Source organism: Chryseobacterium sp. GQ58, assembly GCF_059758895.1.
In genome coordinates, this window is record NZ_JCAXEH010000001.1 from 288,357 (window position 1) to 519,042 (window position 230,686).

A 230,686-nucleotide genomic window follows, 5' to 3' on the forward strand; every position below is an offset into this window, starting at 1 on the left:
AATTTCTCAGCCCGTAACTATTGTAGGAAATTCTATGGGTGGCCATGTCGGACTTATTTTGACATTAGCAAGACCTGATTTAGTGAAAAATCTAGTTTTAACGGGAAGTTCGGGTTTGTACGAAAGAGCATTTGGCGACAGCTTTCCGAGAAAAAACGACCGATCATATATAAGAAAGAAAGCAGAAGAAGTTTTTTATGACCCAGCGGTGGCTACAGAAGATCTTGTAGACGAGGTTTTCAATGTAGTGAATGACAGGATGAAAGGTATAAAAACAGTAATGCTGGCAAGAAGCGCCATCAAACACAATATGCTGAACGACCTTCCGAAAATTTCAAGACCAACGTGTCTGATTTGGGGGAAGCAAGATAATGTAACTCCACCTGAAGTTGCCGAAGACATGCACAAGTTTATTCCAAATTCCGATCTTTTCTGGATTGATAAATGCGGACATGCAGCAATGATGGAAAAACCCGATGAATTCAACGAAATTCTATACAACTGGGTAAAAGATAAAATATAAATAAACGTAAACCATTAAGAAATCTTAATGGTTTATTTCTAAATAAAATCAAGAGAAATGGTTATAAAGACAGCAGAGTTTGTAAAAAGCAGCGGAAAATGGCAGGAATGCCCTGAAGGAACCATCCCTGAATACGCTTTTATCGGACGTTCAAACGTAGGAAAATCTTCGTTAATCAATGGGATGCTGAACAGGAAAGATTTGGCAAAAACTTCAGGAACTCCGGGGAAAACTCAGTTGATCAATCATTTCATCATTAATGAAAGCTGGTATCTTACCGATTTACCCGGATATGGATATGCAAAGGTTTCAAAAGTGATGAGAAGGGATTTTGAGAAATTAATCAACAATTATATATTAAACAGAAATAACCTTGTTAATCTTTTTGTTTTGATAGATTCTCGTCATACTCCTCAGAATATCGATTTGGAATTTATCCAGTGGTGTGGAGAAAGTGGTGTTCCGTTTTCAATAGTTTTCACGAAAGTTGATAAACTAAAACCGAATATTGCCATAAAAAATGTGGAAGATTATAAAGTTGAACTTCACAAAACATGGGAAGATTTGCCGGAAATTTATGTAACATCTGCCGAAAAGAAAACGGGAACTGATGAAATTTTAAGTTTCATTCAAAAAACCAACGAGTTTTTGGCTAATAACAGCGTGACTTTTAATGAATAAGATTATCTGGAAAATAAAAAGTTTTGAAGAAATTACCACTTCTGAACTTTATGAGATTTTAAAAGCAAGAATTGATGTTTTTGTGGTTGAACAGAATTGTCCTTATCCCGATTTGGATGATTATGACCAAAAATCGATCCATATTTGGGCAGAGCAGGACAAAAATGTTTTAGCGTATTGCAGGGTTTTTGATAAAGGAATAAAATATGATGAAACCTCAATTGGCCGGGTTTTAACTTCAGAAAAAGGAAGAGGTAAAAAGCTGGGCAAACAATTGATACAATATGCGATAGAAACCATTGAAAGTCGTTTCAGGACATCAGATATAAGAATTTCGGCGCAAGATTACCTTTTGAGATTTTACTCAGATTTTGGCTTTGAAGATACCGGAAAAAAGTATCTTGAAGATAATATTCCTCACACGGAAATGTTGAGAAAGTAACTAAATACGTCTCAAACTTTATTTAAAAATTCGCTTAAATCCTCATCTTTCCCAAGTCCAATTTTAGATTTGATCTTGGTTTTATAAACTCTTACGCTTCCAACGGCAAAATTTTCGAGCAACGAAACCTCTTTTGCAGATAAATTGAGCTTAAAATAGACGCAAAGCTGAAGTTCCTGCGTAGAAAGAACAGGAAATTGCTCTGAAAGCTTTTCCATAAAAAATTTGTTCTCCAGTGAACTTTCGTTGATAACATCATTATTTTTTTTGTCGATCAGCAAAAGGTTGTTTATTTTAAACTGAAGATCTTTCAGAACTTCTTCAGGATTGATGTTTTTGGATCTTTTTAATTTTTTAAGGTTTTCAAGAAATGTTCTTTCTGTTTCTGTTTTCAGATTTAGATTCAAATGCAGATTCCTGATTTTTTCTTTCTGAAGCTGTACATCTTGCTCCAAAATTTTTCGCTGCCCTTCTAATATTACTTTTTCTTTGTTGATAAGCTCTTCTTTTTTCTTCTTTGCTTTTATGAGATTTAGGGTGACAATCACAAAAATAATTGCTAAAAGTATGACGGAAACAATAAGCAACTGGCTTTTTCTTTTTTGAATTGCATTTTCTCTGTTTACATTTTTTATAATATAGTTGTCTGCAATGTCATAATTTATTTTCATCTCCTTTTGAGAGAGCCTGTCTTTTTCATCATTAAGAGCAATAAGCTTTTTAGCGATTACTTTAAATTTTTCGCTATCTTTTTTATCTGCGTAATATTCTTGGGTAAGTTCATTTAAAATAATCTTATTTTCTAATTTTACCACTTTAGGTTCGATAATATTTAATGTCTCTATTATTTCATCAATTTTGGAATATTCACGAGTTGTGTTATAGAGATCTACCAAGTCTTTTGATGTACGGACAGCCATTTGGTAGTTTTTACTATTTAAAGAAAACTCCATTTTTTTTAAAAACAGCTTTTCTGCCTGCTCAAAATTATTTTTTTCAAGAAAATAGTGAGCAAGCGTTCCCTTCATATAATTTATGAAATTTTTCTCGACAGCATTAAGGTCGTTCTTTTTTTCCAACAAACTAATTCCTTGATAAGTCTCACGAATTGCCTGCTCCAATTTACCTGTTTTATTATAACACATGCCAATATTGTTGTGCATTGAAGCAATGTATAGCAATTCTGTTTTAGGATCGTAAGTCTGTAATGCCTTATTAAAATAGATTAAAGCATCATTATATTTTTCATCATTGTAGAAAAGCCTGCCTTTAAAGTGATAAAGATGGGGTAAAAAGTATTTTTCTTCGGTTTTTTCATCAAATTTTATTGCCTCATCAATACATTTTAAAGACCATTCGGGCGAAGTTTTCTCAAATTGTGAAGCTAAATTAAAATTACAAGAAATAGATAAGTATTCGTATTTGTTATCATTCAGCCTTAGCAGCTCGTACACCATTGGTATTTGCTTGAGTCTTTCGTTTGCAGAAAGAACTATTTCGACATATTTACTGCTTAGTAGAAACTTATTGTCTCCGGTTTTTTTGTATTTCTGTAATTCTCTTTCGTATAGAATTTTTATTTTTTCCGGATTTTCTCGGATCGGAGAAAGTTCTTCATTGATAGAATTAAAGTACTCATTTCCTTCTTCCGAAGAGCTGCAAGAGAGTACAAGAAAACAACAAAGAGAAAAAGTAAAAAACAATTTCATCATTCATGTGTTAATATAAAATTGAATAATCTCAATAATAATTATTTAAAATTATACATTTTTTTTAACAAAACATGTTTTTTTAAAATTAATGCATTTTTAAAAATAGACAGTTGATTATCAGATATTTATTTTTTTTTAATTAACATTTTTATTGTTGTAAAATCTGTTTAGTTAATGATAATTAATGCATGTCTCTATTCAAAATCTTCAATTCGACTATACTTTTGTAATCACAAATAGGAAAAAAAAATTAACTGTCTTAATTTTAAAATTAAGAATTGAAGCAGCTTTATCACATATGAAGTTAGATTTGAAGAACATCCATATAGGCAATCTTATTCAGACGAAAGTAAATAGCGATAAAATCGAAACGACTCGTATATGCAATTTTTTTCACTGTACGGAGCAAGAAGTAAACGAAATGTATGAGCAGCCAAGTTTATCAACAGAGTTATTATTAAAGTGGAGTAAACTTTTGGAATATGACTTTTTCAGGCTTTATTCTCAACATCTGATTTTGTTTTCGCCTCAAAAAGGAATGAATACTAAAGTGGAAAACAATTCAAAAAGTGCGCTTCCGGTCTTTAGAAAAAATCTTTATACCAAAGAAATAATAGCTTTTACTCTTGAGCTTATCAGATCTGGGAAAAAGACAAAAAATCAAATTATAGAAGAATATAATATTCCGAAAACGACACTATATAAGTGGATTGAAAAATATTAATTACAAACCTTAAGATGAAAAATTTTATTGCACTCAGCCTATTATGCTGGATTGTAAACCTATTTGGTCAAACTGGCAATGTTGGAATTGGTACTGTGTTTCCCGCTTCCAAACTAACAGTAAACGGCTCCTTTGCAGCGTCGTATGGAAAAATTACAAGTACTACTTATAATGCCAGCGAAAATGACTTTTACATCTCATGGCTGGGAACTGCAGCAGGCACAATAACACTTCCTAACTCAACAGCAGGAATAAACCGGGCAGGCAGAGTTTATTATATTAAAAACCTATCTCCGGTTTATACTCTTACTATTGATGCAAATGGCACAGAATTGATTGATGACAACCAAACAATAGTTTTAAAACCATCTGAAACAGTTCTTTGCATTAAAACCGATATAAATACCGCAACAGGAACTACTTATGAAAAGGTAGTATTATCTAAAACAGAAGGCGACTATGTGTATGCAGTTTCCTCGTCTACGCCTGAAACCCATACCCAAGGTGTCGCTGTAAAAGGAAATTTTACATCTATAGATTTTAGTTCAAATGGAGGTGTAGACTTTAATTTAGCTACGGATACATGGACATGTCCAAAATCGGGATATTATAGAGTTGAAATTATGGAAACAGGATTTCATACGGCAAACAATGTTTCTGCCCACAGATACATTTCTGTTCTTAAAAACGGAATCCCACAAACAGAGCAGTATTATACGATGACACTTTTGGGTATTTCAGCATCTCAAAGAACCGGCGGATATGATTCTACTTTGCTTGACCTTCAGCAAGGGGATCAAATTACTCAAAGACTTGTACTGTGTCAAGGCTGCGGAACTGCTAGTATGACATCACTTGTAAGAAAAATGATTATTAAAAGACTTTAAAATTAACAAAAAACTACTTATATGAACAAAATTATTAAACCTAATTACAAAAAAATTTACACCGATCTTTTGAAGCTTAATTTTCCTGAAAAGGAAAAAGAATGCCTTAAGCTTTTGAAAAAAAGCGATTTTTCCGAATTGGATGTGATTGATATTGAAAACATTATATTCGGAAAGCAGAACCCTAAAAGTGAGCTAAGCAACAGAAGACATCGATCTTACAATAAAGCTGCAATTTTTAAAATTTTGGATTATCAAAAAGAAAACAACTTGAATAACAGCCAACTTGCAATTCATTTTGGATTGAGCAGAAATACCATTGCAAAATGGAAAAAACTATTCTTTTAATCTAAATGTGAATAAATCCGTTTTTAGCTTTTTCCCTGACCTAAGAATGAAAGCATTGTTTTGGACAAAAATATTTTTAATTCTCTTTTAACAAAATGCAAACAAATTTTATATTATATAAAAAACTATATTTGCAAAACAATCTAAAAACCAACATGTTATACGCGACATAACATCTTTTTTATATTTTTTTTAACTTTAACACAAATACACATGAAAAAAAATTATTCCACGAATAGCATTCTGCTATTTAGTAAGGCTTTGCCTTTAATACTCCTTTTCCTTTTCAGCAATTTTACTGCTCAGACAGGATCTCCGAGCGACTTTGATGGAGATGGCATCAGCAACTATGACGACATTGATGATGATAATGACGGGATATTGGATATCATCGAATGTCCTGATAATGGCTATGCAATAATTCCTGCAAATCAGGCAAATGGAGGTACAAATTGGCCGGGAGGAACAACAAGTACCATTACCCGATATCCCGCAAATTTACCTGCCGGTATAACTGTAGAAAATCAACAGTTTAACAGAAACTATTCTAAACCTGGAGCCGGATTGAATCATTCAGGAAGCTTTACAGGCCCCGATTATAATTTAAGTATAAGAGGTAATGGCCCGGTAACACTCATTTACACATTTAGTAATCCTGTTCGTGTAGATCAGTTATTTATGGCAGTAGGAGATGTGGATCATAATGCAGGAGACACTCCTCAGCCTCGAGTAGATTTTGTTATTAATTCGACGGGAGGAGGAACAGCTACACGTGATGATTTTGATTTTTACAATATAATGGGTGTTGATGAGCCTCATCCATTCCCCGACGGATCCGTAACGAACAGCATACCCGGTAATACATCCATAGCAAACGGATGGCGCTTTACTTTCAATGTATCTTCCTCTGGCAACCAAAATAGAGCGATAATGCTTCGTGGGAAAACACAAAAAACAATCACAAGGTTAGAAATTACATTTTTATTGCATGAGCAAGCATTCTTTCATTTAGGTGCTTTTAAATATCCCACATGTGACCAAGATAATGATGGTATCCCAAATACGTTTGACCTAGACAGCGATGGGGACGGATGCCCGGATGCTGTTGAAGCAGGTGTAGTTGATTATGTGGGTTCGGCCGGAATGCAATCTGGAAGCGTACAAAACGGAAGCAATGGATCTGTAACTTCCACGAAAACAGTTGTAGAGTCCGTGGTTTTCGCACCGTATGGAACGAATGGATTTGCTTCCAAAGTAGAAAATAACGATACTTTTGCGGCTGTATACAAAAATGCTAATGATTATACCTATCCCCAAGCTATAGATTCAAGTACCTCTGTCTGTTGTTCAAACTTTACAGCAGGTACTCTTTCGGGTAATCAGAATATATGCTCCGGAAGTACCACAACATTCTCTTCTACACAAATAGGAGGAACATGGAGTTCATCTAATGCAGCGATTGCTACCGTTAATTCTTCCGGTGTCGTTACAGGAATTGCTGTAGGGACAGCGACTATTACTTATTCTTACGATAAATATAATGGTCCATGTCCAAAAACAGCTACAAGAACCGTGAGCGTAACGGCGGCTCCAAGCGCAGGAACAATTTCAGGAAATCAGAATATATGCTCCGGAAATACGACAACATTCTCTTCCACACAAACAGGTGGAACATGGAGTTCTGCTAATACAGCAATTGCTACCGTTAATTCTACAACAGGTGTTGTTACAGGTGTAGCGGCAGGAACGGCAACCATAACTTACACTGTTGCAGGAACTGGAGGATGCGCAAATGCTACAGCAACAAGAACAGTAACCGTGACTGCTGCTCCAAGCGCAGGAACAATTTCAGGAAATCAGAATATATGCTCCGGAAATACAACAACATTCTCTTCCACACAAACAGGTGGAACATGGAGTTCTGCTAATACAGCAATTGCTACCGTTAATTCTACAACAGGTGTTGTTACAGGTGTAGCGGCAGGAACGGCAACCATAACTTACACCGTTGCAGGAACTGGAGGATGCGCAAATGCTACAGCAACAAGAACAGTAACCGTGACTGCTGCTCCAAGCGCAGGAACAATTTCAGGAAATCAAAATATATGTGTCGGAAATACAACAACATTCTCTTCCACGCAAACAGGAGGAATATGGAGTTCTGCTAATACGGCAATTGCTACCGTTAACTCTACAACAGGTGTTGTTACAGGTGTAGCGGCAGGAACGGCAACGATTACTTACACTGTTACAGGAACTGGAGGATGCGCAAATGCTACGGCTACAAGGACGGTGACAATATCATCTTGTAATGACACAGATGGAGATAATATTATAGACACTATTGATATTGACGACGACAACGATGGCGTCCTAGACACTGTTGAAAAAAACTGTATAGATACTGGGCAGCCATTATATAAAGATTATCGTCCAGGAACTTGGAGCGGCAGTAAAGCAAGTGAAAGCTATGTTGCCTATACGGCTTCAACAGGAACTTATGTAGCAGGATATCAAGATAATGGAACTGAAACATTTACTTTCACTCTTACAGATTTGAATCCTGGCGTAGTAAACACATTGAAATATCGCTATTATTCCTTAAGCCCTCAAAATCCTGATGCAAACAGTGTTACATTGTCAATTAATAATGTGCCATTGCATAATTTCACAACTGTGGCAAATCAATCTAACCCATCTTCTTTATCAATTGATCATGGTTACAAAACAGTATCTTTTACGCCCACAAGTGCTACGGCAACTGTAAAAATAACATGGAGCACACCTGTTAACGGCCAAGCAGGAAGTGACGCACAATTCAGACAATTCCAAGTAAATGGAGAAACAAAAATTGAATGTACAGATATAGATACTGATAATGACGGAATTCCAAATCGTTTAGATACAGACAGCGACAACGACGGATGTTCTGATGCCAAAGAAGCCGGAGTGATCGATTATATCATTGCAAACGGAGGAACTTACAGTCCCGGAACATTAGACAATCCTACTAATTCCTCTTCTTCAGAAGTGACTGTTGGTAACAATACTCCGGCAAATTATGGAACCAACGGTTTCTATACAGCAATAGAATCAAATGATACGCAATCTGCTGCTTATAACGGAACTTACACCTACTCCAATGCCATCAATTCCACAATAACGGCCTGTACACTATCTTGTTACAGACCTGCCATTACTTCAGGAACAGTATTGGATACGCAGGAAGGTATTACTTCTTTGGGAAGAGCAGGTGTGAATAATTCCAACTGGCCAATGGCAAGAAAAGGGGGATGGATCGCCCTGGAAGCAAAAACTAAAGGATTTGTACCAAACAGACTCTCAACAGCTGAAATTAATGCAATCCCAACAGCAAATCTTGTGGAAGGAATGATGCTTTACAATACCACTCTGGATTGTTTGCAGATCAATACAGACGGTACGGCAGCAGGATGGAAATGCTTTAATACACAAGCGTGTCCTTAATCATTCTTAAAATAATTATCCTTAAAAGATACACAATGAAAACAACAGCAATAAAAAAAACAATATATATCCTAACAGTTATCTCAGGCGGAATCATGATTCAGGCTCAGGTCGCTATTGGAAAAAGCACTGTAACCAATCCTTCCGTTTCTCTGGAATTCGGAACTGAAAATAAAGGAATTATCCTTCCCTGGGTTACCGATGCAGGTGCTGTGGCAGGTGCCGTGAACGGAACCATTGCCTACGATCTGTCAGACCACAAAGTAAAGGTAAAGTATGCCTCAGGCTGGAAAGATCTTTCCGTGGACACCACAGGAACTACCGTTGATCCCGTTACCACAACAGACGGAGTCGTGATTCAGAACAATGTAGCGGTAGAAAATACCAATGCGGAAGTAAGAATCGGGACACCAACAACAAATCCCGGAATTTTGGTATTGGAAGACACCAATAAAGCAATGGTGTTACCGAAAGTAGCCAGTCCGCATCTTAACATCATCAATCCCGCTCCCGGGATGATGGTTTATGATACCACCGCTAAACAGCTCGCTGTTTTCAACGGTAATGTATGGAGCTTCTGGAAAGCAACTAATTAATTTTTTTTTAACAACAAAAAACATCTATTTAAATAAAATTACATTTACAAAATAACAAAAATCCAAATAAAATACACAAAATACAGCATTTTAATTTTTATTTTTACTTTAAATAAAAACACATATGAAAAAAAATTATCATTTACACAGCATTCTACTCTTTAGTAAGGTTTTACCTTTGCTACTTACTCTTTTTTTTAACGGTCTTACTGCTCAGACAGTATCCATTGACGATTTCGACGAAGATACCTTTATAAATTTTGTTGGTTTGGATGATGAGATATTAGATATTGATGAAGGGATATTTACACCACCTGCATCCACTCCAAATTATTTTATTGATGATCAATTAGAAGACAAACAAATCTTAGCGTCTTCACTTTGCATTAAGGATAAAAACACCTTTCATTTGTTTTCCCATGGCCGTTCAGGTGAATTATTAATAGAAGGAAAATGGATGAATGCAGAGGAAATTGCAGCATTCCTCAACCAGACCATTAGCTATCAACCAACAACCATTAACCATATAAACATCTTCGGTTGTGAATTCGCCAAAGGTAAAAAAGGAAAAGATGCGGTTAAATATCTTGAAAATAAACTAGGGTTGACTATATCGGCCTCCGATGACATTACCGGTAAAGATGGGAACTGGGAACTGGAAGTCGGTTTTCTTAAAAAATTCGAAGAGTTTGAAGCATACGCCTATGATCTCCAATGTGCAGCGAATAACAATACACAAATCATTGGCCCGAATACTATGAGTTTTAGTGGCTCAACCTATTTGCATACTGCAGGAACTATATCGACGCCTATACCTGATTTTAATTTTACAGTTACACGTATTGGCTCTCAAAATGGAATTTATTGGGGTACTTCGCCAAGGTTGACCGTTTATAGTGAGGGCACTACGGAAAAAGGAGGAGAAATTGTTTTTAACAAGCCACTCAAAAATTTCTATTTGTACATTGGAAACTTGGTAAATCTGTCTTCGACTGATGAACAAGCAAGATTAATAGCTTATGATATTAACGGTAATCCTGTTCGTTATACGACCTATACAATACAAAGTGGATATGGGGGAACTAATGTAAGTAATTCAGGAACCAACAATGCAACAACCCTGATAAATGCTGATGAAGGAGAAACCGCAAGGGTGACCTTTTATTTTGATAATCCCATAAAGAAAGTAAGGTTGACATCATGGAATACCGAATCAGATAAAGATGGTGTTGTGGAAATTGCATTTTACGGAGGTTGTGTCAATAATACTTGCGCAACCAATAATACGGCGCCGACAACAGCAGCTTCAAATTATACGATCCCGTGTGGCTCATCTACATTTAATCTCAATTCTATTGCTGTTTCCGGATGTTCATCAGGTACGCAAGTGCAGTGGCATACTACCGATACCAATATTTATTCAGGAACTCTAGTAAATAACCCGGATGCCGTCTCCCCAGGTACTTATTACGCGGTATGTTATGATCCCGTAAATAATTGTTACTCTGATGCTTCTAGTCTTGTGATTATAAATAGCTTTGATTCTGACGGGGACGGGATTTGCGATAATGTAGATATTGATGATGATAACGATGGTATTGTGGATGCTACAGAAAGCCCGGCTTGTTTTTATACTGCTGCGGAAGCGAATGTCATCTCAAAAATTACTTCGCAATTTACCAGTCCAGATGATGACCAAACTGACGGTGATATTCAGCTGTTACATGATGGAGCAACAACATTAACATTTAATTTTAGTGCAGTTGCAGCAACGGATAATCCTACCAGCAGCAATTTGTTTACCGTTGAATATCCTACATCTATACAATTGGCAACTTTGAGTGTTTCGCAAAGAATCAGCGCAACAGCTAATGCGAATGCAGTTGTGTTAGGCTCAAACGATGGCGTTACATGGTCGACAGCTTTAAGCCCTGCTACCTTAATTACAACGACACCAACAGTGTTTACCATTACAGCCACGCAGCCTTACAAATACTATAAAATACAAACAGGAAGTACTTCCGGAGCATTGGCAATTGCCAATACGATTGGCGAGATTACCTCAACAGTGGCAGCTTCTTATATTCCTTCTGCGCATCAAAAACCAGTAATCTGTTCGGTAGATACAGACGGTGATACAATTCCAAACCATCTGGATTTGGACAGTGATGGTGACGGATGTTCGGATTTGGCAGAGTCAGGGGTGAGTCCTGTAACAGACGTAATAACGCCATCGACAACCAATAATGCAGGAGGAAGCTATGGAATTGCCAGTCCGAACAACAGCCAGCTAAACCCGGCCGCAACTGACACCAATAATGATGGTTTAAATGATAGTGTGGATTCTGATCTCAATGGTATTACAAATTATACTTCTACTTATGCCAATGCAATTGATTCCGCAATAACAGCCTGTACATTATTCTGTTACAAACCTGCCATTACCTCAGGAACAATATTGGATACGCAAAAAGGGATTACCTCTCTGGGAAGAGCAGGTGTGAGCAACTCCAACTGGCCAATGGTAAGAAAAGGGGGATGGATTGCCCTGGAAGCTAAAACAAAAGGGTTTGTGCCAAACAGATTGTCAACTGCTGAAATCAATGCAATTCCTGCAGCCAATCTCGTGGAAGGAATGATGGTTTACAACATTACACTTGACTGTTTACAGATCAATACAGACGGTACAGCAGCAGGATGGAAATGCTTTAATACACAAGCGTGTCCTTAATCATTCTTAAAATAATTATCCTTAAAAGATACACAATGAAAACAACAGCAATAAAAAAAACAATATATATCCTAACAGTTATCTCAGGCGGAATCATGATTCAGGCTCAGGTCGCTATTGGAAAAAGCACTGTAACCAATCCTTCCGTTTCTCTGGAATTCGGAACTGAAAATAAAGGAATTATCCTTCCCTGGGTTACCGATGCAGGTGCTGTGGCAGGTGCCGTGAACGGAACCATTGCGTACGATCTGTCAGACCACAAAGTAAAGGTAAAATATGCATCAGGATGGAAAGATCTTTCCGTGGACACCACAGGAACAACTGTTGATCCTGTTACCACAGCAGACGGAGTCGTGATTCAGAATAATGTAGTGACAGAAAACACCAATGCAGAAGTAAGAATCGGAACACCCACAACAAATCCCGGAATTTTGGTATTGGAAGACACCAATAAAGCAATGGTTTTACCAAAAGTAGCAAGTCCGCATCTTAATATCATCAATCCAGCTCCCGGAATGATGGTTTACGATACAACAGCCAAACAGCTCGCCGTTTTCAACGGGAATGTCTGGAGCTTTTGGAAAGGAACTAATTAAATGATTGTTTATAACACTTAAATATAAAAGAAAGCTTTGTCATATGACAAAGCTTTCTTTTTATGGATCAAGGCTTGCATTTAACCCGGATTTCCGAGCCAAAAGCTTCGGCTTTTGTGTGCTGCACTCCGATATCCGGGCTTTTTGCTCAAAATTTTGACCTTTTAACTCGGATTACCGAGCTAAAAGCTCGGATATCGGAGCTGAAAGCTCGGAGGTTTGACTATTATTCTCCGCCGTCCTTGTTTTATTTAGAATTTTTTACCTCTCGGAAAACGCTTCCCTAGGTCGTCTGCTATCGTTTTTGCCTCTGCATCTCCGGTTCTCGCCGCAAGCTTTACACTGCCGTAATAATAAAGGGCCTGTACATAAGCTTCATGTCCGCAAAGCATGATCGTGTCTTTCATCATTTCGCCTACCTGCTGCGATGCGGCATACAATGGCAATAAAGACTGATTGGCATTATAATCTTTTTTGCATTCCACAGCATCCATCATTGCTGGGATAAATTTGGGATTGGCGTTGGTATATTCTACGACTTTATTCACAAAGGCCACGCTTTTGTCACTCATTTTGGGCAGACTTTTGCGCTCTTCTGCAGTGATGACTCCCATATAGGGAGCAAGCAGATCTTTAATCTCCTGAAATTTTGTGCTTATTTGTGTAATTACATTCTCCGGAATTTCTACACTGATTTGGTTTTTCGACATAATTTTATTTTTAGTGTTTTTATTATTTCTTTAAAAAATGAATGCTTAAAAAACAATCGAGATACAAATGAAAGCCGTGTAATAACCTATCCTTTATTTTTTTACAAAGCAGCTACTCTCAAATATAAACAAAATCCGACCGAGAAAAGTATTTTATTAGTGTTTTAAGACAAATTAACGAAATTTTATCATGAAACAATTAAGAAATACTCTTTTTTATATTTATTGTATAATCAAAAAAACAAGGCTTTTTATATTAAAATTTAACAATAAAAGTAAATATTAAGAAAAATCAACATTAAAACTAATATATAATTCATAAAAATATTTTACTCTTGTAACAAATATTAGTTTCCTTATTAACAACAAAAACCTATGAAAAAGAAAAATTTTCTTGCTAAAGGCAGGTCATTATTGCTGTTTTTAGCTTTCAGCTCCATTACATTTTTTTCAGCCCAGACAGGTCCCACAGATGATTGGGATGGAGACGGAATCGTTAACCAAACTGATCTGGATGATGATAATGACGGAATATCAGACATCAATGAAGGCCTTTGTACAGCTCCTTTAATTTCAGCAGGATGGACAATCAGCGGAACAACAGCAAGCTATAATTTTGGAAATGGCGTAATTGCAAGAGTAAGCAAAGTATTAGGAACAGGCAATTTTACCAGTGAAACATTAAATACAACTAACTTTTGGACACCTTCAGTTGCAGGAAATCCTGCGTTGGGAAGTTTATATACTTGGGAATCTAGGATTATCATTAGATTTGAAACAGCATCAGGAGCACCTGTATTGATCGACAAACCAGTAATTCATGTTGATAGATTGGGAGGAAATTTCTCGGGTACTTTTGGACCTACAGGAACAGCAAGAGCGGTTTCAGCACTTATTAGTTTAGCTAATGGACTTACATGGACAGAGCTTTCAGGAACAAATGATTTTAATACAACGACTACTACCGCAAAAGACAATGGCGCTGGAAACACTGTAGCAACAAACTTTTTAGCGGAATCCAATACCGGGCCAGATAATACTCACGCCGCTGGAGGATCTTTGCAGATTAATCAGACCGTATCGGAGATCACACTCGATTTCCCAAGAGCTACAACAAATGTAGGGAATGCAGGTGGAGATGGGCTTGATATTGTTTTGAGCAATATCTGCCCGGTAGTAGATACAGATGGTGATGGTATTGCAGATCATTTTGATCTGGATAGTGATGGTGACGGCTGCTCTGATGCTGTGGAAGGGGGAGCAGAATTCCCAAGCTCTGTTTTGATTGCTTCAACCATAAGCGGAGGCAATACAGGAACAGCATATAATGGCTACGCAGGACCTATAAATGTGAATTTAGGAAATACAATTGATGCCAACGGAATTCCCACAATAGCTAATGGCGGTCAAAATGTTGGAAGCAGCAAAATTATCAGTCCCGACACAGACGGTGATGGTTTGGGCAACACCTGTGATCTTGTAGATAATAGACCCGATACTGATGGCGACGGAATCAAAGATGAAGACGATATTGATGACGACAACGATGGCGTACTAGACGCAACAGAAAGCCCTACATGCTTCTATACAACCACGGAAGCAGAAATGATATCTACTGTTAAAACTTCTCTCACTAATGATGACGGGTCCAATGTTGATCTTCCTTTTATGCATGATGGAGTTACAACAAGTGTGGCTGCAAGCAATAACATTATCTCAATCAATCAGGCAATAAACGGGGCTGTAATTTACACAATTGAATATCCTACATCCATCAAACTTACAAGCATTACCCATAACGGAACAACCTTTGGCACTGGCGCAACAGCAATGGTACAGGGGTCTAATGATGGTTTTGCATGGGTTGACTTAATGACGGCAGCTACAGCAGCTACAGCAGCTGCAAAAACATTTATAATTAACAATAATACCGCAAACAGCTATCGATATTATCGGATCGTAAAAGTTGCAGGAACAACTACTCCGGCAATTACGACATATGAGGTTTCCGGTGTTCAAAATGCTGCGGAATATATCCCTTCCTCTCATCCAAAACCTACTTGTAATACCGATACTGATACTGACGGAATTGTGAATCACCATGACTTGGATAGTGACGGTGACGGATGTAGCGACAGTGTGGAAGCAGGAAATACATCATTTACGGTTAATAACACGACAACTTACAATACAGGAACGGACGCTAATAATAACGGGCTGCTCGATCAGTTTGAAAACGGAACAACAGGAACTATTAATTATACATCTACATATGATCAATATGCTATTTTCGCAAATATAAGCGCATGTACCGATACTGACGGAGATGGTGTTGCAGACATTAGCGATATTGATGATGATAATGATGGTGTATTAGATACACAAGAAGATGTTTGTAACGTTCAGCCTGCTGTATATGTTTATGCTTATCCGTCACTTAGCCAGACTGGATCTGAAGTACAACCACTATATACATTGGGTACATCTACCACTACGCCCAATAGAGATGAAGTCGATACTTATTTTTACGGTGTGGGAGATGGAGTCAGAAGGCCTTCTAATACATCACTTACTTTAATAGAAGGCTCATATGGAATGGATGCTTCGATCAATACGGTTAATTTTTTCCAAAACGGACAACTTGATTTCCAAAATCAACCTCAGGCCAGCGTTGCAAATACAGGTGGATATTATATCATAGAATTTGTACTTAAAATTCCTGAAACAGCGAATACAATCAGCTTAAGAACTGACAGTGACTTCGCTTGTCGTCATGCGCTTTATGTAGCACATAATGGGGCTGCTTCACCACTTCCTTCTGTATCTAAAGCCGATGTAAGAGCGGTTGGATCCGGTAATGGAAGCACCACATCACCAACAATTACTTTTAGTGGGTCCGGAGGAAAATATGTGCGAATTGCATTAACAGCAAATGATGGAAATGCAAACTCAAGTGTAAAGCTACAATGGAGCATCAATGGTGCTGCATTTGTAAACGTTCCTTTTTCTGCCGCTTCTATAGATCCTTGTGTTGATGTAGACAGCGATGGTGACGGCATCCCAAATCGTCTAGATACAGATTCCGATAACGACGGATGCTCTGATGCCAAAGAAGCAGGAGTGATTGATTACATCATTGCAAACGGAGGAACTTACAGCCCCGGAACATTAGACAATCCTACCAATTCTTCATCTCCGGAAGTGACTGTCGGAAACAATACCCCTGCAGATTATGGGACCAACGGCTTCTATACAGCAATAGAATCAAATGATACACAATCTGCGGTTTATAACGGAACTTATACTTATGCCAATGCAATTGATTCCGCAATAACGGCCTGTACATTATTCTGTTACAGACCTGCCATTACTTCAGGAACGGTATTGGATACGCAGGAAGGCATCACTTCTCTTGGAAGAGCGGGCGTGAATAACTCAAACTGGCCAATGGTAAGAAAAGGTGGATGGATCGCCCTGGAAGCCAAAACTAAAGGATTTGTTCCCAACAGATTGTCAACAGCTGAAATTAATGCAATTCCGACTACCAATCTCGTGGAAGGAATGATGGTTTACAATACCACTCTGGATTGTTTACAGATCAATACAGACGGTACAGCAGCAGGATGGAAATGCTTTAATACACAAGCGTGTCCTTAATCATTCTTAAAATAATTATCCTTAAAAGATACACAATGAAAACAACAGCAATAAAAAAAACAATATATATCCTAACAATTATCTCAGGCGGAATCCTGATTCAGGCTCAGGTCGCTATTGGAAAAAGCACTGTAACCAACCCTTCCGTTTCTCTGGAATTCGGAACTGAAAATAAAGGAATTATCCTTCCCTGGGTTACCGATACAGGTGCTGTGGCAGGTGCCGTGAACGGAACCATTGCTTACGATCTGTCTGATCACAAAGTAAAGGTAAAGTATGCCTCAGGCTGGAAAGACCTTTCTGTAGACACCACAGGAACTACCGTTGATCCCGTTACCACAACAGACGGAGTCGTGATTCAGAACAATGTGACAACAGAGAATACCAATGCAGAAGTAAGAATCGGAACACCAACGACAAATCCCGGAATTTTGGTTTTGGAAGACACCAATAAAGCAATGGTTTTACCAAAAGTAGCAAGTCCGCATCTTAATATCATCAATCCAGCTCCCGGAATGATGGTTTACGATACAACAGCCAAACAGCTCGCCGTTTTCAACGGGAATGTCTGGAGCTTTTGGAAAGGAACTAATTAATTTAAGATATAAACTGGTTTTTATAAAAAAATATTAATAAATTTAGCCTACAATTAGGTTTTATTATAGCCCCAATTGGGGCTATTTTTTATAATATTATGAAACAAACTTTATTCTTTATTTTTTTAATTTTCAATATATTTACTTTTTGCAATGCACAAAATAAGGCGTCGTATGCTGTTTATTTAGATTCTGCAAACGCTTATAAATATAATAACTGGAAAAAAGCAGAAGCCAACATTCAGGAAGCTAAAAAAATTGTCCCCGAAAAAAACCTGGGTGATTTTTATTTAAGTTTAATAAAAATATATGTTGATGTAAATTATTTTGACACTGCATTAGACTACTGTACAAAGGCTTATTCTGTATTTACGGAAGGAAAAAATACAGAAGATCTGGCAAAAGTCGACAGCTTCTTCGCATATATTTATGCGCAGCTTAATGATCCCAAAAGGGCAATTACTTATTATAAAAAGACATTAAATTTTTATACCAAAAAAAATGATAAAGCAGCTATAATCAAGTCATTGAATAATTTGGGAAATGCTTACCTGAATTTATCCAAATATGATTCGTCACAATATTATTTTCAGAAAAGCCAGGTTATTTTCCAGCATTATGAAAATCCTATTTTGAAAGTTTTTGTGCTTTCAAATCTCGGAAAGCTGTTTTTTTATAAAAAAGATTATGCGCAGGCAGAAAAATATTTGTTGGAGGCGAAAGATATTTTGGATCATAATAAAATAGACGATAAGGAATCAAATTTTAATGCAAATTACAATCTTGCCAATTTTTATATTGAACGGAAAGAACCCGAAAAAGCTTTATTGTATGCAAAAAAAGTGGGCGAATATATAGAGAAAAACACGGTAAGTTTCGTTAATATAAAATATCTTAAAGCATTGTATGAAGCTTATCTCCTGAATAAAGATTATGAACATTCTTCACGGGTTTTCAAAGAGTACGATTCCATAAGAGATCTGATGAATATTGAGGAAAAGGCAGTAAATGTGGAACGCTTAAAAGCAGAACATGAATATCAACTAAAGAAAAAGCTCGATACGCTGGAGCAGGATAAAAAGAATATTGTCTATGTCATAATATTGGTGATATTTTTATCGATTACGATTATCTGTATTCTTTTAGCATTCAATTATAAAAACAAAACAGAGGCTCTCAACCTTGAAAAAAAACTCATCGAAGCTCGCGAAAAAGAACTGGAAATTGATAACCAGATGAAAGAGAAGATGCTGGTACACAAATCTATGGAACAAAACAGGGTGGAAGGAATTTTCAGATCAACTATTGAAAAAATCGACAATCTGAAAGCCAAATCCAACAGCAATTCGCTAAATATTGAAGAGATTTCTGATATTGCCAATAATATGAAAGTAAATGTAAAACAAAATATTTGGGACGATTTCGAATATCATTTTTTACAGATACATGAATCTTTTTATGAAAATTTGGATAAGAAACATAATCTTACCAATTATGACAAGAAATTAGCCGCTTTATTAAAGCTTAGATTATCGACTAAAGAAATTTCAAATCTACTTAATGTTACTCCGAAAACAATTGAAAACTCACGAACAAGACTTAGAAAAAAGCTTGACTTGACAAATACTAAAGAGGATCTTCTTCAATACCTTGATAATTTTTAAATATCTATTAATCAGGCTATTATAAAATACACATTAATGATAGGTGCTTGTTTATTGCATGGTATGTGGTAAATAGGTGCTGTGTTTCACTTTTATTTTGTGCTTATATTATTTCTTTGTTTCATAAATAATAAATTCACATGAAAAAGTTATCAACAATTTTAATGATTGCATTGGCTATTTCCAGCGGAAAAGCACAATGGAATCCGAATACCAACCAAAACTTACTTGTTGGAGACACCGGAAACGGGGCTATATTTTCTGCAAATACAAGTGACGGAAAAACCTATATTGGGTTTTGGAAACAGGTTGCAGCTCCAGCAAATTATGAACTAAGGTTACAGATATTAGATCAAGATGGCATAAGTCAACTAGGTCCAGACGGCTTGCTGCTTAGCAACCAAATCCCAATGGGAACTTATACTGTTGTTCAGAAAACAGCAGTAGATTCTTCTAATAATCTTTACATAGGTGTTACGGGAACTGGCACAGGCAAACCTGCATATATTTTTAAGATTACACCACAAGGTACCTCTGTATGGCCCAACGGTATCAATACCGGTGAAGGGTATTTTCCTACTGTACTCCCTTTATCTAACGGTGACATTATTGTAGGACAAATGCCGGATTCTCAACCACATATGAAAGTACAGAGATTTAATTCTGCCGGACAACCGGTATGGGCAAATCCTATAAACATTACTGCAGATGTTGCAACCAGTAAAACAGCACCTGCCGACTTATATGAGTTGTCAAACAACGAAATCTCAATCATTTTTCACAAACGTGGAAATTTCGGAACAGGTTCCATTTTGTTTGCACAAAAAATAGACTTCAACGGAAATATTCTTTGGGCAGACGGCGCTAAACAAATCAGCACACAATCTACAGCTTATAACGTTGAATATTCCGGTATTGTAGACGGGGATGTCATATACTATGGCTACACAAGTGGTCAGGGAGGTAGATTCGATTCATATCTACAGAGAATAAACTCTGATGGTACATTGCCATGGGGTGTGAACGGGGTAGATTTTGATACCAATCAAACCAACTACGAAAGAAACATGAGAATAGCATATGCGCCGGGGTCACAAAATATATGGGCAATCGCAAACTATACCAATACGGCACAGTCAGAAGGCGGAGAATATGTGCAGAAGTTTGAGAAAACTACAGGGAACAGATTATTCACCAATAATGCAAAACAGGTTTTCCCTATTACAAACGAATTGATGGTACACGACGGTAACTTACATTTGGTAGATGGTAAGCCTTATTTCATAGTTCAAAAAAGAATAAACACTGCATTGCTTCCCTATTCTTTAAATGCTGTTTTATTGAATGACAGCGGAGATTTTGCATGGACACAGCAGTATATTCCAATGGCAACCTTTAATGCCACTAAACCATATGTTTATAGTTTAAAGCTTGTAAATAATCAAAGTGTGATTGTATTTAAGGAAAATAAAACGAATGATCCGGTGGCCAATCCGCTTATTTATGCACAAAACCTCGTTATTCCTGCTACAAATCTAGGAACAAGCGATAATATTATTAAGACAAAATCAATCAAATTATATCCTAATCCTGCAACGGAGGTTATTCATTTGGATGGCGCAGAAGATTCATCTTATGCAATTTATAATGCTGCTGGCCAGTTGGTAAAATCTGGTGAAATCACGAAAGGAGAAATTGCAGTTCAGGAGCTTGTAAAAGGTCAATACATTTTGAAGCTTGAAGGAGAACAAAAAGGTATAAAATTCATTAAAAACTAATTAATTTCTTAAGACTTTAGATTTAATATCATTCATAAAATTACCTTCATTAATATTATGGAATAAGGATTCGATGTTAATTTAATTTAACTGAGAATCCTTAAACCCATAATGTTAGCAATAAAAGCTTTCATTAATGATGATTGCTTTTTAGTTTATAATTATCTGAATTTTTAAAGAACTCATTTCGACTAATGAAATAAATGAAAAACAAAGCATTCGCTTTATGACAAAAAACAACAGCATAAAACTGTATACCGTAGACACTTTAGTGCCTGCGTTTTCTCAATTAAAAGGTTTTTTAATATACAGCCTGCAAGACTTTGTAAAGCATATAGACAGTCTTGAAAAAACACATCGTCACGATTTTTATTCACTGATTATCGTTGAATCAGGAAAAGGCTCGCATACCATTGATTCTACTCCTTATTCCATCTGCAAAAACCGTATTTTTCTGTTAACTTATGGTCAGATACACGCCTGGCACGAACTAAATAATGCTAAAGGATATATAATTATTTTTACCAAGTCATTTTACAATCATATTTATACCGGAAACAACAAAATAAAAAGCGATTTAATAAATTATAATGATATTCCGTATATCGATGTTGATGATCGTTCCATCAAAGAATGGATGTCTCTTGCGCAGTTGATTTACAACGAATATCTCCGTGAAAAAAAGCAGCATAAAGAACTGATTTGTATTTATCTGAAGGCTGCTTTGGTGAAATACAGCCGCTATTATTCTTCTAACATCGAGACTATAACCGTTAAAAAAGATCATAAGCACATGCTTATACAGCAGTTTAAAGAATTGGTGGATCTAAAGTATAAACATTGGAAACTTCCAAAAAATTATGCTGATGAAATGAGCATCAGCCCACATTATTTAAATGTGCTTACCAAAAAAATAGTAGGGAAAACAACGGGATCTATCATTAAAAATAAAGTGATTTTGGAGGCAGAAAGGTTATTGAAAAATACAGATCTTACGGTAAGTGAGATTGGATATATTCTGGGTTTTAATGACAAATCAAACTTTAATAAATATTTTAAAAAACAGATGAACTGCACGCCCGAGTTCTATCGCAAAAAAGATCATTCCAACAATTAAATATTCTAAATATCTAATTATCTGCTAATTACAAACAGCACCACACAAGGTCCCTTTTGTACCTCGTACGGAATATGTTGAATGTTTAATTTTGTACCCGTCTTAGAAACCAAAACAAATGATGAAAAAAGCAATCTATAATTTCCCCTTATAGATTTCCAGAATAAGACTTTACAGATCTTATGATAATAAAATTTTGAACAAAAAATAAAGTCCTTTTTAGTACTTGATGGCGTTCTGTATTTATTTTTTGAGAATAAATTTTATTGCTAAAATACTATGAGATTAATGCATTTAATTTCACAACGATTCTAAAAACACACTAAACTAATATCCTAAAAAACAAATTAAATATAGAATTATCTATCGGTCATTCACTGAATAGATTCTCAATAAGTATTCTATAATTAAGAAAGAAAACAAATGAAAAGATTTATTTTGGCAGCAGGAATGTTAACATCTGCTGTTATGTATTCACAGGTCGGGATTGATACAGAAACTCCAAAGGCAACCTTGGACGTAGTGGCCAAGCCTACAGATATGGCAAAACCCGATGGTTTTATCGCCCCTAGGCTCACCGGAGATGCGTTAAAAGCGAAAGATGCGATATATACCGCAGACCAAAACGCTGCGATTGTATATGTGACCACGCCTTTGGCGGCTTCGAACGTAAGTGCAAAAACTGTAAATGTCACTTCTATTGGATATTTCTACTATGATGCCCCAAATGATATTTGGGTGAAGATGAGTGGCTCTGCTACAGGTATGGAACCTTGGTATAACGTAGCGACAAATCAACCGGCTGATTCTAATACTCAGAATATTTATCAAATGGGAAAAGTAGGGGTAGGAACTATACCAAGTGCAACCTCGCCATATCAGTTGCATGTCCTTAATACAGGAGCTGCTGATGATACAGCAGCTAAAGGGGGAATTAATAATTTTCTAAATAATCAAGGATCGGGAAGTAGCACCGGGATTTTAAACAATGTGATTGATAACTCTGCGAGTACAACAGTGGGAGGTACGGCTTATGGTATTCTGAGCAATGTAACTGATGTTTCAAAAAAACCTCACTCAGGTTATGGAGCAAATGTATCATATAATCTTACGGGTTTTAGGAATAATGGTGAGGCAACACATGTTCATGGTGGGTCAAATTCTGTCACTCTTAATGCAGTTGGTGGAGATCTTATCTCGGGATATTCATATGGTAATTATTCTACTGCTAGAGCTACTGCAAGTACAGGGAATTTAAGGCTTAAATCTCTTCGAGCCTATAGTGGCTATGCAGTGCCTATTTCGAACAGTGGATTTACATTTACAGCAACTGAAGTATACGGAGCACATTTGACCGTGAGACCGCAAGGTAATGGAGATGTAAATATTGTTAATGCAATTGGTGCTAGCGGACAGCTTGATTTTGAAAAAACAGGTGGCTCACTCACTACCACTGGCTATGCTACAGGCTTGCGAGCAAGTGTAGAGCTTCAAAATTCAGGAACTTATAATATAGATAAACTTATGGGCCTATATGTTCGCAGCAGACAGGATGCAACCGCAACAGCTGACATAAAAAGTTCTTATGGTATATTTATCGAGCCCTTCCGCTTTACCGGAGATACAGAAGAAAATGCCTATAATTTATTTTCAGACGGAACCAATACCAAAAACTATTTTAGCGGAAAGATAGGTATTGGAACAAAAAATCCTTCCACAAAATTAGAAGTAAATAATGGCACAATCAATGGCGCAATTAAAATTGTAGACGGCACACAGGGTGAAGGTAAAGTACTGACCAGTGATGCAAATGGTGTCGGAACCTGGCGTTCATCTGCATCATTTAAAACCACAGCTTTGGGAGTATTTCCTTCCTCTAATATTACAACACATTCAGATCTTGTAACTTTAAATACAACAGGAACCGATCCGTCTGATTCACAAAAGTATACCGGAGTTTATATAGATTTGGAGCCTGGTAAATGGATTATCAATTCAGGAATGACCATTTACTGCTTTAAGGCTGATCTTACACATTTCCAGCATGCTTATTTGTCTAATTCTCAAACTGCTGTCGTTCAAAATGACTTTCAGAATCTTGGACCTGGTGCTAATGCAGCTTTTGCAGGAAAAATTTCCAATGGTTCTGTAGAAGGTATAGATGCAGACCCTCAGCGTAATGCCAATTTCTTATCGGGATCTTCAGTAATCAATGTAACACAACCAACAAGAATATATCTGCTTTTGGAAAATAAACCAGACCTGTACTGGTCTTACTCTACTTCAGCATGGGAAAATTATTTTTATGCTCTTCCTATAAATAATTAAAAAAAAAGTAAAGCTCCTTTGCTCGATTTTCAATACAATTGCAGCATTGGGGCTTTATTTTTAATCAACAACGATGACAAAATCAAAACCAAACTACAGAAAAATATATACAGATATTCTGCAAATGAAATTCCCTCATAAAAAGGAAATATGTACCCCTATTTTGATGAAAACTTACCTGACAGAATTTGATGTTTTAGAATTGAACAAAATTATCTTCGGTGACAGCCTTTCAAGGAATAAGCTTTCCAATAATACAAGATACAGATCGTATGATACGTCTACAATTTTAAAAATTTTAGATTATCAGAAAACAAATAATTTAAGCAACATCCGGGTGGCCAAACATTTTGGTTTAAGCAGAAATACAATTGCAAAGTGGAAAAAAAGGTTTATTTAATGCTTTACAATTGCTTTTTTCTAATAATCTGAACATTTTCCCCTTTCTTCTTTTCCGTGATCCATTGTTTCAATTTCGATTCTTTTTCTTGTAGATCTTTCGTGTTGTCTGTTTCAGCCTCATACAGAATGATTGTATTGATCTTGCTGCTGTCGGTATTCGGATAATCTATTACTTTACCGATCGATATATCATAAAATTCCGGGAAAAGTATTTTAATTTCCTTCGTAAGGCTGGAGTCTTTTATAGCATATTTGTCAAGCTGGCCTCTTAAGCTGTTGATGGTGAGATCTTTTTCCGTGACAACATTATTCTGTTTTCCGATTTCACTTAAAATTTCAGATTTGATGTCGGTTGCATCCTGTTTGATGATGATTTCTGTGTTTTCAATACCAAACTCTTTTAGTTTTTTATTGATCTGCGAATACTCTTCTTTATCTATTTTTCTGGCAAAGAAAGCCAATTCTACCTTTTTGGGGGTGCTGTTGTAATTTATTTTCTTGTATATGATGATATGTCCGTTTTGGGTAAACTCTTTATTGATAAAAAGATCAATATTCTGATTAAATTTCTTTTCATTAAGCAAATTATACGCTAAATAAGAGCTTGGAATAATCATTACGAATATCAAGGCTGTAATTCCTATTTTGATCTGTTTTGCATACTTTTTATCTACCAGCTTTACAGGGCTGTATTTAAGATATTTAATAATCAAAAAGGTGGCAATACAGATAAAGAAACAGTTGATTGTATATAAATAAAAAGCCCCGAAAAAATACCCCCAGTTACCAACGGCAAGGCCGTATCCGGCAGTACATAAAGGCGGCATCAATGCAGTCGCAATGGCAACCCCGGGAATAGGATTTCCTTTTTCAACTCTTGTAATGGCGATCACTCCGACCAAGCCGCCAAAAAAGGCGATCAATACATCATATATATTGGGAGCCGTACGTGCCAAAATCTCAGATTGGCTTTCTTTGAAAGGGCTGAGTAAAAAGTAAATATAAGAAACCGTCAAACTTACTATCGTGGCAATAAGTAAATTTTTTACTGATCTTTTGAGAAGGCTGAAATTATAAGTTCCCAACGCAAAACCCGCGCCTACAATAGGCCCCATTAAAGGCGAAATTAACATCGCACCGATGATTACCGCCGTAGAATTTACATTAAGACCAACGGATGCAATTACAATTGCGCACGCCAAAATCCAAAGATTGGAACCTCTAAAAGAAATATTTGAAATTACATTCTCTAAAACCTTCTGCCTGTCTTCCTCACCCACATTGAGACTGATAAACCTAAAAAATTTTTCCATCATATTACTTTATTTTAAAAAAGAAATAAAACGGAAAGATATATCAAAAATATTTAAAGTTAAAATTTATTTTTACACGAAATCCTTAATCAGTAATGGTTTATTGTTTAAAATAACACTTTATCTTCTTTTCTCAATTCTTCCAGATATTTGCTTTTATCATCTCTGTAAAAAAGGTTCATCGTTTCAAAAGGGATCATTTTTAAATCTTTGTTTACAATATGAACGCAGGATTTCTTTACGGCACGCACATCAAAATCATGAGCATCCATAAAATTCATAATGATGATTCTGAACAAATTGTCATAATCCAGGTTTGGAGCAGAAACTTCTGGCAGACAACACAATAGCTGATTTACTTTAGGCTGCACTTTATCTACCGAAATTCCTGTACTGAAAATATCCAAAAGCTGCATCTGCAAACCTGTATCCTGCTCGTAAACGATCGTGTTTCTGGTTTCATTATTCAATAAATCAGCAGGATTGATGTATCGGGTTAAAGGTATTGTTTCACCTTCCAGCTTCAGAATATATCCCATCGCCAAAGCATCCGGATTACACGGCACAGGAATGATGTCGTCACTATTCAAAAGAGGAAATTGATTTAATATTTCCTGACGAACTTCCGTTAAAGTAATTTTTTCGTGTGCAGAATCTTCTCTGTTTCTTCCGGCAACTTCCACGGGCTGAAAGGTAATTCCGCGGACACATTTTTGTTTTAAGGCAAACTCAATCAGCTTTCCTATTTCGTCAATATTTTTTCCTTTTTGAAGAACGATCACAAGCGTTGTCGAAAGATTGAGTTCATTTAATTTTTCCAAAGCTTTCATGCGGACATTCGTCAAATCTTTTCCTCTGAAATCTTGCAAAACTTCAGGCTTAAAAGAATCAAACTGAAGATAAATCTCAAATTCGGGGGCATAAGTTGCTAATTTCTCTGCAAAACCCGGATCATTCGCAATACGAATTCCGTTGGTATTCAGCATTAAATGCTTTATCGGCTTCGTCTTGGCAATATCCATGATTTTAAAAAACTCAGGATGAATCGTCGGTTCGCCGCCGCTTATCTGTACAACATCCGGTTCGCCTTCATTTTTAACAATAATATCAAACATTGCTTCTATTTCCTGCAAAGTTCTGTGGCTTCCGTAATGTGGCGAAGACATCGCATAACACGTCGGACAGGTCAAATTACAGCGGTCTGTAACTTCCACGATCGAAAGACAACTGTGCTGCTCATGATCTACACAAAGCCCACAATCGTAAGGACAGCCGTATTCGACATCGGTTCCGAAATGAACCGGTATTTCTGATGCTTTATTGTAGTTTCTGATGTTTTTATAATATTGAACATCGGAAGCAATCATTGTTTTAAAAAACCCGTGATCCGGACATCTTTTGGTCATAAAAACCGCTTCATCTTCAATGATGATCTTCGCTCCTACTCTTTTCAGACATTCGGGGCAAAGACTGATCGTATAATCGTAATAAGTATAATTTCTTACAGGCATAATTTCATTTTTTTTACATTCCACCGCAAACAACACCGCTTATCAATCCGCAAATCAACATAGAAATAAGCATTGTCATCCAAAATTGTTTTCTGGAAAACTTTCTACCGTCTTTGCTTTCATAAATCAGCTTTACAAAAACCGTTACGACCAAAGATACAACGGCCGCCACACAAATAATTATAAGAATAATCATCGCGACCAAGCCTTCTAATCCGCCAACTTCGAGCAGTGTAAGTGTTTTCATATTTTAATTTCTTTTGGTGTTACTAAAACTGTTTTGATTTTATAAATGTAATACATCATTACACAAAGACAAACCAATTGAATTGTTCCTAAATTTCCGATAATTTCCACTTTAGGTTTAATAAAGTCTAAAAAGAATCTGAACGTAAAATAACTCAGCATAAAAAGCTGAAAAATAAAGCCTGAAGGATATTTATTTTTTCGTGAAATCATTTTCAGTTCAACCCAAAGGAAAAGTAAAAATACAATTTCATACAATGCAACAGGATGTCTCAAATATTGGTCGCCAAGATGCATTCCGAAAATTGAGCTTGTCGGCAGCCCGTAAGTTTCTTCATGCACTCCGGTAAGAAAACAGCCTATCCTGCCTATAATTATTGCTAAAATCAAAGGAAAAACAATCAAATCTCCGGTGCTCTCTTTGTGACCAACAATCTTTTTGGCCAATTCTACTCCGATCAGCCCGAAAGCCAATCCGCCAACAATCGTATTATTGGTCCAGAATCTTTTAAAATCAAAATTTTCAAAAAAAACATATGGATTTTCGAGATTTCCGATGAGCTTTGAACCAATTAAAGCGCCTGCAGTTGCTCCGATTAAAACGGCTGCAGAAGTATTGAAAGACAATTTCTCCGTTGATCTTTTCTTTAAATAAAAATAATAGCGCATTCCGAGAAATATTCCCAATGTTTCAAACACAGGATGCGCAAGAACAGTTTTGCCGAAAATATGAAAGGTTACAGGAAAATCCATGGTTTCAAAAGTAGTATATTTAAGATAAATTTTTAATTTTAATTATTAAATACTAAATCAACAGACAAAATGCGAATAGAAAATGATATAAAGCTGGGCTTTAAAGACGTGATGTTCAGACCAAAACGTTCTACATTAAAATCCCGCTCCGAAGTTGATCTCGAAAGAGAATTTACATTTCTCCATACAAAGAAAAAGTGGAAAGGCACGCCCATCATTGCAGCCAATATGGATACGGTAGGAACTTTTGAAATGGCTGTTGAGCTGGCAAAAGACAAAATAATCACCGCCGTTCACAAACATTATTCTGTGGATGAATGGAATGATTTTCTGCAAAATCAGCCTGAAAGCATTCATCAATACATCGCTTTAAGCACCGGAACCGGAAAAGCCGATGAAGAAAAAATAAAAACGATTCTTGAAAAGCACCCTAAAATTGAATTTCTCTGCATCGATGTTGCCAATGGCTATTCCGAACATTTTGTGCAGTTTGTAAAGAAAGCGAGACAGGATTTTCCGGATAAAATCATTATGGCAGGAAACGTGGTAACCGGCGAAATGGTAGAAGAGCTTCTTTTAGTCGGCGCAGATATCATAAAAGTAGGAATCGGTCCCGGCTCGGTTTGTACAACCCGTATAAAAACCGGCGTTGGTTATCCGCAACTTTCAGCGATTATAGAATGTGCTGATGCTGCGCATGGTTTGAAGGGCCACATTATTGCAGACGGCGGCTGCAAAGTTCCCGGTGATGTAGCCAAAGCGTTTGGCGGCGGAGCAGATTTTGTGATGCTCGGCGGAATGTTTGCCGGTCACGATGAAAGCGGTGGCGAAATGATTGAAGAAAACGGTAAAAAGTTTAAACTTTTCTACGGAATGAGCTCTAAAACCGCAATGGATAAACACGCCGGCGGCGTAGCAGAATACAGAGCCTCGGAAGGAAAAACCGTAAAAATAAAATATAAAGGTTCGGTGTCTGAAACTGTGAAAGATATTTTGGGTGGAGTAAGATCAACGTGTACGTATGTTGGTGCTTCGAGACTGAAAGAATTGTCTAAAAGAACTACTTTTATAAGGGTTCAGGAGCAGGAAAACCAGGTTTTTAATGATTGAACTGAACCATTAAGAAAGGATTAAGCTTTTAAGATTATTAAGGAGAATCTCTGATTAAACGTTTTATCATGTTAAATTGGAGGTGGCTTTAAGTTTAATTTCCGAAAACTTCACGCGCAGGCGAAACAAGGTTTTCCGATTACCCGAAAGTTTGTTACTAGGGTGCAACAACTTTTCGGAGTTTCCCGAAAGTCTCTTGCAGGGGTGCGACAAGCTTTCGGAGCTTCCCGAAAAGCTGTTGCTAGGGTGTAATGAGCTTTCGGGAAACTTTTGCTTCTTATCGCTTCTGACTGATTTTCAGAAATTTAACTGTTTTTTATTCTTTTTTTTGTTGGGAAACGCAAAGGCGCAAGGTATTTGGAATGTTTTAAGGCGCAAAGATTTTATCTCCGATAAAATTGGCAACGTTTATAATATTGAAATCTTTGTTTGAACGAAGTGTGTTCTTGTTCTTTAAACAACAGTTTATTTAAAAGCTTGTGTCTTTGCGAAGGTCGAACAATTCCTCAGCGTTAATTCAGGGCTAAATTAAAAAGCTGCCATCCATATTTGTATAGAAGGCAGCCTTTTTATGTTTATTTTAAAATTTTTTAAGTCAACATTCCGCCGTCAACATTCAAAACCTGACCGGAAATATAAGAAGACATTTCGCTTCCGAAGAAAACACATGCATTGGCGACATCTTCCGGCTGTCCGCCTCTTTTCAAAGGAATTCCTTCTCTCCAGCCCTGAACTGTTTTTTCGTCTAAAGCAGCTGTCATTTCAGTTTCTATAAATCCGGGAGCAATAGCATTGCAACGAATGTTTCTTGAGCCTAATTCCAGTGCAACAGATTTAGTAAAACCAATAACTCCGGCTTTTGAAGCTGCATAATTAGCTTGCCCGGCATTTCCTTTTACTCCAACTACAGAAGTCATATTGATAATAGAGCCCGATTTAGCCTTCATCATTGGCTTGATAACCGCTTTGGTAAGGTTGAATACAGAATCTAAATTTACTTTGATAATCGTGTCCCAATCGTCTTTTGACATTCTCATCAGCAAATTATCTTTTGTAATTCCTGCATTGTTGACCAAAATATCAATTTTACCAAATTCAGCCATTACTTCGTCCACTAATTTTTGAGCTGCATCATAATCTGACGCATCAGATTGGTAACCTTTAATTTGAGTAACAGAACTTAAAGCAGTTTCTAATTCTTTAGCTTTTTCTACGGAACCTGCGTAAGTAAATGCTACTTTCGCTCCTTGCTGGGCAAAAACTTCTGCAATTCCTTTTCCGATTCCTCTTGTAGCTCCGGTAATTAGCGCTACTTTTCCTTCTAATAGTTTCATATATATTAATAGTTGTTATTTATTTTAGCTAATACAAACGGATTAGTTAAAATCTATTTTCATATTTAATCTTAAAGCTGCAAAGATATACAAATTGCAATTCAAGAATCTTTATTTTAAAACTTCAAATTTTACAGTACTTTTATTTCAACGAATTATTCACAATCAAAACAATTTCGCCTTTTAAAGTTTTGCTTTTAGAAAACTCGATTAATTCATCAATTGTCCCTCTTTTGGTTTCTTCAAATTTCTTGGAAATTTCGCGGCTTAAGCTTGCTTTTGTTTCTTCGCCAAAAAACTCTTTGATTTGCTCCAAAGTTGTATTGATCTTGTGTGGACTTTCGTATAAAACAATGGTTTTTTTCTCTTCAGCCAATTGTTTCAGCTTCGTTTGTCTGCCTTTTTTGGGAGGAAGAAAGCCTGCAAACAAAAATTCATTATTTGGCAAACCTGAAACAACCAAAGCAGGAATCAGGGCTGTTGCGCCCGGAAGACAAATCATTTCAATATCATGATCTGCGCCGGCTTTCGCCAATAAATATCCGGGATCTGAAATTCCGGGAGTTCCTGCGTCGGTGATAATGGCGATATTCTGGCCGCTTTTAAGGTCTGCAATCACTTTTTCCGTAGCCTGATGCTCGTTGTGTAAATGATATGATTTTAAAGGTTTTGAGATCTCATAATGCTTCAAAAGTATTCCTGAAGTTCTCGTGTCTTCACATAAAATATAATCAACTTCTTTCAGCGTTTTTATTGCTCTGAAAGTCATGTCTTCTAAGTTCCCAACGGGTGTGGGAACAAAATATAGGATTCCGCTCAAAATTATAAAAATTTATTTTCTACCAATATCCAAAGTCTTTGAGCATATTCGTCTACTTTACTCCATTTTCTGTCGTAATAAAGCTCGCTCAGATATTCTTTTGCTTCTTCAAGATTTCTGCAACGGTTGAGCTCAGAAACTGCATTATTCAAATCGGTCTGGCTTCCTCCAAAAAGCATTTTCGTAAAAGCCATTCTGTCATTCAGATCTAGTTTAAACTCAGGCTTTTGCTTTTCGGCTTCCATGTAATTGGTCGGAATATTCGTCTTCAACAAGCTTCCTGCATCTTCTTTAGCAATAGATTCAGGTTTCTCCTGCGTTGTCTCTCTTTCTAAAGGATCATCATCAAACAGCGTCTGAATGCTTTTTAATCCTTTAATATTGGCAAGTCTTATTCTTTTCTCCTGATGATAAGCATCAAGATTTTCAAAACTTTCGTCTGAAGCCGGATTTTCCTTTTCAGATAATGGCTTATCGATTTCTACTATTTTTCTTCTTTCGGAATCTTCGGCGTTTAATGAATCTTCTTCTGGATTTTCGATATCTTTTTTGATTTCAGTGAGAATATTTTCTACGTTGGAATTTTCTGTAACAATTTCGTCTTGATATTTGAATTCTTCAGAAATATATTCATTTTCTTCGATCAGAAGTTCATCATCTAAATTTTCCGTATCAAAAATACTTGGAATTTTTTCTTTGGAGTCTTCATAAATTGTTTTTTCTTCCTCTAAATTATCCTGATTATTTTCTTCAGACGATTTGTCATCTTCTTCGATATCATTAAGCTGATTATTAAATACTGCTTCCTCTTCAGTTACTTCCTCATCAAAAATCTCTTCATCAGAATCTTCATTATTTTCAGGTTCAGAATTTTCTAAAATCCGTTCTTCATCTACAAAGCTTAAAACGTCTTTCTCTGTTTCGGAAGTTTCTGAATCATCAATTTCATCAAGCTGATCAGTAAACACATCTTCTTCTGAAACTTCTTTTTCCAAATTGTTTTCTACTATTTCTGTTTCTTCAGAATCCTTTTCTTCATCCACAGAATTTATCAGGCTTTCATGATATTCGTTTTCTACAATTTCATTAAGCTGATTATTAAAAATAGCTTCCTCTTCTTTAATTTCATTTGAAAAACCGGATTCATCTTCTCCAATCTCGTTCAGCTCATTATTAAAAATTGCTTCTTCCTCGGTCACTTCATCAGAAAAATCCTGAAAATCAACCGATTGATTCATCACAGAATCTCCTATTTTTTCCGAAAACCGTGAATTTCCGTTTTTATAATATTCTACATTCTTTTCCAATAGCGCTAAAAAAGAAATCCTGTTCATAAGCTCATCTACAAGATCCTGCTTAGAAACTAAGTCGTCAACATTATTTATTTTGCCCAAAATACTAATGATATTCTTGGATTCAAAAAAAATATTTTCCTTTAAATCTTGGATATTCTGCATAGAAGAATCTTATTAAAATTTGCTTACTTTTGATCTTAAAATATTACGGCTAAAATAACAAATGTTTTTAGAAAATACAATTAATCATTCCAAACAAAGCGGTTGGATGGAAGTTATTTGTGGCTCAATGTTTTCCGGAAAAACCGAAGAGTTGATCAGAAGACTGAGAAGAGCTGAAATGGCGGGGCAGAATGTGGAAATTTTTAAACCCAAAACAGATACGAGATATTCTGATGAAGATGTCGTTTCTCACAATAAAAACAAGATCCGAAGCACCGCAGTAGAAAATCCTAACGAAATTATTCTTTTGGGATCAAATTGTGACGTGGTAGGAATTGATGAGGCCCAATTCTTTGACGAAAGTATTGTAGAAGTAGCGAATGAATTGGCAAACAACGGAATAAGAGTCGTAATTGCAGGCCTGGATATGGATTTCTTGGGTCGCCCTTTCGGACCGATGCCCAATTTGATGGCAACAGCTGAATATGTGACCAAAGTGCACGCTATTTGCAAGAGAACCGGGAATTTGGCTAATTATTCGATGAGGATTTCTCAGGGAAATAATTTGGTTGAATTGGGAGAAACAGAAAGTTATGAAGCAGTAAGCCGCCGTGTTTTTATTGAGGAAGTGCTTTTGAAGAAGAAAAATGGTTAATTTAGGTTTTAGATTAATATTGAGCTGGAAATATTTTAGTAAAACGCAAAGGCGCTAAGAAATTTATTTGAGTTCCGTTTTTAAGGCGCCAGGATTTATCTTTGATGAAATTTTGAGATGTAATTTGCTGAAAGTCTTTGATTTTTTGCACCTTAAATATTTTTGTAAACTTTGCGCCTTTTGTGATTTTCCAACCAAATAGAAAATATAAGAAGAAGGAAGTTGATGAATTATACAGTAAACGAAATTGCAGCGATCACCAATGCACATATCTTTGGTGATAAAGAACTAATTATCAAAAATATAGCTTTTGATAGCAGGATCATTTATTCAACAAAAAATGCTGCGTTTATTGCAATTAATACCAAAAAAAATTCAGGAGAAAAGTTTATAGAATCTGCAATCGACAGAGGAATCAATATCATTATTTCCGAACATCAATATCCACATTTTGAAAATATTACATGGATTATTGTTGAAAATACAATTGATTTTCTTCAAAAACTGGCTCAATATCATTTTGAACATTCCAATTTGCAATCAATCGGAATTACGGGTAGCAACGGAAAAACTATTTTAAAAGAATGGCTTTATCAATGTCTTTGGAACGAATTTCCGACAGTAAAAAGCCCGAAAAGTTTCAATTCGCAAATCGGTCTTCCTCTTTCTCTGCTTCAAATTAACAATTCTCATGAATTAGGAATTTTCGAAGTTGGAATTTCCAAACCCAACGAAATGGAAAAACTGGAAAACATTTTTCACCCGCAAATCGGGCTTTTAACTCACATCGGAACCGCACACGCTGCCAATTTCGATTCTGAAGAAGAGCTGATTGATGAAAAGATAAAGCTTTTCAAAAATTCCGATGTTATTATTTACAATGGAGATAATTCATTGGTTTCCAATAAAATAAAAGAGCTGTATTCTGGTAAAAAATTAATCAGTTACGGCTTGAGTAATGAAAATAATGTTTTCTTTAAAAATGATTTTTCTAAAGATGAAAACTTCATTGTTGAATATTTCGACGAAGAAATCTGTTTTCCTGTTCATCAACGTGACGAAGCGACCTTAACGAATGTTTTAGCTTTGCTTACCGTTTTAAAAGAATTAAATGTTGAAAATAAAAAAATTATTGAAAAAATAAATACTTTAAAAGCTGTAGAAATGCGGCTGGAAGCCATTGAAGGAATTAAAAGCAATATTATTATCAACGATTCTTTTAACCTCGATCTGGATTCCCTTAAAACGGCTTTACAGTTTTTAAACGAATATAAGAAACCTAAAAAATCGTTGGTTTTAACAGATATTGTTGGCGTAAATTCAAATTCGCAAGAACTTTACGAAGAAGTTTCTGATTGGATAAATGAACAAAACTTCGATTCCGTTTTTCTGATAGGAAATGAAATAACGCAATTCAGCAATTTATTTAAATCTAAAACTTTTACTTTCATTAACACTAATGAACTTATTGAAAGTAAATATCTTACAGAAATTGAAAATCAAATCATCCTTTTGAAAGGTGCAAGAAAATTTGAAATAGAAAAAATAAAGGATTTACTTGAGCTCAGAAAGCACGATACTGTTTTGGAAGTGAACCTGAATTCTATTCTTCATAATATCAATTATCATAAATCTTTACTTAAGCCTGCAACCAAAATGATGGCAATGGTAAAAGCAAATGCTTATGGATTAGGAAGTTATGAAATTTCAGAATTCCTGCAACATCATCACATAGATTATCTGGGTGTTGCTTATGCCGATGAAGGAGTTGAGCTACGCAAAAAAGGAATTACCACACCTATTGTTGTGATGAATCCTGAACAGCACAGCTACGATGCTGTGATTCAATACAATCTGGAGCCTGAAATATACAGCTTCAGGGTTTTGGAATTATTTTATGAAGCTGTTCAGAAATCCGGATCTGATAAAAATTATCCTATTCATATTAAGCTAGAAACTGGAATGCATCGTCTTGGTTTTAAAGAATATGAATTGGATCAGTTAATCCAAAGTTTGAAATATAAAAATTTAAAAGTCGAAAGTATTTTTAGCCATTTATCATCTTCTGATATTCCTGCTGAAAAAGAATTTACTTTAAATCAGTTGGAAACTTTTGATAAACATTCAAGATATTTAATTGAAAATCTTGGCTATCAACCGCTTCGCCATATTTTAAATTCTTCGGGGATAACAAATTATACTGATTATCAATACAATATGGTAAGAATTGGCATTGGAATGCTTGGTGAGTCTTCAAATCCTGAAATTCAGAAACAGTTGCATTCCAGCGTGAGTTTCAAAACGGTAATTTCACAAATATCTTTGGTAGAAAATGGAGAATCAGTTGGTTACAGCAGGAAATTTAAGGCTGAACATTTAACTAAAATTGCTACAATTCCTGTCGGTTATGCAGACGGAATTCCGAGATTAATCGGAAATGAAGTCGGAAATGTAGGCATCAATAAAACCTTAGCGCCAATTGTCGGAAATATTTGTATGGATATGATGATGATCAATGTTGATCATATTCCAAATGTAAAAGAAGGTGATACGGTGATTGTTTTTAATGCAAAACCAAGCCTTAAAGAATTTGCAGATTATTGCAAAACAATTACTTACGAAGTGCTAACCTCGATCTCTCCCCGTGTAAAACGGATTTATATAAAAGACTAATTATGAAAAAAATCTTGTTCCTTTTATTCCTGTTCCAAATGCTTTTATTTCAATCCCAGATAAAAGATGGTTTGGTAATTCCAAAAAATCCGAAAATCGGCCTTTCTTTGGCCGGAGGTGGTGCCAAAGGCTTTGCTCATGTTGGTGTTTTGAAAGTTTTAGATTCTTTGGGAGTAAAAGTAGACTATATTTCCGGAACAAGCATGGGAGCTATTGTCGGCGGACTGTACGCTGCGGGATATACAGGAAAAGATATCGAAAAGATTGTAATGGATACCGATTTCTATTCTTTAATAAGAGACCCAAAATCACGTACGGAAAGCACTTTCTTTAATAAATCTGTTGACAAATATCTTTTATCAATTCCTTTAAAAAACGGAAAAGTTAACCTTCCGTCTTCGATCAGTTCGGGACAGAAAAATGTTTATTTGTTGAAAAATTTATTAAAAAATGTTTCCACGATTGATGATTTTTCAAAATTGCCTATTCCTTTTATGTGCGTTGCTACCAATTTGGAAAGTGGAAATATGAAGATTTTTGAAAACGGTGATTTGGTACAGTCCATAATGGCAAGTTCTGCTTTTCCTTCGCTGATGGATCCTGTAAAAATTGGTGACAGCATTTATATAGATGGTGCAATGACGGTAAATTATCCTTCAAAGCCGCTAAAAGATAAAGGAATCGATATTGTTATTGGTGTAGATCTTAATCAGGATTTATCGAAAAGGGAAGATTTAAACAATATTATTGCGATTCTGAACCAGGTAATCGATTTTGGAATCCAAAAAGATACACGACGTCAATACAAACATACAGACATCAACATAAAGCCAAATCTTATCGGAATGACCGCTACAAGCTATGATGATAAGAAAAAAATCCTTGACAGCGGTTATGTGGAAGGTCTCAAATATGTCGATATTTTGAATGAATTGCCGAAACGGTCTTTTGACCGACTCAGACATCCTGTAAATCCTATTTATTCGAATGTTTATAAGATTGACAGCATTGCATTGGAAGGAGCGAGAATTTACGCTAAAAACTATGTTTTAGGTAAAATGGGACTTCGTATTCCTTCGATGCAGACTTATGGAAGCATCAACAAAGGAATTGACAAATTGGTGGCAACCAACAATTATCGTTTTATTAATTATGATATTATGACTGCCAACAATATCAATTATCTGAAATTATACGTAACAGAAGATGATGCAAGACATTTTTTAAAATTCGGGCTGCATTATGACGAAATTTTTAAGACCGGATTATTGCTTAATTATTCTGCAAAAAGACTGCTTTTTAAAAACTCCAACCTTTCATTTGATGTTATTGTCGGTGACAAACCACGTTATTATTTGAATTATTTTATTGATAACGGATATATTCCGGGCTTTGGAATTTACTCTTCAGGAATGAGTTTCGATTTAAAAGGAAATGATAATATCACACTTGATCAATGGGAATGGCTCAGAAATGAAGCCTATATTCAGTCGGTTTGGAAGGATAAGTTTGCAATTGGTGCCGGTTTGAGCCATGATTATTTCAAAGCAGAAATGAACGGAACCAATGTACGATACAACCGTTTTCTCAATCCTTATGTTTTTCTGAAAAGTGATACCCAAAATGACAGAGATTTTCCAAGAAAAGGCTTTTATCTTAATGCCGAGGGTAAAGTAATCGACTTAATGAAATCTGAGGTTGAAAAAAGAGTCGTTCAGGTAAAAGCAGATATTAGGATCAATATTCCACTTTCAAAACAGTTTAGCTATCATCTTAATTTGTACGGCGGAATCACGATCGGAGATAATCTTCCGCAATTTTATCAATACAGATTGGGTGGTATTTTTGAGCAAAATGTGATCAATTTCAAAACTTTTAATGGCTTTTATTTTGCACAGCTCAATTCCAACAATGTTGCTTTGATTTCAAATGATATTCAATTTAAATTTTATAAAAACTTTTTCCTGAGCGGAAACTTTTCTTTTGCAAACTTATCAGATGATATAAGTTTTGAAGATGCTGTAAAAGTAAATTACAGCTCTGTAGGAATAATGGCGGGATACAAATCTCCTTTCGGACAGATTAAATTCAACTTCAGCCATTCACTTAAAAATAATCAAAAAGGCATATTCAGTGTTATTTTAGGACACTGGTTTTAAAACAATGATACAATTCTTTTACGAAAACCTACCGGAATCTGTCAATACAGAGTATACAAAATGGCTGGAAGAAATCATTCTTTCAGAAGAAAAAAAACTTGGTGATATCAATTATGTATTCTGTGACGATGAATATTTGCTCAAGATCAATCAGGATTATCTGCAGCATGATTATTACACCGATATCATTACTTTCGATTCTGTGAAAGGTAAAACAATAAGCGGAGAGATTTTCGTATCTTTGCAGCGCATTTCAGACAACGCTTCTACCCTATCCAAAAACTACGAAGAAGAATTAAGAAGAGTCTTGGCTCACGGTATTCTACATCTATGTGGTTATAAAGATAAATCAGAAGAAGAAGAGCAGGAAATGCGAAGCAAAGAAGACTTTTATATTGCAAAATATAATTAGGAGCTAATTCCCGCTGTCCGTACTCGCTTTTTTTCTTTTTCAAAGAAAAAAGAGCAAACAAATGCTACCATCGGGGCTAGAAACCACGGAATACAGGCGATTTTAAGCCTCATTCCGACACAATGTTTCACGTGAAACATTTTATACAGAATTTAAAAATTTAAGGCTTAAATAAGCAATTAAAATGATTTCAGAAATATATGATGTAATTGTAGTAGGTGCAGGTCACGCTGGTTGTGAGGCTGCTGCTGCTGCTGCCAATTTAGGATCAAAAACTTTATTAGTTACCATGAATATGCAGACCATCGGACAGATGAGCTGTAACCCGGCAATGGGTGGAATTGCCAAAGGACAAATCGTAAGAGAAATAGATGCAATGGGAGGTTACTCTGGAATTATTGCTGACAAATCTGCGATACAATTTAAAATGCTGAACCTTTCAAAAGGTCCTGCTATGTGGTCTCCAAGAACACAGAACGATAGAATGCTTTTCGCAGAAGAATGGCGTTATGCATTAGAAAATACTCCCAATCTTGATTTCTTTCAGGATATGGTGAAGAGCTTAATTATAGAAAATAATAAAGCAGTAGGTGTTGTAACTTCTCTAGGAATTGAAATCAGGTCAAACTCTGTAGTTCTTACCAATGGTACTTTCCTGAACGGATTAATCCACGTTGGTGATAAACAATTAGGAGGCGGAAGAATGGGTGAACCAAGAGCTTTCGGAATTACCGAACAATTGGTTTCTCTAGGTTTTGAAGCTGGAAGAATGAAGACCGGTACTCCGCCAAGAGTAGATGGAAGAAGCCTTGATTATTCTAAAATGGAAGAACAAAAAGGAGACGAAAATCCACAAAAATTCAGCTATTTAGATAGCCCTAAATTAACCAAACAATTAAGCTGTCATATCGTTTATACTAACGAAACTGTACACAACATTTTGCGTGAAGGATTCGACAGAAGTCCAATGTTCAATGGTACAATTCAAAGTATAGGCCCAAGATATTGTCCAAGCATTGAAGATAAAATCAACCGTTTTGCAGAACGTACAAGGCATCAACTTTTTGTAGAACCTGAAGGTTGGAAAACTGTTGAAATTTATGTAAACGGATTCAGTTCGTCTCTTCCGGAAGATGTTCAGATCAAAGCAATGAAACATATTCCTGGATTTGAGAATGTAAAAGTATTCCGTCCCGGTTATGCTATTGAATATGATTACTTCCCTCCTACTCAACTAAAGCATACTTTAGAAACAAAACTGATCGAAAATTTATATTTCGCAGGCCAGATTAATGGTACAACAGGATACGAAGAAGCAGCCGGACAGGGCTTAATTGCGGGCATTAATGCACACAATAAGGTTCATGACAAGGATGAATTCATTCTTAACAGAGATGAAGCTTATATCGGCGTTTTAATCGATGATTTGATTACAAAAGGTACAGAAGAACCGTACAGAATGTTTACTTCTCGTGCAGAATACAGATTGCTTTTGAGACAGGATAACGCAGACATCAGATTAACGGAAAAAGCTTATAAACTAGGATTAGCAAAAGAAGACAGACTAAAAAAGGTTGAAGAGAAAATCGCTAAAAGCCAGGAACTTGAAGCTTTTCTTCGCGAAACTTCTTTAAAGCCCGGAATTATTAATCCTATTTTAGAAAGTATTGAAAGTAATTCTGTTGACCAAGCTTACAGAGCTTCTCAATTTCTTACAAGACCAAATATCACTTTAGATAAACTGGATGAAATTGATTCTATAAAAGAAGTAACTTCTCAATATAGCGATGAAGTAAGAGAACAGGCTGAAGTTAATATCAAGTATAAAGGCTATATAGAAAAGGAAAAAGAGAACGTTGCAAAGCTAAACAGACTCGAAAATGTGAAAATTCCAGAGGATTTCGACTTTCTAAAGCTGGCAAGCCTTTCTGCTGAAGCTAAGCAAAAAATGACAAAAGTAAGACCAAAAACTTTAGCTCAAGCAGGAAGAATTAGCGGTGTTTCGCCTGCTGATATTAATGTTTTAATGGTTTATTTAGGCAGATAAAGTAACATGTTTCACGTGAAACATTTAATAATTTTGAAAATTAATATGAGATTTGAGGCTAATTAGTTTCAAATTTCATTTTTTACAATAGCAGACAACTCATGAAAATTAAAGATCATTTTCTTTCACAAGAAATATTTGAAATCAAAGAAATAAATGTAAAAGGAGTTTATAAAACCACTCCTATTCCATCCAATATTTCTAAATATTATGAAAGTGAAAATTACATTTCTCATCATCAGGATTCAGGAAGTTTAAAAGAAAAATTATATAAATTTTTACAATCTTTTAATCTGCAATACAAAAAAACAATCCTTATTGATAGAATAAAAAAGAGTTCTAAAGTTTTGGATTATGGTTGCGGTGCGGGAGAATTTGTTAAATATATAGAAAATGATTTTGAAACTTTTGGCTTTGAACCTAATTTAGATGCCAGAAAAGCGGCTCAAAATAAAATATCAAAAGCGAAAATAATCGATAATTTAGCCAACATTGAGGATGGAACTTTAGATGCAATTACATTATGGCATGTTTTTGAGCATATCGAAAATCAGGATGAAATGTTGGAGATTTTTCATAAAAAATTGAAAGAAAAAGGATTATTAATTATTGCTGTTCCCAACCCTACTTCTTACGATGCAAAACATTATAAAGATTTCTGGGCAGCTTATGATGTACCAAGACATATTTATCATTTTTCAAAAAACGGTATGGAAAATCTTATTTCAAAGAAGCCAAATTGGAAAATGAGAAAAATTAAACCTTTGATTTTAGACTCTTATTATATTTCGATGCTGAGCGAAAAATACAAAAAATCACCCCTATTTTGGCTAAAAGCAATTGTTCATGGAACGATTTCTAACATAAAAGCATTATTTTCCAACGAATTTTCAAGTTTGATATACATCGTCGAAAAAAAATAGAAAATCGATTTTTAAGCTATTTCTGAAAGCCAATTTTTAGAATTTTTGAAAAATAATCTTTAACAATTATTTCTTACATAATTTAAATTTTCAAACTTTTAAAATTTATAACCTTTAGATTAGGCTAAACTATATTTTTAAAACAAACTAGATAGAAATTATCTTTTATTATAAATACTTAATTCAAAAAACAAAAAAGTCCGCCGAAATTCAGCAGACTTAAATTTTATACTTTTATAAAAATTTATTGATTGATAGCAGCAATACCGGGAAGTTCAAGGCCTTCTAAACTTTCCAACATCGCACCGCCTCCCGTAGAAACGTAACTCACTTTCTCATCATAGCCAAACTGCTTTACAAAAGCTACACTGTCTCCTCCTCCAACTAAAGAGAAAGCTCCCATTTTTGTTGCTTCCGCAATACTGTCACCAAGGGCGATAGTTCCGGCAGCGAAATTTGACATTTCAAAAACTCCGATTGGACCATTCCATAAAATTGTTCTGGAATTTAATAAAACATCATTAAACTGCTCGCGAGATCTTGGGCCTGCATCCAGTCCCATCCATCCTTCAGGAATTTCATAGATATCAGTTTCTTTTCTATCTGCATCATTACTGAAACTTTCAGCAATTACAGTGTCTGAAGGTAAATATACTTTTACATTATGCTCTTTTGCTTTACCTAAAATTTCTAATGCTAAAGGTAATTTATCTTCTTCTACCAAAGAATTTCCAATCTTACCACCCAAAGCCTTAATGAAGGTAAAGGCCATGCCTCCGCCAATAATTAAATTATCAACAGCAGGTAAAATATTTTCTATAATGGTAATTTTAGTTGAAACTTTAGAACCGCCAAGAATAGCTGTAACGGGCTTTTCACCACTTTTTAAAACTTTATCAATTGCTTTTAATTCATTTTCCATTAATAAACCGAAAAATTTAGTTGAAGGAAAATAACCAGCAATTACAGCTGTAGAAGCGTGCGCTCTGTGAGCTGTTCCGAAAGCGTCATTTACATAAGCATCAGCAAGTTTTGAAAGTTGCTCAGCAAATGCTTCATCTCCTTTTTCTTCTTCACTATGAAAACGCAGATTTTCTAACAATAAAATTTCTCCCGCCTGAAGTTCAGAAGCAGCTTTTACTGCCTTTTCACCGATCGATTCTTCTACAAACTTCACTTCATGTCCAAGAACTTCAGAAACGTCATTTACGATATGCTTTAGAGAAAACTCATCTTTTACTTCTCCTTTTGGCCTGCCCAAATGCGTCATTAAAATCACAGATCCGCCGTCTTTAAGGATTTTTTCTACTGTTGGCTTTACTGCTGCAATTCTTGTATTATCCGTTACTTTCAACTGATCGTCCTGCGGAACATTGAAATCTACTCTTACTAAAGCTTTTTTATCTTTGAAATTGAAATCATTGATTGTTTTCATATGTACTTTATAATTATTTTCTTGGTCATCTGGAATCGACTTTTGGTTAAATGTTGTGAAAAACTAAAGCCTGCCGATTTCATAAATATTTTTGAATTTTCTCTTCACAAATGTAAGATTTTAAACTTTTTCAAAACATCCAAAAAGCTAAAAGTTTTCAAAAAAGTTATCACAATCCTATTATCCAATAATCAACATTATTTTTTCTTTATTTATAAAAAAGAATGATAGCTGTTGTTGAGTGTTGTGAATTTCGGGGATAACTTTTCTGATAAAACTTCATAACATATAGTTTGAATTCAATTCATATTTAATTCACAATGTAAATTATTGAAAGCGTGAATAATTTAAGACTTATCAACAGATATTAATAACTTTTAGACAACACCCTTTATTAGTTACTTTACTATGGAGAAAACAAAGATTAATCCCCGGAAAGATTTTGAAAGTTTTGTATTGAGTTTGCGTAACATTAGTTCATTAGTAAATTTTAGTATTCAAAAAACAATTAGTTTGAGAAAGTTTTCCACAGTTATTCACACTGCTTTTCACATTTTACCAGTCATTAAATAACAATTTATATTTTATACTTAAATTTGTAGAGAATAAATCTAATAAGTACATCATCAATTATGAAAAGAAAGATCGCTATTGCCGGAGATCATGCCGGTTTTGAGTATAAAGAGATCATCAAAAAACATCTTGAAGAGCAGTTTGAAGTTCAGGATTTCGGTACTTTTTCTACAGAAAGTGTAGATTATCCGGATTTTGTACATCCTGCAGCAACATCGGTAGAAAACGGAGACAGCGAACTGGGAATCCTTATTTGCGGAAGCGGAAATGGTGTGCAAATCACAGCCAATAAGCATCAGAAAATACGTTGTGCATTGTGCTGGATGCCGGAAATTGCTGTTTTGGCGAGACAACACAACGATGCCAATATGATCTCAATTCCTGCAAGATTTATTTCTAAAGAAGTTGCGATTGAGATTGTCAATAATTTTCTTTCGACCGATTTTGAAGGCGGAAGACATCAAAACAGAGTAGATAAAATTGCTTTCTGCTAAATGTAAAGTCCTGTAAATCAAATTACAGGACTTATTTATTTTTAATACCTTATATTTGCATCATCAAATAGAAATTACCAGTCTATTTATTCCACTAAAACCTCAAACAACATTTATCAAAGGTTTTCTCCCTCTTCTCCTTATTTGTATTAAATTTATACAGACTAAAAAAATCCACTTATTAAAGACTTGGAAAGAAAATTGATATTATTCAATTTAAAGAATTATTAAAATGAAAAAGAAAAAATATATAAGTCAGAAAAATGACTCAAAACTCTTGGAAATCGGAAGATTGATTCTAAGTTTCATGAATCAAAACCAAACCAAAATATACAATTATAAGCAAATCTCAGACGGAATAGATTATAAAAATCCGAGACAGCGCGAATTGGTGATTCAGGCTTTGCACAAACTTTTGTCAAACCAAAGAATCAAAGAAACAGAAAAAGGAAAATATATCATCAATCTCAATATTGAAGGAACTTTAACAGGAATTATAGATTTTAATCAGTCTGGAAACGCCTATGTAAAAGTAGAAAATTTAAAAGACGATGTTTTCGTACATTCAAAAAACGTGAAAGACGCTTTACAAGGCGATAAAGTTCTTATTGTTACCTATAATTTTAAAGGTAAAAAGATGGAAGGCTCCGTGCTTGAAGTATTGGAAAGAAGCCGCACAGAGTTTGTAGGAACTTTTCAGCTCGTTCCTCACAAAGAATTCGGGTTTGTTGTGTGTGATAAAAAAACCATTAACACAGATATTTTTATTCCGAAAGGTAAAATCAACGGCGCTGAAAATGGAAATAAAGTAGTGGTAAAAATGCTCGAATGGAAGCTTGGTGATAAAAACCCGGAAGGCGAAATTCTTCAGGTTTTAGGTGCGCCTGGAGAACATGAAACTGAAATTCACTCCATTTTAGCAGAATACGGCTTGCCTTACGATTTCCCTGAAGAAGTGGAAAGAGATGCCGATAAAATCGACAGAAGAGTTACTGATGAAGAAGTTGCAAAACGCCGAGATATGCGTAAAATCTGCACATTTACAATTGACCCAAAAGATGCAAAAGATTTTGATGATGCCTTATCTATTCAAAAATTAGACAACGGAAACTGGGAAATCGGGGTTCATATCGCTGATGTTTCGCATTATGTAGTTCCTGGAACGATGTTGGATGATGAAGCGTATGAAAGAGCAACTTCAGTTTATTTAGTTGACAGAGTTGTTCCGATGTTGCCCGAAGTTTTAAGTAATGATGTTTGTTCACTTCGTCCGAACGAGGATAAATTTACTTTTTCCGCAGTTTTTGAAATGAATGATCAGGCTGAAGTTATAAATCAATGGTTTGGAAGAACCGTGATTCATTCGGACAGAAGATTTACTTATGAAGAAGCTCAGGAAAGAATTGAAACTAAAGAAGGTGATTTAACGGAAGAAATTTTAGTTCTGGATAAGCTCGCAAAAATCATGCGTCAGAAAAGAATTAAAAACGGTGCAATTACCTTTGACAGAAGTGAAGTTCGCTTTAATTTGAATGAAAATAATGAACCAATCGGAGTTTATTTTAAAATAAGTAAAGATTCAAATCATTTGATTGAAGAATTTATGCTTTTGGCCAACAGGAAAGTCTCTGAATTTGTTTCCTTGAAAAAAGGTCAACCGAATAACAATACGTTTATTTATAGAATTCACGATGATCCGGATCCTGCAAAACTAGAGGCTTTGAGAGATTTTGTTTCTACTTTCGGATATAAAATGGATTTGGCAAATACCAAAAAAGTTGCCGAATCTTTAAATAATCTACTTCAGGATGTAAAAGGTAAAGGTGAAGAAAATATGATCGAAACTTTGGCAATGCGAAGCATGAGTAAGGCGATCTATTCCACAGAACCGATTGGACATTACGGTCTTGGCTTTGATTATTATTCGCACTTCACGTCTCCTATTCGTCGTTATCCGGATTTACTTGCGCATCGTTTGCTTCAGCATTATTTGGATGGCGGAAAGTCTCCTGACAAAAATGAGCTTGAAGAGAAAGCAAAACATTGCAGCGCAAGAGAAAGGCTGGCAGCCGATGCAGAAAGAGATTCTATCAAGTTTATGCAGGTAAAGTTCATGGAGAAGCATTTGGGAGAAACCTTCAAAGGAGTGATTTCTGGAGTGGCCGAATTTGGTTTCTGGGTAGAAATCCCTGAAAATGGAGCTGAAGGCTTAATAAAATTAAGAGATTTAATGGATGATTCTTACACTTATGATAAGTCTACACATGCGGTTTATGGTTCCAAAACAGGAAAAAGATATCAATTGGGAGATCAGGTTCATATTAAAGTGATAAAGGCCAATTTAATTCAAAAACAACTGGATTTTAAGATTGTTGATGAAAATTAAGCGATAAATTATTCCGTTTGAAAATAACATATTTAAAAGACTGCCAAATGGCGGTCTTTTTTTGTTCTGAAACTTCAGATATTTTTTAAATAAAAGCTTAAAAAGATCATTTTTAAAGACAAATAGAAATATAATTTTTAAATTTGGGATAGAAACAAATATTGGATGTTTGAACTTGTATTTTCGGCCATTGGTCTGGGTTTCATGTTGAGCCTGGTTTTTATAGGTCCTATTTTTTTCCTTTTAATAGAAACCAGTTTTTCACGAGGCCCGAAACACGCTTTAGCATTGGATTTGGGCGTTATTACAGCAGATCTGTTATGTATTATTGCAGCCTATTATGCAAGCGCGGATATTGTTGATTTGATTGATAAACATCCGGGTTTTTACAGAATTACGGCGATTCTTATCCTTGCGTACGGAATTATAATGATGGTTACAAGAACCAAAATGCACTTGCCGGGAGAAGAAAAACTGATCAGTCAGAATTATTTTAAAACTTTTTTAAACGGATTTCTTTTTAATCTTCTCAATGTTGGTGTTATCCTTTTTTGGCTGGTTACAGTGATTGGCGTGAGAAACCAATATCCTGATACTGAAAGCGTTATACTTTATTTAGGAATTGTGATTGCTACTTATCTAATGATCGATTTTGTTAAAATTTTTCTTGCCAAGCAGTTTCATTATAAATTAACTCAAAGATTGGCTAATAATATCCGAAAAGGAGTTGGTGTCGTTTTGATCCTGTTTAGTTTTTTCATATTTCTTCAGAGTTTTAAAATGTTTAATCAGTTTGATAAGCAATTGGAAGAAGCAGAGCAAAAAGAACTGAAATTCAAAAAAAATCAATGAAAAAAATAATTTTTCCAAAACTTCTTAAAAAAGGCGATAAAATAGCGGTCATTTCTCCGGCTGGAGCTGTAGATCCAAAGCATCTCGAAAAGGGATTAGAAATGATAAAAAATAAAGGTTTTGAGCCTGTTTTAGGGGAAAATCTTTATACAAAATTTGCAAACGGTTACAATTATGCCGGCACGGAAGAACAGCGAACAGAAGATATCAATTGGGCTTTGAATGATCCTGAAATTTCAGCAATTTGGGCTTCAAGAGGCGGTTACGGATGCCAGCATTTAGTTGAGAATCTTGATTTGAAAGCTTTTACAAAAAACCCTAAATGGTACATCGGATATTCGGATAATACCGTTATTCAAAGCTATTTGTTGAAAAAAGGATTTGCTTCGATTCACGGGCAAACGGTTAAAACTTCAAGTTTTGGCGTTACCGATGAAAGTTATGATCTGACTTTTGATATTTTAAAAGGAAAAAAACTGAAATACAGTTTAGAACCAAATCAATTTAACAAGAAAGGAAATATTGAAGGTGAATTAATTGGAGGAAATTTAGCCTTGGTTTATGCGCTTTTAGGAACGAAATATTCATTTGATTTTAAAGATAAAATTTTATTCATTGAAGAAATTGGTGAAAATTTTTATGCATTAGACCGAATGATGATGAGCTTAGAACTGGCTGGCGTTTTTAGAAAAATCAAAGGATTTATTGTTGGTGGAATGACCAATATGGGCGATGAAAAAGAAAATAAAAATTACGAAGAAAGCTTTGATGAATTTGCTTATCAACTGATTTCGGACAGAATCTCAAAGTACAGTTTTCCTGTAGTTTTTGGCTTTCCGAATGGACATATTCATGAAAATAAGCCGTTGATTATTGGCGGAAATGTGAAAATGAAGGTTGAGAATAAGGTTAAAATTGAATTTTAATAATCTAACCGCTCAAAACTTACAACTCACAAAAGATGGCTTCACACAACGAATTCGGAAAAATAGCAGAAGATTTAGCGGTTGAATATTTGATAAAAAACGGCTATAAAGTTCTTGTGAGAAATTTCCGTTTTCAGAAAGCCGAAATTGATATTATTGCCGAAAAAGACAATTTAATCATCATCACTGAAGTAAAAGCGCGCTCAACTGATGCTTTTATGCTGCCGCAGGAAGCCGTAAACAAAAGGAAAATATCATTAATCGTCTCCGCTGCCAATCATTATTTGGAAGAGTTTAATAAAAATCTGGAAGCAAGATTTGATATTATTTCGGTGCTACCCGACGAAAAAGGAAAATTAATTATTGAACATATCATTGATGCGTTTGAAGCGTTTGACGCAAATTAATTGATAACATATTTTATACAATTAAGATATACATTTTACAAGAAATGAAAACAATACTCATTACCGGAGCCACTTCCGGAATCGGAAAATCTACTGCTGAGCTTTTTGCAAAACAGGGAAACAGAATCATTATTTGCGGAAGAAGAACGGAAGTTTTAGAATCTGTAAAAAACGAATTATCAGCCTTAACTGAAGTTTTTAGTTTAAAGTTTGATGTCAGAAATCTTGAGGAAGTTGAAAATGCCATCAATTCTCTTCCCGAAGAATGGAAAAACATCGATGTTCTGATTAATAATGCAGGAAATGCACACGGTTTGGAACCTCTTTCTGCAGGAAGTACGGAAGATTGGGATTCTATGATCGACGGAAATGTAAAAGGAATTTTATATGTATCTAAAATGCTGATTCCGATGATGAAAGAAAGAAATTCGGGTCATATTATCAACATAAGTTCTGTCGCTGCAAGACAAACGTATGCAAACGGCGTCGTTTATTGTGCCACAAAAAAGGCGGTTGATGTAATTTCTGAGGGGATGAGAATTGAGCTTACCGAATTTGGAATCAGAGTGACCAATATTCAGCCGGGTGCGGTTTCTACAGACTTTTCTTTAGTAAGATTTAAAGGCGATCAGGAAAGAGCGGCAACAGTTTATGCAGGTTATGAAGCCTTAAAAGCAGAAGATATTGCTGATGCGATTGCATATTGTGTGAATGCTCCGCAACATGTTACGGTTTCAGATATGACAATTTATCCGAGCGCTCAAAGTGAACCCAGAACGATTTACAGAAAATAAATTGAAAAAATTATCACTTTTATTTCTGCTTTTTTCATTAAGTTTTTGGAATTGTCAGAACATAAAAATACCTCAGAAAGACGCAAAATTTTTTGAAAGTATTTCACTTTTAGATCAATATATGCAGAATAATGATGATAAGATTGTTGATATTCTGTGTTCGGACGTTTCTTTCGGTCATTCCAATGGTTGGATCCAGAATTTAGACGATTTTAAAAAAGATTTTGCTTCAAGAAAAGTCATTTATAAAAAAATCAAACAAATTGAAATTTCTGAATTTAAAAAGCATAAAAACTTTGCAAGCATCAGAAGAACGGTAAATGTTTCCGGACTTTATAAAGATCAAAAATTTGAAATGAAACTGGCTTTACTTGAAATCTGGATTAAAAAGAAATCTGCATGGAAACTTTGGAGCCGGCAAAGTGTAGAAATAAAGCCATAAATTTGCAAAAATTCTTTACCCAAATGAAAATCCTATACCTCGAAACCTCTTCCAAAAACTGTTCGGTTGCCATTTCGGATGACGAAAAGCTGTTGTGTATTTGCGAAGAAGTTTCCGAAAATTATAAACAATCTGAAAGCCTTCACGCCTTTGTAGAATGGGCTTTGGAGGGAGCAGAAATTTCTATGAAAGACATTGAAGCTATTTCATTGGGAAAAGGGCCTGGTTCTTATACAGGTTTGCGAATTGGTGCGGCTTCGGCAAAAGGGTTTTGTTATGGTTTAAAAGTACCATTGATTGCTGTCAATTCTTTGGAAAGCATGATTGAGCCTTTTTTAGGCAAAGATTACGATCTTGTAATGCCTTTAGTTGACGCGAGAAGAATGGAGGTTTATACGGCTGTTTATGATGGAAATACAGGAAATGAAATTAATCCGACTGAAGCTAAAATTTTAGACGAATTTTCTTTTGAAGAGTTTAAAAATAAAAAAGTCCTATTTGTAGGTGACGGAGCAAAAAAAGCAAAGGAAATTTTGCAGCTTCCGAATGCTGATTTTGATGAAGATATTTATCCGTCTGCGCAATATTTGGTGAAGAAAACTTTAGAAAAAATAAAAAATAAAGTTTTTGAAGATACAGCTTATTTTGAGCCTTTTTATTTGAAGGATTTTCATGGTGTGAAGAGAAAGAAAAGCTAAGAATATTTCATTAGAACAATCAAATTAAAAGATGCGCTCTCGAATTCGAGAGCGCATTATGATTTATTTTTTTTCTAATAAAGGTAAAACTATCCTTTTTATGGTTGACGTGTCATCTTTCCATTCAGGATACTCTTTATTGTCTTTCCACGTTGTAACTAACTGAATTTCTCCAGAATTATTAAATACTATATATTTTGACATATCTGGGATCATCTCAAATTGGCTTGGAGTAACTTCTTTAATAAAATCCTTATATTTTTTACTATTCTTTTTATCCTTATCTTTTAATACCAAAATTTTAGCATTTGGATAATCTTCTAAAATATAATCTTTTGCTAATTTTATCATTTTATGTCCTTCTGAATCAATCAAAAGTACATATAAATCAACATTGTGATCTTTTTCAATATTTAGAAAATTAGGTAAATGATATAAACAAGGAGCACACCAACGCGCAAATGTAAAAAATAGAGTATTTTTCTTATTAGAATTTTTTGCTATGCATGTTAAATCTGCAGTATCAACACGATAAATATCAAATTCAGATTTTTGTAATCCACACTTATTTTCTTGAGCAGATATACTTATTGCTATAAATAATCCAATAGAAACAACTAGTTTTTTCATTTATAATTTTACTATATTAAGTTGAGAAAAAAATAGATAAACAAAAAAGACTGCTAATCAATGATTAACAGTCTTTTTAAGTACCCCAGACGGGACTTGAACCCGTACGTCCTTGCGGACACAGGATTTTAAGTCCTGCGTGTCTACCAGTTCCACCACCAGGGCATGGCGTGGAGCGAAAAACGGGACTCGAACCCGCGACCCCAACCTTGGCAAGGTTGTGCTCTACCAGCTGAGCTATTTTCGCATAATATAGTGCGGATGAAGGGACTCGAACCCCCACGCCTCACGGCACCAGATCCTAAGTCTGGCGTGGCTACCAATTACACCACATCCGCATTATTATTGAGTTTTAAAGAACTTCTTTCGTTTTTGTGAGTGCAAATATAGGGCAATTATTTTTATTTACAAGAATTTTAAAAAGTTTTTTTATTTTTTTTTGCAAAATTGCACGCACTATACTTTTATTACATTTCAATTTACTACTTTTACAAAGTTAATATTTATGATATGGAATTACAAGGAACGGTAAAGAAAATCTCTGAAACTCAAACATTTGCAAGTGGTTTTCAAAAAAGAGAAATGGTTATTTTAACTCAGGAACAATATCCCCAGCCTATCAACATCGAGTTTTTATCAGATAAAATAAACTTATTGGATAATATAACTGAAGGTGAAAATGTGAAAGTGGGCATCAATATCAGAGGAAGAGAATGGGTTTCACCACAGGGAGAAACCAAATATTTTAACTCTATTACAGGATGGAGAATAGAAAAGGTTTCTGATAACGCTTCAGAACCTACACAGGCAGCTCCGTTTCAATCTTCTTCCCCTGTTTCCAACGAAAATCCTTTTGCCGGAGACGAAGACGACGATTTACCTTTTTAATAAGAGAATTAAAATCAAATATAATCCTGCTTTTTATTAAGTGGGATTTTTTTTCCCTAATAAATGGTTCGATTAGACGAAAACGAAATTTCATTCCCTGACCCTCAGGTTTACGACGGGCACGAAGGCATTATTGCTTTCGGTGGCGATCTGTCGTTGCAACGGATTTGGTTTGCGTATCAGTTGGGTATTTTTCCATGGTATAATCCGGGCGAAGAAATTCTTTGGTGGTGTCCCGATCCGAGATTTGTTTTGTTTCCTGACGAACTAAAGGTTTCAAAATCAATGAAGAAAATACTGAATAATAATGTTTTCACATTTTCTGAAAATCAAAATTTTCGCGAAGTTATCGCAAACTGCCAGAGAATTAACCGAAAAGGACAAGAAGGAACCTGGCTTTCGGATGAATTGATGGAATCTTTTATTACATTACATGAATATGGCTTTGCAAAAAGTATCGAAGTCTGGCAAAATGATGAACTTGTTGGCGGACTTTATGGTTTGAAAATCGGAAATGTATTTTGTGGAGAAAGTATGTTTGCGAAAGTAAGCAACGCTTCAAAAGCAGGATTTATTCATTTCGTAGAAACACATAAAGATGAACTTGAATTAATTGATTGTCAGTCACACACAAGTCATTTGGAAAGTTTGGGAGCAAGGATGATTTCTAAAAAGGATTTTTTAAAAATTTTATACAAAAATAATGAACGCGGATAGAGAAAAATGGATTCTTCTGATCGTCCTCAGCATCATTTGGGGATCATCTTTTATCTTAATTAAAAAATCTTTGGACCATTTTACTCCTTATCAGGTGGGAGCCTTGCGTGTTTTGATTGCGGGAATTATTTTAATGCCTATTGCTATTTCCAAATACAGGCTTTTTCCGAAAAAACATTTAAAATGGCTTCTTTTGGCGGCTTTCTCAGGGAATTTTATTCCGATGTTTTTATTTCCGATTGCCGAAACACAAATCAGCAGTAGTATTGCCGGAATCGTCAATTCAATGATGCCGATTTTTGTGATTATAGTCGGAACATTATTCTGGAAATTTGAAACAACAAAAAAACAGATGATTGGAGTTTTTATAAGCTTTACGGGAGTTTGTATGCTTGCTTTCGGAGGCGGTGAAGGGACTGTTTTTAAAGTTTTTCCTATTTTAATACTGCTTTTTGCAACTTTATGCTACGCTATAAACGCAACAACGGTAAAATCTAAATTGACAGATATTTCATCAACCGCTTTATCAGCTTTTGTATTTTCTTTCGTATTATTTTTACCTTCTGTAATTGCTTTGATTTCGACAGGTTTTGTTTCTGAATTTACTTTTTCAAAAGATAATATGATCGGACTGATGTTTGTGGGCTTACTTTCCGTTTTTGGGACCGGATTGGCAATGATGATGAATTACAGGCTTCTCAAAGTATCAACTCCACTTTTTGCTTCTACTGTAACTTTGCTGATGCCTATTGTTGCGATTGTTTGGGGCGTTTTAGACGGCGAAAAATTGACTTTATTACAATTTGTAGGCGCTTGTATAATTCTTGCCGGTTTGATCTTTTTAAGGGCTAAAACTGTTGTTAAAAAATAAATCCCGCATTGCTGCAGGATTATTTATTTAAATTAATTTTTTTGAATCATTAAGGCTTTGTTAAGTTATGAAGTTAAGATCAATCATTTTGATTTTAAGACAAAATAAATCTTAATTTCCAACTTATCAGTTTTTCTTCTTCACTTTTGCTTTCACCTTTTTCACTTCATCCTTTATGTAAGGATATTTTTTCTGCATATCCGAAGCTAAAGTAGAATCAAGTTCTAAAGCTTTTTCTAGAGTTTCAGCACCTTTTTCGTTGTTTTTTAAGTTAAAATAACAATTACTTAGCTGATAATACAATTCGGCTCTGTTGTGACTTTTCAAAGCTAAATTTAAAATCGTTACCGCTTCTTCATATTCTCCGACAAGCATCAAAACTTCTGTATAAGCATACCAGTTGTAAAACCTTGAAGGCTCGGCATCTACAAGCTTTTTAAGGCAAGAAAGACTTTCTTCAAACTTCCCCGAATCGATGAACAAAAACGCCAGTCTTTTCTGATAATCAAGGTTGCTGTCATTCAGTAAAGTTGCTTCTTTGGCAAAGTGTAAAGCTTCCGGCATGCCGCCCATTTCTTCGTAAAGATAAGATTGCTCCATCATCGACAGATAAAACTGCGGATCTTCGCGCAATGATTTCTGAAAAGAATTTAAGGCTACAATTGGTTGTTTTAAAGCTTTATAACACAAACCTATTTTATAAAAAGTAAATGCTTTTGTATATTCCAGCTCAAGCATTTCTTCGTACACTTCCACCGCTTTCTTGTATTGTCCCAACGCTTCATAACATGCTGCTTTACTTGCATATACACCAACAGCGCTGGAATTGATTGCCAGCATATAATCGAAACCTTTAATGGCTTCTTCATAATTTTTCCTGTTGAAGTAATATTGTCCGTATTCGCTCCATGCTACTTCCGAGTAAGGGAAATCATCAATATAAGCATTTAAGAAAGCAATTGCTTCTTCGCTCTTATTCAGATCACTAAAGCAGATCATCACGTTTTCCAAAGAATATTCATCCGTCGGATCGTCTTTCAATGCTTGTTGATAATGTTTAAGAGCGTTAAAAGGATCTCCTAAGTTCACATATTCATCTGCAATAAAATTATTAAGGAAGTTTTCTTCTTCGTTTAATTCTAAAGCTTTTTTGCAAATGTCAATAGATTTTCTAGGATTCCCTAAATTCGAATAATATTTTGCGTAGCAAACCAAAAAGTCTGTATTCTCCATTGAAGAACCTTTTAACTCATCGATTAATTCCTTCGCCATATTATAATCTTCCCATTCCAAAAGAACTTCAAGTTTTTTGATCTTGATATCTAAAGAATTGGGATGAAGCTTGAGCCCATAATTCACCGCAATATCTGCGTAATTAAAATCACCCAACTCCAGATAATAAACAATAATGTCTTCCAACTCTTCTGTATCGAAGTAGAATTGATCATTGTTTTCCATCATTTCCTCGAACTTTTTTACAAGTTCATTTCCAAAATATTCTTCCAATATATGTGAGTTTAAGATTTAAGACTTGAGATATGAGATGTACAAATACTCTGTTCTGAAAATCTTATTACTATAAAGTTAATAAATAAATTTTTTAGAATGACGATATTTAACTTTAATTTTTATTAAATCAAACTTCTGATCTTTGCGATCATATCATCACCCAATTTGTCTGCTTCTTCCTGAGATTTTGCTTCTGTATATATTCTGATAATAGGTTCTGTATTCGACTTACGAAGGTGAACCCAATTGTTTTCAAAATCTATTTTTACTCCGTCAACTGTAGAAACCTCTTCATTTTGATACTCTTTTTCCATTTTAGTTAAAAGATCATCAACATTAATTTCCGGCGTAAGCTCTATTTTCTTTTTCCCCATGAAATAACTTGGGTATCCGGCTCTCAACTCGGAAACCGTTTTGTTTTCTTTTGCAAGATGTGTCAAAAACAAAGCCACACCAACCAAAGAATCTCTTCCGAAATGTAAATCAGGATAAATGATTCCTCCGTTTCCTTCACCGCCGATTACGGCATTTTTTTCTTTCATCAAATTCACCACATTCACTTCGCCAACGGCGCTTGCAAAATATTCTGAATTGTGCGTTTTCGCAACATCTCTCAAAGCACGGCTTGAAGAAAGATTTGAAATTGCCACGCCGTTTTTGTTTTTCAACAGGTAATCTGCAACGGCAACCAAAGTGTATTCTTCACCAAACATTTCGCCCTTTTCATCAACTAAAGCCAGCCTGTCGACATCCGGATCTACAACAACGCCAAAATCTGCATTTTCTTTGATGACCAATTCGCAAATATCACCCAAATGCTCTTTCAAAGGTTCAGGATTGTGTGGAAATTGTCCGTTTGGTTCGCAATATAATTTTACCGTTTCACAGCCTAATTTGTCTAAAAGCATCGGAATTGCGATTCCGCCTGTAGAATTTACGGCATCCAAAACGATTTTATATTTTTTAGCTTTGATGGCTTCAACATCCACCATCGGCAAATCAAGAATCTGCTGAATATGAATGTCAAAAGCATCATCTCTTGTTTCGTATTTTCCTAAATCATCCACTTCGGCATAATCGAAATCTTCACTTTCTGCCAAAGCTAAAACTTCAGCACCGTTTTCTCCGCTGATGAATTCTCCTTTTTCATTTAATAATTTCAGGGCATTCCATTGTTTCGGATTGTGAGAAGCGGTCAAAATAATTCCGCCGTCTGCATTTAATTCAGGAATCATAATCTCAACAGTCGGCGTGGTAGAAAGTCCTAAATCCACAACATTGATTCCCAATCCCTGCAAAGTTGCCGTCACCAAAGAATTAACCATTGAGCCGGAAATTCTAGCATCACGACCAATAACAAGCGTCAAATCTCTTTTATTTTTATTATTCTGAAGCCATGTTCCGAAAGCAGAAGCAAATTTTACGACATCAAGCGGTGTCAGATTATCATTTACTTTTCCGCCGATTGTTCCGCGAATTCCTGAAATACTTTTTATTAATGACATTTTTTTATATTTAAATTTTGTGGTATTAATGTAAATGCAATGTGCGTTTTTATTTTTAATACTTTAGGAAAAACAGATTATCTTTATTTTAAATTTTTCCGATGCAAAGATACTCAAAAGGCAACTAACTTATAAAATAGGAATCTTTTTCTCGATTTTATCATAATTCCTTTTCAAAGCCTTTGGAGGCGGGAAACGGTAACCAACATACAAAAGCCCATAAATATTATTGTTTTCAACGGTAGAATTTTCTTTTTCATCATAAGCTGTTGCATTAAAGTTAAGTTTTCCGCCAAATAAAAAGCGATCGGAATTGTAACCGATATGTAAGCCTCCCGATCCTTTTGCCGTTACATATTGTTCATTTTGTTTCGGGCCTTTCGATCCGTTTTCTAAAGTGTCTTTGAAGCTCGTAAACTTCCCGCCAAATCCTAAAGTTAAATAAGGCGCAATATTCACTTTCTCGGCAATTACCCAATTGTAAAAATATCCGATGTTTGCCCCAAAATTATATTGATATTCTTTGCTTTTCAAACCGTCAATGGTATTGCTGAAAATTGTAAAATCATAATCTAAAAACGGAACCCAGCTTCCTTTGCTGTTTGTCTGCCATTCGCCTTGCGTATAAAGGCTTTTTAACGAAAAATCTTTCTTTAAAATATAAGAAGTAGAACCTCCAAAGGTCTGAACCCTCAAATCCGGAAATTTAATATAAGGATCTATTCCATTTTGCCAGCCCGGAAGAAGATCCTGCATATTTTCAACATAAAATCCTTTCACGTTTTTATAATAAAGCGTCTGTACAAATCTGTCCGGAAAAAATCTAAATCTGAAATCGGTGTATGAGCTGTTTCCTTTTCTTTCATTATCATTATTTCCAGGAAAAAATTGTGGAGCAAAAGATATTGTAGCACTTATAATCCTGTAATCAACGGATAAAGAAGCTTTTGTCTTATTGTTGATGGTAAGTATAGTTTCATTTAAGTTTTCTTCACCGCCTTCCGAAAATGTGTAGTTTTCTATATTCGTATCAAGATTTACACGAATCATCACTTGATCTGTGTAAGACTTTATTTTTGTGCTGTCTGTTTGTGCTTTTGAATTAACGCTCAGCAAACAAAGGACAAAAACAGAAACTGCTTTTAAATTCAAAATTACTTTTAAGAATAAAATTACTACAAAAATTACATTTCTACGAACATCCGCAATCTTTATCACAGTTTGTTCTTTTGGAGCTGAATTTTTTCGGTGCAAAGTTCTTTCTGATAATTCTGTATAAAGAATAACAGGCAAACGCTACAACAAGAAAAATAACTATGTATTGAAAAATTAATGAGTCCATTATTATTTTAAGATTTGATACACTATCATCGACACAAAATATGCCAAACCGGTCATCATCACAACCTGAAAGCCAGTCCATTTCCAGCTTTTGGTTTCTCTATATACCACCGCAATCGTAGAAACGCATTGCATGGCAAACGCATAGAATAAAAGAACCGAAATACCCGTTGCAAAACTAAAAACCTTTTCGCCGTTTGGTTTCACATCGTGCCTCATTTTATCTATTACTTTTCCTTCCGGGGCGTCATCATCCAGGCTGTATAAAGTTGACATCGTGCCTACAAAAACTTCTCTTGCCACAAAACTCGTAAGAATCCCGACGCCCATTTTCCAGTCGTAACCAAGTGGTGCAATTGCCGGCTCTATCGCTTTACCCATTTTAGCAAGATAGGAATGATCAAGCTCGACATTGGTGGCAACTATTTCGTTTGTATTCTGTTTTGGACCAAAATAGCTTAAAACCCAAATAATAATACTGACCAAAAATATAATTTTTCCCGCGCCGGTAATAAAATCCCAGACTTTACCTAAAACCATCTTAAAATCATAACCAAAAAGCGGTTTTTTATAGGTTGGTAAATCCATTACCAGATAAGTTTTGCCTTGATTTTTAATAAATCCTTTCAAAATAGCAGCCGAAAACAAAGCCACCAAAAATCCTAAAAGGTACATCCCCAAAAGAACCAAAGCTTTATACTGAATTCCTAAAAAAGTTTTATCGGAAATAATCAAACCAATAATAATGCTGTAAACCGGAAGCCTTGCAGAACACGTCATGAAAGGCGTTACCAGAATCGTCAATAATCTTTCTCTTAAGTTTTCGATGTTCCTTGTGGAAATTACCGCCGGGATTGCACAAGCTGTTCCGGAAACTAAAGGAACAATACTTTTTCCGTTTAATCCGAAAGGCCGCAAAAACCTGTCCATCAGGAAAATAACTCTCGCCATATATCCCGAATCTTCCAATAAATAAAGAAAATATAATAAAATGCCGATCTGTGGAGCAAAAATAATAATACCGCCTAATCCCGGGACAATTCCTTCAGAAACCAATGAATTGATGGGGCCTTCCGGTAAATGTTCGGACGAGAAAGCCGAAAGCCATGCAAAAAAACTGTCGATCCAGTTCATCGGATATTCTGCCAAAAAGAATACGCTGTTAAAAACAATTAAAAGCACCAACAGAAAAACAATATATCCCCAAAATTTATGGACTAAAACTTTGTCTAATTTTTCGGTCAGCAATTCTTTAAACTGCGGCTTTTTTGAGATGACATTTGCCAGAATTTTATCAACAATCTGATATCTTCTTACCGTTTCCTGAACCTGTAATCTTTTAGGAACTAAACTTTTTGAATTAAATTCATTGATAAGCTCGCTTGCTTCATCTATTTTTTCGGGATCTGTACCTAAAGAAAGGCTCATCCATGCTTTATAATCATTCTCAAAATGGTTGTGAGAACGTACCTTATCTAAAAAGTCTTTATGCTCAGCAGGAACTTCAAATGAAGGGTTTTCTTTTTTTACAAAATTATTGTTTAAAACAGCTTCTTGTATGGCTTCTATTCCTATCTGTTCTTTAGCGTTGGTCTGAATGATTTTGATATCCAAAGCTTCTGAAAACTTTTGAATATCAATGTTTATTCCTCTTCTTTCTGCCTGATCGATCTGGTTTACTACCAAAATCATCGGAACGCCCAAATCCTGAATCTGCTGAAACAATAAAAGGCCTCTTTTTAAGCTTAAAGCTTCGAGGATATAAATAACGCCGGCAAAATTTTTCTGCTCATCCAATAGAAACTTTGAAAAGATGGCTTCATCTTCAGAACTTGGATAAATGCTGTATGAACCGGGCAAATCTACAACCTCAACCTCTTCATTTTTATAAGAATATGTCCCGGAATGGCTTGCAACGGTGACGCCGGCATAGTTTCCGGTTTTTTGTTTTCTTTTGCAAAGCGCATTAAAAACGGTTGACTTTCCTACATTCGGGTTTCCTACTAAAAGTATCTGCTTTTTATTGTTTTCCTGCATTAATCCAAATCTTCTACAATGATATAATCTCCCTCTTCCTTACGCAAAGCGATCCGGCTTTTTTCATTGCCAAATTCTACATAAAGAGGCCCTTTGAAAGGAGCCTGATACAGAATTCTAAAAACAGTTTCAGGTAAAAGCCCCATTTCTATGATTTTGTTGGGCATTTTCAGATGATCATTATCATAGCCCAAAATTTTCCCAAATTTATCTTTAGGAAAACTGCTCAATTTGTGTAAATAGTTATCTTTCAATACCTATATTTTTGTAACTGCAAATATACGCTATTTAAATTTAATCTAAATAACCTTCTGTGAATAAAAAACAACCCCAAAAACGGTGAAGTAATTGGGTTTGTCTAATATAGTTTAGTATGAATGAATTTTATTTCTTCTTCTTCGTATCTGTCGTTGCAGTCAATTCAATTGAATTATTATTTTCTTTAAGATGTTTTTTTAATCTTTCTTCAGCATCTCTCATCATTTGTGACATTGAAGTTCCGTCGGGCATTTTTGCATCAGCGGGAATCTGTGATAATTGTGATCTGATGCTTCCAAAAGGATCTTTTTTATAAGCAGCATACATCTGTTCAAACTTTTCTCTGCTCACTTCCAGAGTATTTTTGCCTTGGCCAAACTGTTTCATCAGTTTTTCAGAATAGCTTTCAGGATTATAGTCTTCAATTTTTTTATTTCCTTTCAGCTCCCAAGAATAATTTTTAGCATCATCTTCCACTTTTACTATTAAGCCGGGTAATCCGCTAAATTTATAAGGTCCATCCTGAAAAGGAATTTCTGTAGTAAACCATGCTGTCCAGTTTCTCCCGGCAAATGAAGTTGTTGCTTTTTGTGCGTTATATTCACCTATTTTGGTCTTTTCTGCAGAAATATTCCATACAAAAGGTTTGCTTTCCTTGTAATTTACCTTATCCTGAAGAATGTAATCTGCATAAGATGTTTCCATAGAAGGATAAGTTTTTGTGATGATATGGGAGAATTTTGGTTGTTTTAAAGATTTCGAAAGATCCTTGAAAACACCTGCTTTCTGCATTGCTTCAACTTCAGCTTTTAAAAGTGAATCCTGAGATACCGCAAGATAATCTCTGTAGATAGATTTGTCTTTTGTAATGTCGAGAATCATCATATCCTTATTCTTTTTCTCTAAAGAATCTTTGTTCGGAGAATATGTCAGTTCATAAAAAAAGCGGTTTGCTGTTTCCTGTGCATTTGAAACGGCAAAAAGTGCAATAAAAAATATTGAAAATAAGTTTTTCATTTTGATAATCTTTAAATAATTAGTTAGCGGTTAAACAATTTTGTTACAGAATTTTTTAATTAAAAATTATCAGCTTTTATTCTCTTTAAAATATTTAAATTTAATCCACCAAAAACAAATATTTTATGGACACTTTAAAACAACTGAAAGATGAACTTGAAGCCGAATATCAAACGACAAAAAAGTTCTTCGAAATTTATCCTGAAGACAAAAACGATTACTCGCCACACGAAAAAAGCATGAAAATGGCTCATCTTGTGACTCACATTGCAGAAATTTTCGGATGGGCGGGCTTTATGCTCAACAGTTCGGAACTTGATTTTGCAAAAAGTAATTTGCGGCCTAATTTGCTTACCACGAGAGAAGATTTGCTTAAAGTATTTGAAGAAAACTACAAAGCAAGCAAAGAAGCGTTGGAAAAAGCAACCGAAGATGATCTGAATCCAAGTTGGGCGCTGAAAAACGATGGTCACGAACTGGCTTCATGGACGAAATACGGGGCAATCCGTCATAGCCTTGACCAGATTACGCATCACCGTGCGCAATTGGGAGTTTATTACAGGCTAAATGACATTCAGCTTCCGGGAAGTTACGGTCCGTCAGCTGACGTACAAAGTTTTTAATGTTATAAAAAAAACCAATCTTTTCGAGATTGGTTTTTATTTTTATTTAAAGTTGAATTTTACCGCCAGCATAACTTGGCTTGGTCGCAACTGCATTGTTGTTCGGCTAATTGTAGCATCACCAACGCTGATTCTTTCAAATACTTTTTTGTCTGCAATATTCATCCATTTCAATTCGAAATCTACTTTCTTTGCGGCCCAGGTGTATTGATAAGATAAATCAAAGAAACCATTATTCAATCTGGTATCACCTAAATTTGAGTTAATCTGATCCCAATAGAAACCAACTGTATGATTTTCTAAAGGATAGAAAAACACATTTAGATTATGGGTATAGTTTTCTGTTTTACCAAGGTCACTGCTAATAATACCATTCGACTGTTTATTCCAGGTTTTTGTAAAATTGAAATCTACACTCATCCATGAGAAGTAAGTATTGTTAAATTTAAATCCTAAAGAATTGGCATCTGTTTTTGTATTGATATCCTGCTCATTTCTTCTAGATTGTGACTTTGAAGTTGTATCATTAAAGGTTACTGAAGCGTTTGTCTTAAATTTTGGAAAATATTTTCCTACTTCTACATAGTAACCGTTGCTGGTTCTCTTGTTTTCACTTTCAATATATTCAACTACACTAAAACCTAATTCGTTTACTGCGCTTGAAGCTAATAAATTATTTTTAGTATCACTTAGTCTGTAGTTTACATTAAAGAAAAGGTTGTTCAATGGGTTTCTGTACTCCAATCTTGCATTTCCACTCTTAGAGTTTGTCTGTGGAATAGGGTTTTTAGGATCCATCACATTAAATCCTCCCGGACTTGTTAAAATATATCCTGCGTAAGCGGTTTGAATGTCTCCAAAATTATTGCTGATGTTTCCATTTACACTTGCTTTAAAAAATGAAGCAAAACTATATTGAACAAATGCATTCGGTGTAAAAGTCGTTTTATTCAAAGATTTAGATACGTTTCTGAAAGCATCTTCGGCTTTAATATTGTTAAAATTCACAGGAACATTTGCAAATACACTCCAAGCGTCAGATTTGTAGTTGATGCCTACTGAAGCTGAAGGCGTGATTTCTGTAAATTTCAAATCATTCTCATACGCTAAGCTGGCAAAATCAGGAGAATTTGTAAGCGTACTTCCGTCAAAATTGGTATTTAATTGATCTGTTGAGAAATCAATTCCCACTTGCGGAGTAAATGTCCATCCTTTCGTTGTAAAACTGATATTTGCAGAATGCGATGTATCTAATGTTTTTATTCTGAAGCTTTGTAATGCTGAAGTTCCTGGAGCAAAATTAATTGTAGAAATCGCGGTACTTCCCGGCTCTTTATAAGGGAATTGTAAATAATTCGCAGGAGAAATTTCTAAAGTCTGACTATCATCCTGATAATTAATGTAAGATTTCAAGTTCACCATTTTCTCTTTCCAGGGAATAATAGTGCTTAAAGAGTTTTGGAATGATGAAGTTGGAGATTGTAGACTCTCATTTCCTTGTCTGTAACCTATTTTGTCATTTCTTTCTGCGAAAGCTCTGTCAGCGTTCCAAAACTGAGAAAATGTAGTTGTATTTTTGAAGAATCCTTTTTTAGCATTCTTAGTGAAAATCAATTCTCCTTTTAATTTATCTGTGTAAAAATTATTTAGAAACTTTGTGCTATACTGAGTTCCCTGCTGAATATCGGTTGTTACACTGTTTGATTCTCTTTCAACCGAGTTATTGGTATAATTGGCATTTACCTTCAATTCCCATTCTTTTTTCTTATCAATATTGGTTAAATAGTTTGCCGATAAGTAATGGACGTTATTAAATAAATATCTTCTTACCGGAAGATTAGGAACACTTGCGTTTTCTACACCCAACCAACTATTTTGTGAAGCATTTCCTCTTCTACCTTCCCAACTGCTTCCGAAACCGATGATATTCCCTTCATTTTCTACCTGCTCACCGACATTATTGGTTTTATAATTGACAACCCATTGGCTTTTCTGACCGAAAAACATTGGCGTTAATTTCACATTCCAAAGCCATGGATCTCCGAAGCCTGTTCCGACTTCACCTCTTCCGGTCATTGTTACGGCATTTTTCAATTTAATGTTGATTGCTGCTGCATCCGAAGGTATTTTCCCTTGAAGCATTTTTACGGGTTGATGATTTTCAAGAACTTCAACTTTTTGTACGGCATCTTTTGGAAGCGAATTGTTGATCGTTCCATAACCGCCTTCCATTAAATCTTTCCCGTTGACATAAAATTTATTGATTGCATTTCCCTGATAAAGAATTGATCCGTCGGTATTCACTTCAATTCCCGGAATTTTCTTCATTACGTCTGCCAAAGTACGGTCGTTTTTGCTGTCGAAAGCTTTAAGATCGTATGCAATCGTGTCGCCTCTTGCCGTGATCATTTTTGTTTTTAACTGAACTTCTTTGATTTCTGTAGCTTCAGACAGCATTTGGAAACTTAAAGTCTGGTCGCTGTTGCTGATCTGCTTTGTTAAAGGTTTTTGATTGAAGGCTTTTACTTTCAGATCTACATTAGATTCTGAAGATGTAAATGTTACCTTATATTCTCCTTTCGAATTGGTGATTCCATAAGCAAGAATGGCGTCTTTACCTGGTTCTTCAATCGTTACGCTTGCACTTGGGACCGCCACACCGTCTTCATCTGTAATTTTTCCTGAAATTGTTTTCTGAGCGAAAGCCAATACAGAGAAAAAAACCATGAGAAATAAGGAAATTTTTAATTTCATAATTTATTATTTGAGTAATTAGTAATGCAGACTGGTTTTTTGTTACACTTTATTAAAGATGCTTTTTTAAAGGGAAAGTTAAAACAATTCTTTTTTATCACTACAAAAATAGTTATAATTTATTTAATTGTTAATTAATATTTTACGAATTTCTCTTTTTTATTTAATGAAAAGTATAAATTTGTAAAAACAACCTTTATCATGGGAGTAGGAACCAACCTTAAAAGATTAAGAAACAAGACAAAAATTTCTCAGCAGGAAGTTGCTGATATGCTGGGAATAGACAGAAATACCTATACAAGCTGGGAAAGTGAATCGACGGATATAAAATCTCAGTATATTCCGAAGCTGGCAGATATATTTAAGGTGAAGATACAGGATCTTTTTGATGATGAGTTAAAAAAATCTTATGTGAGCAATTACTTTGACACTAAAGATAATTCAATTGGTCAAAATGATTTTCAGCAAGGTATTATTATCAATATTACAGATTCAGAAGTTGCAAAAATTATCAGTTCTCAATTGGAAGAGTTGATCAAAAATTTAAAAAAATAATATAAAAATATTAGAAACCTCGATTCCGCTCAGTTTTTGACATCGCTATTTATTTTTAGTTTCTGTTACGGTCTGTCTGACTGAGCGGAGCCGAAGCTTATTCAAAAGGTTTTATTTCCAAAGGGTTGTTGTATCTTTTCTTTTTCTTCTCTAATATATCCTCAAATTCTTTTCTCATACTTGCATCCAAAGGAAATCCGGAAGTTGTAAATTCTAAATTGTAAGAAGCCTTTAAAAAATCCTTTTTATTAAACTTTTTATAACCTTTCAGGTTAAATTCAAAATCATCGGTATATTTCTCCAGCTTTGTAAGAGTAAAATGATAATCATCTCTTGTATCATAAATTTCAAATATCAGTCCGGGTAAACCCGTGAATTTGTAAGGTCCTATCGGAACCTGATGTTCTGTAGAAAAATAGGCAATCCATCTTCTTCCGTATTTATTGGTTGCAGCCATTTGACATTTTACACCATTGATAATTTTGGTGTCGCCATAAAGTACCCATGTTAGCGTAACGTTTTCTTCATACAACAATCTTTCATCCCTGAATAAACCAAACAGACTTGTTGTTCCATTTTTTTTAATGATTCTTTCCTGAAAATAATCACCTATTGTAAGGGTAATTCCACTTCCTTTTTTGGTAACTTCTTCCTGATCTGTATCCTTTAGATAAGTTTTGTAGCCTGCAAAATAATAGTCTTTCGTATTTCCCAATAAAACAAATGGCTGATTCACACGAAAGCTTGTACCATATTTTAATGAGCTATGATATGTCGCTTTAATTATGGGCTCAATTTCAACGTCTTGGCTCTTAACAAATGCAAATGACAAAAAATATAAAACTAATATAAAACACTTTTTCATAATTTATTATTTATAAAGGGGCGGAAAAATTACCGCCCCAGATTATATTAATTAAAACTAACTGTTGGTTTTACACCTCCACATTCAGCCGCATTAATTTCTGCAATGTGCCAAGCCATTAAAGATTGGGATGTGCCTTCTGCAAATGTTGTGTAGTGTTTTACTCCGCAAGTTGAAGTCCATATCGCCTGAAGTTGTTTCGCAAATGACATTGTCATTAATGTCATGATGCCGAACAAAGCACCGAATAAAATTTTCTTTTTCATAAATTTTGTTTAATGATTAATAAATAATTTTTTTCCAAATTGAAAGTTTCGTCTAGAATAAAAATCCAATCAGGATGATGCATCATTTTATGACGTTTAAAGAAATACATTTGATGCGGCCGCAGCAAATGGTCGCGAATTTCTCATTTGTGTCATAATACAAACCTACACAATAACTTCCGGTAATTATATACATTAAATTCAGCAAATATTGATGTATTTTTTATACAAATTAATTAGTTTAAAGTAATTTTTACACCAAATATTTTAAAACAATTATCTTTATTTATTTCCTTTAATGTCGCGAATGAATTAAATGTGATGAAGGTCATAGATTAAAAAAATTTTAAAATATTTATGGTATTTATTTATTTAATAATTTTGTAACCTAAAATTTATAATAATGGGGGTTATTCTAAAACCTATAGATATTGTTGATGATATTACGCAAGAAGAATTCCGTGAAAAATATCTGAAACCAAGAAGACCGGTCGTGATCAAAAATATGGCCCGCAAATGGCCTGCTTACCAAAAATGGACGATGGATTATGTGAAAGAAGTGGTTGGAGACATTACCGTTCCTCTTTACGACAGCGCCAAAGCTGATCCTGCAGCTCCTATCAATGCACCAACAACCGAAATGAAATTTGCAGATTATATAGACCTTATTCAAAGAGAACCTACAGATCTGAGAATTTTCTTTTTTGATCCTATAAAAAAAGCCAACAAACTATTGGAAGATTATATTTCTCCAAAAGAATTAATGGGCGGTTTTCTGGATAAGTTTCCTTCGATGTTTTTTGGTGGAAAAGGCTCGGTTACTTTCTTACATTATGACATCGATTTAGCACATATTTTCCATACACATTTTAATGGCAGAAAACACGTTTTGCTGTTTGAATACAAATGGAAAGAAAGGCTTTACAAATTACCTTTTGCAACATACGCGTTAGAAGATTTTGACATCGAAAACCCCGATTTTACGAAGTTTCCCGCTTTGGATGGCGTAGAAGGAATCGAATGTTTCCTTGAGCACGGCGATACTTTATTTATGCCTACAGGTTGGTGGCACTGGATGAAATATCTCGACGGAAGCTTCTCTATTTCTCTTCGTGCCTGGGACAAATCTTGGGCGGTAAAAGCCAATTCTTTATGGAATCTTACCGTTCAGAGGAATTTTGATAACTTTATGAAAGGCCGTTTTAAAAATAAATATATGGACTGGAAAGAGAAAAAAGCTGTTGAAAGAGCCAATTTCGCATTGAAAAGAGGTTTGCCAAAATAAAAGCTAAAGACGTTTCATTTGAAGCGTCTTTTTTATTTAATAAAATAGGATTTTCTGAACCATTAAGTATTCTTAAGAATTTAAGTCTATTAAGATTAATCATTCTGATTTTAAGCCAAGCCAAGCGAAGCTGAACTTAATGATCTTAACCCCTTAAAAAAATATTAATGGTTTAAAATAAAATAATTTAAAGAATTCTATAAATCGGATATTGCCTGAAAGTCTTTTCTTCAAAATAAGGCGAATTTTTGTAAATCCAGTCCAATTGAGCTTTTCCGTCATCTGCAAAATTCTTATCGGAAGATTTTTTAGCTTCAAACTTTTGTTTTAAATCTTTATCTTTTTTTAATAATTCTGCCGCCGTATCTTCGAAAATATAAGCTGAATAATATTCTTTCTGAGCCAAAATTCCGTCGAAGAAATTCCAGTTGAAAAAGGAATCCAAAGCTTCAGGCTCAAGCGTTTCAATGATATATTTCACACCTTCCTGATTCGTCGGAACAAGATAATCTCCTGCTGAAAAAACAAGGGCTTTATTGGATTTGTCAACCGTTGTTTCAAAATGCAGATAATGCCCTTCGTAAGGGTTTTTTACAGTTTTAAAGTCATCAATTCTATAAGATTCTACCGCGATTGTACTGTCTTTACGAAGAGATTTCATTTGAATTTTATTTCGTCTAAATTCTTCAATCACACGATATTGCGATTGCGGAATCACATAATATTTCGGAATGATGATGTAACCTGTCGGAACCGCAGTTGTAAACAATTTTATCTTCTTGGTAAAAGGTTTGTTTCTGTCATAAAACAATCTTGGTTTCCCGGAAATTTCGCTAGGCTTATATTTTCCTTCATACCCTTTAAAATCCATTGTAGAATATTTTGTAGAATCTATTTTCCATCGGATTCCATATTTTTTTCCGGCTTGATATTGGTTTAAATTTTCAAATCGAAGCTGTTTTATTTTTTTATAATCTTTATCCAAATTTTGAAGGTTGACAAGCATATATTTATACGTCGCATCCACTCTTTTATCGTAAGGTTTCAGCATGTGCGTTTCAGGAACTGTTCCCAAAGAATTGAACAACGTCGTGTAGCCTGTAGAATACCTCGGAGAATCTTCAAAAGCCGCAAAACCAACTTCCGGAACATCACCATGAATATTCACATAAGGAGTGCTTTCGTAACCCAATTTCTTTAAATCTTCAAGGTTTTTAGCCTGAAAATCATTGTGAAAATATTCGCCTAAAATAATTCCCAAACGCTCTTTAAAAGTTGAAATATATGTAAAAGTATATTGATAATCTGCTCCGTTGCTTACGTGATTGTCGATAAAAACATCAGGTTTCAGCCAATGATAAATTTCCTGAAAACTTCTCGCATTTTTAGAATCTGCTTTGATAAAATCTCTATTCAGGTCATAATTTCTGGCATTTCCACGAAATCCATATTCTTCCGGCCCGTTTTGATTGGCTCTTGAAAATGAGCTTTTATTCAGCATTCCGCTCACATTATAAGCCGAAATTGCTGCAATGATAAAGTTTTGCGGCGTTTCAATTTTCTTTGTTGCCAAATCTTTCATCAGCATCATCGTTGCATCAATTCCGTCCGGTTCGCCGGGATGAATTCCGTTGTTGACAAAAAGTATTGCTTTATCTTTCCTTAATTTTTCTAAATCTTTTTCAGGAAAAGGATTGTAAACAACCACATAAATTGGTTTTCCATTATCATCTTCCCCTTTGTTGAGATATTGAATTTCATTAAAGTTTTTAGCTAAATTCTGATAATAAGAATTCATTTCGTCATAAGTAACGGTTTGATTTCCATTTCCTTTTTCAAAAGGTGTTTTAAAATTATTTTGAGCTAAAAATAAAGATGAACTTAGAAAAATGATCAGATATTTGAGTTTCATTGAAGCGGAATTTGAAGCTTTAAAATTACTTAAAGTTTAGGAATTGTTGATTGATTATAAAGAAGATTTTTATTGAATAAGTTTTAACTTTTTAAGTTCATAAAGGTGTTTTTTTAGGTAAAAGAAATCAATATTAAGCTTGTCGTTCAGAGTGAAACAAAGTGAAGTGAAGAATCTTGCGCAATTTAGATTCTTCCTTACGTCAGAATGACACTAAGTTTTTCAGAACACTTCTTACATTACGCTAGATTTACAAGTTTATCAAACAACAGTTTCATTCCTTTTGTTGCGGTTTCTTTCATTACAACAGCTTTTTGTCCGTATCCGAATTCTGTTTCGTTTGGATTGATAACGATCAACAGGCAATCGTCTTTGATCTCATGAATCAATCCGGCAGCAGGATAAACCTGCAAAGAAGTTCCGATAACGACCAAAATATCCGTCTCTTTCACCTTTTCTTTCGCCGTTTGATATAAAGGCACATCTTCGCCAAACCAAACGATAAAAGGACGCAATTGCGCACCGTCTTCTGCCTTGTCGCCGATTTTGATATCATCTTTTTGTTCGTAAATCATCTTTTTATTATTGCATGAACAAGATTTTAACAACTCTCCGTGAAGATGAATAATATTGTTTGAGCCCGCTCTTTCATGCAAATCATCAATGTTTTGAGTAATAATCTGAACATCAAAATGTTTTTCTAAATCTGCAATCAATTGATGAGCGTCATTTGGTTCAACTTCATGAAGCTGGCGACGTCTTTGGTTATAGAATTCCAATACCAACTCTCTGTTTTTCCTCCACCCTTCCGGACTGGCCACATCGGTTACATTATGATTTTCCCAAAGGCCATCTCCGTCTCTGAACGTTTTTATTCCGCTTTCGGCGCTGATTCCGGCACCGGATAATATGGTGAGTTTTTTCATTTTGATTAATTGTTTGAATAGTTTTTAAATGGTTTCATCATTTCCTCTTCTTCATTAGATTGTAAAACCGCTTTTATATTTTTAATAAGAATTTATTGAATAATTCAACAATATTTTTAAAAATTCCGCATCATTAAGCCCCTAAAAAAGGTTCTTTAATTGCGCTAGGATTACAAAATTACAATTAATAGTTATCAATAATAAAATAATATTCTTTGCACAATAATTTTTATTAATTTTATAAACAACTTAAAACTAAACAATTATGAAAAGCTTATTCTGTGCTATTTCAGCAACATTCCTACTTATTGCGTGTGATAAAGCGAAAGTAGATGTAAAAGATTCAAACAAAACAGATTCTTTGGCAAGCCAAGAATGGAAACCGGTAGATTCTGCAACCGCAACAAAAGCATGGATGGACTTCGCAACTCCGGGCGATATGCAAAAAATGCTGGCAAAATCTGACGGAGTTTGGACAGGAGAAACCACAATGTGGATGGAAAATGGCGGAAAACCTATGACCAGCAAATCTGAAGCTACCAACAAAATGGTTTTTGACGGGCGTTATCAGGTAAGTGAGCATAAAGGAAATTTTATGGGAATGCCTTTTGAAGGAATGAGTATTACAGGATATGACAATGCCAAAAAGAAATTTGTAAGCACCTGGATCGACAACATGGGAACAGGGATCATGACTATGGAAGGAGAATGGAATCCTTCAAACAAATCCATTGAATTTAAAGGTAAAATGACTGATCCGAGCAGACCGGGAAAAGATTGTGATGTGAGGGAAGTGTATACTTTTGTGGATGACACGCATCAAACAATGGAAATGTATGGTCCGGATTCTAAAACAGGCAAAGAATTTAAGACAATGGAGATAAAATATGCGAAAAAATAAAATAAAAAAACCGTCTCATTTGAGACGGTTTTTTTGCACATTAAAAATTCTTAGAAATAGATTTTATGAATAAATTCTTTTTGGTTTTAATCATATTATTTACAAGTTGCAAAGAGGAAAAAACTTTTGCAGATGATATTGTTATGAATTTTCATAAAGATGAGAAATTGTCTTTTCAACAGTTTAATGAAGGAATTGGGGAAAGCGGAACCGGAATAATCTACATTGGAAAAGAAACCGCAAAAATTGATGTTAAATATTTTCAAAGTCTAATTCCTGCTCCACCAGCTCCACCAGGTTATAAATTAAATTCTTTTGACAATAATAAACAAAAAATAATGTCACTCTATTTTCAAGATGAGTTTCCCAAAATGAGATACAGTGAAAAAACTGTAAGTTTTGATTCTCTTTCGGAAAATAATATTCAAATTACAGCAAAAACTAAAAATACAATACCAAAATATGTATATAATTATGATACTCAAACTATCAAAAAGTATAAAGCATTTCCGGTATTTATAAAAAATATTTCCGGTAGAAAATTAATTCTTTCTGAATTTAAAAACCTTCCCTTAGCTCTTTTTAATGATAAAAATAAATGGCAAACAATATGGAATGAAAATTCTTTAGGAGGATGCTATGCTGGATTGGAAAACCATTATTGGGAATTTAATCCGAATGAAATCATGGTTCTTTCTGTCAATTATTTAACAGGGAAAAGCATTAATTCTTTGATTTTTCTTTCTTCCCAATCTCTTCCAAAAATAAAAGCAGGCAAAAAAACAGTCAAGCCATGTGCGGCCAAACCAATTCCCCACAATAAAGGAAGCTTTATCAAATCCCATTGCCAGAAGCTTTCGCCAGAATCCAGGCTGATTGCTTGTGCTACAATTATAAATATATTGACAAAAAGACATATCATAAGGTGAGTATAAAATCCTTTTATCTTTTTCACTTTTTTTTCCGCTTCACGATAACGAATTTCCTGATCAATATTATTTTCCATGATTGTTATTTTGTTTTTCTAAAATTTGTCTTATTTTCTTTTCTTCCCAGCTTTTTCCGATGGAGAAAACACTTAAGGCGTGTGTTGCAACTCCGAATCCCCAACCCAACATTGGAAAGTAAAACCAAATATCTTTAGGACTTGTAATAAGGTTGATGATTATTAAAAAAGGAATCACAATACAATATGAAATCAGGTTTCCATAAAAACCTTTTATTTCTTTCATGCGTTTTTTTGCTTTTTCGTATGCTTTATCATTATCTTCAGTTTTTATATTGACAATATTTGGTTTATCTGATAAAATCGGAAGTTTTACTTTAAAATAATCTTCAGATTTCTCTATAAAAACATTTCTTTTTGTAAGCAAAGCATACCGCTGAACAATATTTGCAAGTCCAATTCCCGCGCTTTCTTTCATCTGCTCTCTTACCTGAAAATTATTTTCTATACAAAGCGTGTCGTTTTCAGAAAAAATCTTAATAATTAATGGTTTTGAAGAAGTCGCAAAATTATGCTTAATACAGTTTTCAAGAAGAAGCTGCAACGAAAGCGGCACGACAAACCTTCGATAATCTTCCTTGTTTACGTCAAATACGAAATTTACGCTGTCTTCAAATCTTGTTTTCAGCAAATCGCAATAGGTTTTTGCAAACTCAATCTCGTCTTCTACGGTGACCAATTCTTTATCTTTCTGCTCTAAAACGTATCTGTAAATCTTTGACATTGAAGCGGTAAACTTCTGCGCCTGGCTGGGGTTTTCATCAATTAACGAACTTAAAACATTCAAAGAATTAAAAAGAAAATGAGGATCAAGCTGATTTTTCAAACTTTCAAACTGTGCATTGGCAGATTTGGCAATCAACTTTTGCTCAACAACCTCTTTTTTGGACGTCTTTTTCAGCTCTTCCATGAAGCTTTTGGCATGCAGAAAAGCAGAAATAAGCAAAGCAATATTTACCATAAACCAATTGATAAAATTGTATTTCCCGGAGAAAAATTGCTCTGTTGTTGCTGAATTTTGGATAATCACAAAATTGATATAATTACATACATAAACCAGAATAAAATTGGCTATCAAAATTGAAACTACACTTAAAACCGCTCTTTTGTTAGTCGCTTCAGACCAGGGAAACTTCTTGTTTAAAATATCGTTTATAAGGCCATTTCCCACGCCGATAAGGAAAGAATACATCGATGAAACAAGAAAAGTGATGACAAAATTCTTCAAGCTCTTTTCCTGATCAAAAAAGAAGAAAAAGAAAAGGGTCGTTCCAAAAGATATCCAAAGTAATATGACAAGATCTTTTCGTTTCATAATTAAATTCTTACCTCAAAAATAAATGATATTAAATGTAACTAAATATTTCTTCCTTGCAGCTTTTTTCAAGCCTTGAAGTTTTGTCCAAAGTTTTCAAACTATTTTGGAGCTTGATTGATGAAATATTCCGCTTCGGATTTCCCCCAGTTTGGATCCAATCCTGTTTTTGGTTTGAAAGAATTGTATTTTTCCAGCGCACTTTTAAATAATTCTAAACCTTTTGTTTTGCTTCCTCCATATTGTTCCGGCGTGAAATAAGTGTCTTCTGCTTGTATTAGTGTCACTCTCGGATTATTCGGATCCAGTTTTTCTGCCGTTTTTAGTTCTTCCTGAGCTTTCGTTCCAAACGTCATGTATCTTTGCTGAGGATTGACCATCATTTTTAAAGAATAAACCATTTTTTGAAGCAAATGGATTTCCGAATTATTTTTTTCCAAACTTTCCGCGGCATCAATAAACTTTTGAGCCTGATCTGAAACTGCATCCAAATCCTGCACTTTTCCTTCGCTCATCAAAGCTCTACCTTTTTGAATGTAAGCAAAAGCTGCATAATAATTTGGTTGCCATTTTGTGGTTTCCTTTTCGGCAATTCTCTGAAAATCGTTGCCTAAAGTCTGAAAATCTTCCGGAGTTTTGCCGGTTTCGATTTTAGCGATCTTTTCTGTCATTATTTTTTCATAATTGCTTTGTGCAAAAGTTATTAGGCTCATCATCATCAAAGCCAAACTTAAAAGATGTTTTTTCATAATTTCTAAATTTAATGTTAATATTTATACTGAATTTTAAAGATTATTATTGATTGCATCCTGAGTTTTATCCACTCCGAAACTGATAAACATTCCTACAAAAACAAAAGTATTAACCGGCGGAACGACAGCCGAACTTCTGTTGCCATTTTGCGAAAAATTGTATCCATACACATTTTTTGTTCCTAAAATATTGGAAATGCTCAACACAAAAATGGTAAAAGCTTTCGCATCTTTTTTTCCTAAATTCGGAAGATAATTAAAGCTTAAATTCAGTGCGTAGTAGTCTTTCAACCTTCCTTCGTTTCGGATAATATTTTTGTCGTTTTCTGTGATAATGTCGTAATAAGGCCGTCCTTTTGCATAAGTGTAAGAAAGATTGACGCCTGTTTTCCATTCAGGAATAAATCTTTTGGCTACGACAGAAAGAGTGTGTTCCGCAGCAAAATTTGGCTTTAGACTCACCGGATAGTTCAGAAAATCTCTTTTAGAGTCCAAAAACGAATAGCTGATCCAATAATCTATGTTTTCAAATGTTTTTTTGTCTCTCCAAAATAATTCCACCCCTTTTGCAAAACCATTTCCATTATTATTAAAAGCAGCTTGCACCTGCTGATTTTGATCGCTGTTCGGAGCAATATTCTGGGTTTTTATCAAATCATCATACTTTTTATAAAATGCTTCAAATCTTAAGCTTTGCCCTTCCGCCGATCTTTGAACCTGAAAAATATAATGCTGCGATTTTTGAAAATCTAATTTTGCATTTGAATTAATGTATTTACTTTCAGGGTTTTGATAAAACAATCCGTAAGCGAAAGAAGTCGTCCAGTCTTTTGCAAAACGATAAGCCAAAGCCAAACGGGGCGCAATATTGTTTTTATTTAAGTAAGAAGAATTTTCGGCTCTTACCCCAATCTTTGCGGACAAATTGTTGCTAAAGCCTAAATCTGTTTCCACAAAAGCTGAAGAAATTAAATCCTGATAGTTTTTATTGATTTCGTCAAACTTCAGGTTTTCGTTGGTGCTGTTCAGTTCAATTCCGCCACGCAAAGCACTTATTTTATTGATTTTTCTGTCGATAACTGCTTTAAAATTGAGATAATTTCCGTCATTCAGCAATTGTGTTCTTTCGGATTCGGCTTCAGCTGTTTCCGTTGAAAAATTTAAGTCTGACTGATTATAAGAATAAGAAGCAGCGGCATTAAAAAGATATTTCCCGAATTTTTGCTTAAAAGATACGTTATGATAAGTGTTTTTTCCTTTTAATCTTACCAAAGCAAAATCATATTCAGGTTCTAAACTTTCGGTTTTCACGCCCATTTTATTGCTGTCGTACATCCCGTAATATTTAAAAAAGCCGCCGGATTTAGTTTTAAACCTAAAAATTCGCATCCCCGTTAAAACCTTGCGGAGCATCAATAAAATCTGTATTAAAACTGAAAATTTCCTGCATCAGGTTCAACATAGAATAACCTGCTGTTGCGCCAAAAGAATAATTTTTATTGTCGCTTAATTTCTGAAAACCGCCGCTTAAAAATATGGGAGAAACTCCAAAATCATAAGAACTTTGATCCGGAAGATCTACACTTTCCAACATTAAAGCACCTGAAAGTGCCTGCCCATACAAAGCAGAATATCCGCCACTCGAAAATATATTCCCCTTGAAAAGTGAAGTATTGAAGCGGTCTCTTCCTGCAATTCCCGGAACAGAATTGGAGAAATAATTGTTGATTAAGCTTCCATCCATAAAAATTTTAGTTTCGGTTCCTGTGCCGCCACGAACAAATAATCCTTCGGTTTCACCTACTTTTTGCACGCCCGGAAGATAGTTTAAAGCAGAAGAAATTTGTCCGTCTGCTCCGGCCGTTGTGTAAATATCAATCGGCGTCAACAAAGCTGTTGCTCTTTTTTTGTCACTCGCTTCGATAGATCCTGCAGAAATTACAACCGCATCGATTTCGTTGATTTGTTCTTTTAATTCGGCATTTACAGAAATATCTTTGTCTTCGATTAAAATAGGCTTTTCAATTTCGTTGTACTTTGGGTGGGTAAAAGTTAATATTTGGTTTCCTTTTTCAGATGTTTCAAAGGAGAAATTTCCATTCGAATCTGTCGTTGCTCCATCGTATGTGTTTTTTAAAGTTACATTTATTTCACTTATTCCTTTATTTTTAAAAGTAACTTTTCCTGAAATCTTTACCTGAGAAAAACTTAACAAGAAAGATAAAAAGGTGACGAGAAATATTATTTTGTTGACTTGAGTTTTCATTGCTGTAGTTTGATACAAAATTAAAATGTAACGAGCAATGAGCTAAATTTTTTGTGCCGAATGGTCGTTTTTTTGTCCTGAATGGCTATAATAGAAACATAAATTTATTTTAACTAAATTTATAATCTTAAACCACATAAATATATAAAATGAAATTACAGACATTAACATTAGTAGTTGGTTGTGCATTATTTGCGGCATCTTGCAGCTCCAGCAAAACCTACAACATTATGGCGAAAAGCGGAACACAAACCGGCGGAACAGCCAAGTTCACACAAGATGGTAATGAAGTAATCATGGAACTTGAAGTTACCAATCTTACTCCAGGCACGCATGCGGTGCATATTCACGAAAAAGGCGATTGTTCGGCTCCTGATGCTGCCTCAGCAGGCGGCCACTGGAATCCCGGAAATCATGATCATGGAAAATGGGGCAACAACAGCTTTCACATGGGAGATATCGGAAACCTTGAAGCCAACGCTGAAGGAAAGGCAAAGCTCACTTTCAAAACTGATAAATGGTGCCTGGAATGTGTAGAAGATTCTAAAAACATTATGGGAAAAGGCCTTATTATACATGCAGCTGCAGATGATTTTCAAACTCAGCCAACAGGAAATGCCGGTGGAAGAGTCGGATGTGTAGAAATAAAGTAATAAAAAAAAGCAGAATCAATTTTCTGCTTTTTTATTTTTATCGTCATTTACAGATTGTCCGTAAGGGAAATCAAGTGTCCTGATCGGATACGGAATATTCACATTATTTTCCCTGAATTTCGTGAGTATTGCTTTTCTGATACTGCTTCGTACAACAGGCTGTCCAAACAAATTTCTGGTGCTGTAATACATTTTCATATCCAATGAGCTTTCTCCGAAACTTTCTAATCTCACGACCGGTGCCGGCTCCTTAAGTACATCGCTGTTTTCTAAAGCAGCAGTTTTCATAAGCCTTTCTACCAGATCCAGATCTGTATTGTAATGTACACCTACATTGATGTCAAACAATACAATCTCATCATTGTGGGAGAAATTGATCAGTTTATTGGTTGTAAGCGCAGCATTAGGAAAAATAATGCTTTTATTTTCTCTGGTAACAATCGTAGTCGTCCGCATTTTAATTTCCTGCACCTTCCCTACCGTTCCGTCAATATCTATAACGTCGCCCACCTTTATTGTTCGGTCTGCTAAAATGATAATTCCAGAAATAAAGTCCAAAAATAAATTCTGAAGCCCCAATCCTATTCCTACCAATATTGCTCCTGAACCTAATAATAACGGAGAAATATTAACTCCTAAAACCTTTATCGCTAAAAAGAAAACAACAATAACGATGAGATAATGAAATATCTGAGAGAAAGCAAATTTTTTCCCGATGTCTATTTTATCTGATTTATAAATAAGTTTCTTTACCAGCCTTGAAGCAATAAATCCTATTAATATAATGGCAACAGCGCCTACAATTTCGTATACCGAAAGTCTGTATTTTCCTAAGGAAAAAAGTTCGTATTCTAATATTTGCTTGATTGTAATCCCTATATTTTCTTTTAAATTATTTACTTGATCATTCACTTGTGTTTTTTAATTTTTTTTTATTTCATTTGTGCTATAATATTCATTGCTTCCTGAAGATAAACATCTTTTTTGAGATTTTTGATCCACAATTCAGATTTTTTCTTGAAAGCTTCATCTTTTTTCTCTCTTTCAATTTCGTTTGGATACATTGAAAACTTGAGTCCATTTTCAAATTTCGTCAAAGCTTTGAATTTCTCAATTTGAGCTTTTCTTTGCTTCATCAGTTCATTAAACTTATTAATATTTAATGTAATGCTTTCTTCTTTATCCAATTGCTCTCTCCATTGTGCAGATTCCAGCAATAGTTGATAATTCGAATTTTTAGCCATTCTTTCAGCGCTTGCTTTTTCTAAAGCTTTAAGATCGAAATAATTTAATTTCTGAAAGTTTACGCTTGGAATTTTATCCCACGCCAAAGCAAAGTCATCATATCTCTCACCAATCTCTGCATAAGTAAAGAAATCTTTCATTTGAATATCCGAAACAATTCCTTTTCTCTGCGTAGATTCTCCCGTAATTCTGTAGAATTTCTGAATCGTCAGCTTTAAAGACCCAAAATCATCTTCTGTATTTAGAAATCTGTTAAGATCAACAAAAGTCTGTACTGTTCCTTTTCCGAAAGACTGCGGCGAGCCGATCACTGCTGCTCTGCCGTAATCCTGCATTACGCCTGCCAAAATTTCTGAAGCCGAAGCTGAAAGTTCGTTTTGCATAATCACCAAAGGACCTGTCCAGATCGGAGTTTCGTTTTTATTTTTTAAGGTCTGAATTTTTCCGTTTCCGTCTTTTACCTGTACATAAGGTCCGGCGTTCATGAAAAGCCCCATGATATCACCAACTTCCGTCAGTGATCCGCCTCCATTATTTCTAAGATCTAAAACTACACCTTCAATACCTTGGGCTTTCATTTTAATGATTTCGTTTTTGATATCGTCGGAAGCATTTCTTCCTTTATCATTCTCAAAATCTGCGTTGAAGCTTGGCAAATTGATGAAACCATATTTTTTAACGTTTGGAGAATTGATGATAATACTTCTTGCAAAAGTATCTTCAATCGCCACTTCTTCACGTACCAATGTCACATCTTTTGTCGTTCCGTCCTTTTTCTGAACCGTCAAAGTCACCGGAGTTCCCTTTTCTCCTCTGATGAGTCTTACGGCTTCATCCACCAACATTCCTACAACATTTACGGCATCATCTTTCGGTGTAGATTTTACTTTTAAAATTTTATCGCCTTCCGAAAGCTGTTTAGACTTCCAGGCCGGCGCGCCAATCGTTAAAGCACCCAAATACAGGTTTCCTTTTTTCTCTTGAATAAGAGCTCCGATACCGATGATAGAACCTTTAAACTGAGTGTCAAAATCTTCTTTATCTTTTGGTGAATAATAATTGGTGTGCGGATCGAAAACTTCAGTATAAGCATTCATATAAACCGTGAACCAATCCATTTTTTTTCTTTTCTTAAACCTTGTAAATGTTTCTTTTACAAGATCTTTCACCTCATCCGTCGCTTTTATTTTTTTCTGATCCGGAGTAAGGATTTCAAGCTTGATGGTGTCTTTTAGCTTATGTTTCTGAACAGAATCTTTCTTTTCTTTCTGAGCTTCTTCTTTGCTGTTCATCGATTCAATCTCCTGAAGAATATTGTATTTGATGAATTTCTTCCATTCATTATATTGTTCCTGCTTGTTGGCGGGTACTTTCTTTAATTTCGGCTCAAGAGTCAATGTTTCATCTTCTTCTAAATTGATCGGCTTGCTAAAAATTTCCTGTGTTATTTTATCAATTTCATCAACTCTTTGATATAATCTGTCGATTGTCAATTTATAGAATGATAGATCACCCATGTTCAAATAATCGTCAAGCTTTGTTTCATGCTTGGCAAATTCATCCATATCCGACTGCACAAAATATCTTTTTGCAGGATCCACCAATTCAAAATAATGCTTGTACACATCTTTTGAATAAGCGTCATTGATTGGTTTTGGACTGTAATGTAAATATGAAAGTGTGTTTTTAACGCTCACCATTATCGTCTGCATCTTTTCATCGTCATTTTTTGCCGAGTTGAAACAAAACATAAGACTTGTCAACGGAATAAGAAGTAGAAATTTATTTAGTTTAAAATTTTTCCACATAAATCTGTAATATATTTTTATTAATTTCTTTTAAATATCATTCAATAAGTAGCGTTTATCGAATGACTGTTACAAACTATCAAATTTAATACCTTATTTACAATTATCGGATACTTTTAAGTATTTTTGTTAAAATTTAAATCTTTTATGGAAAGACCACTTATTCTGGTTACAAATGATGACGGAATTACTGCGCCAGGTGTTAGAAATCTTGTAGAATTTATGAACGAAATCGGAGAAGTAGTTGTTGTAGCTCCCAATTCTCCACAAAGCGGAAAAGGACACGCAATCACCATTAATTCTACTTTAAGTTATGAAGAAGTAACATTGGATGGTCCGCAAACCGATTTCTCATGCAGCGGAACTCCTGTTGACTGTGTAAAAATGGCTCTTGATAAAATTTTAAAAAGAAGACCCGATATTGTTGTTTCAGGGATCAATCACGGAGCGAATTCTTCTATCAATGTCATTTATTCGGGAACGATGTCTGCCGCTGTGGAAGCCGGTGTTGAAGGTCTTCCGGCGATTGGTTTTTCGTTACTCGATTTCAGTTGGGAAGCAGATTTTACGCAGGCAAAAAAATATATTCAGGATATTGTAAAAAAAACTCTGGAAAATCCTATGCCGCGAGGAATTGTGCTAAACGTAAATATTCCTAAACTTACAACAGAAGAAATAAAAGGCATAAAAGTCTGCAAGCAGGCAAAAGCAAAATGGGAAGAAAGCTTCGACGAAAGAGTAAACCCGCACGGAAAAAAATATTACTGGCTGACAGGATATTTCAATAATATGGATGATTCTGAAGATGCTGACGAAACCGCTTTGGCCAACGGATACATCTCAATTGTACCTGTAAAATTCGACATGACCGCTTACGAATACATGAAAACATTGGAAGAAGTAATGCAATAAAACATCTTTTGCAAAAATCTTCATTAAACATAAAATGGACGGAATTTCTTCCGTCCATTACTTTATATATTTTTTCTTTATTTATTTTGTGTTGCAGGAACTGGCGTTGCCATTTCCAATTTCTGAGTATTCATATTCATTCCCGCCTTTTTGGGAACTTCGCTTTTGATTGCATTATTTACAGGTTGCGAGCTATTTGGCAGCGGATTTTTTTGATTTCCGGATGCAGCATCATTCAGCAACTGTATATTTTGATTTTGTTGGTTAAACATTTCCGGTTTGCTTGGCGCATTGTTGGCGGGAGTTTTTTGCACCGTATTTCCTTTATTGTCGGTTGCCTGAAATCCTACTTCACTTTTCAGATAATTAAGCATTTCCTTTGCTTTAAGACCCTCAGGGGTTTTACCATAATTTAAAACAATCTGTTCAAGCTGCAAAATCATCACTTCTTTTCCGCTTGATTTTCCTGCATTAAAAGCATTTAACAAATAAAGCTTCGGAACCAATGCGTCTTTCGGATTTTTCTGGATCGCCTGATCTATTATACTTTGGCTTTCGGCAAATTTTTCAGATTCGAATAAAGCATAAGCCATTTTATACTCGTTTTCTACTTCCGGTGAAGATTTTACGAAAGTATTGTTTTTAGGATTTCTCACAAATTCTGCATACGAAGTATACGGATAATCTGTCAGCAACATCTGTTTGGCTCTTGCTGCGGCCTGAGGATTTTTCTCATAATTCATTGCAAATATTTCATACAAAGCCTGCAGCAATACTTTTTCTTCAGGTTTTACGTCAACAAGATCATATAATGTTTTTGTTGCCAAAGAAGTATTTGTAAAATAGTTTTGGTACATGATTCCCAAACCTAAAGACGCCGTGTCTCTGTCTTTTTTAAGTTCAGACAATTTACCTGCGTCACTTGGAATCTTCTCAATATAATATGCCGGTTCATAACGTCTCGGATCCGGTGTCGAGCTTACGCCTAAAGCCTCATTTTTGAGATCTTCAATGGTAGACATCTTTTTAGAATAACGCCAGTTATCCACCAAAGCTCTGTCTCCCCAAACCTGCTTAAATGTTGAGGTTCCTTTATTTACCGTTCCTGTATTTTCGTAATAAAAGCCTTTTGCTGATGTTCCGAAATCTTCAAACGTATTTGGGCTGTTTGCAAATAAAGAATTGGCGTTGTAATCTCCGGTGTCGAATCCTTTATTTCTTTCTGCGCGCTGTCTTTCCAGCTCTTCTTTGGCTTCTTTAGCTTTTAGCTTTTCAATATGTTTTGCAAAATAATCTGTTTTCTGTGCATCAGACATTCTTGCCAATGCCAGAATACTGTCATTTCTCTTTATTAAATAATAATTTTTTGAAATTTTCTTAATGTTTTCAGACTGATCTTTTAAAAGCACTTTTGATGGCTCGTAAGTCATCGAAGCTAATGCAGAATCGTAATAAGCGCCGGCACCGATGTAATCATTTTTGTCCAGATATCTTTTCCCAATTTCGTAATAAGCCAAACCACGCACCTGCGGATCCGAAACTTTTTCCAAAAGAGACTTTCTGAAATATTCTTGTCCTTCTTCAGGTTTTCCTGCTTTATTGGCCATTAAACCTAAAGCATAATAAAATTCATTTTTCCTGGAACCATAAGTCCCCTTTTTGCTGATATCTTCCAAATATTTTCTGGCGCCGTCATAATTTCCTTTTCCATTAAAGGTTTTAGCGATCTCGATTTGGGATTTTACTTCAAATTCAAAATCATTGGCATATTTATAAGCGGCCATAAAGCTTTCGCGTGCAGGATCACTTTTCCCCAACTCCATTAAAACCTGCCCCCTTAAGAAAGCAATTCTGCTTTTCAGTTTTCTGTTTCCGTTGAGTTCAAAAGCCTTGTCAAGTTCATTTACTGCGGCTTCTTTTTTTCCTGCATCTAAGAGAGATTCGGCATAATAAATACTTAAAAGTTTCTCATGATCTTTTTTAAGCTTTTCATTTTTAAGCTTGGTAAAAATCTCCTCAGACTTGTGATAATCTTTAAGCTGCGCATAGGCTAAACCTTCATAAACTCTTGCCAAAGGAAGCCTTTTGTCGTCTTTCATGTGGGTGAAAACGTAGTTAAGCGCATCCAAAGCCTGCAATGATTTGCCTTGATAAATACGTGACTGAGCCAAAATAATATAAGCATCAAAAATCGTATTATTCTGCTCCTCCCCTTTTTTGATTACCGAATATTTACCAATGGCTTTTAAAGCTTTTGCTTCGGCAATTTCAAGTGCTGTTGCTCCTTTTTCATCAGGCTGCTGATTTTGATTTTGTGCTACACCCGACAATCCTGTAGGCATCCCGGGAACTCCTGACGCCTGTCTTCCTTCGCTCCCTGATGATCTGTTGATATCTGCCATTTTCATGGAATTTTCCGCAAAAGCAGAAGATTGTCCCAAATCACTTCCTATCGGTTGCTCTTCATAAGTAAGAATAGGAATATAGGGCGCATAGAAATTATCTTTATGAGCTTTGTCTCTGTTTTCAAATTCACTATTCAAAGCATCTTTTGCATTAAAAAGTGTATTGTAATATGTGGAAAAACCTTTTAAAAACTTTGATCGCTGTTCCGGCTTTTTTACTTTGGTACCGCATGAAACAACAATAATCGCAGCCAAAAGGAATAAAATATTTTTTTTCATTATTCAATATAACTCGCTAATCTGCTTTTTATTATTCAAGCAGTTTGATGATTTTGTAAAAATAACAAAATTTTATTTGGAAATTGTTTATAATTCTTTTAAAATTTTGTAAACCAAATGAGTAGGCAGTCCCATGATGGTATAAAAGCTGCCGTTTATTCTTTTTATTTTTGCCATTCCGAGCCACTCCTGAACGCCGTAGCTTCCTGCTTTATCGAATGGTTTGTAGTTTTGAATATAATATTCTATTTCTTCATTTGTAATTTCATCAAACTCTACATCGGCGACATCGGTTTGTGTAATTGTTTTGTTTGCAGTTTTAATGGTAATTCCCGTATAAACGTGATGTATTTTCCCGGTAAGTTGCTGAAGCATTTTTCGTGCTTCTTCCTCATCTTTTGGCTTCCCAAGAATCTGATTATCAACAATTACAACTGTATCTGCAGTCAACAAAATTTCATCATTTTCAAGTTTCCGGAATGCATTTGCTTTTAACTCGGATAAATAAGCCGCTGCATTTTTTACTTCAATATTTTCTGGTAAAATTTCTTCACAATCAATTTTTACGACTTCAAAATCAAATCCCAAGCCGGATAACAATTCTTTTCTTCTTGGCGACTGGGAAGCTAAAAGTATTTTCATATTAATTTTTAAACAGATTGTGTATTGTCATCATGCCATTTTCCCTGCACTTTCATTACCTGCTCGATTACATCGCGTACCGCACCGCTTCCACCCTGCTTTGGTGAAATGTAATGTGAAATTCCTTTGATTTCAGGAACTGCATTTTCCGGACAAGCCGCAATGGCAGAATTTTCCATGATGTGCAGATCCGGAATGTCGTCTCCCATCGTCAGAATATTTTCCTTTTTGAGTTTGTATTTCTTTTTAAAATCTTCGAAATCAGTCATTTTATCGTGAGATTTTGCATAGTAATCTTCAATTCCGAGATAATTGATTCTGTGTTTTACCATTTCATCATTTCCGCCGGTAATTACGCCAATTAAATAATTGTTTTTCAATGCTTTAACTACAGCATAACCGTCCAAAACATTCATCACTCGACACATATTTCCGCCTGGCATCAGATAAACGCTTCCGTCTGTGAAAACGCCGTCTACATCAAATACAAATGCTTTTATATCTTTCAATTTCTCTTTATAGCTCATACATTTTTTTAATAGAATGATTCATTGTTTTATAAATTTCAAGACTTTCATCTTTTAATAATTGCTCGTGTAATTGTAAAACCCGCTTGTCATTTCTTACCGCCGGGCCTGTTTGTGCTGACTTTGGTTCAATTTCATGAATTTTCTGAACAGTTTCGTCAATCAACGGTAAAAAATAGTCAAACGGAATTTCCTGAGAATCCGAAATTTCTTTCGCCTTGGAAAAAAGATGATTCACAAAATTGCAGGCAAAAACAGCCGTCAAATGTATATATTTTCTTTTTTCGTGAGTGCTTTCCATTACATTTTTCGAAATACCTCCCGCTAATTCAAACAATAATGCCTTATCGTTTTCGTTTTCTGTTTCAATAAAAAACGGAATGTTGGAATAATCCAGCTCTTTTGTTTTAGAAAAAGTCTGCAAAGGATAAAAGCTTGCTTTTTTGTAATTTCCTGTCAGAATTTCCTTCGGTAATGAGCCGGAAGTATGCGCAACCAGACAATCTTTTTTAGAAATGATTTTAGAAACATCTTCCACAGAATTGTCGCTCACACAAATAATGTACAGATCTGCATCTTCCAGTTTTTCTGCGGAATAAGGAATCTTTAATTCTTCGGAAATTTCATTTAAATCTTTTTCATTCCTTCCAAAAATCTGAGCCAATGGAATGTTATTCTGAACAAAAGCTTTTGCCAGATGATAAGCCACATTTCCGGAACCTATAATTACAATTTGCATCTAACAAAGATAATATTTTGTAATGAGTTGGTGAAAAGAAGCGGGAAGATGGGAGTTGGAAGTTTGATACATCGTTTGTAATTGTTTAAAACATTTTTTTTAATTCATTAAATAAATGGACTAAAAATTGAATAAGTAATTTAACTTTTAAATACTTTTGTAATCCAAAACAATGAAAGCATCTTATGAAGATTAAGGACGCGGAAATTATTGCGCTGATGCAAAACCCACGAACTCTTGAAAAAGGTACTCGTGCGTTGATGGATGCTTATCAGAGTAGATTGTATTGGCACATCAGAAGAATAATCGTCGACGGAGATCTTGCTCAGGACACTTTGCAGGAGACATTTATAAAAGCTTATCAGAATTTTCATCAGTTTAAAAACGATAGCCAGCTGTATACATGGCTGTACAGAATTGCGACCAACGAATCGTTGCAACAGATCAATAAGCTGAAAAAAATGCAGAAAACCGATGAAGATCCTGAATATTATATGCAGAATATCGTAGCCGATAATACGCAAAGTGATGCCGAAGAAATACAGATCTTTCTGCAAAAAGCCATACAAAGCCTGCCCGAAAAGCAGAAACTGGTATTTATGATGCGGTATTATGATGATTTACCTTACGAAGAAATATCAAAAATTGTTGATATGTCGGTAGGAACATTAAAAACAAATTATCATTACGCCAAACAAAAAATTGAAGAATATATTAAAGAAAATTACGAGAAATAATTTTTGAAAAACAAGAAGATGAAAGATTTTGATATAGAAAAGCTAGAACGCAAAAACATTTACAAAGTACCCGACAATTTGTTTGAAAACATTCAGGGAAAAGTAATGTCTGAAATAAGCGAAAAGAAGAAAGCTCCTGTTTTTAAATTAAACTGGGTATATGCGGCGGCTGCATCACTGGCTTTGATTTTTGGATCAACATTTGTTTACAATTCATATTCTGATTCCGGTGAAGATACAAATCCGACAAGTACGCTTGCTGATAATCAATCTGCACCAAAAACGGAAAGTGAAATCGCTTATGAAACATTAAAATCAGATTTAACTTCTGTTGAAAACATCAATCAAAGAAGTGAAAAACAACAGATAAAAACAATGGTATACACGCCTGAACACAACGAAATGACAGCGACAAAGCCACAAACGGTAAAACCCGTTTCAAAACAGACAGAAACTCAGATGGCAGAATATTTGGATTCGTTTTCCAGTTCTGAAATTGCAGAACTAGCCAACAATTCGACACAGGATGTTTATTTGGATTTATATAATTAAAAGAGAAATGAAAAAAATATTATTTACACTTCTTGTAATATCCGGGTTTGCTTTAAATGCCCAGATCAAAGATTACGATTGGAAAAAAATGAATCGTGAGCAGAGAAAAGAAGTTATAAATAATCTTTCTCCTGAAGAAAGAAAAGAACTTCTTACGCAGTTCAGAAACAATATGGTTCTCGACAATCTTGATGTAGATCCTAAAGATAAAGCCGAATTTACGAATCTCTATAATGAGTATATCGAAAATCAGAAAAAAATTAAAAATCAGTTTAATGCTAATTTTAATCCCGAAACTCTGAGCGATGATGAAGCAAAAGCAAAATTGCAGCAGAGTTTTGATGTTGGCCAAAAATTACTAGACAACAGAAAGAAGTATGCTGAAAAAATGCAGACCGTAATTCCTTGTCAAAAAGTATTAAAACTCTTTCAATCTGAAGGCATGATGAGAGATAAGATGAACGAAAGAAAACCACAAAACAGAACGAATAGCCGTTCTAAAAGATGATATAAAAAATCATAATAGTTTATTTTTTTAATGTTGGACGACCCTTGCAATATTTTTGTGGGGGTCGTTTAATTTAAACCAAATTCATACTTTTGTGTAAAATATCAACTATGGCTAAGTTTGTTTTTTTCTTATTATTTTCAGTATTTATTTCTGCTCAACAGAATCAATTTATAGAACTTAGAAATAGTATAAAAGATAAAAATCATGACGCATTATCACTTACTTTTATTGATAAAAGAGCTGATAAAAGTATAGGAATCGTTTCTCACAGGAAAGATCCTTATGAGGTAAAATTTAAAAAAGATGATCTGGAAAAATTGGTTTCAGATTGGTTTTTAGAAGATAATAAAGAACTAGGAAAGACTAACTACTTTATAATGCTGGAATATTTGAAAGTCAACGATATACCTGCAGAAAGATCAGTTACGGGACATCTGGAAATGAGAGCGTCAACTTTTTTAAAGAAAAATGATCAATATTATTTTTTAAAAAAAATCAACATTTCAAAAGATTACCCACAAAAAGATCATGCTTACATTACCAGAGCTATAGCGTCCAGAATCTCAGCAGAATTAGCCAATATTATAAAGGATTCATATATGGAAACAGGATTGAATATTCCTATATCCGAAGTCGATCTCGAAAACTATCAAAAAGTAATATCTGAAAACTTGCCGATTTTTAACTCCGAATCATTTACTGATGGTGTTTATAGAGATTATAAATCTTTTGCAGAACAAAAGCCAGATAAAGAACTTACGGTAAGAAAAAATAAAGACGGAATAATCAAAGGTGTAAAAAGAGTTGATGGCTATGATAATTTAAGCAAAGATGTTTTTGCAATTATCGATAGCGGAATTGCCTATAAAAAGACACCCGCAAGCCTGATAGAAATCGAAAAAGATGATGAAGGCTTTTTTATAACCGCTTCCGAACACGAAATCTTTCCTCAGTCTAATACACCTATTATAGTTGGAGCAGGAGTCGCAGGTGCTATTGGAGGTTTGGTAGTAGCGGTAATAGATATTGCTGCCTCGAAAATACGCAAACAGAATGCATTATATCATCGAGTAGGAATCGATCCGCTTACAGGAAATTATATTTTGCCTGAAGATTTTGGAAAGTATAATAAATAAAAAGAGAAACTTATGTTTTTTTCGAATAAGAAACCTTCTGAATGAAAGGAATACAAAACAGAAATAATAGCCGTTCTAAAAGATGATATAAATCACAAGAGCCTTATTTTTTAATAATTGACGACCATTACAATATTTTTGTGAGGTTCGTTTAATTTTTGCTCAACCTTATAAAATATTAAGATAAAATTTCTTTTTTTGGAGAGAACAAATACTGTAAAAGTATATTTTTTATAGTCTCAAAAAATTTGGTTATGCTCACAAAACCTGCATGTTAAAGTAATAAAAATTTGGCTATTTTAAATCCAGTTAATCTTCGCTAAATTGAAACATTTTTATCTCCAAAAAGAGAATTATACTGTAATATTTAATTTTAATTATTTAGAAAATCTTAATAAATATCCCCTTTACAAAGACATTAAAAGCAATGCTTTTGTCGTTGCTTTTAATTACAAATTAAACACATCTATTTATTTTTTATGTAATTTATTCTAACTTTGTTGAAAACATATTTAAAAAATTCTTAACAATGATTAAAATTAATTGTATTTCAAAAGGAGCCTTTTTAATTTTTGCACTCTATTTTACAGCTATGTATTCTCAGGTCGGAATCAATACGGAAACACCAACAGCTACTCTTCATGTGAACGGCAATACCAAAGTTTCTGAAATAGAAACAATTAGCAGTCATTCCGATTTAGATTCTATCTCTGTATATGGAAACGAAGGCGAATTAAAAAAAGTGGATGCAGCTACTTTGTCCAAAAAAATTACTGAAAAGAAAATACGGGTTTTTGCCACCAAAGGTAATGGACAAAATATTCCAAACAATATATCTACAAAAGTAACTGCTTGGACAACTACGCAAAATGAAAATGCCGGCAACTTCTGGAATGCAAATACAGGCGAATTTCTAGTGCCAAAAGATGGATGGTATCGCGTTACGACCACATTAACTTACGAGAAAGCTGATATAATTGCCGGTTTTGAGTATAATGTACAGGTAAGAAAGAATGCTGTAGGCCCGCCAGTTGGCTCTTTGCCTCACTTTACTGAATCTTCTACCACAGGCGCTATTGCTATAAACACAGGTTTATTGACGTCTATTGTAAAGTGTAATACAGGTGATGTTTTATCTGTTTTTACATACCAGAATCAAGGATCTAATAGATCTTTAATTTTAACCGCAAATAAATCTTTGTGTACAGTAATTATCGAGCAGATGTAATTGATATTTGCAGAACAACATAATTTATGTAGTGAATTTATACTGAGAAGCTGCTATCTTTTATAAATTAATATTAAACTACAAAATTAAGAGAGACGAATTGTCTCTCTTTTTTTTATCTTTGCAAATTACAAGATTCTTAAATGAAAAACATACGAAATTTTTGCATAATCGCCCATATCGACCACGGTAAAAGTACTTTGGCGGATAGATTATTGGAATATACCAATACCGTTACCCAAAGAGAACTGCAGTCTCAGACGCTGGATGATATGGATTTGGAGAAAGAACGTGGGATTACGATAAAATCGCACGCGATCCAGATGGATTATGAGCTTAATGGCGAAAAATATATTTTAAACCTTATTGATACACCGGGACACGTAGATTTCTCTTACGAGGTTTCCCGTTCTATTGCGGCTTGCGAAGGCGCGCTTCTGATTGTAGATGCTGCTCAAAGCATTCAGGCACAAACAATTAGCAATTTATATTTAGCTTTAGAAAATGATCTGGAAATTATTCCGATTCTTAATAAAATAGATCTTCCTTCTGCAAATCCTGAAGAAGTTACCGATGAAATTATGGGGCTTTTAGGATGTAAATACGAAGATGTTCTTAGGGTTTCCGGAAAAACAGGTGAAGGTGTTCACGATTTGCTGGAGCAGATTGTTAGCAGAATTCCGGCTCCGGTTGGAAATCCGGATGCTCCATTACAGGCATTGGTTTTTGACTCTGTTTATAATCCTTTTAGAGGAATTGAGGCTTATTTCAAAGTTGTCAACGGAAGTATTTCTAAAAATGAAAAAATTAAATTCTTCGCTACAGGAAAAGAATATGGTGCTGATGAAGTTGGTACTTTAAAGCTAAAGCAGGTTCCAAAGAAAAAGATAGAATGTGGAGATGTAGGTTACATTATTTCCGGGATTAAAGATGCTCGTGAGGTAAAAGTAGGGGATACAATCACTTCTTTTGTTAATCCGGCTTCTGAAGCGATTGATGGTTTTGAGGAAGTAAAACCAATGGTTTTTGCCGGAATTTATCCTATTGAATCTGAAGATTTTGAAGAATTAAGATTCTCATTGGAAAAATTAAGATTAAATGATGCTTCTTTGGTTTTCGAGCCGGAAAGTTCAGCAGCATTAGGTTTTGGTTTCCGTTGCGGATTCTTGGGGATGCTTCACATGGAAATCGTTCAGGAGCGTTTGGATAGAGAATTCAATATGGACGTGATCACAACAGTTCCCAACGTTTCGTATCACGGTTATTCCAAAAAAGATCCTGAAACTCCGATTTTGATTAATAATCCTTCTGAAATGATGGATCCAACGATTTTGGACAGAGTAGAAGAGCCATTTATTAAAGCTTCTATTATTACTAAATCAGATTTTGTTGGTGCAGTAATGACATTATGTATCGAAAAAAGAGGTGAAATTGTTAACCAAAGTTATCTGACGGCAGACAGAGTCGAACTGACTTTCAATATGCCTTTGGCGGAAGTGGTTTTTGACTTTTACGACCGTTTGAAGTCTATTTCAAAAGGTTACGCTTCATTCGATTATTCGCCAATCGGAATGCGTTCTTCAAAATTGGTGAAAATGGACATTCTGATTAATGGTGATATGGTGGATGCTTTATCTTCATTGATTCACGATTCTAACGCTTATTATATTGGTAAGAAAATGTGTGAAAAACTTCGCGAACTGATTCCTAGACAGCAGTTTGACATTGCTGTTCAGGCGGCTTTGGGAGCGAAAGTTATCGCAAGAGAAACCATTAAAGCTTTAAGAAAAGACGTAACCGCAAAATGTTACGGAGGCGATATTTCAAGAAAGAGAAAACTTCTTGAAAAGCAAAAAGAAGGTAAGAAAAAGATGAAGCAGATTGGTAGAGTAGAAGTCCCACAATCGGCGTTTATGGCTGTTTTGAAGCTGAATGACTAGAAAGAACCAAGTAAAAGATAAAAGAAAAATCCGCAGAAAATTTCTGCGGATTTTTTATTTCACTTCGTAATAAAAGATTTGATTTTTTACAATTTGTTTATCATAATTCATTGTAAATTCATCAGACAAAAAATTCCCTGTCCAGATTTTAAATTTTCCTTGGACAAAAAATAAAAAATGAATACACTTGATGTGGTATTTTACGGATCGATATTGCTCTGGTTTTGTAGTGAAATTTATTACAAACAAAAATTAAAATCGGGGCAAAACGATCAGAAAAAAGACAATTCGACTTTGAATATTTTGTGGGTTGTGATCATTCCATCTGTTTTTTGTGCGGTTTTTGTTTCTGAGAAATTTCAGTTTCCTATTTCGGAGCATGTTTGGATTAAATATTTGGGGCTGTTTTTTATTTTAGGCGGAACCATTTTCAGGTTTATTATTATTCGTTCTTTGGGAAAGTTTTTTACGGTAGATGTTTCGATAAAGGAAGATCATGAGATTATAAAAGAAGGATTTTACAAATATCTTCGGCATCCTTCTTATACGTTTTCGCTTTTGAGCTTTTTTGGCTTGGGGCTATTTCTGAATAATTGGGTTTCTTTGGTGCTCGCCTTTATTCCTGTTTTTTTAGCTTTCAGATATAGAATAAAAACTGAAGAAAAAGCATTAATAGAGCGGTTTGGAGATGAATATCTGGAATACAAAAAAACCACAAAGAAATTGATTCCTTTTATTTATTAATATCAATTACTATTCAGCTGCAAAATTATACCATTCGGTCACATAAAGTTGAATTGGATAAGTTTCATGCCTAAATTTGAATCAGGAAATTTAAAAATAAAACATCATGGAAACATTTAACAATGAAAATTTAGCCTATAAAAAAGCCGCAAAAAGAGTAAAAGAACTAAAAGGGTTTTACGGAAATCTTACGTCTTATTGCCTTGTAATCCCGTTTTTATTGATTCTTAATCTTCTCACTTCTCCGGGAAGTCTTTGGTTTTACTGGCCAATGTTGGGTTGGGGATTGGGTCTTACGCTTCATGCGGTAAATGTTTTTGGAATTGGAAAAAGTTGGGAAGAGAAAAAAATAAAAGAATTAATGGAGCAAGAAAAGTCTAAAAAACCAATTGATTTTTAAGAATACTTTATTTATTTTTGATTAAATTGTTCAGACTTAAAAACACAACAATGATCAGAACTGTAATTATCGAAGACGAAAAACCCGCTGCAAGAAAACTGGAAAGAATGTTGAGCTTGTTTCCGGAAATAGAATTAGTTGCCAATATAGAATCTGTAGAAGAAGGCGTAGAATGGTTTTCCGAAAACGAACATCCGCAATTGATTTTTTCAGACATTGTTTTAGGAGACGGCCTGTCATTCGATATTTTCGGGAAAGTGCCAACAAGTGCATTCATTATTTATACAACGGCTTTTGATCAATATACTTTGAAAGCGTTTAAGCTGAACAGCATCGATTATTTACTAAAGCCGATTTTGGAAGAAGATCTTTCCGGAGCTATTGAAAAGTTTAAATCATTTCTTCCGTCCGGAAATTTGGTAAGTTCGCACGAAATAAGGCAGTTGATCAAGACCGAAAAAACAACATTGTCGAGAGTTTTGGTGAAGATCGGCTACAATTTAAAGATCGTTCAGACACACGAAATAAGCTGCTTTTTCAGTGAAAACAAAATAGTTTATTTGCAAACTCAAGACCGGAATTATCCTTCAGATTTTACTTTGGATGAGCTGGAAAATATTTTGGATGATAAGAAGTTTTTCCGTGTGAATAGGCAGTTTATCATCAATTCAGATTATATTAAAAATATTCATACATCTCCGAATTATAAAGTTGAACTCAACTTTCAGCCTGAAGAAGAAATTACAGTAAGCCGCGAACGCGTAAAATATTTTAAAGACTGGTTGGTAAGTTAAGTTTATAATTAAAGATTTATTCTATAAAACAAAACCCGAAACAAAAGCTTCGGGTTTATATATGTTTACGAAATAACTCCGCTTCCGATCAGCTCATCTTCAAGATACCATGCCGCAAACTGGCCTTCCGCAATTGCCGATTGCAGCTCTTCAAATTCTACATAAAAAGCATTTTCAAACTGATAAATTGTAGCTTTCTGAAGTTCTTGTCTGTAACGGAATCTCGCCATTACTTCCATCGATTCTCCATTTTGCAGTTTCATATCTTCACGTACCCAATGCAGCTCGGAATTATCAATTTTTAAAGCTTTTTTGTGCAATCCCGGAAAGCGGTGACTTTCACCAACAAAAATGATATTGTTTTCCATGTCTCTGGAAATAATAAAACAGCTTTCTTTATGGCCGCCGATTCCTAAACCTTTGCTTTGCCCAATCGTAAAAAATTGAGCGCCTTGATGTTTTCCGATTACTTTTCCGTCGGATTTTTTATAATTGATCTTTTGGCTCAAAAATTCTAATTCTTCTTCTTTTGACGAAAAATCTGGTTTTTCTTGTGAAAATAAAGGAAAATCTTTAAAAATTTCAACAATTTTACCTTCTTTTGGAACCAATTGCTGTTGTAAAAATTGTGGTAAACTTACTTTTCCGATAAAGCACAATCCTTGAGAATCTTTTTTATCAGCCGTTACCAATCCTATTTCTTTTGCGATTTCCCTTACTTGCGGCTTCGTCAATTCACCAATCGGAAACAATGCTTTCGACAACTGATCCTGAGACAACTGACACAAAAAATATGACTGATCCTTATTATTATCTTTTCCTGCTAAAAGATGAAAAATTTCTTTTCCGTTTTTATCAAAAGTTGAATTTACTCTTGCATAATGCCCGGTTGCAACCTTGTCGGCACCCAAAGACATTGCCGTTTTCATAAAAACATCGAATTTTACTTCTCTGTTGCACAAAACGTCAGGATTCGGAGTTCTTCCTTTTTGATATTCCTCAAACATATAATCTACGATGCGCTCTTTGTACAATTCGCTCATGTCGATCACCTGAAACGGGATTCCTAATTTCTGGGCAACCATCAAGGCATCGTTACTATCTTCAATCCACGGGCATTCGTCTTCCAAAGTCACGGATGCATCATTCCAGTTTCTCATAAACAAAGCCACAACTTCATGACCCTGCTGCTGCAACAAATACGCTGCAACGCTGGAATCGACACCGCCCGATAATCCTACAACTATTTTCATACTATTATTTCTGATAAAGTTTTTATCTTTATCTTAACGCTTGCAAAATTACGATAATACTTTTTGCGAAAAAAAAGATAATTTAAACATTGATAAAAACGATTGTATGAAAAACTTGACTTTACTATTTATGCTTATGTTTTGCGGACCTGCATTTTCACAGGTTTCTGTATCAACACCTTCATCAGAAGCTAACAAATGGACTTTTGGAGGCGGAATTGGACTTGGCTTCGGAAGTAATTCTGCGTTTTACCTTTCGGCTTCACCGCGTGTGGGATATAAAATCACCAATAATTTGGAAGGTGGAGTAGTGGGAAGTGTTTCTTGGCAAACTTCAGATTTTTACAGCTCAACAATGTTTGGAGTTGGCCCTTTTGTGAATTATTATTTTGCAAGATCTTTTTTTGTAAGCGGAAACTTGCAGCAATATTTTATCAATTATAAGGATAAGTTTTATGATTTTAAAGCCAATCAGCAAGAAACGGCTCTTTATTTAGGAGGCGGATATATGCAGCAGATTGGAAACAATTCTTTTCTGCAATTGGGATTAATGTATAACGTTTTGTATAAAGAAAATCAAAGTATTTTCTCCAGCGGTTTGGTCCCAAATATTGGTTTTGTGGTGGGATTATAAATCAACGATTGTCATTCAGACGAAGGAGTTTTCCTAACTATTTTAATTGAATATATTTTATCGTTAAGTTTAGAAACTCTGAATAATAAAAAAGCACCGAGAAAATCCCGATGCTTTTATTTATAAATTAATTATTATTAAGATTTTTCAGCAGCTGACTTTTTGGTCTTCTGAGTTTTTCCTTGTAGTCCGTCTTTAGCTTCATTAAGATCTAAAACTACAGTTTCACCTTCATTGAGCTGTTTATTCACAAGCATTTCAGCCAATAAATCTTCGATGTATTTCTGGATCGCTCTTTTCAGTGGTCTTGCACCGAAATCCTTATCCCAGCCTTTTTCAGAAATAAAATCTTTTGCTACTTCCGTCAATTCTACTTTGTATCCTAATTTATCAAGTCTTTTGTAAAGCTTGTTCAATTCAAGATCAATGATTTTTTTAATATCATTCTGTTCAAGAGAGTTGAAGATCACAATATCATCAATTCTGTTTAAGAATTCCGGTGCAAATGCTTTTTTAAGGGCATTTTCAATGGTACTTCTTGTTCTTGAATCAGAGTTAGATTTCTTAGCAGTTGTTCCAAATCCTACACCATCACCAAAGTCTTTGATATCCCTTGTTCCGATGTTTGAAGTAAGGATAATAATTGTATTTCTAAAATCAATTTTTCTACCTAAACTGTCGGTAACGTGGCCTTCATCCAAAATCTGTAACAGAATATTGAATACATCAGGATGCGCTTTTTCGATCTCATCTAAAAGAACTACAGCATAAGGTTTTCTTCGTACAGCTTCAGTTAATTGTCCGCCTTCTTCATACCCAACGTATCCCGGAGGCGCTCCAACCAATCTTGAAACAGCGAATTTTTCCATGTATTCACTCATGTCAATTCTGATCAATGCTTCGTCAGAATCGAAGAGTTCTCTTGCCATTACTTTTGCGAGCTCAGTTTTTCCGACACCAGTTGTACCAAGGAAAATAAAGGTTCCGATTGGTCTGTTTGGATCTTTTAAACCTGTTCTGTTTCTTTGGATCGATTTTACTACTTTTTTTACTGCATCTTCTTGGCCGATAACTTTTCCGTTCATATTATCGTCCATCTGAGCTAGTTTATCAAGCTCGTTTTTACCGACTTTCGTTACCGGAACGCCGCTCATCATAGAAACTACTTCGGCAACACTTTCTTCAGATACGGTTTCTTTTTTCTCTTTTACATCTTTATCCCATTGATCCTGAGCAGAATTCAATTCCATTTGAAGTCTTTCTTCTTCATCCTTCAATTTTCTCGCTTCAAGATAATCCTGCGCTTTTACAGCTTTCTGCTTCAATTCTTTGATATCTTCGATTTTCTTCTCAAAATCAATGATTTCGGTAGGAACTTTCATGTTTTTGATATAAACACGGGATCCTGCTTCATCCATCGCATCAATTGCCTTATCCGGTAAAAAACGGTCTGTAATATATCTTGATGTCAAATTGACACACGCCAAAATTGCTTCCGGAGTATAAATTACATTATGATGTTCTTCATATTTATCTTTGATCTGATTCAGAATCTGAATGGTTTCATCAATCGAAGTTGGTTCCACCATTACTTTTTGGAATCTTCTTTCTAAAGCCCCGTCTTTTTCAATGTATTGACGATATTCATCCAAAGTTGTTGCACCGATGCATTGAATTTCACCTCTTGCCAAAGCAGGTTTAAACATATTGGAAGCATCTAAACTTCCTGTTGAGCTTCCTGCTCCAACGATGGTGTGAAGCTCGTCGATGAATAGAATTACATCACGGTTTTTTTCCAGTTCCGTCATGATGGCTTTCATTCTTTCTTCAAACTGGCCACGATATTTTGTACCTGCAACCAAACTTGCCAAATCCAGCGTAATCACTCTTTTACCATAAAGAACTCTTGAAACTTTTTTCTGTTGAATTCTTAAAGCTAAACCTTCGGCGATGGCAGATTTACCAACTCCAGGCTCACCGATAAGCAACGGATTATTTTTCTTTCTTCTTGATAAAATTTGTGAAACCCGCTCAATTTCTTTTTCACGACCGATCACCGGATCCAATTTTCCGTCTCTAGCCAAAGAAGTCAAATCTCTACCAAAGTTGTCCAAAGTAGGAGTCTTGCTTTTTGCAGAGCCCAAATTTCCTGTAGGCTTTCTCATCTGCTCAAATTCTTCTCTGTCGTCATCATCATCATAAGCACTCATTTGCGGTGCCTGTCCGGAATTTTTCAGCAGTGTCTGATATTCTTTTGAAACTCCTTCATAATCAATATCATAAGCTCCTAAAATATTTGAAGTAGGGTCCTCATATTTGTATAGAATACCCAAAAGCAAATGAACGGTATTAATTTCGTTGCTTTTATATTGACGGCATTCTAATTCGGCACGTTTTATGGCATGATCTGCCATTTTGGTGAATGAAATATTGGTGACCTCCTCAGAAATAGGATTTAAACTCGCTGTATTTAAAGTTTCAATTTTTCTTCTGATTTGTGTTAAATCGGCATTGAGGTTTTGAAGGATTTCTTTCGCAGAGTTTTCTGTTTTTATAATACCTAAAAGTAGATGTTCTGTATTAAGAAATTCACTTTTCAGCCGCTTAGCTTCATTTTTGCTTTGCTTGAACACCTGGCTCAAGCCTTGTGAAAACTTATAATCCATAATATTGTTTCTCAAATTAGAACTACGATAACAATTATCGTTTATTCTCTAACTAAATTACAAATATTTTACCAAAAATCAATTAATGACTTTATGGCAGAAAAAAGTTTTAGTATCTTACTGAAAATGACTAAGTTTGTTATCCATAAATTTTCCTTATGAGTCCTGAAATTGCCAGTTATATAGGATACGCCGCTTCGGTTTTTATTGTCTTAAGCTTTGCTTTAAAAAATTTAAGACATATCCGGATTGTTAATCTGATTGGATGTATTTGTTTTGTAATTTATGGCATTTTCAACGGCATGCTTTGGCCGGTAATTATTCCGAATGGGCTGATTTGCTTTGTACAAGCCTACTATTTAATTAAAGGAAAAAAGGCTTAATGGGCAAAAAAAAGGTTTTAACATCGGCATTCAGCAATTTATATACGGATCAAAGAATAGAAAAAGTCTGTCAAACACTTTTCGAAAACGGATATGATGTTGAAGTGATCGGAAATGACTGGAAAGGAGCCGAAAAAATGCAGCGACCTTATCCTTTTTCCAGAATAAAACTTCATTCGAAGACTTTAAAAACAGCTTATTTTGAATTTAACTGGAAACTTTATAAAGAATTAAAGAAAAAAGCTGACGAAAATACCATTCTTCATGCCAATGATCTTGATGCGTTGCTGCCAAATTATCTTTTATCTAAGAAATTGAATATTCCGCTCGTTTTTGACAGCCATGAAATTTTTTCTGAAATGCCAGCCGTTCAGGGAAAGCTTTCACAAAAAATATGGAGATTTCTTCAAGGAAAACTTATCCCGAAAATTGATTTTATGATCACAGCCAGCACAAGCTATGCTAAATGGTTTAATAAAAAATATGGTGTAAACCCTGTTGTTGTTCAAAACTCGCCCAGAAAGTTTGATTTTGACATTGATGTTCCTGAAAATAACCCTAAAATAATCTTATACCAAGGCGCAATCAATCCGTTTCGCGGAATTGATAAAGCCATTTTGTCCATGCATCATCTTGAAAATATTGTTTTTAAAATTGCCGGAGATGGACCGAAAAAGCAAGAATACGAAGATTTGGTGATAAAAGAAAGTCTTCAGGATAAAGTTAAGTTTTTAGGAAAATTGTTGCCGGAAGATTTAAGAAAAATCACTTCGACGGTGGATGTCGGAATGAGCATCGAAGAAAATGGCGGCGAAAGTTATCTCTATTCGCTTCCGAATAAAGTTTTAGACTGTATTCAGGCAAGGGTTCCGTTGATTTTGTCGGATCTTCCTGAAATGAAGAATATTAAAAGTCAATTTGATATTGGAGAAATTATAAAAGATCACCAGCCTGAAAATATTGCAAAAGCCATCAATTTAATTTTAAATAAAGGAAGAAAAAATTATCTGGTTGAACTTGAAAAGGCATCAAAAGCGCTTTGCTGGGAAAAGGAAGAAATAAAACTTTTGCAGGTTTTTGAAAAAGCTTCGGAAAATAAGAAATGAATCTAAATATTTGTTTTTGGTTATAATTTTTTAATAATTTATCTTTAATTGTAAAAAATTCTTTTAAAATTGATATGTTTAATATTTTATTAATTAATGCGATTTTTAAAAATTTTAATAGTCTAACAAAAATTCAACAAAAAAGATAAAAACTCTAAAATTCGTATCTTTGCCTAAAGAAATTGTAGAAATGACCATTAAAGAAAAACAGCAGGAAATAATCGACGAATTTGCTTTTCTTGAAGATTGGGAGCAAAAATATGAGTACATTATCGATCTCGGAAAGGAGCTGAAAGGTCTTCCTGAAGAAAAGAAAACAGATAATAATCTGATCAAAGGCTGCCAAAGTAAAGTATGGATAGATGCTGAGTTTAAAGATGGAAAATTGTTTTTCGATGCAGATTCTGACGGCATTTTGCCAAAAGGCATTGTTTCTTTGCTGGTAAGTATTTATAGTGGTCATTCAACGCAGGAGATTTTAGATTCTGATTTCGAATTTATCTCCGCGATCGGATTACAGGAGTTTTTGTCACCTTCCAGAGCCAACGGATTGATGGCGATGACAAAACAGATCAAATTTTATGCTGTTGCGTATCAACTAAAATCTTAGTCTTGACAAGAATTTTAGCATATCGTTTTTCCGCATTTGGTGATGTTGCAATGACAGTGCCTGTGTTTCGTGAGTTTTTGGAACAAAATCCGGATGTTGAAATCGTAATGGTTTCAAGAAGTAATTTTAAAGATTTATTTACCGGAATCCCGAACGTAATATTTAAAGGAATTGATTTTGATGATTATAAAGGGTTTTTAGGAATCAGAAAATTGGGGAGAGAGCTTTTAAAGGAGTTTAAGCCCGATTACGCTGCAGACCTTCATGATGTGATTCGTTCAAAAATCCTGGATAAAATTTTTGTAAGAAGAGGCTTAAAGATTTTTAAGATCAACAAAGGAAAAGAAGAAAAAGAACATCTTACCAATGTCTGGAATTTGGAAAAGATGCAGCTGAAAAAAACGGTTGAGCGATATGCTGATGTTTTCAGGGACATGGGTTTTAATGTGCAGCTTTCGCATCAGCTTAAGCCTATTTGTAATGAAAAACAAGGAATTGGCTTTGCTCCTTTTGCTCAACATAAAGGAAAAATGCTTCCTTTGGAAAAGTCTTTTGAACTTGTAAAGATATTAGCGAAAAAGAATACCGTTTACTTTTTTGGTGGCGGAGAAAAAGAAACTGAAACCCTTGAAAACTGGGAAAGACAAATTCCAAATACCAAAAGTCTCGCGGGAAAACTCAATCTCTCCGAAGAGTTGAACAGGATCGCACAACTTGAAGTGATGATTTCAATGGATTCTGCTAATATGCATTTGGCCAGTATTGTAGGCACAAGATGTGTTTCCATTTGGGGATCAACTCATCCCTACGCCGGATTTTTAGGGTTCGGACAAAGTGAAAAAGATGTCGTTCAGATCCGGGATTTGACTTGCAGACCATGTTCGGTCTTTGGTGATAAAGAATGCTACCGCGGAGATTGGGCCTGCCTTGAAGAGATCAATTTGCAACAAATTATTGATAAAATATAAAGAATGAAGCTATCTATATGCATTCCCGTTTATAATTTTGATGTTCGGAATCTTGTTGAAGATCTTAAAAAAGAAATAAACGAAAATAATATAGATGCAGAAATTATTTTAATTGATGATGCTTCAGATGAGACATTTAATATTATTAATAAAGAGCTTTCAGATAAAGTAAAAAACTTTATTTTTCTTGAAAAAAATGTCGGACGATCGAAAATTCGAAATCTTTTTTTGAATTATTCGAAAGGAGAGTATTTGTTGTTTCTGGATTGTGATGTAAAAATAGATAATACTAATTTTCTAAGCAATTACATACAGAAAATCGACCAAAACAGCGCATTGGACTTACTTTACGGAAGCTTTAAAATTTCCCCGCAATATTATCAAACGCTTAGAAATAAATATTCTTTAGAAAGAGAGATTCCTATTAACGGAAAATCTGATTTTTCGACTTTTAAGACTGTTAATTTTGTTATTAAAAAGGAGGTTTTTAATATGTTCCCCTTTAATGAAGAGTTGACTAATTATGGGTATGAAGATTATTTTTTTGCTAAAAAATTAGAGTTTAAAAATGTCAAATTTTTAGCAATTACTAATCCCGTCATTCATGTTGACGATACCCAAAATGATGTTTTTCTAGCTAAAACTGAAACGGCGATCAATTCTCTATTTCAACTTTCTCAAAAAAAGGAAAATCATATTTTCATAAAAGATATAAAGGTTTACAAGATTGCACAAAAAATTAAAAAAGCGGGTTTGAGGTCTTTGATTTTATTTTTTTACAGCTTTATCGAAAAAAAGATCATTAATAATTTACTTTCAGATAATCCTGAAATAAAATATTTAGACTTTTACAAACTTGTGTTATTGCTAAAAAAGATAAATTAAACTTCCTTAAATTCCACCTAAAAAATTAAAAAAATGGCTGAAAGTATGTGCTTCATCCAAAAGAGATAAATTTCCTGTTATCTGATTCAGGGAAAGAGTAGTTGTAAGTTGTGTTCCGTTGTCCCATGTAATTTTGTCACCATGATTTGTAAAAGGTTTTGCTAATCCATTTGCTCCTTTTATACTTACATCAACAAAGTGAACAGGATTGCTGTTGTCCGTGGCAATTATAGTAAACTCTCCATAAGTGTATGCGGCGATCTCTGAGTCATTTGGCTCGTTGCTTTCGTCCACATAATGTACAAAACTAACACGAACCAAAGTGTTTTTAACGGGTAATTTTTTTAAGATAACATTATTTCCCGGCCTATAACCTCCTACGGTTGTATTGAATCCTTGAGGTGCATATTGTACCTGCCCATTATTAGAATTTACATAAAGAGGCATTGATTCCAATGATGAATTGGGTTTGTTTGGTAATGATATGTCGCTCAGCCTTAATGTACCTTCGATGTCTAATGTTTGCTGAGGATTGGTCGTGTTAATGCCCACTTGGGAAAAAGCAACACCATAAAATAGAATTGTTGCTAAAAGGCTAAATTTTTTTTTCATTTCCTAATTTTTGATCAGATTTAACTTATTCATTCTTGTGTAAGTAGAATCGTACTATTAAAAAGCTTATGCTTGCTGTATAACTAGTGAGTTTGCAATAAAGATTAAAATATTAAGAAAATTATAAAGCTGCGAATAATAGTTGAACAAAGGTATTTGTTAGCTTCTTGTCATACCAATAGCTTTACTACTAAAATATACTGAAAACTACTAAAACTAATATGTGGAAGGCTAGACTGCTCACAATGAGAAGTTGCAGACGTGAAATAGCTGAGATAGATTTTATTTAATATTCAGAAAACAAAAAAAATCTCCCAATACATTGAGAGATTTTGTGGGCCCTGAGGGATTCGAACCCCCGACCCTCTGGGTGTAAACCAGATGCTCTGAACCAACTGAGCTAAGAGCCCTGAAATTTTTGTAAAGGCTTCAGTATCCTTTTTGTGGGCCCTGAGGGATTCGAACCCCCGACCCTCTGGGTGTAAACCAGATGCTCTGAACCAACTGAGCTAAGAGCCCTAGACGATTTCTCGTTTTGAGTGGTGCAAATATACACGATTATTCTTTATGTGACAAATTTTTTTCTAAAAATTCTCCTACTACAAAGTTGCTTCCACCGACAAAAATAAGATCATCATCTGTAGATTGTTGTTTTGCAGAAAGATAAGCTTCCTGTACAGTATCGAATATCGTGTAATTAATTTTAGCTTCCACCAAAAAGTTTTCATAATCTTTCGGGTGACGGCCACGATTGATAGATGGTTTGGCAAAATAAAAGTCAGAATTTTCAGGCAGAATATTCATCACTTCATCTATTTTTTTGTCACTTACAAAACCTAAAACAATATGCTTGTGTTTCGGAATTGTATTAAGTTGAGAAAAAACCTCTTCCAAGCCAGCTTGATTGTGTGCGGTATCGCAAATAGTCAGCGGGTTTTGAGAAAACTCAAACCAACGGCCTATAAAACCTGTATTTTGATGAACGTTCAATAAACCTTTTTCTAGAATATTATCAGAAATATTTACATTTAATTTCCTTAATTCTTCAACTAAACATAAAACAACTTTGATGTTTTTTTGCTGATAATTTCCTTTTAAATCTGTTTTTAAATTTGTTTGGATACTTGTCGCATCAATGAATTCAGAATTTTCTTTGGAAGCTTTTTCTTTAATAATATTTCTTACAATTTCAGTGTCATCGCCAAAAATCACAGGAATATTATGTTTAATAATTCCGGCTTTTTCCCAAGCAATTTCTTCGATTGTATCTCCCAAAATATTCTGATGATCCAGCTGAACATTTGTGATCGCAGAAATCAACGGTGTAATTATATTGGTAGAATCCAGTCTTCCTCCCAAACCCACTTCGATGATGGCAAAATCGACTTTCTGCTGATAAAAATATTCAAACGCCATAATTGTTGTAAACTCAAAAAAAGAAGGAAGAATGTCATCCGGAAGTTTTTTTAGCTTAAGAATAAATTGATAGACAAATTCTTTATCACAATTTGCACCGTTCACTTTTATCCGTTCCGTGAAATCAATAAGATGAGGTGAATTATATAATCCGGTTTTAAAGCCCGATTCTTGTAACACGGAAGCCAGCATATTGCTTGTAGAGCCTTTTCCGTTGGTACCACCAATATGAATGCATTTTATTTTGTCTTGCGGATTGTCAAAAAAAGCACAAAGTTTGGTAATATTTTCCAAACCAGGTTTATATGCTTTTTCCCCGTCGAGCTGATAATTCGGAGCCTGAACGAAAAGCCATTCAACGGCTTCTTTATATTGTTCGTTTGTCATGCTGCAAAATTCTCAAAACTTTCATTAAAATGAAACAATATTTTTTTAAAATTGTAACTTTTTTGCATTCTTTTCGTCTAATGTAGAAAAAGCGTTATGAAAAAAGTTTTGATTATGATTTTGGGATTTACTTTTCTGGGTGCAAATGCACAGAAAAAGTGGTCTTTGAGAGAATGTGTAGACTATGCCGTAAAGCATAATTTACAGGTTATCCAAAATGAATATTCAAAACAAATTCAGGATGTAAATCTGAAAATTGCACAAAAAAATTACCTTCCGTCGGTTTCTGCAAATATGGGGAACAACGTAAGTTTTGGGCAATCTGCTTTCGGAACGGGAAGTATCAGAAATGACAGATTCAGTAATAACGCCAATATCGGAGCAGATGTTTTGCTTTACAATAACGGAAGACTGGAGAAAACGATCAGAAAAACGCAGTTTGATGTAGAAGCAAGCCAATATGATATTGAAACGATACAAAATGATATCTCATTGCAGATCGCGCAACAGTATCTGACAACTTTGCTGAATAAAGAAATTGTAAAAATTGCACAAAGCGCAACCGATAATGCTAAAAAGCAGTTTGACAGAGCAAAAATAACAACAGAAGTAGGTACAACCGCACAAACCATTATGGCTGAAGCCGAAGCTGCGTGGGCACGGGAAAAACAAAACCTTAAAACCGCAGAAATCAATGTTGGAAGAAGCTTGTTTGCTTTGGCCCAGCTATTACAGCTGGAAGATTATAAGGATTTCGATGTTGAAGATGTTGAGGTTTCCGAGCAGCTCAGCCCACAACTGATATCCGTTGATGAGGTTTTAAATACAGCTTACCAGGAACAACCTCAAATTAAAGCTGCAGAAAGCAGAATAAAATCAGCCGAAGCTCAGACAGAAGTGACAAGAACAGCATTTTGGCCAACCCTTACGGCAAATGTGGGAATCGGAACTTTTTACAACAACTTGTTGAATACGAATAATATAGGGTCAGATAAGTTTTATGTAAGTGAAAGCAGATTCTTTCAGCAGTATAAAGACAATTTTGGTCAACAGGCGGGCGTTTCTCTGAATATTCCAATTTTTAATAAAGGAATTACAAAGCTTCAGGTTGAGCAATCCAAAATAAATGAAAGCATTGCCAAAACTACTTTAGAACAGCAAAAGCAAACTATAAGACAAAGTGTACAACAAGCTCAATTTGACGTTGATGCCAATTATGAAATTTATCTTGCAGCTTTGGAAGCAGAAAAAAGTACAAAACTTTCAATGGAATTTGCAGATAAAAGCTATGCAGCAGGAAGGACGACCATTTATGATTTAAATATCGCAAGAAATAATTACGCAAATGCGCAAGGTTCTGTAGAGCAGGCAAAATATAATTATCTTTTCAGTCTTAAATTATTAAATTTCTATGCGGGAATTCCGCTAAGTTTGTAAAATGTCTATTCAGTCTTTAGAAAAATATTTACCTCAAAACACGCTTGATCATTTAAGGAAATGGTTTTCAGATTATTATATTCATATTAAAATTACTAAAAACCGAAATTCGAAGCTTGGAGATTATCGCAAACTTCCGGATCGGTCACACGAAATAACAATAAATTCTACATTAGCGCCTCAACTTTTTTTCTTTGTGCTCACCCACGAGTTGGCGCATCTTATCGCTTTTGAAAAATACGGACGCAGAATTTTACCACACGGAACCGAATGGAAACTGACTTTCAGGCAGATGCTGCTGGAAAGCATTGAGGTTTACGAAGAGGCTTTAAGGCCTATTATTATTAAATTTTCCAAATCTCCGAAAGCAAATTTTATGTCGAGCCCGGATCTCGTTAAGTTTTTCCACATTGACAGTCATGATGATAGCTTTCAATTCATTGAAGAAATGCAGAAAGGAGAATTTTTTGTTTATCGAGACGAAAAGTATTTATTAGAAGGTCTTGTTAAAAAAAACTATCTTTGTATGAATCTGGCTACAGGAAGGAAGTATTCTTTCAAACCCTTGGCAAGAGTGAAAAAATGTAGTTAAATATGTCAAAATCAGATAAATACTGTGTGATTATGGCGGGAGGAATCGGCAGCAGATTCTGGCCCTTGAGTACACAGAAATTCCCTAAGCAGTTTCAGGATATTTTGGGAACCGGCAGGACGATGATTCAGCAGACTTATGACAGAATAAGCAAAATCATTCCGAAGGAAAATATATTTGTAATTACCAATAAGGAATATGTAAGCCTTTCTCATCAGCAGTTACCGGAAATTCCGGAAGAAAATATTGTTGGCGAGCCTTTAATGAAGAATACATCAGCCTGCAATCTTTATATGGCAAATAAAATTGCTGAAATAAACCCTGAAGCGACGATGGCGGTTTTACCTGCCGATCATTTGATTCTGAAAGAAGATGTATTTTTAGAAAAACTGGAGCTGGCATTGGATCTGGCATCAAAGAATGATTATTTGGTAACGCTTGGCATCACGCCGACAAGGCCGGATACAGGATACGGATATATTCAGTTTGTAGAAAAGAAAAAGTCAGATTATTTCAAAGTAAAAACCTTTACAGAAAAGCCTATTCTCGAAATTGCCAAAAGCTTTCTGGAAAGCGGAGATTTCCTTTGGAACGCCGGAATTTTTATCTGGAATGTAAAATCTATACAACAGGCTTTTGAAATACATCTTCCGGAGATGACTCAGCATTTTACCGCTTGCGAATACAATGCAGACACAGAAAAAAGCTGTATAGAAACCATTTATCCTAAAGTTCAGAAAATCTCTATAGATAACGGGATTTTAGAAAAAGCCAAAAATGTTTATGTAATTCCTGCGGATCTCGGATGGAGCGATCTAGGAACCTGGACTTCAGTTTTTGAAAACAGCACAAAAGATGAAAATCAAAACTCCGTAAACACAAAAAACTGCTTATCCTATCAATCTGAAGGAAACATTATTCATGTGAAAAATAACAATAAAGTAATCGTTATAGACGGGTTGAAAGATTTTATTGTTGTAGATACAGAAAAAGTTTTACTGATTTGCCCGCGAGAACACGATCAGTTGATAAAAGATTATGTTTTAGATTTAAAAAATCTTAAAAAAGGGGACAAATTCATGTAAAATATTGGCATAATTTCTGCCGCATTTTGAATTATGATAAAAAGTACGATCAAAATAAGTTTCATCTTTTTTTTAATCTTTGGAGGCTTCGTGCTTGCGCAGCAGAAAAAGAATTCTTTTCATATTCGGAATGTTTTGACAAAAATTGTTCCTAATAATAAAATTGATTTTTGGGCTTTAGTTTATAATAATTATGGAAGAAATGAAGAAATAAAAACTTCAGGAACCAAAAAAGATTATATTCCCCAGTTTTCAGGTTTTAGTCTTGCTCCGGCAGATGAAAGCTTTTATTATATCGTTTATTCTAAAGCCGGAAATTTAAATTATATAACCGAAATCAACGGCCTTAAAGAATTAATTGGTAAAATTGATAATGCTGAAGAAGCGGCACTTTCAGCGGTTTTGGATGGATATATTATCGACGAACAGTTTACAGATGTTGCCGCAAATTATTATGAAGATAGTGCCAACTATTATTTAGATTTGGGGAAAGTTACTTCCAAAGAATGTCCTTATCAGAAAACACATTTTACGCTTACCGTTAATAAAGTTTCCGGGAAAATTTCTAAAGTGGAAGACAACGGAACTTATATTGAATTGTATACAAAAAAATGCCCCAATAATCCGCGTCTTTTAAAAATAGAAAAGAAAGAAGAACCGCAAGATGAGCCTAAGAAAAAACCTGTCAAAAAGCGAAAATAAAGTTTATGAAACTGAAAGATTGATTATCCGGCCAATGTCTTTGGACGATGCAGATCTTATTTTTGAACTTTACAATATGCCAAAATTCATTAAATTTATAGGTAACCGAAACATCAATTCTTTTTCGGATGCGGAAAATTATATTAAAGAAAAATTTTTGCCGCAATTTGACAAATTAGGTTTCGGAAATTATTTGATTGTTTTAAAAGATGGGAACAAAAAAATAGGCGGCGTCGGAATTTTTGAAAGAGAAGGTTTGGAAATTGTAGATATTGGTTTTTCTGTTTTAGAAGAATTTGAGGGAAAAGGATATATGTTTGAAGCTGCACAAAAAGTAAAATCTATCGGAATGGATGATTTTGGACTGAAAAAAATTTCCGCGATTACCACAAAAGACAACTTTTCTTCACAAAAATTAATTGAAAGATTAGGATTAAAATTCAAAAAAATGGTTATACTTCCAAATGATTCGGAAGAATTGATGTATTTTGAAACAGAGTAATTTGCAGTTCTTTGTCATTCTGACGAAGGAAGAATCTAATTTAAAGATTCTTCATGTCACTTCGTTTCATTCAGAATGATAATTGTAAAGCTATCCTTCTAAAATCTGTTCAGCAGCGGTTTTTGAAGTTACTTTTTCAATTACTCTTTCGCAAATACCTTTTTCATCAAAAATAAAAGTTGTCCGCACAATTCCCATATACGTTTTGCCAAAAGTTTTCTTCTCCTGCCAAACTCCGAATTTCTCAATAATTTTGTGGTTTTCATCAGCAATAAGATCATAAGGAAAAGAAAATTTGCTGTGAAAATTTTTCTGTTTTTTTACAGAATCTCCACTTATTCCCAACAATTGAAATCCTGCTTTTTCGAGTTCAGAATAGTTATCGCTTAGATTGCATGCTTCAACAGTACAAGTTGGAGTATTGGCTTGAGAATAAAAGAAAATAACTAGCTTTTTTCCAATTAATTTTGATGAGTTTACTTTTTCTCCATCTTGATTTGTTCCTTCAAATTCCGGTAATTTGTCTCCAACTTTCAGCATAATGATTTATTTTTGCTCAAATTTAATGGTTAAATGACAAAAAAGCAAAGAGCCGAGCTTGTTCAGTCCGAATTAGAAAAATTATATCCCGAAGTTCCCATTCCTTTAGAGCACAGCGATGCATTTACTTTAATGGTTGCGGTTGCGCTTTCCGCACAAACGACCGATAAAAAAGTGAATCAAGTCACGCCCAATCTTTTTAAAGTTGCCGGAACACCGGAAAAAATGGCTCAACTGGAAGTTTCAGAAATAAAAGAATTGATCAAAGAAATAGGACTTTCAAACACGAAAGCCAAAAATCTGAAAAGAATGGCCGAACTCTTACTTGAAAGACATAATGGAGTGGTGCCACAAACCTACGAAGAGTTGGAAGCTTTGCCAGGAGTAGGTCATAAAACAGCTTCTGTGGTGATGAGTCAGGCGTTTGGCTTTCCTGCTTTTCCTGTTGATACACACATTCACCGATTAATGAAGCAATGGAAACTGACTTCAGGAAAGAATGTAATTGAAACCGAAAGAGATGCAAAAAGTATTTGGGCGGAAAGTGTATGGAACAAACTTCACCTTCAGATTATTTTTTACGGAAGAGAATATTCTCCCGCACGCGGAAAAGGTGAAAAAGATTTTATTACAAAATTGATGTTCGAAAAGATTAAATAAAAATCCCTTTTAAAAGGGATTTTTTTGCTCAATAAAAGGCTTTTAGCTAGTTCATCTTCTTCGCCCAAAGCTCCATTTTTCTGTTCAGAACATCTAAAGGAAGACAGCCCTGACTTAAAATTTCATCATGAAATTTCGCTAAACTGAATTTATTTCCAAGCTCTTTTTGGTATTTATCTCTCAATTCGCGGATTCTCAACGAACCAATTTTATAGCCTAAAGCTTGTCCCGGCATTGCCATGTATCTTTCAACTTCGGCAGTTGCTCCGGCTTCATCGTAAGCGATATTGTTAAGGAAATAAGTGATGGCTTCTTCTCGGGTTATTTTTCCGGTATGAATTCCTGTATCTACAACTAGACGAACAGCGCGTAACATCTGATCACTCAAATAGCCCATTTTCTGATAAGGATCTGTATAAAGCCCGAATTCCGGACCTAAAGTCTCACAATAATGCGCCCAGCCTTCACCATAAGCGCCAAACCACCCAAATCTCATGAATTTTGGAAGCTTTTCATTTTCCTGTTGTAGAGAAACCTGATAATGATGTCCGGGAATTGCTTCATGTAGAAAAAGAGACTCCATGCCTGAAGTTACATTGAATTTTGAAGGATCGGGAAGGGGCATATAAAAGATGCCTGGCCTTTTACCGTCCGGAGTTCCCTGAATATATTCCGCACTTGCGCTTGCTTCCCGAAATTTTTCGGTCTGTCTTATTTCAAATTTAGTTTTCGGCGTTACGCTGAACATTGTATTCAGTTTCGGAGTTATTTTAGCTAAAATATCATTAAAACCCTTCAGAACTTCTTTCGAGGTTTTATAAGGCATCGCTTTAGAATCTGTTTTTACAGAACTGATAAATTCTTCTAATGTTCCGGAAAAGCCAACCTGCTGTTTTACCTTTTCCATTTCAGAACGAAGCATCGCCACTTGTTGCTGTCCGATTTTGTTGATTTCTTCCGGTGTTTTGTCGGTTGTCGTCCAGCTTTTTACATAATATCGATAAATCTCATTTCCATTCGGAAGACTGTTGTAACCGTCTGTTTCTCTGGATTTAGGCAAATATTCTTTTTCAAGGAAGTCGCCCATTTTTGTGTATGCAGGAATTATATTTTTCGCAACAGCTTCTTTATAAAGTTCTGTATATTTTTCTTTTTGGGCTTTAGTGAAATTTTTAGGAAAGTTTTTTACCGGACCAAAGAAAATATTCTTTTTAAAATCCTGAGAAATAATTTCTTCTGCTCTCATTTGAGGAATCATTTTGATGACCAGTTTTCTTGGCAGAACTATTTTATTGTTAATTCCTTCACGGAAATTTTGTGCAGCAGCATCCATCCATGCCGGGAATTTTTCCATTCTTTTTAGCCAGTCTTCATAATCTTTTTCGGTGTTAAACGGCTGGCTTCCTTGTCCGCTTCCATATAAAGGAAAATTGAGCGGTAAACCTGTAAACTGGCTGAAAGGAATATATTCAGGATGATATGCGTAAGCTTCAATCTTGTCTTTTAATGTATAATCCAAAACATCATACACCACTTTATCATCATCCGAAAGGCTTTTGTAATCTACATTTTCAAGCTTTTTCTGAATCGAATGATAAAAGGCAATTTCACCTAAAATAAAATCCTTATCAATATTGATCGGAAGCTGATCGTTGTACCTTAAATCTCCTTGCGAAGTGGCTTCCAACGGATAAAGTTTCAGGTATTGCTCATAATAATTGGCTGCAATAGAATCTAGATTGGTTGGCGTCACTTTCGTAAGCGGAGAATCTTCTTTTTTGCAGGCTGTTAAACTTATTACCAAGCATAAACTTAATATTGTTTTAAATAAGATGTTTTTCATTTTAGTATCTTTACTCAGCAAAAATAGATAATATTAGAAAACAACAGATTGAAAGTATTTATTTTAATAAAATAATTTTCAAAATATTTTAAACATTCACACAATTTTTTATCTTTGCTGAAAACGTTTAACATTCATAATATATTACTGTTCTTTTTTTAAGAAATAATGAAAGGGATTTTAAAAATTTACCATCCGGACGAAACTTTAAAGTACAATATAAAAAGCACTTACTGCAAAGCTGTTTATAGTAATCAAAAACATTTTCTGGAAGTAGAAATCATAACGGACGATGGGCTCGATCATGTGGATGACGATTCTTTGCAGTACAATTTTCCTCAGCTTTCGCTGAAAGTTTACGATTTCCCGATAGATTCGTCGGAGATTGAAGGGAAAACCATTCAGATCAATGATGCTGATGATGAGATTTATACAGAAGTTGATCTTTTTGATGACGAAGATGCTTTTATATATGATAATGATCTTATTTTTGAAAACAACGAAGAAGGCGAGCTTCAGGTAATCTGGAAAGGAAATATTGATGATTTCTACACGGGATCGGACAATCCTTTACCTTTCAGGCTAAAATGTGAATTTAAGCAGGAGCCTATTGAAGTAGACGAAGATTAATCTTACCCCGATTTAAACTATATTAATTTCTTTTCAAGACTTTTGGAAAGAAATTTGCTTTTTTTGATGTTATCTTTGTTTTAAGACTTTTTTTAAGCTTATTTTAAGATAAGAATTGATAATAATCCTTTATTTTTGTCGTTTAAAACCATTATAAATAAACAAATTGATGCTGTTAACAGAACTTACTCAGATTTTATTTGCACAGGTTGCTGCGCCTAATGTGGTTGCTGAAAAACTTGAATTTTCATTCTGGGACATCCTGTTTCATGGTGGAGCCTTCGCTAAAATAGTGATGGTAACTGTTTTGACGCTGGGTGTTTTTTCGGTTTATCTTTTTTTTGAAAGATTTTTCTATATAAAAAGGATGTCTTCAAAAACAGATTCCAATTTTATGAACAATATTGAAGACTTTATAAAAGAAGGAAAGATAGAAGCGGCTGCAGATTACTGCAAAACGCAGAATTCGCCGGAATCCAGAATTTTGGAAAAAGGGATTTCAAGATTAGGAAGACCCGTTTCAGACATTGTAAGCGCAATGGAATCACAAGCGCAAATAGAAGTAGCGAATATGGAAAAAAATCTGAACCTTTTGGCAGTCGTTCCAAGTATTGCTCCGATGTTGGGGCTTTTGGGAACGGTAATCGGGATGATCATTGCGTTCTTTGATTTGTCTAATGCTGAAGGTGCATTTTCACCAAAAACGCTTTCCGAAGGTATTTATACGGCATTAGGACAAACAGCAGTTGGTTTGGCGGTGGCCATTCCGGCAAATTTTTTCTATAATATTTTGCTGACAAGAATAGACAAATTTGTTTTGAGAACACAGAATGTGTCCGGAGAATTTTTAGATATCATCAATAAACCTTTATAGAATCTTATGAAAATTCAAAGAAGAAATAAGGCGCACCCCGAATTTAGTTTGGCAGCGATGACAGACGTTATCTTGCTGATGCTGATCTTTTTTATGATCACATCGTCAGCGGCTAATCAGAGTGCGATTGAAGTAAAGCTTCCGCAAACCGGAAGTATAGATGATAATATTCCAAATCCGATGACCGTAAGTGTAAAGCCGGACGGAACTTATTATGTAGATGATAAACCTATAAGCAGAGAATTGGTAGAACAAACGATTGTGGGAAATTTGCAGAACAAAACAGCAAAATCATTTACTATAAGAGCTGATGAAAACACAATGCATAAAGATGTTGTTTTTTTAATGGAAATTGCTGAGAAAAACAAACTCAATATCGCAATAGCAACGGTAAAAGAATAAGCAGAAGAATTATGAGAGGTTACGTAATAAACAAAGACGAACATAATAGAGACAAGGTAAAAAGTGCGGTACTTTCTGTACTTATCTGGTCTGCTATTTTGCTGTTCGTTTTCATTTATAAAATGAAGCCTACGCAACGGGAAAAAGAACCCGAACTGGTAACAACAATGCTTATTAATTTCGGTGACAACAGAAACGGAGCCGGAATTGAAGAACCTGCCAATCAGGAAGGAAGCTTAGCCGCAAAAGTAGACGAAACAACTTCTGAGCCTACAGAAAATAATGTTGCGGAGCCTAAAACAATCATTAAACCGCAACCTGAAAATAAAAAAACCGAAACTAAAGATAAAATAGTTACCGGAAACAATACAAAAGTTACCGTTCCTAAAAAGGATGATTCTAAATCGAATAAAAAATCTACAGCGAGCTCTACTACAAAAAAAACAACTAAAAGTTCTGCAACAACGGCCAACTCAAAAACTGGAAAAGGTGACGGAAAAGGAACAGCAGCTATTGGAAACCTCATCAAAGGAAGAGGAACAAAAGCGGGAAGCCAAGGAACAGGCGAAGGAATTGGAAATGACGGTGATCCTTTGGGCGGCGATGGAAACGGTGACAGCAAGGTTGGGATAGATCGAAGGCTTGTTGGTTATATTCCAGGGACAATGGGGAGAGGCGGTGCACAGCCAAGCCACAACTGCTCTGCCGGAGGATCGATCACGATTTCTTACACGGTTGATAAAGCCGGAAATGTAGTTTCTGCAAGGCGTTCGGGTGGTGTTTCAGATCCTTGTGTAGTTTCGACATCGGTTTCCTGGGTGAAGAAATACGTGAAGGCTGAAAAAGCCAGTGTTTCATCCACCGGAAGTTATAAAATTACATTCTAAAAATACAAAAGCACTTTATTCAAGTGCTTTTTTTATTTTATATGTAGATATTTATTGTTTTTATTTGCCATATATAATCGCCTAATCATCATTGTTGTTTGCCGGGAAATTCGTTATTGGCGATTTCATTGATTCTGTTAATGACAGGAAGTGCAAAAATTCCGCTGGTTTTTAAATATAATTCATAAAACGTTTTTGCTTTGTCTAGAAAATCATTATTATGGGCTTGTATTCCTGTGAAATAGAAAAGATTTCCGAGCATTTCGTAATAATCTTTGTGGTCTCTTTCCTGTCTTTCGTTGACGATTTCGATCAGCTCTTCTTTCGGCTTTGAAGAAATTTCCGTAAAATCTATTTTAAATATATCTTTCATTAAAGAATTAAAATCCAATTCTTTCTGCATTAAACTTTCTTCAGGTTTGTCTAAAATCAATTTTTCCAATGCCTGCGTTAATTGTCGGATTAATCGTAATGTGAATTCTTTATCTGTGATCCTAAACGGGTTAAAGTATTTGAAGTTTAATTAAATTACTAATTGGTATATAAAGCAGCCATTGCTATGGAAAGAAAAATCCCAAGAACAAAAACAAACATACTAAAACCAAAATCATGTTGACTAGATTTTCTGTTTTCTATTTTACTATATCTGTGAATAGCAGATCTATAAACGAGCAATGGAATAGGTTCTAATTTAAAAATCCATTTAAAAAGTACACGAGCAATTTCTGTATATATAAAAATAAAAAGAGGCAAAATAGAAGTTATAAAGTCTGCATGAATTACAAGCCAAAATATACAAATTGCAAACCAAAATAAGGAGAAGTATAGATTCCGAAACTTCTCTGATAATGGAGTCGAAATCGGAACCCACCAAATAACTACAAAAACTATAGAACCTATAATTTTTAGAGCTTCTAAGTGAATATTATTAGACTTAAAATAATAAACAAGGGATTCCAAAAATATAATTAAGCTAAGAAAAACTATTTCATATAAAGATAATTGTTTTAAGAAAAATCCCAATTTTATATTTTTCAGGTTAAAAGTTTTATCTCGTTTCAAAGACATAGTTGAAATACAATTACGCAAAAAACAAATATGCCAAAGCAATTGCAGTAATTACTCCAACCAAATCAGCCAAAAGCATAGCAACAACTGTATATCTCGTATTCTTCACGGCTACGGCTCCAAAATAAACCGCAATCACATAAAACGTCGTATCTGAACTTCCTTGTAAAACCGCTGCCAATTTCCCCTGAAAACTGTCCGCTCCGAATGTTGCCATCGTATCAACCATCATTCCGCGCGCTCCAGATCCGGATAAAGGCTTGATTAATGCTGTCGGAAGCCCGTCAACAAATCTAGAATCAAGATTGGCTGCATTGGCGATCCATTTCATTCCGTCAATAATTACATCAAATACACCGGAAGTTCTTAAAAGAGAAATAGCGATCAACATTCCCACCAAATACGGAATAATCTTCACACACGTCCAGAAACCTTCTTTTGCGCCATCAATAAAAGCATCAAAAACGTTGATCTTTTTGTAAACGGCTCCGAGAATTATCGCGAAGAAAATAAAGAGAATCAATCCGTTACTTAAAATTTTGCTGAAAATATCTAATTCATCTTTGCTTAATTGCACCAGATAAACCACCAAAAGAGCGATCAATGCTGAAATTCCGCCAACGTAAGCAAGAACAATGGGTTTTAAAAGATTTATTTTCTGATATAAAGAAACAATAATCATTGCGGCTAAAGTGGCTGCAAAAGTGGCAATCATACACGGAAGAAAAATATCCGTCGGAGTTTTGGAACCCATCGAAGCTCTGATTGCAATAATGGAAACCGGAATCAAAGTCATTCCTCCTGCATGAAGGCAGAGAAACATAATTTGAGAATTGCTGGCTGTTTCTTTATTCGGATTTAAAGTCTGTAAACTTTCCATCGCTTTCAATCCAAAAGGAGTTGCGGCATTATCCAAGCCCAGAAGATTGGCGCTGAAATTCATCAGCATGTGTCCGAAAGCGGGATGATTTTTAGGGATTTCAGGAAATAACCTGGAGAAAAAAGGCTGAATAAAACGGCTTAATAAATTGATTCCGCCTGCCTTTTCTGCAATGCTCATGAATCCCATAAATAAAGTCATGATTCCGATCAGGCCAATACAGATTTCCACAGCAGTTTGTGAAGTTCCGATAACGCCGTCTGCTTCCTGGATGCGGTAAACTTTTACATTCTGTTGTAAAGAATCTGTCTTATAATGTATTCTGTTGTCTGCAAAATCAGGTTTTTTCATCAGGTTGTTTTTTACAACCGGAGAAAGTGTATTGATATTTTGTGTTGCAATTTGTACAGTATCGCCGCCATTTCCCACAACCATATCGTTGAAAATAGTTTTGTAATGGCTTGATGAGATGTATTTTATACTTGCAATAGCAATGGCGATGATGATGAAGGCTGACCAAATTCTGCTGAGAACCATTTATGTAAAATTAATTTTTAGAAAAGATAATAAATTAAATGTAAAAAAACTGAAACTTTTATTTTTTTGAACCATTAAGATTCTGTAAGCAGCTAAGAATATTAAGTCAAAACTTAACAATCAGAATGATTTATCTTAATTCTTCTTAATGGTTTAATCTTGAGATTTATTTTCTTTAATGTATACCAATTCACCTTCAAAATCATCATCCAGACTTTTCAGGACTTTTGCATTGGCTGTTTTCTTTTTCAATTCATCAATAAAAAAACTTTTCTCAAAAAACTGGCGATGAATTCCCGGAAGAATCTCCATGAAATAATCCATCCCGATTTTATTATTGTGAAGGTCCATTTTCGTTTCCAAAGGTTCATTGGGAAACAGTTCTTCATGCAGATCTGTAATTTTTTTACAGAAATCCAATGCTTTTTCAGGTGACGAAATCTTGCTGCAGTACATCATGATAAAACAACACCAAAGTGCATGTCTGAAAGCATTTCCTTCGCCATTTTTGGAAGCCGTTTCGGGATACAGTTTTTGTGCGATAGAAAAAGCTCTGGCCGTTGCATAAAAGCTTAAAATTGAAAAAAGAGGATGAGGTAAAACAGCAGATAAAAGCTTAAGAATTTTCTTAAAACTCATGCTTTTTATCGTGTTGAAAATTACTTTAAATGTCCTCATAAAATAAAAATCTCTCCCAAAATAGAGAGAGATTAAATATTGTTTACTTAATTTCTAAGCTTTTACTGTCAATAAATTTACAGTTTTAGAAACAATTTCTTTAATTTCAGTTCTTTTAACGATGAAATCTACAAAACCTTTTTCCTGAAGGAATTCCGAAGTCTGGAAACCTTCCGGCAAATCTCTTCCGATTGTTTCACGGATCACTCTTGGCCCGGCAAACCCGATCAATGCTTTTGGCTCAGCCATGATAATATCTGCGGTCATTGCAAAAGATGCGGTAATTCCACCAAAAGTAGGATCACAAAGATAAGCAATGTACAAAAGTCCTGCTTCTGAAAGCTGAGCCAGCTTTGCCTGAACTTTTGCCAATTGCATCAAAGAATAAGTTGCTTCCTGCATTCTCGCGCCTCCGGACTGACAAATAATCATATAAGGAAGCTTGTTTTTAATACAATAATCTACCGCTCTTCTGATTTTTTCGCCCATTACAGAACCCAAAGAGCCACCAATAAAAGCAAAATCCATACATGAAACGACCATTTCGGTTCCGTTTACGGTTCCTACGGCGTTTCTGATGGAATCTGTCAGTTTAGTTTTGGCTTTTACTTCTTTTAAACGGTCTGTATAAGATTTGGTATCTTTAAATTTAAGCATATCTATGCTCTCAACATTAGCATCTAGTTCAGTGAATTTTCCTTCATCAAAAAGGATGTCAAAAAACTCTGCACTTCCGATTCTTACATGAAATCCGTCTTCAGGAGAAACATAGTTGTTTTTCTTCAGTTCTTCGTGTTCCACGACTTTTCCTGATGGCGTCTGATGCCAAAGACCTTTTGGCACGTCTTTTTTCTCATCAGTAGAAGTGGTGATATTTTGTGCTTTTCTTTTAAACCAGTCGAATGCTGCCATTATGAAATTTTAGATTTTTGAATTTTGGATTATAGATTTTAAATTATTTAAGATTCAAAATCTATAAACCAAAATTTATAATTTATTTAAGCGTATTTACGTTATTTAAATCTTCAAATGCACGAACCAGTCTTTTAGAGAAAGTTTCTTCACCTTTTCTGATCCAAACTCTTGGATCGTAGAATTTTTTGTTCGGTTTTTCTTCTCCTTCAGGGTTTCCGATTTGCGTTTTCAAATATTCTACGTTGTCTACAATATAATCTCTGATCCCTTCTGTGTAAGCGAATTGAAGATCGGTATCGATATTCATTTTGATAACTCCGTACTCGATAGCTTCTCTGATTTCTTCTAAAGTAGAACCAGAACCGCCGTGGAAAACAAAATTGATAGGCTTCTCACCAGTTCCGAATTTCTCCTGAACAAATTTCTGAGAATTATCAAGAATTTTTGGAGTAAGAACCACGTTTCCTGGCTTGTAAACTCCGTGTACATTCCCGAAAGCTGCTGCAATCGTGAAGTTGTCTGAAATAGCTTTTAGTTTTTCGTAAGTATAAGCTACATCTTCCGGCTGAGTATATAATTTGGAATTGTCAACATCAGAATTGTCAACACCATCTTCTTCACCTCCTGTTACACCGATTTCAACTTCTAAAGTCATCTGCATTTTTGCCATTCTTTCAAAATATTCAGCAGAAACTTCTAGGTTTTCTTCTAAAGATTCTTCAGAAAGATCAAGCATATGAGAAGAGTAAAGAGATTTTCCTGTCTGCTTGAAGAATTCTTCGTTTGCATCCATCAAACCGTCGATCCAAGGCAACAATTTTTTTGCAGCATGGTCGGTATGTAAAATTACTGTTGCTCCGTAAGCTTCAGCAAGGGTATGAATATGTTTTGCGCCAGCAATACCACCTAAAATAGCTGATTTCTGAGCGTCATTGCTAAGTCCTTTTCCAGCGTTGAAAGATGCTCCACCGTTAGAAAATTGAATGATTACAGGTGAGTTTAGCTTTGCAGCAGTTTCCATTACTGCGTTTACGTTGCTGGATCCTATAACATTCACTGCAGGCAATGCAAATTTATTTTCTTTTGCATACTGGAAAATATCTGTAACTAACTGTCCTGTGGCAACTCCTGCCGGGAAAATTCTGCTCATGTTTTACTTTTTATAAAATATTATGATGTTTGAAAATTCTTGTAAAGGTAATAATTTTTGAGAAATTACTAATTTCTTTTGTCTTTTCCCCAAAGTAATTTTTGACGAATGGTTTCATAGAAACTTAAATTATTCGGCTGAACCAGCAAAATCTGAAAATCAGCCTTTTTAATGATGATTTCTTTATCAGTTTCAATATGAATTAATCTTGAATCCAAAGAAAGCGAATATTGCGGAACTCTGCTTTCCACTTTGAATTTTATTTCCACCTTATCATTTACTACCAAAGGCCTTACGTTGAGATTGTGCGGCGCGATCGGGGTGATGACAAAGTTTTCGTTATTCGGAGAAATAATAGGGCCGCCGCAACTCAAAGAATAAGCGGTGGAACCTGTCGGAGTTGATACAATCACGCCGTCGCCCCAGAAAACATTTAAAAACTCATTATTAATATATGAATCTACCGTTACCATTGATGTGGTTTCTTTTCTCGAAATGGTAACATCATTTAATGCATACGGGAAAAATTCGTCAGATCTTGGTGAAACAACTTCTATTACGGATCTTCGGCTGGTTTTTACATCACCTTTTAAAATAGCATCAAGCTCTTTGAAAGCTTCTTCTTTGGTAAAACTTGCCAAAAAGCCTAATCTTCCGGTATTTACACCAACGATCGGAATTTCCAAATCTTCAATGAAAGTTAAAGAATTTACGATGGTTCCGTCGCCGCCAAAAGTGAAAAAAAGATCAATTTCTTTATCAATAAGATCTTGTTTTGTACTGAAAGTATCAAAAATTTTTGAAAACTGAAGTGCTTCGGCCATTTCGTAAAATAAAACAGATTGTACGCCTCTGCCTTCAAGTTCAGAAATAAATTTGCTTAAATATAAAAAAGTATCAAGATCTTTTTTCTGAGAATATATGGCTGCCTTCATGTTATATTTCGATAAATTTTTGTAAAAACCCTAATCGGTCTTTGAAAAGATCTGTTTTTTCGTCAGAATAATATTTTTCAACGATTCTGTAATCATATCGGTCAAAAGTTGCATCAATGGAAGCCAAGTTTTCATTACTGATTTTTATGGTTACATGAATGAACTCATCAGACATAAAATTGATAAATCCGCCGTAGAATTTCGAATTGTTGCTTTCAACGATATTGGCAATTTCTGTCATAGAATATTTCCTTGCCGGAGTTTCTATCGTAAGAATTGCACCGGTTTCCGAAAAAAGAGGATATTTTGAAAAGGTCTGAAAAACATCATCACAACAGATATATCCAAGATATTTTTCGTTTTTATTAATGACAGGAATTACGTTTGCGTTAAAGGTATAAAACAAACGGATGCTGTCCATAATATTGTTGTCTTCAAGAATCGCAAAACGTTCTATCTGATGCTCAAGGTCTTTCAAAGTTCCGTCTTCTTCATAAAGAAAGTCTTTGGCAATGGCACCGTAAAAATGGCCGGATTTTTTGATAAAGATATGTGTATATCCGAAGGCTTCTAATGTCTCTCTTGCTGATTCGATAGAATCAGTCAGCTGAAAACACGGAAAATCTTTTGAGATATAGTCCTTGATAAACATTGTGCTAATTTATAAAATTTTAAATGAAACCTTCTTGTAAAACAAATATTTTTTTTCAAAAAGACGAGAAAAAGCCGTTTAAAAATTTGCCTGAAAAGAAAAATAAAGTATCTTTGTCGCCTTTCATTTTTACTTTTTATTAGATTTATTTCAAACTGCACTGTCTTTTAGGCACTTGCAGTTTTTTTATTTTTAGTATTTGCAGATTTTAAAAACTATTTTTTTTCGTTGCAATGTCTAATTTAAACGCAAAGTTCGCGAAGATCTTTTTTGACTACAAAATGTTTTTAAGATAAACAAAGGCGTTCCACTTAGCAAAGACTTCAAGGACTTAATTTTAAAAATAAATATTATTTAATTCTTAGAGCTTTTGCAAACTCCCACATCACGATTCCGCCGCATACACTTACATTTAACGAATGCTTGGTTCCCAATTGCGGAATTTCAATAAATGAATCAATATTCTGCAACGCTTCATCGCTGATTCCTTCCACTTCATTACCCAAAATCACGGCATATTTTTTTTCTTTATTAATGCTGAAATCTGTAATCATGCGGCTTTTTGTGGTTTGTTCGATTCCGATAATTTCAAACCCCTGACTTTTTAAATCATTGATTGTAACATTAATATCTGCTTCATGCGACCAGTCTACACTTTCCGTTGCGCCCAAAGCCGCTTTGTGAATCTCGCGGTGTGGCGGCTGTGGCGTGATTCCGCAAAGGATGATTTTCTGAACCAAAAAAGCATCTGCCGTTCTGAAAGTCGCGCCGACATTATGCATGCTTCTTATATTGTCTAAAACAACGACCAACGGAATTTTCTCCACTTTTTTAAAAGTTTCGACATCTATTCTGTTGAGTTCTTCCAGCTTTAATTTATTTACCAAAATATGATTTGTTTATTCTGTTATTATTTACGAATTCTTATTCTATTGCGGATTTCTCCGGTTATTTAATTCCCATGATCTGATGTACATTTTTTTCAATATTCTGAGCAATAGCTTCCATTGGAATGTCGTTTTCATCATTGTTGAAAGGATCTTCAATTTCTTCAGCAATAATTTCTAAGCTCATCAAAACGTAATATACAAAAACCGTCAGCGGAACCATAAAAAGACCAATATTGATCACATAAGCAACAGGCAAAGCCAAAACATAAAGAATAATAAATTTTTTCACAAAAGAAGAATAAGAATACGGAATCGGAGTGTTTTTTATTCTTTCGCACCCGCCGCAAACATCCAGAAAGCCTGAAATCTGGGTGTCTAAATACAGCATTTCAATATCAGACATTTTTCCTTCTTTTTTTAGCTGATGCAGTTTGTGAGTCAGAAAATAAACAATTTCTGTAGGCGCATGATGTTTTAAATGTTTTTCAATTTCAGAATAATCTTCGTCCAAAGCGAGTCTGGTAGATTCCTGAGAAAGATGTTTAGCTAAAAAGTGCGGAAAAAATTTCAGGTATTTACAAATCTGCTCACGGTTTTTCACATCATCTTCTCCTAAAATAGTGTTGATTTTTACTGCAAAATTTCGGGTGTCATTTACCAGTTTTCCCCAAAGCTTTCTCCCTTCCCACCATCTGTCATACGCTGTGTTGGTCCTGAAAACCAATAATAAAGACAATACAAAACCCAGCAAAGAATGGATCATTCCCACATTGCTGATTCCGGATTTTGAAGTAAGATGAAAATATTCTACTTCCAGATATTGCACGCCATAAGAATAAACTCCCACCAAAAGCATCGATGGAAAAAGTATTTTCAAAGTGTCGCTTTTGTGTAAGCTGAAAAGTATTTTGATGAAATGTTTTGTGTTGTAAACTCTCATTGGCGAATTGTGTGATGCAAAGATAAATTTTTATAAATTTCAAAAAAATAGTATTTTTATTTTGCATTAAATAATAAAACGAATGATCCTCCAAAATGTAGATGTAGTAAGTGATATTACAAAAGAAGATTTTCAGAAAAACTATTTCAGGAAACAAAAACCGCTTTTGATTAAAAATTTTGCGAGCCGTTGGGATGCTTTTGATAAATGGAACTTTGATTTTATTAAGGAAAAAGCCGGCGAACAGGAAGTTCCGCTGTATGACAACAAACCCGCAAATGCTTCTAAAAGTTCGGATGCCCCCGTTACGCACATGAAAATGAAAGATTATATAGACACGATAAAATCTAAACCTTCGGATTTGCGTATTTTCTTTTATATCATTACCGACAGGCTTCCTGAACTTCTTAAAAACTTCACTTATCCGGATTTGGGAATAAAGTTTTTCAAAAGGCTTCCGACTTTATTTTTCGGGGGAAGTGATGCTCATGTTTTGATGCATTATGATGTTGATTTGGGAGATTTTATGCATTTTCATTTTGAAGGAAAAAAAAGAATATTGCTTTTTGATCAGCAGCAATCGAAGTTTTTATATAAAGTTCCGTTATCCGTGCATACGGTTTATGATTTAGATTTTGAAAATCCCGATTATGAAAAATTTCCTGCTTTAAAATACGCAAAAGGTTACGAGATTTTTATGGAACATGGCGATGCGCTTTTCATTCCGGGAGCGTTTTGGCATTTCAACAGATATTTGGAGCCGGGCTTTTCAATGTCACTTCGAGCGCTTCCCAACAAACCTAAAGTTTTTGCCAAAATGTTGTATCATGTTTTCGTAATGAGATATACGGATAAAGTAATGCGGAAATTATTCAAATCCAGATGGGTCAATTACAAACAAAAGTGGGCGTATGAAAAAAGTTCGGAAGCTTTAGAAAAATTCCAAAGAAAATCTATAAAAAAATAGAGCTTATTTCCTACAAATGACAGAATTTATCCGAATGATTATGCAAAGCTTAAACAAATCAACTTGTTGATTCATCTTTGCTCCTTGATTATATGCTATTTTAAATAAATCTTTGCGTTAAAATAGTCAATCAATCTTTCAGTCCCGAGAAATCAGCGGGAAACTATTCTATATTTTTAAACGCCAGTTTTCCAAAGCGTTTTAATCCTTCTATTTTATTTCATACTTTTACCAACCTAAATTTAAGACAATATTTAATGGCAAAGGCGACGAAGAAAGAAACTCCTTTAATGACTCAGTACAATACCATCAAGGCGAAATATCCGGATGCGCTTTTACTATTCAGAGTGGGAGATTTTTACGAAACTTTTGGGCAGGACGCCGTTAGAACTTCACAGATTTTAGGAATTGTTCTTACCAAAAGAGCAAATGGCGACGGACATATCGAATTGGCCGGTTTTCCACATCATTCTGTAGATTCTTATTTGCCAAAATTGGTGAGAGCCGGGCTTCGTGTTGCAATTTGCGATCAATTGGAAGATCCGAAAACCGTAAAAGGAATTGTAAAACGTGGCGTTACAGAGTTGGTCACTCCCGGAGTCACTTTCAATGACCAGGTTTTAAATTCAAAAAAGAACAACTTCCTGCTTTCTCTTCATAAAGAAAAAGAAAAATTCGGAATCGCTTTGGTTGATATTTCCACGGGAGAGTTTTTAGTAAGTGAAGGAAGCTTGGAAAAATTGCTGCATATTGTCAATACTTTTGATCCGAGCGAGATTATTTATCAAAGAAGCGTTCAGATTCCGGAGCAGCTTAAAAACAAAAGCATTTTCAAGCTTGAAGACTGGGCATATCAATATAATTTTGCCTACGAAAAACTGACGAATCATTTTAAAACCAATTCATTAAAAGGTTTTGGCGTTGAAAACCAACCGCTGGCAATTACGGCTGCAGGAGCCATTTTTGCTTATTTGGTTGAAGATACGCATCATAATTTGTTGGCGCACATCACAAAGATTCAGATTATTCCACAGGAAGATTTTCTGATGATGGATAATTTTACGTTGAGAAATTTAGAAATCGTTTATCCGAGCAATCCGCAAGGAAAATCTTTATTGGATATTATTGATAAAACTTCAACCCCGATGGGCGGAAGATTGTTGAGAAGAAGAATTATTTTACCTTTAAAATCAGTCAATGAAATCAACAGAAGACTTTCTCTGATTGATTTTTTAAACGAAAATGAAAGTCTTAAATATGAAATTTGCCAGCTTTTAAGATCCATTTCAGATCTGGATCGATTGATGGGGAAATTGGCAGCCGAAAAGATTTCACCTAAAGAATTAGGTTATTTGCGACAAAGCCTGATTAATATTAAAAAAATTAAGGAATTACTTCATCCGCATGCCGATGTTTTGGCTTGGCTGGAACCTTTATATGATCAAGACGAATTAATAAAATGTCTTCAAAATCATTTGAATGACGAGCTTCCTGTAAATCTTGCAAAAGGAAATGTCATTAAAGAAGGTATTTCTGAGGAACTTGACAGATTAAGAGGACTTCAGACGAAAGGCCGTGGTTTTCTTGACGAAATGTGCCAAAGGGAAATTGAACGAACCGGCATTACAAGCCTTAAAATTGATTTTAATAATGTTTTCGGATATTACATTGAAGTAAGAAACACACATAAAGATAAAGTTCCGGGCGATTGGCTGAGAAAGCAAACGCTGGTAAACGCCGAACGTTACATCACGGAAGAATTAAAGGAATACGAAAGCCAGATTCTTGGCGCGGAGGAAAAAATAGGGGTTTTGGAGAATCAATTGTACAGAAATGTTTGTTCTGAAACAATGATTTATATTGATCAGATTCAGGAAAATTCGAATATAATTGCTCAGCTTGATGTTGCGGTCGGTTTGTCGGAATTAGCTGTTTCTGAAAGCTATACAAAACCTGTTTTAACGGAAACTTTTTCCATCGACCTGAAAGAAGCACGACATCCGATTATCGAAAATGCGCTTCCTTTAGGCGAAAAATATATTCCGAATGATATTTATTTGGATAAGGATTCTCAACAGATTATCATGGTTACGGGACCGAACATGGCTGGTAAATCCGCAATTTTACGCCAAACTGCAATTGTTTGTTTAATGGCACAAATCGGAAGTTTTGTTCCTGCTAAACATGCTGAAATAGGGATTTTAGATAAAATTTTCACAAGAGTTGGTGCAACAGATAATATTTCTGCAGGCGAATCAACTTTTATGGTGGAAATGAACGAAGCGGCGAATATTCTGAATAATATCTCTGAACGAAGCCTGATCTTATTGGATGAAATCGGTCGTGGAACGTCCACTTACGACGGAGTTTCCATTGCTTGGGCGATTGCGGAATATCTTCATCAGCATCCGACGCAGGCAAAAACTTTATTTGCGACGCATTATCATGAATTAAATGAAATGACCGTGAATTTTGAGCGTGTGAAAAACTTCCACGTTTCAATTCAGGAGAATAAAGGAAATATTATCTTTTTAAGAAAACTGATTCCGGGCGGAAGCGAACACAGTTTTGGTATTCATGTTGCAAAGCTGGCCGGAATGCCGTCAAAAGTCGTCAACCGAGCCACAGAAATTCTGAAAACTCTCGAAGCAAGCCGTTCTCAAAATAATTCTTCCGAAAGCATCAAAAAAGTGACTGACGAAAATATGCAGCTTTCTTTCTTTCAGCTGGATGATCCTGTTTTGGAGAATATTCGTGAAGAATTGACGAAAATAGACATCAATACTTTGACACCAATTGAAGCCTTAATGAAGCTGAATTCTATTAAAAAGATGATTGGAGGTTAATTATATTTTTTTGCAGACAACGGAAAACTATAAAGATAACGCACTGGTTTTCCGTCTTTTGTTGCCGGTTTCCATCTTATAAATATTCTTCTGACACCCAACTCGGCTGCCTCAATATGCTTTTTGTCGCTTCCTGTTGCCGCAACATTCCTTACATATCCGTTTTTTTCGACGATAAAATAAATTCGTGTGTCTAACTTTTGGTTTTGTTTCATGTCAATTGTCGGCATGTTTTCAAAAAACCTGCGGCTAAAAACATCAAAACCACCCGGAAATTCAGGTTTTGTATCAGCAGATAAAACGACATCTTTCATATTCATTTTCTTTTGCAGGATTTTGTAATCGGGGCTGTTGTATATCGTGTTCTGAACCACATCCTGATTGTTTTTTTCCTGAGAAAAAAGTAAAACACTAAAAAATATTGCGAATAAAAAAATCGTCTTTTTCATTATTTAAGGTTTAGAAATACATTAAAAATTGCGAAAAGTTGAGCAAAGATGGTACCAACTCAATACTTAGAAACTAATTTAAATATTGCTTTTCATAATGTAGTTTCAGCAAAAATAAGTTATTTAAAAGCTAAATTATCTAATTGATCCTAAAATTATTAACAAAGTTTAACAAATTGTTTATCATTAACTTATCGATCGTTTTTAGTAATTTTGAGAATGAAAAATTTTTTAGGATTATTAATTTTAATATTTGGGCTGTCTTTTTATCATGCGCAAGGCCAGAAAGATATTTCGATGATAAAATATGAAGAACTGGAAAAACGTATTGAAAAAGAAAAAGATAAAACTTTAGTTGTAAACTTTTGGTCTACAACTTGTGCGCCTTGCGTGAAAGAGCTTCCGCACTTTATGGAAGTCAACGAAAAACATAAAAACAATCCTCAATTTAAGATGCTTTTGGTTTCTTTGGACCGTGCAAAAGATAAAGAAAGAGTTCTGAATTTCATTAAAAATAAAAATCTAACCGCAGAAGTTGTTTTGCTTGACGACATCAAAAGAATGAATACTTGGATTCCTAAGTTCGAAGAAAATTGGGACGGGAACATTCCGGTGACGATTTTCTATAAAAACGGTAAAAAAGCGCACTTTAATGATGGAGAAATGAGCAAAGAAGAACTGGAAAATACAATCAATAAAAATTTATAATAATATGAAGAATTTAAAAACTTTAATAACAGCTGTTATATTCGGTCTCTGTATGCTGAGTTTTACGGCGACAGATAAAAATAACAACGAAGAGCCAAAACAGAAAAAAACTGAAGCCAAAGGCTATAAAGTTGGTGACGCCGCTACAGATTTTAAACTAAAAAATATTGACGGAAAGATGGTTTCTTTAAGTGATTTTAAAGAAGCAAAAGGCTTCATCGTGATTTTTACATGCAACCATTGTCCTTACGCGAAAAAATATGAAGACCGGATTATAGAGCTCGATCAAAAGTATAAACAAAACGGATATCCTGTCATTGCAATCAACCCGAATGATCCGAATGTACAGCCGGAAGACGATTTTGAGCAAATGGTGGGAAGAGCAAAAGAAAAAGGTTTTACCTTCCCGTATTTGGTAGATGAAGGGCAAAAGATTTATCCGCAATATGGAGCCACCAAAACTCCGCATGTATTTATTCTGCAAAAACAAGGCGATAAAAACATAGTGAAATATATTGGTGCAATAGACAACAATTATGAAAATCCAGATGATGTTTCGGAACATTATGTACGAAATGCACTTGACGCATTGATTCAGGGAAAGCCTGTAAAACAGGAAAAAACAGTTGCAATCGGATGTACAATTAAAGTGAAAAAATAATTTTATAGAATTAAATATTCAACGGAGCGGGCTTTAGCCCGCTTTTTTCAAACAACAGCTTTGGACTTTTAAAATGATGAAATTTAAATTTAGCCTGAAATATTTTCTTTTAACGCTTCTTATCTTCTTCATTGAAGTCCTTATCGCAACAAAACTTAAAAACAGTTTTTTTATCAGAGCATATCTGGGCGATATTATTGTGGTGATTCTTGTGTTTGCTTTCGTTAAAAGTTTTGTAAAAATAAATGATCAAAAGTTGATTTTAGGCACTTTCTTGTTTTCCTGTCTCGTTGAGTTTGCTCAGTTTTTCAATGTTGCAGAAAAGTTGGGTTTCCAGCCTGGAAGTGTGATGTATATTGTGATCGGAAATTCATTTTCCTGGATTGATATTTTGTGTTACGCAGTGGGATGTATATTGCTTTATGTTTATTATCAAATACAAAAGAATTTCAAAAATAATTTAAATTGAAGATGTTTTTAGACTAAAAGCATTTAATAACTTGTGCTTTAATATGCGTTCAGTTTGTCATTCTGACGAAGGAAGAATCTAAGCAATGATATTAGAGATTCTTCATTTTCACTTCGTTTCATTCAGAATGACAAGTGTGATATTTTAAAAATCATTTGGAATTCAAATCCTGCGCAATCAGCCATGCTTCGCTCCAGCAAGCCTGAAAATTGAATCCACCGGTTACAGCATCAATATTTAAAACTTCACCTGCAATATAGAAATTTGGAAGAAGTTTTGAAGACATATTTTTAAAATTAATTTCCTTTAAATCTACACCTCCGGCGGTCACAAATTCATCTTTAAAAGTCGATTTTCCGGTCACGTTAAACTTTTTTTTACATAAATTTTCCAAAATCGCATGCATTTCTTTTCCTGAAATATTGGCGATCTGTTTATTAAGATCAACCTTTGAAACTTCCAAAATTCTTTGCCAGAATCTGTTTGTCACTTCAAAAATTTTAGACTGCCCGATTGTTTTTTTCGGATTTGAGACTTTAAAATTCTGAAACAATTCTTCTGCATCGTCAATATCTTTTGAAATAAAATTGACTTCGATCTCGAAATTGTATTTTACTTTCGCCAAATTTATTGCTTCCCAAGCTGAAATTTTCAATATTGCAGGCCCGGAAAGTCCCCAATGTGTAATGAGCAAAGGCCCACTTTCTTCCGTTTTTAATTTTGGAATAGACGTTTCTGCCATTTCAAAACTTGTTCCAGCTAAATCTTTTAACAAGTCATCTTTAATATTAAACGTAAAAAGCGATGGAACCAAATCAATAATTTTATGCCCCAAATTCTGAATCATTTTTAATGATTTCGGAGAACTTCCCGTTGTGTAAATCACATAATCGGCCGGGAAATCTCCCAAACTTGTTTTTACGACATATTTTTCGTTTTGCTTTTCAATTTCTTTTACCGAGCATTTTGTTTTTACTTCAACATTTTTCTGCTGAATTTCGCTCTGAAAAGTATTGATGATTGTCTGTGAAGAATTGCTTTCCGGGAAAACCCTGTTGTCATTTTCTATCTTTAACGAAACTTTTCGTTGATCGAACCATTCCATTGTGTCGCCCGGCTGAAATTTTGTGAAAACGCTCAATAATTCCTTATTTCCGCGAGGATAAAACTGAACCAACTCTTTCGGATCAAAGCAGGCGTGAGTGACATTGCATCGTCCGCCTCCGGAAATTTTTACTTTCTGAAGAACGTCTGAGTTTTGCTCGAGAATTGTAATTTTATATTGGGTTTCGTCGAGATTTGCTGCACAGAAAAAACCTGCCGCACCGCCTCCGATAATGATAATTTGTTTCATAAATATGTAATCCTATGCTGAAGATTATTTTTCCAAAAGTACAATTTTTATAAACCATCTTATTTGAGTAATTTTGAGAATTATATTTAATTATTCTAAAACAGATTTCTAAATGATATTTTACCATAAATTTGAAGTGCGCTGGAGCGACCTTGACGCCAACAAACATCTTGCAAACTCTTCTTACGTGCAATATTGCGCTCAAACCCGAATGGCTTTTATGAAAAAAGAAAAAATGGGAGTTACGCAAATGAGCCGTTGGGGAATTGGTCCCGTAATCATGCATGAAAGATTTTCTTTTTTTAAAGAAATATTTGCAGATCAGGTTGTGATTGTAAGTCTTGAAATCGATGGATGTGCAGAAGATGCTGCCATTTATCGTTTTGTGCACAAGTTTTATCTTGCCGACGGATCACACTGTGCAACTTCAGAAGCTACCGGAGTTTGGATCGATACCATGTTGAGAAAAATGACGACTCCGCCGGATGATGTGATCGAAGCAATGAATAAATATAAAACTGCGGAAACCATTGTTATGACGAGAGAAGATTTTAAAAAACTTCCTTTCCGTCCGGAAAATATTGATCCAGTAAAATTCAATGTTTAGAACTTAAAATTTAAGTTACTTTAAAATTACTCATTAGCAATTACTCATTATTATAAAGATATGTTTGAAGATAAATCTCAGGAATTAACGCCAATCTCCAAATTAGGGGAATTCGGGCTTATAAAGCATTTAACGGAATTTTTTCCGCTATCCAACGAATCTTCGGAAATTGGGATTGGGGACGATGCAGCAGTAATTAACCCCGGAAATAAGAAAGTGGTTTTGACGACTGATGTTTTGGCAGAAGGAGTACATTTCAATTTGGGATATGTTCCGTTGAAACATTTGGGCTATAAAGCGGTGGTTGTGAATCTGAGTGATATTGCAGCAATGAATGCAACACCAACACAGATTTTGGTTTCTCTGGCAGTTTCAAACCGTTTTCCGGTGGAGGCTTTAGAAGAAATTTATGACGGAATTCAGGCGGCTTGTAACCGTTACAAAGTCGATTTAATCGGCGGCGATACCACAAGCTCAAATTCAGGACTGGTAATGAGCATTACGGCTGTTGGAATTGAAGATGAAGAAAATTTAGTGAAACGAAACGGCGCAAAACCAAATGATCTGCTTGTTGTGAGCGGCGATTTGGGCGGAGCATATATGGGACTTCAGATTCTGGAAAGAGAGCACGCTGTTTTCCTTGCCGATCCGAATATGCAGCCCGAAATGGAAGGCTACGATTATATTTTGGAACGACAGCTAAAACCGGAAGCAAGAACTGATGTGAAAGGGATTTTAGAACAATTGGATATCAAACCAACTTCTATGATTGACATTTCCGACGGTTTGGCCTCAGAAATCCTTCATCTTTCAGATCAATCAAGAGTAAGTTTCAGATTGTATGAAGAAAAGATCCCGATGGATAGCCTTACGATTTCTACTGCTGATGAAATGAATCTAAATCCTGTAATGACCGCATTAAGTGGAGGTGAAGATTATGAATTGTTATTCACCATTTCGCCAGATGATTTCGATAAAATCAAAAACCATCCGGATTTTACCATTATCGGGCATGCCGTTGAAAAAGAAGATGGAAATTATATGGTGGCGAGAGGTTCAAATCAATTGGTTGCTTTAACCGCGCAAGGCTGGGATGCTTTTCTAGGCAATCAACAAAACGATTAATTTAATTTAAATATTTTTGAAGCCACTGCAGTTTGTAGTGGTTTTTTGTTTGCCTTTTTTGCTCAATACTCGATATTTTGAATAAAATACCTGAATAATGAAGCTTAAACACGAAAGATCCGAGTAAAATACTTCAAGAATACGGTTTTGAGGTCGAGAAGTGAAGCTTTTAGCTCCAATAACTAAGCATATTACTCCGATGTTTGAGCAAAAAGCACGATTGTCTGAGCTCCGAACTCAAAGTAGTCATTGAAACGCTGTCTATTGTAAAGGTTTCCGTGTGCCTTTTTCCACAACCTTAAGTATAAAATCTAAATCTTAATCATCTTATCCTGGAAAAATATTCTATATTTGGGGCTTGATAGCAATAAAAAAACAAGATGAAAAGCAAAATCAATAAAAAAGAAGTGTTGCAAGCGTGTATTCAAAAGCAGCAAGACTTAATAGAAAACTATACGCAGCGTGCTACCGATATGCAAGCCGATACTTTCACTAGAAACGCATCGGCAAGCCAAACTGAAGATCGACAAAGTAACAAACTCGACGTTTTACATGCTTTGGAAAAGGAACTCGCCTTTGCACAAAAAGAATTAAATTACCTGAATCAGCTAGATATTTCGACAGAGAATCATGATGTGTCTCCCGGAGCAATTGTGGTCACCGATCATTTGACTTTTTTTATCAGTATTTCATCAGACAAAATTGAGATTGACGGCACAACCATTGTTGGGATTTCAAGTCAGGCGCCTATTTATGCCAATATGAAGGGTTTGCATAAAAACGATTCTTTTCAGTTTAATGAAAAGACATATCATATTGAAGATCTGTATTAAATGCCATTACTTTGAGCAATAAAACAAATAATCCGTCTCACAACTGGGATGGATTATTTTATATATAATTAAAAATTCCTACGCCTTCACAATATTCACAATTACTTCAACTGCTTTCTCCATACTTTCCAATGCTACATATTCGTAAGGCCCGTGAAAGTTGATTCCGCCGGCAAAAATGTTTGGGCAAGGAAGTCCCATGTAAGATAATTGCGCTCCATCGGTTCCGCCTCTTATCGCTTTTATTTTAGGCTCAATTCCGGCTTCTTTCATTGCTTTTGCAGCAAGATCGATGATGTGCATTTTACCTTCAAACTGCTGTTTCATGTTGCGGTATTGTTCTTTAATCTCCACTTCGGCGGTTTTTTCACCATGTTTTTGATTAAACTCAGCAACTTTTTCTTCCATGAATTTCTTTCTGGCTTCAAATTTCTCTTCATCATGATCACGAATGATATATTGAAGTTTACACTCTGAAACATCAGACGTTACATCCATCAAATGATAAAATCCGTCAAATCCTTTTGTTGTAGAAGGAGTTTCGTTCGCAGGAAGAGACTGTATAAATTCTGCAGCCAAAAGATTGGCATTTACCATTTTTCCGAAAGCATAACCAGGATGCACGCTCAGTCCGTGGATTTTTACAACCGCTCCAGCAGCATTAAAATTTTCATATTCCAATTCTCCAACTTCGCTTCCATCCATTGTATAAGCCCATTCGGCACCGAATTTTGCCACATCAAATTTATGAGCGCCTCTTCCGATCTCTTCATCAGGCGTGAATCCAACTGCAATTCTTCCGTGTTTGATTTCAGGATGAGCGATTAAATATTCTGCAGCCGTTACGATTTCTGCACAGCCGGCTTTGTCATCAGCTCCTAAAAGCGTATTTCCGTCTGTTGTAATTAAAGTTTGACCAATATATTTGTTTAAACTTTCAAACTTTGTAGGAGATAGCGTAAAGTTGGTTTCTGTATTTAAAATTAAATCTTGACCCGCATAATTTTCCCAAACCTGAGGTTTTACATTTTCACCGCTGAAATCCGGGGAAGTATCATAATGCGAAATAAATCCAATGGTTGGTCTGTCGTCATTTTCAAGATTTGAAGGAACATATGCCATAATATAACCGTTGTCATCAATCGAAACATCTTCTAAACCTATTGTTTTCAGCTCTTCAACAATATATTTTGCAATATCCCACTGTTGAGGTGTTGAAGGTGTTGCTTCACTTTCGGCATCGCTTGTTGAATATATTTTTACATAGCTTAAAAAACGGTTCAGTAACTTTTCTTTCCACATTGGGTTGAATTCTATTGTACTCATTGGATGTCTTAAATTTTAACAAAGTTAGCAAATTTGATGCTCAGAATAAGTTATTTGTAACAGAATATAAGTCATTGAAATTTTGAATAAGATATAAAGTCCTGTAAATCAAAATAATGTTAGCTTTGCTCACATTGAGATTAAATTGTTTAGTTTTATTATATTTGAGAAAAACCAAAAAGAAATGTTTCTTACTGAATGTCCTAGAGATGCCATGCAAGGTTGGGGAGAATTTATCCCGACCGCAAAAAAGATAGATTATATCAACTCCTTGATGGATGTTGGTTTTGATGTGCTGGATTGCGTGAGCTTTGTTTCACCAAAAGCAATTCCGCAAATGGCTGATTCTGCTGAAGTTGCCGAGAATATTGATAAATCTCGTTCCAAAACTAAAGTTTCTGCAATCATTGGAAATTACAGAGGCGCCGAAAAAGCATTGAAACATCAGTCTGTAGATATTTTGGGGTTTCCATTTTCTATTTCCGAAACTTTTCAACATAGAAATACCAACAAAAATCAGGAAGAAGCTTTTAATGATATTGTAAAAATGCTTGAACTGACAAAAAGTGAAGGCAAAGAACTGAACATCTATTTTTCAATGGCATTTGGAAATCCGTACGGCGAAATGTGGAAGTGGGAAGATGTAGATTTTTGGGCAAAAAGATTTTCGGAAATTGGAATTAAAAACATCTTACTTTCTGATACAACGGGAGTTGCAACGCCGGAAACAATCTCTCTTTTATTTGAAAAAATACCTTCAAAATATCCTGAAATAGACTTTGGAGCACATTTCCACAATCGCTACGAAGATTCTTACTCAAAATTGAAAGCAGCTTACGATGAAGGTTGCCGAAGATTTGACAGCGCAATCAAAGGAATTGGCGGCTGTCCGATGGCGAAAGATGATTTGGTAGGAAATATGCCAACAGAACAGGTTATCAATTTCATGAGCGTAGAAAAAGCTCCACATAAATTGAATTTATTAAACTTCGAAAGCTCTTATAACAAAGCGAAGGATATTTTTCATTTTTAAATAATGTAAAGATTAATTTCAATCCGTATAATTTGCTAAATCTGCGAGAAAAATTTAAAACCAAACTCAGAATGTCGCCAATAATTTCCCCAAACGAATTAAAAAATCTTCAAAATAAAAACCTCATCATTCTCGACGCAAGAGTAGGAAAAGATGTTTATCAAAACTATTTAATCAAACACATAAAAGGAGCAAGATTCATTGATCTTGACAAAGATTTGGCTGAAATAGGTGAAGATGCAGCTTTTGGTGGAAGACATCCGCTTCCAAGTGTTGAAAAATTTGCAGAAAAGATTTCAAATCTTGGCATTTCAGAAGATTCGCACGTTGTTATTTATGATGATAAAAACGGCGCAAATGCAGCGGCAAGAGCTTGGTGGATGCTGAAGTCTTTTGGTTTAAATAATGTCCAGGTTTTGGATGGAGGATTTCAGGCTGCGGAAAAAAATAATCTTGAGTTTTCTTCAGGTGAAGAAACTTTTGAAAAAACAGGATTAATTAAAAAAGAGAATTGGCTTCTTCCTGTTTCAAGCTTAGAAGTTGTTGAAAATCAATTAACAAACAATTTTTCAACTGTAATTGATGTAAGAGATGCTTACCGTTACAAAGGTGAATCTGAACCGATTGATTTGGTTGCGGGGCATATTCCCGGAGCGATCAATATTCCTTTTTCTGAAAATCTTGATGAAAATGGAAATTTCCTGAAACCTGATGTTTTAAAAGAAAAATATTCGAAGTTATTGGAGAGTAAACCTAAGAATTTGATTATTCATTGTGGCTCGGGGGTTACGGCGTGTCACACGATTTTAGCTTTGGAACATGCTGGTTTTCAAACTCCAAGCTTATATGTAGGATCGTGGAGTGAATGGAGCAGAAGAGAAGGTAAAGAGATTGCAAAAGATATATAAGAAATATTTATCAACCATTAACCTTAATATTCTTCACACCTAAATTACCTTAATGGTTTAAAATAAAAAAGCTGCAATTATTGCAGCCTTTATTTTTATGTTGTTCAAAATTTTAAAGCATTCCCAATTCAAACTTTGCTTCCTCGCTCATCATATCTTTATTCCAGCTCGGTTCAAAAGTAAGCTCCAAATCAACGGTTTTTACATGCTCTACTTCGGCAACTTTATCTTTCACTTCCTGTGGCAGCGTTTCTGCAACCGGACAGTTGGGAGTCGTCAATGTCATTATAATTTTAACATCGCCGTCTTCAGAAATCTGCACATCATAAATCAACCCCAATTCGTAAATATCCACCGGAATTTCCGGATCATAAACGGTTTTCAGTATTCTTATAATATCTTCTCCGATATCGGCAATCTGATCGTCTGTAAACTTCATTTCTTAATCTAAATTGATATTTCTTTTCAGTAAACCTTCCTGACGCATACGCCGGAAAATATTTGCCAAAGTTAAGACATCTTTTTCACAATAATCCACTATTCGCTGCAAGTCTTTTTCTATGTAGTAAATTGATGAAACCATTGAGCCGTCGATATCATCTTTAGGTGTAGGAACTCCAAAAACGTGAGCCAGCAATTCTAAAGAAATGAAGCTTTTATAATCTCCGAATTTCCAGAGTTCCATCGTATCGATATGCGGAATTTCCCAAGGTTTTTTTCCAAACATCTGAAACGGTGTCGGAGGCTGCATTCCATTAATCAAAAACCGTCTCGCAATCCACGGGAAATCAAATTCTTTTCCGTTATGAGCGCAAAGAATGACATTTCGAAGTCTTGGACTGTTAAAAATTTCACCAAATTCTATCAATAATTTTTTTTCATCATCACTTGCAAAGCTTTTGATTTTTAATGTATCGTTTTTTTCAAGCATACCGATGCTGATGCAGATGATTCTTCCAAATTCTGCCATAATTCCGGCTTTTTCATAAAAATCTTCTGCTGAAATTTCTTCTTTTCTCTGAAATTTTGTCTTTTTGTCCCAAAGATTTTTCTCGGTTTCAGATAAATCTTTCCATGAGCCTGAATTTGGAACCGTTTCGATATCGAGAAATAGAATTCTTTCAAGAGGAATACTTTGGATCATTTGTAATTGTGTTTTTGTTTTGGAAATATAAGGAATACTAATTAATAATTAGCTTCTAAAATTTAATACTCAAACTGAAGTATAAATTTTTGGATTGTTGTTTCATTAAATCATTATCCTAGAGGCATACCATTTTTTGTAATAAGTGACGTTGTAACAAGCGTTACATCTTTTTTATCTTCACCATAAACTCCTAAAACAAGGCATTCGCTGAGAAAATTGGCGATTTGTTTTTTAGGAAAGTTGACAACTGCTAAAATCTGCTTTCCGATCAGATCTTCTTTGCTGTAAAGAGCTGTAATTTGAGCTGAAGATTTCCTAATTCCTAAATTACCAAAGTCGATTTCTAGTTGATAAGACGGATTTCTGGCTTTCTCAAAATCATTTACTGAAATGATCGTTCCGGTTCTGATGTCTATTCTTTCAAAATCAGCCCAGGTTATTTCTGGTTTTATAATCATGATCGTGAATTGATAAATGTGTTATTCTTTTCTGTTTAAAATTCAATGTTTAGCAAAAGTATTAAATAATAAAATCATAAAAAATTTATAACAATGAATTTTTATGCCTTAAAACCAATTAGTTAAGACCTTTTATGAAATTGGTGATGCAAGATTCTTCAAAAAAAGGATTTATATAATGAGTACTCGAAATAATAATGTTTAACTGATAAAATTAGAAAATGAAAAAATTTATAGCATTTAAAACTTTTATAGCTGTTTTGATATTTGCAGGATTTACATTGATTTCGTGTAATGATGATTATGAAATAATACCCGTAAAATTAACGGATGTAAATGGAAATTATAAAGCGAAGCTGATTACATCGCAAGGAAATCTCGGAACAGAGAAAATCATTGAATTTACAGCAAAAGATACGGTAATTACATTTAAAGAGTTTCCGATCAGGGAAATTGTAAAAGCAGTCGTGCAAGATCCTGCAAAGGTGGATGCGGCAATAGCAGCAATCGGAAAAGTAGAATATAAACTCGATTATACATCAAAGATCAATAGCGATCATAATGTAATAGAATTGAGCTTTGAACCAAAAACAATAACCCTGCAAATTCCTGTAAACGGAACCAATAGAAACACAGTGGTAACATTGGCGGCCAAGCAAAAAGGGTTTTTTGTAGGACAAGACTGGTCTTTGAGATTTGGTTTGGTGGCAGAAAAAATAACGATGGACGGAATAGTATTAACTCCTTTTGAAACAATCAAATATGATTTTCCATATTGTGTAAAGTATTAAAATATTAAGTTAAAAATAGGTTGTGCTTTGAAAAAAGGCAACCTATTTTTGTGATTATTATGTTAAGTAACACATCAGTGTAGTACATGGAATTAAATAAGGAGCAAATTTTAACCAACCGTCTTCTGTCAAAGGAAGAAACTGCCTGGAAGGAGCTTTTCGAAGCCTATTCCGGAAACCTTACTTCCGTATGCTCACGTTACATTATAGAAAAGGAAGACGTGCACGATGTTTTACAAAATAGCTTTATTAAAATGTTTCGGTCAATCGAAAATTTTGAATGTAGAGGCAATGGTTCGCTGCGAGCTTGGATGACCAGAATCGTAGTCAATGAGTCTTTAAAATATATTAAGCAAAACTCAGATTTTAAGTTAAGTATATCCGAATCTGATATTCCCGATGTTGAGGATGAAGAAGAGCCAAACCTGGAAGAAATCCCGCAAACGAAGATTATGAAAATGATCCGATCTCTTCCGGATGGTTACAGAACGGTTTTCAATCTGTATGTCTTTGAAGAGAAAAGTCATAAAGAGATTGCGGCAATTTTAGGAATTGCAGAAAATTCTTCCGCATCACAATTTCATAGAGCTAAAGCAATGCTTGTTCAGAAAATTAAAGAATACAAAATGTCAAAAACAGCGCAATTATGAGTAATCAATGGTTAAATGACATGCGCAATAAAATGGAAGATCATGCGGAAGATATTCCGGATGGATTGTGGGATGATATTAAGGATGAATTATTCAGGGAAACAGACAAAACGATAGTTGTTCCTATAAATGATTTAAAAGCCCAAAGTAAAAATTCCCCTAAAAACAATGTTAAAACTTTATGGTATCGTGTGGCCGGTATTGCTGCAACTATCGTTGTTTTCTTCATTGGCGGAAGAGAATTGTTTCAAAAATATTATAAAAAAGAAGTTTCTCAGCCGATCGTAAATACAGTCATAAAACAGGAAAAAAAGTATTCAAATACCAAAGTGGATAACACTGCTTCAAAAGATAAATTATACAAAAATTATACTGACGAAAATTCAATAATTTCAAATAAAAATACTGCGCCAAAGAATATTGCTTCTTTTCAGACTTTTAGTAAAAATTTAAATGCTTTTAAAATTAATATATCTGAAAATCAATCTATTGTGAGTCTTATCGAGCAATATGAAAAAGTTATTAATGATCGTTTAATTGTTGAAAATCAATCAGATAATAAAGTTGATGAAATTGATGAAATTTTTTCCAAAGAAAAGAAGAAACTGAATGAAGACCCAAAATTAGCAAAAAAAGACTCAAAAAAAACCTGGATGCTGAGTATGTTAACAGGAAATGCATCTAAAAATTCAGTTGAGCAGTTTCCCGGATATGCCACATTAAATGGTGCCACGATGAGCATCAGCGATGAAATCTGGACCGCCGGGTATGAAGATAATCCTTTGATGGATATTCTTTTGGCAAATCAAGATCAACAAATCGATGCAAAAATACGGCATAAAGTTCCTGTCACTTTTGGACTTTCTGTGTTTAGAAATTTAGACAAAAATAAAAAATGGGGAATTGGAACGGGGATTAATTATACAAAATTAGCAACGGAGCTCCAATCCGGGAGCAATTCTTATTTCATTAAAAGCGACCAGACAATTCATTACCTGGGAATTCCGGTGCAGATCAATTATAATGTTGTTAATAAAGGGCGATTTACAGGTTACGTTACAGCAGGCGGATTGGTTGAAAAAGCCATTACAGGAAACATTAAAACGAAATACATTGTAAACAACGAAATTAAAGAAGAAACAACCGAAAACATAAATAAAAAGCCATTACAGCTTTCTGTGAATAGCGCTTTGGGCGTTCAATTCAAGGTTGTTGACAAGATTGGAATTTATGCAGAACCGGGAATTGGGTATCATTTTAAGGATAATAGTTCTTTTAACACGATTTATAATGACAAGCCGCTGAATTTTAATTTAAAATTCGGAATCAGGCTGTTAATTGATTAATAAACTCATCAAATAATATATAATATGAAAACAAAGCTAATTTTTTTAACTTTTTTGTTATTCAGCCTTTTCAATATTAAGGCACAGTGTACACCGACAATTACAAGTCCGCGACTTGGAGCAATGTTTGCCGACAAAGTGGTTTTTTGCAATACGGAGACCGAAGTGCTTTCTACAACGCAAACCTACGCGAATTATCAATGGTACAAGCAAGAATGGAATTGGCAGACCCCAAATCCAAATCCGTGGGTCGCAATTCCGGGAGCAACTTCTCAAACTTTAACCATTGATGGAACTAATGATATGCTTTATTATTTTAAAGTAGAAGTTAGCGAAAACGATTGTACAGCAGAAAGCACACCGATTCTTGCGGATGGCTATGCTTACGGGCTGCCTTTTTTGATGGCAAATTTTACACCGGGAACTTATCAGGAAATAAATGGCGAATATAATGTTTGCAACGGAGCAACAGTAGAGTTGAATGACGGATTTCCGGGAGTTTATGGAGTACATACATGGTTCAATTGTGTTCCGAGCAGCAATCCGCCGTCTCCTACAGAACCTTGTATAATACCGGGTGCGACGGGAGATACATATATTGCCAGCCAGTCAGGGAAATATGGTTTTTATGCATGTACGGAATATTGCCCAAGCCAATGTGAAATGCTAAGTGATTTTGCTTTTATTCAGTTAAACTTTGGAAACTGGAGCTTTTGTAATCTTGCAACCGGAGAAACAAAGCCTAAAGAAAATAATTTAAGCATCTATCCAAACCCAACTTCACAACTTTTATTTATCGGAAAAGAATCTGATAAAATGTACAATGAAGTCACTGTTATTGACATGTCGGGTAAGCTTGTGCTGCAAAAAAAAGATCATAAATACAACCAGGCTATTGATGTAAGCGCCCTTGTTCCGGGAAATTATATTATCGTTTCAAAAGATTCAAAAGGTAAAGTATATAAAAATAAATTTATCAAAAAGTAAAAAGTCCTGAATACGGATTTTTAGTTAGTTTTTTCAATAAATAGGATGCGGCGCAAATTTATTTGCGCCGTTTTTATTGTTTAGCTGTTATTTGATTTAAATTAATAATGTTTATTGTTGTTTTTAAATCTTTTATAATATAATTTTTGGCATTTATGAATAAAATATAATTATTTTTGTGACAAAACACATGTATGCTGATTAAAATATACGGCAGCGCAATTCACGGCGTTTCTGCACAAACAATTACCATTGAGGTAAATATAGATACCGGCGGTGTTGGTTATCATCTTGTCGGTTTACCGGATAACGCGATTAAGGAAAGCAGCTACAGAATTTCTGCAGCTTTGAAAAACGTAGGCTATAAAATTCCTGGAAAGAAAATCACCATCAATATGGCGCCAGCGGATCTGCGTAAAGAAGGAGCAGCTTATGATTTGAGTATTGCGATTGGAATTTTGGCGGCTTCGGATCAGATTCTTGGAGAAAATATTCAGGATTATATCATTATGGGCGAACTTTCTCTGGACGGAAGTTTACAGCCGATTCGCGGTGTTTTGCCAATTGCCATTCAGGCTCGGGAAGAAGGATTTAAAGGAATTATTTTACCGAAACAAAATACAAGAGAAGCTGCGATTGTAAATAATTTAGATGTTTATGGTGTTGAGAATATTAAAGAAGTCATTGATTTTTTTAATGAAGGAAAAGCACTAGAAAAAGTGGTTTTAGACACACGGAAAGAGTTTCAGGATAAAATTAATAATTTCCCTTTTGACTTTTCGGAAGTGAAAGGACAAGAAACTGCAAAGCGGGCAATGGAAGTTGCTGCTGCAGGCGGACACAACATTATCCTCATCGGGCCGCCAGGAAGCGGAAAAACAATGTTGGCAAAAAGGGTCCCGAGTATTTTGCCTCCGCTGACTTTAAAGGAAGCTTTAGAAACAACAAAAATACATTCCGTTGCAGGAAAAATGGGCAAAGAAACTTCATTAATGACCGTGCGTCCCTTTAGAACACCACATCATACAATTTCGGATGTAGCTTTGGTTGGCGGCGGAAGTTATCCTCAACCCGGTGAAATTTCTTTAGCGCACAACGGAGTTTTATTTTTAGATGAAATGCCGGAATTTAAAAGAACGGTTTTGGAAGTCATGCGACAACCTTTGGAAGATCGTGAAGTTACAATTTCAAGAGCAAGATTTACGGTTAATTATCCTTCGAGCTTCATGCTGGTTGCCTCGATGAATCCGAGTCCGAGCGGATATTTCCCCGATGATCCCAATAATACATCGTCTGTTTTTGAAATGCAGCGGTATATGAATAAGCTTTCGGGACCACTTTTAGACAGAATCGATATTCATGTGGAAGTGCAAAAAGTTGAGTTTGAAAAATTGACGGATAAAAGAAAAGGTGAAAAAAGTGAAGATATCAGAAAAAGGGTTTTAAAGGCCCGTGAAATTCAAAACGAAAGATATAACGATTTGCAGATCAGTTACAACGCTCAAATAGGTCCTAAAGAAACTGAAAAGTTTTGTGAGCTTGATGACGCCTCATTTAACCTTATTAAACAAGCTATGGAAAAACTGAACCTTTCTGCAAGAGCATTTGACAGGATTCTGAAAGTAGCAAGAACAATTGCCGATTTGGAAGGATCTGAAAACATTTTGTCTGATCATATTTCTGAAGCGATACAATACAGAAGTTTAGACAGAGAGTTTTGGAATGTATAAAACGTTCAAGATCGTCTAACCTAAAAACTCAACAATAAAAAAACCGTGAAAATTAATTTCACGGTTTTAAATATGATTTAGAAAAAAATTATTTCTTTTTCTTTTTTGCAGGAACGTCTTTTATTTTAGATTTACCTGTGTCAGCAGGAGTATTTTCATCCTTTACTAATTTTAATTCGTCTACAATTCTTCTTGCGCCGGCAAACTTATCGATTGTCCACAATACAAAACGTATATCAACGCTGATTGTTCTTTGCCATTTATCTTCAAAAACAATGTCTCCACTTAAAGCTTCACTATTTCCGTCGAATGCGATTCCAATAAGATTTCCGTCACCGTCGATTACCGGAGAACCAGAGTTTCCACCTGTAATATCATTGTTTGAAAGAAAGTTAACAGGAAGATAACCTGCTTTGTCAGCATATTGACCGTAGTCTTTTGCTCCCTGAAGCGCCAATACTCTTTGTGGAAGATCAAATTCTTCGTCGCCAGCTTTATATTTTCCTACCAAGCCTTCCATTGTTGTGTAGTAGTTATCAGTAACACCAAAATAATTTCTGTCGTCTCTGATAGGCAAAGTATCGATTTGTCCGTAAGTCAATCTCATTGTAGAGTTAGCGTCCGGATAGAATTTTTTCTCAGGCATTGCCTTCATCAAACCTGCCAAGAATAAGCGGTTGTTATTAGCAAAGTTTTCATCAACTTTTACAAATCTGTCGTTTGATGCTTTTTGGTCTGCTGCAATTCCTCTTGCAATTTTTAAAAGTGGATCTGCATCCAGTTTCAACCGGTCTGGGTTTAAGATAAAGTTGGTTACAGAAGTTTTATTGGCAAATAGTGATGAAAAAGCAACATTAGACAAAGTTTTAGCATCCAAAGCCATGATCGTTGGAGAAGCAACATCAGGTTTTACTCTTGTTTGGTAAAGATTTACCAATGAGTTCAGCATTTCTCCTTCCAGTTCTGTATTGATGTTGTCGTATGCATTTTTTATAGCATCTTCAACTTTAGGTTTCATAGCAAGTCTTCCTGCCATATCTTGTTTTGCATAAGCATCCAAAGCCGGAGCCAATTGATAAGCCAATGCAATATATTTAGCATTTCTTGTTAAAAGTGAAGCATAATTTCTTTCTACATTTCTGTCAGAAACTTGTTTGTAATATACTCCGATATCTTCCAAAACTCCGTCATACATTTCGTTGCCCGGTTGTACAGACCATTGTTTGTAGGTTCTTTCAAGATTTTGCTTATCGGCAATAGTTCCGTTTTTTTCAACAGCGTCTATTGTTCCTTGTCTGTTTTTCCAATAATTGGCTACAGAAGCATATTGAGACGCATAACCCAATTGAGTTGCTTTGTCTTTATCCATATACTTCTTCATGACATCCATTGCCAATTTTGAAGTTTCAACCCAAGCCGGATAGTCTTTGGTCACCATCTGCTGGATTCCGTAAGAAGTAAGATAACGGTTTGTTCTTCCAGGATATCCTAAGATCATAGAAAAATCTCCGGATTTGATTCCTTTAAGAGAAACCGGTAAAAAATGTTTAGGTTTCAATGGAACATTGGTTGCTGCAAACTCTGCCGGATTTCCCGCTGCATCTGCATACACTCTGAAAACTGTAAAATCTGCCGTGTGTCTTGGCCATTCCCAGTTGTCTGTATCTCCTCCGAATTTCCCTAAAGATGACGGCGGTGCGCCTACCAATCTGATATCTTTATAATCCTGATAAACAAAATAATAAAATTCATTTCCGTTGAAAAAATCTTTTACAACGACTGTATATTTTCCGTTTTCAGAGTTTTCTGTCTGAATTGCTTTAGATTCTGCATCGATCACAGCTCTTCTTTCAGCTGCGGTCATATTGTTGTTTAATTTAGAATTGATTCTCTGCGTAGCATCATCCATTCTTACCAAAAATCTTACATAAAGATCTTTTGCATTAAACTCATCTTTTTCCTTCATAGCCCAAAACCCGTTCTTCAAATAATCTTTTGAAGGAGTAGAAGCCGCTGCTACAGCACCGTAACCACAATGGTGATTGGTGAAAATAAGTCCCTTGTCTGAAACGATTTCTCCTGTACAAAAACCTCCAAAGCTTACGATAGCATCTTTAAGGCTGGAGTTATTTACAGAATAAATCTCTTCAGGAGTAAGATGCAGGCCTTCTTTCTGCATGTCAACACCATTTAATCTTTTGATGAGCATTAATAGCCACATCCCTTCGTCTGCCCTCATTTGGACAAAGCTTAATAAGAAAGTGAATAGTAAAAGTATTCTTTTCATTTTTTTAAATAATTTTTGTGGGGCTAATTTACTAATTTTTACGATAATCTCTCTCTAATTGGTACGAAAATGGGTTCGCTTTCATTATGAAAAACATTATAATCTTTGTTTCTGCAATTTTTTGTCTGTTTTCGGTTCTGAATTGTTCTCCATTACAAAAACAAAAACCTCATATTCAGAGAGAATGGATGATGGTTTCGTTTGACAGATTCACAAAGCAGGAACTGATAAAAAATAAAGCTGGAATCAATCTCACAAACGAAATAGAAGACGGAAAAATTAAAGGAAGCGCATCGATGGGGTGCAACCGAATTTTTTTTATTTCTGAATTCAAAAATAATGGAAGGGTAAATATTTCCGGATTAGGCAGTACAGAAATGGCTTGTGAAGAAATGAATTTGGAAAATGCTTTCATGGAAAAGTTTAAAAACATGAAAAGCTATACAATTGAAGGACATCATTTAACTCTTTCAGACGAGAAAGGAAATGAAATGAAATTTATTGCGGCAGATTGGGATTAATATCTCGAAAACGCAACATATTTATTAATAATATTGAAATAATAAACCAATAAAACATTATGAATGATGAGAAAAAAAGAAAACTTAGTTTGGAACTAAAGATTAAAAATATTATCTTGTAAATCTTATAAATTATATCAATTTTAATGCTAGAAAAAAAACTACATAATTACGAAAGAGCAGTGTTGGTGGGAGTTGTCACTCAGAATCAGGATGAGGAAAAGCTGCAGGAATATATGGACGAGCTGGAGTTTCTTGCCTATACGGCCGGTGCGACGGTAGACAGAAGATTTACTCAAAAACTGACTCAGCCCGATTCTAAAACTTTTGTGGGAAGCGGAAAAATCCAGGAAATAAAAGAATATGTAAAAGAAAATGAAATAGGAACAATCATTTTCGATGATGAATTGTCACCTTCTCAACTCAAAAATATTGAAAGAGAAACCGAAGTGAAAATTCTCGACAGAACCAATCTTATTCTTGATATTTTTGCCCAAAGAGCGCAAACTTCTTATGCAAGAACGCAGGTAGAACTTGCACAATATCAATATTTGCTTCCACGACTGACCAGAATGTGGACCCACCTTGAAAGACAGAAAGGGGGTATCGGAATGCGTGGTCCCGGTGAAACGGAAATCGAAACCGACAGAAGGATCATCCGCGACAGAATAACATTGCTAAAAGAAAAGCTGAAAACCATCGATAGACAAATGGCAACCCAACGAAACAATCGCGGAAAAGTTGTGAGAGCCGCTTTAGTTGGATATACCAACGTTGGGAAATCTACTTTGATGAATGCTTTATCAAAATCTGAAGTTTTTGCTGAAAACAAGCTTTTTGCAACTTTGGATACAACCGTTCGAAAAGTGGTAATCGGAAATTTACCTTTTCTTTTGACGGATACCGTAGGTTTTATCAGGAAGCTTCCGACTCAGCTTGTAGAATCATTCAAATCTACTTTGGATGAAGTGCGTGAGGCAGATCTTCTGATTCATGTGGTTGATATTTCTCACGAAAGTTTTGAAGATCATATCGAATCTGTCAATCAAATTTTAATGGAAATCAACGCACATCAAAAACCAATGATCATGGTTTTTAATAAAATTGATGATTTCAGTTATCAGAAAAAAGACGAAGACGATCTTACACCAAGCTCCAACAAAAATATTTCTCTGGAAGAGTGGAGAAGAACATGGATGGCAAAATCCAAACATCCGACTGTTTTTATTTCTGCTTTAACTAAAGAAAACTTCCCTGAAATGAAAAGACTGATCTACGATGAGGTCATGAAAATCCATATTTCAAGATTTCCTTACAATGATTTCCTTTTCGAATATTTTGATAATGACGAAGACGAAGAATCAGAAAAAGAAGATTAATGCAATATAAATTTTTGTTTTTTTTCATTGTTTTTCCTTTTTTTGTATTCAGTCAAAAGGTGAAGCCCGATTTCAAAGCTATTGAAAGAAATCTTAGCAATCCGAAATCACCTTACAACGAAGAAAAGCTTATTTTTAAGTTTAAAGCTTATCCAAAATCTTTAGACAGTGTAGAGGCGCAGCATCTTTATTACGGTAGAAATTTTAAGAAAAATAAAGTTTCTACCGCAGAACCGGATTTCGATAAACTTGCTGAAGCTTTCAAGGCTAATGATTTTGCAAACTGCATAAGGCTGGGTAAAATACTTTACGGGAAAGATCCGACCAATCTTGATATTATTCTCATCCTGTTGCGGGCGTATGATTCTATGAAAGATGTGAGCAATTTTTCACATCACTTTACGCAGTTGAGGCTTCTCACGGAAGCAATAAAAAATTCCGGTGACGGAAAATCTGAAAAAACAGCTTTTCAGGTAAATAATGTTGGCGACGAGTATATTTTTCTTAATATTATGAATGTAGGAAAAGATTACACCCGACATTCTAAAACTCTGAAAGACGGTATCGTCGACATTTGGGAAAAAGACAAACATAAAATTTATATCAAAATACTTTATTTAGACTTAATTTTTTAAAACATATTCATTTGGAGTTATATTATTCATTTTCAGTACTTATCGTTTTAGCATCTATTTTCGCTTATATCAATTACAGATTTTTGAAGCTGCCAAGTGCAATTGGCATTATGGTGATTGCCATTGTAGTTTCAATTATTCTTGTTTTATTTGGTGAAAGCTTTCTTCCGAGAACTTTTGGGCATTTGAATGATCTGATGAACAGCATCGATTTTACCGAAGTTTTAATGGGAGCCATGCTTAATTTCCTTCTTTTTGCCGGCGGGATTCATATTAATATTAATGATCTTAAAGAACAGTTCCGGCCGGTGCTGATATTTTCTACGGCAGGAGTTGTTATCTCAACTTTTATTGTGGGATTTGGTATGTTTTATCTTCTTCCGCTTGTCGGAATACAAATGCCGTTTATTTACTGTCTGGTTTTTGGAGCATTGATTTCTCCTACAGATCCCGTTGCGGTTTTAAGCATCCTGAAACAAGCAAAAGTTTCAAAATCTTTAGAAACCAAAGTAGCTGGCGAGTCTCTTTTCAATGACGGTATGGCAGTTGTGGTTTTTACGGTTGTTTTACAGCTTGCGGTAGGAAAGCAGGTGGATTTAGGAATTGAAAACATCACCATCTTATTAATAAAAGAAGCCGGAGGAGGTCTTCTTCTGGGCGTTCTTTTAGGTTGGGTTACTTCCAGGCTGATGCGCGAGATCGATGATTATATTATCTCTGTTTTGGTAACGCTTGCTGTTGTAATGGGCGGCTATCTCGTGGCGCACCAGATGCATATTTCGGGGCCTTTGACGATGGTTGCTGCAGGATTGTTTATGGGTAATTTTAATGTTAAATTTAAAATGAAATCCATAACGCAGGATTACCTGATTAAATTCTGGGAGCTTATTGATGAAATTCTAAACGCTATTCTTTTCCTTTTCATTGGTTTTGAATTATTAATGATAAAAGACCTGAATCACTATATTATTCCGGGACTTGTTGCGATTGCTGTGGTTTTATTTGCGCGATTTATTTCGATTTGGGGACCTACAAGATTTATGTCATCCAAAACGAGATTTAGTCCGCAGACAATAAAAGTGCTATTCTGGGGAGGGATTCGTGGCGGAGTTTCTATTGCTTTAGCCATGTCGATTCCGAAAAGTGAATACAGCAACACTATTTTAAGCATTACTTATTGTGTGGTTGTTTTTTCAATTATTGTTCAGGGACTTACGATCGGGAAAGTTGCCAATCCCAAAAAGATTGCCACCGAAGAGCAGGAGCAGGAAAGTATTCCGTTAAAAGAAAGCAATTAATTTAAATATTAAAAGATGAGTGATCTCACAAAAGATATTAAAAAAGCACTTCTTGAGCTCGCAATTCCCGAAAAAGCAGAATTCTTTCCAAAATTCTTTAAAACTGGAAAAGGAGAATACGGCGAAGGCGATATTTTTATTGGTGTAAAAGTTCCCGATCAAAGAACTGTAGCCAAAGAATATCATCAGAAAATATCTTTGGAGGAACTGAGCGAAATTCTGTCTTCAGAAATTCATGAACATCGATTGACCGCGCTTTTTATGCTGATTTTTAAATTTGAAAAAGCAAAGGAACAAGCCATAAAAGATGAAATAGTAGAATTTTATTTAAATCATCTTCAATATATCAACAATTGGGATTTGGTAGACACAAGCTGCTACAAAATTTTAGGACGCTACGCTTTTGAAAATCAGAAAGAAAATTTACTTAGAACGCTTTCTTCTTCCGACCAAATGTGGCACAAAAGAATCGCTGTTGTAGGAACAATGTATTTTGTGAAAAAAGGTTCGTTTGATTTAATGAAAGAATTTGTTATGCAAAACCTTAATCACACACACGATTTAATGCATAAGGCCAACGGATGGCTTTTGAGGGAGATGGGAAACAAAAATGAAGCAGAGCTTATTGATTTTTTAAATAAATATTACAAAGAAATGCCCCGAACCTGTCTCCGATATGCGATCGAAAAACTGGACGAAGATCTACGACAGGATTATCTTAAAGGACGAATATGATGGATTGCATCTTTTGGAAAACATTTACACATTATTTTCTGCATCTTGCTTTTCCTGCGGTTATTGCTTTTGTTTTTTACCGCAGCAACTGGAAGAAAGTGTACCTTATTCTTTTGGCGACAATGTTGGTAGATTTGGATCACTTATTTGCCGATCCTATCTTTGATCCGGGCAGAAATAGCATCGGTTTTCATTTTTTACATTCATATTATGCTATTGCGGTGTATTTTTTGCTGCTGATTTTTAAAGGGAATTTAAGAATAATAGGTATTGGACTTCTGTTCCATATGTTCACTGATTTTCAGGATTATGAGTTTTGGTGTCATTAAAATATTATTAATATTTTCTTTTAAGAACTGAAAAGCCATAGATTTTTTGTATTTTACAAACACTTATGAAGCTAAAAGAACTTTTACAGTATACTTACATATTTCCTGTATTGGCGGTTATCTATTATTTCTCCGGATTGATGGGAAAAGGAGTGATTTACGATATCGTTGCAGGTATTTTATTGACTTTATGTGTATTGTCGGCAGTACATCATGCCGAAGTTGTTGCCCATAAAGTTGGCGAACCGTATGGTACAATTATTTTGGCACTTTGTATTACAATTATAGAAGTTGCGCTGATTATTTCCTTGATGGTCGCCGGTGGCGAGCAGGCTATAACATTGGCAAGAGATACCGTTTTTGCTGCTGTAATGATTATTCTCAACGGAATTATCGGTATCTGTATTTTAATAGGTGGCGTCAAATATTATGAACAATTTTTTGCAAGAACCTCTGCTACAACCTATTTGGTGAGTATAGTTTCAATTTTGGTGATTACTTTGGTGCTTCCCAATTTTACTTCAAGCGTCAACGGCCCTTTTTATAATGACGCGCAATTAATATTTGTGTCTATTGCGTGTCTGGTAATTTATGGAGTGTTTTTAATGGTACAGACGGTAAGACACAGAAGTTATTTTGTAATCACCGATGAAAATGCTGCTGAACATTATGTGCCCAATAAAACGCAGGCGATTGTAAGCTTTTTCTTTTTGGTGATCTGTCTTATTATTGTTGTGCTCATGGCAAAAGGACTTTCGGGAACGATTGAAAATATGGTGCAAAGTATTGGCGCTCCCAAATCATTGGTGGGTGTTATTATTGCCGGAGTTATTCTTTTACCTGAAGGTTTGGCGGCAATCAGAGCGGCAAGAAACAATCAGATCCAGTCGAGCTTAAATTTGGCTTTAGGTTCTGCATTGGCAAGTATAGGATTAAGTATTCCTGCGGTGTCTGTCGTTTGTATTCTTTACGATATTCCGTTAGTTTTGGGGCTTGATAAGAAAGATATTATTCTGCTTTCACTATCTGTATTTATCGTTATGCTTTCTCTGAGCAGAGGAAAAACCAATGTTTTGTACGGAACGGTGCTTTTGGTAAACCTTGCTGCATATATCTTTACGGTAATTGTACCTTAAAGTTACAACACGGCAAAATAAAAACTCAAAAAGTTATTTTAATTTTCTTGCCATTTCCATTTTATAAGCCATAAGATTGGCGATATTTTCAGATTTTGTAATAGCCATTGAGGCATTTTCACCTGTGAAATTTTCTTCAATCGTCTGTTTCCACAATTCAAGCCATTTGGCAAAATGTTTTTTTTCCATTGCCTGTACTTCATTGATCGGAAAATGTACCTGCATAGGATTTCCTTTGTAGCTCATTTGTCCGAAAAGAATACTTTCCCAAAAAGAATACATTTTAGGCAAATGCTTGTCCCAATCTACTTTCACAATGTCTTTGAAGAAAAACCCGATCGTTTCGTCTTCAACTACTTTTTCGTAAAATTTGTTAACAAGAAGTTCAATATCTTTTCTTGATTCCAGCTTTTTCATCTATCAAATTTAGTTAATAATAGATTGTAAGTATGTATTTTATTCTTGACAAATTTCATAAAAACAATATTTTATCTTTGCACCATATTTTAATCTTCATCAGGAAGAACAATAATGAATTTAGAATTCTACAAAAAGCAGGCTTTACAAAAACAAAAAGAGCACAGAAAGTTTTTAGATGGCTTAAAAAAGAAACCACCTAAAAATCTTGATTATGTCGTGCAGGAAGCTCATGATGAAGTTTTTGAAAAAATAGATTGCCTGCAATGCGCCAATTGCTGTAAAACAACAGGACCGCTGTATACGGAAAAAGACATCGAACGTATTTCTAAACATCTGCGCATGAAACCCGCCGATTTTGAAGCTAAATTTTTGAGGGTTGATGAAGATCAGGACAAAGTGCTGCAAAACCTTCCCTGCTTTTTTTTGAATGAAGACAATACTTGTTCGATTTATGATGTTCGTCCGAAAGCATGCAGAGAATATCCTCATACGGACAGGAAAAAAATCTATCAGATTAATGATTTAATGATGAAAAATACGGTGATCTGTCCCGCTGCTTTTGAGTTTGTTGAAAAAATGATGAACAGCTTAAATAAGTAATTGATATTAAAGAACTCCAAATTGCTCTAAATTTAGTTAAAGTTATTTCAAAGGATAATTTAACATAATAATTGACGTTAAAGTAATGAAGTAGTTTTTTAGATAAGTAAAAATGGAATCCTGAAATATAATGTTTCAGGATTTTTATATTGAAAATAAAAAAGTATTGAACCCAATCAATACTTTCTCCTTTCACTATTACTTTTTTCCCATTTCCCCGGGAACAGGCTTTATGAAAAAAGTCGGGAAAATTTCCCGACTTTATATTTTATACTACACCTTGAGCAAGCATTGCTTCTGCTACTTTCACGAAGCCGGCGATGTTGGCACCTTTCACATAGTTTACATAGCCGTCTTCCTCTTTTCCGTAATCTCTGCACGCTTTGTGGATTCCGATCATGATTTCTTTTAATCTTGCATCTACTTCTTCAGAAGTCCAATTTAGACGGATTGAGTTTTGAGTCATCTCCAATCCTGAAGTTGCTACACCACCCGCATTTGAAGCTTTCCCAGGAGAGAATAATACTTTATTTTCTAAGAAATAATTTATCGCTTCCAAAGTTGAAGGCATATTGGCAGCTTCTGTTACGCAGATACAACCGTTTTCAACCAATAATTTAGCATCTTCCAGATCAAGCTCGTTTTGTGTTGCTGAAGGAATTGCCACGTCACATTTTATTTCCCAAGGACGTTTTCCCGCATGGAATTCTGCTGAAGGATATTTTTTAGCATAATCTTCGGCTCTGTTATTTCCTGAAGATCTTAATTCTAATAAATAATCAATTTTTTCTCCGTCGATACCGTCTTTATCATAAATATATCCGTCTGGTCCTGAAATAGTTACTACTTTTCCTCCCAATTCGTATACTTTTTTGATAACTCCCCAAGCTACGTTTCCGAAACCTGAAACAGTTACCGTTTTATCTTTGAAAGTTTGTCCGATCGTTTTAAGCATTTGCTCGGCAAAGTAAACCACACCGTATCCTGTAGCTTCAGGACGGATCAACGAACCTCCGTAAGCAAGCCCTTTTCCTGTAAGCACTCCGGTAAACTCGTTTCTCATTTTTTTGTATTGCCCGAATAAATATCCGATTTCTCTTGCGCCAACACCAATGTCACCTGCAGGAACGTCGGTTTCAGGACCAATATGTTTGCACAATTCAGTCATGAAAGCCTGGCAGAAACGCATTACTTCCATATCAGATTTTCCTTGCGGATCAAAGTCTGAACCTCCTTTTCCACCGCCCATCGGAAGTGTTGTCAAAGAGTTTTTGAAAACCTGTTCGAAAGCCAAAAATTTAAGCACAGAAAGGTTTACAGTCGGGTGGAAACGGATTCCGCCTTTGTAAGGCCCAATTGCAGAATTCATCTGAATTCTGAAACCTCTGTTTACCTGAATTTCTCCTTTGTCATCAACCCACGGAACTCTGAAAATAATAATTCTTTCAGCTTCAGCCATTCTCTCAAGCAGCTTCATGCCGGTATATTCTTTTCTTGTCAAAATAAAAGGAATTACTGTCACAGCAACTTCTTTTACTGCTTGTAGAAATTCCGGTTCATTAGGGTTTTTTGCCTCTATCTTAGCAATAAACTCCTGAATCTTCTGGTCAATATTATATTGTTCCATATAGTAAGGTTGAATATTATGTCAACAAATTTAATTTTTTTTTCAAGATTCACAATAGCATATTTAATATTTGCTGAAAATTCAATTATAATGGAACAGAATATTGTTAAATTGATAATTATGAACCAAAGTTTATTAAAAATTAAATGTTATATATGAAACAATGAAATATTAAGAAATCGTTAATTATCATATTGCAATAAATTGTCTCCCGGAAAACGATTTTACTTTCCCCAAAAGCTCCAACTCTAAAATAACAGGTAAAATTTTATAAGGAGGAAGAGCAATTTTTTCTGCTAAATCATCTAAAGAAATATGCGGATTCTCTTTGATGTTTTTATATATTAATTCTTGGTTTTCAGACAATTGAATTGTTGATTGGTTTGAAGGAAAAAGTTCGTCAATTTTCTCTGTCGGTTTAGTAAATCCTATCAAATCCAGCAAATCTTTTATTGTCGAAATTGCGGTAGCTTTGTTCTGGAAAATAAGGTGATTGCAGCCTTGACTGTATTTGTCGGAAATTTTCCCGGGAAGAGCAAAAACTTCTCTGTTGTAGTTGCCGGCAAAGGTTGCAGTACTTATTGAGCCGCCGCCAAAAGCCGTTTCTACAACAATTGTGGAAGAAGAAACTCCCGCAACGATTCGGTTTCTTTGGATGAAATTTTCTCTGTCCGGCTTTCGGGATGAATTAAATTCTGTAAGCAAGCCTCCGTTTTCTTCAATAATTCTTTGTGAAAGAGTTTTATTTTTTGAAGGATAAAAAGTATGAAAGCCGTGAGCCAAAACGCCAATTGTCGGAATTTGATGCTTAAGCGATTGCTCATGAACTTCTTTGTCGACGCCTAAAGCCAAGCCGCTGACAGAAATGAACTCGTACGATTTTACCTCATCAAAAAAGTCTTCAATAAATTTTTTTCCGTAAGATGTGATGTTTCTCGTGCCAACAATGCTGAGTGTTTTCATTTGTCTGTCAAAGCTTCCTTTTTGGTAGAGAATTGCGGGTGCATCATCGCATTCATTAAGTAAAAAGGGTAAGTCGTTTTGATGTCGTAAATTGATTTTAATATTGTTTTTCTCACAGAAATTAAGCTCTTTTTCTGCAAATTTCAGATGGTCTGCATTACCGATATCCGAAATTATTTTTTTTCCGATACCGTTTGTTTTGTTCAGCTCTTTTTTTGCTGTTTCCCAAACATTTTTAGCGCTGCCAAAAGAATTTACAAGCTTAAAAAAATTAATATCACCAATAAAATTACATTCCCGCAAAGCGATGGAATAGAGATGTTCTTCAGAATACATTTGTGTTTATTTATTCAAATGTAATAAAATAGAATTTATTTTTTCCTCAATTCATCCAAATGATCCCAAATATCGTCTCTTTTTTTATAAGGTAATTCCAAAAAGTCATCCGGATGATTGTCTTTATATTCCTGCCAAAGCTTATCATCTTTTTCACTATAATAATTTGGAAATTCCCAGATGAATCTTTTCTTTTTATCACCCACATTTTTAAAAACTAATGCAAGAATACTTCCTACAATTGCGCCTGCCACATGGGCCTGCCAGGATATTTTGCTTGGCTCGTGAAGGGTATGGAAAAGTTCTTCGGGAAACATTCCCCAAATTAAACTACCATAATATAAAACGACCAAAAGAGAGATCGTAAGAAGCGTCATGTTCCATTTAAAAACTCCGCTAAAAAATAGGAAAAAGGCAAGAACATACACCACACCGCTCGCTCCGATGGTACAGGTATACAAATATTCGCCAGTCAGAATGTCTATCGGAGGCAAAAGCCAAAGTAAAAGTCCTGTCGCAATCCAGCCAAAAATAAAAACTTTATTGGCAACCAAAGGATAAAACTGATACAAAAGGAACATCAGGAAGGCGATTGGAATAGAGTTTCCTACGATATGATCTATACTTCCATGAAGAATGGGCGAGGTGACAATTCCCAATAAACCTTCCGGCAAAAGTGGAATGATCGCCCCAAAGCAACTTCCAAAAAAGCCATTCATCTGTAAAAGGTATCCCAACCACATGGCACTCAGCATGAGCAGAGGATTGATGATTGCGTTTTTGTAAATCACATTTTTAAACATATATAAATGCTGTCAAATCAAAAGCCAAGTATAAATTTCGGAAAAATTGTCGATGATTTTATTTTTTTTAAAATATTTAGGACAAAAAGTAAGGTTTAAGGAATTATCATGTTTTAAAATCATGACGTAAAGTGTTTTATTATAAACCTCTGAAAACGTGTAAACTTTGTGTTTAACTTTATATTCCTATTTTTGCAGTTGGAAAAATTGAGATTTATGAAAAAGATTTTCGTTTTACTTTTTATGTATCTGAGTGTACATTCTTTTGCACAGGTTGTCATCAGCGATTCTGCAGCAGTTGACACGATTAAAAAGCCGAGGCATTGGTCTGTAATTGCTAAAAATAGTGTGATGTTCAATCAGGCTGCATTTTCAAACTGGGTTGGTGGTGGAGCCAATAATGTTGGGTGGCTTGCAAGCGCAAACTATAACCTTACGTATGAAAAAGACCGCAACCTTTGGGAAAATATTATTATTTTAAATTATGGACAAAATACAACAAAAGGTTTAGGAACAAGAAAAACACAAGATGTTCTGAATTTTTCAACGAATTACGGGAGACAGTTTTCAAAAAGTTGGTATGCATCAGCCGGAGTAAGTTTGTTGTCGCAATTTTCCGGTGGTTTTGAAGACGGAAACAATCCTTCGGCAAAGAAAATTTCAAATTTTATGGCGCCTGGATATGTGAATGCCGGTATGGGTATTACTTACAGGCCAAACGAAAATCTTACCGTAACACTGCGTCCGGCCAACGGAAGGTTTACTTTTGTGCTCGATAAAGAATTGCAGTTAGCAGGAAATTACGGTTTAAAAGAAAATGGAGATTTTTTCCTGATGCAGATCGGTTTTCTGGGTTCAGCAATTTATAAAATAAAGTTGATGGAAAATATTGAAATGACCAATACAGGATCTATATTTTCAAATTACCTCGATCATCCGGATCGCATGGTTTTATCATACAATATGCTTTTAAACATGAAAATTAACAGGTTTGTCTCATCAATTGTAACATTGGATCTCATGTATGATCATAACCAAATTCAAAAAACACAGCTGAAACAGACTTTAGGAATTGGTTTTGCGTATAATATTGATAATGGTGTGAAGCATTCGGATAAAAAGTTTCAGCAATCCTGGCTTAAGAAATAATTTAATATATATATAAAGAAATAAAAAAGCACTTCGGATAAGAAGTGCTTTTGTTGTTTTATATAAAATCAGAATTAAAATTCAAGACCAACTTCAAGTTTTTCAGCTAAAAGTTGTTCAATTTTTACTTTTAATGGTTCAATGTCGATATTTTGCATTGCATCGTTTGCAAAAGCATATAAAAGCAAGGCTTGAGCTTCTTTTTTAGAAATTCCTCTTGCTCTTAAATAAAATAAAGCATCTTTGTTCAATTGACCAACCGTACAGCCGTGAGAACATTTCACATCGTCTGCGAAAATTTCCAACTGGGGCTTCGTATCGATTGTAGCTCCTTCGCTCAAAAGAACGTTATTGTTTTGTTGATAAGCATTGGTTTTTTGGGCAATCTTATTTACAAAGACCTTTCCATTGAAAACTCCGTGAGATTTATCTTTAAAAATACCTTTGTAATTCTGATAACTCTGACAATTTGGAGTGTTGTGGTGTACCGCCGTATGATGATCTACCAGCTGGTCTTTCCCGATAATCGTAATTCCGTTCATAAAAGAATTGATATTTTCTCCGTTATGAATGAAATCTAAATTGTTTCTAACGAGTTTTCCGCCAAAAGTAAAAGTATTTACCGTCGTCAAACTGTCTCTTTCCTGTCTGGCAAACGTATGATCTACCATGTAAGAAGTGTCGTTATCGTTTTGCACTTTGTGCCAATCTGCTTTTGCATTTGGGTAAGTGAAAATTTCGGTCACAGAATTGGTAAAGGTGAAACTTTCGTCAAAATTGTGATGACTTTCGATGATTTCTACTTTTGCTCCTTCTTCTACAATCAATAAATTTCTTGTGTTGTAGAAAGTGTTTTCTTCCTGATTTTGAGAGAGATAGAAAACATGAATAGGCTTTTCTATTACAACATTTTTAGGAACTTTTAGAAAAAATCCGTATTTGCAATAAGCCTGATTCAGATTGGTAAAAGCTAAATTTTTAGCTGCAATTGTGTTAAAATACTTATCAAAAACTTCTCTGTGATTTTCGTCATTCAAAGCATAGTTGAAAGACAAAAACTCTGTATTTTCGATAGAAATATTTGAAAGTTCTTTGTGAAGTTTACCATTTACAAAAACAATCCAGTCAAAATTTTCTTCGCCCAAATGAAGCTGATCCAGCTGTTCTTTGGTGATATTATGACCTTCTTTCGGGAAAAAATTATATTCTTTTTCCGTTATTTCTTTGATATTTGTATATTTATATTCTTCGTCTTTTTTGGTAGGAAAACCTAATTCAGCAAAATTTGCTAAAGCCTGAACTCTGCTTTCATCCAAAAAACGATGGCGAAGTGTATTGAGAAACTCAGTATGGTTATTTAAAATTTGTTCGTTTAAACTCATTATATAATTTGAAATTTTAGATTTGAAATTTGAAATTAAGGACGCTGAAACTTATTTCCATTATGATCAATACTTTTTAAATATTTCATAAAACCAGAAATCATTTTAGACAAATCCGTAAGATCGTTTTTCAAATCATTAAATTCGTTTTCGTTAATAAAATTTCTATCAAATGCTCTGACCAGTTGTGAGCGGACTTCACCGCAAGAACCCTTTGACATTGATAGAAAATTGATAAATTCCTTATTACCTTCCCTTTCAAAACCTTCTGCAATATTATCCATTACTGAAGCAGATGAACGGTCGATTTGATTTTTAATATTTTGACTGCAATTTGGATTTTGAATTAATAAAATAAAAATTTTTTGGCACAATTCTTTAGATTTCTTCCAAATCTCAAGATTCTCAAAATTAGTAATCGTAGCCATAATTTTAAATCTCAAATCACAAATTTCAAACTAATTCAAAAGCCAGTCGTAGCCTTTTGCTTCAAGCTCTAATGCTAAAGATTTATCACCTGTCTTAATGATTTTTCCGTTTGCTAAAACGTGTACATAATCCGGCTCAATATAATTCAGCAATCTTTGGTAATGCGTAATCAAAAGTACCGCATTTCCGTCGTTTTTAAACTGGTTGACACCGTCTGCAACAATTCTTAATGCATCGATATCCAATCCTGAATCTGTTTCGTCAAGAATCGCCAATTTAGGATTTAGCATCATCATCTGGAAAATTTCGTTTCTCTTCTTTTCACCTCCGGAAAATCCTTCGTTCAGTGATCTTGAAAGAAAATCTTTTTTAATTCCCAGCTTTTCAGATTTCTCACGGATCATTGCCAACATATCTTTTGCAGACATATCTTCCAATCCGTTTGCTTTTCTGTTTTCATTTAAAGCAGCTTTAATGAAGTTGGTTACCGAAACTCCCGGAATTTCAACAGGATATTGGAAAGAAAGGAAAATCCCTTTGTGAGCTCTTTCTTCAGGAGCATCTTCGATGATGTTTTCACCCTGAAAAATTATTTCGCCTTCCGTAATTTCGTAATCTTCTTTTCCGGCAATTACTGATGAAAGAGTAGATTTTCCGGCTCCGTTCGGCCCCATAATAGCATGAACTTCACCCGGCTTTATTTCAAGATTAATACCTTTTAATATTTGTGCGCCATCTTCAATTCTGGCATGTAAGTTTTTAATTTTTAACATTCTGTTGTTATAATTTATCGCAAGGTTAAACAAGTTTAATTTAATTGCGTATATTTTTTAAGTTATACAATGGCGTTTCACTTATTTTCGAAATACAATTAGTCTAAACCGTTTGCAATTCTTTTAACACCATTTTTAAATAATTGAGAATTGAAATTCATTAGCATTCCCAATTTATAATTTCCTAATCTTAAGTAATTTTTTAACTGAGAAGTATGAAAATTATTTAAGCTTTCAACTGATTTTATTTCTAAGACAACTTTATTTTCAATCAACAAATCCATTTTAAAAGCTCTTTCTAAAATCAGTTCTTCATATTGGATATTCAAGAACTTTTGTCTTTCAACGGCTACTCCTGTTTTTTGTAATTCATAGAATAGGCATTCTTCATAAATGTTCTCAAATAATCCTGTTCCTAATTTTCTATGAATTTTTAATCCACTTTCAAATACAATCTTTGAAATTTCATTTTCTGTCATTTGTTGTTTTTCGCAAAGATACAGGTTGAAAATTAATTCCAATTGTATTTCTTTCTTAAGCTTTAGCGCCTTTGTTGATCTTTAAAGCGCTTTAAACGTTAAAAATCTTTGTTTTACTTTGCGATAAAACAATTATCCTACAGAACCTTCCAAAGAAATCTCTAATAATTTTTGAGCTTCAATAGCAAACTCCATTGGTAATTTATTTAAAACTTCCTTACTGAAACCGTTTACAATCAAAGCGATTGCTCTTTCGGTATCGATTCCTCTTTGGTTACAGTAAAAAATCTGATCTTCTCCAATTTTTGAAGTAGTTGCTTCGTGCTCAAGCTGAGCGGTTGGATCTTTTATTTCTATGTAAGGGAAAGTGTGCGCACCGCATTCGTTACCCATCAATAAAGAGTCACATTGTGAGAAATTTCTCGCTCCTTTTGCGGAAGGCATTACTTTTACTAATCCTCTGTATGAGTTTTGAGATTTTCCTGCAGAAATTCCTTTAGAAATAATCGTTGATTTTGTATTCTTTCCGATGTGGATCATCTTTGTACCGGTATCGGCATATTGATGATTGTTGGTTACTGCGATAGAGTAGAATTCACCGATAGAACCGTCACCTTTTAAGATACAAGAAGGATATTTCCAGGTTACAGCAGAACCAGTCTCAACTTGCGTCCATGAGATTTTTGCTTTTGTTTCGCACAATCCTCTTTTGGTTACAAAGTTGAAAACACCTCCTTTTCCTTCTTCATTTCCAGGATACCAGTTTTGAACGGTTGAATATTTAATTTCAGCATTATCTAAAGCAATCAATTCTACAACTGCGGCGTGAAGCTGATTTTCATCTCTTGACGGAGCTGTACATCCTTCAAGATAAGATACATAACTTCCTTCGTCAGCAATTACCAAAGTTCTTTCAAACTGGCCTGTTCCAGCCTGATTTATTCTGAAATATGTTGAAAGCTCCATCGGGCATCTTACGCCTTTTGGAATATAGCAGAAACTGCCGTCAGAAAATACTGCGGAATTCAGTGCTGCATAAAAGTTATCACCTCTCGGAACTACTTTTCCAAGGTATTTTTTTACCAGATCAGGATGGTTTTTTATCGCTTCTGAAATAGAGCAGAAAATAATTCCTTTTTCTGCTAAAGTGTCCTGAAATGTGGTTTTTACAGAAATGGAATCCATTACAATATCAACCGCAACTCCGGAAAGTCTTTTTTGTTCTTCGATATTAATTCCTAATTTCTTGAACGTTGCAATCAATTCCGGATCTACTTCGTCCAGACTTGCCAGTTCCGGCTTTACTTTTGGAGCGGCATAATAACGGATTGCCTGAAAGTCCGGTTTCACATAATTAATGTTTGCCCAGGTTGGCTCCGTCATTTTGAGCCATATTTTAAATGATTCCAAACGCCATTCTGTCATCCATTCCGGCTCTTCTTTTTTAGCAGAAATAGCACGGACAATGTCCTCATTCAATCCAATTGGGAAATCTTCGTAATCGATATCCGTTTCCCAGCCGAACTCGTATTTTTTATTTTCTAAATCGACGCGTAAATCGTCTTCAGTATATTTACTCATTTTGATAGTTTTTAGATGTTAGATTTACGTTTAGACTTAACAATTTTTGCTAATTTCTAAACTCAGTTTTCTAACTTCTAATTATAAGCTAAAACTCTCACCACAACCACACGTTCTGGCTGCATTAGGATTGTTAAAAACAAATCCTTTCCCATTCAATCCACCCGAGTATTCCAGGATAGTGCCCGCTAAATAAAGAATTGACTTTTTTTCTACAACAATTTTTATATTATTGTCTTCAAAAACCTGGTCTGATTCTGTTTTTTTGTTGTCAAAACCTAAAACATACTCCAAACCTGAGCAACCTCCGCTTTTTACCCCTACTCGTATATAATCTTCTGCCGGATCAAAACCATCTTCTGTCATCAGTTGAATGGCTTTTTCCTTTGCATGATCTGAAACCTTTATCATTGTATTTATTTAGACTGATTTAATGATGCAAAAATACGAACAATAATCAGTATATAAAAATTAGGATTTTTATTTTTAACTATTTTTATTATTGATAAGTTTAACTTTGTCAATGTTTTAAAATCAAAACTATAAATCAGGAGAAAATGAAAAAAATAGGGATTATTGCGTTTATGCTATTTATGCAGACTGCTTTTGCGCAAACCAACAGATTTGTGTATCAGGTAACCATGAAGCCTGACGCAAATGATAAAAATGATGTGAAAACAGAGAATGCTTATTTAGATATTTCAGCCGAAAAATCGTTATTTTATTCTGAAAACAGAATCAAAAGAGATTCTATTATGAGAAAAGCTTTTCAAAGTGGTGGCGGAAGAAGCAGTATCAACCGAGATCAGATTGAAAATCTCCGGTCAAGCATCAACTATTCCGTAGAAAAAGACAAGAAAAATCAAAAAACCTATTTTAAAGACAGAATAGGAAGAGACAATTATACTTATGAAGAAGATCGACCAATAAACTGGAAAATAAGCTCTGAAACCACAAAAATTGGAGATTATAAAGTACAGAAAGCAGAAACAGACTTTGGTGGAAGGAAGTGGATTGCATGGTTTACAACTGATCTTCCGTATCAGGACGGACCGTATAAATTCACAGGACTTCCCGGTTTAATTGTAAAAATTGAAGATTCTGAAAGTGATTATTCTTTTGATTTAATGAAAAACTACAAAATTGACGATTTTCCTGAAATGAGACAATTTGGAACCGTAATGAAAGTAAAAAGAAACGATTTCGTAAAACAACAGGAAAAATTCAAAACAGACCCGATGTCTTTTATGAATCAAGGCGGAGGCGGAAGAATAGCGAGTCCAAGAAGCAACAATTCAAATCCTGCCGACATGAGAAAAAGAATGGAAGAGAGGGCAAAAGAAGAAGTAAAGAAAAACAGCAATCCTATTGAACTGAAATAATAAAAAAGGTCTGAAGAAATTATCTTCAGACCTTTTTTTATTTTAAAAGTTGATTAAAGGTATCTCCCTGTCTGATGTCACCGGAATTATATCCTTTCATAAACCATTCCTGACGTTGCGCCGATGAGCCGTGTGTAAAGCTTTCTTGATTTACATATCCTTGTGATCTTTTCTGAATATTGTCGTCACCAACTGCCGCGGCAGCATTTACTGCAGATTCAAGATCGCCCGGCTCAATAAAAGATTTTTCCCTGTCGCCTGTATATCTTGACCAAAGACCAGCATAAAAATCGGCCTGAAGTTCTGTAGCTACAGAGACTTTATTGAGTTCAGCTTCCGAATACCTTCCGCTTCGTCTCAACTGATCTGTTTTATCTAAAGTTCCTAAAAGATTCTGAACATGGTGTCCCATTTCGTGAGCCATTACATAAGCAATCGTAAATTCTGTCACTTTAGCCCCAAATTGATTCTGAAGTTCATTAAAAAAACTCATATCCATATAAACAGATTGATCTGCCGGGCAATAAAAAGGTCCCATTGCTGCTTGTGCGGTTCCACAACCAGATTGCGTAGCCGTTTTAAATAAAACTACAGTTGCTGGCTGATATTGCATTCCGTTTTCTGCGAAAATTTTAGTCCAGGTTTCTTCATTTTCTGCGGTGATCATTTTGATAAATTCACCAACTTGCAGCTCATTTTGGTTGAGTTGTCTCTGCTCTGTCTGAGGAGCAGAATTTCCGCCTGAAGAAAGTATTGCCGAAGGATCACCACCAAGGAAAAATACGATGGCAGCAATAATCAAGGTTCCCAATCCTCCGCCTACAATTGCGCCTCCACCACCGGATCCTCTTCTGTCATCAACGTTTCCGCTTCTGTCTTCTGTCCATTTCATAATAAATAATTTTACAGGTAAAGTTAAAAATATTCTTTATACGGAAATCATTTAGACCTGAGAATTTCCAAAACCGATATTTCCTTTTCTGCCGGAAAGACCTCTTTTAAATTTAATCATGTTTAAAGCTGTCACGGCTGCTTCTACACCTTTGTTCCCAAGGTCACCGCCGCTTCTTGCAATAGATTGCTCTTTTGTGTCGTCTGTCAATACGCAAAAAATTGTTGGTGTGTCTGTTAAAATATTACAGTCTTTAATTCCCTGAGCAACTGCCGAGCATACAAAATCAAAATGCGGAGTTTCACCTCTTATTACACAGCCAATTGCGATTATGGCATCATATTTACGTTCTTTGCAAAGCTGCATGCTTGCATAATTTAATTCAAAAGCGCCGGGAACGGGAAATAATCTGATGTTTTCAGATTTTACACCTTCTTTTTCAAGGATTTCCAGAGCTGCATCACGAAGATTGTAGGTTACAAAGTCATTCCACTCAGAAAAAACAATGCCGATAGAAAAATCTTCGGCATTGGTTATATTAAGTGGCTTGTAATCTGAAAGATTAACTGTTGCCATGTTCTTAGTTTAAATATTTAGCCATTTCAATATATGCATCAGACATTCCGTTGTCGTAGTCCTGATATTTTTCGTCAATCGTTGCAAAATATTTTTTAGCCTCAGCATTTTTCTTCATTCCTAAAGCTAAAATACCTGCTTTTCTAGTGAAATAATAAGTCGTATAAGGATCATCAGAAGCAGAAGCTGCTTTATCCAATAATGCCAAAGCTTCTTCGTTTTTATTAAGACCCGATTTTGCATCAGCCATTGCACCATATTTCATGGCCATCAATGTTTTATTATCAGATGAAAATTTATCTAAAAGATCAAAAGCTTCCTGAAATTTTCCTTCTTTAAACTTCAATAAACCTGCATTATATGCTGCCAGTTTACCGATGTCTGTTGAAGAAAACTCGTTGTAAGTGCCTAAAAAACCGGGATTAGCAGCAGATTTTCCACCTAAAGCTTCTTTTTCTTTTCCTTCTGCAAGGTTTTTCTGTGCAGCCAGATATGTTTTCATAGCTTCTTCGTTTTTTGGAGCCACCACAAACTGCTGGTATCCGAAAAAGCCTAAAACTCCCAAAACTAAAACTCCAAAAGCAATGCTTAATGGTTTTTGATATTTTTCAAGGAATCTTTCTGTGTTTAAAGCTTCTCTGTCGAGGTCTTTAAAGAATTCCACCGTTTCTTTACCTTCTTGCTCTTGTTGAGCCTTTTTTCCCAATTTTGCCATAAATTCTTAAAAATTGAATTGCAAATTTAATTGTTTCTGAATGATTTACAAAATACTTTGATGGTATTATTAAACTAATTATAAATTCTTTAGTCTAAATGTATTTTTTTAATCTTAATATTCTAAAGTATGATAAATTTCTGCATTGAATTTCTTCAGTTTTTCGTCACCGTTTAAGCTTTTTAAGCCAATTAAAAAACTAAACTGAACTACTTTTGCACCTTGTTTTTCTACTAATTTGGCTGCTGCTTCTGTAGTTCCGCCTGTTGCCAGAAGATCATCGTGAATTAAAATTCTCTGACCTTTTTTGATCTGTCCTTCGCGGGTTTCGATTTCGGCGCTTCCATATTCCAGATCATATTTTTCTGAAACAATAGGTGGTGGAAGTTTCCCTTTTTTTCTTATTAAAATAAACGGAACGTCCAATGCCACTGCGATTGCGATCCCAAAAAGATAGCCGCGACTTTCAATTCCGCAAACAGCATCTATTTTTCCTTTACTGAATTGTACTAAATCATCAATGACTTCTTCGTACAATTTCGGATCTAAAAAAATTGGTGAAATATCTTTAAACTGTATTCCTGAAATCGGAAAGTCTGCGATATTTTCAATGGTATTTTCTAGTTTATTGATCAGTTCCTGCGAAGCCATTTTTTAGGGGTTTATCTTGTAGCTTGAAATTTTCCATTCTCCGTTTACGTTTTTAAGTCCAAATGTGGCTTTCAGAGATGTTGTTCTGCCGTTTTTATCTGTAACATCATAAGTTGCATTTACACTTGCAAGATTTGGATTTGATGCATTGGTTGTAATATTTTTTACGCTTACATTTTTCACTGCTCCAAAACCAGATGTAGGATTTGAGAATGATTCATAACTTCCCCAATTTGGATTGCTTGATGCATCGTATGCAGCTTTTAAGTTTTGAGAACTTACATTATTTAAAAATTTGCTTACCGTATTTTTGGGATCAGCAGGTTGTTTTGGCTGTGCATTCGGATCAGTTGTTCCTGGTATTGTTCCTGTAGGATTATTCGGATTAATAACTGCATTCGGATCTTCAATTACAGACGTTGAATCAATTTTAGGAACTTCAGGAACTTTCAGTGCAGAAGGATTTACATCAATCCCGATTTTAGACATTTTAAAAGTTTTTGCCGTTGTTTTTACGGAAACGGTAATGTCTATTTTATTGTCAACAATTTTTGAAGCCAATAAAGATGAATATTTTAATGTAAAACCTCTGAAATTATTATCCTGCATCAGGTTTTTTGAAGTTAATAGCCTTACGCCGTTACTGAAAACTTCCAAAGTTGTTTCTAAAGCAGCACTGTTGAAAGAAATTGGCTTCTCTGCATTATCTACCAATCTCGGAATAATCTGAAGCGAAGTCGGCCCACTTCCGGTATCACCTGAAGGTCTTGTTATGATACTTAAAGAGCTTGCTTTTATATCATTCGGATCACTTTCTTTGGCTTTTTCGTCGCCAAAAATATTCATTTCTCCTAATGATGGCGGAGCTGTACTTGCCCATTCGATACCGTTTTGCTGAGCAACCTGATCTGCCATTGACAGTATTTCAGGAACTTTTTTTCCGTTAATTAATTGTCCCAAAGCTTTTAGCTCATTCACATCGCCTTCGGCTTCAACACCGAATGTTTTTAAAATATATAGAGCTTCATTAAATTTAATCTGTTTAATTGTGGGAAGACTTGAGGCCATATCATTAATGCTCGACTGCAAAGTCTGTGTAGTGGTTGCATCAACATGATCTTTTTTACAGGCCGTAAAAAGCAGCAAACTAAAAAGTAAAATAAAAGTAAGCTTTTTCATTTTTTAATGGTTTGTTGCAAATTTAGTAAAACCTTTAGTAATACAGATTTTTTATTTTTTGTTTTCTTTTTCTTTCAAATCTTCTTTGAAAAACGAGCTGAAAATACTTTGCATGTTCGGAAATGAAGAATCTTTCCAGAATGTTGTTGTGTAATTGCTGTTATTGGAAGAGAATTTTACTTTTTCGATGTCATTATTATCACTGAAATCCAATTCTGTAGGATAGAAATTAGTATATGTTTTTACCTGTGTATAATCCGGCTCGGTTTTATGTTTCAGCTTTATCATTTTTATTTCGTTATACTCAAGAAAATCACGAATGTCTTTTTTAGAATCTTTTTCATAAGATACATTCAGAATTCCTTTAATATCATACAAACGATAACCGAAAAGTGCCAACTCCTTTTGTTGCAACGCTTCTCCTGTGATTTCGATCTCGTCTTTACTGTTTCCTTTGAGTTCTTTCAGTTTTGTATTTTTTTGTTTGAAATCTTCAATATTTCCTACATTTTTTAGTTTGGGAAGCTCAAGAAAAGAGTTGTAATCCCAAGATCCTGTTTCTTTTTTTTCATTTTTTGCATTTTCCAGCCTATAGATTCGATATTGCTCAACATTGGTACTTTTGAGTTTTTTTGTTTTGTTGTCGAAAATGTAAGTTATAATTCCGTCAGCATAGCAATTAAGCTTATTATTGATGGTGACATACGTATTGAAATTTCCTTTAACAAAAATATATTTTGCAGGTTTGTTGTTTTTAATAGTTACCGTTTCGATTTCTTTTATCCTGTCGCTGAGCTTTACAACATCTTTGTTGATTTCTGCATAAGAAAGTGTCGCCAGCAAAAAGTTATCATAAACAAGCTGAAACTTTTCCTGTGACGGATTTAATGATTCTTTGTCTATTTTGCCATCAATATCAGAATAGGCGACAATGCTGCCGTCGTTTCCGAAAACAGAAACCTTTGGAAGCGGCTTATTTGTTTTTTCTGAAATGAAAGTAATAGTCTGTGCATTGAAAAAGTTGAACAACACAAGTAAAAGCAGAATAAGGACATTAGTTTTTTTCATGGTTAATTTTTTGATTAGTTTAAATTTCTCTATTAATAAGACAGCAAAACTTTAAAATAGTTGCCTTAAAAACAAAAAAAGACCGATTATTATAATCAGTCTTTTATTATTTTATTTTGTTACGAATCCTTAGAAAGGATATTCATAAATTTCAGATTCGTGAAGGTAAGGGTTACCTGTCGGAATTAATTTTAATTTGGATAATGCAGTCATTACCGTAAAGATAAACAGTCCTGATACAAATAGGATAGAACCTACAACTAATAAAAGTACTTCAGGCGTTTTCCAGAAAGGACCAACTGTTCCCGGCATTACCATATTGAAATAATCCAAAAGGTGACCGAAGATAACAACTACTGCCATTGTAGTAACCACTTTGTAATTTCTCTTGATGCTGCTGCTTACCAATACTAATAAAGGCAACAAGAAGTTCACGATCAACATTGGTAAGAATGTTACACCATAGTGCTGGAATCTTCCAAAGAAGTAATTAACCTCTTCCGGCACGTTTGCATACCAATACAACATAAACTGTGCAAACCATGTGTAGGTCCAAAGCATACTTGTAGCGAAAAGGAATACTCCTAAATCGTGCAAGTGATTATCATTGAATTGTGGTAAAAATCCGTTTTTCTTAAGATATACACTTAGTAAAATAATTACCGCGATACCACTTGAAAGGCAGCTAACCATTGAATACCAGATATACATTGTAGAATACCAGTGTGGGTCAATAGACATCAACCAATCCCAAGCCCAAGCTGCTGAAGCAAACCCGAAGAATGCGATATAACCTACAGCCCATCTGTAAAGCATTTGATAATCTACTTTAGATTTTGTATCGTCTACTTTTTTAGACTGCGCTTTTAGTTTCCAAGCGAAGAAAGATGCTCCTGCAACATAAATTATTGTTCTTATTGCGTAGAAAGGAATATTTAAAAATCTCTTCTTTTCAAATAAGATCACATCAAAATGAGCAGAATTTGGATCTGTCAATTCAGGATCCATCCAATGGAATAAGTGGCCGTTGTGAGTGATATTTAATATCATTAAAATAATCAGAATAGCACCACCCCAAGGGATATAAGAAGCAATAGCCTCCATTACTCTTGTAATGATAATTGGCCATCCTGCGTGAGCTGCATGCTGAATACAGTAGAAAAATAAAACTGCACAGCTTACTCCGAAGAAAAATACCGCTACGAAATGTAAAGATGCCAAAGGCTGATTGTGGATCTGCATAGTTGCATGTTCCAAATGTGAAGCATGATCCTGTGGCCCTACCATTTCACTAGAGTGAGTAGGTGCATCGTGACCGGAAGAATGAACTGCTTCCATCATATGTTCAATCTTTTCAGTAGTTATTCCATGATTCATAAAATAACCAATCCCAAATAGAACTAAACCTACAACAAGAAGTATTATAGAAGTTGATTTTAATTTTGGTGAAAAACTATACATTTCTTTTGTTATTTTTTAGTTGCGGTAGAATCTGTTTTTGCTGCTGTAGCTGAAGCTGCTGCCGGTGCTGCGCCTTTTTTGAAAGCATTCATCACATACATTGCAACTCTCCATCTGTCTCCGGGATTTAGCTGACCTGCATAAGAACCCATTGCGTTTCTACCGTTAGTTAATACATAATGAACAGAACCTACAGTAATTTCTCTGTCTGCATAATTTGGCACACCAGAATATGCTCCGCTTTGAACGATTGGCCCTTGTCCGTCGCCTCCAGTTCCGTGGCATGCAGCACAAGTACGATCAAATAATATTTTACCTCTTTCTATATCTTTCGCAGCATTAGCTGGATTTAAAGGAGAAGCTGTAACAGATTTTGAAGCGTCGTAGCCTGCGTTATATGCTTCCGGAGTTTTTGGAAGAATGCCTTGTGCAAGAATTCCGTCTTTATTTTGAGCAACAGAGCCTTCCACCGGGGCAAGACCTGTAGCGCCATTACGTCCTACAAATGCAGGGATTTCATTTTCATGATCGGAATATGCATCCTGAGCTTTCATCAACGGATCGTAGGCAACCGGAAAGTACATATCCGGGAAATATACTAAAGGTGCATTTTCGTTTGGTCCGCAAGAATTAAGTAAAACTGTAGTTAAACCTAAAACCGCTGTAATTTTTAAAATATTTCTTTTCATTTTAAGCATCTTTAACGGTTATTTCTTCCACTCCTGTATCTACAAGTAACTGTTTTACAGATTCTACATCATCAGTAATAAATTCCATCATGAATTTATCATCTGTAGTTCTAGGATCCGGGTTTTGAGCCGGAGCACCAGGATACATTTTGTTTCTTACCAAGAAAGTCAAAGACATCATGTGAGCTGCACAGAATACCATTAATTCAAACATCGGAACTACGAATGCAGGCATGTTGTGTGCCCAATCGAAAGCCGGTTTACCTCCAATATTCTGAGGCCAGTCATGATTCATTACATACCAAGTTACCAAAGAGCCTATAGTGACGCCATAAATTGCGTAAATAAATGCAGCATCAGAAATTCTTGTTTTCTTTAAACCTAAAGCCTTATCAAGTCCGTGAACAGGGAATGGAGTATAAACTTCGTTTATTGCGATTCCTTTATCGTTGAATGCCTTAACGCCGTTCATTAAATCGTCGTCATCAGCATAAAGTCCGTATACAATTTTAGTGGTGCTCATCTCCTTCTTTTGCTTTATAAGTTTCACCTGAGATTTTCAAAATCGATTTTAATTCGGCCTGTGCAATCACAGGGAACGTTCTTGCGTACAATAAGAATAATACAGAGAAGAATCCGATTGTTCCTAAATATACACCTACATCAATGATGGTTGGTTTAAACATCGTCCAAGATCCTGGCAAGTAATCTCTTGAAAGGTTGATAACGATGATGTCAAAACGCTCGAACCACATCCCGATGTTGATAATCAACGCGATAATAAATGTTGCAATAATATTTGTTCTTATTCTCTTAAACCAGAATAATGCAGGGATAATCAAATTACAAGTGATCAATGCCCAGAATGCCCACCAGTAAGGTCCTGTTGCAGCACCCGGAGAAAGGTAAGTAAAGTCTTCATATCTAGAACCAGAGTACCATCCGATGAAATATTCTGTTCCGTAAGCTACAGTTACCATACCACCTGTTAAGATGATTACGATGTTCATAATTTCGATATGATACATTGTGATGTAATCTTCTAAGTGACAAACTTTTCTAGCAATTAACAATAGTGTTTGTACCATTGCAAATCCTGAGAAGATTGCTCCTGCAACGAAGTAAGGAGGATAGATCGTAGAGTGCCATCCTTTAATCACTGAAGTAGCAAAGTCAAAAGATACCGTAGTGTGTACCGAGAATACCAGTGGAGTAGCCAAACCTGCAAGAACCAAAGATAATTCTTCGAATCTCTGCCAGTGTTTTGCTTTACCACCCCAACCGAAAGCCAGGAATGTATAAATTTTTCTTGTCCAAGGAGTTTTTGCTCTGTCTCTGATCATTGCAAAGTCAGGAATCAATCCCATAAACCAGAATACTGTAGATACTGAGAAATACGTAGAGATTGCAAATACGTCCCAAAGTAGAGGAGAGTTGAAGTTCCCCCAAAGAGAACCAAACTGGTTAGGAAGAGGGAATACCCAATATCCTACCCAAACTCTACCCATGTGAATCACCGGGAAGATTGCTGCCTGTACAACTGCGAAGATCGTCATCGCTTCCGCAGAACGGTTTACAGACATTCTCCAACGTTGTCTAAATAATAATAATACTGCGGAGATAAGTGTTCCGGCGTGACCGATACCTACCCACCATACGAAGTTGGTAATATCCCAACCCCAGTTAATAGTTCTGTTAAGCCCCCATGCTCCAATACCTGTTCCGATAGTGTAGGCGATACAGCCGAATCCATAGATGAAAAGAACTAAGGCTGCGTATAGTGATATCCACCATAGTTTTCCTGCTCTTTCTTCGATAGGTCGTGCAATATCTTCTGTGATATCGTGATAAGTTTTGTGACCAATAATCAGAGGTTCCCTTATCGGAGCTTCGTAATGTCCTGACATTTTTTACCTATTTATTATTTAAACTTTATTTTCTACTCTGTTTCTTACTTTAGTATGATAGAACACGTTTGGTTTTGTTCCGATCTCTTCAAGTAAATAATATCTTCTGTTATTAGAATACAATTCTCTCACTTTAGATTCTTTGTCATTCATGTCTCCAAACTGGATAGATCCTGTAGTACAAGCTTTTGCACATGCAGTCTGGAATTCTCCGTCTTTTACCACTCTGTTCTCTTTTTTAGCTTCAAGAATAGTAGTTTGAGTCATTTGGATACACATTGAACATTTCTCCATCACCCCTCTTGTTCTTGTAACAACATCAGGATTAAGTACCATTCTTCCAAGATCGTTATTCATATTGAAATCGAACTTGTCATTTAAGTTATATGTAAACCAGTTGAAACGTCTTACTTTGTATGGGCAGTTGTTTGCACAATATCTTGTACCGATACATCTGTTGTAAGCCATGTGGTTTTGACCTTGCTTACCGTGTGAAGTAGCCGCAACCGGACATACAGTTTCACAAGGAGCGTGGTTACAGTGCTGACACATTACCGGCTGGAAAATCACATCAGGACTTTCGTTTGGCTGAATTAAAATATCATATAACTGAGGAACATTTAATCCTCTTTCAACACCTTCTTTAGTTTCGATTGTTTCTTTAGCAGAATAGTAACGGTCGATCCTCAACCAATACATATCTCTGGACATTCTGATCTCTTCTTTACCTACAACAGGAACGTTGTTCTCTGCCTGGCAAGCAATGATACATGATCCACAACCTGTACAAGAGTTTAGATCGATTGATAAGTTAAAGTGAGGCCCGTCTGTATCATCGAATGCATCCCAAAGGTCAATTTTACCCGCCGGAAGTGCACCGCTGATTGTGTGATATTCCAAAGGCTTGTTCCAACCGTGCTGCTCGTCATCGAATGCTACATTTAAATATTCCGTTAAAGGAACTTCTTTAGCAATTTCATAACGCCCCATTAAGGTATTTTGAAGCTGAATACCTGCAAACTCGTGGCTTTCACCTGTTTTTTCTATCTTAACGTTAGAAACAGTAAGGTTTGATCCGTCAAATAGAGGATAAGCATTTACACCTGTATCTGCTGTTGCTCCTGAATCTTTTTTACCATAACCAAGCGCAAGACCTACTGATCCGTCTGCCTGACCCGGCTGAATAAATACAGGAACATTTTCTATTGTTACTCCGTTTACAGTAAGGTTTACGATAGAACCGTCCAACTGCATTCTTGCATTCAGATCATTTTCTATTTCTAATCTTTCTGCATCTTTTGGAGAAATCGTCAAATAATTATCCCAAGACATTCTTGTCAACGGATCCGGTAATTCCTGCAGCCAAGGGTTGTTTGCCTGCGTTCCGTCTCCGATTGAAGTCTTTGTATATAAAACTAATTCTAAATCTGCAGGCTTAAAGTTTCCTAGTTCAGCAACAGCTTGTGCAGCGTTTCCGCCTGCATAAGATAATGTTGTCGCATCAGTGGAAGCAATAACACCATTATATAAAGCTTTGTTGAATGAAGTTCCTCCAAGCAGAGAAGCTGAATTCGCTTTTAAGTAATCGTAATAATTGTTTGCAGCATTGTTTTTACCGTTTTTCCAAACCAATAAAGACTCTTCAATCTGTCTTGATTTGTAGATCTTTTGGATCGTTGGCTGCATTAATGTATAAACTCCCGACTGAGGCTGCATGTCACCCCAAGATTCTAGCCAGTTTGCTACAGGAATCACAGCTTTCGCTGCTTTATACATTTCGTTTTTCTTATCTGTAACTGCAATTACATAAGGAACTTTAGCTAAAGATTTTTTGAAATCCTGACCTTTGTGATAAGAATAAATAGGATCTACGTTGTTGGTAATTAATACTCCAACTTGCCCTGCATTTACCCATCCTAAAAATTCCTGGAATCTTGCTTTGTCAAACTCTTTCAGGAAGTTTGCTTTACCAGTGAAAGCTACTGAACCTAATTTTTGGTTGACTAAGTGAGCTAAAACCTGTGCGCCTTTAGAGCCGTCAGCGAAAACAACAGCTTTGCTGCCTTTTGTGGATAATTCTTTAGCAATCTCGTTAGCTAATTTATCTGAAGAGCCACCTCCAACGATTGCGTTGTAAACTTCAACCAAAGTTTTGTTTACTGCGCTTGGCTTTAATCTGTATCTTGAATCTGCATTAGCACCAGTTAATGACATGTTTGATTCCACCTGAATGTGTCTCAACATGTTCGTTCCCGGCTTTCTTGCAGCAGCGTAAGAAGATTCTAAACTTGCTGCGTTGTATTCTCCTAAGAAATCTGCCTGGAATCCCACTACCAACTCAGAACCCTTAAGGTCATAAACAGGTAATGCTCTCTGTCCGAATACTTCCTGTGCGGCATCTAAAGCAGCAGCGTAAGGAATCGCATCATAAGTTACCAACTCAGCGGCAGGATATTTTACTTTAAATTCTGCAAATAGTTTTTTGAATGTAGGTGAAGCAAAAGAGTGAGACAATACGACAATTCTCTTACCTGAAGCCTGAGCTTCATTTAATCCTTTGATTACAAAATCATCTACTTTATCGAAAGTTTCGTTTTTTCCTTCAAGTTTAGGCTGTTTTACTTTGTCGTTATCATAAAGAGAAAGTACACTTGCCTGAGCTCTTGCATTAGTTTTACCTAAATCTCCGGCTGCCGGATTCGGATCAATTTTGATTGGTCTTCCTTCTCTGGTTTTTACTAAAACACTTGCGAAATCGTAACCGTCAAAATATGTTGAAGCGTAATAATTCGGAACCCCCGGAATAATATCATGCGGCTTTACCACATAAGGAATTGTTTTGATTACCGGAGCCTCACAAGCTGCTAAAGTAACTGCTGCAGTAGAGAATCCCAATAACTTTAAGAAATCTCTTCTTGTTGTACTAGCATCACTTTTTTCTGCATTTCCTAAGAAATCTTCTACCGGAATTTCTTCTTGGAACTCTTTAAGTGCCAACTTACCATTCAAAGCTGGGTCTTTAAGTTCGTGAATACTTCTAAATTGTATTTTGTTTGAAGCCATTTTATACTTCTAATTTTTTAGTTATTAATAATGACATTTACCACACTCAAGACCTCCAATCGCATCTACCGTAATCTTACCGCCATCTTGAGGGTATTGCTTTTTAAGCTTTTCGTGTAGATTTTTGAAGTATTCTTTATTATAACCGTTGTTCATATCAACTTCAGTAGTTCTGTGACATTCGATACACCATCCCATAGTGAAGTCGTTTGCCATTTGTACCACATTCATTGTATCAATTTTTCCGTGACATGCTTTACATACAACATCAATTTTGTTGTCAGGATTCTTTTTATTGAAAGAATTGATAATCGCCTGCTCACCTGCTACTACGTGCTGAGAGTGGTTGAAGTAAACGAAATCCGGCATATTGTGGATTCTTGTCCATTCTACAGGGGTTGTTTTTCCTGTGTATTGTTGTTTTTCAGGATCCCAACCTGTTGCGGCATATATTTTTTGGATTTCTCCGTCATAGAATGCTTTGTCTTTTCCTGGCTCAAGATATTTACCGTTGTATTCGGAGATTGTTCTGTGACAGTTCATACAAACGTTCATAGAAGGAATTTCAGAAACCTTACCATATTTTGCACTTGAGTGACACAATTGACAATCGATTTTTTGTTCTCCAGCGTGGATTTTGTGAGAGAAATAAATAGGCTGTTCAGGCTTATATCCTTTGTAAACACCGATCCACATGATCCAGTTCCAGACTCCATACATCGCTAAAATAGCTAGAACGGCTAATAATCCTTTACCAATGTAGTGATATTTTTCATAGATTTCACTGAAAGATTTTACTCTTGACTCATTAAGTCCGGCTAAATCTTCTGATTGTCCCAATTTAACCAGCTGTCTTAGTTTGATTAAGATCCAAACTAAAAGACCTGCAATAGCTAAAAGTGAAATAATAACAATATTTGTAGTTGTTTTGTCTGCTGGTGCGTTTGCGGCGGCATCTGTAGCTGTTGCAGCGGCAGGATCAGCAGCCGGCTCTGGTGCCGGAGGATTAGTTGTATAAGCTAAAATGTCGTCAACATCCTTATCTGTAAGATTTGGAAAGACCTGCATTTCAGTCTTGTTGAATTTTTCAAAAATTTCATTGGCATATTTATCACCAGAAGCTCTGAGAGATTTGTTATCCTTGATCCACTTGTGCAGCCAATCTGTATCTAGTCCTTGCTCAGTTTTAAGTCTGTCTACCACACCTCCCAGCGCAGGCCCGATAACTTGTTTATCCAAAGCGTGACATGCCGTACAATTTGCCTTAAAAAGTTTTTCGCCATTTTTAGGATCGCCATCTTGCCCGTAAATTGAAGCACTTGTCGATAACAATAAACCTATTGCAATCAGCCCTTTTTTGTAATGCTTTCTCCAACTAATCATTTAAATTATCTTATGTTAGTAAATATTGAAACTGTAATCAATTCCGCAAAAATAATATTTTTAACAGGAATTTAACGGCATAAGCAAAAGGGAAAATGTCATTTCCGTTTAATTTGTAATTATTCTAAATAACTATGGTTGCTATATTTTTTAAATATTATAAATTTGCAGAAACAAGTTTAAATGAGAAATTTCATTAAAATATTTTCGCTGTTTTCTTTCTTAGGATTTTATACTGTTGAAGCCCAACAGGTTGTAAAGAAAGATACCTTGTCCGGGACTGAACTTATCATGACGATGGATTCCCGTGTGAATGATGCAATGGCCAATCTGGAAGAGAAATGTGCAAGAGTGGCTGTAAATAATTCATCGGATAATGAAGAAGCACCAACAAGGCCTGCCAAAATTTATGTTCCCAGCAGAGAATTGACCAATGCTGAGATTTGTAGGAAAAATCCTAGAATTTTAGGATATAAAATTCAGATTACAACGGTGAAAAGCAATGATGAAGCGAATGAAGTGAAAGCTTATTTCAGAAAAAGATTCCCAAATCTGAAAGTTGAAACAGATGCTTCTTTAAGACCGAATTATAAAATTCTTGCCGGAAGTTATTTTACGAAACAAAGTGCTTCCGCGGATCTTTCGAGAGTGAGAGAATATTTCAAATCTGCAATTGCGATACAGTACAGAATTTTCTGTGCAGAAGCAAAATAAAGATTTTATATAAATAAAAAGTGCTGAGAAAAAAATAAATTCTCAGCACTTTTTTTATTGGTAATATTGATTTAAAAAGCTAAAAAAATCAATCATTCTATGATAATTATTGAGCAGCAAATAGACGCACAAAATGCCGATTACCAATAAAAGAAAAGACATTTTTTTTGGAGAATTTTTATAGGCAAAAAACAGCCAGCCAAGCATAAAAGGATACACAAAAATAAAGTGTCCGCCGTAGATGTAAGAAGTGTGAAGCCCAAATCTGAAGATGCAATGAATCAAAATGTCAACAAAAAAAGAAAGCATTAATACCTGTATAAGCCTGTTTTTAAAGTTCTTGAAATAACTCCAAAGAATTAAGATCAAAATTATTCCGATAAAAACATAAGGAAATAAAGACGAATAAACTTCCATGAAAACCGCCTTAAAATAAAACCCTTTCATATTGTGTTTTTCACGAATGAAAAAACTCGGAAAAAGGATATTTCCGCCGAAAAAGTAAGAGTAAATCATGTCCCAAATCGGAGTCGATTTTACATTGGAAAATTTTTCATATTGCTGGCCGGATTTTGAAAGAATATTTTGGTATTTAAAATCAATTCTGTTTAAATATAAAAGAATAAAAACCACACACGAAAGGGCAACCCTAAACACAGCATTTCCAAATTTTTTCCAGCTTTTAAACAAGTTTTTTTCGAAAATTACAGGTATAAAGACCTTCACAATGTTGGTCACCGTAAGTCCGCCAATTGTAATTGCGCCCAAAACAAGAGCCGAACCGGCAATTTTACCGTCTTTTTTGAATTTAATTGCTGTGTAATAATTAAATAAAATCAACAAAAATAAAGTATAAGTATAGGTTTCAGGAGTGAATGAAAGCAGAATGTTTGTCGAAAAAATACTGAAAAAGAAAACAATTAATAAACTTATCATCAAAGGTAAATTGACGATATTTTTTAGATATTTAAAAACCTGAACCAAACTTAAGCTGATTATTATATTGCTCATCCATGCCAGAATCAGGCGAAAATTCACATCAGTTTTACCATTTGTAAATAACAAAGCAAATTCTCTGATCCAATTGAAAAAATAATAAGAAAGCGGATGTCTTTCAAAGCTTCCTCCGGTCATTACGATTGCCTTATTGTCAAAGCTAAAATAAGCGTCCCAGGGAATTCTGCTGTCAAAAATAATTCTGTAATTAATAGCAATGTACGAGCCTAAAATACCGTAAGCCACAAGGAAAAATATAAAAATTCCCAATTCAATAAAGGTTGATGGAAAAACTATTTTAAAAAAGTTTATAAATTTTGATTTTATAGACACGGTTTAATTTTCTGCAAAAATAAAATAAAAAACTCACCGAAATCCGGTGAGTTTATAATAATTGGTAAGAATAAATTTTAATCCTTAATTATTTTTTCGGTAGACGTGCTTCCGTCTTCAAATTCGATATTCATTAAATAGGTTCCTTTTGGAAGAGATGACATATTTACTTTTTTCGAATCCGTTTTTAAAACTGATTTACCCGAAAAATCAACTATTGTAGAAGATTTTATCTTTTTATCAGTTTTAATGGTGATTTCTCCTTTCGTCGGGTTTGGATAAATGCTTGTTGTTTTTGATTTTGATGCTTCAGCAGTTGCAAGCGTTGCTGATCCCGTCACCACAACATCATCAAGTGATAAACTGTCAGCATCGGTCGCTACATAGCGGAATCTTATCTTTACGTTAGTTTGCCCAACATAAGGGGTTAAGTTTACTGTGATATTTAAAGTTTCATAGTCTGTATAAAGACCGTAATTTTCCTCAACCCATACTTGAGTCCAGGTGGATCCATTGGTAGAAACTTCAACTTTCAGGTCACCGTTTGGATTTGGGGCCACCATGTATTCATATCCTATTTTTGCCTTAAATGTCAGTGAAGCAGACGCAAAACCTGCAAGACTAAAACTAGGGCTAGTTAAATGAGCGTCATTTGCTCCTGCGATCCAGCCAATACCTGCTGATTTTCCTCCGGTAATATTAAATGTTGTTTGCCCGGCAGTATTGAAAATTACAGTGGTAAACCCCCATGGTCTGGTTGGTTGTGTAGTACCAGTCGTCCATCCTGAAGGAGGAAATACTGTTCCTTGAAATGTTTCTGTTAAAACCTGAGCTTTTGAAAAGAAAGCCGACAATAATAAAATCAAAAATAGTTTTGTTTTCATAACATTAAATTTATTGTAATTATGTAACTAAATTATAATTATTTTATTAATTACGCAACAATAAATTAATATTATGAGCTACATGATAACATCGAACATCCTGAAACGTCGTCATAGCCTGAAGGTCTTCTCACTGAAAACTCAGGAAAAACTTCTTCATAAGGGTTTTCCAATGCTTTTGTCAGTTTTTCAAGCATATCTTTTTTTTCGTTGTTGATTTCTTCAATGCATTCAAAAAGGAGATAATTTCTAAGTAGGAATTTAGGATTTGTTTTTTTCATTAAAGCTAAAGATTCACCTTTTGAAATTGTGTTTTTTTCAAGTCGCAACTTATATTTAGCTATAAAATCTTCAAGCTTTTTTAGTTTTGTTTCATCTAAAAAACCGTATGAAATTTCCTGAAAATCTTTCTTTACATCAGATATGTTGTCCAATTTTTCCAATAAATTAAAAAACAAAGTATAATCAAACTGAAGTTCCTGCATAAGCCCTTGCCAGTTTGTGAAAAGTTCTTCATCTGTTTGCTGCATTTTATCAAAACCAAATTTTTTGCAAAGCATTTTATCATGAGCTTCCCAAAAATAATTTCCGTAGCTGTTTAAAGTTTCTTCAAGGAACTTTTCATCTTTTATTAAAGGAAAAAGTGCATTGGCGAGCTGCCAAAGATTCCATTGCGAGATTTGTCCCTGCTTTCCGAAAGCATATCGTCTTCCGGGTAAATCTGTTGTGTTTGGAGTGAAATTAAGATCATACTCATCCATCATAGAAAATGGGCCATAATCAATAGTCAAACTAAGAATCGACATATTATCGGTATTCATCACGCCGTGTACGAAACCTACTCTGAACCATTCAACCATTAAATCTGCCGTTTTAGTACAAACTTCTTGGAAGAAATCCTTATATTTTTGTTCACCTTCGGAAGTGATGTTTTGAAAATAATTTTTAATAGTAAAATCTGTAAGCTTTTGTAAGGTTCCGATTTCTTTTTGGGCAGACATCAATTCGAAATGACCGAATCGCAAAAAACTTTCTGCTGTTCTTATGATTACGGCGCCTTTTTCTTCCTGAGGATTTCCGCTGTACATCATATCACGAACTACTTTTTCACCTGTAAAGCATAAACTTAAGCCTCTTGTTGTCGGAATTCCTAAATGATGCATGGCCTCGCTCATCAGATATTCGCGAACCGATGATCTTAAAACTGCTCTTCCGTCTGCATGTCTTGAATATGGTGTTGCGCCAGCGCCTTTCCACTGGATTTCTGTTTTTTCACCTTTTTCGTTGGCGATTTCTCCCGCCAAAATTGCTCTTCCATCACCCAACTGTCCCGCCCAGTTTCCAAACTGATGTCCTGCATAGGCTGTGGCATAAGTCTTTATATTTTCAGGTAAATTATTTCCGACAAGAAAATCAATATCTTTTTCTTCAAGTTGGCCTAAACCTATTTCTTCGGAATGTTTTTCGTTAAAAACAATTAATTCCGGATGATCAAATCCAACCGGATCAATGGTAGCAAACAGAACTTTTGGAGTTGCTCTCTGAACAGGGTTTCTGGAAAGATCTCCCGGAAAAATTTCTATAAAAGGCTGTGTAATATTCTTAAGATTCATAATATTCAAATATATTAAAACAAAGCAAAAAAAAGGCCTTTCAATCATTGAAAGGCCTTATGATTATGATAAGAATTTTTATTTATTAAAATCTATATCTTCGCTTGTATTGAGGTTTTCGTTTACATTTTCTTCTTTTTTGCCAGGATTCTTTTGTGTTGGCTCTACAGGTCTTGGATTTTTAATTTCATCAATAGTCTGAAGTCCGCCATCATCACCATATCCGCCTCTGAGTCCTTGCAAATTGGTACATCCGTCTTTCCAGTCGGTAGGTTTTATAAATTTATCGTCAGGAGAAATTTTCAGGCTTTTGTCTGCCCAAACTTTTTTCATAAAAATAGCCCAAATTGGTAATGCCATTTTTGCACCTTGTCCTTCGCCCGTTCCGTAGAAGTGAGTCGCTCTGTCTTCCCAGCCAACCCATGTTCCGGTAGCCAATTTTGGAGTGATCCCCATAAACCAACCGTCTGAGTTGTTCTGCGTTGTTCCTGTTTTACCGGCAATTTCTATATCTTTTGAAACACCTTTTCTTCCAAGTTCACCCGAAGCTGTTCCGTATTGGGCAACACCTTTCATCAGTTCGATCATGGTGTAAGCGTAGTTTGGATTCATTACTTCTTTTGGCTCTGCATTTACTTCTTTGATTACCCTTCCGTTTGCATCTTCAATTCTCCAGATCATTTCGGGTTTATTGTAATTACCATAATTAGCAAAAGTACTGTAAGCACCCAACATTTCGTAAATCGTAATATCTGATGTACCTAAAGCCATTGGCAAACTGGTAGAAATTTCTTCTGTAACACCCAAATCTCGTGCAGTCTGAATAACACTTTTCGTACCTGCCATCTCAGCAAGGCGAAGCGCCACAGGGTTTTGAGAATGTGCTAAAGCGTCTTTTAAAGTAAGCATACCGCCTCTTCCGGGAACATGATAACTTCCTTTGTTGAAGCTCGCATTTGAAATCGTGGAACATGGTGTTAAACCTAATTTCATAATAGCTGTTGCATATACAAAAGGCTTAAATGTTGAACCAACCTGTCTTTTTCCTTGCTTGATATGATCATATTGGAAATGCTGCCAGTTGATCCCGCCAACCCAAGCTTTGATTTCTCCTGTTCCGGGAACCATAGACATTAAGCCGGCTTGTGCAATTTGTTTGTGATATCTGATAGAATCCCAAGGAGACATTTCCACCTCTTCTTCTCCGTTCCAAGTAAAACGGGACATTTTTATAGGCTTCTTGAATTCCATTATTATAGAATCTTGAGACACGCCGGCTCTTTCAAGCTGTTTATAGCGGCCTGTTCTTTTTACGGCCTGCATCATAATGTTATTTACCTGCTTATCATCAATATAATAGAATGGTCTGTTTTTTCTACCTCGCTGTTCATTATCAAATCTTTTCTGAAGATCTGTTAAATGTTCTTTAATAGATTCCTCGGCATATTTTTGCATTTTAGAATCTAAGGTTACGAATATTTTAAGGCCGTCTTTATAAAGGTTCATTTTTTTACCTGTTTCTTTTTCGTAATCAACAAGATACTTGTCAATTTCTTTTTTCAGGTAAAATTTGTAATAAGCAGAATAATCATCATTAATGTTTTTAATAGGATGATAGTCAATTGATATTTCTGTTGAAACTGCCTTATCATAAGTCGTCTGGTCGATATATCCTGTCTTTAACATTTGTTCCAAAACAACATCTCTTCTGAGTTTAGCCCTTTCACTATTTCTCATCGGATTATTTTTAACGGGATTTTCGAGCATCGCTACAAACATGGCAGCCTCCGGAAGCGTAAGTTCTTTGGTTGTTTTGTTAAAATATATTTTTGATGCCATTTCTATACCGTTGGCGTTGTATAGAAAATCAAACTTGTTGAAATATAATGTTATTATTTCTTCTTTTGTGTATCTTCTTTCCAAACTTACTGCAACTACCCATTCCTTAAGCTTTTGAAAGGCTCTTTGTACTTTATTCTGAGATGCTCCGCCGGTAAATAATAATTTGGCAAGCTGTTGGGTAATGGTAGAACCACCACCTCTTTTACCTCCATAAGCTACTGCTCTTACAACGGATTGCAAATCGATACCGGAATGTTCCTTAAAACGCTCATCTTCTTTTGCCTGGAGGGCATAGATCAAATAAGGAGGAAGGTCTTTGTATTCAATTGGCTGGGTTTTTTCTTTCTCGAATTTGCCCAAAATTACTCCGTCAGAAGAGATGATTTCTGAGGCCACAAAAATATCAGGGTTTTCAAGCTCTTTCACATCGGGCATTTCACCAAGAAAGCCTTGGGAAACAGCGAAGAAAAGAGATGAAATTCCTAAAACTACAGCGATAAGGCCAATCCAGATAAATTTCACCCACTTTTTCCATGAGTTATTTTTTTTAGGAGGAAGAGGAAAAGTTTTCCCGCGATTTCCTGTATTTTTTTTATTTTCTTCCATGTGTATAATTACGGTTTTGCCGTTTCTACTTTTATACCTATATCTTCAATTCCCGGAAGGTTTTCGTTTCTCATTGCCTGCATGACGCCAACTTCATAGGTTCCTTTTTCCGGAAATTTATAATTTGTTTTATATTGAAATAAAGTTTCCTTCACCTCGCCAAAACCTGTTCCAAGCCATTCTCCATTCGGTTTTGCAAGAATGTAGTTCAGCGTGTCAACCTGAGAGATTTTGCTTTTCGGGTTTTTAAAATTAACAATAAATCTGATATTGCTGTAAGGATATTCATTATTATTCCGTACAACAAATATAATATTTTTAGGATTTTGAGGATCCGTAATTTCAAGTTTAAATTTTTGTTCGGTTTTCTTATTCCATTTATTATCAATAGGATTCATGATCACATCTTCGCCTGAAGTGCTGCATCCGAATAAAAAAATAAACATTAATAAACCTAAAACTTTATGCATCGTTGTCTTTTTTGGGCGGAAATTTCTTTTTAAATTTCTTTTTTGGAGGTTGTGGTTTCTGCTCAGGATTTACATTAGCCTCAGTTTTTTCTAACTGAACCTTTGGCTGTTGCTGCTTTGGCGGACGCTGGTTTGGGTTCTGATTAGGCTTTGCATTCGGGTTTGTATTTCTTGGTCTGTCAGAATTTGCCGGCCTTTCAGTTGCTGGGCGATCAGTTTTTTGAGGTCTGTCACTTCTGTCATTCCTTTCCGGACGATCTTTTCTCGGTCCCTGATTCTGATTTTGATTTCTGTTTTTGTTGAAACCTCCTCTGCCTTTCTTTTCAAATCTATCAACATTGTTCTCCTGAATAAGATCTACACTTGGCAAAGCGATATCCGGCACCTTCAAATCTTCAAGCGGAAGTATTCTTTCGCCTTTTTTGTTTTGTGTAATTAGTTTTTTAACTAAATCGATATCAAAATCATACCAAGCCATTGAACTATCAACGTAAGCAAACCACATTTTCTTTTTGAAAACATCGATTTTTATACAAAAAGCTCTTCCTTTTTCCGTGTCCAACATTGTAGATGAAGAAGGGAAATGACTTAACGCATCCAAATAACTGTCTAATTCATAGTTCAAACAGCATTTCAGTTTTCCGCATTGTCCCGCTAACTTCTGAGGATTGATGCTTAATTGCTGGTATCTTGCTACATTCGTGTTTACCGACCTGAAATCTGTCAACCATGTCGAACAGCACAATTCTCTTCCGCACGAGCCAATCCCACCGATTTTTGCGGCTTCCTGTCTGAAACCGATCTGCTTCATATCGATTTTCGTCCTGAAAGTTCCTGCAAATTCTTTTATTAACAGTCTGAAATCCACTCGGTTATCAGCGGTGTAATAAAAAGTAATTTTTGAGGCATCGCCCTGATATTCCACGTCTGTGATCTTCATTTCAAGACCAATTCTGTGAGATATTTTTCGGGCTTCAATTTTTACGCTTTCTTCTTTTTTTCGGGCTTCCTGCCAGACTTCTATGTCCTTTTGGTTGGCCAATCTGTATATTTTGAATGATCCTTCATCTGAAAACTTTTTCTTTTTCATCTGAATTTTCACTAATTCTCCGGTGAGACTTACCACACCTACATCGTGTCCGGGGCTAGATTCTACTGTTACTACGCTACCTATATGTAAAGGAATATTGTTTACATTTTTATAAAATGATTTTCTGTCATTTTTAAACCTAACTTCCACAAAATCACACCTGTTGGGTGCAGGATTCTGAACGTTAGATAACCAATCGAAAACACTTAATTTATAACTATTACCACAGGTATTTACACTTTCACAACCATTCGCGGATTTCGTTCCGCAAGAATGTGCAGAATCGCCGGATGTTTTGCATCCACAACTCATATTATAATTTATTTAATCTTGCAAATTTATTGATTTTTATCTTTATATAATTCCAAAAATAGGAAATATTAATTTCCTCAAATGTTTAACATTAAACAAAAATCTGAAATATTAATTGTTTTTCCCTTAATTGGTTTATAAATAGCTACTTAATCAGCCGTTTTTCTAAAGTGCTATTTTAAACATAATTTTCTTTTAAGGTAATGTTTAAAATATTAAGAATTATTAACAAGTGTATTTAAAATAATTTTATATTTGACTTATATAATAATAGTCTATGAAAAAAATATTAGTATCAACTGCTTTGTTGGCTGGGGTTTTATCTTATGCGGGAGGCTTTAGGGTTTCGTTGCAAGGGGTAAAGCAATTGGCAATGGCACATACCAGTGCTCATGCTGAAGATGCGAGTGTTGCATTCTTTAACCCGGCAGGTATGTCATTCATTCCTTCAAAATTGAGTATCGTTGCAGGAGGTTTTGGAGCGAGTAATAAAGTTACTTTTCAGAATTTAAATACTTTACAGAGTACAGAAACAGATAATCCTATAGGAACGCCTATTTATGCTGCCGTAGCTTATAAGCCTATCGATAAATTATCAATAGGTTTTAGTTTTTCCACACCTTTCGGAAGTACAATTCAGTATCCTTACGATTGGGAAGGAAGAGAAATGGTGCAAAAATTAGAATTAAAAAGTTTTTATTTCCAACCCATGGTTTCTGTGAAAATGTCAGATTGGCTGTCTTTCGGGGCAAGTTATATTTATGCTAAAGGAAAAGTAAACTGGGATAAAGCAGTAACCCAATTTGGAGGAACTGTAAATATTAATGACGAAAAAGCAAGTGGTCATGGCTTTGGTTTTGGTTTCTATTTCAGACCGGATGAAAAGCTTGATGTAAGTATTGCATACCGTTCGGCTGTTGATATGAAAGCAAAAGAGGGAACAGCGACTTTCAAATTTCCGGCGCAGAATACAATCAACGGTTTATTGGGTTTAAATGCAGCAGGACAAGACGGCTTTACTGCTACTTTACCGCTTGTTGAAGAATATACGATTGGTTTGACCTACAAAGTAACTCCAAAATGGTTAATCTCTGCGGACTTTAATTATCATGGTTGGGAAAGATACAGCCAGCTGACATTGGATTTTGAGAATGCTCCAATCGGAAATCAGGCTGATCCTACCGTGCTTGTTGCGCCTAAAAACTTTAAAAACTCGAAAACATTCAGATTGGGAACTCAATATATGTTCAGCAATATGGTGTTTGGACGTTTAGGAGCTTATTATGATGAATCTCCTTATGATGATGAAAACTTTATCCCTGAAACGCCTTCTTTCGATTCTTTTGTACTTACGGGAGGTTTAGGATTTAAATTTAAGCAATTCGGAGTTGATGTTGCCGGTGGATATGTTATGCCGCAAAGCAGAGATGTGAAAAACGATTACCTTGGCTTTTACGGACAAGCAAAAGCAAAAGCGTTTTACTTTGGTTTAGGTTTATCTTACAATCCTTTTTAATTTGAAATTATGAAAAAAATAATAATATCTACACTTGCTGTTTCGGCGTTGTTTTTCACAACAAGCTGCGAAACAGATTTTGATACAGACGTACAGGACATTGCCGTAACCAAGGGTGAAGCAGATTTTACTAAATATGTTGCTCTAGGTAATTCTTTAACTTCAGGTTACAGAGATGGGGCTCTTTACTTAGACGGACAGAATGAATCTTTTCCAAGTATGATCGCAATGCAGATGAAACTTGCAGGAGGAGGAGAGTTTAAACAACCTTTAATGCCAAATAATACAGGAGGATTTATTGGATTGCCTGGTTTCCCAGGGAAACTTAACTTAACTATGGTAAATGGTTCTTTATCTCCCGTACCTTCAGCTCCTGCTGCTGCTTTAGATAATGTTGTTTCCGGAGGCCCATACCAAAACATGGGAGTTCCGGGTGCTAAAGTTTCACATTTGTTGGCTCCGGGTTATGGGAATCAAGCTGGACTTCCGATAGGTCTTGCAAACCCATACTTTGTAAGATTTGCTTCTTCAACTACTGCATCTGTTGTAGGTGACGCCTTAGCTCAAAATCCAACTTTTGTTTCATTATGGATTGGAAATAATGACGTTTTAGGATATGCAACAAGTGGTGGAGATGGAAGCAATCCTATCACTCCTGTTGATGGAGCTGTGGGCGTAGGGTTTACAAATACTTATACAGCTTTAGTTGGTACAATATTTCCTGCTGGTACCACAAGAAAAGGTGTTGTTGCAAATATTCCAAATGTTACCAGTGTCCCTTTCTTTACAAGGGTGCCATCTATGCCGCTCGCAAACCTTACAAACGCACAAGTTACTCAGTTAAGTAGTGCTTATGCATCATATAATGCAGGATTGGCTCAGGCAAAATCCTTAGGAGCGATCAATGATGCGGAATATCAGAAAAGATTAATCAAATTCACGGCTGGAGCTGTTGCCAATGGAGCTGTAATATCAGATAAGGATTTAACAGCGGTACCGGGGCTTCCGAAACTTAGACAGACTACTGCAAAAGATTATATATTATTAACGGCAAGTGCTGTTCTTACGACAGGTGGAGGAACTTCAAGTCCTTTGGAAGACAAGTTGGTACTTACAGAAGCCGAGGCGGCTAAAGTATTAACAGCTACAGCGGCATATAATACTACAATTAAATCTCTGGCAGAATCGAAAGGTCTTGCTTTTGTTGATATGAATGCGAAAATGGTTGAATTAAATTCTAAATCAGGAATTTCATGGAATGGAGTGAAATATACAGCCACATTTGTAACAGGCGGTACTTTCTCTTTAGACGGAGTTCACCTTACAGGAAGGGGTTACGCAATTGTTGCCAATGAATTTATCAAAGCAATAAACATGAAATATAAATCTACATTGCCTCAGGTAGATCCAAATAAATATTCAGGGGTTACATTCCCATAAAAAGGGAGAAAAATAAAAAAAAGAAACCACAAGACTTATTCTTGTGGTTTTTTTTTAAATTTGCAAATCTTTTAAAAAGTAAAAATGGCCGATCAGTTAAGTTATCTATTTTCTACAAGGACGAGTAAGGACCTAGCAGAAAAAATTGCCCAGTATTATGGGAAAGAATTAGGGAAAATCAACTTTCAGGAGTTCAGTGACGGGGAATTTGAACCTGTTTTGGACGAATCTGTAAGAGGAGGAAGGGTTTTCCTAATCGGATCTACATTTCCACCGGCGGATAATCTTTTAGAACTTCTTCTAATGATTGACGCTGCGAAAAGAGCTTCTGCGAAAAGCATTACTGTTGTACTTCCTTACTTTGGACTTGCAAGACAAGACAGAAAAGACAAGCCAAGAGCACCTATTGGGGCAAAATTGGTGGCAAATCTTTTAACTGCTGCCGGAGCAACGAGAATTATGACGATGGATCTGCATGCGGATCAGATTCAGGGATTCTTCGAAATTCCTGTGGATCATTTGTATGCCTCTACAATTTTTGTAGATTATATCAAAAATCTTAATCTGGATAATCTTACGATTGCTTCTCCGGATATGGGAGGTGCAAAAAGAGCAAAAAACTATGCTGGTCACATTGGAGCCGACGTAGTAATTGCTTATAAAGAAAGAAAAAAAGCAAACGTTGTAGAAGAAATGTTCCTTATTGGAGATGTTGAAGGTAAAAACGTAATTCTTATCGATGACATGATTGATACTGCAGGAACGCTTTGCAAAGCTGCAGATATCCTGATGGAAAAAGGAGCAAAATCTGTAAGAGCAATGGCGACTCACGGAGTACTTTCAGGAAAGGCTTATGACAATATTGAGAGCTCACAATTGCTGGAAGTTATTGTAACTGACTCAATTCCTGTAAAAAATGGCTTGTCATCTAAAATAAAAGTGCTATCTTGCGCCCCATTATTTGCTGACGTTATGAAGATGGTACACGAGCATCAGTCAATTAGCAGTAAGTTTGTTATCTAATTGATAATTAATGTTTTGCAAATTAAAATCTAAAATTTTTTTAAATTATTTATAAATGAAATCAATTACAATTCAAGGTACAAAAAGAGAAAGCGTGGGCAAAAAGTCGACAAAAGCTTTACGTGATGCTGAATTAGTTCCTTGTGTTGTTTACGGAGGTGGCGAGCCATTGAACTTCTCTGCAGCAGAGAAAGCTTTCAAAGGTTTGGTATATACTCCTGAAGCACACACGGTATCTATTGAGGTTGACGGGCAGGTAATTCCTGCGGTTCTTCAGGATATTCAGTTCCACCCGATTACAGACAAAATTCTTCACGCAGATTTCTATCAACTATCTGATGATAAGCCAGTTGTTATGGAGGTTCCGGTAAGAGTTACAGGTCGTTCTAAAGGTGTTGTAGCTGGTGGTGTTTTACGTCAGTCTTTCAGAAAGTTGAAAGTAAAAGCTATTCCTGCAAACTTGCCGGATGAGATCGTAGTAGATATTACTTCTCTTAAAATTGGTAACAAACTTTATGTTGGAGGTATCAAAACTGAAGGTTATTCTTTCGTACATCCAGACAATGCAGTTGTAGTAGCTGTTAAAATGTCTAGAAATGCTGCGAAAGGTGGTGCAACGGCTGATGATGACGATGAAGAAGAAGTTGTAGCTGAAGGAGGAGCTCCTGCAACTGAAGAAGCAGCAGCTGAATAAGAAATTTTCTTAATCACAATATAAAACCTGTCAATTTATTTGGCAGGTTTTTGTTTTTTAGATTAAATCTATCATGTTTTTAGGTCCAATTCTTTTCGGAAAAAAGGCGTAAATTTGAGGCGTTCTAAATAAAGGAGCTTTAAATAAAAATTTTAATAAATGTTTGACATTCAAGAAATAAGAAGTCAGTTTTCTATATTAAATCAGGAAGTGAACGGTAAGCCATTGGTTTACTTAGACAATGCAGCGACATCCCAGAAGCCAAATTCGGTTTTAGAAGTTTGGAATCAATATTATACAGAGCTTAATGCTAATGTTCACCGTGGAATTCATACTTTAAGTCAGTTGGCTACCGAAGAAATGGAGCTTTCAAGAAGAAAAATCCAAAAATTTATTAATGCAAAGTATGATTTTGAAGTGATCTTCACAAAAGGAACAACGGAAGGAATAAACCTCATCTCTTATATTTTAACTCAGAAATTAAAAAAAGATGATGAGATTATCATTTCTTATTTGGAGCATCATTCGAATATCGTTCCGTGGCAATTGCTTTGCGAAAGAACCGGAGCAAAACTTCGTGTAATTCCGATTGATGAAAACGGAATTCTTCAACTAGATTATTTGGATCAGTTTTTAAACGAAAAAACGAAGGTTGTATCTGTAAATCACGTTTCAAATGCTTTGGGAATTGTAAATCCGATTGAAGAAATTATTGCTAAAACAAGAAAAAACTCAAACGCCTATATTGTCATTGACGGAGCTCAGTCGGCACCGCATTTTAAAATTGACGTTCAGGCTTTGGATTGCGATTTCTTTGTATTTTCAGGCCATAAAATGTATGCTCCGATGGGAACCGGCATTTTATACGGAAAGCAGGAAATTCTTGAAGAATTGCCACCTTTTCACGGCGGAGGAGAAATGATTGCAACTTGTTCTTTTGACGGAACTACTTATGCGGCCTTGCCTTTTAAATATGAAGCAGGAACGCCCAATGTTGGTGGAAATATAGCTTTAGGCGCAGCAGTTGATTTTATAGAAAAAGTTGGTCATTCAACGATACAGAATCACGAAAATAAATTACTTGATTACGCTCAAAAACAGCTTTTGGAAATAGAAGGTTTGAAAGTGTATGGCGAAAAAGCAAACAGAACAGGCGTAGTTTCTTTCAATCTGGAAGGCATCGGTATTTCTTCGGATGTGGGAATGATTCTCGATAAGATGGGTATTGCGGTAAGAACAGGACATCATTGTACGCAACCAATCATGGATTTCTTCGCGATTGCCGGAACCGTTCGTGCAAGTTTTGCAGTTTATAATACGTTTGAAGAAATTGATTTGTTGGTGGAAGGTGTGAAAAAAGCACAAAGAATGTTGGCGTAAGTAATTGAATTGTAATAATATTTGTTACATTATAGATTTTAGCAATATTTCAGATTGTATTTTTACGCTATTTTTTCTGTTTGTTTGAATTAATTTTGTCCGGTTAAATTTAATTTTATGGAATTAATAGAAAAATTAAACTGGAGATTTGCAACAAAAGCAATGAATGGGGAAAAAGTTCCTCAGGAAAAAATAGATAAAATATTGGAAGCTGCAAGATTAGCGCCTACTTCAAGCGGTTTGCAGCCTTTTGAGATCATCGTGATTACCAATCAGGAAGTGAAAGAACAGCTCAAGCCTCACGCATGGAATCAGCCACAGATTACCGATTGCTCGCATCTTTTGGTTTTTGCCGCTTGGGACAATTATACGGCAGAAAGAATCAACAATATGTTTGATCTGACCAACGAAATTCGTGGTTTTAAAAATGAAGGCTGGGAAAACTACAGACAGCAGCTTTTAGGAATGTATCCTCTAAGGCCGGCGGAAGAAAATTTCAATCATGCAGCAAAGCAGGCTTATATTTCTTTCAGTGCAGCAATTATTGCGGCAGCTTTTGAAGGTGTAGATTCTACACCAATGGAAGGCTTTTCTCCGGAAGAAGTAGACAAGATTCTAAACCTAAAAGAAAAAGGCCTGAAAAGTGTTCTTCTCTTACCTTTAGGCTACAGAAATCCAGAAAATGATTGGCTTGTAAACCTTACAAAAGTAAGAAAATCAAAAGAAAATTTCATTACAGAGATTAATTAAGAACTTAATTTTTTCTTCATAAAAAATCCCTTTCAGTTTTTATTGAAAGGGATTTTATTTTTAAAAGCTTTTCAGCTTAGAATATTAATTATTCGGTTTCCAATCCACAACCGCTCGGATAAATGCTTCCGCATTTTCCAAAGGAATATTAGGTAAAATTCCGTGTCCTAAATTGGCAATATATCTGTCTTTTCCGAAACGGTTGATCATTTCATTCACCATTTTCTTGATCGTTTCCGGAGTTGAATGCAATCTTGCAGGATCAAAATTCCCTTGAAGAGTCATTGTGTGATTAGTCAAAGTTCTGGCCAATTCGGGCTTGATCGTCCAATCAACACCTAAAGCTGAAACCGGCGACATGGTCATTTCTTCCAAAGCAAACCAGCAGCCTTTTCCAAAAACGACAACGTGTGTCAACGGACTTAAAGCTTCAACAATCTGATTGATATATTTCCAGGAAAATTCCTGATAATCTGCCGGAGAAAGCATTCCGCCCCAAGAATCGAAAACCTGAACAGCAGAAACTCCTTTTTCTACTTTTCTTTTAAGATAAGCAATTGTAGTATCTGTAATTTTTTGAAGCAATAAATGCGCAGCTTCAGGCTGTTGGAAACAAAACGATTTGGCGATATCAAAAGCTTTACTTCCTTTTCCTTCCACGCAATAGCACAGAATCGTCCAAGGCGAACCTGCAAAGCCGATCAATGGAATTTCATTGTCTAGTTTATGCAATGTCAGTTCGATGGCGTCAAATACGTACCCTAAAGTATCATTCACATCAGGAACGACCACATTCTGCACTTCTTCCATGGTTCTGATCGGATTGTCCAGCCAAGGGCCAACATTTTCCTTCATCTTAAAATCGATTCCCATCGCTTGAGGAACCACCAAAATATCTGAAAAAAGAATTGCGGCGTCCAAAGGATATCTTCTGATCGGCTGTACGGTGATTTCGGAAGCCAACTCGGGAGTCTGGCATCTTGTGAAAAAGTCGTATTTATCGCGAAGAGCAATGAATTCCGGTAAGTATCTGCCGGCCTGTCTCATCATCCACACCGGAGGCCTTTCTACGGTTTCGCCGCGAAGTGCTTTTAAATAGAGGTCGTTTTTTATCATAATTTATTTAAACTAATATTGCCATCATTTTCTTTGCTGACAACAAGTATTTTTACTGGCTTTATCGTGTAAGAGTTTTCTGCACCTTCACTTACAGAATAGGTGATCACTACATTGTCTTTTTCTTTTGTGATGTCTTTTACAACAATATCAGTGGTTTTTGTCGTTGGTTTTGTTATTAAAACAATCACGTAATCTTTTGAAAAGTCAATGTTTGTGGGAGTTCCGTTTTCTCCCATTCTGGCTGCGGCGCCAAAGAATTTGTCAAAATCTTCCTGCGATTCTATTTTGATAAAATCGTTGCCGTTGTCTTCAGCATCATTTTTAAGAAAATAATTTTTCGCTTCAGAATAAGGAATGGCTGAGTTTTTACTTTCTTTTTGCTCTGCACATGAGAGAGCTAATGTAAACGCTAATAATAATCCTGCTAATTTTTTCATTTCTTTATGTTTTTAAATGTTTGTTTTTATTATTTCCAAAACAGATTTTAAAGTGTTTTCTGAAGAAGTAAAAATTTTGTTTTGGGTGTATTTTTTTAATTCATTTGAGGTTGTTTGCCCTATTGAGAAAATTTTCATTTCGTCAAAAGAGTTTCTCCTTGCAAAGCTACGAACTCCGCTCGGACTAAAAAAAACGGCAGCATGATATTTTTCAGTTATCATCGGATTGATCTCTTCAGTTGTATAAACGGGCACTTTTTTATAATTAATATTTTCAAGCGGAAAACCTTTATCTAAAACATCCAAAGCAATGTTTCCGCAGAAATGGATAAATTTTTCGTGTGGACATTTGTCGATAATAAACTTGGAAAGCGCATCGGCATTATTTAAAACTTTAAAAGTTCCGAAACCGTTTTTTCTTAACTCTCTTTTGGCTTTTTCGCCTACACAATAAATTTTGTTGTAATTCTTCTGAACGAAATCTTCGTTGGGTTTAAAGTTGTTTTTAAAAAAAGAAATAACTCCGTTTATGCTTGTGAAAATTAAAGAATAGTTTTTTAAATTAAAAGGCTTTACTGCGAGCGGATGGATTTTTATTACTTCCACACAATCAATCTTAATATCCTCTCCCAACTTTTCAGAAACATAATCTTGGTCTATGTTTTTGGTAAATAAAATTTTCATTAGCTTGTGTTTTTTAAATTAATTTATCATCTAAATCTTATCAATCAAGGCTTTTTTACAAAAGTACGAATTCATTTGTAGAATACCCAATATGCTATTTTTTAGATGATTGAAAGCTTTACAGTATTATCTTTTTGAATAAAAGGTCAGGATTTAGCATGAAATATATTTATCAACATAAAAAAGCAGGTAAATCATAAAATTGATATACCTGCCGAGTATGTTTTCATGATTTTCTTTTTTATTCTTTTAAAAATTTTTTGCTGAAACTTTTACCGTTAGCCAATTCTATATGAAGCAGATAAGCGCCGGGAATGAGCCAGGAAGTAGAAATATTTCCACTCCATTCTGATTGTGGAACGGTCCCGATAAGATCACCATTCATGGCATAAATCTGAATATTCCGAATGTTTTTAGACTGGGATTCACACAAATCCAACCTTATATATTCTTTAGCAGGATTGGGAAATATTTTGATTTCTTCTTCCAAGCATGTTTCTTCGGAAAGAGTCAATGTTTTTGTGCTATTGTTGAATATTCGTAAAATGTTATCATTGCCCAAAGAGATTAGTTCTAAATCACTGTCGTTATCAAGATCTGTCAAAAGTAATCCATGCCCGTATTTTTCAATATCTTTGGTTCCCATATCCAACGTAAGCCTGCTGAAATTTCCATTGATGTTCAAAGGGTCTTTTATTACTTCTAAATTGTTTTGACTTGGAAGCATCCACGATCTGTTGTGGGTTACTAAATCTTCTTCACCGTCGTTGTCAACGTCTCCCCAAACTGCTTTTTGAAGAAAATAACCCAAAAAATCTCCACCAATGGAAGGTCCTGCAAGGTTGGAAAATGTTCCAAAATGAGGGGTTTGGACCTCTGAATAGGCACCTTTTACATTTTTGTCACCCATATCATCTAAAAAAAGAAGATCTTTATAAGTGTCACTGTTTATATCTTTGATCCAGTATGTATATCGTTCATTTCCAGTGTCGTTCATGTCATGAGGAACGATTTGGATTTCTGCTGTAAAGCTTTTATCTGCATTCTGTGCCCAGCTGTTCATTCTTGCCCCACCAACTCCTCGGTGATGAGAAAAACTGATTACGTCAAGACGATTGTCTCTGTTAACATCAACAATAAAAAAAACAGGATTGAAGCCATAATCTTCCTGAAAAGATGCATTGCCAATACCTACAAAACTCGATTTATTAAAAACATTTCCTGTATTTTCAAAAATATGTAAGGCAACTCTTGCGCCGGATCCTGAACTTATATTGACAATATCTAAATCTCCATCCTGATCAAAATCGCTAAATTTTCCTTTGGCACCATGCGTTCCGGTAGGTAAATCATGTGCTAAAGTAAAAGTAAAGTTGCCATTTCCGTTGTACAGCCGCATGCCGTTTCCCCAAAAGTCAGCAACCAATATATCTGTAAAACCATCCTCATTGTAATCGGCAGTATCACATATAAAAGACGAGTTTCCGGGGTGGACAAAGGTTGTGGTTAAAAGAGTAAGATTACCCGAGCTATCACCTGAAAAAAATAAAGGTTTAGAATTAAATTCTATATAACCTGATTGATTCATTGCTAAATCCCCATCCACAACTACGTCCATATTGCCGTCATTGTTGAAGTCTGCAGCAATCATCTCTGCCGGTTTATCGGCTGGCAAGTTTCTTTGAAAAGGAACTTCAGTAATATTGTTGATGCTGTATTGTGCATAAAACTGTCCGGCTAATAAGACGGATGTTAAAAGTAAAATTTTATTCATATTCATTAATGTTTGGCTATTTAATGTTTAATTAGCTAAATTAGTAATAAATATTACTCGATATAAAATTTTATTGATAAAATTCTTTATTAATATGCTTTTAGTTTTTCTTTTTTATGTTTCAAGATGATCTTTAAAGGTTTATTTTATTCATGAAAAAGCTTTATCGACTTTTTTACCGTAAATAATAGGATCGTGTTTGGATTAATATTTGAAAATTAAATTTGAGTCTTTATCTCGGTCATCAATTCTCTTCCGCCATTTTCTAAAACGATATTGGCAAATTTTTTCCCGAAATTTTCCTGATCATTATATTCAAAATTTTCATCAATGGCGATATAGTTTTTGCCGTCAAGTGAGCAAAGAGCTCCTTTGAAGCGGATCTGATTTTCAATTTTTTCTGCAAAAGCGCCAATCGGAGCCGTACAACCGCCTTCTAAAGTGCTCAGGAAATTCCTTTCAATTTCCACACAAATCTGAGTTTGCTTATGATTGATTTGGCTTACGATTTCGTTGATCTCTTTTTTATCAGAATGCCCAGCAATTGTGATTACACCTTGCGAAGCCGCAGGAATCATCACCGGAAGCATTTCGTAATTGATATCCATATTCATCCTTTTGATGCCGGCTAACGATAAAATAGTTGCATCAAAATTTTGCTCTTCCAGTTTTTGAAGTCGTGTCTGAATATTTCCGCGAATATCAAAAAATTCGGTATCAGGATAATGTTTTAGCCAAAAAGCTCTTCTTCTTAAGCTGCTTGTTGCCAACTTCAGCTCATGGAAGTCTTTGTTTTCAGCAGATTCTCTTCTTATCAGCACATCTTGCGGATAATCTCTTTCTAGATGGGCGATGAGCTCTATATTTTCGGGAAGTTGAGTGGGCACATCTTTTAAAGAATGTACGGCAATATCTATTTCGTCATTCAGTAATGCGATGTCAAGATCTCTTGTAAAAACGCCTGTGATTCCTAAAGAATACAAAGGTTGATTCAGATTTTTATCTCCCGAAGAAACGATCGGGACAATATCTGTAAGATAATTTCTGTTTTGTAAATGCCTTGCAACTTCTCTGGCCTGCCAAAGCGCAAGTGCCGAATTTCGGGTTCCTATCCTAATGCTTTTCATTGAATTCGTTGTTTGGTTGTTCAACTAAAATTTCGTGCATTAATTTACTAATTTCTTCGGCTTTTTGAGGATTATCGATGATATATTTTGCAAAACGGTTGGTAATTTTCTGAATCATTTTATCAGAAAGCTCCATGTCGTTGATATTGATGTACTTATTTTTTCTGTAAAAATTGTGCATTTCGTTGCGTTCCATGTTTTTTAAGACCGCCTTGAAGTGATGAATGTTGGGCGCCAGCTTTCTCTTTTTTTCCCATTCAAGGAAGTCTTTCGTCATTTCCTTGATTATTTTTTCGGCTTTCGGGATCTCTTTTTCTCTTTGCTGAATGGTTTCCTGAATCTGTTTTGACAATTCATCAACATCAATCAAAGTGACGTTTTCGATTTCAGAAACATTTTTTTCGACATTATTTGGGATCGAAAGATCGATCACCAAAGTTTCTTTTCCGTTTGGAAAATGAGATTTGTTGACAATCGGTGTTCTTGCTCCTGTTGCAACAATCAATATGTCTGTATTTTTTAATTCCTTATCAAAATTAGCGTAATCGATATTTGGGATGTTGTATTTTTCAGAAATTTTTGCGGCCTTTTCCTGAGTTCTGTTGGCAATTTTTATTTTAGGCTGATAAACATGTTTTACTAAATTTTCAACCGTATTTTGACCAATTTCTCCAACTCCGAGAAGCAAAATGTTTTTTTCGGTAATTCTTTTCTGATTATTTAAAATATAATGTACCGCGGCATAAGAAACAGAAGCTGCACCGTTTGATATTGCTGTTTCGTTTTTTATTTTTTTTGAAATCTGAATTGCAGAATTAATTGCTCTTTCCAAAAAAGGATTTGAGTTTTTTCTTTCTTTTTTAAATCTTGCGTATGCTTTTTTGATCTGCCCGATAATTTCAAAATCACCGATAATCTGGCTTTCTAAACCTGCGGCCACTCTGAAAAGATGCTGCAGCGCTTCTTCCATCGTCAGAATATTGGCAAACTGAAGAAAATCCGACAAATTGACGCCGATTGTTTTACAGTATTCTTCAGCGATCAAAAGATAATTGGTGGTCGTGGTGTAGATTTCTGTCCTGTTGCAGGTAGAGACCACAAATGCATCCCCTAAATTTTCATCGTGAATCCGGGTGACAAAATTTTTGATATTCTCATCAAAAAAAGCGAATTTTCCTCTTGTTTCAACATCTGCCTTTTCAAAACTGATAGAAAGTACAGCGAAATTTGACGTCTGATGTATATTAGAATACTGTATCATAAGCAATCGCAAATTTACAGTTTTTTTACATAAGGTTCCTGTGAAACTGTATATGATAATTATCGTGAAAAGCTATAAATTATAATTTAGATTACATTAGATTTTAAAGCAAATAATATGTATTAAATGAAAATATAAATTTTAATAAAATTTTAACCAAATTAATATACAACATACTGTTCATTAGTACTGTTTAATTTATATCTTTGTACCATAAATCTGGACAAAATTATGAGTATATTCGATATGTTTACGCAAGAGATTGCGATAGACCTGGGAACTGCCAACACGCTTATCATACACAATAACAAAATTGTTATTGACCAACCTTCAATTGTTGCAATTGAACGATCAACTGGTAAGCCGATTGCTGTAGGTGAACAGGCTAAACATATGCAGGGTAAAACTCACGAAGATATCAAAACAATCCGTCCTTTGAAAGATGGCGTGATTGCAGATTTTCATGCTTCTGAGCACATGATCAAGGAGTTTATTAAAAAGATTCCCGGAATCAAAGGAAGATTCATTCAACCTGCTTTAAGAATTGTAATCTGTATTCCGTCCGGTATTACAGAAGTTGAAAAAAGAGCGGTAAGAGATTCTGCTCAGAAAGTAAACGCAAAAGAAGTAAGACTGATTTATGAGCCAATGGCTGCTGCAATAGGAGTTGGGATTGATGTACAAAAACCTGAAGGTAATATGATCATCGATATAGGTGGCGGTACGACAGAAATTGCTGTCGTTGCTTTGGGAGGTATTGTTTGCGATAAATCTGTAAAAATTGCAGGTGACGTATTTACCAATGATATTGCTTATTTCCTGAGAACACATCACAATTTATATATCGGAGAAAGAACTGCTGAAAGAGTGAAAATAGAGGTTGGTTCTGCGGTTGAAGATCTTGATGTTGATATCGACGATATTCCGGTACAGGGTAGAGACCTTATTACAGGAAAACCAAAAGAAATAATGGTTGGCTATAAGGAAATTGCCCGTGCTCTTGACAAATCGATCATCAGAATTGAAGATTCTGTAATGGAAACACTTTCTCTTACTCCTCCGGAGTTGGCTGCCGATATTTACAAAACAGGTATTTATCTTGCAGGTGGCGGTGCTTTGTTGAGAGGCTTAGCAGACAGACTTCACAAGAAAACAGGACTTCCTGTATTTGTGGCAGAAGATCCTTTAAGAGCTGTTGTTAGAGGAACGGGAATCGCACTTAAGAATATGGATAAATTCAATTTCTTAATCAAATAATTTTAACTTTTTACGACTTTTTATCTGAATGGGATTTTTGCTGAGATTATTTTCGAAGAATGCTCTTTTTGTCTTCTTTATTTTCCTGCAAAGTATTGCTCTTGTTTTGATATTCTCTAAAAACGCGATGCAACGATCTTGGCTTGCGGGTCAGACGGCTGCTTTTAATTCTTGGGTTTCCGGATATATTGATGAAGGAGTTTCTTATCTTAAGCTAAAACAAATCAATGAAGATCTTGTTGCACAGAATAAAGCTTTAATGACTCAGCTTTACGGAAAAGAAGGAGTAAAAAAACCTGTTTTCAGAAAAGTGCATGATACTTTGGGCGGTGGCCAGATCTATACTTTTGTAGATGGCGAAATTGTTTTTAACAGCATCAACCGCAGAAATAATTATTTTACAATCAACCGCGGAAAGCGAGACGGAGTATTTCCTCAAATGGGCGTAATGGCTCCAAAAGGAATTGCAGGTATCGTGATCAATTCTACCGACAGCTATGCATTGGTACAATCTGTTTTGAGTGTAAATAAAATCAGAATCAATGCCGCTTTGAAAAATTCAGGTTATTTTGGGACTTTGACATGGAGAGGTGATAATTCCCGCGTGATGCACTTGGCGGACGTGCCAAAATATGTTTCGATAAAAGTGGGTGACAGCGTTGTAACCGACGGAAAATCAGCTATTTTCCCAAAAGGAGTAATGATCGGGACGGTTGCAGGATATACAGTGGATAATAAAACAGGTTTTTGGGATATTTCTGTTGAGCTAAGCGAAAAAATGGGGGCTTTAAGTAAAGTTTATGTTGTGAAAAACCTCAAAAAAGCGGAAGTTCAGAAAATCAGCGATACCTTACAGGCTGTAATAAAAAAAGAAGAATGATTAGCAGGACGTTATTTACAGATCTTTTGATCATGATTTTTCTTGTTGCATTACAAATATTTGTTTTGAACAGGATCACGCTTTTCGGAAAATATACGCCGGTTTTGTATCCTGTTTTTGTCATGTTTTATCCTTTTTTCAGAAATAAATATCAGTTTTTAGCTTTAAGTTTTTTGATAGGTTTGGCGATTGATACTTTTTTACATTCCGGCGGTATTAATGCTTTTGCCACCACTTTGATTGCTTATTACAGAACACTGATTTTCAGATCTTCCACAGATACATCGACCGATTTCTTTTCTTTTCAGTCTTTGCAATGGTCGCAGTTTTTGCTGTTTCTTTTTTCTAGTATTTTTCTGCATCAGCTTTTTGTGCAGTATATCGAGTTTTTCAAATTCAGCAGAATTTTTGAAATCTTGCTTAATGTGTTGGTAACTAGTGTAATTTCCTTTATATTTATCATTGTTTACGCATTAATATTTAAAATCAAACAAAAAGTTTGAACACACGCTATTTAAAAATCTTTTCCGTTCTTGTCATCATTGCTTTGATTTTCATTGCAAGACTTTCTTATTTACAGTTGTTTACAGACCGTTATGCGCTTAATGCGGCCAATACTTCCATTAAAACAGAATATGTAATTCCCCAAAGAGGAGTTATTTTCGACCGAAACGGAAAAATTCTGGTTGGAAATCAGCCGGCTTACGAAATTTCTTTTACTCATGCGCTGATGAAGCCCGATTTTGATACCGTTGGATTTTGTAATTTAATGAAGATTGATAAAAAAGATTTCATTAAAAGAATCAACGATATTAAAAAAGAAAAATATTATTCCAGGCTCACGCCAATGACTTTCATTAAAGACCTCAGCAGAGAAGATATTGCAAGAGTTCAGGAAATTATATTCAAATATCCGGCTTTCAGCATTGTTCAGCGTCCGCAAAGACAGTACGAAGTTTCTACGTCAGGAAATCTTTTGGGATATACAAGCGAAGTCAATGACAGAGAAATTAAAAAAGATTCCACATATTATCTTCCCGGTGACCTGATAGGTAAAACAGGTGTGGAAAAAGCTTATGAAAAAGAGCTTCGAGGGATTAAAGGAATAAAATACATTCAGAAAGACATCAAACTGCGAAATGTTGGCCCTTATAAAGAAGGAAGTTTAGACCGCGATGTTGTTACGGGAAAAGATATTACTTTGACGATCGATTATGATTTGCAGCGAATGGCAGAAGAAATGCTCGTCAACAAGCATGGAGCCATTGTAGCAATAGATCCCAATAATGGTGAAGTTTTAGTGGCTGCAACAGGACCGGATATTGATCCGAATCTTTTTACCGGACCCAATAAATCAAAAAACTTATACGCATTATCAAAAGATACCATTTACGAAAATAAACCAACCTTCGACAGATCTTTGCAGGCTGCTTATCCGCCGGGTTCTACATTTAAATTGTTGACTGCTTTGGCTGCAATGCAAATGGGTGTGATGGATGAAAATACTATTTTCCCTTGTGGTGGCGGATTTTATTACAAAGGTAAACGGATTAAAGGGCATGGTGGTGCGGATCCATTGATTCCGTCAATTCAGGTTTCCAGTAACTGTTTTTTTACATATGCATTTATTGCGATAATTAAAAAATATCCTGGAAATCCATCAAAAGGAGTTGATGAATGGAAAAAAATAATGAGCAGTTTCGGTGTTGGAGAATATTTGAATAATGATTTTGCAGTTGGTGCAAAAGGTAGGATACCTTCTGGGGATTTTTATGAAAGAAGATTTAAAGCAATAATTAAAGCAAACGGTTCTTCGAAGAAAGATTATAAAAACTGGGATGAAATGTCAACAGGCGCCATTTACAATGGAATGGGGCAGGGTGATGTGATGGTGACACCTTTGCAACTGGCAAATTATGTGGCAGCGATTGCCAACAAAGGCTGGTATTACACGCCACATATCGTAAAATCTATTGACGGAAAGCCAAATCCCGACCCTAGATTTAAAGTAAAACATAAAACTTTAGTTGATCCTAAGCATTTTGGGCCAGTTTTAAAAGGTATGGAAGCTGTGGTTTTGGCAGGAACCGCAAGAGGCTTAAAATCAAACGATTTTACTCAATTGGCAAAAACAGGAACAGCGCAGGTTCCACAGGGAAAGGATAATTCAATTTTTGTTTTGGTAGCTCCTGCCGATAAACCTAAAATTGTAGTGGTCGCCGTCATGGAACATGCTGGATTTGGTGCAACATGGGCTGGCCCCGCTTGTACGGTTATTGCTGAAAAATATATTACCGGAGACGTAAAAAGGGAACATCTTTACAAAAAAATGGTGACTTCGAGCTTTATGCCTGAATATAAAAGACAATGGGTCGCCGATCTGAAACGCAAAGGTTTGTATGTAGAGCCAGATAAAGATTCTATTAAGCGTAAAAGAATTCAGGATAGTCTGAATTTAATTAAAAAAGCAAAAGAAAGACTAAAGAATTCTACAAAAGCTGAAACCAATAAAACCAAGAAACCATGAAGTGGACGGAAGGATTAGACAAATTAGGACTTGGCTTATATTTTTTGCTGTGCATTTTTGCCATAGCCAACATTTACAGTGTAGATGAAGGTTTAGGAAAAAAACAGTTGATATTTTTCGGGATTTCTTTATTTGTTGGTTTATTAATATTCTTTAGCCGTAGCAAGTTTTTCGAAAATATGTCTGCCATTATTTATATTGGCGGAGTTTTGTTATTGATTGGGCTTTTCCCTTTCGGGACGGAGATTTTAGGACAAAGAAACTGGTACAAATTCGGAGGTTTTACGATGCAGCCTGTAGAATTTTCAAAAATAGGAACGGCATTGATGCTTGCCAATTATGTTTCCGGACCGGATTTTAATTTGAAAAACAGAAAATCATTTTTAACTACTTTAGCTATTGTGGGAGTTCCTGCAGTTGTCGTTTTGGCAATTCCGGATGTTGGTTCATTATTGGTTTTTACAGCGTTTTTTATTGCTTTGTACCGAGAAGGCTTGAGCGGATGGTTGTTTGGCGTAGGATTCCTTTTTGCGGGTGTATTTTTGATTTCTTTGGCGGTAAATCCGATTTTTGTAGTAATTGGAATTGTTCTCATTGCAGCAATTTTAATTTTTTTAAATTATTACAAAATGAGCTGGGATGTGATTTCAATTTCAAGTATTGCAGGATCAATCATATTGTTGTGTGGATTAGCTTTTGCGACGCCTTATGTCTTAGAAAAAATGCCAAAACACCAGAGAGAAAGAATCGAAGTTTTATACAAAGGTGAAAAGGCTTTCAGAGATACTTCCGGATACAACTTATTATATTCTAAAACCGCAATCGGGTCCGGAGGATTAACAGGAAAAGGCTATCGTGAAGGTTCCGTTACACAAGGGAAATTCGTTCCCGAGCAGGAAACCGACTATATTTTTTGCACCGTTGGTGAAGAATGGGGCTTTTTAGGAAGTTCAATATTGGTACTTTGCTACATGATCTTCATCGGAAGGATTTATTATCTCGCCGAACAGCAGAAATCTACTTTTAACCGAGTTTTCGGATATTCGTTTGCGTCAATATTGCTGATGCACTTTTCTATCAATTTAGGAATGGTTATGGGCTTGTTTCCAACGGTTGGGATTCCGTTACCATTTTTCAGTTATGGAGGAAGTTCTTTACTTGCCTTTTCGATTATGACTTTTATTTTCTTTAAGCTAAATTACGCAGATAAAAACAGCTTGGTTTAAATTTGGAAGAGGAAATTCAAGGCTTGAAGTTAAAAACATTCCCTTACTTCTAAAATTAAAATCTACTTAATCTGAAATCGACGAGACAATAATAATCATGAATGAAACTTACATTTTAGATCAAAACTACGAAAATACAGATTTCATCAAATCTCCTTTATCTAAAGGTGAATACGAAAGCTGCAACTTTAAAAACTGTAATTTTGAATATGCAGATTTGTCTCAATTCAAATTTACCGATTGCGAGTTTGTAGAATGTAATTTAAGCATGACAAAACTTATCGGAGCCGCATTCCGTGATGTTGTTTTTAAAGGATGCAAAATGTTTGGGATGCCTTTTGACGACTGCAATCAATTTGGTCTGTCATTTCGTTTTGATGAATGTTCGTTGGATAATTCTGCCTTTTATAAAACAGCAATCAGGAAAACCAATTTTAAATATTCAAAGCTCATTGAAGTTGATTTTACCGAATGCGACCTTTCGTATGCAGTATTTTCCAATTGTGATCTTTCCGGAGCCATTTTTGAAAATACGAATCTTGAAAAAGCAGATTTGAGAACGTCTTTCAATTATTCAATAAACCCGGACACAAACAAGCTTAAGAAGACAAAATTTTCTCTTTCTGAAATTGATGGACTCTTGCGTCAGTATGATATAGAAATTGATAAAAACAGCTGATTCTTTTAGCCTAAAAAAGACTGCATTGCAGTCTTCAATCAAATTATTCTTTAGTTCAATGGCTGTCCAATAGAACAATCACTGTGAACAAAAACCTTACTCTTACAGCATTGCGGTAGTTGATGGTAAGCTTCACAAGATTGTGGCATTCCTGGCCCGTACGGGCCAGGCGGGCAGCTTGGGCAATAACCGCTTCCCTGAATGTTTTTAAGATCTTTTCTTGATAATTTTTTCATAACAAATAGTTTTAATAATTACGTCATTATTGACAGACCTTAAGATACAAAAAATATTCAATGTTACTTTTTTAAAAGAAATTTGACGAAATGTTTACAAAAAATTAAAGCCATCAGAATTCTGATGGCTTCATTTATCTAAATCAATTATTTAAGTTTATAAACTAGTCGCTAAGTTATTCATGTTTTCAGTGTTTTCGCTGATCACTCTTTTTGCAAATCTGTATCTTGGTCCCCAATAAGAATCATTCAGTGAAGAGATCATTACGCCTTTTGAAGTAGCTGCATGGATGAATTTGATTTCTCCTTCTTCCGTTACATCTTCTACAATTCCTACATGAGAAATTCTTTTTCCTTGTGAGAAGAAAATAAGATCTCCTTTCTGAAGGTTTTCTTTTTCTATTCTTTCACCTTGCTGTGCTTGAGAAGCTGCTACTCTTGGCAATGTAAGTCCCGCTGCTGCTCCAAAAACCGATAATACAAAAGCTGAACAGTCGATTCCTTTTCTTGTCATTCCTCCGTATCTGTACGGCGTTCCAAGATAAGTTTCTGCTTCTGTCAAGATATTATCAATTGTCTTATTATATTTGATCGCTTTTGCGATTTCAGAATTTTTTAAAGAATTTTTAGCATTAGATATAGCAAGCGCCTTTTCAGAGATAAAAGAGTTGATTAGCAACTTTTTATCGTTTTCCATTTTAGTATCAATGGCGGCAAGTTTGGCATCTGTTTTGTATTCTTTAGCATAAGTTGCCGGTTTTGAGACTACGTAATTAGTAACGCAAGATTGTAGTGATATTGTAGAAACGAAAGCAACTAAATAAAACAAAACTCTTTTCTTCATATATATTTGATTATCGTGTTAAAAAGGTATATTTATTTCTCTAAAGCATTACAAAAGTAGATATTCCTTCCAAAAGTGTCCCGATATGATTATTATCAGGTTCTTTATTTAACACATTTTAACATATAAATTAGGTATGTTAAAAAAAAACAAACCGCTACGTCCCTTTTTTGGTGATTGAGCGGTTTTTTTTATTAAGATTTTTTAACAGAAAAACAATCTTTTTAATTGTAAATCTTTGAAATTGTATCATTCCAGATTAAGGGCAAAAAATTCCCTGAAATAATTCAGGGAATTTATGTATGTAAAATGTCTGCAAATTATCTTGTAAACAACAGTTCTCTGTATTTTGTCATTGGCCAAAGTTCATCGTCTACCATCATCTCAAGATCATCGGATGCTTCTCTGATTCCATCGAATAAGGGGATTACTTTGTTGCAATAATCTTCTGCCTGCTTTTGGCTGTCAGACACTGCTTTTGCGTCTTGTCTGGCTTTCATAAGATTTTCAACACCTAATTTTATTTTAGAAATATTTTCAGAAATCTGAGTAATTAAGCTGATTTGCTCTTTTGCTAAAGTTTTAAATTCCTTATCTCCGAAGATTTCTTTAAGGCCTTTTACGTTTTCAATCAATCTGTTTTGATAGTTTAAAGCGGAAGGAATAATGTGGTTTCTTGCGATATCACTCAAAACTCTTGCTTCAATATCAATAACGGTTGAATATTTCTCTAATTTGATTTCGTTTCTTGCCTCAACTTCTCTGTGATTGAATATTCCGATTTCTTCATAAAGATCAAGGAATTTCTGATTCATTTCCTGCTTCAAAGCTTCAGGAGTCGTTTTCCAGTTATTCAAACCTCTTACTTCAGCTTCTTTTGCCCAATCGTCAGAATATCCGTCACCTTCAAACATAATGTTTTTACACTGCTTGATATACTCTCTTAAAACATTGAATATCGCTTCATCCTTTTTAAGGCCGTTTTCTATTAAAGCATCAACTTCTTTTTTGAAATCGTTTAATTGTTTTGCAGCGATTGTATTCATAACGGTCATTGATTCTGCACAGTTTGCAGAAGAACCAACCGCTCTGATTTCGAATTTATTTCCTGTAAATGCAAATGGCGAAGTTCTGTTTCTATCTGTATTATCCAATAAGATTTCAGGAATTTTACCAACGACGTTTAGTTTTAAATCTGTTTTTTCGTCCGGTGAAAGCTTCCCTTCCGTTACTTTTTCAAGCTCTTCCAAAACTCTGAAAAGCTGGCTTCCGATAAATACGGAAATAATTGCCGGCGGCGCTTCGTTGGCTCCCAATCTGTGGTCGTTACTTGCCGAAGCAATGCTTGCTCTCAAAAGATCTGCATATTCATGAACAGCCTTAATTGCATTCACGAAGAAAGTTAAAAACTGTAAGTTTTTCTTAGGATTTTTCCCCGGGCTTAATAGGTTTTCACCTGTATTGGTTGCCAAAGACCAGTTGTTGTGCTTTCCGCTTCCGTTTACTCCCGCGAATGGCTTTTCGTGGAATAAAATATGAAAATGGTGTCTGTGAGCGATTCTTGCCATAACGTCCATCAACAAAGAATTGTGGTCAACAGCAACGTTTACTTCTTCAAACATTGGTGCAAGCTCAAATTGATTTGGAGCTACTTCGTTGTGTCTTGTCGTTACAGGAATCCCCAATTTCATACATTCGATTTCCAACTCTTTCATGAAATTCATTACTCTTGTAGGAATAGAACCAAAATAATGGTCATCCAATTGTTGTCCTTTTGCAGGAGAATGGCCCAATAATGTTTTACCTGTTAAAACTAAATCCGGACGAGATTGATACAATGCAGAATCAACCAGAAAATATTCTTGCTCCCAACCTAAAGTAGGAGTTACTTTTGTTACATTTTTGTCAAAATACTGCATTACGTTTGTTGCAGCTTCATCTACAGCGTTCAAAGCTCTTAAAAGTGGCGCCTTGTAATCTAAAGTTTCACCTGTATAAGAGATAAAAATAGAAGGAATACACAAAGTAGTTCCCATAATGAAGGCTGGAGAAGTTGGATCCCAAGCGGTATAACCTCTTGCTTCGAAAGTGTTTCTGATTCCGCCGTTCGGGAAAGAAGAAGCATCCGGCTCTTGCTGAATCAGCATCCCGCCGCTAAATCTTTCAATGGCTCTTCCGCCTTCGATTGGTGTGAAGAAAGAATCGTGCTTTTCGGCAGTACTTCCTGTCAAAGGCTGAAACCAGTGAGTATAATGAGTAACACCTTTGCTCATTGCCCAGTCTTTCATAGCAACTGCTACCTGATCTGCAATGTGTCTTTGGATTTTAGTTCCTTTTTTCATCGCATCCAAAATAGATTGGAACGCTTCTTTCGTTAAATATTCTCTCATTGTTTCTTCTGAGAAAACATTCTGACAGAATAACTCTGATAATTTCACAGGAACTTCAATAGAATTATCTTTTCTAAAGTCCTTGAATGGTAAGGTTTCTAAAGCTTTGAATCTTAAAGTTGACATATTGGTGTAATATTTATGGGGCAAAGTTACAAAAAAAACGAATTGAAAACTTTTTTACCCTAAAAATTTAGGGGTGATTTTGTTTTTAAATGAATTTCAAAAAAAGATTTAGTTCTTGGAAGGGGCGAATTGAGTTTAAAGTTAGAATTGAAGGTTAAAACTGTTGAGAATATCTCTATATTATATAATTGTTCTTCTGTCATTCTGAATGGAACGAAGTAGAGTGAAGAATCTAAAGCATGGATAAGATTCTTCCTTCGTCAGAATGACAAAAACAACTTTTTAGTAACATTATATCAATATTCACAAATTTATTTAAAACATCCTTAAAATAACTTGAGAGCAGATTTTGTATATTTGTGTGAAATTTATTTTATGACAAATTCTAGAGCAAGAGAAACCACCGAGGCAATTGAAAGATTGTATATCTCTATGAGACACCTTTTTTACAGAGGTTTTTTCAAGCCGGCGGGAGTTTCTGGAGAAAGTATCAGAAGCTTGTTAAAGATCATCAATCCCGAAATTTATGGCACCATGAATGTTCCGAGCAAATTGGAGCTGGATGGTTTGATGTATGTTTTAGACAGGCTTCCGGAAGGAATTGAAGAATGTGCTTTTATTCATCTTACATCTGATGAAGGTTTTGATAAAGGAAGTTTCGAACCCATTGTTCCGAAAAAGAGAAGAAGAAACTGCTACAGAATAGACGAGCACCAAATGAATATTGAAGTTCTTTTGGGACGTTCCGAGATTTATGATATTCTTACGCATTTAACATTCTTATTTATAGAAGCAGATAAAATCCGCAATCTGGCTTTTGTTCAGGAAGAAAACTGGAAGCCGACACGAGCTTTTAAGATCATCGAAGAAGTGGTAAAAGGTGAAAAGAAATTCAGCAGAAGAGAAAAAGAAGTTGCTTTGATTCATCTTTCTTCTTTAATAGGAAGGACTTTTGATGAAACCTTGAACGCTTACAATACTTTTGGAGACGATGACAATCCGGATCGGCTATTCAAAATCATTTATAATCTAGGAAAAGTAAGCCTCGAAGACGCTAAGCAGAGTCGTGAAAGAGAAATACATTTCAGTGCGATCCTCAAAGAAAGAGTAGGGCATCATTATTTCGGAGAAAAATGGGCCAATAAAGTTAAAGAAGTTTTATTTGAAAACGATCTTCACATGCGTCCGCTGCATATTATTTCGGCAAACATGCATTCGGTGAAAAATATGCTTTACGCCAATGATGCCTTAAAGAAAAAGCAAACCAAAGAAGTAGATTATAAGCTTTACCAGGACATTTCAAACAAAAAAGACCTTCGCGATAAAGTATTGAAATATGCTTTGGAACAAGGCTTAATTTATATTGATGATAAAAGCGGAAGCAATATTGATGTTCAGATCATCGATTTGAGCAAAATAGATCTTAAAAACACACCATTCAGCGGAGCAAAGTTTTCGGGAGATGATGTAGTTTTGGTTTTTGACTATGCTTTTGGCGAGCAGGCTTTTGAAGTAATGGACGAATTGTTGCGTCCGTTTGAGCAGAAAGGCGAAGTATACATGATGAAAGTGAAATCTGTTTCCATTATGGGAAAAGCAGGAATTCTGTCTGGTGCGAAAGGCGATATTATGATCCCGACTTCTCACATTTTTGAAGGAACAGCAGATAATTATCCTTTTGAAAACGCTTTAAAGCTTGAAGATTTTGAAGATGATGAATTGCAGGCTTTTGAAGGTACAATGATTACCGTTTTAGGAACTTCACTTCAAAACAGAGATATTTTATCCTATTTTATGAATACTTCATGGAAGGCAATTGGTCTTGAAATGGAAGGCGCGCATTATCAAAAAGCAATTCAGGTGGCATCGAAAATCAGGCATCATATTGCACCGGATCTTTTCGTTTGTTACGCTTATTACGCTTCAGATAATCCTTTGGAGACGGGAAGTACGCTTTCTTCAGGTGGTTTAGGACTTACGGGAGTGAAGCCAACTTATTTGATCACATTGAAGATTTTGGAAAAGATTTTTGATAGTGCTGCAAAGGTTGCTGAAAAGAAGTAATTGAACTAATTTATAAAGAATAGCCTCAAGTGTTTTGCATTTGAGGTTTTTTTATTTAAACAATTCACTAAAAATATTATATTTAAATTATTAAAACTAAAGAGATGAGTTCAACTTCACAATTAGCAAAAAGATTCCGCGAGGTTTTACTTGATGGCTTGTGGATCGCCAATACCAATTTTAAAGATCAGCTTTCAAACGTCACTTGGCAACAGGCAACAACGAAAGTTGCGGATTTAAATACAATTGCCATGCTCACTTTTCACATTGATTATTATATCGCAGGGATTCTCAATGTTTTTGAAGGCGGTAATCTGGAAATTAAAGACAAATACAGTTTTGATCTTCCTCCGATTGAATCTCAAAAACAGTGGGAAACATTATTGAATAAGCTTTGGAATGATTCTGAAAAGTTCGCAGCCTTACTGGAGCAAATGCCTGATTCTAAAATGAATGAAGTTTTTGTTGACGAAAAATACGGAACTTATTTAAGAAATATCGACGGGACGATTGAGCATTGCTATTATCATTTAGGACAAATTACTTTGATTAAAAAGCTATTGAATTAAAAAACAAATTAGCATATATTTATTTGTGATTAAGATATTTACGGCTAAAATCTGCGATAACATACAACCTCATCAAAACTCAACATTTTACCTTTTTTCAAAAATTACATACCTTTAGAAAAAATAAATTTTAAATGAAAAAAACGATTGCAATCCTGTTTGCGTTTATCTTTTCACAATTTCAGGCGCAGCAGAATGCTTATTATCAGCAATCTGCAAAGTATAAAATGGATATTGACGTCAATGCAGAAAAATTTACTTATCAGGGAAATCAAACATTACATTATACCAACAATTCACCGGACGAATTGAATGTCGTGTATTTTCATCTTTACTGGAATGCTTTTAAGCCAAATTCTATGATGGATCAGCGGGTTGCCGGACAAGGGAAGAATGGTGATTCCAGATTGCAGAAAGACGGTGTTTCGAGATTGGCATCGATTCCGAAAGATCAGGAAGGCGCACAGAATATACATTGGATCAAACAAAACGGTAAAGAATTGAAATTTGAAATTCAGGAAACCGTAATGAAGGTTTATTTAAATGAATCCATCAAGCCCAATTCAAACACAATATTCACGATGGAATGGGACGCTGTTATTCCGCAACAAATAAGAAGAAGCGGAAGAAACAACCGTGAAGGCGTGGAGATGACTATGACGCAATGGTATCCTAAAATTGCAGAATACGATTATGACGGATGGGCAACTTTCGATTATGTTGGAAGAGAATTTCATGCGCCGTTTGCAGATTTTGAAGTCACTATTAAAATTAATAAAGATTATGTAATCGGAGCCGGAGGTATTCTTGAAAACCCTACAGAAGTAAAAGGTTACGATGCCAATGCCAAAATAAAAGCAGATAAAAACAAAGCAACCTGGAAATGGACTGCTAAAAACATATTAGATTTTGCTTGGGCAGCAGACAGAGATTATTCGGTGGAAAGCTTTGATGTTCCGCAAGGTCCGAAAGTACATTTGGTTTATCAGAAAAATGAAAAGACTAAAGTTTGGAGTGAAGCAAAACCTTATGTGACAAAATTTTTCCAGATCATGAATTCAAGATTCGGAAAGTATGCATATCCAAGCTACGCTTTCATTCAGGGCGGAGACGGCGGCATGGAATACGGAATGTGTACGATGATTTTAGGTGAAGCTAAAAACCTTGAAGATTTAATGGGATTGATGGTACATGAAGGTGGCCACTCATGGTATCAGCAAATGCTGGCGACCAACGAGCCGCTGAGACCGTGGATGGATGAAGGCTTTACAAGTTATGCCGAAAGCATCGTGATGCATCAGTTGTTTCCGCCAAAAGACGAGCGACCAAATCCTTTTGTTGATAAAATAAACGCTTACCGAAGTATTGTACAAAGAGGAATTGAAGAGCCTGCAGTTTGGCTTGGCGACCATCACGACAATGGGACGGCGTATAGCTTTGCAAGTTATGTAAAAGGCGAATTATATTTGGTTCAATTGGGATACATCGTTGGAGAGCAGAATTTAGAAAAGATCATGACAGAATATTTCAAAGAGTGGAGCTTGAAACATCCTACCGACAGAGATTTCCTTCACATCGCACAGAAAGTTTCGGGGATGGATCTGAAGTGGTTTCATCACTATTGGATCAACACCACAAAAACAATTGATTATGGAATTAAAGATGTAAAATACGGCGCAAAATCTACAACGATAACTTTGCTAAACAACGGCCAGGTTCCGATGCCTATTGATTTTTCTGTGATGACGACCGATAAAAAAATCTTCACTTATTACATCCCGATGAATATGACGCACACCTGGAAACAGAAAGACGGCTACGGTGACTTTACGACAGAAAAATACTGGCCTTGGACGCAAAAAGAATATACATTGACAGTTCCTTACACAAAATCTCAATTGTCATTATTAGGAATAGATTTCAGTCAGAGAATGGCGGATATAAATCCTGAGAATAACTTTGTTGAAGTGAAATAGTTTTAGCTAAATGAATAAAAATAATCCCCAAAGAGTTTTTCTTTGGGGATTTTGTTTGTTTTAATGAAATGTAAACTGTATTTAATTAAAAACAACGCTGTTTGTAATCACCTGAGTTTGTATTTTGTTTCCCACAACTTGCGTGAGACTTCCGGAGTTCTCCAGTAGTCACAAACACCTCTTTTTAAACTACCAGAGATGTCGGGAAGAGACAAACAACGTGATAAGAATCTTCTGGCCATCAACAAAAATTTTCAAAATCATCCTTTTGTTGCATTAGAAAGGCAACCGCAAACTCTTTTCACGAAAGATTCTACACAGATTTATCTTTTTATGGAAAAGAAAAAAACCAACACTTTTGACGGTGTGATTGGTTTTGGAAACGATAAAACAGAAAAATTTACTTTAAACGGAACGCTGAATGTCAATTTTAAAAATATGTTTAATGGTTTTGAAGCCGTAAATCTTTATTGGCAAAGAAATCCTGATAAAGGACAAACTTTTGATTTGCAGACTGATATTCCTTAGTTTGCGACTTCCGGAGAAGTTGTGTAGGTTGCAAACAGAAGTTTTTTGAGGGAAGGAGTTTTTTTAATCTTCAATTATTTTAATTTACAAATATTAAAAGGCTCTTTTTTGTGAAAATTCTTAATTTTACATCCGAAAATCTATTTAATGAACTCTATCGTAATCAATGTTGGAAACAGCAATATCAGATTTGGCCTTTTTGATGATGACAATTGTGATATTTCTTGGGTCATCAATACAAAACCGTACAGAACCGCAGACGAGTTGCATGGTCAGATGTTGATTTTGTATCAAACCTATAAAATCGATCCTAAAAAGATTGAAAAAATTATCATTGGTTCTGTCGTTCCTCAGCTGACGAGGGAAATCAATTCAGCAATAAGAAAAATTCATGGTATTATTCCTGTAATGGTTGACCGCAATACACCGTCGGAGGTCATTGCAAAGTCTAAGCAAATGGGAACAGATATTTACGCCAATCTCGTTGCAGCCCATAATATGTATCCTGACAGAAAAAAAATTGTTTTAGATTTCGGAACGGCGCTTACTGCGAGCTGCGTTGCAGAAAGCGGTGAAACTTTAGGAGTCATTATCGCACCGGGAATTATAACATCATTAAATTCTTTGATCAGTCAGACCGCCCAACTTCCAGAAATTGAACTGGTGAAGCCAAAAACTGTTTTAGGACTTGATACCATTAGCTGTATGCAAAGCGGAATGGTGTACGGTTTTCTTGGAATGGTAGAAGGTTTTATCGACCGCATCAATGATGAGGTGAATGACGACTGCTTTGTCATCGCAACCGGCGGAGTTTCTCATGTATACAAGCCTTTAACAGAAAAAATACATATTGCAGACAGACTACATACTTTAAAAGGATTGTATTTTCTGGGGAAAGATATTTAAGGTTTATAATATTAAAATTCAGTCCCACCTTTGTTTGACCTCTATCTTTTTGATTTAAAAAACTCTTTTACGATCGAGGAGCATTCATTTTCCATGACTCCGGTTATGATTTCTGTTTTTGGGTGAAGCGAAAGATTTTTATTGATAAATCCGCGTTGCTCGTCTCTTGATCCAATGACAACTTTTGAAATCTGCGACCAAGAAAGCGCTCCCGAACACATCACACAAGGTTCTAAAGTCACATACAAAGTGCAGTTGAGTAAATATTTTCCACCTAAGAAATTGGCTGCGGAAGTGATTGCTTGCATTTCGGCGTGTGCTGTTACATCGTTCAGTGTTTCAGTAAGGTTATGAGATTTTGCAATCACCCGGTTGTTGGAAACGACCACGCATCCAACAGGAACCTCATCTTTTTCCAATGCGGTTTGTGCCTCCTGAAGGGCCATCTTCATAAAATATTCGTCGGTAAACATAAAATAAAAGCTTAGTACAAAACTAAGCTTTTCATTAATATTTTTTTAAAAAATTAGAAACGATATCCGATACCGCCCATGATTTTCCCTGTCACTTCTTCAAAATAATGCTTGTCTCTGTCCCCGAACCTTCTTGCAATACCACCGCTTGCTTCGATAACCAGATTGTTTCTCAATATCCACTTGCCGCCAACTCCAAAGCCGATACCGACAGTTGTAAAATTACCTTTGTCGACAGAAGATGTGTAGTAATAACCGTTGATATCATCATAAGTGTAACTATAAATATCGTTTTCTTCGCTAGTCACCGGAATAAAACCCTCAAGGAAAAAGCCTGACGCATATTTTTTACCGAAATACATCCTGTAAAATGCGGAAAATTGTGAAAATCTGTTGTCTGTGCGGTCGAGTGTAATCATTGCATTGACGCCGATGCCTTTGTTTTCGGAAATTAGTCTTTCGTAAGTCACGTTCGCCAACGGAACAGCGATCAACAAAACAGGATCTGCAAGAATGTCGTTCTTTCTCTGTTTTTCAGTTTCCTGTGCCTGCATGATTAATGTTCCCAAAATGAAGGAAAATAACAAGTAGAATTGTTTCATATAGTTTTTTGCCAAAAATAAACATTAAAACAAAACAGGAAAGAAAAATCTGATAGGTTAATCAATATTTAATGTTAAAGGAAGTCTGAAACGATATCGTACAGGATTTCCTTTAATTACCGCCGGTGAAAATTTCTTTGAAACAGAATATAAGGCAATCTCTGCCTGCCGATTGAAGGTGAAATTATCGCCTTCCGCTTTTACATTACTTATTGTTCCGTCTTTTTCTACCACAAAAGCAACGTTGGTTTTTACAGGATTGGTTTCAGAATATACTGCTTCCGTATAGAAAATTGTGGCCACTTCCTCTCGTAAAGCATTGATCCCACCAGGATAATCTGCGTTTTTTTCGGTGGTGGGAAAGATTTCGCTATTGTCTGCGGAAGGCTTTTTATTTGTTTGAAGATGAAGATTACTAAGATCCTCGGTATTTTTAACTTTAAGTAAAGCACCGACCAAAGCTGCATTTTCTATGCTGTCCATTTTTTTCATGAAAAAGAGAAAATCCTGTCTGATGGAAGCTTTGTTGAGATTATTTGTTTCTGCATCAAACTTTTTCTTAAACTCAGTACCCAACATGCTTCGATGCTGATTGTAGTAGTTTTTTACCAATTTAAACTCTTCCGTCTGTTGCGAAAAACAAAAGGAAGAAATGAAACAGAAAAGACATAGAAATGCTGATTTCAATCTTGATATATTTATGTAAAAGTAATCAAAAAAATGAAATTACAGATGCATTTATTCTTCCGAATAATTAGACAACGAAGCGGATAAATGAGTCCGGATCTCATGAACTAAAGATTTAGGTTCCAAAACTGTCACTTCTTTTCCGTATGACAGAATCTCCTGCATAAAGTCGTAAGTCGGATGAAGGAAAAACTCAAAAAAGATTTCTTTAGGAGTTTCCATAGTTTCTTTTTGAGATTGATGAAGCGGGAAGCTTTTAATATATTCGCCCTGATGTCTGCTACATTTCATAACAATTTTTTGAGGATTCTGTTCGGTTAAATTCATTACGCCAAAAGCGTTTTTAAAATGTTCCCTGAAGTTAAATTTATATTTTTCCCTGAATTTACCGGCAGAAACGTCCAAATAATTGATCCGGTCCAAACCAAAAGACTTTAAAGCCTTGTCTTTTGTATCAATGGCGATCAGGTACCATCGGCCTTTAGATTCTTTCAAAGCCAAAGGATGAACTTTTCGGGAAGTCATCAGCTTATTTTTGTAATTATAATGTTCAAAAGTCACCACTCTTTTATTACGGATGGCAAAGAAAAGATCATAAAAGTGTTCTACACCAGTCGGCTTTCTGCTTTCAAAGAAAATAAAATCTGAAAAATCCGGATGAAGATTTAAAGCGTTGCTTACCTGGAAAGATTCGAGAAGTTTTTGGTTGTACTCATCCACTTCCATTGTCGGACGGCTTTCGATATAATATCGGTTGTCGCCTTTCTTTTTGTTGTGAATGGAAAGATTAAAAAGATCCGAAATCTCACGAATATCTCTTTGTAAAGTACGAATAGAATAACTCTTGATTCCTGCATCCTGAAATTCAAAAGAATTAAGAAGATAGTCCTCCAACTGCGAATACGTAGCCGGAGAACTTTCTAATTTCTTAATGATTAAGGCATATCTTGTAAGGTAAAAATCTTTTTTCATTCGGATATATTTATGTTTGCAGCTTCCACTGCATTTTAATTTGGTCGAATGGAACGCAAGCGTTTCATTGATAATTTTCTAAAACAAATATATGCGCTTAATGCGACAAAAGATGTCGTGTTTTATTATTGTGGATAAGTTTAGTATAAAAAAGATTGGGTTGTCATTTTATCCTGATACTGTCGCTGTATCACCGCTGTACCTTTTCTATATCGAAAACGTATTTACTCTTCTATTTTCGAAATTTTTATGAGCGTCATGTTGACAGTAGTTATCATAACTAACTTAAGGATTGTAAGATTCTCTTTAGGATGGGTTTTTAATTTCGTCTGTGGAAATTAAGGAATGAAATATTCTATATCATTTGCATAAGTATAATCTCCAAAATCTTGATTTTCTTTTGTAGAAAGCTCTCCTTTAAACCTTAGAAGTTTTATTGTTTTATCTTTTGTTTTTAAGTAAACAACGGTATGCTGCTTATTGTTTTCTAATTCTATGATAAAATTACTGTAAGTGTGTTTTTTATCAGGAATATATGTTTTGTTGAATAGGTTTTTCAACGTTTTTGGCATTACAATATTAGTGTCATAATACTGTCCTGTCGTTTTGTCTTGCCATGATACTGAAAGGCGAACCGGAATTTTATCTTTTCTGCCGTTATTCGAAATATTATTAATATTATCTGGTTGTTTTTCAGTGTAAAACGAAGAATACCAGCCATCTGCAGAAACTACATAACTTCTGTCTAGTTTAGCATCACTATTTTTTGATATAAATTTAATGTCATAGTTATACTCTTTTTCGTTATTTTCCCAAGCTTCGTAGGGAATTCCGTGATGTTGCCAATAATCTATATATTTTTTCCAATAATCAGATTTTTTTTCTCTAAACCCAATACCAATGGTATTGTCTTCTTTTCCTTTTAACTGACTTTTTGTTACTTCTATTTGTTCATTAATGGTTGTAAACCATACTCTTATCCAACCGCCAGGAGCCATGCCTACCACTAAATGAGCAAAATTATTATTATCAATTTTATATTCACGAAATAAATTAAGTATCTTTTCTTGTGGAAGAGAAACTTTACCTTGGTATTTTAAATTATTTACGGCGCTATAATATTCAATATATATATCTTTAGGAATTTCTTTATATTTCGCACCCGACACTACTCCTCCATATTCGTTTCCCCATCCATTATCAAAATTGGTAAGGCTTCCATGTCCTGCATTGCCAAAATTAATTTTGACACCTCCAATAGGATAATATTTGGCGCCGAAATTCCCGGTTGCCACGGGTATTTTGTTTTCTGACAAGAAGATAGGAATAAACTAAGGAAGATCATTGGCAGCCAGTTCAGGGCTGTATGATTGCCTTTTATAGGGTGGGGTTTTATATTCTTTTTCATCAGTGAAATGAGGAACGTTTGCATAGGCGAAATTATAGTGATCTAATATATCTGCTAAAGGATAGTCGAAATTCGCAGATAAATGTATAAATTTACCCATAAGATAGCTGTTCATTTACAAGCCTTTAGTATTGTAAAATTTGTAATTTAAACTTATCATTGTATGTTTTTATAAAGCAGATTGGAAATAAAAAAACCACGCGGTTGAGTCGCGTGGTAGCGTAGGGGGAATGCTCAACACATATTTATTTTTCTAATCTCCAAATTGAATTAAAATTATCATTCTTATTATAAAAAACCTCTATATAAAATAATTTTGGTGTTGCATGTATTATTGCAGGATATTTATTGTTGATTAAAAAAACATCATCTGTTGTAGGCGTTTTATAGTTAAATTTATTTCTAAGTAAGTTTTCATACGAGCCCGTGGAACTGTAATTAATTTTCAAAGAATCAAGAATCTTCTTTACTTTATTAAGTTTTGTAACTTGCACATTTTCTTTTAAAAAATTATCAATAATATATAGTCTCGATATTAATGAATCATTTCGAAATTGATAGTAAATAAACTCATTTTTAAGCTCTTGGTCAAAATATTTTAATACTTCTGAATTTTTTGATGAATAACTTCTTAACCTTCCTAAAGGATAATCCTTTCTGTCTTTCAAAATATAATCAGGTTTAATATTAGAGAAAAAAATAGTTTTATCCTTGTTTGTATCTACACCAATTTTATCATATTCATATAGTCCTAACTGCCTAACTTGATTAATTGATTTGAGATCGGAATCAATAATAGGGTGTAATTCTTTTTCGCAGGAATTTAAAAAAACAATTACGAGTAAAAGCAAGAATTTTTTCATTTTATGTGAGGTTTTTTTCTGTAATATCATTTTGTAATATAGTTAAAATTTCTTCCATTATAAAATCGTTCTCATATGTTATTGTTTTTCCTTTCTGTACTTGTTTGTAGCCTCCAATTGTTGTTCCGTATGGATCTACAAATGGTTCGAGGGCATATGAAGTTAGATATATTAAGGAAAGGGGAAAAGGGCCTCTCATATCAAAAAGTTTATCTACTAATTTAACCTTTGAATCTAAATCACTTGCATAAGCTATAAACTCTAATACTTTTTGTAAAGGCTTTATAAACTTTATAGGAACTTCAAAAGGAATAGCAGCAATTGAAATCCAATCTAATATATTTTCAAACTCTTCTTTTTTGTCCCCCACGGCAGAATAAATACAATTAGTATCGCCTATTCTATTATTAATAGAAGCATTTTTTAATACATTATAAGCAATATCATTGTCAGAAATATCAAACTCGGCACCTCCTGCAAATTTATATTTTTTTTCAATAAATATTTCTTCGTGTAATTTTTTACCTTTTGATAAGTATGGATGCACTGTTTTTTGAATATCAGTTAACAATTTTATCTCATAGGCATAAGCACCTGAATTAGGAACTTTCTGAGCTTGAGTTTTAAAATTTAAATGTATTTGTTTTCCAAAAATAACTTCGCCAAGTTTATTTATGTAAAAAACATTAATATAAATAAAATGGGTCTTTAATGTTCCTTGTACATGTGTTTCATAACATTCATGATGTTCAATCCAACATATAGCATTGAGACAATAATTTAATCCATCTTCTAAAATAAAGTTTCCTGTAAAGCCAAAATTCATGTAATATCTGTCTCTGAGTTTAAAACTTTCGAAAGGATATTCTAGATTTATATTTTACATTATTAATAAGTAAATCTTTAGGTGAAACATTTGTTTTATTTATTTTTTTTCTAAATTCCTTTTCATTATTTAGTGTTTCAAAATTTTTTATTATATTTTTATTTTGCAAATTAATTACTTGTCCTAAATATAATATATCTTCTTTTAATCCATTAATTTTTTTTAACTCATTAGGAGATATTTTATATTTTTGAGAAATTGATAATAAGTTTTCTTTAAAATTCACTACATGAAAGAGAGAGTTTTCAAGTTCAATATTTGTATCAATATCACTTTTTTCTAATGCTTTTGTTTTTGTAATTCCTAATCTTTTTATTGCACTCATTTTTGTAATTTTTTAATATTAAAAATAGAAATGGCGGCAATGACCGCCATTTCAGAATAATTAATTCTATCCAAGTGTTGTTTTATCATCACCAGTTCCTTCTAATCTGATATCATCTTTCGTAAAAGAAGTCGCAGTTTCCAATTCTTTTGGATTTTCACAGTTTTGCGGTTCATCTTCAGGGAAAATAGGAAGCGGCTGTTGTACTTCCAATCCTACAGATTGAGCTTGTAAAATGGTTAATACGGTGAAGTTTTAAAAGAAAAAGCCACACGATAGAATCGTGCGGCAGCGGGAGATTTTGTATTACTGAAAATAATCCGCAAAAACATTTTGCTTTTGCGGATTGGTTATTAGTTCATAATCCAGATTTTGAATAATGAATTTTATATTTCAAATAATGAAGACAGAAAATAGATGTAAATAATTATCAAAAAGAAAGCTATTAATGAAAAAACTAACATATATGATATATAATTATTAACATATTTAATTTTTTTTATTGCAGTATGTATGCCAAAAAAGAAAATTATAGTAATAGGAAAAATTAAAGAGCCTAAAATAATATCTTTTAATGAATATCCATGATTGTTATATATATTAAAAATTAAATTTATGAATAAACCTATAATTACAAATATGAATAACTTTCTTCTTTGATTGACTTTATTGAAAAATAAAAAATAAAATAAATTTGCAATTACAAAAATGAGTGATAAATATAATAATATTTCCATAGTCTTATTTTTATCAAATATATTAAAAAGATAATCAAAGTTTTGTATTTAAAGCTTTTAATATTCTATTTCTTTGCATTGCAACACGACTACCTTCTCCAGGTAAAACATTAGCTTGCGGATTACTTTGTAATTTTTTGTAAAATCTATTAAAATACTTAGGACCCTGTTTATAAAAAGTTATTAAAACTGCTTCTTTTGTGCAATCAGAATAATTATTAATATACTTGCTAAATAATGATTGAGCAATCTTAATTGTTAACGAGGCGAAGTGTACGCATCCAATATTTGTATTCAAATATTCTACTAAATCCTCGTATCCCCAGTTGATATTGTCAAATTCTGTGGGCATTAAATCATATATTTTTTTTGCATTATCTAGTTTTATGTTTCCAATACCTAAATCATTCATAGTAGGATTTCTTAGTTTTGTTATTGTTTCACTATCAGAAATCATATTTTTCGTTAGTTTTATATATATTTCAGGATATAAATCTACCACACCATCTTGAAACCAGTCTAATATATTTCTCCCTGGTTTGATTACTGCATTGTACTCATCTGCAATTGCTCCCGCTACAGCAATTTTTGGAACATTATGTTTTAAAGCAAAATAGTTTATTATATCTGATATTTCAGAAATTTTTTCAAAAACTTTACTTTTGTATGGAAAATTATCCTCTTCTAAATATTCATTTGCCCCAGTACAAGAGTCTGGTTTAAATCTAATTTCTAGAGGTGTTTTTTCTTCAAACTCATAAGTGTCATCTAAATATGTTACTTTACAATAGAATTTTAGCCCTTTATTCTCTCTAATGTCCTTAATATCTAAATAATCTATTAGGTCTTCTGTCATTAAAAAATCCTTCTCCATTGCTCTATTTGTAATTCTAATTTCTTCAGATAATAATTCTTCATCAAAAAAATTATCACGTACTCTCATTAGAGTAATTATCACCCATCCATTTAATCTTACTTCGTTACTTAATAAAAATCTGAATTTTGCTTTATTTCCGAAGGTTACATTTTTAGATACCCAATTTCCATTTAAGACATATTTTTTATCTTTGGTACTTTTTAATGTATTCATATTCTCCACTGTATTTTTTAATCCTAATGCTTTTATTGGTTTCATTTTATAAATTTTTAATATTAAAAATAGAAATGGCGGCAATGACCGCCATTTCAGAATAATTAATTCTATCCAAGCGTTGTTTTATCATCACCTGTTCCTTGCATTCTTATATCATCTTTAGTAAAAGAAGTTGCAGTTTCCAATTCTTTTGGATTTTCACAGTTTTGCGGTTCATCTTCAGGGAAAATAGGAAGAGGCTGTTCTACTTCCAATCCAACAGATTGAGCTTGTAAAATAGTTAATACGGTTGGGATTCTTGAAATCCAGTATTTACCTTGTGGCTTTCCGGTTGGTTGTCTCATCTCATCTACGATAGACATGTACATTGGATCTCCGATCACAGGTACTTCACCGCCATTCCAGATTCTTCCGGTTGACATGAAGAATTGTACAGCGTCTTCAAAGCCCGGCTTCACGGTAACAATTACTCTTGCCATACCGGACTGTAAGAAACTTCTGAACAAAGGATCTGCATTTTCTGATAAATACATTTTTTGCCATTCATCACGATGTGCCCAATAATATGGATAGAATGTGTAATCCATGATTTCCCATTCAAATGCCTGTTCCATAAATTTGGCTAAAGCAGTGTATTGCTCTAGTTTTTCACCCAAAATCACTTCGAAATTTTTCATTTGATCTCCGTTAGTAAACTTTTGGCCCAAAACATTTAAATAATCCTGTAATAAGTAAGTAATACAGTTGTGTTTAAGGATTACCCGCTCTATATCACGATAAAAGACTGATAGTTTTTCTTTATTTTCTGCTTCTTGTTGTTTTGCTTTTTCATCTGCTTCTTTTTGCTTAGCTAAAAAGTCTGTATAAGCAGATTCGTATGCTTTAATAATGGCATCGAAACTTTCCTGTTTCCAGGCTTCTAAAAATGACTGTGAAAGCTCGCAATTAAAATTAAATGCAAAGTTACCGCCGTTTAAATTCTCTCCTCTAAATGTATAATTATATTGTCCCGTAATATTCACTGCAAAAAATCCGGTATTTTTACTTCCACTAGTTGGCTCGTAACTACGAGTGCTTGTAGAATGGAATTCACCACCGTTAAAATTACTAAAGTGTAAAGATTGGGATTTGTTTCCAGTGATACCATGCCTATCCCTACTATGTTGAAACATAATGCTTGCAGATTTTGCAACATAGTTTGCGGGGATCGTAATTAGTATACTTCCATCATTTCCTCTAAAATCTTGTCGCCCAATATTAAGAGACTTTGTTAGTTCAGGAAGAGGGTTTAATGTTACCCCATAAATATTAGCCCAATATTCTAATAGATCTTTAGTAGCAGATTTAGGATCAGCCATTGTATTAGGTCTTGGAGCTTTTCTCGGATCTATAGGCTCTGTAAGGGTTTCTTTGCTAACAAAAGCAGCTAAACGATGAAGCTTTGCCGGCTCAGGAATCATAAACTCAAACATGGTACGTTTTCCATAGTTGTAGATTTGATTCTTCATTTTTTTATCAACCCATCTGTAAACTCCCGTAATGTGTTTTGGTTGAGCCGCGTCAGGATTGTTGGTGTCCGTCACTTTCCCTCGGTTGTCAAATTCATGTACATTGGTTTCAGTATATTCTTTAATGATTTTCTGAACACGCTCTTTGTTGATTTTCGTAAGAACTCTCTCCATTGCTCGCTCAGTAATTTCCTGAGATTTTGCTACAGCCTGTCTTGTGCTGTCATGTTGAGCCGTATTGTTGGCATAACCAGCTCCAATTTCGAAGAATGTTTTGCCTGCTCCATAACTGAATCTTGTATTTGCTGTAATACTTTGTTGTTTGTCGATTTCTTTCGCAACTTCAGTTTGCATTTCATTTCTGTCAGCTTTTGTAGTGTCAGAAATCTTTTCTGTTTCAATAGATTCCGAAGTTGTATCTGTGATTTCAGAATAATCCCTGGAAACAGATGACTTATGGCGTAATTCGCTTGCCATTACGTTTTCAATATTGGAAACTTCTCCCGGAACATACGCATGCACACTTTGCTCGACTTTTAAATAATCCGCAATTCCCAATCTTTTAACGCCAAAATGTTTAGGAATAAAAGTTCCCGGTTTTGGAGTGCTTCCGCCTCCGATTGGGTCTTTAGTTCTTTCAGTATATAAAACACCTGTGTAAGGAGTTTCTAGTTGTACCCCTGAAAATTCCAGATTGGCTTCTTCGCCATTACTGAAGAATATTTGTATTCTTAAAAGCCTAATATCTTTTTGATATTTATTGACCAAAATAGCAGGGAAAGTCACTTTGTTATTAGCTACGCTGATGTTGGAATAGTTTTCCGTAAACTCACCAACCGATGTAATGGCATAAACTTTGGCAGTAGCTGTTCCCCAAGCGTTACTTTCTGCCTGGTAATAAAACGTTGCATAACTTGCGGTTCCATTTGATTGATTAGCTCTTAAATAATATGTTCTTGAAATATTATTTAATGAATTGTTTGGGCTATTACTTACCGGAACCAGAACTCCGCCCAAATTGGCATACACTTTCTCATTAAGGATTGTCTTTTCGAATAAAGATTGAGTCTGAACGCTAAGTCTTTCAGCTAATTCTTCAAAAACCTCAGTGTAAGTGTCATATTCCTGATCGATATTAACGATGTTTTCGCCTAATTGTAAACTTCGGTCAGAAATAACATCAATAACTGAAAAAGCTAACTCTCTTTCACCAGCATCCGTAAAAATACTTACAAATAGCTTTAAAGAATCTAAAGAAAGCTTTGCTTTAAAGTCGCCAAAATTAAGTTCATCTTTATAATTGAAAATAAATTCAGGAACATTTAATTCACCTAATTCTTCATACATCGCACGGATTTCTTCTTCTGTTGCTCCTGCATCAATGCTTGCTTCAATTTCCTCCGATCTTCTGTTGTATTCGTCAATTTGTGGTTGATATGCTTCTACATATTCTTTATAAGCAGCCTCGTAAGCCTTATTTTTAATCTTATAATATGACTTTTGTATTTTTTCTAATTCTGCCTTAAGTGTTTCTAAGCTTTGCTTTCCTAAACCGAGACCCGAAAGTTCCGAAATTTTTTCACCTTCTGCTTTTAGCTGTTCCTGAATGCCAATTGGAAGTTGTACATTAATAGGATCTTCGGATCCGACGGCTGATTGTCCAACGGTGAATGATTTGTTTGTAGTTGGCGAATTGGTATAATCCTTTCCGTCTCCGAAGAATCTTAATGGTAAAACCACTTTAGCTTCCAAAGATTTTGCCTTTAAATCTTCACCATTGATTTTCTTAAGCTCTTCGGTAGGCTGCAATTGGCACGCATATCCGTAATGAATAGCTTTTAGAATGTGTATGATAGCTTCTTTCACATAAAAATCACTCTGTCTTACAGTCTGGAACATGAGATTATCCCACAAAGCTTTATATTGATCCTGAGTCATGTTGTCATGCAATATCACTGCATAATCTCTATCCGCATCTGAAAGAACTTCTCTTTTAGCGATCTTTCTTCCCAGTTTTAGCGCTTCAGCTAAAGCACCAGACTCAATTTGAGTTTCGTTTTCAAAACCTGTCGCAATGAAAGATTCTGAAGAGCTTTCCATTGCCTGAAATTTTGCAATTGCAGAATCATTCTCGGGAACATTATTGTCAAAAAAGCTTGGCAAGTCCTTTGGTCTGTGAATAAACCCTAAATTGTCAGCCTTAGTTTCTGTTAATTGTGGGTTTCTTAAGCTTACAAACCTGAAAAGCGTTTGTGAAGCGTTGTTTTTATTGTTTGTTGTCATTTTAATTGTATTATTTTATTTAATGTGTTTAAGGTTTAGTTATAAAGTCTAATAAACCCGAATCTCAATTGTTCCGCATTGGCCGCCAATGTCGATTAAATCACCGCCTGAATTTGCAAGCCTTAAAAGAAGTGTGTTGTTATCAAGATATGTGCAAGAAGACATTTCTGTGAATTCGTTCATTCCGGTGGTAATCAAGGTTTGGTTACGGGAAAATGCTGCGGATAAAACTCCTTGATACCGTCCTGTATCTATTTTGGTCCATACAATATCTCCAATGGTATTTTCCAAAACTCTAAACTGGGATTCCAAAGTTGTTTGATTGAATTCAAGCAGTGCAGAATAAACCTTATAAGGCCTTTTAATAGAATTCTTGAAATTTTCAAGTGAAGTTTTGCCAAAATTTCCGGATGTATTGTTGAAAGATATTAAATGATCATATGTGGAATCAGCAGATGAATCAGCAACATAAGCAGGATTCACATTAAATGTTCCTCCTATACTCAAATATCTCGAAGCAAAATTTCCTGATATCAATGGTAATGTTTGATCATGTCTTGTAGAAGACATTTGAGAATGAATAACAAGTCTATTGCTTTCTCCACTTCCTAAAGGTGCATTGGCCCCAATTACTAGGTTGTTATCACCCCATGTACCCATAGCATGAGAGGTGTAAGCAGCATTATAACCTATAAAGGTATTGTGTCCCCAAGCTCCTGAAGTTGTGGTTTTTCCATGATTTCTTCCGGAACCACTACCCACAAAAGTATTATTATTTCCGTTAGTTAAATTTTGTCCAGAATAGGTTCCCAAATAACAGTTGCTCGAACCACCCACATTTAAAAATCCTGAATAAGAACCCAATCCTGTATTTGAATTGCCGGTTGTTGTATTATAGAAAGAAGAATATCCTATTGCTGAATTTGCACCTCCTGTTGTAAGTTTACCTAAGGAATAAAGACCTAATCCTGAATTATTAAAACCGGTGGTTAACTTTTCTAGAGATTGAGAGCCTACTCCCACATTTTCATATCCAGTTGTTAAAGAAGATAATACTCCCCAACCTATTCCTGTATTGTATTTACCTGTTGATGCTGCAGATTTTCCACTATTAAAATAATATGAAAATGTTGGCAAGTCATACCATAACTTTGCATTATCGTGGAATTTTAATTCCGTATTTGCAATATTGCCTCTAGTCATAACATCTGATAATGTGTAGCTTTCGTGCGTATCAGGCAATTGCGAAGCCGGAACTTTTCCACCCACCAAATCTGCTTTTGTGGATAAATCTACTGCGCTTACGGGAAGTTTTTCATCTTTGTGCCAATAAGAATCCTGCCATTCCCAAAACTCTTCTTGCTTTGGTATATCTCCGTTTTCGAAGAAATTTTTTAACTCTTCTTTTGATTTCATTTGCGTAATATTTAAATTTTTAAAATTATTTTTTGAAGTCTCTTTTTATTAGAATTCCTTCAGATTTTCAGCCTTATTTTTTAGGGTGGTTTCCGGCAAAGGATATCCTCCAAAACTTTTAATTTTTCATTGTTTAATGTTTTATTGTTTATTTTTAAACACAGTTCTTGCTGTCCAGCATTTTGTGAATGATGGAGTTCAAAGGCTTTTTATAAATTTTAAATGATTGTTTTGTGTTTTTAACTATACTTTAAAAGTAATGCTGGAAAGCGACAGAACTTGACGTGTTTAAAACTTTATTGATATATTTCTTCTTCTAAAATGTCATTTTCAAAATCTTCCCGGAAGAAGCTTTCAATCTCATTCAGG

Annotated in this window: 215 protein-coding genes and 5 tRNA genes (2 of these 220 only partly in view); 109 read left to right on the top strand and 111 right to left on the bottom strand. The window is 35.0% G+C overall.

Features of this window, described 5'->3' with window-relative positions; translation table 11 throughout:
* The 3 genes in view from AC6CHK_RS01350 to AC6CHK_RS01360 are tightly spaced (at most 57 nt apart) and all read left to right on the top strand, a layout consistent with a single transcriptional unit that may run on beyond the window.
* On the top strand, nt 1-523 hold the 3' portion of the coding sequence (locus AC6CHK_RS01350) for an alpha/beta fold hydrolase (RefSeq protein WP_498092827.1). 239 nt of this gene lie to the left of the window's left edge; only the last 523 of its 762 coding nucleotides appear in the window; the start codon falls outside the window, past its left edge; the stop codon is at nt 521-523.
* Nucleotides 524-580: 57 nt separating this feature from the next.
* Nucleotides 581-1,204, top strand: a complete 624-nt coding sequence (yihA, locus tag AC6CHK_RS01355) for a ribosome biogenesis GTP-binding protein YihA/YsxC (RefSeq protein WP_498092828.1) — start codon at nt 581-583, stop codon at nt 1,202-1,204.
* Nucleotides 1,197-1,646: a GNAT family N-acetyltransferase gene (locus tag AC6CHK_RS01360; protein WP_498092830.1), complete on the top strand. Its 450-nt coding sequence runs from the start codon at nt 1,197-1,199 to the stop codon at nt 1,644-1,646. The genes yihA and AC6CHK_RS01360 overlap by 8 nt, the downstream gene beginning before the upstream one ends.
* Before the next feature lie 11 nt (nt 1,647-1,657).
* Here the strand turns inward: AC6CHK_RS01360 and AC6CHK_RS01365 are convergent, their stop codons facing one another.
* Entirely contained in the window at nt 1,658-3,358 is a 1,701-nt protein-coding gene (locus AC6CHK_RS01365; RefSeq protein ID WP_498092831.1) for a tetratricopeptide repeat protein, read from the bottom strand.
* A gap of 298 nt (nt 3,359-3,656) precedes the next feature.
* Here AC6CHK_RS01365 and AC6CHK_RS01370 point away from each other — a divergent pair, with 298 nt between their 5' ends.
* The 7 genes from AC6CHK_RS01370 to AC6CHK_RS01400 all read left to right on the top strand — a co-directional run bounded on the left by AC6CHK_RS01370 (nt 3,657) and on the right by AC6CHK_RS01400 (nt 12,726).
* On the top strand, nt 3,657-4,082 hold the full coding sequence (locus AC6CHK_RS01370) for a transposase (protein WP_498092833.1): 426 nt from the start codon (nt 3,657-3,659) through the stop codon (nt 4,080-4,082).
* Nucleotides 4,083-4,177: 95 nt separating this feature from the next.
* Entirely contained in the window at nt 4,178-4,969 is a 792-nt protein-coding gene (locus AC6CHK_RS01375) for a complement C1q domain-containing protein (RefSeq protein ID WP_498092834.1), read from the top strand.
* Nucleotides 4,970-4,990: 21 nt separating this feature from the next.
* Complete coding sequence (locus tag AC6CHK_RS01380) at nt 4,991-5,317, top strand: helix-turn-helix domain-containing protein (RefSeq protein WP_498092836.1); 327 nt, start codon at nt 4,991-4,993, stop codon at nt 5,315-5,317.
* Between the two features lie 213 nt (nt 5,318-5,530).
* A complete protein-coding gene (locus AC6CHK_RS01385; protein WP_498092837.1) occupies nt 5,531-8,803 on the top strand; it encodes a beta strand repeat-containing protein in 3,273 nt (1,090 codons plus the stop codon).
* A 35-nt stretch (nt 8,804-8,838) separates the two neighbouring features.
* Complete coding sequence (locus AC6CHK_RS01390; RefSeq protein WP_498092839.1) at nt 8,839-9,399, top strand: phage tail-like protein; 561 nt, start codon at nt 8,839-8,841, stop codon at nt 9,397-9,399.
* Between the two features lie 124 nt (nt 9,400-9,523).
* On the top strand, nt 9,524-12,130 hold the full coding sequence (locus AC6CHK_RS01395; RefSeq protein WP_498092840.1) for a DUF4347 domain-containing protein: 2,607 nt from the start codon (nt 9,524-9,526) through the stop codon (nt 12,128-12,130).
* Between the two features lie 35 nt (nt 12,131-12,165).
* Nucleotides 12,166-12,726 carry a phage tail-like protein gene (locus AC6CHK_RS01400; RefSeq protein ID WP_498092842.1) on the top strand — a complete coding sequence of 187 codons (561 nt, stop codon included), beginning with the start codon at nt 12,166-12,168 and terminating at the stop codon, nt 12,724-12,726.
* A gap of 251 nt (nt 12,727-12,977) precedes the next feature.
* On the opposite strand, the gene AC6CHK_RS01405 is transcribed toward AC6CHK_RS01400, so the two are convergent.
* Nucleotides 12,978-13,436, bottom strand: coding sequence for a hypothetical protein (locus AC6CHK_RS01405; RefSeq protein WP_498092843.1), 459 nt, complete (start codon nt 13,434-13,436; stop codon nt 12,978-12,980).
* A gap of 375 nt (nt 13,437-13,811) precedes the next feature.
* Here AC6CHK_RS01405 and AC6CHK_RS01410 point away from each other — a divergent pair, with 375 nt between their 5' ends.
* The 7 genes from AC6CHK_RS01410 to AC6CHK_RS01440 all read left to right on the top strand — a co-directional run bounded on the left by AC6CHK_RS01410 (nt 13,812) and on the right by AC6CHK_RS01440 (nt 24,976).
* Nucleotides 13,812-17,093 carry a phage tail-like protein gene (locus tag AC6CHK_RS01410; protein ID WP_498092844.1) on the top strand — a complete coding sequence of 1,094 codons (3,282 nt, stop codon included), beginning with the start codon at nt 13,812-13,814 and terminating at the stop codon, nt 17,091-17,093.
* 35 nt (nt 17,094-17,128) lie between these two features.
* Complete coding sequence (locus AC6CHK_RS01415; RefSeq protein WP_498092845.1) at nt 17,129-17,689, top strand: phage tail-like protein; 561 nt, start codon at nt 17,129-17,131, stop codon at nt 17,687-17,689.
* A gap of 98 nt (nt 17,690-17,787) precedes the next feature.
* A complete protein-coding gene (locus tag AC6CHK_RS01420; RefSeq protein ID WP_498092846.1) occupies nt 17,788-19,353 on the top strand; it encodes a tetratricopeptide repeat protein in 1,566 nt (521 codons plus the stop codon).
* A gap of 140 nt (nt 19,354-19,493) precedes the next feature.
* Nucleotides 19,494-21,131: a T9SS type A sorting domain-containing protein gene (locus tag AC6CHK_RS01425; RefSeq protein WP_498092847.1), complete on the top strand. Its 1,638-nt coding sequence runs from the start codon at nt 19,494-19,496 to the stop codon at nt 21,129-21,131.
* A 226-nt stretch (nt 21,132-21,357) separates the two neighbouring features.
* The gene (locus AC6CHK_RS01430) at nt 21,358-22,248 is read left to right on the top strand and encodes an AraC family transcriptional regulator (protein ID WP_498092848.1); all 891 of its coding nucleotides are present in this window, start codon (nt 21,358-21,360) and stop codon (nt 22,246-22,248) included.
* A gap of 423 nt (nt 22,249-22,671) precedes the next feature.
* Nucleotides 22,672-24,576 (top strand): hypothetical protein, encoded by a 1,905-nt coding sequence (locus AC6CHK_RS01435; RefSeq protein ID WP_498092849.1) that lies wholly within the window; start codon nt 22,672-22,674, stop codon nt 24,574-24,576.
* Between the two features lie 73 nt (nt 24,577-24,649).
* Nucleotides 24,650-24,976, top strand: coding sequence for a helix-turn-helix domain-containing protein (locus AC6CHK_RS01440; protein ID WP_498092850.1), 327 nt, complete (start codon nt 24,650-24,652; stop codon nt 24,974-24,976).
* 4 nt (nt 24,977-24,980) lie between these two features.
* Here AC6CHK_RS01440 and AC6CHK_RS01445 read toward each other — a convergent pair whose 3' ends face one another.
* The 4 genes from AC6CHK_RS01445 to AC6CHK_RS01460 form a co-directional block, all read right to left on the bottom strand.
* Nucleotides 24,981-26,294: a DUF389 domain-containing protein gene (locus tag AC6CHK_RS01445; protein WP_498092852.1), complete on the bottom strand. Its 1,314-nt coding sequence runs from the start codon at nt 26,292-26,294 to the stop codon at nt 24,981-24,983.
* 104 nt (nt 26,295-26,398) lie between these two features.
* Nucleotides 26,399-27,802 carry a radical SAM protein gene (locus AC6CHK_RS01450; protein ID WP_498092853.1) on the bottom strand — a complete coding sequence of 468 codons (1,404 nt, stop codon included), beginning with the start codon at nt 27,800-27,802 and terminating at the stop codon, nt 26,399-26,401.
* A 13-nt stretch (nt 27,803-27,815) separates the two neighbouring features.
* Entirely contained in the window at nt 27,816-28,049 is a 234-nt protein-coding gene (locus AC6CHK_RS01455; RefSeq protein WP_498092854.1) for a hypothetical protein, read from the bottom strand.
* The gene (locus AC6CHK_RS01460) at nt 28,046-28,801 is read right to left on the bottom strand and encodes a prolipoprotein diacylglyceryl transferase (protein ID WP_498092856.1); all 756 of its coding nucleotides are present in this window, start codon (nt 28,799-28,801) and stop codon (nt 28,046-28,048) included. The genes AC6CHK_RS01455 and AC6CHK_RS01460 overlap by 4 nt, the downstream gene beginning before the upstream one ends.
* A 69-nt stretch (nt 28,802-28,870) precedes the next feature.
* Here AC6CHK_RS01460 and AC6CHK_RS01465 point away from each other — a divergent pair, with 69 nt between their 5' ends.
* Nucleotides 28,871-29,911 carry a GMP reductase gene (locus AC6CHK_RS01465; protein WP_498092858.1) on the top strand — a complete coding sequence of 347 codons (1,041 nt, stop codon included), beginning with the start codon at nt 28,871-28,873 and terminating at the stop codon, nt 29,909-29,911.
* Nucleotides 29,912-30,501: 590 nt separating this feature from the next.
* Here the strand turns inward: AC6CHK_RS01465 and fabG are convergent.
* From fabG to AC6CHK_RS01480, 3 genes are all read right to left on the bottom strand, one after another.
* Nucleotides 30,502-31,245 carry a 3-oxoacyl-[acyl-carrier-protein] reductase gene (fabG, locus tag AC6CHK_RS01470; RefSeq protein ID WP_498092859.1) on the bottom strand — a complete coding sequence of 248 codons (744 nt, stop codon included), beginning with the start codon at nt 31,243-31,245 and terminating at the stop codon, nt 30,502-30,504.
* 142 nt (nt 31,246-31,387) lie between these two features.
* Nucleotides 31,388-32,065 carry a 16S rRNA (cytidine(1402)-2'-O)-methyltransferase gene (gene rsmI / locus AC6CHK_RS01475; protein WP_498092861.1) on the bottom strand — a complete coding sequence of 226 codons (678 nt, stop codon included), beginning with the start codon at nt 32,063-32,065 and terminating at the stop codon, nt 31,388-31,390.
* Between the two features lie 2 nt (nt 32,066-32,067).
* Nucleotides 32,068-33,522, bottom strand: a complete 1,455-nt coding sequence (locus tag AC6CHK_RS01480; protein WP_498092863.1) for a DUF8457 domain-containing protein — start codon at nt 33,520-33,522, stop codon at nt 32,068-32,070.
* 61 nt (nt 33,523-33,583) lie between these two features.
* On the opposite strand from AC6CHK_RS01480, the gene AC6CHK_RS01485 reads away from it, so the two are divergent.
* The 6 genes from AC6CHK_RS01485 to AC6CHK_RS01510 all read left to right on the top strand — a co-directional run bounded on the left by AC6CHK_RS01485 (nt 33,584) and on the right by AC6CHK_RS01510 (nt 42,391).
* Nucleotides 33,584-34,177 (top strand): thymidine kinase, encoded by a 594-nt coding sequence (locus AC6CHK_RS01485; RefSeq protein ID WP_498092864.1) that lies wholly within the window; start codon nt 33,584-33,586, stop codon nt 34,175-34,177.
* Between the two features lie 225 nt (nt 34,178-34,402).
* Nucleotides 34,403-36,850, top strand: coding sequence for a bifunctional UDP-N-acetylmuramoyl-tripeptide:D-alanyl-D-alanine ligase/alanine racemase (locus AC6CHK_RS01490; protein ID WP_498092865.1), 2,448 nt, complete (start codon nt 34,403-34,405; stop codon nt 36,848-36,850).
* Between the two features lie 2 nt (nt 36,851-36,852).
* Nucleotides 36,853-39,009 carry a patatin-like phospholipase family protein gene (locus AC6CHK_RS01495; RefSeq protein WP_498092866.1) on the top strand — a complete coding sequence of 719 codons (2,157 nt, stop codon included), beginning with the start codon at nt 36,853-36,855 and terminating at the stop codon, nt 39,007-39,009.
* 4 nt (nt 39,010-39,013) lie between these two features.
* Nucleotides 39,014-39,421 carry an rRNA maturation RNase YbeY gene (gene ybeY / locus AC6CHK_RS01500; RefSeq protein WP_498092868.1) on the top strand — a complete coding sequence of 136 codons (408 nt, stop codon included), beginning with the start codon at nt 39,014-39,016 and terminating at the stop codon, nt 39,419-39,421.
* A gap of 184 nt (nt 39,422-39,605) precedes the next feature.
* On the top strand, nt 39,606-41,468 hold the full coding sequence (mnmG, locus tag AC6CHK_RS01505) for a tRNA uridine-5-carboxymethylaminomethyl(34) synthesis enzyme MnmG (RefSeq protein WP_498092870.1): 1,863 nt from the start codon (nt 39,606-39,608) through the stop codon (nt 41,466-41,468).
* A gap of 101 nt (nt 41,469-41,569) precedes the next feature.
* A complete protein-coding gene (locus tag AC6CHK_RS01510; RefSeq protein ID WP_498092872.1) occupies nt 41,570-42,391 on the top strand; it encodes a class I SAM-dependent methyltransferase in 822 nt (273 codons plus the stop codon).
* A 244-nt stretch (nt 42,392-42,635) separates the two neighbouring features.
* Here the strand turns inward: AC6CHK_RS01510 and AC6CHK_RS01515 are convergent, their stop codons facing one another.
* A complete protein-coding gene (locus AC6CHK_RS01515; RefSeq protein WP_498092874.1) occupies nt 42,636-43,826 on the bottom strand; it encodes a phosphoglycerate kinase in 1,191 nt (396 codons plus the stop codon).
* A 632-nt stretch (nt 43,827-44,458) separates the two neighbouring features.
* On the opposite strand from AC6CHK_RS01515, the gene rpiB reads away from it, so the two are divergent.
* The 8 genes from rpiB (at nt 44,459) to tsaB (ending at nt 51,398) form a co-directional block, all read left to right on the top strand.
* Nucleotides 44,459-44,893, top strand: a complete 435-nt coding sequence (rpiB, locus tag AC6CHK_RS01520) for a ribose 5-phosphate isomerase B (RefSeq protein WP_498092876.1) — start codon at nt 44,459-44,461, stop codon at nt 44,891-44,893.
* 232 nt (nt 44,894-45,125) lie between these two features.
* Complete coding sequence (gene rnr / locus AC6CHK_RS01525) at nt 45,126-47,279, top strand: ribonuclease R (protein WP_498092878.1); 2,154 nt, start codon at nt 45,126-45,128, stop codon at nt 47,277-47,279.
* Nucleotides 47,280-47,444: 165 nt separating this feature from the next.
* Nucleotides 47,445-48,131, top strand: coding sequence for a LysE family translocator (locus AC6CHK_RS01530; RefSeq protein WP_498092880.1), 687 nt, complete (start codon nt 47,445-47,447; stop codon nt 48,129-48,131).
* Entirely contained in the window at nt 48,128-49,057 is a 930-nt protein-coding gene (locus AC6CHK_RS01535; RefSeq protein ID WP_498092882.1) for a S66 peptidase family protein, read from the top strand. The genes AC6CHK_RS01530 and AC6CHK_RS01535 overlap by 4 nt, the downstream gene beginning before the upstream one ends.
* 35 nt (nt 49,058-49,092) lie before the next feature.
* Nucleotides 49,093-49,464 carry a YraN family protein gene (locus tag AC6CHK_RS01540; RefSeq protein ID WP_498092884.1) on the top strand — a complete coding sequence of 124 codons (372 nt, stop codon included), beginning with the start codon at nt 49,093-49,095 and terminating at the stop codon, nt 49,462-49,464.
* A 44-nt stretch (nt 49,465-49,508) separates the two neighbouring features.
* Nucleotides 49,509-50,258, top strand: a complete 750-nt coding sequence (locus AC6CHK_RS01545) for an SDR family NAD(P)-dependent oxidoreductase (RefSeq protein ID WP_498092886.1) — start codon at nt 49,509-49,511, stop codon at nt 50,256-50,258.
* Between the two features lies 1 nt (nt 50,259).
* Nucleotides 50,260-50,700 (top strand): hypothetical protein, encoded by a 441-nt coding sequence (locus tag AC6CHK_RS01550; RefSeq protein ID WP_498092888.1) that lies wholly within the window; start codon nt 50,260-50,262, stop codon nt 50,698-50,700.
* Between the two features lie 23 nt (nt 50,701-50,723).
* Nucleotides 50,724-51,398 carry a tRNA (adenosine(37)-N6)-threonylcarbamoyltransferase complex dimerization subunit type 1 TsaB gene (gene tsaB, locus AC6CHK_RS01555; RefSeq protein WP_498092890.1) on the top strand — a complete coding sequence of 225 codons (675 nt, stop codon included), beginning with the start codon at nt 50,724-50,726 and terminating at the stop codon, nt 51,396-51,398.
* Between the two features lie 63 nt (nt 51,399-51,461).
* Here tsaB and AC6CHK_RS01560 read toward each other — a convergent pair whose 3' ends face one another.
* The 4 genes from AC6CHK_RS01560 to AC6CHK_RS01575 form a co-directional block, all read right to left on the bottom strand.
* Nucleotides 51,462-52,028: a hypothetical protein gene (locus AC6CHK_RS01560; protein WP_498092892.1), complete on the bottom strand. Its 567-nt coding sequence runs from the start codon at nt 52,026-52,028 to the stop codon at nt 51,462-51,464.
* A gap of 81 nt (nt 52,029-52,109) precedes the next feature.
* Nucleotides 52,110-52,193, bottom strand: a tRNA-Leu gene (locus AC6CHK_RS01565).
* 6 nt (nt 52,194-52,199) lie between these two features.
* Nucleotides 52,200-52,275 (bottom strand) — tRNA-Gly (locus AC6CHK_RS01570).
* Between the two features lie 9 nt (nt 52,276-52,284).
* Nucleotides 52,285-52,366, bottom strand: a tRNA-Leu gene (locus AC6CHK_RS01575).
* A gap of 172 nt (nt 52,367-52,538) precedes the next feature.
* On the opposite strand from AC6CHK_RS01575, the gene AC6CHK_RS01580 reads away from it, so the two are divergent.
* From AC6CHK_RS01580 to AC6CHK_RS01590, 3 genes are all read left to right on the top strand, one after another.
* Entirely contained in the window at nt 52,539-52,916 is a 378-nt protein-coding gene (locus AC6CHK_RS01580) for a DUF3127 domain-containing protein (RefSeq protein ID WP_498092894.1), read from the top strand.
* 63 nt (nt 52,917-52,979) lie between these two features.
* Nucleotides 52,980-53,633, top strand: a complete 654-nt coding sequence (aat, locus tag AC6CHK_RS01585; RefSeq protein WP_498092896.1) for a leucyl/phenylalanyl-tRNA--protein transferase — start codon at nt 52,980-52,982, stop codon at nt 53,631-53,633.
* Nucleotides 53,620-54,504: a DMT family transporter gene (locus tag AC6CHK_RS01590; RefSeq protein ID WP_498092898.1), complete on the top strand. Its 885-nt coding sequence runs from the start codon at nt 53,620-53,622 to the stop codon at nt 54,502-54,504. Before aat ends, AC6CHK_RS01590 begins: the two co-directional genes overlap by 14 nt.
* Nucleotides 54,505-54,630: 126 nt before the next feature.
* Here the strand turns inward: AC6CHK_RS01590 and AC6CHK_RS01595 are convergent, their stop codons facing one another.
* The 6 genes from AC6CHK_RS01595 to AC6CHK_RS01620 all read right to left on the bottom strand — a co-directional run bounded on the left by AC6CHK_RS01595 (nt 54,631) and on the right by AC6CHK_RS01620 (nt 62,171).
* Nucleotides 54,631-56,010: a tetratricopeptide repeat protein gene (locus tag AC6CHK_RS01595; RefSeq protein WP_498092900.1), complete on the bottom strand. Its 1,380-nt coding sequence runs from the start codon at nt 56,008-56,010 to the stop codon at nt 54,631-54,633.
* Between the two features lie 125 nt (nt 56,011-56,135).
* Nucleotides 56,136-57,518: a phosphoglucosamine mutase gene (glmM, locus tag AC6CHK_RS01600; RefSeq protein WP_498092902.1), complete on the bottom strand. Its 1,383-nt coding sequence runs from the start codon at nt 57,516-57,518 to the stop codon at nt 56,136-56,138.
* Nucleotides 57,519-57,647: 129 nt separating this feature from the next.
* Complete coding sequence (locus AC6CHK_RS01605; RefSeq protein ID WP_498092904.1) at nt 57,648-58,736, bottom strand: DUF4421 family protein; 1,089 nt, start codon at nt 58,734-58,736, stop codon at nt 57,648-57,650.
* A gap of 126 nt (nt 58,737-58,862) precedes the next feature.
* Nucleotides 58,863-60,896 (bottom strand): ferrous iron transport protein B, encoded by a 2,034-nt coding sequence (feoB, locus tag AC6CHK_RS01610; RefSeq protein ID WP_498092906.1) that lies wholly within the window; start codon nt 60,894-60,896, stop codon nt 58,863-58,865.
* Entirely contained in the window at nt 60,896-61,150 is a 255-nt protein-coding gene (locus AC6CHK_RS01615; protein WP_498092908.1) for a FeoA family protein, read from the bottom strand. Before AC6CHK_RS01615 ends, feoB begins: the two co-directional genes overlap by 1 nt.
* A 130-nt stretch (nt 61,151-61,280) precedes the next feature.
* Entirely contained in the window at nt 61,281-62,171 is an 891-nt protein-coding gene (locus tag AC6CHK_RS01620; RefSeq protein ID WP_498092910.1) for a GLPGLI family protein, read from the bottom strand.
* Between the two features lie 125 nt (nt 62,172-62,296).
* Between AC6CHK_RS01620 and AC6CHK_RS01625 the strand changes: the two genes are divergently transcribed.
* Nucleotides 62,297-62,794, top strand: coding sequence for a DinB family protein (locus AC6CHK_RS01625; protein WP_498092912.1), 498 nt, complete (start codon nt 62,297-62,299; stop codon nt 62,792-62,794).
* A gap of 42 nt (nt 62,795-62,836) precedes the next feature.
* Here the strand turns inward: AC6CHK_RS01625 and AC6CHK_RS01630 are convergent, their stop codons facing one another.
* A complete protein-coding gene (locus AC6CHK_RS01630) occupies nt 62,837-65,548 on the bottom strand; it encodes a TonB-dependent receptor (protein ID WP_498092914.1) in 2,712 nt (903 codons plus the stop codon).
* A 201-nt stretch (nt 65,549-65,749) separates the two neighbouring features.
* On the opposite strand from AC6CHK_RS01630, the gene AC6CHK_RS01635 reads away from it, so the two are divergent.
* Nucleotides 65,750-66,103 (top strand): helix-turn-helix transcriptional regulator, encoded by a 354-nt coding sequence (locus AC6CHK_RS01635; RefSeq protein ID WP_498092916.1) that lies wholly within the window; start codon nt 65,750-65,752, stop codon nt 66,101-66,103.
* A 97-nt stretch (nt 66,104-66,200) separates the two neighbouring features.
* Here AC6CHK_RS01635 and AC6CHK_RS01640 read toward each other — a convergent pair whose 3' ends face one another.
* Nucleotides 66,201-66,968 (bottom strand): GLPGLI family protein, encoded by a 768-nt coding sequence (locus tag AC6CHK_RS01640; protein ID WP_498092918.1) that lies wholly within the window; start codon nt 66,966-66,968, stop codon nt 66,201-66,203.
* A gap of 47 nt (nt 66,969-67,015) precedes the next feature.
* Nucleotides 67,016-67,234, bottom strand: coding sequence for a hypothetical protein (locus AC6CHK_RS01645; protein WP_498092920.1), 219 nt, complete (start codon nt 67,232-67,234; stop codon nt 67,016-67,018).
* Nucleotides 67,235-67,637: 403 nt separating this feature from the next.
* On the opposite strand from AC6CHK_RS01645, the gene AC6CHK_RS01650 reads away from it, so the two are divergent.
* Nucleotides 67,638-68,519: a cupin-like domain-containing protein gene (locus tag AC6CHK_RS01650; RefSeq protein ID WP_498092922.1), complete on the top strand. Its 882-nt coding sequence runs from the start codon at nt 67,638-67,640 to the stop codon at nt 68,517-68,519.
* A gap of 187 nt (nt 68,520-68,706) precedes the next feature.
* Here AC6CHK_RS01650 and AC6CHK_RS01655 read toward each other — a convergent pair whose 3' ends face one another.
* Complete coding sequence (locus AC6CHK_RS01655) at nt 68,707-70,431, bottom strand: M14 family metallopeptidase (protein ID WP_498092924.1); 1,725 nt, start codon at nt 70,429-70,431, stop codon at nt 68,707-68,709.
* A 239-nt stretch (nt 70,432-70,670) separates the two neighbouring features.
* Complete coding sequence (locus AC6CHK_RS01660; protein WP_498092926.1) at nt 70,671-71,357, bottom strand: SIR2 family NAD-dependent protein deacylase; 687 nt, start codon at nt 71,355-71,357, stop codon at nt 70,671-70,673.
* Nucleotides 71,358-71,622: 265 nt separating this feature from the next.
* On the opposite strand from AC6CHK_RS01660, the gene AC6CHK_RS01665 reads away from it, so the two are divergent.
* Entirely contained in the window at nt 71,623-72,258 is a 636-nt protein-coding gene (locus tag AC6CHK_RS01665) for a DUF1579 domain-containing protein (RefSeq protein WP_498092928.1), read from the top strand.
* Between the two features lie 703 nt (nt 72,259-72,961).
* On the opposite strand, the gene AC6CHK_RS01670 is transcribed toward AC6CHK_RS01665, so the two are convergent.
* The 5 genes from AC6CHK_RS01670 to AC6CHK_RS01690 all read right to left on the bottom strand — a co-directional run bounded on the left by AC6CHK_RS01670 (nt 72,962) and on the right by AC6CHK_RS01690 (nt 77,597).
* The gene (locus AC6CHK_RS01670) at nt 72,962-73,264 is read right to left on the bottom strand and encodes a 2TM domain-containing protein (RefSeq protein WP_498092930.1); all 303 of its coding nucleotides are present in this window, start codon (nt 73,262-73,264) and stop codon (nt 72,962-72,964) included.
* Nucleotides 73,254-74,579, bottom strand: a complete 1,326-nt coding sequence (locus AC6CHK_RS01675) for a 2TM domain-containing protein (protein ID WP_498092932.1) — start codon at nt 74,577-74,579, stop codon at nt 73,254-73,256. The genes AC6CHK_RS01670 and AC6CHK_RS01675 overlap by 11 nt, the downstream gene beginning before the upstream one ends.
* Before the next feature lie 101 nt (nt 74,580-74,680).
* Nucleotides 74,681-75,328, bottom strand: a complete 648-nt coding sequence (locus AC6CHK_RS01680; RefSeq protein ID WP_498092934.1) for a hypothetical protein — start codon at nt 75,326-75,328, stop codon at nt 74,681-74,683.
* Between the two features lie 36 nt (nt 75,329-75,364).
* Complete coding sequence (locus tag AC6CHK_RS01685; protein ID WP_498092936.1) at nt 75,365-76,666, bottom strand: TonB-dependent receptor plug domain-containing protein; 1,302 nt, start codon at nt 76,664-76,666, stop codon at nt 75,365-75,367.
* Nucleotides 76,667-76,706: 40 nt separating this feature from the next.
* Complete coding sequence (locus AC6CHK_RS01690) at nt 76,707-77,597, bottom strand: carboxypeptidase-like regulatory domain-containing protein (protein WP_498092938.1); 891 nt, start codon at nt 77,595-77,597, stop codon at nt 76,707-76,709.
* A 149-nt stretch (nt 77,598-77,746) separates the two neighbouring features.
* On the opposite strand from AC6CHK_RS01690, the gene AC6CHK_RS01695 reads away from it, so the two are divergent.
* Nucleotides 77,747-78,250, top strand: coding sequence for a superoxide dismutase family protein (locus tag AC6CHK_RS01695; RefSeq protein WP_498092940.1), 504 nt, complete (start codon nt 77,747-77,749; stop codon nt 78,248-78,250).
* Between the two features lie 15 nt (nt 78,251-78,265).
* Here the strand turns inward: AC6CHK_RS01695 and AC6CHK_RS01700 are convergent, their stop codons facing one another.
* Together AC6CHK_RS01700 and AC6CHK_RS01705 are read right to left on the bottom strand one after the other, a co-directional pair.
* Entirely contained in the window at nt 78,266-79,162 is an 897-nt protein-coding gene (locus AC6CHK_RS01700; protein ID WP_498092942.1) for a mechanosensitive ion channel family protein, read from the bottom strand.
* A 20-nt stretch (nt 79,163-79,182) separates the two neighbouring features.
* On the bottom strand, nt 79,183-81,303 hold the full coding sequence (locus AC6CHK_RS01705) for a carboxy terminal-processing peptidase (protein WP_498092944.1): 2,121 nt from the start codon (nt 81,301-81,303) through the stop codon (nt 79,183-79,185).
* 147 nt (nt 81,304-81,450) lie between these two features.
* Between AC6CHK_RS01705 and surE the strand changes: the two genes are divergently transcribed.
* A complete protein-coding gene (gene surE, locus AC6CHK_RS01710; RefSeq protein WP_498092946.1) occupies nt 81,451-82,215 on the top strand; it encodes a 5'/3'-nucleotidase SurE in 765 nt (254 codons plus the stop codon).
* Between the two features lie 77 nt (nt 82,216-82,292).
* Here surE and porW read toward each other — a convergent pair whose 3' ends face one another.
* The 4 genes from porW to AC6CHK_RS01730 form a co-directional block, all read right to left on the bottom strand.
* Nucleotides 82,293-84,899, bottom strand: coding sequence for a type IX secretion system periplasmic lipoprotein PorW/SprE (porW, locus tag AC6CHK_RS01715; RefSeq protein WP_498092948.1), 2,607 nt, complete (start codon nt 84,897-84,899; stop codon nt 82,293-82,295).
* An 87-nt stretch (nt 84,900-84,986) separates the two neighbouring features.
* Complete coding sequence (locus AC6CHK_RS01720; protein WP_498092950.1) at nt 84,987-85,541, bottom strand: Maf family protein; 555 nt, start codon at nt 85,539-85,541, stop codon at nt 84,987-84,989.
* A gap of 8 nt (nt 85,542-85,549) precedes the next feature.
* Complete coding sequence (locus AC6CHK_RS01725; RefSeq protein WP_498092952.1) at nt 85,550-86,068, bottom strand: KdsC family phosphatase; 519 nt, start codon at nt 86,066-86,068, stop codon at nt 85,550-85,552.
* Nucleotides 86,058-86,807, bottom strand: coding sequence for a Rossmann-like and DUF2520 domain-containing protein (locus AC6CHK_RS01730; protein WP_498092954.1), 750 nt, complete (start codon nt 86,805-86,807; stop codon nt 86,058-86,060). The genes AC6CHK_RS01725 and AC6CHK_RS01730 overlap by 11 nt, the downstream gene beginning before the upstream one ends.
* Nucleotides 86,808-86,992: 185 nt before the next feature.
* Between AC6CHK_RS01730 and AC6CHK_RS01735 the strand changes: the two genes are divergently transcribed.
* The 9 genes from AC6CHK_RS01735 to AC6CHK_RS01775 all read left to right on the top strand — a co-directional run bounded on the left by AC6CHK_RS01735 (nt 86,993) and on the right by AC6CHK_RS01775 (nt 94,849).
* Entirely contained in the window at nt 86,993-87,544 is a 552-nt protein-coding gene (locus tag AC6CHK_RS01735; protein ID WP_498092956.1) for an RNA polymerase sigma factor, read from the top strand.
* Between the two features lie 18 nt (nt 87,545-87,562).
* Entirely contained in the window at nt 87,563-88,096 is a 534-nt protein-coding gene (locus tag AC6CHK_RS01740; protein ID WP_498092958.1) for a hypothetical protein, read from the top strand.
* Between the two features lie 7 nt (nt 88,097-88,103).
* Nucleotides 88,104-88,604 carry a hypothetical protein gene (locus tag AC6CHK_RS01745; RefSeq protein ID WP_498092959.1) on the top strand — a complete coding sequence of 167 codons (501 nt, stop codon included), beginning with the start codon at nt 88,104-88,106 and terminating at the stop codon, nt 88,602-88,604.
* 110 nt (nt 88,605-88,714) lie between these two features.
* Nucleotides 88,715-89,743, top strand: coding sequence for a hypothetical protein (locus tag AC6CHK_RS01750; protein ID WP_498092961.1), 1,029 nt, complete (start codon nt 88,715-88,717; stop codon nt 89,741-89,743).
* 529 nt (nt 89,744-90,272) lie between these two features.
* The gene (locus AC6CHK_RS01755; protein ID WP_498092963.1) at nt 90,273-90,971 is read left to right on the top strand and encodes a hypothetical protein; all 699 of its coding nucleotides are present in this window, start codon (nt 90,273-90,275) and stop codon (nt 90,969-90,971) included.
* 143 nt (nt 90,972-91,114) lie between these two features.
* Nucleotides 91,115-92,911, top strand: a complete 1,797-nt coding sequence (gene lepA, locus AC6CHK_RS01760) for a translation elongation factor 4 (protein ID WP_498092964.1) — start codon at nt 91,115-91,117, stop codon at nt 92,909-92,911.
* Nucleotides 92,912-93,088: 177 nt separating this feature from the next.
* Complete coding sequence (locus tag AC6CHK_RS01765) at nt 93,089-93,655, top strand: methyltransferase family protein (protein WP_498092966.1); 567 nt, start codon at nt 93,089-93,091, stop codon at nt 93,653-93,655.
* 106 nt (nt 93,656-93,761) lie between these two features.
* A complete protein-coding gene (locus AC6CHK_RS01770) occupies nt 93,762-94,055 on the top strand; it encodes a 2TM domain-containing protein (protein ID WP_498092968.1) in 294 nt (97 codons plus the stop codon).
* A gap of 50 nt (nt 94,056-94,105) precedes the next feature.
* Nucleotides 94,106-94,849, top strand: a complete 744-nt coding sequence (locus AC6CHK_RS01775; RefSeq protein WP_498092970.1) for a LytR/AlgR family response regulator transcription factor — start codon at nt 94,106-94,108, stop codon at nt 94,847-94,849.
* A 65-nt stretch (nt 94,850-94,914) separates the two neighbouring features.
* On the opposite strand, the gene mnmA is transcribed toward AC6CHK_RS01775, so the two are convergent.
* A complete protein-coding gene (gene mnmA / locus AC6CHK_RS01780; RefSeq protein WP_498092972.1) occupies nt 94,915-96,102 on the bottom strand; it encodes a tRNA 2-thiouridine(34) synthase MnmA in 1,188 nt (395 codons plus the stop codon).
* A 106-nt stretch (nt 96,103-96,208) separates the two neighbouring features.
* Between mnmA and AC6CHK_RS01785 the strand changes: the two genes are divergently transcribed.
* The gene (locus AC6CHK_RS01785; protein ID WP_498092974.1) at nt 96,209-96,736 is read left to right on the top strand and encodes a hypothetical protein; all 528 of its coding nucleotides are present in this window, start codon (nt 96,209-96,211) and stop codon (nt 96,734-96,736) included.
* Nucleotides 96,737-96,873: 137 nt separating this feature from the next.
* Here the strand turns inward: AC6CHK_RS01785 and AC6CHK_RS01790 are convergent, their stop codons facing one another.
* Nucleotides 96,874-99,402: an ATP-dependent Clp protease ATP-binding subunit gene (locus tag AC6CHK_RS01790; RefSeq protein WP_498092976.1), complete on the bottom strand. Its 2,529-nt coding sequence runs from the start codon at nt 99,400-99,402 to the stop codon at nt 96,874-96,876.
* 158 nt (nt 99,403-99,560) lie between these two features.
* Between AC6CHK_RS01790 and AC6CHK_RS01795 the strand changes: the two genes are divergently transcribed.
* The 5 genes from AC6CHK_RS01795 to AC6CHK_RS01815 all read left to right on the top strand — a co-directional run bounded on the left by AC6CHK_RS01795 (nt 99,561) and on the right by AC6CHK_RS01815 (nt 103,354).
* Nucleotides 99,561-99,785, top strand: coding sequence for a uroporphyrinogen decarboxylase (locus AC6CHK_RS01795; RefSeq protein ID WP_498092978.1), 225 nt, complete (start codon nt 99,561-99,563; stop codon nt 99,783-99,785).
* Nucleotides 99,785-100,891 (top strand): glycosyltransferase, encoded by a 1,107-nt coding sequence (locus AC6CHK_RS01800; RefSeq protein ID WP_498092980.1) that lies wholly within the window; start codon nt 99,785-99,787, stop codon nt 100,889-100,891. Before AC6CHK_RS01795 ends, AC6CHK_RS01800 begins: the two co-directional genes overlap by 1 nt.
* Nucleotides 100,892-101,081: 190 nt before the next feature.
* Nucleotides 101,082-101,501 carry a SufE family protein gene (locus tag AC6CHK_RS01805; protein ID WP_498093869.1) on the top strand — a complete coding sequence of 140 codons (420 nt, stop codon included), beginning with the start codon at nt 101,082-101,084 and terminating at the stop codon, nt 101,499-101,501.
* 2 nt (nt 101,502-101,503) lie between these two features.
* Nucleotides 101,504-102,469 carry a glycosyltransferase family 9 protein gene (locus tag AC6CHK_RS01810; protein ID WP_498092982.1) on the top strand — a complete coding sequence of 322 codons (966 nt, stop codon included), beginning with the start codon at nt 101,504-101,506 and terminating at the stop codon, nt 102,467-102,469.
* 3 nt (nt 102,470-102,472) lie between these two features.
* Nucleotides 102,473-103,354 carry a glycosyltransferase family 2 protein gene (locus AC6CHK_RS01815; RefSeq protein ID WP_498092984.1) on the top strand — a complete coding sequence of 294 codons (882 nt, stop codon included), beginning with the start codon at nt 102,473-102,475 and terminating at the stop codon, nt 103,352-103,354.
* A 6-nt stretch (nt 103,355-103,360) separates the two neighbouring features.
* Here AC6CHK_RS01815 and AC6CHK_RS01820 read toward each other — a convergent pair whose 3' ends face one another.
* The 4 genes from AC6CHK_RS01820 to AC6CHK_RS01835 all read right to left on the bottom strand — a co-directional run bounded on the left by AC6CHK_RS01820 (nt 103,361) and on the right by AC6CHK_RS01835 (nt 105,769).
* A complete protein-coding gene (locus tag AC6CHK_RS01820; protein ID WP_498092986.1) occupies nt 103,361-103,966 on the bottom strand; it encodes a hypothetical protein in 606 nt (201 codons plus the stop codon).
* A 335-nt stretch (nt 103,967-104,301) separates the two neighbouring features.
* Nucleotides 104,302-104,376: transfer RNA gene (locus AC6CHK_RS01825), tRNA-Val, on the bottom strand.
* 34 nt (nt 104,377-104,410) lie between these two features.
* Nucleotides 104,411-104,485: transfer RNA gene (locus AC6CHK_RS01830), tRNA-Val, on the bottom strand.
* A 39-nt stretch (nt 104,486-104,524) separates the two neighbouring features.
* Nucleotides 104,525-105,769 (bottom strand): bifunctional folylpolyglutamate synthase/dihydrofolate synthase, encoded by a 1,245-nt coding sequence (locus tag AC6CHK_RS01835; protein WP_498092987.1) that lies wholly within the window; start codon nt 105,767-105,769, stop codon nt 104,525-104,527.
* Between the two features lie 96 nt (nt 105,770-105,865).
* Here AC6CHK_RS01835 and AC6CHK_RS01840 point away from each other — a divergent pair, with 96 nt between their 5' ends.
* The 5 genes from AC6CHK_RS01840 to AC6CHK_RS01860 are packed head-to-tail and all read left to right on the top strand — an operon-like array spanning nt 105,866 to nt 110,087.
* Nucleotides 105,866-107,206 (top strand): TolC family protein, encoded by a 1,341-nt coding sequence (locus tag AC6CHK_RS01840; protein ID WP_498092989.1) that lies wholly within the window; start codon nt 105,866-105,868, stop codon nt 107,204-107,206.
* A gap of 1 nt (nt 107,207) precedes the next feature.
* On the top strand, nt 107,208-107,798 hold the full coding sequence (locus tag AC6CHK_RS01845) for a SprT-like domain-containing protein (RefSeq protein WP_498092991.1): 591 nt from the start codon (nt 107,208-107,210) through the stop codon (nt 107,796-107,798).
* A gap of 2 nt (nt 107,799-107,800) precedes the next feature.
* Complete coding sequence (locus AC6CHK_RS01850; RefSeq protein ID WP_498092993.1) at nt 107,801-108,883, top strand: mannose-1-phosphate guanylyltransferase; 1,083 nt, start codon at nt 107,801-107,803, stop codon at nt 108,881-108,883.
* 33 nt (nt 108,884-108,916) lie between these two features.
* Nucleotides 108,917-109,585 carry a hypothetical protein gene (locus tag AC6CHK_RS01855; RefSeq protein WP_498092995.1) on the top strand — a complete coding sequence of 223 codons (669 nt, stop codon included), beginning with the start codon at nt 108,917-108,919 and terminating at the stop codon, nt 109,583-109,585.
* On the top strand, nt 109,548-110,087 hold the full coding sequence (locus AC6CHK_RS01860; RefSeq protein ID WP_498092997.1) for a GNAT family N-acetyltransferase: 540 nt from the start codon (nt 109,548-109,550) through the stop codon (nt 110,085-110,087). Before AC6CHK_RS01855 ends, AC6CHK_RS01860 begins: the two co-directional genes overlap by 38 nt.
* 90 nt (nt 110,088-110,177) lie before the next feature.
* Here the strand turns inward: AC6CHK_RS01860 and bcp are convergent, their stop codons facing one another.
* Nucleotides 110,178-110,627, bottom strand: a complete 450-nt coding sequence (gene bcp, locus AC6CHK_RS01865) for a thioredoxin-dependent thiol peroxidase (RefSeq protein ID WP_498092999.1) — start codon at nt 110,625-110,627, stop codon at nt 110,178-110,180.
* A gap of 33 nt (nt 110,628-110,660) precedes the next feature.
* Between bcp and AC6CHK_RS01870 the strand changes: the two genes are divergently transcribed.
* Nucleotides 110,661-111,287, top strand: coding sequence for an endonuclease III domain-containing protein (locus AC6CHK_RS01870; protein ID WP_498093001.1), 627 nt, complete (start codon nt 110,661-110,663; stop codon nt 111,285-111,287).
* Nucleotides 111,288-111,333: 46 nt separating this feature from the next.
* Here AC6CHK_RS01870 and AC6CHK_RS01875 read toward each other — a convergent pair whose 3' ends face one another.
* Nucleotides 111,334-113,130 carry a DUF885 domain-containing protein gene (locus AC6CHK_RS01875; protein WP_498093003.1) on the bottom strand — a complete coding sequence of 599 codons (1,797 nt, stop codon included), beginning with the start codon at nt 113,128-113,130 and terminating at the stop codon, nt 111,334-111,336.
* 168 nt (nt 113,131-113,298) lie between these two features.
* Here AC6CHK_RS01875 and AC6CHK_RS01880 point away from each other — a divergent pair, with 168 nt between their 5' ends.
* The 4 genes from AC6CHK_RS01880 (at nt 113,299) to AC6CHK_RS01895 (ending at nt 115,923) form a co-directional block, all read left to right on the top strand.
* Nucleotides 113,299-113,760 carry a hypothetical protein gene (locus AC6CHK_RS01880; protein ID WP_498093004.1) on the top strand — a complete coding sequence of 154 codons (462 nt, stop codon included), beginning with the start codon at nt 113,299-113,301 and terminating at the stop codon, nt 113,758-113,760.
* A gap of 169 nt (nt 113,761-113,929) precedes the next feature.
* Entirely contained in the window at nt 113,930-114,634 is a 705-nt protein-coding gene (locus AC6CHK_RS01885; RefSeq protein WP_498093006.1) for a MotA/TolQ/ExbB proton channel family protein, read from the top strand.
* Nucleotides 114,635-114,640: 6 nt separating this feature from the next.
* Nucleotides 114,641-115,036 carry an ExbD/TolR family protein gene (locus tag AC6CHK_RS01890; protein ID WP_498093008.1) on the top strand — a complete coding sequence of 132 codons (396 nt, stop codon included), beginning with the start codon at nt 114,641-114,643 and terminating at the stop codon, nt 115,034-115,036.
* An 11-nt stretch (nt 115,037-115,047) separates the two neighbouring features.
* Nucleotides 115,048-115,923, top strand: coding sequence for a ferric siderophore ABC transporter substrate-binding protein (locus AC6CHK_RS01895; RefSeq protein ID WP_498093010.1), 876 nt, complete (start codon nt 115,048-115,050; stop codon nt 115,921-115,923).
* Nucleotides 115,924-116,011: 88 nt separating this feature from the next.
* On the opposite strand, the gene AC6CHK_RS01900 is transcribed toward AC6CHK_RS01895, so the two are convergent.
* The 10 genes from AC6CHK_RS01900 to AC6CHK_RS01945 all read right to left on the bottom strand — a co-directional run bounded on the left by AC6CHK_RS01900 (nt 116,012) and on the right by AC6CHK_RS01945 (nt 124,568).
* Nucleotides 116,012-116,365 (bottom strand): hypothetical protein, encoded by a 354-nt coding sequence (locus tag AC6CHK_RS01900; protein ID WP_498093012.1) that lies wholly within the window; start codon nt 116,363-116,365, stop codon nt 116,012-116,014.
* A gap of 89 nt (nt 116,366-116,454) precedes the next feature.
* Nucleotides 116,455-116,985 (bottom strand): hypothetical protein, encoded by a 531-nt coding sequence (locus tag AC6CHK_RS01905; RefSeq protein ID WP_498093014.1) that lies wholly within the window; start codon nt 116,983-116,985, stop codon nt 116,455-116,457.
* 19 nt (nt 116,986-117,004) lie between these two features.
* Nucleotides 117,005-118,408, bottom strand: a complete 1,404-nt coding sequence (locus AC6CHK_RS01910; RefSeq protein WP_498093016.1) for a nucleoside recognition domain-containing protein — start codon at nt 118,406-118,408, stop codon at nt 117,005-117,007.
* 153 nt (nt 118,409-118,561) lie between these two features.
* Complete coding sequence (locus AC6CHK_RS01915) at nt 118,562-119,086, bottom strand: DUF6973 domain-containing protein (protein WP_498093017.1); 525 nt, start codon at nt 119,084-119,086, stop codon at nt 118,562-118,564.
* Nucleotides 119,087-119,140: 54 nt separating this feature from the next.
* The gene (gene accD / locus AC6CHK_RS01920; protein ID WP_498093019.1) at nt 119,141-119,998 is read right to left on the bottom strand and encodes an acetyl-CoA carboxylase, carboxyltransferase subunit beta; all 858 of its coding nucleotides are present in this window, start codon (nt 119,996-119,998) and stop codon (nt 119,141-119,143) included.
* An 82-nt stretch (nt 119,999-120,080) separates the two neighbouring features.
* On the bottom strand, nt 120,081-121,151 hold the full coding sequence (gene fbaA / locus AC6CHK_RS01925; protein WP_498093021.1) for a class II fructose-bisphosphate aldolase: 1,071 nt from the start codon (nt 121,149-121,151) through the stop codon (nt 120,081-120,083).
* A 68-nt stretch (nt 121,152-121,219) separates the two neighbouring features.
* Nucleotides 121,220-122,086 carry an NAD kinase gene (locus AC6CHK_RS01930; RefSeq protein WP_498093022.1) on the bottom strand — a complete coding sequence of 289 codons (867 nt, stop codon included), beginning with the start codon at nt 122,084-122,086 and terminating at the stop codon, nt 121,220-121,222.
* Between the two features lies 1 nt (nt 122,087).
* Nucleotides 122,088-122,738 (bottom strand): CBS domain-containing protein, encoded by a 651-nt coding sequence (locus tag AC6CHK_RS01935; protein ID WP_498093024.1) that lies wholly within the window; start codon nt 122,736-122,738, stop codon nt 122,088-122,090.
* A gap of 350 nt (nt 122,739-123,088) precedes the next feature.
* Nucleotides 123,089-123,625, bottom strand: a complete 537-nt coding sequence (locus tag AC6CHK_RS01940) for an RNA methyltransferase (protein WP_498093026.1) — start codon at nt 123,623-123,625, stop codon at nt 123,089-123,091.
* Nucleotides 123,626-123,686: 61 nt separating this feature from the next.
* The gene (locus AC6CHK_RS01945; protein WP_498093028.1) at nt 123,687-124,568 is read right to left on the bottom strand and encodes a bestrophin family protein; all 882 of its coding nucleotides are present in this window, start codon (nt 124,566-124,568) and stop codon (nt 123,687-123,689) included.
* Between the two features lie 82 nt (nt 124,569-124,650).
* On the opposite strand from AC6CHK_RS01945, the gene AC6CHK_RS01950 reads away from it, so the two are divergent.
* Nucleotides 124,651-125,535, top strand: a complete 885-nt coding sequence (locus AC6CHK_RS01950; RefSeq protein ID WP_498093030.1) for a cupin-like domain-containing protein — start codon at nt 124,651-124,653, stop codon at nt 125,533-125,535.
* A gap of 257 nt (nt 125,536-125,792) precedes the next feature.
* Entirely contained in the window at nt 125,793-128,381 is a 2,589-nt protein-coding gene (gene mutS / locus AC6CHK_RS01955; protein ID WP_498093032.1) for a DNA mismatch repair protein MutS, read from the top strand.
* Here mutS and AC6CHK_RS01960 read toward each other — a convergent pair.
* A complete protein-coding gene (locus AC6CHK_RS01960; protein WP_498093034.1) occupies nt 128,378-128,830 on the bottom strand; it encodes an energy transducer TonB in 453 nt (150 codons plus the stop codon). The genes mutS and AC6CHK_RS01960 overlap by 4 nt on opposite strands.
* A 219-nt stretch (nt 128,831-129,049) precedes the next feature.
* On the opposite strand from AC6CHK_RS01960, the gene AC6CHK_RS01965 reads away from it, so the two are divergent.
* The 3 genes from AC6CHK_RS01965 to AC6CHK_RS01975 all read left to right on the top strand — a co-directional run bounded on the left by AC6CHK_RS01965 (nt 129,050) and on the right by AC6CHK_RS01975 (nt 130,668).
* Nucleotides 129,050-129,538: a TlpA family protein disulfide reductase gene (locus tag AC6CHK_RS01965; protein WP_498093036.1), complete on the top strand. Its 489-nt coding sequence runs from the start codon at nt 129,050-129,052 to the stop codon at nt 129,536-129,538.
* Nucleotides 129,539-129,542: 4 nt separating this feature from the next.
* Nucleotides 129,543-130,199: a thioredoxin family protein gene (locus AC6CHK_RS01970; RefSeq protein WP_498093038.1), complete on the top strand. Its 657-nt coding sequence runs from the start codon at nt 129,543-129,545 to the stop codon at nt 130,197-130,199.
* 76 nt (nt 130,200-130,275) lie between these two features.
* Nucleotides 130,276-130,668, top strand: coding sequence for a ribosomal maturation YjgA family protein (locus tag AC6CHK_RS01975; protein ID WP_498093871.1), 393 nt, complete (start codon nt 130,276-130,278; stop codon nt 130,666-130,668).
* A gap of 151 nt (nt 130,669-130,819) precedes the next feature.
* Here AC6CHK_RS01975 and AC6CHK_RS01980 read toward each other — a convergent pair whose 3' ends face one another.
* The gene (locus AC6CHK_RS01980; protein WP_498093040.1) at nt 130,820-132,022 is read right to left on the bottom strand and encodes a BaiN/RdsA family NAD(P)/FAD-dependent oxidoreductase; all 1,203 of its coding nucleotides are present in this window, start codon (nt 132,020-132,022) and stop codon (nt 130,820-130,822) included.
* A 112-nt stretch (nt 132,023-132,134) separates the two neighbouring features.
* On the opposite strand from AC6CHK_RS01980, the gene AC6CHK_RS01985 reads away from it, so the two are divergent.
* The 3 genes from AC6CHK_RS01985 to AC6CHK_RS01995 all read left to right on the top strand — a co-directional run bounded on the left by AC6CHK_RS01985 (nt 132,135) and on the right by AC6CHK_RS01995 (nt 134,587).
* The gene (locus tag AC6CHK_RS01985) at nt 132,135-132,629 is read left to right on the top strand and encodes an acyl-CoA thioesterase (protein ID WP_498093042.1); all 495 of its coding nucleotides are present in this window, start codon (nt 132,135-132,137) and stop codon (nt 132,627-132,629) included.
* A 60-nt stretch (nt 132,630-132,689) separates the two neighbouring features.
* Nucleotides 132,690-133,754: a thiamine-phosphate kinase gene (gene thiL / locus AC6CHK_RS01990; RefSeq protein WP_498093044.1), complete on the top strand. Its 1,065-nt coding sequence runs from the start codon at nt 132,690-132,692 to the stop codon at nt 133,752-133,754.
* 380 nt (nt 133,755-134,134) lie between these two features.
* On the top strand, nt 134,135-134,587 hold the full coding sequence (locus AC6CHK_RS01995; protein WP_498093046.1) for a hypothetical protein: 453 nt from the start codon (nt 134,135-134,137) through the stop codon (nt 134,585-134,587).
* A gap of 78 nt (nt 134,588-134,665) precedes the next feature.
* On the opposite strand, the gene pepT is transcribed toward AC6CHK_RS01995, so the two are convergent.
* Nucleotides 134,666-135,913: a peptidase T gene (pepT, locus tag AC6CHK_RS02000; protein WP_498093048.1), complete on the bottom strand. Its 1,248-nt coding sequence runs from the start codon at nt 135,911-135,913 to the stop codon at nt 134,666-134,668.
* A gap of 184 nt (nt 135,914-136,097) precedes the next feature.
* Between pepT and AC6CHK_RS02005 the strand changes: the two genes are divergently transcribed.
* Nucleotides 136,098-136,946, top strand: coding sequence for a hydroxymethylglutaryl-CoA lyase (locus tag AC6CHK_RS02005; protein ID WP_498093050.1), 849 nt, complete (start codon nt 136,098-136,100; stop codon nt 136,944-136,946).
* Between the two features lie 71 nt (nt 136,947-137,017).
* On the top strand, nt 137,018-137,854 hold the full coding sequence (locus AC6CHK_RS02010) for a sulfurtransferase (RefSeq protein WP_498093052.1): 837 nt from the start codon (nt 137,018-137,020) through the stop codon (nt 137,852-137,854).
* A 112-nt stretch (nt 137,855-137,966) separates the two neighbouring features.
* Here the strand turns inward: AC6CHK_RS02010 and AC6CHK_RS02015 are convergent, their stop codons facing one another.
* From AC6CHK_RS02015 to AC6CHK_RS02025, 3 genes are all read right to left on the bottom strand, one after another.
* The gene (locus AC6CHK_RS02015; protein ID WP_498093054.1) at nt 137,967-138,293 is read right to left on the bottom strand and encodes an SUF system Fe-S cluster assembly protein; all 327 of its coding nucleotides are present in this window, start codon (nt 138,291-138,293) and stop codon (nt 137,967-137,969) included.
* A 3-nt stretch (nt 138,294-138,296) separates the two neighbouring features.
* Nucleotides 138,297-138,998 carry a 3'-5' exonuclease gene (locus AC6CHK_RS02020; RefSeq protein WP_498093056.1) on the bottom strand — a complete coding sequence of 234 codons (702 nt, stop codon included), beginning with the start codon at nt 138,996-138,998 and terminating at the stop codon, nt 138,297-138,299.
* A gap of 113 nt (nt 138,999-139,111) precedes the next feature.
* Nucleotides 139,112-139,459, bottom strand: coding sequence for a tRNA-binding protein (locus AC6CHK_RS02025; protein ID WP_498093057.1), 348 nt, complete (start codon nt 139,457-139,459; stop codon nt 139,112-139,114).
* A gap of 221 nt (nt 139,460-139,680) precedes the next feature.
* On the opposite strand from AC6CHK_RS02025, the gene AC6CHK_RS02030 reads away from it, so the two are divergent.
* From AC6CHK_RS02030 to AC6CHK_RS02050, 5 genes are all read left to right on the top strand, one after another.
* Nucleotides 139,681-140,250 (top strand): DUF4840 domain-containing protein, encoded by a 570-nt coding sequence (locus AC6CHK_RS02030; RefSeq protein ID WP_498093059.1) that lies wholly within the window; start codon nt 139,681-139,683, stop codon nt 140,248-140,250.
* A gap of 86 nt (nt 140,251-140,336) precedes the next feature.
* The gene (locus AC6CHK_RS02035) at nt 140,337-140,900 is read left to right on the top strand and encodes an RNA polymerase sigma factor (protein ID WP_498093061.1); all 564 of its coding nucleotides are present in this window, start codon (nt 140,337-140,339) and stop codon (nt 140,898-140,900) included.
* Complete coding sequence (locus AC6CHK_RS02040) at nt 140,897-142,246, top strand: outer membrane beta-barrel protein (protein WP_498093063.1); 1,350 nt, start codon at nt 140,897-140,899, stop codon at nt 142,244-142,246. The genes AC6CHK_RS02035 and AC6CHK_RS02040 overlap by 4 nt, the downstream gene beginning before the upstream one ends.
* A 24-nt stretch (nt 142,247-142,270) precedes the next feature.
* On the top strand, nt 142,271-143,233 hold the full coding sequence (locus AC6CHK_RS02045; protein ID WP_498093065.1) for a T9SS type A sorting domain-containing protein: 963 nt from the start codon (nt 142,271-142,273) through the stop codon (nt 143,231-143,233).
* Between the two features lie 194 nt (nt 143,234-143,427).
* Nucleotides 143,428-144,963 carry a YifB family Mg chelatase-like AAA ATPase gene (locus AC6CHK_RS02050; protein ID WP_498093067.1) on the top strand — a complete coding sequence of 512 codons (1,536 nt, stop codon included), beginning with the start codon at nt 143,428-143,430 and terminating at the stop codon, nt 144,961-144,963.
* Nucleotides 144,964-145,051: 88 nt separating this feature from the next.
* On the opposite strand, the gene AC6CHK_RS02055 is transcribed toward AC6CHK_RS02050, so the two are convergent.
* On the bottom strand, nt 145,052-147,250 hold the full coding sequence (locus AC6CHK_RS02055; RefSeq protein ID WP_498093069.1) for a S46 family peptidase: 2,199 nt from the start codon (nt 147,248-147,250) through the stop codon (nt 145,052-145,054).
* 86 nt (nt 147,251-147,336) lie between these two features.
* Here AC6CHK_RS02055 and AC6CHK_RS02060 point away from each other — a divergent pair, with 86 nt between their 5' ends.
* From AC6CHK_RS02060 to AC6CHK_RS02090, 7 genes are all read left to right on the top strand, one after another.
* Nucleotides 147,337-147,771 (top strand): META domain-containing protein, encoded by a 435-nt coding sequence (locus tag AC6CHK_RS02060; RefSeq protein WP_498093071.1) that lies wholly within the window; start codon nt 147,337-147,339, stop codon nt 147,769-147,771.
* A 146-nt stretch (nt 147,772-147,917) separates the two neighbouring features.
* Complete coding sequence (gene hflX / locus AC6CHK_RS02065) at nt 147,918-149,150, top strand: GTPase HflX (protein ID WP_498093073.1); 1,233 nt, start codon at nt 147,918-147,920, stop codon at nt 149,148-149,150.
* A complete protein-coding gene (locus AC6CHK_RS02070) occupies nt 149,150-149,785 on the top strand; it encodes a DUF4919 domain-containing protein (RefSeq protein ID WP_498093075.1) in 636 nt (211 codons plus the stop codon). The genes hflX and AC6CHK_RS02070 overlap by 1 nt, the downstream gene beginning before the upstream one ends.
* An 11-nt stretch (nt 149,786-149,796) precedes the next feature.
* Nucleotides 149,797-151,083, top strand: a complete 1,287-nt coding sequence (locus tag AC6CHK_RS02075; RefSeq protein ID WP_498093077.1) for a cation:proton antiporter — start codon at nt 149,797-149,799, stop codon at nt 151,081-151,083.
* A 15-nt stretch (nt 151,084-151,098) separates the two neighbouring features.
* Nucleotides 151,099-151,818 carry a DNA alkylation repair protein gene (locus AC6CHK_RS02080; RefSeq protein WP_498093079.1) on the top strand — a complete coding sequence of 240 codons (720 nt, stop codon included), beginning with the start codon at nt 151,099-151,101 and terminating at the stop codon, nt 151,816-151,818.
* Nucleotides 151,815-152,147 (top strand): DUF6122 family protein, encoded by a 333-nt coding sequence (locus AC6CHK_RS02085; protein ID WP_498093081.1) that lies wholly within the window; start codon nt 151,815-151,817, stop codon nt 152,145-152,147. Before AC6CHK_RS02080 ends, AC6CHK_RS02085 begins: the two co-directional genes overlap by 4 nt.
* Nucleotides 152,148-152,212: 65 nt before the next feature.
* Nucleotides 152,213-153,283, top strand: coding sequence for a calcium:cation antiporter (locus AC6CHK_RS02090; RefSeq protein WP_498093083.1), 1,071 nt, complete (start codon nt 152,213-152,215; stop codon nt 153,281-153,283).
* 33 nt (nt 153,284-153,316) lie between these two features.
* On the opposite strand, the gene AC6CHK_RS02095 is transcribed toward AC6CHK_RS02090, so the two are convergent.
* Complete coding sequence (locus tag AC6CHK_RS02095; RefSeq protein ID WP_498093085.1) at nt 153,317-153,700, bottom strand: group III truncated hemoglobin; 384 nt, start codon at nt 153,698-153,700, stop codon at nt 153,317-153,319.
* 114 nt (nt 153,701-153,814) lie between these two features.
* Between AC6CHK_RS02095 and AC6CHK_RS02100 the strand changes: the two genes are divergently transcribed.
* Nucleotides 153,815-154,303, top strand: a complete 489-nt coding sequence (locus AC6CHK_RS02100) for a YkgJ family cysteine cluster protein (protein ID WP_498093087.1) — start codon at nt 153,815-153,817, stop codon at nt 154,301-154,303.
* Between the two features lie 268 nt (nt 154,304-154,571).
* Here the strand turns inward: AC6CHK_RS02100 and gdhA are convergent, their stop codons facing one another.
* From gdhA to AC6CHK_RS02115, 3 genes are all read right to left on the bottom strand, one after another.
* On the bottom strand, nt 154,572-155,930 hold the full coding sequence (gdhA, locus tag AC6CHK_RS02105; RefSeq protein WP_498093089.1) for an NADP-specific glutamate dehydrogenase: 1,359 nt from the start codon (nt 155,928-155,930) through the stop codon (nt 154,572-154,574).
* Between the two features lie 189 nt (nt 155,931-156,119).
* Nucleotides 156,120-157,229 (bottom strand): DNA-processing protein DprA, encoded by a 1,110-nt coding sequence (gene dprA / locus AC6CHK_RS02110; protein WP_498093091.1) that lies wholly within the window; start codon nt 157,227-157,229, stop codon nt 156,120-156,122.
* A gap of 35 nt (nt 157,230-157,264) precedes the next feature.
* Nucleotides 157,265-158,032, bottom strand: a complete 768-nt coding sequence (locus tag AC6CHK_RS02115; protein WP_498093093.1) for a rhomboid family intramembrane serine protease — start codon at nt 158,030-158,032, stop codon at nt 157,265-157,267.
* A gap of 216 nt (nt 158,033-158,248) precedes the next feature.
* On the opposite strand from AC6CHK_RS02115, the gene AC6CHK_RS02120 reads away from it, so the two are divergent.
* On the top strand, nt 158,249-159,181 hold the full coding sequence (locus tag AC6CHK_RS02120) for a DUF3078 domain-containing protein (protein ID WP_498093095.1): 933 nt from the start codon (nt 158,249-158,251) through the stop codon (nt 159,179-159,181).
* Nucleotides 159,182-159,255: 74 nt separating this feature from the next.
* On the opposite strand, the gene sufD is transcribed toward AC6CHK_RS02120, so the two are convergent.
* The 6 genes from sufD to AC6CHK_RS02150 form a co-directional block, all read right to left on the bottom strand.
* Nucleotides 159,256-160,563, bottom strand: coding sequence for a Fe-S cluster assembly protein SufD (sufD, locus tag AC6CHK_RS02125; RefSeq protein ID WP_498093097.1), 1,308 nt, complete (start codon nt 160,561-160,563; stop codon nt 159,256-159,258).
* A 35-nt stretch (nt 160,564-160,598) separates the two neighbouring features.
* Nucleotides 160,599-160,991, bottom strand: coding sequence for a four helix bundle protein (locus AC6CHK_RS02130; protein WP_498093099.1), 393 nt, complete (start codon nt 160,989-160,991; stop codon nt 160,599-160,601).
* Between the two features lie 30 nt (nt 160,992-161,021).
* Nucleotides 161,022-161,765 (bottom strand): Fe-S cluster assembly ATPase SufC, encoded by a 744-nt coding sequence (gene sufC, locus AC6CHK_RS02135; protein WP_498093100.1) that lies wholly within the window; start codon nt 161,763-161,765, stop codon nt 161,022-161,024.
* A 98-nt stretch (nt 161,766-161,863) separates the two neighbouring features.
* Entirely contained in the window at nt 161,864-162,244 is a 381-nt protein-coding gene (locus AC6CHK_RS02140; RefSeq protein WP_498093102.1) for a GxxExxY protein, read from the bottom strand.
* Nucleotides 162,245-162,376: 132 nt separating this feature from the next.
* Entirely contained in the window at nt 162,377-163,825 is a 1,449-nt protein-coding gene (gene sufB, locus AC6CHK_RS02145; RefSeq protein ID WP_498093104.1) for a Fe-S cluster assembly protein SufB, read from the bottom strand.
* An 81-nt stretch (nt 163,826-163,906) separates the two neighbouring features.
* The gene (locus tag AC6CHK_RS02150; protein ID WP_498093106.1) at nt 163,907-164,236 is read right to left on the bottom strand and encodes a HesB/IscA family protein; all 330 of its coding nucleotides are present in this window, start codon (nt 164,234-164,236) and stop codon (nt 163,907-163,909) included.
* 146 nt (nt 164,237-164,382) lie between these two features.
* Between AC6CHK_RS02150 and AC6CHK_RS02155 the strand changes: the two genes are divergently transcribed.
* Nucleotides 164,383-165,207, top strand: coding sequence for a GLPGLI family protein (locus AC6CHK_RS02155; protein WP_498093108.1), 825 nt, complete (start codon nt 164,383-164,385; stop codon nt 165,205-165,207).
* Between the two features lie 37 nt (nt 165,208-165,244).
* Here AC6CHK_RS02155 and ypfJ read toward each other — a convergent pair whose 3' ends face one another.
* The 12 genes from ypfJ to AC6CHK_RS02215 all read right to left on the bottom strand — a co-directional run bounded on the left by ypfJ (nt 165,245) and on the right by AC6CHK_RS02215 (nt 178,791).
* Nucleotides 165,245-166,099, bottom strand: coding sequence for a KPN_02809 family neutral zinc metallopeptidase (gene ypfJ, locus AC6CHK_RS02160; RefSeq protein WP_498093110.1), 855 nt, complete (start codon nt 166,097-166,099; stop codon nt 165,245-165,247).
* A 51-nt stretch (nt 166,100-166,150) separates the two neighbouring features.
* Nucleotides 166,151-166,675 (bottom strand): 6,7-dimethyl-8-ribityllumazine synthase, encoded by a 525-nt coding sequence (gene ribH, locus AC6CHK_RS02165; RefSeq protein ID WP_498093112.1) that lies wholly within the window; start codon nt 166,673-166,675, stop codon nt 166,151-166,153.
* A gap of 4 nt (nt 166,676-166,679) precedes the next feature.
* Nucleotides 166,680-167,390, bottom strand: coding sequence for a YfgM family protein (locus tag AC6CHK_RS02170; protein ID WP_498093114.1), 711 nt, complete (start codon nt 167,388-167,390; stop codon nt 166,680-166,682).
* A 114-nt stretch (nt 167,391-167,504) separates the two neighbouring features.
* A complete protein-coding gene (locus AC6CHK_RS02175; RefSeq protein ID WP_498093116.1) occupies nt 167,505-168,041 on the bottom strand; it encodes an adenine phosphoribosyltransferase in 537 nt (178 codons plus the stop codon).
* 3 nt (nt 168,042-168,044) lie between these two features.
* Nucleotides 168,045-169,220 carry a hypothetical protein gene (locus AC6CHK_RS02180; protein WP_498093118.1) on the bottom strand — a complete coding sequence of 392 codons (1,176 nt, stop codon included), beginning with the start codon at nt 169,218-169,220 and terminating at the stop codon, nt 168,045-168,047.
* 51 nt (nt 169,221-169,271) lie between these two features.
* The gene (locus AC6CHK_RS02185) at nt 169,272-170,288 is read right to left on the bottom strand and encodes a hypothetical protein (protein ID WP_498093120.1); all 1,017 of its coding nucleotides are present in this window, start codon (nt 170,286-170,288) and stop codon (nt 169,272-169,274) included.
* 129 nt (nt 170,289-170,417) lie between these two features.
* Nucleotides 170,418-171,749 (bottom strand): quinol:cytochrome C oxidoreductase, encoded by a 1,332-nt coding sequence (locus AC6CHK_RS02190; RefSeq protein ID WP_498093122.1) that lies wholly within the window; start codon nt 171,747-171,749, stop codon nt 170,418-170,420.
* An 8-nt stretch (nt 171,750-171,757) separates the two neighbouring features.
* Nucleotides 171,758-172,447, bottom strand: a complete 690-nt coding sequence (locus AC6CHK_RS02195; RefSeq protein ID WP_498093124.1) for a c-type cytochrome — start codon at nt 172,445-172,447, stop codon at nt 171,758-171,760.
* Complete coding sequence (locus tag AC6CHK_RS02200; RefSeq protein WP_498093126.1) at nt 172,440-172,961, bottom strand: DUF3341 domain-containing protein; 522 nt, start codon at nt 172,959-172,961, stop codon at nt 172,440-172,442. Before AC6CHK_RS02200 ends, AC6CHK_RS02195 begins: the two co-directional genes overlap by 8 nt.
* The gene (gene nrfD / locus AC6CHK_RS02205) at nt 172,948-174,345 is read right to left on the bottom strand and encodes an NrfD/PsrC family molybdoenzyme membrane anchor subunit (protein ID WP_498093127.1); all 1,398 of its coding nucleotides are present in this window, start codon (nt 174,343-174,345) and stop codon (nt 172,948-172,950) included. Before nrfD ends, AC6CHK_RS02200 begins: the two co-directional genes overlap by 14 nt.
* An 18-nt stretch (nt 174,346-174,363) precedes the next feature.
* Complete coding sequence (locus AC6CHK_RS02210) at nt 174,364-177,408, bottom strand: TAT-variant-translocated molybdopterin oxidoreductase (protein WP_498093129.1); 3,045 nt, start codon at nt 177,406-177,408, stop codon at nt 174,364-174,366.
* Nucleotides 177,409-177,432: 24 nt separating this feature from the next.
* Entirely contained in the window at nt 177,433-178,791 is a 1,359-nt protein-coding gene (locus AC6CHK_RS02215; RefSeq protein ID WP_498093131.1) for a c-type cytochrome, read from the bottom strand.
* A 183-nt stretch (nt 178,792-178,974) separates the two neighbouring features.
* Here AC6CHK_RS02215 and AC6CHK_RS02220 point away from each other — a divergent pair, with 183 nt between their 5' ends.
* Complete coding sequence (locus tag AC6CHK_RS02220; protein ID WP_498093132.1) at nt 178,975-179,505, top strand: SPOR domain-containing protein; 531 nt, start codon at nt 178,975-178,977, stop codon at nt 179,503-179,505.
* A 54-nt stretch (nt 179,506-179,559) separates the two neighbouring features.
* Here the strand turns inward: AC6CHK_RS02220 and AC6CHK_RS02225 are convergent, their stop codons facing one another.
* The 6 genes from AC6CHK_RS02225 to AC6CHK_RS02250 form a co-directional block, all read right to left on the bottom strand.
* Nucleotides 179,560-180,834 carry a DUF6080 domain-containing protein gene (locus tag AC6CHK_RS02225; RefSeq protein WP_498093134.1) on the bottom strand — a complete coding sequence of 425 codons (1,275 nt, stop codon included), beginning with the start codon at nt 180,832-180,834 and terminating at the stop codon, nt 179,560-179,562.
* A gap of 77 nt (nt 180,835-180,911) precedes the next feature.
* Nucleotides 180,912-181,718, bottom strand: coding sequence for a T9SS type A sorting domain-containing protein (locus AC6CHK_RS02230; protein ID WP_498093136.1), 807 nt, complete (start codon nt 181,716-181,718; stop codon nt 180,912-180,914).
* A 71-nt stretch (nt 181,719-181,789) separates the two neighbouring features.
* Nucleotides 181,790-183,331: a protein adenylyltransferase SelO gene (locus AC6CHK_RS02235; protein WP_498093138.1), complete on the bottom strand. Its 1,542-nt coding sequence runs from the start codon at nt 183,329-183,331 to the stop codon at nt 181,790-181,792.
* Between the two features lie 78 nt (nt 183,332-183,409).
* Nucleotides 183,410-185,779: a transglycosylase domain-containing protein gene (locus AC6CHK_RS02240; RefSeq protein ID WP_498093140.1), complete on the bottom strand. Its 2,370-nt coding sequence runs from the start codon at nt 185,777-185,779 to the stop codon at nt 183,410-183,412.
* 8 nt (nt 185,780-185,787) lie between these two features.
* On the bottom strand, nt 185,788-186,249 hold the full coding sequence (locus AC6CHK_RS02245) for a gliding motility lipoprotein GldH (RefSeq protein ID WP_498093142.1): 462 nt from the start codon (nt 186,247-186,249) through the stop codon (nt 185,788-185,790).
* Nucleotides 186,242-187,651, bottom strand: coding sequence for a PSP1 domain-containing protein (locus tag AC6CHK_RS02250; protein ID WP_498093144.1), 1,410 nt, complete (start codon nt 187,649-187,651; stop codon nt 186,242-186,244). The genes AC6CHK_RS02245 and AC6CHK_RS02250 overlap by 8 nt, the downstream gene beginning before the upstream one ends.
* A gap of 277 nt (nt 187,652-187,928) precedes the next feature.
* Here AC6CHK_RS02250 and AC6CHK_RS02255 point away from each other — a divergent pair, with 277 nt between their 5' ends.
* From AC6CHK_RS02255 to AC6CHK_RS02280, 6 genes are all read left to right on the top strand, one after another.
* A complete protein-coding gene (locus tag AC6CHK_RS02255; protein ID WP_498093146.1) occupies nt 187,929-189,167 on the top strand; it encodes an OmpP1/FadL family transporter in 1,239 nt (412 codons plus the stop codon).
* Nucleotides 189,168-189,176: 9 nt separating this feature from the next.
* A complete protein-coding gene (locus AC6CHK_RS02260; protein WP_498093147.1) occupies nt 189,177-190,607 on the top strand; it encodes an SGNH/GDSL hydrolase family protein in 1,431 nt (476 codons plus the stop codon).
* Nucleotides 190,608-190,691: 84 nt separating this feature from the next.
* Entirely contained in the window at nt 190,692-191,630 is a 939-nt protein-coding gene (locus tag AC6CHK_RS02265) for a ribose-phosphate pyrophosphokinase (protein ID WP_498093149.1), read from the top strand.
* Between the two features lie 55 nt (nt 191,631-191,685).
* On the top strand, nt 191,686-192,324 hold the full coding sequence (locus tag AC6CHK_RS02270) for a 50S ribosomal protein L25/general stress protein Ctc (protein WP_498093151.1): 639 nt from the start codon (nt 191,686-191,688) through the stop codon (nt 192,322-192,324).
* 159 nt (nt 192,325-192,483) lie between these two features.
* Nucleotides 192,484-193,704 carry an aminotransferase class V-fold PLP-dependent enzyme gene (locus AC6CHK_RS02275; RefSeq protein ID WP_498093153.1) on the top strand — a complete coding sequence of 407 codons (1,221 nt, stop codon included), beginning with the start codon at nt 192,484-192,486 and terminating at the stop codon, nt 193,702-193,704.
* 117 nt (nt 193,705-193,821) lie between these two features.
* A complete protein-coding gene (locus AC6CHK_RS02280) occupies nt 193,822-194,454 on the top strand; it encodes an NAD(P)H-dependent oxidoreductase (RefSeq protein WP_498093155.1) in 633 nt (210 codons plus the stop codon).
* 84 nt (nt 194,455-194,538) lie between these two features.
* Here AC6CHK_RS02280 and hemE read toward each other — a convergent pair whose 3' ends face one another.
* The 6 genes from hemE to hemA all read right to left on the bottom strand — a co-directional run bounded on the left by hemE (nt 194,539) and on the right by hemA (nt 200,856).
* Nucleotides 194,539-195,570 carry a uroporphyrinogen decarboxylase gene (gene hemE, locus AC6CHK_RS02285; RefSeq protein ID WP_498093157.1) on the bottom strand — a complete coding sequence of 344 codons (1,032 nt, stop codon included), beginning with the start codon at nt 195,568-195,570 and terminating at the stop codon, nt 194,539-194,541.
* On the bottom strand, nt 195,567-196,010 hold the full coding sequence (locus AC6CHK_RS02290; protein ID WP_498093159.1) for a hypothetical protein: 444 nt from the start codon (nt 196,008-196,010) through the stop codon (nt 195,567-195,569). The genes hemE and AC6CHK_RS02290 overlap by 4 nt, the downstream gene beginning before the upstream one ends.
* Before the next feature lie 12 nt (nt 196,011-196,022).
* Nucleotides 196,023-196,694, bottom strand: coding sequence for a uroporphyrinogen-III synthase (locus AC6CHK_RS02295; protein ID WP_498093161.1), 672 nt, complete (start codon nt 196,692-196,694; stop codon nt 196,023-196,025).
* A 241-nt stretch (nt 196,695-196,935) separates the two neighbouring features.
* A complete protein-coding gene (locus AC6CHK_RS02300; RefSeq protein ID WP_498093163.1) occupies nt 196,936-198,468 on the bottom strand; it encodes an FG-GAP-like repeat-containing protein in 1,533 nt (510 codons plus the stop codon).
* 218 nt (nt 198,469-198,686) lie between these two features.
* Nucleotides 198,687-199,595: a hydroxymethylbilane synthase gene (hemC, locus tag AC6CHK_RS02305; protein WP_498093165.1), complete on the bottom strand. Its 909-nt coding sequence runs from the start codon at nt 199,593-199,595 to the stop codon at nt 198,687-198,689.
* Complete coding sequence (gene hemA, locus AC6CHK_RS02310; protein WP_498093166.1) at nt 199,582-200,856, bottom strand: glutamyl-tRNA reductase; 1,275 nt, start codon at nt 200,854-200,856, stop codon at nt 199,582-199,584. Before hemA ends, hemC begins: the two co-directional genes overlap by 14 nt.
* A 231-nt stretch (nt 200,857-201,087) precedes the next feature.
* Between hemA and AC6CHK_RS02315 the strand changes: the two genes are divergently transcribed.
* The 6 genes from AC6CHK_RS02315 to AC6CHK_RS02340 all read left to right on the top strand — a co-directional run bounded on the left by AC6CHK_RS02315 (nt 201,088) and on the right by AC6CHK_RS02340 (nt 207,425).
* Entirely contained in the window at nt 201,088-202,113 is a 1,026-nt protein-coding gene (locus tag AC6CHK_RS02315; RefSeq protein WP_498093168.1) for a rod shape-determining protein, read from the top strand.
* Between the two features lie 28 nt (nt 202,114-202,141).
* A complete protein-coding gene (gene mreC, locus AC6CHK_RS02320) occupies nt 202,142-202,993 on the top strand; it encodes a rod shape-determining protein MreC (protein ID WP_498093170.1) in 852 nt (283 codons plus the stop codon).
* Nucleotides 202,990-203,496: a rod shape-determining protein MreD gene (locus AC6CHK_RS02325; protein ID WP_498093172.1), complete on the top strand. Its 507-nt coding sequence runs from the start codon at nt 202,990-202,992 to the stop codon at nt 203,494-203,496. Before mreC ends, AC6CHK_RS02325 begins: the two co-directional genes overlap by 4 nt.
* On the top strand, nt 203,493-205,520 hold the full coding sequence (locus AC6CHK_RS02330) for a penicillin-binding transpeptidase domain-containing protein (RefSeq protein ID WP_498093174.1): 2,028 nt from the start codon (nt 203,493-203,495) through the stop codon (nt 205,518-205,520). The genes AC6CHK_RS02325 and AC6CHK_RS02330 overlap by 4 nt, the downstream gene beginning before the upstream one ends.
* Nucleotides 205,517-206,746, top strand: coding sequence for a rod shape-determining protein RodA (gene rodA / locus AC6CHK_RS02335; RefSeq protein WP_498093176.1), 1,230 nt, complete (start codon nt 205,517-205,519; stop codon nt 206,744-206,746). The genes AC6CHK_RS02330 and rodA overlap by 4 nt, the downstream gene beginning before the upstream one ends.
* Before the next feature lie 97 nt (nt 206,747-206,843).
* A complete protein-coding gene (locus tag AC6CHK_RS02340) occupies nt 206,844-207,425 on the top strand; it encodes a pentapeptide repeat-containing protein (RefSeq protein ID WP_498093178.1) in 582 nt (193 codons plus the stop codon).
* Between the two features lie 50 nt (nt 207,426-207,475).
* On the opposite strand, the gene AC6CHK_RS02345 is transcribed toward AC6CHK_RS02340, so the two are convergent.
* The 3 genes from AC6CHK_RS02345 to AC6CHK_RS02355 all read right to left on the bottom strand — a co-directional run bounded on the left by AC6CHK_RS02345 (nt 207,476) and on the right by AC6CHK_RS02355 (nt 211,021).
* On the bottom strand, nt 207,476-207,661 hold the full coding sequence (locus AC6CHK_RS02345; RefSeq protein WP_498093180.1) for a bacteriocin-like protein: 186 nt from the start codon (nt 207,659-207,661) through the stop codon (nt 207,476-207,478).
* Nucleotides 207,662-207,818: 157 nt separating this feature from the next.
* Complete coding sequence (locus AC6CHK_RS02350) at nt 207,819-208,505, bottom strand: C40 family peptidase (protein ID WP_498093182.1); 687 nt, start codon at nt 208,503-208,505, stop codon at nt 207,819-207,821.
* Between the two features lie 320 nt (nt 208,506-208,825).
* Nucleotides 208,826-211,021: a glutamine synthetase III family protein gene (locus AC6CHK_RS02355; RefSeq protein WP_498093184.1), complete on the bottom strand. Its 2,196-nt coding sequence runs from the start codon at nt 211,019-211,021 to the stop codon at nt 208,826-208,828.
* A gap of 375 nt (nt 211,022-211,396) precedes the next feature.
* Here AC6CHK_RS02355 and AC6CHK_RS02360 point away from each other — a divergent pair, with 375 nt between their 5' ends.
* From AC6CHK_RS02360 to AC6CHK_RS02380, 5 genes are all read left to right on the top strand, one after another.
* The gene (locus AC6CHK_RS02360) at nt 211,397-213,085 is read left to right on the top strand and encodes a DUF6909 family protein (protein WP_498093186.1); all 1,689 of its coding nucleotides are present in this window, start codon (nt 211,397-211,399) and stop codon (nt 213,083-213,085) included.
* Nucleotides 213,086-213,189: 104 nt separating this feature from the next.
* Complete coding sequence (locus AC6CHK_RS02365; RefSeq protein ID WP_498093188.1) at nt 213,190-213,654, top strand: DinB family protein; 465 nt, start codon at nt 213,190-213,192, stop codon at nt 213,652-213,654.
* Nucleotides 213,655-213,788: 134 nt separating this feature from the next.
* Complete coding sequence (locus AC6CHK_RS02370; RefSeq protein ID WP_498093190.1) at nt 213,789-215,630, top strand: M1 family metallopeptidase; 1,842 nt, start codon at nt 213,789-213,791, stop codon at nt 215,628-215,630.
* Nucleotides 215,631-215,828: 198 nt separating this feature from the next.
* Nucleotides 215,829-216,158 (top strand): hypothetical protein, encoded by a 330-nt coding sequence (locus AC6CHK_RS02375; protein WP_498093192.1) that lies wholly within the window; start codon nt 215,829-215,831, stop codon nt 216,156-216,158.
* 147 nt (nt 216,159-216,305) lie between these two features.
* Nucleotides 216,306-217,064 carry a type III pantothenate kinase gene (locus tag AC6CHK_RS02380; RefSeq protein WP_498093194.1) on the top strand — a complete coding sequence of 253 codons (759 nt, stop codon included), beginning with the start codon at nt 216,306-216,308 and terminating at the stop codon, nt 217,062-217,064.
* 41 nt (nt 217,065-217,105) lie between these two features.
* Here the strand turns inward: AC6CHK_RS02380 and AC6CHK_RS02385 are convergent, their stop codons facing one another.
* The 13 genes from AC6CHK_RS02385 to AC6CHK_RS02445 all read right to left on the bottom strand — a co-directional run.
* Nucleotides 217,106-217,537, bottom strand: a complete 432-nt coding sequence (locus tag AC6CHK_RS02385) for a nucleoside deaminase (RefSeq protein ID WP_498093196.1) — start codon at nt 217,535-217,537, stop codon at nt 217,106-217,108.
* Between the two features lie 53 nt (nt 217,538-217,590).
* On the bottom strand, nt 217,591-218,139 hold the full coding sequence (locus AC6CHK_RS02390) for a hypothetical protein (protein ID WP_498093198.1): 549 nt from the start codon (nt 218,137-218,139) through the stop codon (nt 217,591-217,593).
* A gap of 57 nt (nt 218,140-218,196) precedes the next feature.
* Nucleotides 218,197-218,826, bottom strand: coding sequence for an energy transducer TonB (locus tag AC6CHK_RS02395; protein ID WP_498093200.1), 630 nt, complete (start codon nt 218,824-218,826; stop codon nt 218,197-218,199).
* A gap of 51 nt (nt 218,827-218,877) precedes the next feature.
* Nucleotides 218,878-219,798, bottom strand: a complete 921-nt coding sequence (locus AC6CHK_RS02400; RefSeq protein WP_498093202.1) for a helix-turn-helix transcriptional regulator — start codon at nt 219,796-219,798, stop codon at nt 218,878-218,880.
* Nucleotides 219,799-220,136: 338 nt separating this feature from the next.
* On the bottom strand, nt 220,137-221,093 hold the full coding sequence (locus tag AC6CHK_RS02405; RefSeq protein ID WP_498093204.1) for a DUF2931 family protein: 957 nt from the start codon (nt 221,091-221,093) through the stop codon (nt 220,137-220,139).
* Nucleotides 221,094-221,451: 358 nt separating this feature from the next.
* Nucleotides 221,452-222,069, bottom strand: coding sequence for a hypothetical protein (locus tag AC6CHK_RS02410; protein ID WP_498093206.1), 618 nt, complete (start codon nt 222,067-222,069; stop codon nt 221,452-221,454).
* A gap of 1 nt (nt 222,070) precedes the next feature.
* Nucleotides 222,071-222,895, bottom strand: a complete 825-nt coding sequence (locus AC6CHK_RS02415; protein ID WP_498093208.1) for a hypothetical protein — start codon at nt 222,893-222,895, stop codon at nt 222,071-222,073.
* A 19-nt stretch (nt 222,896-222,914) separates the two neighbouring features.
* A complete protein-coding gene (locus AC6CHK_RS02420; RefSeq protein WP_498093210.1) occupies nt 222,915-223,280 on the bottom strand; it encodes a LysM peptidoglycan-binding domain-containing protein in 366 nt (121 codons plus the stop codon).
* Between the two features lie 66 nt (nt 223,281-223,346).
* Nucleotides 223,347-223,493: a hypothetical protein gene (locus AC6CHK_RS02425; RefSeq protein ID WP_498093211.1), complete on the bottom strand. Its 147-nt coding sequence runs from the start codon at nt 223,491-223,493 to the stop codon at nt 223,347-223,349.
* Nucleotides 223,494-224,051: 558 nt separating this feature from the next.
* The gene (locus AC6CHK_RS02430) at nt 224,052-225,152 is read right to left on the bottom strand and encodes a hypothetical protein (protein ID WP_498093213.1); all 1,101 of its coding nucleotides are present in this window, start codon (nt 225,150-225,152) and stop codon (nt 224,052-224,054) included.
* Between the two features lie 65 nt (nt 225,153-225,217).
* Entirely contained in the window at nt 225,218-228,901 is a 3,684-nt protein-coding gene (locus tag AC6CHK_RS02435; protein WP_498093215.1) for a hypothetical protein, read from the bottom strand.
* A 48-nt stretch (nt 228,902-228,949) separates the two neighbouring features.
* Nucleotides 228,950-230,317, bottom strand: coding sequence for a hypothetical protein (locus AC6CHK_RS02440; RefSeq protein ID WP_498093217.1), 1,368 nt, complete (start codon nt 230,315-230,317; stop codon nt 228,950-228,952).
* 296 nt (nt 230,318-230,613) lie between these two features.
* Nucleotides 230,614-230,686: the end of a hypothetical protein gene (locus tag AC6CHK_RS02445; protein WP_498093219.1), read on the bottom strand. 101 nt of this gene lie beyond the right edge of the window; the window shows 73 of its 174 coding nt (coding positions 102-174); its start codon lies beyond the right edge, outside the window; the stop codon is at nt 230,614-230,616.

Excerpts from the sequence above, each read along its gene's own strand:
- yihA (WP_498092828.1), top strand. The coding sequence starts at position 581 with ATGGTTATAAAGACAGCAGAGTTTGTAAAAAGCAGCGGAAAATGGCAG.
- AC6CHK_RS01360 (WP_498092830.1), top strand. The coding sequence starts at position 1,197 with ATGAATAAGATTATCTGGAAAATAAAAAGTTTTGAAGAAATTACCACT.
- AC6CHK_RS01365 (WP_498092831.1), bottom strand. The coding sequence starts at position 3,358 with ATGATGAAATTGTTTTTTACTTTTTCTCTTTGTTGTTTTCTTGTACTC.
- AC6CHK_RS01370 (WP_498092833.1), top strand. The coding sequence starts at position 3,657 with ATGAAGTTAGATTTGAAGAACATCCATATAGGCAATCTTATTCAGACG.
- AC6CHK_RS01380 (WP_498092836.1), top strand. The coding sequence starts at position 4,991 with ATGAACAAAATTATTAAACCTAATTACAAAAAAATTTACACCGATCTT.
- AC6CHK_RS01385 (WP_498092837.1), top strand. The coding sequence starts at position 5,531 with ATGAAAAAAAATTATTCCACGAATAGCATTCTGCTATTTAGTAAGGCT.
- AC6CHK_RS01390 (WP_498092839.1), top strand. The coding sequence starts at position 8,839 with ATGAAAACAACAGCAATAAAAAAAACAATATATATCCTAACAGTTATC.
- AC6CHK_RS01395 (WP_498092840.1), top strand. The coding sequence starts at position 9,524 with ATGAAAAAAAATTATCATTTACACAGCATTCTACTCTTTAGTAAGGTT.
- AC6CHK_RS01400 (WP_498092842.1), top strand. The coding sequence starts at position 12,166 with ATGAAAACAACAGCAATAAAAAAAACAATATATATCCTAACAGTTATC.
- AC6CHK_RS01405 (WP_498092843.1), bottom strand. The coding sequence starts at position 13,436 with ATGTCGAAAAACCAAATCAGTGTAGAAATTCCGGAGAATGTAATTACA.
- AC6CHK_RS01410 (WP_498092844.1), top strand. The coding sequence starts at position 13,812 with ATGAAAAAGAAAAATTTTCTTGCTAAAGGCAGGTCATTATTGCTGTTT.
- AC6CHK_RS01415 (WP_498092845.1), top strand. The coding sequence starts at position 17,129 with ATGAAAACAACAGCAATAAAAAAAACAATATATATCCTAACAATTATC.
- AC6CHK_RS01420 (WP_498092846.1), top strand. The coding sequence starts at position 17,788 with ATGAAACAAACTTTATTCTTTATTTTTTTAATTTTCAATATATTTACT.
- AC6CHK_RS01425 (WP_498092847.1), top strand. The coding sequence starts at position 19,494 with ATGAAAAAGTTATCAACAATTTTAATGATTGCATTGGCTATTTCCAGC.
- AC6CHK_RS01430 (WP_498092848.1), top strand. The coding sequence starts at position 21,358 with ATGACAAAAAACAACAGCATAAAACTGTATACCGTAGACACTTTAGTG.
- AC6CHK_RS01435 (WP_498092849.1), top strand. The coding sequence starts at position 22,672 with ATGAAAAGATTTATTTTGGCAGCAGGAATGTTAACATCTGCTGTTATG.
- AC6CHK_RS01440 (WP_498092850.1), top strand. The coding sequence starts at position 24,650 with ATGACAAAATCAAAACCAAACTACAGAAAAATATATACAGATATTCTG.
- AC6CHK_RS01445 (WP_498092852.1), bottom strand. The coding sequence starts at position 26,294 with ATGATGGAAAAATTTTTTAGGTTTATCAGTCTCAATGTGGGTGAGGAA.
- AC6CHK_RS01450 (WP_498092853.1), bottom strand. The coding sequence starts at position 27,802 with ATGCCTGTAAGAAATTATACTTATTACGATTATACGATCAGTCTTTGC.
- AC6CHK_RS01455 (WP_498092854.1), bottom strand. The coding sequence starts at position 28,049 with ATGAAAACACTTACACTGCTCGAAGTTGGCGGATTAGAAGGCTTGGTC.
- AC6CHK_RS01460 (WP_498092856.1), bottom strand. The coding sequence starts at position 28,801 with ATGGATTTTCCTGTAACCTTTCATATTTTCGGCAAAACTGTTCTTGCG.
- AC6CHK_RS01465 (WP_498092858.1), top strand. The coding sequence starts at position 28,871 with ATGCGAATAGAAAATGATATAAAGCTGGGCTTTAAAGACGTGATGTTC.
- fabG (WP_498092859.1), bottom strand. The coding sequence starts at position 31,245 with ATGAAACTATTAGAAGGAAAAGTAGCGCTAATTACCGGAGCTACAAGA.
- AC6CHK_RS01480 (WP_498092863.1), bottom strand. The coding sequence starts at position 33,522 with ATGCAGAATATCCAAGATTTAAAGGAAAATATTTTTTTTGAATCCAAG.
- AC6CHK_RS01485 (WP_498092864.1), top strand. The coding sequence starts at position 33,584 with ATGTTTTTAGAAAATACAATTAATCATTCCAAACAAAGCGGTTGGATG.
- AC6CHK_RS01490 (WP_498092865.1), top strand. The coding sequence starts at position 34,403 with ATGAATTATACAGTAAACGAAATTGCAGCGATCACCAATGCACATATC.
- AC6CHK_RS01495 (WP_498092866.1), top strand. The coding sequence starts at position 36,853 with ATGAAAAAAATCTTGTTCCTTTTATTCCTGTTCCAAATGCTTTTATTT.
- ybeY (WP_498092868.1), top strand. The coding sequence starts at position 39,014 with ATGATACAATTCTTTTACGAAAACCTACCGGAATCTGTCAATACAGAG.
- mnmG (WP_498092870.1), top strand. The coding sequence starts at position 39,606 with ATGATTTCAGAAATATATGATGTAATTGTAGTAGGTGCAGGTCACGCT.
- AC6CHK_RS01510 (WP_498092872.1), top strand. The coding sequence starts at position 41,570 with ATGAAAATTAAAGATCATTTTCTTTCACAAGAAATATTTGAAATCAAA.
- AC6CHK_RS01515 (WP_498092874.1), bottom strand. The coding sequence starts at position 43,826 with ATGAAAACAATCAATGATTTCAATTTCAAAGATAAAAAAGCTTTAGTA.
- rpiB (WP_498092876.1), top strand. The coding sequence starts at position 44,459 with ATGAAAAGAAAGATCGCTATTGCCGGAGATCATGCCGGTTTTGAGTAT.
- rnr (WP_498092878.1), top strand. The coding sequence starts at position 45,126 with ATGAAAAAGAAAAAATATATAAGTCAGAAAAATGACTCAAAACTCTTG.
- AC6CHK_RS01530 (WP_498092880.1), top strand. The coding sequence starts at position 47,445 with ATGTTTGAACTTGTATTTTCGGCCATTGGTCTGGGTTTCATGTTGAGC.
- AC6CHK_RS01535 (WP_498092882.1), top strand. The coding sequence starts at position 48,128 with ATGAAAAAAATAATTTTTCCAAAACTTCTTAAAAAAGGCGATAAAATA.
- AC6CHK_RS01540 (WP_498092884.1), top strand. The coding sequence starts at position 49,093 with ATGGCTTCACACAACGAATTCGGAAAAATAGCAGAAGATTTAGCGGTT.
- AC6CHK_RS01545 (WP_498092886.1), top strand. The coding sequence starts at position 49,509 with ATGAAAACAATACTCATTACCGGAGCCACTTCCGGAATCGGAAAATCT.
- tsaB (WP_498092890.1), top strand. The coding sequence starts at position 50,724 with ATGAAAATCCTATACCTCGAAACCTCTTCCAAAAACTGTTCGGTTGCC.
- AC6CHK_RS01560 (WP_498092892.1), bottom strand. The coding sequence starts at position 52,028 with ATGAAAAAACTAGTTGTTTCTATTGGATTATTTATAGCAATAAGTATA.
- AC6CHK_RS01580 (WP_498092894.1), top strand. The coding sequence starts at position 52,539 with ATGGAATTACAAGGAACGGTAAAGAAAATCTCTGAAACTCAAACATTT.
- aat (WP_498092896.1), top strand. The coding sequence starts at position 52,980 with ATGGTTCGATTAGACGAAAACGAAATTTCATTCCCTGACCCTCAGGTT.
- AC6CHK_RS01590 (WP_498092898.1), top strand. The coding sequence starts at position 53,620 with ATGAACGCGGATAGAGAAAAATGGATTCTTCTGATCGTCCTCAGCATC.
- glmM (WP_498092902.1), bottom strand. The coding sequence starts at position 57,518 with ATGTCATTAATAAAAAGTATTTCAGGAATTCGCGGAACAATCGGCGGA.
- feoB (WP_498092906.1), bottom strand. The coding sequence starts at position 60,896 with ATGCAGGAAAACAATAAAAAGCAGATACTTTTAGTAGGAAACCCGAAT.
- AC6CHK_RS01620 (WP_498092910.1), bottom strand. The coding sequence starts at position 62,171 with ATGAAAAACTTATTTTCAATATTTTTTATTGCACTTTTTGCCGTTTCA.
- AC6CHK_RS01625 (WP_498092912.1), top strand. The coding sequence starts at position 62,297 with ATGGACACTTTAAAACAACTGAAAGATGAACTTGAAGCCGAATATCAA.
- AC6CHK_RS01630 (WP_498092914.1), bottom strand. The coding sequence starts at position 65,548 with ATGAAATTAAAAATTTCCTTATTTCTCATGGTTTTTTTCTCTGTATTG.
- AC6CHK_RS01635 (WP_498092916.1), top strand. The coding sequence starts at position 65,750 with ATGGGAGTAGGAACCAACCTTAAAAGATTAAGAAACAAGACAAAAATT.
- AC6CHK_RS01640 (WP_498092918.1), bottom strand. The coding sequence starts at position 66,968 with ATGAAAAAGTGTTTTATATTAGTTTTATATTTTTTGTCATTTGCATTT.
- AC6CHK_RS01645 (WP_498092920.1), bottom strand. The coding sequence starts at position 67,234 with ATGAAAAAGAAAATTTTATTCGGTGCTTTGTTCGGCATCATGACATTA.
- AC6CHK_RS01650 (WP_498092922.1), top strand. The coding sequence starts at position 67,638 with ATGGGGGTTATTCTAAAACCTATAGATATTGTTGATGATATTACGCAA.
- AC6CHK_RS01655 (WP_498092924.1), bottom strand. The coding sequence starts at position 70,431 with ATGAAACTCAAATATCTGATCATTTTTCTAAGTTCATCTTTATTTTTA.
- AC6CHK_RS01660 (WP_498092926.1), bottom strand. The coding sequence starts at position 71,357 with ATGAAAAAACTCACCATATTATCCGGTGCCGGAATCAGCGCCGAAAGC.
- AC6CHK_RS01665 (WP_498092928.1), top strand. The coding sequence starts at position 71,623 with ATGAAAAGCTTATTCTGTGCTATTTCAGCAACATTCCTACTTATTGCG.
- AC6CHK_RS01670 (WP_498092930.1), bottom strand. The coding sequence starts at position 73,264 with ATGGAAAATAATATTGATCAGGAAATTCGTTATCGTGAAGCGGAAAAA.
- AC6CHK_RS01675 (WP_498092932.1), bottom strand. The coding sequence starts at position 74,579 with ATGAAACGAAAAGATCTTGTCATATTACTTTGGATATCTTTTGGAACG.
- AC6CHK_RS01680 (WP_498092934.1), bottom strand. The coding sequence starts at position 75,328 with ATGAAAAAACATCTTTTAAGTTTGGCTTTGATGATGATGAGCCTAATA.
- AC6CHK_RS01685 (WP_498092936.1), bottom strand. The coding sequence starts at position 76,666 with ATGTACGACAGCAATAAAATGGGCGTGAAAACCGAAAGTTTAGAACCT.
- AC6CHK_RS01690 (WP_498092938.1), bottom strand. The coding sequence starts at position 77,597 with ATGAAAACTCAAGTCAACAAAATAATATTTCTCGTCACCTTTTTATCT.
- AC6CHK_RS01695 (WP_498092940.1), top strand. The coding sequence starts at position 77,747 with ATGAAATTACAGACATTAACATTAGTAGTTGGTTGTGCATTATTTGCG.
- AC6CHK_RS01705 (WP_498092944.1), bottom strand. The coding sequence starts at position 81,303 with ATGTGGAAAAATTTTAAACTAAATAAATTTCTACTTCTTATTCCGTTG.
- surE (WP_498092946.1), top strand. The coding sequence starts at position 81,451 with ATGGAAAGACCACTTATTCTGGTTACAAATGATGACGGAATTACTGCG.
- porW (WP_498092948.1), bottom strand. The coding sequence starts at position 84,899 with ATGAAAAAAAATATTTTATTCCTTTTGGCTGCGATTATTGTTGTTTCA.
- AC6CHK_RS01720 (WP_498092950.1), bottom strand. The coding sequence starts at position 85,541 with ATGAAAATACTTTTAGCTTCCCAGTCGCCAAGAAGAAAAGAATTGTTA.
- AC6CHK_RS01725 (WP_498092952.1), bottom strand. The coding sequence starts at position 86,068 with ATGAGCTATAAAGAGAAATTGAAAGATATAAAAGCATTTGTATTTGAT.
- AC6CHK_RS01730 (WP_498092954.1), bottom strand. The coding sequence starts at position 86,807 with ATGCAAATTGTAATTATAGGTTCCGGAAATGTGGCTTATCATCTGGCA.
- AC6CHK_RS01735 (WP_498092956.1), top strand. The coding sequence starts at position 86,993 with ATGAAGATTAAGGACGCGGAAATTATTGCGCTGATGCAAAACCCACGA.
- AC6CHK_RS01740 (WP_498092958.1), top strand. The coding sequence starts at position 87,563 with ATGAAAGATTTTGATATAGAAAAGCTAGAACGCAAAAACATTTACAAA.
- AC6CHK_RS01745 (WP_498092959.1), top strand. The coding sequence starts at position 88,104 with ATGAAAAAAATATTATTTACACTTCTTGTAATATCCGGGTTTGCTTTA.
- AC6CHK_RS01750 (WP_498092961.1), top strand. The coding sequence starts at position 88,715 with ATGGCTAAGTTTGTTTTTTTCTTATTATTTTCAGTATTTATTTCTGCT.
- AC6CHK_RS01755 (WP_498092963.1), top strand. The coding sequence starts at position 90,273 with ATGATTAAAATTAATTGTATTTCAAAAGGAGCCTTTTTAATTTTTGCA.
- lepA (WP_498092964.1), top strand. The coding sequence starts at position 91,115 with ATGAAAAACATACGAAATTTTTGCATAATCGCCCATATCGACCACGGT.
- AC6CHK_RS01765 (WP_498092966.1), top strand. The coding sequence starts at position 93,089 with ATGAATACACTTGATGTGGTATTTTACGGATCGATATTGCTCTGGTTT.
- AC6CHK_RS01770 (WP_498092968.1), top strand. The coding sequence starts at position 93,762 with ATGGAAACATTTAACAATGAAAATTTAGCCTATAAAAAAGCCGCAAAA.
- AC6CHK_RS01775 (WP_498092970.1), top strand. The coding sequence starts at position 94,106 with ATGATCAGAACTGTAATTATCGAAGACGAAAAACCCGCTGCAAGAAAA.
- mnmA (WP_498092972.1), bottom strand. The coding sequence starts at position 96,102 with ATGAAAATAGTTGTAGGATTATCGGGCGGTGTCGATTCCAGCGTTGCA.
- AC6CHK_RS01785 (WP_498092974.1), top strand. The coding sequence starts at position 96,209 with ATGAAAAACTTGACTTTACTATTTATGCTTATGTTTTGCGGACCTGCA.
- AC6CHK_RS01790 (WP_498092976.1), bottom strand. The coding sequence starts at position 99,402 with ATGGATTATAAGTTTTCACAAGGCTTGAGCCAGGTGTTCAAGCAAAGC.
- AC6CHK_RS01795 (WP_498092978.1), top strand. The coding sequence starts at position 99,561 with ATGAGTCCTGAAATTGCCAGTTATATAGGATACGCCGCTTCGGTTTTT.
- AC6CHK_RS01800 (WP_498092980.1), top strand. The coding sequence starts at position 99,785 with ATGGGCAAAAAAAAGGTTTTAACATCGGCATTCAGCAATTTATATACG.
- AC6CHK_RS01805 (WP_498093869.1), top strand. The coding sequence starts at position 101,082 with ATGACCATTAAAGAAAAACAGCAGGAAATAATCGACGAATTTGCTTTT.
- AC6CHK_RS01815 (WP_498092984.1), top strand. The coding sequence starts at position 102,473 with ATGAAGCTATCTATATGCATTCCCGTTTATAATTTTGATGTTCGGAAT.
- AC6CHK_RS01820 (WP_498092986.1), bottom strand. The coding sequence starts at position 103,966 with ATGAAAAAAAAATTTAGCCTTTTAGCAACAATTCTATTTTATGGTGTT.
- AC6CHK_RS01835 (WP_498092987.1), bottom strand. The coding sequence starts at position 105,769 with ATGACAAACGAACAATATAAAGAAGCCGTTGAATGGCTTTTCGTTCAG.
- AC6CHK_RS01840 (WP_498092989.1), top strand. The coding sequence starts at position 105,866 with ATGAAAAAAGTTTTGATTATGATTTTGGGATTTACTTTTCTGGGTGCA.
- AC6CHK_RS01845 (WP_498092991.1), top strand. The coding sequence starts at position 107,208 with ATGTCTATTCAGTCTTTAGAAAAATATTTACCTCAAAACACGCTTGAT.
- AC6CHK_RS01850 (WP_498092993.1), top strand. The coding sequence starts at position 107,801 with ATGTCAAAATCAGATAAATACTGTGTGATTATGGCGGGAGGAATCGGC.
- AC6CHK_RS01855 (WP_498092995.1), top strand. The coding sequence starts at position 108,917 with ATGATAAAAAGTACGATCAAAATAAGTTTCATCTTTTTTTTAATCTTT.
- AC6CHK_RS01860 (WP_498092997.1), top strand. The coding sequence starts at position 109,548 with ATGAGCCTAAGAAAAAACCTGTCAAAAAGCGAAAATAAAGTTTATGAA.
- bcp (WP_498092999.1), bottom strand. The coding sequence starts at position 110,627 with ATGCTGAAAGTTGGAGACAAATTACCGGAATTTGAAGGAACAAATCAA.
- AC6CHK_RS01870 (WP_498093001.1), top strand. The coding sequence starts at position 110,661 with ATGACAAAAAAGCAAAGAGCCGAGCTTGTTCAGTCCGAATTAGAAAAA.
- AC6CHK_RS01875 (WP_498093003.1), bottom strand. The coding sequence starts at position 113,130 with ATGAAAAACATCTTATTTAAAACAATATTAAGTTTATGCTTGGTAATA.
- AC6CHK_RS01880 (WP_498093004.1), top strand. The coding sequence starts at position 113,299 with ATGAAAGGGATTTTAAAAATTTACCATCCGGACGAAACTTTAAAGTAC.
- AC6CHK_RS01885 (WP_498093006.1), top strand. The coding sequence starts at position 113,930 with ATGCTGTTAACAGAACTTACTCAGATTTTATTTGCACAGGTTGCTGCG.
- AC6CHK_RS01890 (WP_498093008.1), top strand. The coding sequence starts at position 114,641 with ATGAAAATTCAAAGAAGAAATAAGGCGCACCCCGAATTTAGTTTGGCA.
- AC6CHK_RS01895 (WP_498093010.1), top strand. The coding sequence starts at position 115,048 with ATGAGAGGTTACGTAATAAACAAAGACGAACATAATAGAGACAAGGTA.
- AC6CHK_RS01910 (WP_498093016.1), bottom strand. The coding sequence starts at position 118,408 with ATGGTTCTCAGCAGAATTTGGTCAGCCTTCATCATCATCGCCATTGCT.
- AC6CHK_RS01915 (WP_498093017.1), bottom strand. The coding sequence starts at position 119,086 with ATGAGGACATTTAAAGTAATTTTCAACACGATAAAAAGCATGAGTTTT.
- accD (WP_498093019.1), bottom strand. The coding sequence starts at position 119,998 with ATGGCAGCATTCGACTGGTTTAAAAGAAAAGCACAAAATATCACCACT.
- fbaA (WP_498093021.1), bottom strand. The coding sequence starts at position 121,151 with ATGAGCAGAATTTTCCCGGCAGGAGTTGCCACAGGACAGTTAGTTACA.
- AC6CHK_RS01930 (WP_498093022.1), bottom strand. The coding sequence starts at position 122,086 with ATGAAGGCAGCCATATATTCTCAGAAAAAAGATCTTGATACTTTTTTA.
- AC6CHK_RS01935 (WP_498093024.1), bottom strand. The coding sequence starts at position 122,738 with ATGTTTATCAAGGACTATATCTCAAAAGATTTTCCGTGTTTTCAGCTG.
- AC6CHK_RS01945 (WP_498093028.1), bottom strand. The coding sequence starts at position 124,568 with ATGAGAGTTTACAACACAAAACATTTCATCAAAATACTTTTCAGCTTA.
- AC6CHK_RS01950 (WP_498093030.1), top strand. The coding sequence starts at position 124,651 with ATGATCCTCCAAAATGTAGATGTAGTAAGTGATATTACAAAAGAAGAT.
- mutS (WP_498093032.1), top strand. The coding sequence starts at position 125,793 with ATGGCAAAGGCGACGAAGAAAGAAACTCCTTTAATGACTCAGTACAAT.
- AC6CHK_RS01960 (WP_498093034.1), bottom strand. The coding sequence starts at position 128,830 with ATGAAAAAGACGATTTTTTTATTCGCAATATTTTTTAGTGTTTTACTT.
- AC6CHK_RS01965 (WP_498093036.1), top strand. The coding sequence starts at position 129,050 with ATGAAAAATTTTTTAGGATTATTAATTTTAATATTTGGGCTGTCTTTT.
- AC6CHK_RS01970 (WP_498093038.1), top strand. The coding sequence starts at position 129,543 with ATGAAGAATTTAAAAACTTTAATAACAGCTGTTATATTCGGTCTCTGT.
- AC6CHK_RS01975 (WP_498093871.1), top strand. The coding sequence starts at position 130,276 with ATGAAATTTAAATTTAGCCTGAAATATTTTCTTTTAACGCTTCTTATC.
- AC6CHK_RS01980 (WP_498093040.1), bottom strand. The coding sequence starts at position 132,022 with ATGAAACAAATTATCATTATCGGAGGCGGTGCGGCAGGTTTTTTCTGT.
- AC6CHK_RS01985 (WP_498093042.1), top strand. The coding sequence starts at position 132,135 with ATGATATTTTACCATAAATTTGAAGTGCGCTGGAGCGACCTTGACGCC.
- thiL (WP_498093044.1), top strand. The coding sequence starts at position 132,690 with ATGTTTGAAGATAAATCTCAGGAATTAACGCCAATCTCCAAATTAGGG.
- AC6CHK_RS01995 (WP_498093046.1), top strand. The coding sequence starts at position 134,135 with ATGAAAAGCAAAATCAATAAAAAAGAAGTGTTGCAAGCGTGTATTCAA.
- pepT (WP_498093048.1), bottom strand. The coding sequence starts at position 135,913 with ATGAGTACAATAGAATTCAACCCAATGTGGAAAGAAAAGTTACTGAAC.
- AC6CHK_RS02005 (WP_498093050.1), top strand. The coding sequence starts at position 136,098 with ATGTTTCTTACTGAATGTCCTAGAGATGCCATGCAAGGTTGGGGAGAA.
- AC6CHK_RS02010 (WP_498093052.1), top strand. The coding sequence starts at position 137,018 with ATGTCGCCAATAATTTCCCCAAACGAATTAAAAAATCTTCAAAATAAA.
- AC6CHK_RS02015 (WP_498093054.1), bottom strand. The coding sequence starts at position 138,293 with ATGAAGTTTACAGACGATCAGATTGCCGATATCGGAGAAGATATTATA.
- AC6CHK_RS02020 (WP_498093056.1), bottom strand. The coding sequence starts at position 138,998 with ATGATCCAAAGTATTCCTCTTGAAAGAATTCTATTTCTCGATATCGAA.
- AC6CHK_RS02025 (WP_498093057.1), bottom strand. The coding sequence starts at position 139,459 with ATGATTATAAAACCAGAAATAACCTGGGCTGATTTTGAAAGAATAGAC.
- AC6CHK_RS02030 (WP_498093059.1), top strand. The coding sequence starts at position 139,681 with ATGAAAAAATTTATAGCATTTAAAACTTTTATAGCTGTTTTGATATTT.
- AC6CHK_RS02035 (WP_498093061.1), top strand. The coding sequence starts at position 140,337 with ATGGAATTAAATAAGGAGCAAATTTTAACCAACCGTCTTCTGTCAAAG.
- AC6CHK_RS02040 (WP_498093063.1), top strand. The coding sequence starts at position 140,897 with ATGAGTAATCAATGGTTAAATGACATGCGCAATAAAATGGAAGATCAT.
- AC6CHK_RS02045 (WP_498093065.1), top strand. The coding sequence starts at position 142,271 with ATGAAAACAAAGCTAATTTTTTTAACTTTTTTGTTATTCAGCCTTTTC.
- AC6CHK_RS02050 (WP_498093067.1), top strand. The coding sequence starts at position 143,428 with ATGCTGATTAAAATATACGGCAGCGCAATTCACGGCGTTTCTGCACAA.
- AC6CHK_RS02055 (WP_498093069.1), bottom strand. The coding sequence starts at position 147,250 with ATGAAAAGAATACTTTTACTATTCACTTTCTTATTAAGCTTTGTCCAA.
- AC6CHK_RS02060 (WP_498093071.1), top strand. The coding sequence starts at position 147,337 with ATGAAAAACATTATAATCTTTGTTTCTGCAATTTTTTGTCTGTTTTCG.
- hflX (WP_498093073.1), top strand. The coding sequence starts at position 147,918 with ATGCTAGAAAAAAAACTACATAATTACGAAAGAGCAGTGTTGGTGGGA.
- AC6CHK_RS02070 (WP_498093075.1), top strand. The coding sequence starts at position 149,150 with ATGCAATATAAATTTTTGTTTTTTTTCATTGTTTTTCCTTTTTTTGTA.
- AC6CHK_RS02080 (WP_498093079.1), top strand. The coding sequence starts at position 151,099 with ATGAGTGATCTCACAAAAGATATTAAAAAAGCACTTCTTGAGCTCGCA.
- AC6CHK_RS02085 (WP_498093081.1), top strand. The coding sequence starts at position 151,815 with ATGATGGATTGCATCTTTTGGAAAACATTTACACATTATTTTCTGCAT.
- AC6CHK_RS02090 (WP_498093083.1), top strand. The coding sequence starts at position 152,213 with ATGAAGCTAAAAGAACTTTTACAGTATACTTACATATTTCCTGTATTG.
- AC6CHK_RS02095 (WP_498093085.1), bottom strand. The coding sequence starts at position 153,700 with ATGAAAAAGCTGGAATCAAGAAAAGATATTGAACTTCTTGTTAACAAA.
- AC6CHK_RS02100 (WP_498093087.1), top strand. The coding sequence starts at position 153,815 with ATGAATTTAGAATTCTACAAAAAGCAGGCTTTACAAAAACAAAAAGAG.
- gdhA (WP_498093089.1), bottom strand. The coding sequence starts at position 155,930 with ATGGAACAATATAATATTGACCAGAAGATTCAGGAGTTTATTGCTAAG.
- dprA (WP_498093091.1), bottom strand. The coding sequence starts at position 157,229 with ATGTATTCTGAAGAACATCTCTATTCCATCGCTTTGCGGGAATGTAAT.
- AC6CHK_RS02115 (WP_498093093.1), bottom strand. The coding sequence starts at position 158,032 with ATGTTTAAAAATGTGATTTACAAAAACGCAATCATCAATCCTCTGCTC.
- AC6CHK_RS02120 (WP_498093095.1), top strand. The coding sequence starts at position 158,249 with ATGAAAAAGATTTTCGTTTTACTTTTTATGTATCTGAGTGTACATTCT.
- sufD (WP_498093097.1), bottom strand. The coding sequence starts at position 160,563 with ATGAGTTTAAACGAACAAATTTTAAATAACCATACTGAGTTTCTCAAT.
- AC6CHK_RS02130 (WP_498093099.1), bottom strand. The coding sequence starts at position 160,991 with ATGGCTACGATTACTAATTTTGAGAATCTTGAGATTTGGAAGAAATCT.
- sufC (WP_498093100.1), bottom strand. The coding sequence starts at position 161,765 with ATGTTAAAAATTAAAAACTTACATGCCAGAATTGAAGATGGCGCACAA.
- AC6CHK_RS02140 (WP_498093102.1), bottom strand. The coding sequence starts at position 162,244 with ATGACAGAAAATGAAATTTCAAAGATTGTATTTGAAAGTGGATTAAAA.
- sufB (WP_498093104.1), bottom strand. The coding sequence starts at position 163,825 with ATGAGTAAATATACTGAAGACGATTTACGCGTCGATTTAGAAAATAAA.
- AC6CHK_RS02150 (WP_498093106.1), bottom strand. The coding sequence starts at position 164,236 with ATGATAAAGGTTTCAGATCATGCAAAGGAAAAAGCCATTCAACTGATG.
- AC6CHK_RS02155 (WP_498093108.1), top strand. The coding sequence starts at position 164,383 with ATGAAAAAAATAGGGATTATTGCGTTTATGCTATTTATGCAGACTGCT.
- ypfJ (WP_498093110.1), bottom strand. The coding sequence starts at position 166,099 with ATGAAATGGACAGAAGACAGAAGCGGAAACGTTGATGACAGAAGAGGA.
- ribH (WP_498093112.1), bottom strand. The coding sequence starts at position 166,675 with ATGGCAACAGTTAATCTTTCAGATTACAAGCCACTTAATATAACCAAT.
- AC6CHK_RS02170 (WP_498093114.1), bottom strand. The coding sequence starts at position 167,390 with ATGGCAAAATTGGGAAAAAAGGCTCAACAAGAGCAAGAAGGTAAAGAA.
- AC6CHK_RS02175 (WP_498093116.1), bottom strand. The coding sequence starts at position 168,041 with ATGGCTTCGCAGGAACTGATCAATAAACTAGAAAATACCATTGAAAAT.
- AC6CHK_RS02180 (WP_498093118.1), bottom strand. The coding sequence starts at position 169,220 with ATGAAAAAGCTTACTTTTATTTTACTTTTTAGTTTGCTGCTTTTTACG.
- AC6CHK_RS02185 (WP_498093120.1), bottom strand. The coding sequence starts at position 170,288 with ATGAAAAAAACTAATGTCCTTATTCTGCTTTTACTTGTGTTGTTCAAC.
- AC6CHK_RS02190 (WP_498093122.1), bottom strand. The coding sequence starts at position 171,749 with ATGTATAGTTTTTCACCAAAATTAAAATCAACTTCTATAATACTTCTT.
- AC6CHK_RS02195 (WP_498093124.1), bottom strand. The coding sequence starts at position 172,447 with ATGCTTAAAATGAAAAGAAATATTTTAAAAATTACAGCGGTTTTAGGT.
- AC6CHK_RS02200 (WP_498093126.1), bottom strand. The coding sequence starts at position 172,961 with ATGAGCACCACTAAAATTGTATACGGACTTTATGCTGATGACGACGAT.
- nrfD (WP_498093127.1), bottom strand. The coding sequence starts at position 174,345 with ATGTCAGGACATTACGAAGCTCCGATAAGGGAACCTCTGATTATTGGT.
- AC6CHK_RS02210 (WP_498093129.1), bottom strand. The coding sequence starts at position 177,408 with ATGGCTTCAAACAAAATACAATTTAGAAGTATTCACGAACTTAAAGAC.
- AC6CHK_RS02215 (WP_498093131.1), bottom strand. The coding sequence starts at position 178,791 with ATGATTAGTTGGAGAAAGCATTACAAAAAAGGGCTGATTGCAATAGGT.
- AC6CHK_RS02220 (WP_498093132.1), top strand. The coding sequence starts at position 178,975 with ATGAGAAATTTCATTAAAATATTTTCGCTGTTTTCTTTCTTAGGATTT.
- AC6CHK_RS02230 (WP_498093136.1), bottom strand. The coding sequence starts at position 181,718 with ATGAAAACAAAACTATTTTTGATTTTATTATTGTCGGCTTTCTTTTCA.
- AC6CHK_RS02235 (WP_498093138.1), bottom strand. The coding sequence starts at position 183,331 with ATGAATCTTAAGAATATTACACAGCCTTTTATAGAAATTTTTCCGGGA.
- AC6CHK_RS02240 (WP_498093140.1), bottom strand. The coding sequence starts at position 185,779 with ATGGAAGAAAATAAAAAAAATACAGGAAATCGCGGGAAAACTTTTCCT.
- AC6CHK_RS02245 (WP_498093142.1), bottom strand. The coding sequence starts at position 186,249 with ATGCATAAAGTTTTAGGTTTATTAATGTTTATTTTTTTATTCGGATGC.
- AC6CHK_RS02250 (WP_498093144.1), bottom strand. The coding sequence starts at position 187,651 with ATGAGTTGTGGATGCAAAACATCCGGCGATTCTGCACATTCTTGCGGA.
- AC6CHK_RS02255 (WP_498093146.1), top strand. The coding sequence starts at position 187,929 with ATGAAAAAAATATTAGTATCAACTGCTTTGTTGGCTGGGGTTTTATCT.
- AC6CHK_RS02260 (WP_498093147.1), top strand. The coding sequence starts at position 189,177 with ATGAAAAAAATAATAATATCTACACTTGCTGTTTCGGCGTTGTTTTTC.
- AC6CHK_RS02265 (WP_498093149.1), top strand. The coding sequence starts at position 190,692 with ATGGCCGATCAGTTAAGTTATCTATTTTCTACAAGGACGAGTAAGGAC.
- AC6CHK_RS02270 (WP_498093151.1), top strand. The coding sequence starts at position 191,686 with ATGAAATCAATTACAATTCAAGGTACAAAAAGAGAAAGCGTGGGCAAA.
- AC6CHK_RS02275 (WP_498093153.1), top strand. The coding sequence starts at position 192,484 with ATGTTTGACATTCAAGAAATAAGAAGTCAGTTTTCTATATTAAATCAG.
- AC6CHK_RS02280 (WP_498093155.1), top strand. The coding sequence starts at position 193,822 with ATGGAATTAATAGAAAAATTAAACTGGAGATTTGCAACAAAAGCAATG.
- hemE (WP_498093157.1), bottom strand. The coding sequence starts at position 195,570 with ATGATAAAAAACGACCTCTATTTAAAAGCACTTCGCGGCGAAACCGTA.
- AC6CHK_RS02290 (WP_498093159.1), bottom strand. The coding sequence starts at position 196,010 with ATGAAAAAATTAGCAGGATTATTATTAGCGTTTACATTAGCTCTCTCA.
- AC6CHK_RS02295 (WP_498093161.1), bottom strand. The coding sequence starts at position 196,694 with ATGAAAATTTTATTTACCAAAAACATAGACCAAGATTATGTTTCTGAA.
- AC6CHK_RS02300 (WP_498093163.1), bottom strand. The coding sequence starts at position 198,468 with ATGAATAAAATTTTACTTTTAACATCCGTCTTATTAGCCGGACAGTTT.
- hemC (WP_498093165.1), bottom strand. The coding sequence starts at position 199,595 with ATGAAAAGCATTAGGATAGGAACCCGAAATTCGGCACTTGCGCTTTGG.
- hemA (WP_498093166.1), bottom strand. The coding sequence starts at position 200,856 with ATGATACAGTATTCTAATATACATCAGACGTCAAATTTCGCTGTACTT.
- AC6CHK_RS02315 (WP_498093168.1), top strand. The coding sequence starts at position 201,088 with ATGAGTATATTCGATATGTTTACGCAAGAGATTGCGATAGACCTGGGA.
- mreC (WP_498093170.1), top strand. The coding sequence starts at position 202,142 with ATGGGATTTTTGCTGAGATTATTTTCGAAGAATGCTCTTTTTGTCTTC.
- AC6CHK_RS02325 (WP_498093172.1), top strand. The coding sequence starts at position 202,990 with ATGATTAGCAGGACGTTATTTACAGATCTTTTGATCATGATTTTTCTT.
- rodA (WP_498093176.1), top strand. The coding sequence starts at position 205,517 with ATGAAGTGGACGGAAGGATTAGACAAATTAGGACTTGGCTTATATTTT.
- AC6CHK_RS02340 (WP_498093178.1), top strand. The coding sequence starts at position 206,844 with ATGAATGAAACTTACATTTTAGATCAAAACTACGAAAATACAGATTTC.
- AC6CHK_RS02345 (WP_498093180.1), bottom strand. The coding sequence starts at position 207,661 with ATGAAAAAATTATCAAGAAAAGATCTTAAAAACATTCAGGGAAGCGGT.
- AC6CHK_RS02350 (WP_498093182.1), bottom strand. The coding sequence starts at position 208,505 with ATGAAGAAAAGAGTTTTGTTTTATTTAGTTGCTTTCGTTTCTACAATA.
- AC6CHK_RS02355 (WP_498093184.1), bottom strand. The coding sequence starts at position 211,021 with ATGTCAACTTTAAGATTCAAAGCTTTAGAAACCTTACCATTCAAGGAC.
- AC6CHK_RS02360 (WP_498093186.1), top strand. The coding sequence starts at position 211,397 with ATGACAAATTCTAGAGCAAGAGAAACCACCGAGGCAATTGAAAGATTG.
- AC6CHK_RS02365 (WP_498093188.1), top strand. The coding sequence starts at position 213,190 with ATGAGTTCAACTTCACAATTAGCAAAAAGATTCCGCGAGGTTTTACTT.
- AC6CHK_RS02370 (WP_498093190.1), top strand. The coding sequence starts at position 213,789 with ATGAAAAAAACGATTGCAATCCTGTTTGCGTTTATCTTTTCACAATTT.
- AC6CHK_RS02375 (WP_498093192.1), top strand. The coding sequence starts at position 215,829 with ATGTCGGGAAGAGACAAACAACGTGATAAGAATCTTCTGGCCATCAAC.
- AC6CHK_RS02380 (WP_498093194.1), top strand. The coding sequence starts at position 216,306 with ATGAACTCTATCGTAATCAATGTTGGAAACAGCAATATCAGATTTGGC.
- AC6CHK_RS02385 (WP_498093196.1), bottom strand. The coding sequence starts at position 217,537 with ATGTTTACCGACGAATATTTTATGAAGATGGCCCTTCAGGAGGCACAA.
- AC6CHK_RS02390 (WP_498093198.1), bottom strand. The coding sequence starts at position 218,139 with ATGAAACAATTCTACTTGTTATTTTCCTTCATTTTGGGAACATTAATC.
- AC6CHK_RS02400 (WP_498093202.1), bottom strand. The coding sequence starts at position 219,798 with ATGAAAAAAGATTTTTACCTTACAAGATATGCCTTAATCATTAAGAAA.
- AC6CHK_RS02410 (WP_498093206.1), bottom strand. The coding sequence starts at position 222,069 with ATGAAAAAATTCTTGCTTTTACTCGTAATTGTTTTTTTAAATTCCTGC.
- AC6CHK_RS02415 (WP_498093208.1), bottom strand. The coding sequence starts at position 222,895 with ATGAATTTTGGCTTTACAGGAAACTTTATTTTAGAAGATGGATTAAAT.
- AC6CHK_RS02420 (WP_498093210.1), bottom strand. The coding sequence starts at position 223,280 with ATGAGTGCAATAAAAAGATTAGGAATTACAAAAACAAAAGCATTAGAA.
- AC6CHK_RS02430 (WP_498093213.1), bottom strand. The coding sequence starts at position 225,152 with ATGAAACCAATAAAAGCATTAGGATTAAAAAATACAGTGGAGAATATG.
- AC6CHK_RS02435 (WP_498093215.1), bottom strand. The coding sequence starts at position 228,901 with ATGACAACAAACAATAAAAACAACGCTTCACAAACGCTTTTCAGGTTT.
- AC6CHK_RS02440 (WP_498093217.1), bottom strand. The coding sequence starts at position 230,317 with ATGAAATCAAAAGAAGAGTTAAAAAATTTCTTCGAAAACGGAGATATA.